Raw genomic sequence first — 226568 nt, 5'->3', positions numbered from 1 at the left:
AGGTCATTGAAGAAGCCGGTTCGCTGAAGGACGGGACGGCCGTGCTGGGCCTTCCCGGCGGAGTGCTGTGGAATGCCAAGCACCAGCCTGAGGGGTTCGCGGAGAACCGCAGTTTCGTCGACCAGCTTGAACCCGAAGGGGTTCGCGGCCTTCCTGCCCGGGTGGTGCAGTGGCGGCATGAGCATTACTTCGAGCCCGCGGGCGCACAGTGCACGACCGTGGGTGACTGCATCCAGTCGAATATGCCAGGACGGCAGATCGAATCGATGCTTGCATACCGCCACCGCCAGCTGGCAGACGATTTTGCCGCACACCAGCGGGCGGCGCAGGCCGGGTTGAAGCCGCTGGTGATAGCGCTGACCGGTTCAAGCGGATTAGTCGGACAGGCTTTGTGCGCCTTCTTGTCCACCGGCGGGCACCGGGTCGTCAAGCTCGTGCGGCACGAGCCGGAATCGGCAAGCGAACGGCGCTGGAATCCGCTGGATCCTGACCCGGGCCTGCTCGATGGCTGCGACGCGGTCATCCATTTGGCCGGAGCCAGCATCTTCGGCCGGTTCAGCCAAGCGCATCGGCAGGCAATTCTCTCCAGCCGCATCGAACCGACCCGATCCCTTGCCCTGCTGGCGTCACGTTCAGGTGTCCGGACCTTCATCAGCGCTTCGGCCATCGGATTCTACGGTGCTTCAGCCGGACCGCACCCATTGGACGAGACCGATTCCCCGCGGGCCGGGACTCCGGATTTCCTGGCTGACGTGGTGGACCGCTGGGAACGTGCGGCGAATGCCGGGGACAGCGGCATGCGCCGGGTGCAGATCAGGACCGGTATCGTGCTGAGCCCCAAAGGCGGGATGCTCGCCGTTTTGCGTCCTGTATTCTCCGCAGGCCTGGGCGGTCCCCTTGCAGGGGGAAAGCAGATGCTTTCGTGGATCGGGCTTGATGACCTGCTGGACATCTACCATCGCGCGCTCTGGGATTCGCAATTGGCAGGTCCGGTCAATGCGGTGGCACCGCAGCCGGTGAGCAACGCCGAATTCACCAGGGCCTTGGCGCGCGCAGTGCGGCGGCCTGCCATCATTCCGGTTCCTGCCGCGGCTCCCAAATTGCTGCTGGGAGCCGAAGGGTCCCACCTTCTGGCCATGGCCGATCAGAAAATTGTCCCGCGCAAATTGCTCGATGCCGGTCATCAGTTCCGCAATGAGCGCATTGAGCTGGAACTGGCTCATAGCCTGGGCCGTCGTTAGGAATCGGCGACGCCCGCTGGTGATTCGGAGGCAAAGCAATTATTGTTAGCTTGGCTAGATAAAAGCTAATCTAGGTAATTGCTTGCGACTGCTTGCTCCGGGGGATTTTGCCCATGGCGGCAGTTGCCCGAGAAGAAAGCGTGGAGGATCCCGATGGGAAACATGCAGGTAGCGCCGTTTGATGCAGTTGTGCTGATGTCCTTTGGCGGGCCGGAAAAGCCCGAAGATGTCCTGCCTTTCCTGCAAAACGTTACCCGGGGACGAGGGATTCCGGACGAGCGCCTTGAAGAGGTGGGCGAGCACTACTACATGTTCGGCGGAAAATCTCCGATCAATGAGCAGAACCAGGCTTTGCAGCAAGCCGTTCAAGAGGAATTTGCAGCCCGCGGCATCGATACGCCGCTGCTTTGGGGGAATCGGAATTGGGAACCGTACCTCACCGAAGTGGTCGGAAACCATGCGCGCAGGCACGGCTCGAGAAGGTTCCTGGCCATCGATACGTCGGCCTACTCCTCATATTCCTCGTGCCGGCAATACCGGGAGGATTTCGCCGGAACTGTGGCGGCACTGCAAGAAGAGGGCCTCGAGGTGGTGATCGATAAAGTCCGGCAGTACTACAATCATCCGGGATTCGCTCGTGCGCAGTTGGACTGCGTGCGGAAGGGATTGAAGGAATTCAAGCAGCTCGTCGGCGGCCTGGACCGCAACCGGCACAAGATCCTATATGTCACCCATTCGATCCCTACTGCGATGCAAGAATCATCGCAGAAGTTCACCGCCGGCTACCAGCGGCAGCATGAGGAGCTCATAGCCTGGATTGGCGGGGAACTAGCTGGTGAGGAGCAGCTGGATGCCGAACTGGTGTACTGCTCCCGTTCTGGATCCATGCACACTCCCTGGCTGGAACCGGATATCAATGACCGCATGCGCGAGCTTGCGGAAACTGGAACTGAGGGCGTTCTGGTTGTACCCCTCGGATTCGTTTCGGACCACATGGAGGTCAAATTCGATCTGGATACCGAGGCGGCAGATACCGCGCGCGAGTTGGGGATGGCGTTTCTCCGTGCCGGCAGTGTTGGCACCTCACCGTCGTTTGTCAGCGGCTTGGTCGATCTGGTCCTGGAACGGGCAGCGCAAGTGCGTGGCGAGCAGCCGGAGTCATCGACCATCGCCGGAAGCAAAGCGCTGGGCCCGGGCAGTGGCGCCTGCTCCCTGAATTGCTGTGAAGGCGCTACTAGTAGAAATACTGTTCCGAATTGGCGCGCCGGCGTGCCTGCAAGCTAGGCCGGCAGCCGGCTGGTGGCTGATCCCGGGAATCCTTTTTCGGCCGGCCATCACGGTTGGCCGACGAACCAGCTAAGCTGGGCCGATTGCGGCTAGATGCCGGAATCCGTGCGATCCGGATGCGGGAACCGGATGGAGCTTTGGGGACTTCGATGAATGAGTCCTGTCCACCGGTCCGTATTCACTGCGCGCGTGGCCAGCGGACACTTGCGGCAAGGAGCAGTGGCGTCCTAAGTGCTTTCATCGTCAAAAGGGGCTGGGCCGGAGGGTGCTGGCGGTGATGATGAACTCTTGGTCTCGGGTCCCCTTGAGCGGGCAGAATCCGGGAATCCTTGGGCAGGCGGCTCTTCGAGTTGATCTCGCAGCGCTTCGCTGATGATCCTTCGAGGATCATATTGCCGCGGATCGAACTTCTTCAGATCCATGTCCGCGAAATCCTCGCCAAGCTCCTCGCGGAGTTGTTCCTGGGCACCAGAGGCGAGTCTGCGCAACTCGAGAGTCAGCGTGGCTAGTTTCCTTGCGTAGTCCGGCAATTTTTCAGGTCCGAGCAGCACGGCCGCCAAAATGGCCAGCACGATGAATTCATTGCCATTGATGCCTGCAATGCTCACTGTGAATCACCTCGCTGCAAGGGACGCGGTCAAACGGAATTGGCAGGTGCAGCCCAACCGGAATACGAAGGCCAACAGCCGCGGGCAAACGGAGATTCGCCTGGCAGCCATCGCGGCATGTCAGGATGTTCCGGTGGCGCGGCCCGCCCTTGGGGCCGGCTCAGCCGCAGAGTTTCTGGTCTGCTTTGCGGCTGTTCACCTTGACGGGCTGCTTTTCTGGCCGCTCCAGGTTTTGGTAATCCTGGCCCAGGATCAATTCGATGCTTTCGACATCGGCGACTGTTGCCTTGATATCGAGATCGACTGCCTTGGCGAATGCGTCGGCTGTTTTCTTGGCTGCATCAGTATCCGGAATCAGCAGCTGCGTTTGCGCCTGCAAGGACGCCGCGGTAGTGATTGAAGTGACGGTGAAGCCTTGCTCCGTGGCTTCGTTGGCGAATTTGCCGGCCAGTCCGCTCACTCGCGCTGCGTTGGCTATGCTGACAGGCAGCTGCCGGGCGGAGGCTTTCGCCGTGGCAGCTTCTCCTGCATCGGATTCGGAGCCGGATTCGGAGTCGGAATCCGGATTCACCTGGATGTCTTGCTTGATGCGTTCAAAGATGAGGGTCGCGTCCGGAGCCGGGACCACCCGGTTGGCGTTTGATGGTGCAGGCTGGGTCGGCATGGTCATGAAGGTGATCTTGTCCGTGGGAACGTCCTTGACCCGCGCAGCCAATCCTGCAAGTTCCGGTAGCGAACTCAGTTCCGGGTCGACGGTCATCGAGGAGGTAATCGCGTCAAGGAAAGAGTAGAGCCGGTCCGGGCGTGCGAGAACTTCCTTGCTGGTGGCACGCTGGACTATAGCGGACATGACCTTCTGCTGGTTTCCGAGCCGAGCGAGGTCGCTGCCATCGCCAACGGCATGGCGGGTTCTGGCCAGGGCAAGCGCATCGGTTCCGTCCAGCTCCTGCAGCCCGGCTGGAAGATCCAGGTTTGCTTTCGGATCGGTCATTGGCTGGGCCAGGCACACGCTGACCCCGTCGAGTGCGTCGATGATTGAAATGAATCCCTCGAAATCCACCTCAATGAAGTGGTTCAGGTGAACCCCGGTGAGCGCTTCCACCGCGGCGACAGAGCATGCGGGACCGTAATTCAGCGCAGAATTGATCATGCCGTATCCTCCGGCATAAGTGCCGGACCCGGTATCCGCGCAGGCCGGGCGCTGCAAGACGGTATCGCGTGGGATCTGGACCGCCTCGATGCGCTCGTTGCCTGGCGACAAGTGGACAAGCAGCATGGAATCGCTGCGCCGGGAGCCGTTATCCGCCCCGAAGCCGGTGGAGCTGAAATCCCGGCTATCGGAACCGAGCACCAGCAGATTCAGGCCTTCGCTGGAGTCCGGGACATCCGCTTCAGAAGCCCTGAGCGCCGAGACGGAAATATTCCCCTGCAGGCGCAGGAAAGCAATGCTGGTCGGCACAACTACTGCCAGCACCAGCGCCGCTGCAATGATGGCAGCTACCCGGCGCCGCGACCGTTTGGAACTACGCCTGGCAGAGTACGGTGTTCGTTGGGAATTCACGATCTTGCTCTCCTTGGTAGGACCATGGCCGGATTACCCATCAAGCTGACCACGTGGAACGCCGCTGGAACCAATAGCATGGATGATTAGAGCCATGCATGCAGCGCATGAAAGGCCGATTTCGCGCGCAGGTTCAGGAGAGCGGAAACCGCCTGGAGATCTCTGTCTCAGAGGTATTCGAGGAATTCGCCCAGCGCCGGATTGCGGTATTCTTCGCGGCGGTAGATGACGCCCAGGGGCCTGCTGGCTGGCAAGCTCAGCGGGACCTGCTTGCCGCCGAAGATCACGGCGGTGCTGGCCATGATTCGTGGAACCAAGGTGATGCCGCCGGCGGCGATGCTCAGATGGACCAATGCGTCGCGTTGCGTTGTGGTGATGAGCCGCGGAGCGGTGGCCTTCAAGCTCCGGTAAACTTCGTCGGTGATCTTGCGAATCGAGGTGCCCTGGGGGAGGGTGGCCAGAGTCAGGGAATTGAGCAATTCTGTGCTTAGCCCAGTGTCCGGGTCCACCTCGGTATCCTCGGATACGACGGCCGAGAATTGCTGATCGCGCAGGGATTTGCCGATGAGGTCCGCGGGGATGCGCTCGTTCACGCCAAAAGCCACATCGGCACGATTCAGGCGAAGCGCGTCGGCAAGCTGCTCGTCGTCCTCCACGCTCAGGATCTCTATCCGGACACCGGGGTGCTGGCGATGGAAGGGGCCGATGTACTCGGGCATGATTCCTCCAACCAGGGAGGGCAACCCCGCGATGCGCAGGGATCCGGTGGCCAATGCACGCGTGGAGGAGGCGATGGTTCCGATCGCGGCGACTTCACGCAGTGCGCGGCGGCCGGCAGGAATGATGCTCCGGCCAACCTCGGTCAGCACCATGTCCCTTCCAGCGGCCCGGAACACGGGCATGCCAAGAGTGCGCTCCAACGCGCTAATGCGCCGGGACAAGGAGGGCTGGGAGATGCCAAGGATATCCGCGGCGGCGGTGAAGGAACCATAGTCCACAATCATGACAACCGCTTCGAGCTGGGCCAGGGAGATGCTGTTGTCCAGAGGTTCTCTTTCCATGCGCTGGAACCTTCCTTTGCGTCGGGAGAAGACGGTCGAATTCGCGGTGTGGCCCAGTGGCGTGTCCATCTGGTCCAGGGGAAGCACGCGCTGTGCACGTCTTGCCCTGCCTCCAGTTTTTCACGGGAAACTGTGCTTGCTGAACCGGCGCCCTGTGCAGATGGTCAATGGCTGGCGGGAAGAAGCAATTGGGTGCTCGAATAGCTGGATGCGGCAGCCTCCGGCGGGCTGCCAACAGGGTCGAGTTGGGGTTAAACACCGGACTCCGTGCCACCCGCTTGGAAATGTCCGGGTGGCACGGAGCCTGGCTGACGACGGACCTTTGGTCCTGGGGCGTTAGCCCATGTGGATGACACCAAGGAGCATGCCCGAAGCGAGCATGACCAAGGAGACCACCAACGCACGCCACAGCACCTTCTTGTGGTGATCGCCCAAGTCCACACGAGAGAGCGACACCAGCAGCAAGATGGCTGGAACGAGCGGAGACTGCATGTGCACTGGCTGTCCGGTGATGGAGGCGCGAGCCATATCCACCGCTGGTACACCGAAATGCGCGCCGGCTTCGGCGAGAACTGGCAAGACACCGAAGTAGAAGGCGTCATTGCTCATCAGGAAGGTAGCTGGAATCGAAATCAGCCCGGTCAGTACTGCCATGTATGGACCCATGGAGGTAGGAATGACATCCACCAGCCACTGGCTCATGGCATCAACCATGCCGGTGCCGGAGAGCACGCCGGTGAGCACTGCCGCGGCGAGCACCATGGAGACCACGGCAATGATTTCGCTGGAGTGCGCGGCGATCATCTTCACCTGGTCGGAGACCTTGGGGAAGTTGACGATCAAGGCGATCGCGGTACCCACCATGAACAGGTAGGGCAACGGAGTGACATCGACTACCAGCAGCACCATGATGGCGACGGTCAGTGCCAGGTTGAAGTAGAAGGTCTTGGGTCGCAGGGTCTCGCGATCCGGATCCAGGACGGTACCGTCCAAGGTGGAAGCTTCGGTGCCATCGCCCTTGCGAGCCACGGATTCCAGTACGGCCAGGTTGCCTCCGGCAGGGGAAGTGCCAGCAGGGCTCTTTCCTCCGGTTGGGGTGGAAACGTTGCCGCCACCGAGTTCGGTGCCCCAGATTTCCGGACGCTCGCGCTGCAAGCGGCGGCGTTCGGATACGCCCATCTGCCATGCGAACAGGGCAATGACAATGAGGGAAATTCCCAGCGCAGGGAGCATCGGCACGAAGATTTCCGAGGCGTCAACGCCTAGTGCCGCTGCCGCGCGGGCCGTTGGGCCGCCCCAGGGAACGATGTTCAGCGTGCCATTGGTCAGGCCTGCAACGCAGGTCAGGACCACTGGGCTCATGCCCAGGCGCTGGTAGATCGGCAGCAGTGCCGCGGTAACCACAATGAAGGTGGTCGAGCCATCGCCATCGAGGGAAATTACGCCGGTGAGCAGCGAAGTGCCCATGACGACCTTGGCGGGGTCGTTGCCCACTAGCTTCTGGATGCCGGAGACCAATCGGTCGAACAAGCCGACGTCGATCATGATGCCGAAGTACATGATGGCGAACATCAGCAGGGCTGCGGTACTGGACATGTCCTTGACCGCGTCCATGACCATGTCGCCAAGACCGAATCCAGCACCGGTGAACAAGCCGAAGATGGTTGGAACCAGAATCAATGCCAGCAGCGGCGTCATGCGTTTTGTCATGATCAGCACCATGAAGGTGGCGACCATGAGGAATCCGAGTACAACGAGCATTGACCCGACCTCCATTTCAGTGTGAGTGAATCCTTAGTCCCCACAAGCTAGGAGGGGCACCCATTCAAGGTACGTGTCGGTGCTCACTTTGCGCGTCTTGTGCTTATTGTTGAAACCTTAAGTTCTTTGCCAACTTTTTGCTCATTAAAATCACGAGAGTGGAAAGATGGGTTTATGCTGGGTGGCATGTTCCGTTCTGGCGCCGGCACCCGGCATTTCGCATCACGCATCATGCGGCTTCAATTCCTGGTCGTAGGTGTGCTGATTGTTCTCGTTACTGCCGGAACGCTTTTCGCCAGCTATGACCGCGTCTATTCGAAAGCCGAAGATACCTCGCTGACCATAGCTCGTTCGGTGGCCGTCTTGCCGGAAGTAGTTGAGCAGGTCTCGCACTATGCAAAGCTGGACGAGCTGGATGCCAAGGCGCTCGCCGATGGAAAACTGCAGCAACTGGCTAACGCTGTCATTGGGCAAGAGCCAGCGCTCTTCGTGGTGATTACCGAGGACCGCGGACTGCGCTTGAGCCATCCGAATCCCGAGGAACTGGGCCAAATGGTCTCTACTGACCCGGTGGCGCTGGAAGGCATTGAAGCGGTCTCCCGGGAACACGGAACCCTTGGTGAATCGGTGCGCGCCAAGGTCCCGGTCTACAGTACCGCGGGTGCGGTCATCGGAGAGGTTTCCGTGGGCGTGACCACTGACTCCTTGACTGGGGCGCTGCTTGAGTCCTTCGCCTGGATTGTATTGTTTGCGGCGATTTGCGCAGCCTTGGCAGTGCTTGCCGGACGAGTCACCGTACGCCGTTTGAAGCGCCAGACCCTCGGGCTGGAACCGGCCGAAATTGCCCAGCTTGTCAGGGACCAGCAGGCCGTGCTCTACGGTGTTACCGAAGGTGTCATGGGCATTGGCGCCGATAGCCGAATTACCGTGCGCAACAGGGCCGCCAGGCAATTGCTGGGACTGCCGCACCGCACCGAATTGGAGGACGTGGTCGGCCGCCACTTTGAATCCGCTGGTTTGGATCACCGGCTGGTCAGGGCGATCAAGGAATGCGACCCGGCACCGGTGCGCTTTGCGGCCAATGGCAACTCGCTCATAGCCCGCGTGACCAAGGTCGACCGTGACGGAGTGGACCTCGGACTGGTCGTGCTGCTCCATGATGTCACCACCCTTGAAGCGTTGGGAACCAAACTCGATGCAGTCCAGGACATGGCCGATGCGCTGCGCGCCCAGCGCCATGAATTCGCCAACCGGATGCACGCAGTCCTCGGGCTGATCAACTTGGGCAAGATCGAACAGGCAGAAGACTACCTGCGTGAGGTGATGGAATCCGGGCCGAAGATCGCTCGGGTTCCCGGGCTGGAGGCCATCCAGGACGCTTACCTCTCGGCTTTTATTTCGGCGAAGGCGGTGCGCGCCCACGAACAAGGCATAGAACTGAGAGTGTCTGCCCAATCCATGCTTTTCGGACACATCGCCTCGGCCCACGATGCCCAAGACGCCACCGCAGTCCTGGGGAATCTGCTGGATAACGCCTTCACGGCAGCTCTTTGCACAGATGCAGAACCCTGGGTAGAAATCGACTTGCTCTCCGAAGGGAACACCTTGCACATCGCCGTGGCCGATTCTGGACCCGGCATTACCACCGACGAGGATATCTTCGCCCGGGACGTCAGCACCGGGTCCCATCTGGGTGGCGATCATGGCCATGGCGTCGGATTGCCGCTGATCAGACGGCTCGCCCAAGCCCGCAGCGGGGACGTCTGGATAGCGGACCGCGGGACGGATGGTTCCGGGGCAGTTATCGCAGCAAGATTGCCGGCGGTACTGGTGGAGCCAGCCAATACGGAAAACGACGAGATTGAAGGAGCGCAACATTGAGCGAGAATTCCAGCGGCAACTACCGGGTGCTAATTGTCGATGACGATTTCCGGGTAGGAGAGCTGCACGCTGAGATGGTCAACGCCATCCCCGGGTTCCAGGCCCTGGAGCCTGTGCAGGATCCGCGTGTTGTGCCCCAAATGGTGCAGAGCCTGAAACCTGATTTGGTATTGCTGGATCTCTACCTGCCGCATGTCAGTGGAATCGAGCTGTTGAAAGAACTCGATGTTGATGCGATCATGATTTCCGCGGCGATTGAACCGAAGAATATTGACAAAGCGCTGCGCTCGGGCGCACTGGCGTTCATCATCAAGCCCTTTGAGGCCAAGACCCTGGCCGCCAAGCTCAAAGGCTGGGCTCGCTATCGTCGCCAATTGACCGGGACCGCGGAGTTCAACCAGCAGGGCGTGGACCGGTTGTACCGGGCGCTTCAAGGGGGCGAAGAAACCAACGCATCGGTGGGTGCCGCCCCCACCGAGCAGGCAGTTCTTTCCTGCGTCAAGGATGCTACCGAACCCATGAGCGTCGCCGAGGTCGCGGAGGCAATTGGGGTTGCCCGTGCGACAGCGCAACGGTATTTGGCGGCGCTGGTGGCCAATGAATCCCTGGAGCTGCAGCTTGGATACGGAACTCGTGGCCGTCCCGAGCACCGTTACGTGGCACGCTAGCGGCTTGGCCTCCTAGGTTGCGTCCCAGACCTTTCGGTAGAACGACGCCTTCCGCTCATCGGGTTCGATTCCGTACCCGGCGTAGACATGTTGTTCGAAACCAGGCCCGTAATTCCACTCGGTGCTCCATGCGGCAACGGCGAGATCCGCCCAGCGGTCTCCAAGACCCAATTTCCCCATATCCACATGCGCGCTGAAATCATGGCTATCGGTGATGATCGTGTTGGGCAGGCAAGCATCGCCATGGCAGGCCACAAGATCAAGCTCCGGGATTTCAGCCAGCAAAGCAGCTTGCTCCTGGTCAGGCAGGTGCTGGATGCGGGATTCCAGATCCCAGCTGAAGGGGCACTGGTCGACCGGCAGCCGATCGTGCAGGTGGCGCAGACCGGCGCCCACTGCATACGCGGATCGCGCCGGATCGCTTTTGCCAAGCTCGCTGACTGCACTGTGCCCGGGCAATGCTGCCGTGACGAGCAGCTGGCCGTCAGCATATTGACCGCAGCTGAGCACTTCGGGGACTCTGATGAATTCTCCCGCCCACCGCATGCGCAGGGCTTCAGCCAGGAGATCGCCGTCCTCTTCGGGAGGGCATCCCGGCGACCACTTGGCGAAGCGCATCGGCTCGCCCTGCCCAAGCCGGTATGTTATCCCGCCAAATGCGTTCTGCCAGATACCCTCGATTTCCGCCTGGCCGGCTGCAGTGCGCACAGCTGGAGGAACTGGGTGGCCAGCCGACGGCGGGCCAGAAATGACTTGAGGTGAACTCATTTTTCTAGTCTGCCAGTAATGGGCGTGCTTTGGAGTTCAGGATCTCTGGATTCGTGGTGTGGACTGGACACGAACGATTTCTCTTGGTGTTCATCTGGGCTCAAGGAAATGGCTGATCAAGTCGTGAACACTGAATCACATGAATAATATTTCGCGACGCAAATTGCTCACCGGCGCCATTGGCGCAGGTGCTTTGACCTTGGTTGGGCCCACTGGAACAGCGCTGGCTTCCAGCAGTCCCCGACTCGTGCGTTCCCGCCTGGGATTGACCAGCGGATTTTCCATGGGGGATGTCTCTGCCAGCAATGCCGTACTCTGGGCTCGCAGCTCCGGGGAAGGCCGCTTGCGCGCGCAGCTGCGTGCGGTGGACGAAGCGGGGGAAATCATCCGCGGCCGTGGATCCTTCGCCAAGACTTTGCGCGGTGCCTACGCCCGCGAGGCCACTGACTTCACTGCAAAGATCAATGCCGAGCATCTGCCTGCCGGTACCCGTTTCGCGGTCAGCATCGGTTTCGAGGACGATAACGGCACCCTTGGCGAGACTCAGAACGGCTGGTTCAGCACCGCACCGGCGTTGACCGGTCGCCGCAACCACGACGCCTCCCGTGCCCAGAGTTTTGTGTGGTCCGGCGACACCGCTGGCCAGGGCTGGGGCATCAACGAAGAAATCGGTGGCATGCGCGCCTACGCGGCCATGCATGCAACCAAGCCGGACTTCTTCGTGCACAGCGGCGACACCATCTACGCCGACGGCCCGATTGCCGCAGAAGTTGTGGAACCGGACGGCCAGATCTGGCGCAACTTGGTCACCGAGGAAGTCTCCAAGGTGGCCGAAACCCTGGCCGAGTACCGTGGGCGGCACCGCTACAACCTGATGGACCGCAACGTGCGTGCCATGTATTCCGAGGTTCCGGTGATTGCCCAGTGGGATGACCACGAGACCCATAATAACTGGTGGCCGGGTGAGGTCATCGAAGATGAGCGCTACACGGTGCGCGATATCAACACCCTTGCCGCCCGCGGCCGCCAGGCCTGGCAGGAATACCAGCCGATCGCCGACCCGCGCGCCATGCGCGCAGGCACCGGATTCGAGGCAGCACGCATCTACCGCAAAATCTCGCGTGGTCCAGCAATGGACCTGTTCGCATTGGACATGCGCAGCTACAAGTCCGAGAACACCGCCGGAATGGAAGAGAAGTCCACTTCAATTCTCGGCGAAGAGCAGCTGAATTGGCTAGTCGATTCCTTGGCCAAGTCCAAGGCAACCTGGAAAGTCATTCTCAACGACCTGCCGCTGGGCATCATTGTTCCGGACGGCAAGGCGCAGGAATCAATTTCCAACGCAGACCACGGCGCACCACTAGGCCGCGAGCTGGAACTTGCCCGCCTGCTCAAGGCCATTAAGGACCGCGGCATCAAGAATGTCGTCTTCCTGACCGCGGATGTGCACTATTGCGCGGCGCACCACTACTCTCCAGAGCGTGCAGCCTTCAGCGAGTTCAATGAGTTCTGGGAATTCGTGGCCGGTCCAGTCAATGCCGGTTCCTTCGGGCCGAACCAAATGGATGGCACTTTCGGACCACGCGTGGACTTCTCGCTGGCTGGCAGCACCAACCAGTCGCCGCGCGATGGCAAGGGCCAGTTCTTCGGCCACGTCGACCTCGATGAGCAGGACCTGTTCACCGTCACGCTGCGCAATGGCTTGGGCGAAATCGTCTACACCAAGACGCTGGAACCGAATAAATAGCAGTTAATTGGGAGAACGCCTGCGAAACAGTAATTGTTTCGCAGGCGTTCTCCTTTTCAGCTTGTCGGCGCTTAGCGGCCGGTGCCGCCGTAGACGGTGGCTTCCACGTCGGTATCCAGATCGAACGCGGTGTGGATAGCGCGTACTGCATCGTTGAGCTTGTCGGCGTCGGTGACCACGGAGATGCGGATCTCTGAAGTGGAGATCATGTCCACGTTCACGCCCGCGCGGTGCAATGCCTCGAAGAAGGTGAAGGAGACTCCTGGATTCGAGCGCATTCCGGCACCGATCAGCGAGAGCTTGCCAACCTCGTCATTGTGCTCGATTTCCTCGAAACCGATCTCCGGCTTCGCGGTGTTCAGTGCTTCAAGCACATGCTTGGTCTCGGTCATCGGCAGGGTGAAGGAGATATCGGTGGCACCCGAACCGCGGGTCGAGATGTTCTGCACAATCATGTCGATATTGGCCTGCGCAGCGGCGATAACCCCGAAAATCTGTGCTGCTTTGCCGGGGATGTCCGGAACGCCAATGATGGTGACCTTGGCTTCGGAGTGGTCGTGGGCGACACCTGAGATGATTGGCTGTTCCAAGGGTTCTCCCTCTTGAATTTTGATTTTGTCTTCGGGATCCGGGAGCACCCAGGTGCCCTCGTTGGTGCTGAATGAAGAGCGCACGTGCAGCGGCACGCCGAACCGGCGGGCGTATTCCACGCAACGCAGGTGCAAGATCTTCGAGCCGCTGGCGGCCATTTCCAGCATTTCTTCACTGGTGATCTTCTCGATCTTCTTGGCCGAGGCGACCACGCGCGGGTCGGCGGTGTAGATGCCGTCCACGTCGGTGTAGATTTCGCAGACATCGGCGCCCAGCGCTGCGGCCAGCGCGACGGCGGTGGTGTCCGAGCCGCCACGGCCCATGGTGGTGATGTTCTTGGATTCCTTGCTCATGCCCTGGAAACCGGCGACGATGGCGATGAATCCGCGGTCGATGGCACGGCGTACGCGCTGCGGGGAGACCTCCATGATGCGGGCTTTGCCGTGGGTGGAGTCGGTGATCAAGCCTGCCTGCGAGCCGGTGAATGAAGCAGCCTGCTCGCCGAGCTGGTTGATCGCCATCGCCAGCAGCGACATCGAGATGCGTTCGCCAGCGGAGAGCAGCATGTCCATCTCGCGGGCTGGTGCATCATCGGTAAGCTGGCCTGCCAGGTCCAGCAAGTCATCGGTGGTGTCGCCCATTGCGGAAACAACGACAACGACGTCATGGCCCTTGGATTTAGTATCAATAATTCGGCGCGCTACACGCTTGATGCCTTCGGCATCTGAAACGGAAGAACCGCCAAACTTTTGAACAATTAGGCCCATGGGCACTCACTCCACCTGTTGAAAGCTGTGCCTCGCCGCCGGTGGTTTTTGATGGAACTGTGGCGCGAGACATCTACCAGATAAATATTGTGACAGCTACGGGGCGACATGTCCTAGTTGTGAAGGTAACCATTGGTCATATTGCCTAGGAACCTCAATGCAGGTTGTTGAAAAACACTGGCTACCCCTTGAATTCAGCCAAAATTTGTCGCCAAAAGCCCTTCCATCCAGACACCTGTTCAGGTGTTCCAGCCTTAGTAATGTTTATGGCAACCGAGGATTTTCCACCTTTGAGGCCAATGTCTACCTGTGTCTTGGTTCCGTCGCTGAAATCAGCTCGCCAATAGCGCCATCGCTCTGAGCCGCTGGTGCGTGCAGGTTCGGAAAGCTGGTGGCCGTTGAACTCCTGGCGCCCCTGGACGCAGGCGATCCAGCGTTCCAGCGCGGTATCCAAATCAGCATCGATCGTGCTGCTCACCGAACTTTGGAAGGTGCCGTCTTGGGATTGGCCGGGCAGGCGTCGGCCAATGTGCTGCTCATAGGCTACAGCCACGGATTGAGCCCACCAGCCCGGAGTATCGACGGTTGGGGGCATGTGGGTGAAAGCCAGTTCGGCTATCTGCTTGTGCGTAAGTTGATCGGCTCCGCCAGCGCGCAGTTTGGCGCACCACTGATCCCATTCAATGCCGGTGGCCTTGGCGATGGCCGGGAGGTTGCTGCTTTTTGTTGCCATGAGGACAGTCTAGGGCGGACTTGGAGCTGTCGGTACTCCGAAGCGATGCGCCGGGCCCGCAGGAGCCTGCCGCTTTTCTGCGGGTCCTGCATCAGCGGAAGCAGCCTCTGAATCCATTCGTTCTGCGTCATGTCGCGCAGGCCCGCGGCATCCATGATGCCTGCCCATTCCTTCCACTCTTGAACCAGTGCGGATTTCGATTTTCCCTGATCTGCCCAGTGAAGTGCCCATGTACCGAAACCTGGCAAGCTCCAACAACAAGGTGGCCGCGGCGCCGCTGTCTGGCGCCGGGGAATGGGCCGTGAGCGAGGGCGCTGTGCGAAGCCGTGAACTGCCGGTGCATGTAGTGGGCTTTAAAAGCCCCTGGCCGGTCTTCTCGGTAATTCCGAGAGGACCGGCCTGGGATTGAACCGCTCTAGAGGGACTTGATTTCCAAATTCAATCGGCTCAGGAGGTCGATGAGTGCCGACAGATCCTCATTGTCCCAATTGGTCATGCGCGAGCGGAGCTCTGTACGCCACCCTTGGAAGCATTCATGCCACCTTTCAACCGCAAGCTCGGTAGGCAGGATGTGGAACACCCTCCGGTCTTCCGGGTCGACTTCACGCTTGACCAGCGCCAGCTGTTCCAGCTTGGTGATCATGCGCGATAGCGCAGCTTTATCGACCAGCAAGTGTTCGCAGATTTCAGACTGGGTGATGCGTTGGCTGCGCAGAATCATCCCGAGCACGGGCAGGTATCCCGGGGTGAGCCGGCTGTCGAGCCGAGTGGCCAGTTCCCGCTTGGCACGCGCCGTCAGCGCGATCAGTGAAAATAACTCCTGTTCGGCTGAGGCATAGAGATCGGGACGTTGAGCGGCGGGAACGTCTTCGGCTTTGCTTGAAACCTGCACCGGATCTCCTAGTTGCCAGCTGGCGTTTCTGCCTTGGCTGCGTCCTGGTCCTCAGCAGCCAGCTCCTGCATGCGTTCACTTGCAGTCTGGGTCTTCAGCGACTGGTTGGGGATCAGGCAGACAGCCACGACGATGAGCAGCGACAGCGGAGCGGCAATGGTGAACAGCGAAGGCACTGCGTCGCCGTAGATGGACTCGAAGATCACGCGGACCGGTTCAGGCATCGCTCCAACTGAAGGCAGGGTGCCCGATCCCAATGCTGCGGTCAGCTCCTTGGCTTGGTCGCCCAGGGAAGCCAGGGCTGCGGCCAAATCGGATTGCCGGTCGGCGATCATGTTCGGCACAGTGGTCGCCAGTATGGCGCCCAGGCCTGCGGTACCCGCAGTGCCGCCCAAGGTGCGGAAGAAGTTCACGGCCGAGGAGGCTACACCCAGTTCCTTGACGTGGACCGAGTTCTGCACGACCAGCACCATGTTCTGCATGACAAGGCCCATGCCGGCGCCGAGGATGAACATGTAGGCGGCGACCAACGCGTAGTTGGTGTCGTAGTGGATGGTTCCCAGCAGGAACAGCCCAACGACGATCAGCACCGAACCGGTGACAACCAGTGCCTTCCACTTGCCGGTGCGCGAGATCATCGCACCGCCGATGGTGGAGATGACCAGCAGGCCGCCCATCAGCGGGAAGGTCATCAGGCCGGCCATGGTGGCTGATGCGCCACGGGCCATGATCATGTACTGGCTGAGGAACACCGAGGTGCCGAACATCGAAACGCCAACGGCCAGCGATGCGATGACCGCGAAGGTGAAGGTGCGGTTCTTGAACAGGCCCAGGCTCAGCAGCGGCTCGGAGGACTTGGCTTCGACCAGAATGAACAGCGCCAGCAGGATTACCGCACCGGCAATCATCAGGTAGCTGGTCGTCGAGGCCCACTCGAACTGCGAGCCGCCCAGCGACATCCAGATCAGCAGCAGCGAGACGCCGGAGGAAAGCAGGACGATGCCCCAGTAGTCGATCTTGACCTTGCGCTTGGCCATGGCCGGAAGGTGCAAGGTGCGCTGGATCAGGATGACCGCAGCGATGGCGAAAGGCAGGGCGATGAAGAAGTTCCAGCGCCAGTTGATGGTGTCAGTAACGAAGCCGCCGATCAGCGGGCCGCCCACGGTGCCAACGGCCATGACCGCGCCGAACAGGCCCATGTACTTGCCGCGTTCGCGGGGGGAGAGGAAATCGGCCATGACGATCTGCGCCAAGGCGCCTACGCCGCCACCGGCCAGGCCCTGGACGACGCGCATGGTGATCAGGAAGCTGGTGTCCTGCGAGAAACCTGCGGCGGCCGAGGCCAGCACGAAGATGCCGAGCGAGATCTGCAGCAGCAGTTTGCGGTTGCCCAGGTCGGCGAGCTTGCCCCAGATCGGAGTGGAGATGGTGGTCGCCAACAAGGTGGCGGTGACCACCCAGGTGTAGGCGGTCTGGCTGCCGTTGAGATCGGAGACGATCACTGGCAGCGAGCTGGAAACGACGGTGCTGGCCAAGATGGAGACGAACATGCCCATCAAAATGCCCGTGAGGGCAGTGAGGATTTCGCGGTGAGTCATCTTGGGCTTGGCGACCGGTGCGGTTGCGGTCATGGAAGCTCCAAAAATTTAGGGTCAGGCATAGAGGGCCTGAATGGTTGATTGATATCAACTATACGGCGATAGTTGACTATTATCAACTAAGCGTGTTTCACCCCACATCACCGTGCTGGCATAGAAAAACGCCCTGCGCTCAAGCCGGCGAACCGGAAGAGTGCAGAGCGTTCCAAGGCAACCAGAACTACTGGCTGCGACGGCTATCCATCTCGGGGACTACCGGATGCGAAGGCCCTTCGCCAGCGTTGCTGGAAGAAACCGGCGCACCGCCAACGTGCAGCAGGCGAGGTTCGGATAGCTGGGCTTTCGGCTTCTCTGCAGCTTCTCCGGACTGATCTTGCGGCGCCTGCTCCTCGGATCCCTGCTTCTGGGCCTTGGCGCGGGCCGGACCCGGCGCGGTGCGGCCGGCAGCGCGACGTCCCTCGAAGGCGCGGGCCAGGGTCACTTCATCGGCGTATTCCAGATCGCCGCCCACCGGCAGGCCGGAGGCCAACCGGGTGATGTGGATGCCCAAAGGGGCTAGCGCGCGCACCAGGTACACGGCGGTGGCTTCGCCCTCGAGATTCGGGTCGGTGGCCAGAATCAGTTCGGTGATCGAGTCATCGGCCAAGCGGGTTACCAGCTCGCGGATGTGCAGCTGTTCCGGGCCAATGCCTGCCAGCGGATTAATGGAACCGCCGAGCACGTGGTACTTGCCGGAGAACGCCCGGGTGCGCTCAATGGCCAGGACGTCCTTGGACTCCTCCACGATGCAGATCTTGGTTCCATCACGGCGTTCATCGCGGCAAATGGCGCAGGTTTCCTGCTCCGAGATGTTGAAGCAGATCTCGCAGAACTTCACCTTTTCCTTGACCAGCTGGATCGAGGCGGCGAGCCGGGTCATGTCCTCGGCATCGGCGTCAAGAATGTGGAAAGCAATGCGCTGAGCCGACTTCGGGCCGATGCCAGGCAAGCGACCGAGCTCGTCGATCAGTTCCTGTACAGCACCTTCGTACACGTGCGCCTACTTTCTAGCTTGCTTCAATACTGTGAAATTGTTCCGTGGTACACCCTAGTGTCTCACTCCGACAGTTCGCCGTGGTGCCGGCTACAAGCTTCGTTTGATTTCCACTACATTCCCGTTGACGTCGCGCTGCTCGATGACCATGCCGCCGAGCAGGCGTTCCACGGCTGGAACACCGATCAGTGCCGAATCCTCGACCTCGATATCATCGTCGCTCGGGACAAATTCCTCGGGCTCTTGCACCGGAGCAGGCGCGGGAGCCGAAGCAGGACCGCCCCAGCCGCGCGCCACCTGGGCAGGCGCCGGCGCACTGGGTGCGTTCTTCGCCTGGTCCATCAGCTGCTGGTATCGGCTCATGCGGCCTGAGGCCGCCCGTGCCGAATCCGCAGGATCCGGTGCCGGTTCAGCCTGTGGAGCGCCCCATCCCGGAGCGGACTCAGGGGCCGGCTGCGGGGCTGCCGGGGGTTGCAGCGGTGCGGCCGGCTCCTGGCGAGGCTGTTCCTGATGCTGGGGGCGGACCTGCGGCTGCGTTTGGGCAGTCCGCGGCGCCGGGGCTTCCGGAACCGATGGAGCTGATGGCGCCATAGCTTGTGGAGCCTGCTGCTCGGATTCGCCAACCGCTAGATTCCCGAACGAATCGGTGGTGCTTTCCGGGTGCAACGGGGTCGAAGAAACCGGACGTGCAATGTTCGGAACACCGCCCTCAGCCTGGCGCGCCGTCATGCCAGCAGTCATCCGGGGCTTGGGAGCCACCGGAGGCCCACCGAAACTCCGTGGTGCACTAGCCGCCGGCGCCGGTGCTGGCGCTGCCGGGGTCGGCTGCGGAGCCACGGCCGGGGCAGGGGCCTGTTGCTGCGGCTGCACCTGCTGCGCTTCCGGAACAGAACCAGCTGGCATGTAGTACGGGTCATCTGGGAACGGTGGCTCGTCGAAGTAGGGTTCATCCGCTGGAGGCGGGACGTCATCGTAGGAGCTGTCGTACCCGTCATGGGCGCGTGGTGCAGGCGCGACTGGTGCCGAGCTTGGCACAGCGGATACCGGACGCTGCTGCGGTGCCGGAGCGGCAGCTTGGGCCCGTGCCGCAGCGCGCGCAGCCGCCCCAGCAGAACTTACAGCCTTGGTGAACTTAGTTGGTGCTGGGGTTGGCGCCGGGATTGGCCGGCGCTCACCTTTTGGGGAACCACCACCGTTGGGGTTGGAGCCGCCTTCGGTGAGGACCACTTCGATCGGTGCACCGGTGACCTGGGACAGAACCCCGGTCAGCGTATTCATCAGATCCGGCCGGTTGCGCAGATTCACGATTGGGCCAGTATTGCTGAACGCCAAGGTGAGGGTGCGGCCATCGAAGCCTGCCACAGAGCCATAGGTGGCAACCATGGAATGCAGGACGCGCGAGCTGCCCTGCAACTGCTGCAAGATCGTTGGCCACGCTTGCTGGAACATCGCCACCGGTGAGCCGGTGTCCTGTGGTGCTGGCTGGCTCTGCGGCATCCCGCTAGGGGCACCATGTTGAGGTTGCTGAGCACCCTGTTGTTGCTGTTGCGGTGCTTGAGCGCGTTGGGCTTGTTCTTGTGCGGCGCGCTGTTGTGCTTCGCGTTCAGCTTGTTCCCGTTGGACCTGTTCTTGTGCGGCGCGCTGTTGTGCTTCGCGTTCAGCTTGTTCGCGTTGGGCCTGTTCCTGTGCGGCGCGCTGTTGTGCTTCGCGTTCAGCTTGTTCCCGTTGGACCTGTTCTTGTGCGGCGCGCTGTTGTGCTTCGCGTTCAGCTTGTTCGCGTTGGGCTTGTTCTTGCGCCTGGTGGGCAGCGTGGCGCTGAGCATCCACGCCAGCCTGGCTAGCTTCTGGTGCCTGTTGCGGCTGTGCCGACTGCGGTACTTGTGGTGTCCGGTTGGCAGCCGCACGACGTGCGAATTCGGCCATGGCAGGATTTTGCTTCACGTCATCAATGGAGACCCCGGTGCCGAATGACAGGTCTTCACCGCTGGAAGGATCAGGAACCAAGCTGAATGGTGCCACGCCTTCCGGACGAGCTGCCGGAATACTCGGACCAGGCTGCACCTCGGTGGTCACCGAGTAGTTTTCGCCCTTTGGGCCCCAAGTTGCGCCCCAGTCAGCGGCTTCACCAGTGTTCAGCGACGCTGCCGCGCCTGGATCCAGCGGAGCATTTGGATCATCATCATGTGGCTGTGGCTGTGGCTGTGGCTGTGGCTGTGGCTGTGGCTGTGATGGCGCGGACTGCTGGGGATGCGTTTCCTGCGGGGCAGGAACTGGCTGCGGAGTCTCTTGAGGCTGCTCGGTGCGCTGAGCTTGAACTGGTTCTGCGTGCTGCGCTGGCTGCTGCATTTGCGCTGGAGCCTCGGGAGCCTGCGGTTGCGGCTGGGCATGATTTGGCTGAACCTGTGGGGCCTGTTCGCCAGCCACTGGTTCGCCCTGCGCTTCAGCCGGTTCGGGTGCACCCTCACGACGGGATTTGGCGGCGGCCAGGGCTTCGCGTACTGCGGCAGCACCCTGACGCGCGGCGCCCGGGTTAGGAGTGGCGTTCATTGAGGCACCAGCACTTGCAGCGTCGGCCTCGTCAAGTGCAGGCAGCACTCCACCGGTCATCGCATGGCGCTCCAACCGATCCAGCCGAGCGGCAAAAGCGCTGTCGGAATTCTGCGAACCGGGCAGCATCAAGCGCGCGGCCAGCAATTCCAGGTGCAGGCGAGGCGAAGTTGCGCCGGTCATCTCGCTCAGGGCCTTGTTGGTGACATCGGCCCAGCGCGATAGTTCGCCTGCACCGACCAGGCCAGCCTGCAAGCGAAGGGATTCAAGCTGGTCTTCGGGGACACCGCGCAAGATCTTCTCAAGGCCTTCTGGCATGGCCTTGGCGATGATCAGATCGCGGAAGCGCTCCAGCACATCTTCAACGAAGCGCCGGGGATCCAGACCGGTCTGGATGATGCGGTCAATCGCACCGAACAGACCAGCACCATCGGATTCGTGCAGCGACAAGGTGACCTCATCGAGCAGTGTCGAGTGGGTGTAGCCCAGCAGTGCAATGGCCGTCTCGTAATCCAGGTTGCCATCGCGGGCACCAGCGATCAGCTGATCCAGCACCGAAAGGGTGTCGCGGACCGAACCGCCGCCAGCACGGATCACCAGTGGCAGTACACCTTCGGCTACCGCGACGCTCTCGCGTTCGCAGAGCACTTGCAGGTACGCCAGCAATGCCTCTGGCGGAACCAGGCGGAATGGGTAGTGGTGGGTACGCGAGCGGATGGTGCCGATGACCTTTTCCGGCTCGGTAGTCGCGAAGATGAATTTGATGTGCGCCGGTGGCTCTTCAACGATCTTCAGCAAGGCATTGAAGCCTGCCGCCGTGACCATGTGGGCCTCATCGATGATGAAGATCTTGTAGCGGTCGCGAGTCGGCGCGAAGGTTGCGCGCTCGCGCAGATCGCGGGCATCATCGACGCCGCCATGGCTGGCCGCGTCAATCTCGATGACGTCCAGCGAACCCGGGCCACCATTGGCAAGGTCCACGCAGCTTGGGCAGGTGCCGCAAGGAACGGGCGTAGGGCCCTGCTCGCAGTTCAAGCAACGGGCCAAAATGCGGGCAGAAGTCGTCTTGCCGCAACCGCGCGGACCGGAGAATAGGTAGGCGTGGTTGACACGGTTCTTCTCCAGCGCCGTCATCAAGGGCGCGGTAACGTGCTCCTGGCCGATAACGTCGCCAAACGTATCGGGACGATATCTGCGATATAGCGCTGTACTCACACCGGTTCCCTATCAGTTGCCTGATGCTTTAGGCATCAGCTGTTGGACAATATTCAATGGTTCGACGGTCCACGGTTCACGTGGCAGATTCGCCGGATCGAAAGCTTCCAGGGCTGCCTGCAAACTTGTGCTGGGCAAGCCCAATGACTCTAGCAAAATCGCCACAACGTTGGCTGGATGCACACCTTGTTCGGTGATCTCTTCGAGTGTTACTGCACCGTCGCGTTTAGCCAAGCGCTGGCCCTTGGTGTTCAGTGCCAGCGGTACGTGCGCGTAGGCCGGGACCGTGTAGCCCAGTAGCGTTGCCAGGTAGGCCTGCCGCGGCGCAGAAGAGAGCAAATCATCTCCGCGCACGACCTGGTCGATGCCTGAGAACGCATCGTCGACGACAACCGCAAGGTTGTAGGCGGGAGCTCCATCGTTGCGGATCAGGACGAAGTCATCTACCGCACCGGTGTAATCGCCGAATAGTTCGTCATGAACAGAAAATTCGTTCACTTCTGAACGCAGTCGCAAGGCGGCTGGACGGTTCTGCGCTTTAGCCGAGCGTTCGCTGACGCTCAGGTCGCGGCAGGTTCCCGGGTAGGCACCGGGCGCAGCATGCGGAGCACTTCCGGCTTCGGCGATGTCCTTGCGCGAGCAGAAGCATTCATAGACCAAGCCGCGGGCCTTGAGCCGCTCAACTGCCTGGAGATAAATCGGAAGGCGGTCGGACTGTCGGAGGATTTCGCCGTCGAATTCAAGGCCCAAGGACGATAATTCAGCAATTTGGGTGGCTTCGGCGCCGGAACGAACACGATCCAAGTCTTCAATGCGCAGTAGGAATTTGCGTTGCGAGGAGCGGGCGAAAAGCCAAGCGAGGATGGCCGTGCGCAAATTGCCAAGGTGGAGTGGCCCCGAGGGGCTAGGGGCGAAACGGCCAGCGCCCACGTGGACTCCATTCGGCTTGCGTAAGAAAGTAAAAGACCCCTCATGCACCTGCCAGAGCCCATCTACCCTTGCTACCTTCCGGTCCTGGGGGAGTTCAACAGGATGACACCACACGAGGGGTCACCAAAAATACTACCCGAGGTTGGCGCTTGGATGAAAATCGGCAGGCGTGCGCTTGCTCTCAGCTTGCAAATCATGGCTCAGAGATCTTGACCAAAAATGATGTTCGTCCTCAGCCGGTCGCTTCTTCAGGCGGTTCTAGCCACCCAAGTACGCGTCGAACGCGGTCATTGAGCTGGACGGTAGGCAACATGGGCGTCTGCTCCTTCTCGAAGTCGAAGTTCTGGACGCTGGTGACGCTGCCGGGAAGCTCAACACAGATCATGCCGTTGGGGGAGCGCCAGTTCACTGAACCGTCCGGAAGATAGGTGGCCTGCCATCCCAGCACGTGCTTGAACATCTGATGCCGCTTGCACAATAAATGCGTATTGCTGCGCGTAGTGTGCCCGCCCTTTGCCCATGCATCGATGTGGTCAATCTCGGATGCTTCGGCGGGCCGATTGCACCCGGGGAAGCGGCAGACGATATCCCGATTTCGCAGCAGATCACGCAGCGCCTTGGACGGACGGTACTTTTCGCGGCCCACGTCTATAGCTGCCCCTGACCAAGGATCGGTGAGCACCTTGATGAAAGACGGGGCGTCTTTTGCGATCAGCAGCGCTGTCCCTACTGGGATCGGCCCGTAGCCCTCAAGGTCAGCTAGTGCGCGTTTAGGGTTGGCCAGCATTTCCAACGCAGGAATCGTGACAGCTACACGAGCTTTGAGCGGGGTCCCTTCGGTTGCGGGCCAACCATCGAGCAACGCATCGCAAACAATGTCCAGCCGTCGTTGCTGTTCGGTCCGATTATCAGCTGGATCAACATTGCGTACGGCATGCCAATTGACCGTATTGATAATGCCCAACGCCTTTTCCACCGGCAGATGCAGCTGAATCACGCTCATTCCATTGGCCTCGTGCCAATAGGTGATCTTGCGGTCCTCCGCACCTTTCTTGTGGCGTTCTTCAATGGGCTTTGGATGCAATCGCTCACGCATTTTCCTGGCACGTAGGGCTATCGCGGAGTCAGCGGCCTGCCGCGCTATCGGCAGCAAGGTTCGTTGCATTAGTGCCACGTCATCGGGTGCCAGATCCTGAGAGTGCTTGACGATCTCCTGCGCGGATCTGGTCGTGATCTCACCGACGCTCAGGGCGTCCAAAGTGTCTGCGCAAAGATGGCGCAGTCCTTCGGCGAAGAACAACTTGTCCTGGATTTTCTTTTCCGAGGAGCGCATTGCCACCGATGCCTCAGCAACAAAGGAAGAACGGATCAGCGACTCGTCGGAGCGATTGACACCGTAGAAGTAGGCAGAATGAGTTTCAGCTGTTTCTTCCGTTGTGCCAGGGTCATCCAACAGCGGCTCTTGGGTTCCGTGGCTGATCGTCTCGGCGACCGAATATTCGTAGCTATCGGCCAACACCGCTGCCTCGGCAGCATCCAGCATGCTGTGCAGCCGGGCAATGGTCTTCAGCCGCTCCAGGCCCTGGGCGGATGCAGTGACCGGCGACTGGTCATAAAGGTTTATGGCGGTAGCGGCGATCTGGGTAAAGAGATTGTCTTTGTCCAGGTTCGCGGCCCAAAGACCATCGATTCCGGGGATGCTCCTTGTCCCGGGCGGGCTGATGGGCAGTCGGCGAGGGTCGTCTTGGCTGTGAAATACCTCTCTTTTACTCATGTTTACAGTATTGATCTGTTCAAACGGCAGCCTTTGGAGAAAAGATCGGGATGGTGAAAAGGTGCAAAATTACCGAATTTCAGGGGTTTGGCGCCTCAAGAATGAGCTGGGAAGCAACGTGGAAACGTCCGATTCGTGATTGAGCGAGAATTTAGATATGCTGGATCCTGCTCCACGGAGCAAACTGAGGAGGATTCGCCTAGCGGCCTATGGCGCACGCCTGGAACGCGTGTTGGGTTAACGCCCTCAGGGGTTCAAATCCCCTATCCTCCGCCGAATGTAATGTCCCGGCTCATCGTGAAAACGATGAGCCGGGACATTATTTTTTTGCGCTTACCGGCATTGCCAGAACCTGGCGGGTAGTATCCGTGGCAACTGTTCAGCAATCTTTCGGCAAGGTAAGACTATGGCAAGTGTATTGAGCGAAATCGCCGTCGACTGCGCGAACCCGATGCTGGTGGCGAGGTTCTGGTGCGAAGCGCTGAATTATGACGTATTGGAAGAAGAAGCCGGCTTGGTCAGTATTGGGTCCAAATCCCAAGGCCAGGGCGGGCTGAAATTGACGTTCGCGCAAGTGCCCGAAACCAAGAGCATCAAGAATCGCCTCCATCTGGACCTGCGTCCTCAAAACGCCCAGCAGCAAGAAGAAGCTGATCGCCTGATCTCTTTGGGGGCCAGCTACGCCGATGTGGGCCAGCGGGAGGACGAGAGCTGGATCGTGATGGCTGATCCTGAAGGCAACGAATTCTGCGTGCTTTCAAGCGTCGAATAAGCGAGGCGCTTTAAATGCCTATTGGCGCCGGGCCGGTAATCTCTCACCAGCTCGACGCCAACAGGTTTTGCGTGTGCAGCTCCTGATCCCTGCAGAAGCTCACGGCCTAGGCGCTTTTGCGCCCCTTGGCCAGCTCTGGGTAGTGAATGGCCGCGGTCTGCGGGTGGGCTCGCAGCCAGCCCTTGAGCACATTGGCGCCGTAGGAAGCCAGCATTGGGTTTTCCGGATCATCGGAGACGCCGCGAGCTTCGGCAGCCAGCTCGGCTGGCAGTTCGACCTTGTCGATCACTGCATCCAGTCGAGGGGAGTAGAAGAACGGCACCGAGTAGCGGTCAACGCCAGCTGGTGGCGCAATGACGCGGTGGATGGTGGCCATCAGGTAGCCGTTGGTCGCGACTTCGAGCATCTCCCCGAGGTTCACTACCAGTGCACCCGGGGTCGGCGGCACCTCGATCCACTCTTCCTGGCCGTAGGGCTGCACCTGCAGCCCTCCAACCTGGTCCTGCAGCAGCAGGGTGACGAAGCCGTAGTCGGCGTGCAGGCCAACGCCCTGGTTGCCCGACTCTGGTACGACGTCGCCCGAAACGTAGTGCACCAACTTGCCCATCCATGACGGGGTGTTGGCGAATGGCTCGTCGAAGTGGCCTTCGGGCAGGCCCAGGCCCACGGCGATGGCCGAAAGCAGCTCGTGGCCGGTTTTGTTCATCAGCTCGGCCCACGCCATGGCGCGCTCTTCGAGCTGGGGGAAGTCGGCAGGGAACTGGTTCGGGCCCTGCAGATTCAAGTACGGCTTGTCCTCGGGAACGACCGTCAATGTCTCGCGTTCGGGTCCGTAGTCGATCTGTTCGCGGGCATCGGCGCGGCCGCGGGTGATTTCGGTGCCCATCCGGGTGTAGCCGCGGAACTGGGCGCTATTGCGGTTATCGAGCTTGATTTTCTGCTCGACGGGCTTCTGGAAGAATTCTGCGATGGTGTCGAGCAGTTCCTGGTCCTGCCCGGCATATGCGCTGTATCCGACGATCTGGAAGAAGCCGACGCGGTGTGCGGCGTCGCGAATCGCGGCAACGAAATCCTTGTTGAAGGAGCCGTCAGCATTGCGTGCGGTAGAAATATCGAGCAGTGGGATCTCGGTGACTACGTTGTTCATAAACCCAGAGTGCACCTTATGACGCGATTGTTACCAGCTAAAGTTACGCCCGGTTCCTCCAAGTTTCCCTTGGCGTAACAATCCTTGCTTTTTCGCATTGCGTGTCTGATTATGCGCATTCGCGTGTAGCATTCGCCCGGCAACTGCGCGGCGAGTCCGGCTGCCGGCCGGTCCAATCGGCGCCGTCTCGGGAAGTGGCCTTCCTGGGGCCTGCCAATTTGCGCCTGATCTGCAGGTCTGTGGGTCTGGAGAGTTTGTCCGTATGCTTGAATAGTGATTTTTCGAGCGGTAGGTGAAGGCCGTCCATACCCGGACCACGGCTATTCTTTGGCGCGTGATTGGAGCGGGCTTCCCCCGCAGCAAGTGAAACTAGCTGACTTGGTCACCACCAAAGCCACCTTGGATCTTGAAACATTGCTCTCTGAGGATTCCACCTTCTATGGCGACTTGTTCCCGCATGTAGTGCGCTATCGGGGCGTGTTGTATCTGGAGGATGGGATGCACCGCGCGCTGCGCTCGGCGCTTCATCATCGCTCGGTAATACACGCACGCATATTGGATCTGGACGCTAGTTAGATAAGCTAGCGCCACGAGGATGACGATGACGTCGCCTTCAGGCCAGCAGCTGCCGAAGGCTGACCAGAGCAAGGTGGAATGATGCGTGATCGCGATGACCCGGGGCAATGGCACGGTGCGCATATTGTCGACGAGCAAGAATTAAGTTTCAGCTCGGACGGCCAGGCTAAGCGGCGTGCCCGCAAACGCCAGAACATTGTTTTCTCCGTGATGGCCCTTCTGGTGATCGCGGTTTTGGCCGGCGCCGTACTCGTTTTCAATGGAACGCTGAAGTTGGGTGGCGAGCCTGCCGCCGTTGCGAGCCCGAAGCCAAGCGAGACGAAAATCGAAAACCCCAAGTGCCCGGCTATCGATTTCAAGTACCAAAAACCCTCAGATGTCGAAATACGCGTGCTGAACACGACCGACATTTCGGGTCTTGCAGGTGACACTGCTGAGGCACTGGAAAATCGCGGCTTCAAGATTTCGTCGCTGACTTCCGGGTGGAAGTCGCTCTCCGAAACCACTGGCGCGGTCATTGCCGGGCCTGATGGCTATGCCCAGGCCTTCACCGTGCAGCGCCAGATCCCCGGCATCGTTTTCATCTACGACGAAAAGAAGTGGGGCAGTCGGGTGGACCTGGCGCTGGGGGAGAAGTTCGACGGCCTGGAAAAAGAACGCAAGCTCGATACTTCTGAAGGCAAGCTGGTCTGCGGCAAATAGCTGGCTACGGGGTCTGCACATCTCCGGAATGCACTTGGGCCAGCGCATTTGCGAAGACCTCGGCTGGCTGGGCACCGGAAATGCCGTACTTTCCATCAATGATGAAGAACGGAACACCGCTGATGCCCAGCTCGCGTGCCTGGACGATATCTGCGTTGACTTCCTCAACGTAGGATCCGGACGAGAGCTTCGCACGCAGTTCCCCGGTATCCAGCCCCAGCGTTCCGGCCAGTTCGAGCAGCGTTTCTAGGTCTCCGGTGTTCAGGCCCTTCTCGAAGTGGGCAGAAAGCAGCGCTTCCTTCATCTCGTTTCCGGCACCATGCTGCTTGGCGTATTCCAGCACGCGTAGTGCAGTGAAGGAATTAGCGACCTTCAAGTTGGCGAAGTCGTAGTTCAATCCTTCGGCAGCAGCCTGGGCGGTGACATGGTCAAGCATTTGGGCGACCTGTTCCTGGCCCAGCCCCTTCATCTTGGAGAGGTATTCGGCCTCGCTGCCGTCATAGTTCTCAGGAAGGCTCGGGTCCAGCTGGTACGAGTGCCAGTAGACATCCACGTTCTGGGAGTATTCGAACGCCTCGACACCCCGCTCGAAGCGGCGCTTGCCGATGAAGCACCAAGGGCAGGCAATATCGGAGAAGATATCCACGCGGATGCGCTTGTCTTCCGGGGACTGGACAGCAGTATTTTCGCTCATGCTCCAGATAACAACTTTTGCTCACCGGGCATTCCTTATTCGCGGCTGCTGATTTCGGGGGAGATAATGGCAGGGCTCCTACGGAAACCGGTTGGTGCTGATGGCGAGAGAAAGCAGGGCAAGTGGCAAAGAACCTTCGATGGCGCGGAATCCTCTTCGCCGGAACGATTACGGCGATGGCAGGCTTCGTCGATGGCGTCGGATTCGTGCACTTCGGCGGCTACTTCCTCTCCTTCATGTCGGGAAACTCCACGCGTTCCTCCGCGGCGCTGATGACAGGGGACTTTGCCGGATGGGCGATGGCCATGTCCTTGGTGGGCTGCTTTGTCGCAGGTGTCATCCTCGCAACGCTGGTTACCTTCCGGCTCGATAGGCTGCGCCGGCCAGTGGCCATGTATTCCAGTGCGGCACTGCTGCTCTCCGCGGCCATCTCCGGGAATTTCTTGCCGCAGCTGGCGGCTCTGCTGCTGGCCGCCGCGATGGGCATGGTCAATGTTTCCTACACTCGTTCGGGAGAGGTTTCCCTGGGCCTGACGTACATGACCGGCACGTTGGTCAAGCTCGGGCAGGCACTCGGTGGAGCAATCATCGGGTTGGCCACCGGATCGGACCGCGGCGGCTACCGGATGCTATGGATGCGCTACGCAGTGCTTTGGCTGATGATCACCATGGGTTCCCTGGGTGGCGTCTTGGCCTACCTGCGGCTGGGGCTCGGCAGCTTGTGGATCGTCGCAGGCGGCATGCTCGCGTGGGCCAGCCTGGCGTTGTTCCAGGAGCTGCGCACACCCCGTGGCCTGGGTGCGCCCTCGGAGCCCCAGACCGGACCCTCCACCGGGAACAAGTAGAAAGACATAAAAAATATGCCTGGCTTCGCTTTATGCGAAACCAGGCATATTTTAGTGCGCGGTGGCTAGCCCAGCAAGGAGTCGCTGTCCTGCTTGATCGGTGCCGCTGGGCGTACCAGCAGCTTGAAGAGCACGGCCAGAAGCACGAGCCAGGCGATTCCGGTGTACAGGGCTACACGCGTCGTCGGGCTCAGGGCCAAGAGCACGACAACGAAGACCATGAAGGCCAAGGCGATCCATACGGCAACGGTGCCGCCGGGCACAGCGTATTCACGGGCGACGGCCGGTCCGCGGCCCGCAGCGGCTTCCTTGCGTCGCATGGCCAGGTACGAAGTCAGAATCATGATCCACACCCAGACGGTGGCGAAGGTAGCGATGGAAGCGATGATGGTGAACAGCGACTCCGGGAGCAGGGCGTTGAGCACCACGCCGACCAGCAGCACAATGGCCATGATGACCACGGTCATCCACGGCACGCCGTTACGCGAGATGCGGCCAAAGGACTTCGGAGCATGGCCGATCTCGGACATGGCGTAGAGCATGCGGCCGGCCCCAAAAGTGTCGGCGTTGATCGCCGAAACGGCTGCGGTGATCACCACGGCGTTGAGCACGTGGGCGGCGGCCGGGATGCCCAGGCCGTCAAAAATCTGCACGAATGGCGAAGCTGAGCCGTCGATCTGGCGCCAGTCAAAGAGCATCATGACTACGGCCAGCGAAGCTACGTAGAAGAGCAGGATGCGCCATGGCACAGTATTGATGGCGGCTGGAACCGACTTGGCAGGATCAGCTGCTTCACCAGCGGTGATGCCGATGGTTTCGATGCCGCCGAAGGCGAACATCACGACGGAGAACGAGAGCAGCAGGCCCACGAAGCCGTTGGGGAACAGGGTGCCAGCGCTCATCAGGGTAGCGATGCCGGTTGCGGTTTCGGTCTCAGGGGCGTTGAAGCCGAAGATGATCAGGGCGGCGCCACCAATGATCATGGCGATAATTGCGGTCACCTTGATGATAGCCAGCCAGAATTCGGTTTCACCGAAGACCTTGACCTTCATCAGGTTGATCGAAGCGATCAGCAGGACGACCGCCAGCACCCAGATCCACTGCGCCACTTGCGGGAACCAGAAGCCCATGTAGATGCCGAACGCGGTCACATCGGCGATCGCGACAATGGCCATTTCAAAGGCAAAGGTCCAGCCGGTGACGAAGCCGGCGAAGCGGCCCAGGTAGCGCGAAGCGTAGTGAGCGAAGGATCCGGAAACCGGATGCTTGACAGCCATCTCGCCCATGGCACGCATGACGATGAAGACGGCGGCGCCGCCAATCATGTATGCGAAGAGGACGGCAGGGCCAGCAGCCTGGATAGCAGAAGAGGAGCCGTAGAATAGGCCCGTTCCGATAGCTGAGCCGAGGGCCATGAAGCGGATGTGGCGGGCAGTCAGCCCGCGGGCGAGAGACGCCTTTATTTCGTTCACGATAGTAATGCTCGGATCCTATAAGGGGTGCGTTCGATGGGGACGGGCCCGCGCCAAAGGCAGGGCACAGCCGTGAAAATCTTATGCGCTCCAGGCAGCCATGACGCGCTTAAGTGTTGCAGATCTATCGTGAGCTTGGCCACCAGCGGTTGCTGTTGGCCACCTGCTGGGTGGGAGAATAGGCTCATGAAACTAGGATTCGTCCGCCACGGACAGACGCAATGGAACCTCGAAGGCCGCTTGCAAGGTTCCAGCGACATCCCCCTGAACGACACCGGGCGAGCCCAAGCCCGCGAGGCTGTCTCGGTGCTGGACGGCGGCCAATGGGACGCTATCGTTTCCTCGCCGCTCTCTCGTGCCCGCGAGACGGCACAGATCATCGCCGACGGGCTGGGACTGGAACTGGGTCCTAGCTACGACCTGCTGATCGAGCGCGACTACGCCCAGGGCGAGGGCATGGTTGAGACCGAAGCGCTGGCGCTATGGCCGGACAAAAACGGTGGCGGAATTGAACCACTGGAATCTGTAGTTGACCGTGGCCTGCGCGCAATCAACCAGATTGCAGCAGACTACCCGGGCAAGAACGTCGCGGTAATCTGCCACGGCACCATTATCCGCTACACGCTCTCGCACTTCGCCGGCTACAAGCTGGACACCATCCGCAATGGCTCGGTTGCCATTATCGGCAATGAGCCCGGCGATTGGCAGCTGGAACTGGTCAATGACCAGGTGCCCAGCAAGGTCGCGGGCTAAGCCGCACTAGATGCCGGAAGGAACAATCCGGCGGATGCTGGAGGCCACCAGCGAATCACGCTGCCGGTTCTTGACGACCGCAAGCCATGAGCCCAACGCCATGTAGGCCTTGGAGCGGATCTTTGGCGAGGAGAGGAACACGTCGTGCAGCGCGCCGGGCAGGCGCACCAAATGCAGTTCCCGGCCCAGGTCGATGCTGCGCTGGGCGACGACCTGCACATTCAAGGCCACGTCGGCGCGGGTGGCGGTGTCGTGCCAGCGCGGCAGCAAATAGTCTTCCGCCGAAAGCATCACCAGGGTGGGCATCTGGAGATCCAGCCCCTTCTTCACCTTGGCTTGCGCATTGAAGACGGCAGAGATGAAACCCGCGGTGAGCTTGAAGCCGTTGACCGGGCGCCAACCCAGATCGTAATCCCATTCGCCGGAAAACTGGCTGGAGACCGTGCGGGTGTAGAACCCCGGATCCACCGTCGGCAAGAAGCGGTGGGGGTTGCGGCTGCTGGCCGCCTGGACGATCCTCGCCAAGGCGGTGCGCCCGATCTCGCTGGCCTGGAATTCCAGCCACGGGCTGTTCAGCGCCAGCGCATCAACTTTCTGCGGGTTGGCTGCCGCATACAGCGAAGCGCTGAGCCCGCCAGTGGAGTGGGCGAGCAGGACAAAGCGGGTTCCCGGATGCGCGCTGGAAATGATGCGGTGGGCCGCGTCGAATTCCTCGAAGTACTCCTCCAGATCGGTGGTGAAGCCCGGGCTTCTGTGCTCGGCGATTTTGGTGGCCTGGTCTACTGGCAAGTTCCGTCCATAATGGCGCAGGTCCAGTGCGTAGAAATCAGCTCCGGCATCGGACAGGAATCCAGCCAACTCGGCCTGGAAGAAGTAGTCCGACCAGCCATGCACATAAAGCACCGCGATCCCGCGCAATGGCGGCGGCAGGCGCAGCGATCTGCGCGGACGGTGCCTGATCAACGTCGCGGTGGAACCGTCCGACATCGGCAGCGGCCGTTGCGAGAAATCCTCGCCCAGCAGATCGGGCTGCCACAGGTCCTCGGACGGGTTCTTGAACTGGAAAGCCATGGCTACAGCCTAGCCACCGCACACGCAAAACGGCATCCACCCGCTGGACTGGTTACCAACGGATGAATGCCGCTTTGCGTGGCCGACGTTCAGGGACGACTGTTTTCTATCGGCCGGGTCTCGATTACTGCCTAACCTGCCATTTCCAGGGTGCGGGCTGGCGCATCCAGGTAGCGCAGGTAGGCGTTCTTGGTCAGGAAGGTCGGGAAATCGTCGCGCAGGGCGCAAGCTTCGAAGATTTCCACGGCTTCCTCGAAGCGATCGCCTTCGAAGCGCTCCAAGCCCTCCAGGGTCTCCTCGGCCAGTTCCTGGACCCAGCGACGGGTGATGATCTCGCCTTCATCGGTGATCGCCGACTGGTGGATCCACTGCCACAGCTGCGAACGGGAGATCTCGGCGGTAGCAGCATCTTCCATCAGGTTGCGCAGTGCCACAGCACCGTTGCCGCGCAACCAGGACTCGATGTAGCGGATGCCGATCTCGATGTTGTCGCGGATGCCGCGTTCGGTGATCTTGCCGGTGACACTCTCGATGTTCAGCAGGGCCGGGCCGGAAACCTCGACATCTTCGCGGGTGCGCTGCAACTGGTTGGGGTTCTCGCCGAGCACCTCGTCGTACACCTCCCGGGCAACCGAAACCAGGTCGGGGTGGGCAACCCAGGAGCCGTCGAAGCCATCAGCTGCTTCGCGGGCCTTGTCCTCGCGGACCTTGCCGAACGCCAGCTCGTTGATCGAGGCGTCCTTGCGGTTGGGAACGAATGCGCTCATCCCGCCGATGGCCGAAGCCCCGCGGCGGTGGCAGGCACGCACCAGCTGCTCGGTGTAGGCCCGCATGAACGGGGCGGTCATGGTCACGGTGTCGCGATCCGGGAAGACGAAGCGCGGTCCGCGGGAACGGAAGTTCTTGATGATCGAGAAGATGTAATCCCAGCGGCCAGCATTGAGCCCCGAGGAATGCTCGCGCAGCTCGTAGAGGATCTCTTCCATCTCGAATGCGGCGGTGATGGTCTCGATCAGCACGGTGGCACGGATGGTGCCGCGCTCGATATCCATCAGATCCTGGGCCATGTTGAACACGTCGTTCCACAACCGTGCTTCCAGATGGTTCTCCAGCTTCGGCAGGTAGTAGTACGGGCCGCGTCCGGCTGCCAGCAGGCGCTTGGCGTTGTGGAAGAAGTGCAGTCCGAAGTCCACCAGGGCACCGGACATCGGGGTGCCGGCAACCAGCAGGTGCTTCTCCGGCAGGTGCCAGCCGCGGGGACGAACCACGATGGTTGGCAGCTGCTGCAGATCGTAGCTGTTCAGCTTGTACTCGCGGCCATCCGGTGCGGTGAAGTCCAGGTCCTGATCCAGCACCCGGATCAGGTTGACCTGGTTCTTGATGACGTTCTGCCAGGTTGGCGAGGAAGCATCCTCCATGTCGGCCAGCCACACCTTGGCCCCGGAGTTCAGCGCATTGATAGCCATCTTGCGTTCGATCGGGCCGGTGATTTCCACCCGGCGATCTTCCAGTCCCGGTGCGATCGGGGCGACCAGCCATGAATCGTCTTCGCGAATAGCGCGGGTCTCGTCCAGGAACTTCGGATCGCGGCCATTGGCAATGCGCGCCCGGTTGACCTGGCGGCGCTGCATCAACTCGGCACGGCGCGGTTCGAATGCGGTGTGCAGGGCCGAAAGGAAGTCCAGGGCCTCGCTGGTCAGGATCTGCTCCTGGTAGCGAACGGGGGTAGCGGTAATGGTGATGTTGTTCAGGGTGATGGGGGAATTCATGGCAGCGTCCTTAGAAATCTTGGAAATGGTGCTGGTGCTAGCCGGCGCCTTTGCCGGCTAGCACCATCGACCCATCAGGGTCTAATGGAATTGGCCTTCTTCGGTGGATCCCACCAAGGCCAGGGTTGAGGCGTTAGGGTTCAGCGCCGTGGAGATCGCATCGAAGTAGCCGGTGCCGACTTCGCGCTGGTGCCTGGTGGCGGTGTAGCCGGCGGCCTCGGAAGCGAATTCGCGTTCCTGCAATTCGACGTAGGCGCTCATGCCGTCCTTCGCGTAGCCGGAGGCCAGGTCGAACATCGAGTGGTTCAATGCGTGGAATCCGGCCAGGGTGATGAACTGGAAGCTGAAGCCCATGGCGCCCAATTCGCGCTGGAACTTGGCGATGGTCGCATCGTCCAGGTGCTTCTTCCAGTTGAACGACGGCGAGCAGTTGTAGGAAAGCATCTGGTCCGGGAAGTCCTTCTTGACCGCTTCGGCGAACTTGCGGGCCAGCTCCAGGTCAGGGGTGCCGGTTTCCATCCAGATCAGGTCCGAGTACGGTGCGTAGGCCTTGGCCCGGGCGATGCATGGCTCGATGCCGTTGGTGACCTTGTAGAAGCCTTCCGGGGTGCGCTCGCCGGTGATGAACTGCTGATCGCGTTCATCGACATCCGAGGTGATCAGCGTTGCCGCTTCAGCGTCGGTGCGGGCGATAACTACGGAAGGGGTGCCAGCCACGTCGGCGGCCAGGCGGGCCGCGTTCAAGGTGCGGATGTGCTGCTGGGTCGGGATCAGCACCTTGCCGCCGAGGTGGCCGCACTTCTTTTCGCTGGCCAGCTGGTCTTCCCAGTGGACGCCCGATGCACCAGCGGTGATCATGGACTTCATCAGTTCGTAGGCGTTCAGCGGGCCGCCGAAGCCGGCTTCTGCATCAGCGACGATGGGGACCATCCAGTCTTCGACGGTCTGGATGCCTTCGGAGAACTCGATCTGGTCTGCACGCTGCAATGCGTTGTTGATGCGGCGCACGACCTGGGGAACCGAATTGGCCGGGTACAGCGACTGGTCCGGGTAGGTCTGGCCTGAAAGGTTGGCATCCGCCGCTACCTGCCAGCCCGAAAGATAGATGGCTCGAAGGCCGGCCTTGACTTGCTGCACTGCCTGGTTGCCGGTCAGTGCGCCCAACGCGTTGGTGTAGCCGCCGGTGGGGGTTTCCTCGGTGAGCTGCTTCCACAGCTTCTCGGATCCGCGTTTGGCCAGGGTGTGCTCTTCCTGGACGCGGCCCTGGAGCTTCACGACGTCGGCAGCGCTGTAGTCGCGGGTTACGCCGTTCCAGCGGGGGTTGTTTTCCCAGTCGCTCTCGATGGCTGCGATGCGGTTGTCGATCGAGGTTTCGTTGGTGTTTTCAGTAGTCATTGCCTTGGCTCCTTCACACAAGCTGCGGGTTCATGTCGATCGGAAGGTGATCTTGTGAACTTCTTCGTGACAACTACTTTTCCGCAGGTGCGAGGGCTTCAACAGAGGTTTTCTGAATTAAGATTTTCACTTCTTCACAAAAATGGAAATTTATCGCTTCTTGCGCTGATTGTGAGTCAAGGCATGAAAATTTACCGATATTGAATCAATCCCTAGCGAAGAAGAGTGAAATTTAACAGCAAGCCTGGATAAGGGCGAAGCCAAAGCAGACCGATTCCGGGGTCTGCGAGAATCGGCGAATCACTGATGAGCTGGGATTTTATGGAAACCGCAGGTGCTGATTCGCCGCGGAGGGCATTATGCAACAGGCCAGGAAACGTGAAGTATCAGAGTCTGGACTGGTAGCTGGCTTTTGCCAGATGGGGGCCTGGACTTGTCGCTATGGCCAATATTCTTGGCCGGCAGTGCAGTTTCTGAGTGCGAAGATTTATGGATCTTGCGGCAATGGCTGATTGAGCCGGAACGGGCTAGGACTGGTCGAAAGAGACCACAGCCATGAAACCGCGGCCGGAGATGCGTGGTTCACCGGCGTCAGAGCCAACGACGGTGTCACGCAGGTTCAGCGACTGTTCGCTGTCGCCGAGCAAGAGCTTGGCGGAGCCCTGGACCAAAAGGCCCAGTTGCCCATCAAAGAGATACTGCTCGCGCTTTTTGGACAGCTCGACAATGCGAACGGTGGGTCGTACCTGCTCCGGAACGGCGGCCACGTGCACGATGAGCAGTTCTTCGGCGGGCTGGCTCGCCTGGACAGGATTTTCCGTTTCGAATTTCAACGGGCGCAGCGGTTCCAATCCGTGCTCTTGCCCGTCTACATCCAGCTGCACGAAATCGCCGGCGATCAACGTGAAGACTTGAGCCGAAGGCGACGGAGTGAAGGCTGCAGATTTCTCGATAGAGCGAATCGACAGTTGCCAGGTTGATTCCCGCAGTTCGCTGGACCGCAACGTTCCGTCCTGCGCCAGAATGCCGCTCGCAATGAGCCGGACCTGCCCCAGCTCCCATTGCTTCTTGGTGCTTTGCGCCAATTCGAGAATGGAACCCGGTGCAAAAGATGCTTGTACTTCGCTCATGGGACGAGTCTACTTGCCGATGACCAAGCGAAGCTGTTCAACCAGCTGGGATGTGGGCAGCGAGGCATCAAGAGTGATCCAACCGTGCACTTGCGCAAGGCGCAGATACTCATTTCGACTGTCCCTGAGATACTCCATGCTTTCGTCGTCTTTGCCACGGGAAGTGATCCGCTCAAAGGCAAGGATGGGGTCAATGTCGAGCAGGACAATTCTCGCGTGCTCGGTACTTTTCGCCGCAAGCCAGGGGAGGAGCAGTCCCGGAGGATGGCCACGTATGCGCCGCAGCACTAATTGGCAATACAGGTGCCGGTCCATCACGCTGAGTCCGGGAGAGCGGGCCGCGAAAAGCATATTGCGGGCAACATTGAAGCTGCGGATGGAAGTTTCGAAGAAATCCTGGGTGAAAGTCGGGAACGTGATTCCCAGGGCGCGAGAGAATTTGGTAAGCCAGCTCCGCGCGGCGACGTTTGCGAGCCTGCGAGCCTGAATGCGATCGTTGCGCAGTTGCTGTACCAAAGCTTCAATAGTGGTGCTTTTGCCTGCGCCATCGGTGCCGACGATGACCAAAGTCCGGGGTGGATCGTGGGCATGGCGCGGGGCCGGTAGGGGGCGGGTGGAGACTGCGTGCATGGTGCTCCTTGCGGGATCTCTTTGTAGTTTCAACGTTTGCGCTTCGCTGAAGATTCCGCAGAAAGGCTGTGCATTTGTTGAGAGTAGCTCGCCGGGGAGCAAGGAAAGAACCGTGAATATTTGCTTCGGCGCCACTGCTGGGCGATGGAATTACGGGTCAAATCCGGAAGATCTAGAAATTTTCACGATCCTTGGCATAACCTTGTCATGTGACTGCAACCACATGGAATCGCTCAGTGAACTCAGCCGGCACTGGCGCTGGCAGCGAAGATACAGAACTCGACGCCATTGCCCTCGGCCGCAGAATCCGCTTTCTGCGCAAGGGCAAGCAACTGACCTTGGATGATGTCTCGGCGCTCGTTGATACCGCGCCGAGCCAGTTGTCGCTGATTGAAAACGGCAAGCGCGAACCGAAGCTATCGCTGCTTAAGTCCCTGGCTGGAGCCATGGGGGTTGGAGTCGACGATCTGCTGGGCACCGAACCGCCATCGCGCCGTGCTGCTTTGGAGATCGAATTGGAACGTGCCCAACGCGGGCCACTGTACGAGTCCTTGGGACTGCCTACCGTTCGTGTCGGCACGCGTCTGCCCATGGACGTCCTGGAATCCCTGGTGGGACTGCAGCATGAATTGGAACGCCGCCTGAACGAGCAGGCCGCGACCCCTGAAGAAGCCCGCCGGGCCAATACCGCGTTGCGCCATGAGATGCGCCAACGCAACAACTACTACAAGGATATCGAGCAGGAAGCCGCCAAAGTCCTCTCTGCAGTTGGCCACGATTCAGGGCCGCTCTCGCATCATCGTGCAGCAGATATCGCCGAGCATCTGGGATTCAGCCTGCGCTTTGTGGGCAATCTCCCGCATTCCACGCGTTCAGTGACGGACCAGAAGAACAAGCGTATCTATCTGACGCAGGCGAACCGCTCGGAACATGATCCTCGTTCGGTGTTGCTGCAGGCGCTAGGGCATCACGTATTGGGCCATAGGACTCCAACCGATTATTTCGATTTCCTCTCGCAGAGGGTCGCGACCAACTACTTTGCCGCGGCGTTGATGATGCCGGAAAAGTCCACGGTGGACTACTTGCGGCGAGCTAAGAACAACCGTGAGTTGGCCATCGAGGATCTGCGCGATGCTTTCGCCGTGTCCTATGAGTCCGCAGCCCACCGGTTCACCAACCTTGCCACCGAGCATCTGGGGATGACCTGCCACTTCCAGAAGGTCCACGAATCGGGCATCTTGCACAAGGCTTATGAGAATGACCGAGTGAACTTTCCAGCCGATCACACCGGTGCCATTGAAGGACAAACCATTTGCCGGTATTGGACAAGTCGCGTGGTCTTCGAGCAGATGGATAAGTTCCGTTCCTTCGAGCAGTACACCGATACCGTCAATGGGACCTTCTGGTGCACGGCGCGCACCGAGCGCCATTCCTCGGGGCTGTACTCCTTGTCCATTGGCGTGCCTTTTGAGCATGTGAAGTGGTTCCGCGGGCGGGATACCAAGGAGCGCTGCCAATCCACCTGCCCGGACGAGAACTGCTGCCGCCGTCCACCTGCTGACCTATCCAGCCAGTGGTTCGGCAATGCGTGGCCGGCTACGCGCGCCAATACCCACTTGCTGGCGGCCATGCCAACCGGAGCCTTTCCCGGAGTGGATGAAACCGAGGTCTACCGATTCTTGGAAAAGCAGGTGGACTAGGGCCGTTGGACTATGCGACGTGCTTGGAGATGAAGGCAAGAGCAGTTTCCGCCAGCCACGCGCCATCCTGGGCAACGGTGCGGCCGGAGCGGGCTACCTTGAAGGAATGGTTGCCACCTTCGAACCAGGAAAGTTCGCTGTGCTCGTTCAGCTTGCTGGCGACTTCTTCCATCTTTTCGGGGTTGGCAAAGGGATCTCGGGTGCCTTCGAGGAAAAGCATCGGCACCGCAATCGGGTAGAGATGCTCATCGCGTAGCTTCTCTTCCTTCTTAGGCGCGTGCAACGGGTACCCCAGGAAGATCAACCCTGCCGATGGCATGCCCTCGGCAACTGACAGGGAAGCGATGCGCCCGCCGAAGGACTTTCCCGCTGTGAAGATTGGCAGGCCTTCAGCCAAGTGTTCTTCAACCCAACGGCGGACCTGGTGCCACACTGCGACCGCAGCTGGCGCTTTATCGGGAAACTTCTTTCCAGCATCCATGTAGGGGAAATTAAAGCGCAGGACGCTGGCACCCAGATTCGCAGCGGCTAGCGCAAAGCCGGCCATGAAGTCATGATCCTTTCCAGCACCTGAACCGTGTGCGAGCACGATGACGGCCTTCGCCGCCTTTGCGCGGTCCCAGAGCGCGCTGAGTTCCAGATCTTCGTATGGAATGGAGAGTTCTTGGGTCATAGGTACCACCCTAGGGGCTGAGGACCCATCAACGGATCATGAACGGTAATGAACTACATTTCCCAGTCCTTGCGGAGTGCCGTATCGGTGTCATCGCCATTTCTGGCCAGTACCGTCAGCTTTTCAACTTTTTCGCCGGTTGCCGCACGCTCGTTGATCTTGAGCATCATATTTCCCGAGACGAAGATCGATGCGGGCATGTCGTATTCGCCGTCGATCCATGGACCGTCAGCGAGGGTGACGACGAGTTCGCCAAGCGCAGGCGACTCGACTTTCTCAACGTAGGCGTGGGGGTCAGCGGGCAGGCATGTGCGGTAGATTTCCAGCTCAGTGATTTCAGCGCCGCATAGGGATTTGTAGGTATCGTTCATGGCGGACAGCCACTGCGTGTACTTTTCCGAGGCCCAAGCTTTGCGGTCCTCGGGATCGGCACCAGTACGAGCCCGGGTGAAAGTTCCTGAGTTATTGCCGTCTTCAGTAGCGAAGGTGACAGATTCCAATTCCGGCGAGGCCTCGCCTACGCTTTCGAACATGATTCGGCCCATCATGCGCAGCTCATCCTCGTTGGTTTCGTAGCTTTCCCGCATCTGGGTTCCAAACTTCATGCTGTTATCCAAGAAGATATTGATGGCACCAGGTGCTGGAGATTCCCAAGAAGTCATTAGGTTGTAGGGATGCAGGAAGCCTTTGGTGGACTTGATGCCAGAATTTTCTTTCCACATCTCAATTTTGGAATCTGCCCAGGCCTGTCCCGAATTGGCGTTGGTGTCCAACTCCGCGGGTCCAGGCACGGGGGCGGTTTCACCGGGCTCGCCAGTTTCAGCCGCGGGCTGTGCCGCCGGAGTGGAGCCATCGACGGAAGCCGTCGCCGAATCGGCTGGCGCTGCTTGTTCGGGAGCTGCATTGCACCCTGCTAGAAGCAAAGCCAACGATGACAGGGCAATGACCGAACGGGTGCGCAAGAATAACTCCTCATTATCGATGAATGGTCAGTCTATACAGGCCAGGCAGCGAAGGGAGAGCTGTTACGAGAATTTGGCAAAGGTCCGGATCGCACCGGCACGGAAATCCGACGCTTCCGTCAGCCCCATGGATTCGTAGAAGGCACGTTGCCCGGGTTCATCATCGGTGATCAGGACCAGCTGACGCACATGCTCATATTTCACTAGTACGGCAGAGAACAAAGCACGGCCTACGCCGGTGCGATGCGTAGATGGACGCACCAGGATGTCCTGGACATAGCAGATGGTGGCATTATCCGAGACCACGCGCACAAGGCCGATTAACTGGTGGTCTACGTCGTAGGCGTAGATTACGCATGCTGAATTCTTCAGGCCCTCGAATAGTACGTCTGGGTTGTCTGTATAGGCGCTCCAGCCCACCGCGTTGTAGAGCGAGAGTATGTGTTCCTCGGAAGGCACCTTAGTGGTGGAGAGTTCCATCGAGTCCTTTACTTTTGCGGGGAAACCGAAAGGATCTCTGCGTTGCCCAGCAACGGATGCTTCACCAGTTCTGTTTCCAATGTGTGGATGATGGCTTGGGCGGAGTCGCCGTTGTAAACGAACACCGGGCCATCATGCCGGTAGTAGACATCCTCATGCCAGCCGATTTCGCCGTCACCCAATGCATGCTGCAGGGCCCTGACTGTTGGCTCCAGATCCGAGTCCGATTCGGCCCCGAGCCTGGTTCGAAGCAACACGTACTCGCTGCTGCCTACTTCGGTGCGTTGTCCATCAATAATCAGCCAGGAACCATGCCCCAGCCCTCCATCGATGAGCGAAGAGAGCAATTCGGAGAACAGCTTCTTCGGTTCGGGGGTGGACACTTCAAGGTCAATGTCGCTGGAGATCGGCTCCTCGGCCGCGTCCAGTGTGGTCTTGGCGCTGATGATGGTTCCGGAAGACTTGTATTTGGGCAACAACGTATCGAGCAGGCCCGCCTCATGATCTTTGCGCAGGCGTTCGGTCATCGGCTGGGCAAAATGGATCTGCACCCGGTGAGTCGAAGCCTCCGATGATTTCCTGGCGAACAGCGACATGTCCTCAGTCCTCGTGTGGGTCGGAAATGCAAAAGACGATTCCGTAAGGATCGCGCATAATGGTCCAGCCAAAAGAGGGATCTTCGGTGTGGTCCTCAACGCGTGTTGCGCCAGCGGCCATGCAACGGGTGACTTCCTGCTCGCGGCTGGTGCTTGCTTCCAAGTCGAGATGAACCCGGTTCTTGCCGGCAGTGATCTCATCAACTTTTTGGAACCCCAACCTCGCGCTGAAGCCAGGGACGCTGATCATGGTGAATCCCGGGTACTGGCCCAGATATTTCCCGCCCAGAACAGCCCTCCACCAAGCCGAGGCGGCTTTCTCGTCAAGGGCATCGAGGGTGATCATTCCAATGTTCGCCATGCAGTCAAAGGTACCGGGAGTCTTCCTGCTTAGCTAGAGGTTGACTGCATTTCGGCAGCTGACTAGCGCACTTTCTAAGCGAAGAAAAGGGGCCTGCTTGGTCGGGACGGAAATCCCGAGCAAGCAAGCCCCTTTCTGGGCTATGCCGGCCTAGCTATCAAAGTAGTTTGGCGCGTGCTCGTTGTGAGCAGGTGGAGTCGGCATCTCGACTTTCTTCTGCACCTTCAGCATGCCAGCGGCGTAGTCCACCGAAACGGTGTCACCAGCGGCAAGCGAATCACTGATCAGCAGGTCGGCAATGGCATCCTGTACCTTGCGCTGTACCAGCCGGCGCAGCGGGCGGGCACCGAACTCGGGGTCGTAGCCTTCGTTTGCCAGCCACTGCACGGCAGCGTCGCTCACCTCCAGCTTCAGCTCCTGGTCCACCAAGCGAGCTTCGGTCTCGGCGATGACCAGCTTGACGATCTGGCCAATCTCGGACTGCGAGAGCTTGGAGAACAGCAGTACCTCGTCCAGACGGTTCAGGAACTCTGGGCGCATGAACTCGCGTACCTTGCCCATGACCTTGGCCCGGATTTCTCCAGCCTCGCTGGTGGCATTGGCGGAGGTGAAACCGAAGTTTCCGGCCTTGTTGGCCAAGTACTCGCCGCCGAGGTTGCTGGTCATCAGGATCAGCGTGTTGGAGAAATCGACAGTGCGCCCGGCTGAGTCGGTCAACCGGCCGTCATCGAGTACCTGCAGCAGCACGTTGAACACGTCCGGGTGGGCCTTCTCGATTTCATCGAGCAGCACGACCGAATACGGGTTGCGGCGGATCTTCTCGGTCAGCTGGCCGGGCTCGTCATGGCCGATGTACCCCGGAGGTGCTCCGATCAGGCGCGCCACGGTGTGCTTCTCACCGTATTCGCTCATATCGACGCGAACCAGCGATTCGGCCGAACCGAAGAGGTTTGCAGCCAGGGCCTTGGCCAGTTCGGTCTTTCCGACGCCGGTGGGACCCAGGAAAAGGAACGAGCCGATGGGGCGACCTGCTGGCGACATTCCGGTACGGTTGCGACGCACGGCGCGTGCCACAGCGGCAACGGCATCGTGCTGGCCGATGACCGAAGCATGCAGGGAATCTTCCAGCGAAGCCAGGCGTGCCTTGTCATCTCCCGAGATGCGCGAGGTGGGGATGCCGGTGGATCGGGAGATCACTTCCGAAATCTGCTTCTCATCCACTACCCGGGTGACCCCTGCATCGCCGGCCTCCTCGGCAGCCTTGATGCGCGCGGTCATTTCCACGATGTGGTCACGCCATGCGCCAGCTTCTTCGAATCGTTCCTCGCCGATAGCGCGTGACTTCTCGCGCTCGGCGTCGACCAATTCGGCACGCAGGGACTGCACATCCTCGGCATCTCCGGCAGCGATGGACCGCCGGGCACCGGCGATATCGATCAAGTCGATGGCCTTGTCAGGAAGCTGGCGGTCGTTCAGGTAGCGGGCAGAGAGCGTCACCGCGGCCTTGAGCGCTTCGGGGGTGTACTGCACCTGGTGGTGATCCTCGTACGATTCGCGCAGGCCGTCCAAAATGGCCAGTGCAGTCTCCTCCGACGGCTCGGCGACAGTAACCTTGCCGAAGCGCCGAGCCAGCGCGCTGTCCTTCTCCACCTTGCGGAACTCATCGAGCGTAGTGGCGCCGATCATGTGCAGCTCGCCACGCGCCAAACGCGGCTTGAGGATATTTGCGGCGTCCATATTGCCGGACTCGCCAGAGCCTGCACCTACCAGCAGATGCATCTCATCGATGAATATCAGCACCTGCCCTTCGGCTGCGGCTACCTCGTCGAGCAGGCCGGTGAGCCGCTGCTCGAAATCTCCGCGGTAGCGGGTTCCGGCGAGCATGCCCGGAAGGTCAATGGAGATCAAGGCCGCATTGCGCAGTTGGACTGGTACCTGGTCATCGATGATGGCGCGGGCCAGGCCTTCGGCAATGGCGGTCTTGCCCACGCCTGCCTCGCCAATCAGCACCGGGTTGTTCTTGGTGCGACGGGCCAGGATTTCAATAACCTGATCCAGTTCCTCCTTGCGTCCGATCACCGGATCAATCTGGCCGTCGGAGGCCAGCAGGGTCAGATCGGTTCCGTAGCGTTCGAGCATGGACACATCGGACTCGGAATCGGACTGGTTCTGGGCATCGTTTTGGCCACGCTGGGCCTGCTCCATGGCGGCTTGCTGCAAGGACTGGCCGGTGATGCCGTGCTGCGCCAGGAGCTGGCTGACCGGAGATTCCGGGTTGAAAACGAAGGCCAGGAAAAGATGATCCGGGTCGATGTAGGTCGAACCGTAGTTACGAGCAACCTGATAGGCATCAAAGAGGCTGCGCTGAGCTGCCGACGATAGGTGGGATGGCTTCTCGCCCTTCTCCTGGGACTTGGGCATGCGCGCGATGGCATCTGCACTCAAAGCCTCGATGTCGATACCCATGGCGGTCAGGTGCTCGCCGACTGGTTCGGTGCGCAGCAGAGCCATCAGGAGGTGCAGGGAATCAATCTCGTCGTGGCCATGCTCCTGGGAAATCGCTGCCGCGGTGGCTACCGCTTCGTGGGTGCGGGCGGAAAGCAGGCGCGTGAGGTCGATGGGACGTGCTGCCTGAGCACGTGAAGACAGGAATCGAGAGAGGAATTCCTCAAACGAGCCATCTGACGGTGCGCCGAAAAATGCTGGCAAGTGAGCCTCCTAATAGAAACTTGAGCGGTCTATGCTCATGTTCAACGCATATGGCGCGCAGATATTCCCGAACCGGCCGGGCAAGGTGTCAAAGAGGTTGACTTCACACTAACAGCTGGAAAGCAGACGCTAGTCTTTCGGGATTTCGATGAGGCCCATACGCGCGGCCGCAACCAGGGCCTGGACCCGATCGCGAACATTCAGCTTAACGAAAATCTTCGCCATATGGGTTTTAACCGTGGTTTCGGAAATAGTCAGAGTTCTTGAAATCTCGGTATTGTTTAGCCCGCGTGCGAGCAGTTTTAGAATCTCGAATTCCCGATTGGTAATTCCCAAGTCATAGGCCAGTTCTTGAATGTCTTGGGAATTATCCCGGTAAGCTTCGCGAACCGCAGAAACTAGATCAGAAGAAACCGACGGGGAAATGGCTGCAGTTCCTTGGTGAACGGCATGGATCGCATGAATAATTTCATCTGGTTCAGAGTCTTTTACCAAGTATCCGCTGGCCCCAGCGGTCAGTACCGGAACCAGATAGTCGTCAGAAGAAAAGGCGGTAATGGCAAGCACTGAGGGGCTGTCTTCGGCAGATTTGATTGCTTTAGTAGCGCTAACCCCGTCCATTATCGGCATCTGCAAATCCATGAGCACAACGTCCACTTGATTGCCGCTGCAATACTCGACGGCGGCCTGTCCATTTTCAACAGAATTAACCGTTACAATTCCGGGGTCTGTTGCTAGGATTGTGCCCAACGCATGCCGAATTAGAGGTTCATCATCGACAATAAGGACCTTTATTTGTTCCATCTGATTCCTCTGATTCGATGCGGGTGGCCTCATGTTGGCCTGTTCACCTGAAAGTATATAAGTTGATCTGATGTGGAGTTTGTTATGAAGGGTTTGAAAATGCTGGCCGTAGCAGCATTAGTTCTGGCACCATTGACCGCCGTGGCAGCTCCTGCATCTGCCGCGAGTTCTCCAGCCTCCAGCAGTGGCAACGTTGCTACTCCTGCTGGCTTTGGCTCAGCCTTCTCGGAGTGGTTCTGCAAACGCTACGGCGTCGCCTGCCCATAACGCGGTTTATTTGACTTGATCATCTGAGCCGGGAATTATTCGGCATATGAATGGACGACTAAAGGACACCCTGACCAAGCTCTTCGCTGGTCGGGGTGTCATTGTTTGGACTGGTATTGCGGTTCTGATCGCGGTTTCCAGTAGCGAGTTCGTGACTCTGCTGGAAGACGGATTTAGTGGTTCGTCGGATATTTCGGTTCGAGGCGCGTTGCTCGGCGTTGGACTGTGCGCAATTCTTGCGCTTGGTCTTCGCTGGGTTGCCGTATCCGTCGGATTGTTTGTGGCAGTTGCCTATTTCTTCCTCACGGACGGCGCCTTGTTCTTCTGGACTGTCGTTTCATTCATGATTTTTTCGGCGCTGGCAGCTACGGCCAGTGCCATGAGCGTTAGGGCCTTATTCCTAACCTTGTCCGCAGCGTGGATGGTGCAGTTCGGCATCCAGTCCGGGCAAGACGCGGTTCTGCTTGTCGGGATTGCCCCGTTGACGGCGATGGCGTTCTTCTTAACGAGGAATATTTACTTGCTGCGAGAGAAGAACGAGCTCGCTCTTCGGCAAATGCATACGGTCAAAGAGCAGACTCGTCTTGCTGTCGACCGGGAGCGAAAGAACATCGCCCGGGATCTGCACGATATTGTCGCGCATGACATCACGGTCGTGGCCATGCAGTCGAAGGCCGCGAAATTCGCAAACGATGGGCAGAAGGCCCTCGAAGCTCTGGATGTCATCGCCAAACTGAGTACTGAGACTTTGCACGATTTACGCCTGATGCTCAATGTCCTGAGGGCTGATGGGACCATGGCAGATCCCTCGTCCCAGGGCATTGATAAGCCGGCCGCTACTACTGTTTACGCGCTTCAGGGTGCAGAACTTTTCGTTCAGAGGCTAAAAGAGGCAAATTTCGAGGTGAGCTCCACCACTGACGAGAGAATTTCCGAATTGCCCCGTTCTGCACAGACTGCGATTTATCGGGTCATGCAAGAAGGTACAACAAATGTGATAAAGCACGGTGCCTTGGGCGGGAAGTGCACCTTCGAACTCACGGTCCAAGGGGCAGAGGGCATCCTGGAAATTACTAATCAGATGGGGAATTTCGACAAGAAGGCGAGTGGGTTGCCCGAAGGCGGGACAGGCCTGATTGGCATGGGTGACAGGATGCGTGCATTTGGTGGAAAGTTTGCAACCAGTTCCGAAAACGGTGTTTGGGCACTGCGCGCAAGTATCCCATTCTGACCCCTGCCCTCCTACTAAAGTATGATTTCGGATTTTCGCAGGACGCGATAAGTTAGACATGTATCGGTGAAGACCGATCACCGGGAAGGTACTTGGTGGTGTTTTGCGAGTGGCATCACTAAGGATCCGAGGGTGATTAAAAGGTACGTTGCATTGCGTAAACGGACTGATCTTTCATCGGCGCTGTGCCCCCATCGCACGCCGTTGTCTGTCAGTAATGCAACGTACCTTTTATAACTTAAACCCAGCCCGTGTTTCTGCGTTCTGCCTCACGCCTCAGGTCGGAATGGGCCTGCGTGGCGGGGTGTTGCGCCTATGGAGAGCATTTCCTGTCTGGGAAACGAGCGCGCATGAGTACCCAGGTGGATACGGTTATTTGGCAACAATAAGGCCTGGCCGTGGAGCCTAAGGGCGGCTTTGATAGCAAGACGGCAGATGCTGCGATCAACGCAGAAGCAACCGCAGATTCTTTGGCCGTGAAGGCCGGCAAACCAAGCGGGGACCATGGTTCGATCGCCTGCCGTGGCACGACGCCGAGCTGGCCACGCGCATCGGCTAGTCGATGAATCAACGGCAAAGGGTGCGAGAACTCGAATTAGCTCTCGCACCCTTTGCCGTTGATGGTGGTCTAAACCTCGGAAGCCTCTGCCTCTTGGGTGTCTTTCAAAACATGATCAGAGACCTTGGCCAGCGCTCGTTCCAGTGAAGAGCGCAAGACCACAGGAATCGTGATCTCGTCATTGATCTCGACAAGGCCTTCGCGTTCGAAGACGCGCAGCAGGGACTCGACCTGGGGGACAACCTCCTCAAGGCTGGCAATCAGGTGATGCTGCTCGGCGGGAAGGTCATCTTCGGTCGGAACTTGCAACGCGAACTCGGCACGTGGCGGTGTCGATGATGCGGCATTGCTCAACACGCCGGCTACCATCTCGGCGATCTGCGCCTTGCCCGGCTGCTCCAAGGTGTTGATCAGGATGTGCGAGTAGAGAACCTCTGCGATCAGCTCCTTGACCAAGCGGGCGCCTTGTCCGCTGGATGCCAGCAGCGCATCGCTGAGCGACTCGGTTGGGGTTGCGTTCGGTTCCTGGTAGCGCAGCATGGCCGTGCCGATCAGGGCGTCCCAGTATGCCGATAGGCGTGGAATGTCGGCCAGCGAAGAAACGGCAGTGCCGTCTTCCGGCTCCCACTGGGCATCCTCTGGAACGCCGGCGGATTCATCGACCTTGACGAACAGGCCCAGCGCGCTGGCCGCATCCTGCAGCGTATCGCCGGTGAGTACGCCAGCTGGGGTGGTCGGCTTGCCTTCGCCAACCCAGCTGATCAACTCGCGAGCCGCAAAAACGAAGGGCATCGCTTCGAGGCTGCCGTTGGCCTCATCATCTTCGAGATAGGGTGCCACGATGGGTGAATCGCCAGCCATGCGGGAGAGGAATTCGAAAGTCTGCTTGAAGTCATCCACGCTTCCGCCGAAATTAGCGGTCGTGCCCAGGAAAGTCAGGTAATGCTTGAGGATCGCAGCGCTGGCTTCCGAAACTTCCTTGCCCAGCGACGTCAAGTGGCCCAGCTGTTCACCCAGAATCGTCGGATCCAGGGTTTTGACGTCAACGCTCTGGCGCAACTGGGCATGCACGGTCAGCAGGGTAGTGAGGCCTTCGAGCGCTGCGCGGGTCTCGCTGGCTGCCTGGCCCTCTTCGTGGAAGTGGCGGAAGAGCGAGGACTTGAACGGCTGAAGAGCTTGGCGCACTTCAGATTCAAAAGGCACGCTGCTGGCGCCGGAACGGCGGGCGGGATGACCCTGGGCAGGCTTCTTCTTGGCTGGTTTACGTGAGGCCATGAGTGTGGTGCGGTTCCTTAGAAATGGCTGATCGGCGGGATTGGTAATTCGCTTCTCTCCAGTCTACGCAGGACGCGCTGGGGGCGAAGTTTCCGATGGGCGATAGTGATGCAGCCTCTGGGGAAAGTTCCCGCATGGGAGGAAGTACTTGTTGAAAGTTCGGAATAGGCAATCATTTTCCGCATGAAACACGAACCTCCTGCCGGTGTGGTGGCGCTCACCGTCGAATCGTCAGGACGCGTTGATTTTCCCTGGGGATCGCGCGACAGTGAAGACATGCGGGCTCGTGTGGAGAGGCCGTCGAAATGCTAGGAGAGTGGATCATGGCTGGAGTAGGCGTGCCAGATCATGTCGTTGTTGTAGGCGCTGGCTTTGTTGGCCTGTCGACCGCTTGGTACCTGCAGGAAGCGGGCATTAAGGTCACCGTCGTGGATCGCGGCGGCGTCGCGTCCGGTTCCTCTTGGGGTAACGCCGGCTGGTTGACCCCAGCGCTGACCCTGCCCATCGCAGAGCCTGCAATTTTCAAGAACGGCCTGAAGATGATGCTCGACCCGGCATCCCCGCTGTACATTCCGCTGAAGGCCGATGCCAAGTTGCTCCGCTTCCTGATCGGTTTTGCCTGGCACTCGACCCCGAAGAAGTGGGAAGAAGCCATGCGGGTCTACTCGGAAATCGGCGCGACCGGTTTGGATGCCTTCGACGAAATCGCGCAGGCGACTTCGGCAGGGCCGGGCGTGCAGGAGCCGGCCAAGCCGGCAAATCCATTCTTGACCGGATTCACCTCGCTCAGCGACCGCGATGCGCTGCTGCATGAATTCGAGATGATCGAGAAGACCGGCGGCGAAGTTGATTACGAATTGCTCACCGGCGACGAGTTGCGCGGCATCGAGCCGACCCTGTCCAATAAGGTCGCTGCGGGCGTAGCCATCAAGAACCAGCGCTACATCAACCCGCCGAAATTCATGGATTCGCTGGCCGAATCCGTCATCGCCCGCGGCGGCGACATCATCGGAGCCTTCAACGTCACCGATGTGCGCGACAATGGCGGCTCGGTCACCGTCATCGGTTCCGAAGGCCGTTCAATCACTGCGGATCACGTGGTGCTGGCTACCGGTGCTTGGATGACCGACATGGCCAGCAAGTTCGGTGTGAACGTTGTGGTTCAGGCAGGCCGCGGCTATTCGTTCACCGTTGAGCCGGAACACATGCCAACGCACCCGATCTACTTCCCGACCCAGCGCGTTGCCTGCACCCCGCTGGGCGATCGCTTCCGCATCGCCGGCACCATGGAATTCCGCGACGCCAACCACAAGCTGGAGCCGAAGCGCATTGAGGCCATCGTTGCCGCTGCGACCCCGGTCTACCAGGGGATTAACTGGGAGAACCGCAAAGAAGAATGGGTGGGTGGACGCCCATGCACCGCGGACGGCATGCCACTCATTGGCCAGACCGGATCCTCGCGCGTATCGGTTGGCGGCGGCCACGGCATGTGGGGCGTTGCGCTGGGACCGCTGACTGGCAAGATCCTGGCTGCCCAGATCGCTGGCCAGCAGGTTCCAGGCATCGCCCGGCACTTCAACCCCTTGCGCAAGGGGTTCTAAGCGTTTCGGTCCACACCCGGAACGAATAAACAACCGGCTTGCGGTGCATCATGGAGATGCGCTGCAAGCCGGTTTTCCTTTGCGGAATTCAGGACCATTGTTCGCGGAAGTGCGGGGGCATCCGGCGCGCAAACTCCGGTTCGTAGGACTGCAGCAAATCAACCAGTTCCGCGATCCGCTGTTCAGTCATGTAGACGCTGGGTGCAGAGATGGAAATAGCGGCCATTGGCGTTCCGTCCCGGCCGCGGATGGCGATCGCCGCGCAAATCAATCCGAGCTCGTTTTCCTGATTGTCCAGAGCATAGCCAAGTTGGGCGATGCGCGTCAGCTCGGCGTCGAAGTCATCGACGTTCTTCACGGAATACTCGGTCACAGTGCGCGAAGGATCGAATTGCTTCAAGGCTTGTTCGCGAGGCAGATGCGACAGCAGCATTTTTCCCATTGCGGTGGTCTGCGTCTGGAAGCGTGAACCCGGGCGGGAAGCCATCTCGAACCCCCGGCTGCCTCGCGATTTGGCAAGGTAGAGAATCTCGTGATCTTCCAGAACGCCCAGGTGGCATGTTTCCTTGGTTCGAGCAGAGATCTCTTGGAGCATTGACTGGATTTCCTGCGGCAGGTCCATGGCCTCCTCTGCCTGCGAGCCAAGTTCCATCAGCTTGAGGCCAAGCTTGTAGTGATGGTCTGAAGTGAGGGTCAAGAACTTCTTGGCAACGAGCGAGGACAGCATTCGGTGCGCCGAGGAACGGCTTGCCCCGGCTGCTTTGGCTATCTCATCAAGGCGCTCATGGCCCGCTGCAACAAGATCCAGAATCTCCAAGCCGCGCTCCAAGGTCTTGGATCCACTGATGTTTTCCATGGTGATAGTCAATCATGACATCGCGGGTATCCCGTTTCCGGGGCACTGTGCACAAATATTTCGAACCGGGTTATTGCCTAGGTCACATAATGCGCTACAGTCATCTTATTCAAAACTGGGATGCCATCCCTATAAATGGGATTCGAAGAAACGGAACGGTAAAATGAGCCAGAACAATGATGTTCAAGTGGGTGACCCCACTTCCGCTAACTCAACGGCGGATCACCAGCCTGATCAGGCTAACGTGCGCCGTGCGGCCTGGGCCGGACTCGTCGGCACTGCACTGGAGCAATATGACTTCGTCATCTATGGAACTGCTTCGGCAATCATCTTCAACACCATCTTCTTCCCCAACGTCTCTCCGGCGATCGGAATCATCTCGTCGTTCGGCGCGTATGCCGTAGGGTTCGGGGCGCGTCCGCTGGGCGGCTTGTTCTTCTCTCGCTTCGGCGATCGCTTGGGACGTAAATGGGTTCTGGTGAGCACCTTGTTCCTGATGGGCATCGCCACCTTCGCGATTGGCTTGCTGCCTACCTATGCTCAGGCCGGTATCTGGGCGCCTATACTTCTGGTCGCCTGCCGATTCCTGCAAGGCTTCGGCGCCGGGGCAGAACAGGCCGGCGGTGTTGTCCTGCTTGCTGAAACAGCGGCCAAGGGACGCCGAGGCCGTTTCGCCTCATTGATCTTCGTCGGCGCGGCAGCGGGCACGGCCATCGGTGCAGTCGTCTGGATTCTGGTCCAGATGCTTCCCGAGGAAGCACTGCTCTCCTACGGTTGGCGCCTGGTGTTCTTCTCGTCGATCTTCGTGACCATCGCCGCCTACATCATCCGCCGGCGCCTGAAGGAATCGCCGATCATGGAAGAGCTGCAGAAGGATGCAGATGCCGAGCAGCGAAAGCAGTCGCCGGTCAGCGAAGTGTTCAAGCACGGACGCCACGGCCTCTTCCGGGTCTTCTTCATGAATGTCGGCGCCAACGCCCATTCCTATATCTTCCAGACCTTCATGGGCGCGTACCTTATTACCTATTTGAGCGTGGACGCCACATTCGTTCCGAAAGTCCTGTTCATCGGTGCCTTGTTCGCCTGCGTATCGGCGGTCGTGGCCGGTATTCTCTCCGACAAGTTTGGCCGCCGGCCCGTCTACCTGTCGATCACGCTGTTCCTGCTGGTCTTCCCGTTCCCGGCCTTCATGATGCTCAACAGCGGGAGCACCTTCTGGATGGCCGTGGTGATCATCCTCGGTTTCATCTTCGCCGCCCAGGGCACCGTTGGCGTGCAGGCCGCTTACTTCCCGGAGCTCTTCGGTTCCCGCTACCGCTATGCCGGCGTGGCGCTCGGCCGCGAATTCTCAGCCGTCTTCGGTGGCGGCATCGCGCCGTTGATCTGTTCGGCGCTGGTGACCTGGGCATCGGGCTCGTGGTGGCCAGTGGCGATTTACATGATGGTGATGATGGCCATCACGGTCATTGCAACTATCAAGTCCCCTGAAACCCGCGACCGCGACCTACGCCTGAAAGAAGACGCCTGAACATGAGCATCAAGATCCTGATCACCGACTGCGACCACGACTCCATCGATGTCGAACGCGCCGAAGCCCGTAAAGCCGGGGTCGAACTGGAACTGGCGCAATGCACAACCGAGGAAGAGGTGATCGCCGCCGCTGCTGATGCCGACGGCATTGTGGTGCAGTATGCGCCGATCACCGCCAAGGTCCTGGACGCGCTTCCGCGGCTCAAGTCCATCGGCCGATACGGAGTAGGCGTGGATACCCTCGATGTCCAGGCAGCTACCGACCGCGGAGTCGTCATTTCCAACGTTCCCGACTACGGTACCGAGGACGTCTCGGACCATGCGATTGCCTTGGCGCTCACGCTGGGACGTGGCACGGCGCGGCTGGATCGCGAGCTTCGCGCCGGCGGTTTCTCGCTGGAGTCGGTGAAGCCGCTGCATCGCTTCAACACCCGCGTTTTCGGTGTCCTGGGCCTGGGCCTCATCGGCTCAGCTACCGCGCGCAAGGCCAAGGGACTGGGATTCACAGTGATCGGCACCGATCCGATGCGCGAAGCCGGGACCGTTACCGACGAAGGGGTGGAAGTGGTTAGCCAAGCTGAGCTGCTGGCTAGCGCCGACTTCATCTCCCTTCATGTTCCCTTGAACTCGCACACCCACCACCTGGTTGATGATTCATTCCTGGACCAGATGAAAGACGGCTCGGTGCTGCTCAATACCTGCCGCGGAGGAGTTGTCGACACCAACGCTGTGGTGCGGGCGCTGCAATCGGGCAAGCTCTACGGCGCCGGACTGGACGTGTTCGAAGAAGAGCCGCTTCCTGAACACCATCCGATCCTCAGCGAACCGAATGTCGTGCTCACTCCGCACGCCGCGTGGTACTCCGAAGAGTCCTACACCGAGCTGAAATCCAGGACTATCGGCAATGTGATCGACTTTTGCGCCGGGAAGAGCCCGCGCAATATCTATAACCCGGACGCGCTAAAGGCTGTTCGCCAGCCAGCTTCCAACTAAGAAGGACCATCTCGTGAGCAAAAGCAGCGGGGCAAGCACGCCTCCTATCCCCAATCCCATGGACCTGAGCGGTTCCACAGCCGTCGTCACCGGAGCGTCGCGCGGCATCGGGTTGCACATTGCCCTTGGCCTGCTTCGCCAAGGCGCCAACGTGATTACCATGCAACGCGGCCCCGTGGCACCGGAACTTGCCGAACTGGCCGCCGGAACGGGCCGCATTGCCCAAGCCTATCCGGTGGATCTGTCGGACCCGGACTCCGTGGCCGCTGCTGCGCAGGCGGTACTCGCCGAGCACCGGGTGGACATCCTGGTGAACAATGCAGGAACGCAGATTCGCCATGATTCGGTTGAATTCCCGCTGGAGGACTTCGACACGGTGATGAACGTCAATGCGCGGGCAGTGTTCCAGCTGTGCCAGCTTTTCGGTGCCCCGATGCTTGAACGGGGAACCGGGAAAATCGTCAATCTGGCCTCGATGCTCACCTTCCAAGGCGGACTGCGGGTTCCCGCTTATGCGGCGTCCAAGGCGGCTGTGGGACAGCTGACCAAGGCGCTATGCAATGAGTGGGCCGGCAGGGGCGTGAACGTGAACGCAGTCGCTCCGGGATACATCGCCACGGAGATGAACAGTGCGCTCATCGCCGATGAAGCGCGCAGCGAGCAAATCCTGGGGCGCATTCCGGCTGGACGCTGGGGAGCAGCGGATGACTTGGCCGGAGCCGTGCTGTTCCTGGCTAGCCCTGCCGCGCAGTACATTCATGGCACCATCCTGGCAGTTGATGGGGGATGGCTGGCACGATGAGCTCCAAACTGGAAACAAGCAATGGCACGCAACGGATTGGAATCCCCGGGACCTTGCGGGAAAACCCGGTGGTCGCAGTGCTTCGAGCGGGGCATGCAGAAGAATATGCGCCGGTGATCGAAGCGCTCGTGGCCGGAAACGTCACCAACATCGAGTTGACCTTGAGCACTCGCGGGGTCTTCGACCTGCTGCCGGAAATTTGCGCGGCCTTCGAAGGCCGGGCGCAAATCGGCGTAGGCACGGTGACTTCAGTGCAGCAGGCCGCCAGGGCGATTGATGCCGGCGCCCGGTTCATCGTCACCCCAGTCACGGACACCGCCGTTGTCCATGCCTGCGTGGAGGCAGGGATCCCGGTCTTCCCCGGAGGGATGACCCCGACAGAGCTTTATGGAGGCTGGAAGGCCGGCGCCAGTGCCGTCAAGATCTTCCCTGCCTCGCAGGTCGGTGCCGGCTACGTCAAGGACCTGCGGGGACCATTCCCCGGCATCGAGGTCATTCCCTCCGGTGGTGTCGGCATCCAGGACGCCATCGAGTGGGTCAAGGCCGGCGCGGTGGCCGTATCGGTCGGGGGACCGCTGCTGGGGGATGCCTTTAGGGGCGGAGACCTGGCGGCGCTTACCGATCGGGCCGTTGCGCTCAGCGCCGCAGTACGCGAAGCCCAAGAGCAAATGCGGGAAGCAGGCAAGTAGACCTTGAACGGAACACAGCCATATACCGATGTGGTGACCATCGGGGAGACCATGGCGCTGATGCGCAGCTCCATCCCCGGCCCGCTGGCCCATAACTCGCAGCTGGGACTGGGCATCGGAGGGTCGGAATCCAATTTCGCTATTGCCCTGCGCCGATTGGGAACCAGCGTCAGCTGGGTGGGAAGGGTCGGGCAGGATGCCCTGGGCGACCTGGTGCAGCGAGAAATTCGCGGTGAAGACGTCAATACCCTGGTCGCGCGCGACCCGGATGCCGCCACGGGATTGATGATCAAGGAATCGCGCACCACGAAACACCAGAAAGTCTACTATTACCGCCAAGGGATGGCCGGATCGCGGATCACTCCTCGGGACCTGCCGCGCGAGGTGATTTCGCGTGCCAAGGTATTGCACCTGACGGGAATCAGCGCGGCACTGTCCGATTCGTCGCTTGAGACGGTGCACGCGGCCATCGGCATCGCCCGGGAAGCCGGGGTCACGGTGGTCTTCGACCTGAACTACCGTGCAGGGCTCTGGGACGAAAGTGCAGCCCGGTCCGCTTACCGGCAGATCCTGGCCAAAGTCGACGTCGTTTTCGCGGGAGACGACGAGGCGGCTATCGCGCTTGGATACCCTGCTGAGCCCGAGCAGCTGGCCCGGGATTTGATTGCCCTGGGTCCCAAGGACGCCGTCATCAAGTTGGGTGCTCGCGGCTGCGCGGGCGTGATCGACGGTGCCTACTACGAGTGCGAGGCGATCAAGGTCAGGGCGGTGGATACCGTCGGAGCAGGTGACGGGTTTGTCGCCGGGTATGTGGCAGAGATGCTCCAGGGACTGCCGCCCGCGGCGCGACTGGATACTGCGGTGCGCACCGGCGCCTTTGCCTGCCTTGTTCCGGGGGACTGGGAAGGAATGCCGCGACGCGAGGAATTGGGGCTGCTGGGGCTGGACGAACCAGTAATCCGCTAAGGGCTGGACAGGGATGAAGACCAGGAGAGCAGCATGAAAGCAGTGGTGGTCCATGGGGCCATGGACTTGAGAATCGAAGACATCCCGCGCCGCAGGCCAGGAGCCGGAGAAGTTGCGATTGCGATATCCTATGGCGGCATCTGCGGCTCTGATTTGCACTACTGGCAGCACGGGCGCAATGGATCTTTTGAAGTGCGTGAACCCTTGGTGCTTGGGCATGAAGTGGTAGGCCGCGTGGCGGAGCTCGGCGAAGGCGTCACTGGATTCGCCCCAGGAGATCCCGTGGCAATCCATCCCGCCTCGCCGAGTCCCGAGCCGGGTGCGGCGCCATGCGGATTGCACCTGGCCGATGGCGGGACCTACCTTGGCAGCGCAAGCACGCATCCGCATACCCAGGGCGGGATGTGCGCGGAACTTCTGGTTGGAGCGCGGCAGTTGCGCAAGCTGCCACCGGGGCTGCCGCTGCGCACCGCGGCGCTGGCTGAGCCATTGGCCGTCGCCCTGCATGGGGTGGACCGGCTGGGGGAGCGGGTTCGAGGCGCACGCTGCTTTGTCAGCGGCGCTGGCCCCATTGGGTTGCTGGCCGCGGCTGTGCTCAGAATCCGCGGGGCGGCGTACGTAGCCATAGCCGACCTGCAGCCCCGTGCGCTGGCAGTTGCCCAGCTGCTGGGCGTGGACGAGACCCTTGATGCCAGCCGGGGCGCTAAACCGGAATCCATGGGCTTCGATCTCGGGATCGAAGCCGCCGGGGCTGTGGCCAGCCTGCAGACGGTCTTGGACGCGGTCCGCCGCGCCGGGTCAGTGCTCCAGCTAGGAATCCTGCCGCGCGATCCAGCCCCGGTAGGGCTGTCGGAAATCGGCCTGCGCGAACTGGCAGTGTACGGTTCCCAGCGATTCGAAACGGAATTGGACGAAGCGCTGGAGCTGCTTGTTGCGCACCCGGAGCTGGAACATGCCATTAGCCATGTGTTCGACCTGGATCAGGCAATCGAGGCATTTGAAGTGGCCGCCGATTCCGCAACGTCGTCGAAAGTCCTGATCCGGTTCGGGCAGTAGCACTGCGGGCTAGGCGTGGCGGGTTGATGCCCCGGCAAGGATCGCGCGGTAGCCTTCGGCAAATCCTGGATACTGCAGTTCAAGCCCGCTGGCTAGCAGCTTGGAATTATCGAGCCGGCGGTCGGCAGCACGTCGAGCCGGGGCTTGTCCTGCCTCTTCCGGCGCAGGCAAATCAAGTTCCTTGGCCAAAAACTGGTAGACCTCGCCCAGCTGGGCTGGGGTGCTGTCACTGGCCAGGTAGAGGCCAGCGGCTTGCTCTCCCAGCGCCGCAACGTGAACGATGGCCGCGGCCAGGTCATCGCGGTGGATGCGGTTGGTCCAATGCGAGCCCGCGGGAATCTGTGCGGCTCCGGCAGTGACATGATCGATGAGCCGGGTGCGGCCCGGGCCGTAGATTCCCGACGCCCGCAGGATTGTTACCGGCAGGCCGCTGCCGGCGAGCGCTGCCTCGGTGTGCGCGAGGACCTGCGCGGTGGGGCTAGCTGGGGCAAGCGGTGCCGATTCGTCGACGAGTTCTCCGTTGGCGCCGCCCATCACTGCGGTGGAGGAGATGTAGATAAGCCGGCGAAGATTGGGGCATTGGGCTGCCAGCCGGGAAGCCAGTTCTTTGGCGACCTGCAGATAGCCGCGTGTGTAGCCATCGGCATCGCGGGTGGCCGGCACGGGAGTGAGCACGACGATTTCGGTCTGCGGATCGATGCTTGGCCACTGGGCGGCATCGAGCAGGTCTACGCTGTGGCCGGTAAATCCTGCGGGCAGCTTCTGGCTGTTGCGCCGCCAGCCGGTGATGCGATGGCCCTCCTGCTGGAGCCGCAGTCCTGCCTCGGTGGCGACATCTCCGCAGCTGACCAGTAATACTTTCACGAGACTCCTTTGGCGCGATATGTCTTCGGAGGCGAATCCCCCTACCCATAGACTAGAACCTTTAGGCCAGCGTGGCATGCGCGCGGAGGAAGGGGGCCAGATGCAGTCTTCGGTGCGTTGCGTCCTGTTCTGCGTGGTTGCATTGCTCTCCATGCTCGGCGAGGGCATGGCGGTCTTTGCCTTGACCCTGGAATCCGCGGATCAGTTGGGGTCCTGGGGCGTAACCGCGTTGTTCCTCGCCGGCTTGGTTCCGCCGATCCTTGCCGCTCCGGCTATAGGGCGTTGGGTGGACGGGGCAGCCCTTTTCCGGGTGTGGATCCTGAACCTGTGCGTGCATGTGGCGATTTTCGCGGTGATGGCCATTGCCTCCAATATCTTCGCGAGCCTCGCCTTGATGCCTGTGGCCAGTATTTGCGCGGTGGTTAACGGATCGGTCATTTTCAAGATCATTCCGCGCATCCGCGGAGGCTTCAGCATTGCTCGTGCCAGCAGCTTCCTTGTCGTAGCGACGTCCCTGGCGGGAATCATCGCGCCGGCGATAGCTTCACTCGTCTTCGCGAAATCGGGGATCGGCGCGGTGCTTTGGTACGCGGCGGCAGGATTCCTGGCACTGGCCCTGGCAGCCATCTTCCTGTCCCGCTCGCAAGCCGCCGGCGCGACAGGAACAGACGCAGCGAACGAACCGGATCAGGGTGGACCGGTATCGTCCGGTGGAGCTGCATTGACGCGCAATCCACAATTGCGGATCTTGCTGCTCCCGGTAGCGGCGATCGTGCTGTTTACCGCAGCAGAAGGCGTTTCGGGGGTGTTCTACCTGCGCGGGATCACCGATAACGACACTGGATATGCGGTATTGCTCGGCGCCTGGTCCGTGGGCGCAGTGTTCGGTTCCCTGCTGGGAGGCAATCGCCGCTTCGGTACCCGAAGCGCCTTGCCGATTCTGCTCGGCGGAGGGCTGGTGGGCGCCGCGATCCTCACGGAAGGGCTCTGGGCCAACGCGGCTGGCCTGGCCTTGGTGTTCCTTGCCGGCGGGCTGGGCAATGGACTGCACAATACTGGAGTGCGAACAGCCATTTACGAATACGTGCCGGAAGCCCGCCATGGCGCTGCTTGGGCGCAGCTGCGGATGCTCATCAACATCATGGTCGCATTGGGCTATCTCATCGGCACCCCGGGATTGCTGATTGGCCCGGCCAGGGCAATTATCGTGATCTCCGGTGCCGCGACGCTGCTGGTTATCGTTTTATCCGCCGCTCTGTACAGCTGGAAAGCACAGGCCAGGGTCCACGGGAGGCCCTCCGCCACGGAGCCCCGGGACTAGCGCGCTCGCCGGAAACATGAAGGTTGCTGGATAACACGCTACAATTCAAGTATTCGAATATTTGTACTAGAAAGTGGTGGGGTGTGGCTGAAGAACAGGAGCTGATGCCTCCGGGAGCAACCCAAGGGCCGGTCCAAGCGGTATCCGCGATGGGCTTCCCCTCGCCAGCACGCGATTATTTTGACGGCGGACTGGACCTGAACCGGTTGCTGGTCCGTGACCGTGTCTCCACCTTCATCATGCGCGTCTCGGGCCACGCCATGCAGTCAGCTGGCATCTTCGACGGCGATGAAGTGATCGTCGACCGTTCACTGGCCGTGCGCCACGGCTCTGTGGTCATCGTCAACCTCAACGGGCAGATGCTGGTGCGCCGCTGGCAGATTGACGGCCACCAGGTTGGGCTGCTCAGCGACGAATCGCCCCTGCCCGTAGTACTGGCCGAAGGCGATGAGGTCAGCGTCTTCGGCGTCATTACCAGGTGCCTGCATCATGTCCGCTGACCACGTATCCCTGGTGGACGTCAACAATTTCTACGTCTCCTGCGAGCGGGCCTTCGACTACTCGCTGCGCAATCGTCCCGTGGTGGTGCTGTCGAACAATGACGGCTGCGTGGTGGCCCGTTCCCAGGAAGCCAAGGATCTGGGCATTCCTACCGGAGAACCCTTCTTCAAGGTCCAACGCTATATGGACTCCCACAACCTTGCGGTGCGGTCGAGCAACTATGAACTGTACGGGGACATTTCTGCCCGGGTCATGGAATTGCTCGGACGCTTCGGGACCTGGCACGAGGTGTATTCCATCGATGAATCTTTCGTCGGCTTGGAAGGCAACCTGGAGCAGGTGCGCAGCACCGCGGCCCAGATCCGTGCCGCCATTGACAAGACTATCGGGGTGCCAGTCTGCGTGGGTGTCTCATCCACCAAGACCCTGGCGAAGCTGTCCAACCATATTGCCAAGCACAATCCGGGACTGGGCGGAGTCTGCGTCCAGCAGCTCATGGATCCCGAGGTCCTGGGCAGTATCCTGAACCGGGTTCCAGTCACCGATGTCTGGGGCGTGGGCCGCAAAACCGGTGCCAAGCTGGCAGCCATGGGCATTGAATCCATCGCGGACCTGCAAGCGGCTGACCCATTGGCGATCCGCAAGAAGTTTTCTGTCGTCTTGCAGCGCACGGTCTTCGAACTCAACGGGCAACGTTGCATCGGTCCGGTGGAGGAACGCGCGGATCGCGGCCAGGTCATGTTCACCCGTTCCTTCTCCACGCCGGTGCGCACCTATGAAGCGATGGAAGAAGTCATGTCCATCTATGCGCAGAAGGCTGCCGGCCGTTTGGCGCGCGAAGGCCTGTACGCTTCATTGCTTACCGTCACCGCGGGCACCAGCCGCTTCGCCCGGGGAGAGGCCTCATTCCCCAGTGCCCAGGTGCGCCTGCCGCGTCCGACGCGGGATCCCATCGTGCTCAGCAAGCTGGCAATTGCCGCGATGCGGGATCTGATGAAACCGGGAATGGACTATGTCCGCGGGGGAGTGATCCTCTCCGGGCTCAGCGATTCTCCGGGCGAGCAACAGCTGGACCTCTTTGGCCAGAGTCCCGATCCGGCTGCCGAGGAACAAGAGAACGTCTCTTCGGTAGTCCAGGATATCTCCCTTCGATTCGGTGCTAAATCCATTGGCCTGGGGCATGCCGGGATGGCCAAAATCCCTGAGTGGTCGATGAAACGAGAGCATATTTCGCAGCGCTACACCACCGACTGGGATGAACTGCTGGTGGTGCGTGCCTAGCGTTCTGCCAACGGCAAAAGGTTCTCGGCTCTTCGGCAACTTCGCAGTTTACGGTGGGAGGATGATCTCATGACTACCCGTGCCAAGCAGCTCATGTCAGTCGGAATCCTGATGACGGTGATGCTCGCTAGCTGCAGTGCGCCGAATGCCCAAGAACCAGCTTCGAGCACGTCCGCGGGCAGTTCCAGCAGCCCGAGCAGTACGAGGACTCCTGCGCAGCAGGCAACTCCCAGCCCGTCCGGCAACTCCGGGGCCGAAGAAAGCCCATCGCCTAGCCACAGCCAGGAGCCCTCGCTGCGCCAGCAAGCAGAAGCGCTGGCCGACGAGCTGAGCGCCAGCGAACAGGCAGCGAGCCTCGTGATGGCCGGTGTCCCGGCAACTGGAGCAACCGCTGCGGAAATTTCTGCGATGAAGAAGCAGGGAATTTCCAATGTCTTCCTGCGTGGCCGTTCGCAACTGCCGGTGAAGCAGACCGCCGCCCAGGTCCAGGAAATTACCCAGGGCTTGGAGTCCGGCATTCCCGGGCAATTGCCGGTCTGGGTGGCCACCGATCAGGAAGGGGGTTTTGTCCGGGTGCTCCAGGGCCCCGGGTTCACCGAACTGCCGACTGCGTTGACGCAGGGAGGGTGGCCTGTATCGAAGCTGGAGCGTGAAGTGGGCGTCGCCGGGAAAGAACTGGCTGAAGCCGGCATCAACGTGAATCTGGCTCCGGTGGCTGACGTTGTTCCTTCCAGTATCGGCACCGGCAACGCACCCATCGGCTACTTTGGCCGCGAATACGCGCATGACGCCTCGGGGGTTTCCAAGGCCATTTCGACGGTGAACGAAGCGCTGCGCTCCGAAGGCGTGCAACCGGTAGTCAAGCACTTCCCCGGATTGGGCCGGGTCGCTGGGAACACCGATACCAGTACCCAGGTGACCGATACGAAGATCGATGCGGACTCCAGCGATCTGCAGCCATTCGAGCAGGCTATCGAGCAGGGCAAGTCCTGGGTCATGGTCTCCAACGCCCGCTACTCCCGGCTCGATGGAAAGAACGATGCACCGTTCTCTTCGAAGATCATCACCGGATTGCTGCGTGAGCAAATGGGGTATGGGGGAATCGTGATTTCCGATGACTTGTGCGAAGCCAAGCAGGTCGGCTACCTGCCGGTGGGCGAGCGCGCAGTGAAGTTCGTGGCCGCCGGCGGAACTGTTCCGCTATGCGTAAAATCGGCTCCGGCCATCACCATGGCGAAGGCCCTGGCAGCCGAGGCCAAGGCCGATGGGAAATTCGCGGCCCAGGTAAGAGAAGCCGCAGTACTGGTTCTCGAAGAGAAGCTGCGCATGCAATAAGCTGCGCGGCTGGATCTTAAAGGTGTAGGCCCGGGGCTCTTCCTTACTCGCTAGGAAGTGCCCCGGGCCTGCTCTTGGGAGGTGGAAGGCCTACTTCTTGCCCTTCTTCTTTCCGTCCGTTACTTCCAGAACCTGTGCACGGTCATCATTGCCGTTGTGCAGGTGAAGCAACAGTGCCTTCGATGCCTTGGTGCTGTCGGCAACGGTCACCGGGATCTGGGTACCGGACAGATCGGTGAACAAGGTGCCTTCTGCACCGAAATCAACCTGTGGCGCTGCCACGTTGAAGTCGATCCAGTCGGTCTGGTCAACCGGGATCATCGAGCCGTTCTCATCGGTGTTGTACCAGGAGTAGCCCAGCACACGGTAGGAGATCTCCGCCGAATCCTCATCGAGCCCCAGGGCTGACAGGGAGATCGGGAAGACCGCTGCATTGGTGTCGAAGCTGTTGGTATCGACATCGCCGAGCATGCCGTTCACTGGCTGCAGATCAACTTGCTCGCCGGTGGCGAGGTTGAAGGTTGCTGCCAGGTCAAGGTCAACTTCGTCGAATGCGGCGTTGAAGGTAACGAAGTCGGCTTCGCCGTCGCCATTGGTATCGATCTCGACATCCAGCTCGGTGCCGCCAGCCAGATGGGCCCAGTTGGCCCAGGTGGAGATGCCGACGTTCAGCAGGCCATCAGCCACGCCGGTGCGGGCAGCGGTGCTCGATGCGCCAACGTGCTGCAGGTCCACGGAACGGGCCGCCGGGATGCTGTCCAGCGAATCGTCGCCGCGTTCACTCGAAGCCCCCAGCTCGAAGGCACCGAGCAGGGAGGTCGCCGAAGTAGCGCCCTCGCCAGCAGTGATGTCCTTGCCCTTCAGGCTCAGGGTGGTGGTATCCGCGCCCTTCTTCAGCTTCTTGAGCTTGCCCTCCATGTCAGCAGCCAGCTTGGGTGCTGCCTGGACTGGAATGCGCAGGGTCGGAGCATCGCTGGCAGTCAGCTCGACGCGACCACTGGCATCGGCAACCCAGGCACGAGCCAGACCGGACTGGCTGGTAGCCATGGTTGGATCGATGGTCTTGGCCCACTGCTGCGGGTCAACGCTCAGGGTGACGTTCAGCTTGGCGCTGCCACCGGCCGGCACGGTGACGCTGCTGCGATCCAAGGTGAAGCTTGCGCCTGGGATCTCGGTAGCGGCCACGTAGTTGGCGTCGTAGCTCTGCGCCTTGCCGCTGGTGTTCTCAATGGTGATTTCGCGCTGCGCGCTGAACGGCTTCTTGCCTCCCAGCTCGATAACGCCGAAGACCACGCTGGTCAGATCCGCTGCCTCGGAATCGTAGGCGAAAGCAGGGCTCTGGAGTGCTGCATCGGCCATCACGCGACCGGAACCAACACGGTTCGGACCGTAGGCTTCGCCATTGGCGGCCTTGATGTCGGTGGCCGCGGTGTTCATGATGATGCTCTTGGCTTCATATGGGGTGTAGTCGCTGTCTTCCAGAACCAGCGCGGCGATACCAGCAACCAATGGAGTCGCCATCGAGGTACCGGTCATCACGGCGGTGCCGGTACCGGTGCCCACGCCAACCGAGCCGATCTGGGTACCTGGGGCAGCCACATCCGGCTTGACCACGCCGTTGGAACCGTGGACTCCACGCGATGAAGAGGAATTCAGCGTGTCTGCAACGCCGGACTCGCTGGAGGAACCGCCAACGAATTCGGGGGACAGGGTAACCTGAAGCGTGCCAGCTTCAGCTGCTGGGCGCAGCTTGTTCGACTCGTCCAAGGTGAACTGCGCACCTGGGATGGTCGCGTTGCCGGCGATGCCTGCATCGAACAGGTTGCTTTCTGCATCCAAGAGGACACCGGTGGCACCGGCGGCTTCAGCGTTGTTGAAGCGGGCGCCGGAACCGCAAGGGAACTCGCCGTTCTCGCTCCACTGCAGCCAAACCCACTTGCCTTCCAGTGAACCTTCTTCGAAAGCGTCGCAACCGAATGCGTTATCGGCCGGAGCCATCACTGCTTCTCCGGACAAGGCGGCCGGATCAGCATTGGTGTAGTTGAAGTTCGCCGAGTACTGGCCCGAGGCCGAACCGGCGACATTGTCGGGACCATCGACCTGGATCTTGTCCAGGGTGACGTGCGAGCCAACGGAGTTGGCTACGGTCAGCGAGGAACGCGAGTTGCCCGGCGAACCGCCCACGTCGGTGACATCGCCGGCGTTGCCGGAAGCGACAACCGAGAGGATGCCGGCTGCGCTCAGGGCGTCGACAATGTCATTTTCAGGGTCATTGGCCGGGGAATGATCCGAACCAAGGGACATGTTGACCACGTCGGCGCGGTCCGAGAAGTCGCCGTCGCCGTTCGGATCAAGTACATAGTCCAGTGCTTGGCCAACCACGGCGGAGGAGCCGCCGCAGCCGAAGACGCGGATGCCGATGAGCTGCGCGTCAGGGGCCGAGCCCGGGCCGACCTTCATCTGCGCCAGCGCGTCGGCGTCCAGCGAGGAATAGTCCCCGGTGAAGGTCGAGCCATCGGCGTTGACGCCATAGCCTGCGGTGGTTCCGGCAACGTGGGAGCCGTGTCCGGCAGCTTGGCAGTCAAGCGGGTTAGGGTCCGGATGCGGAATTGGCTGGTAGGTGGGATCGTCGGAGTTGGCGTTGTAGTCATCGCCAACCAAGTCCCAACCGCCAATGAACTTGTTGGTGTCGATCAGGCCCGAATCTGCACCGGGCAGCTCATCGGAGGCCTGGGCTTCCTTGTAGCCTTCCAAGGTGCCCGGGCCGCCGAAGCTGGCATGGGTGTAGTCCACGCCGGTATCCAGTACAGCTACCTTGACGCCATCACCGGTCTTGTCCAGGGACTTCCATGATTCCAGGGCGCCGGTGTCAACTACCGAGCTGCGGTTGGAGGGCTTCTTGGGAACGATGGAGCTGATCTTGGCAACGTCGCTACGCTGTGCAAGCTTGCGCAGATCAGCGGCATCACCGGTCAGCGCGACACCCTGCAGTGCGTTGTGCGTGGTGTAGATGACCTTCGAGTTGGCCTCGGCTGCCAGCTGCTTGCCCTTGGCCTTGACCTCCTTGCCGATCTTCTTGACCTTGGCAGTGTCCTTCTTCTTGCCGGACTTCTTCACCGTCTCGAAGGCGCCATCACCCTGGAACTGAACGAAAACAGACACTTCACCAGTTGATTTGGCAAGAGGTCCGGAGACTTTCAGGTTGGACAGCGCTGATGAACTGGTGATTGGCAGGGACGCGGCATTTTCGCCGTCGCCTGGTTGGGGGATTCCTGCTGCGCTTGCCGGTCCTGACAAGGTAACAGCCAGTGCAAGCGCAGTGGCTGATCCCAAAATCAGGCGCGGCACTCTCTGCGTGCGGCGAGTGACCATGATTCTCCTAGCTGGGCTGGATAGCGGTGCTGCTCCCGTCATGGGCGGGCGACATAAAAGCGGTGCGAGCCTTGATGATCGTCCGGGGTAAACGTCCGCTAGTGCGTATACCCATAGCTGGAATCTTAGGTGACGTAGCTCATATATCAAGGGGTTATTGAATAGTAACCTTTGGCTGGATATTGTGCTGGCTTGGGAATTTCACAATAAAATCCGCGAACCACTGCGACAAACCCGCCCAGCAAGGCCTGATGGGCCCGTCCATTTTTGAGAAAATTTGGACGCTTTGTTACTCATCAGTTCACTACTTGCTGGGCGGGCGGCGCCGGAATCGGCTTGAAGGTTGCGGTTGCCTAGAGGCGGTTCAGGAAGCTATGCACGCGCTCGTCGAGCAGCTGGATGCGCTCGGCAACGACAACCATTGGGTCCGGGTAGATCGGATTCTTCGGGGGCGGGATCCGCACATTGCGGGAGCACTCGAAGTTCAGGCAGATCAAGGTTCCCAAGGTGTTGCCGTCACGTCCAGCCTGGCCAGCGCGCTTGGTCGTCCACATGCCTACCGCGCAGGGGATGTTCACATCGCGGCACATCTCGCACATCGTGGCGTTGGTCGGCTTGCGGCCACCGTCGGTGGGGCGCAAGAGGATGCCACGGGTCTGCCCCGCTTCATCGGTGTGGAGCAGGTAGCCGCGCTGCATCATTTTCGGGTCGCGCCAACCCAGGTACTCCAGCGAATCCCACTCGAGGGAGGCAAAGTTTTCGGGCAGGGTCAATTTCTTCGCTTCTTGGCGGCTGGCGTTGATGAAGGAAGAGCGGATGGTTTTTTCGGTCAATGGCTGCATGGGAAATCCTCAAATAGTCCGCACGCGCTTCATGGGCGCACGGAATCACGAATCGTCAAGGTGTTGAGGTCTGCAAGGGAACGAAAAATTGGGGGCACTGGAACATTGCCTAAGGCAGAAGCCTTAAGCGGAAAATGTGTTGCCAACCCCGTTCGATACGCAGACGAACGGGCAGAGCGTCAAAGTGGCTTGCATAGCCGACCGCTCCCTCCTGTGGTTCTCCACGCATTGATTCTGAGCACTTCCGGAATAACCATAACAAGTGCGGTTGGCTTAGGCCAATGACTGGGACCACGGTTAAAGCAGTTTGCTGGCCACCGCCGTGAACGGCAGTGGCCAGCAAACACTCCAGCAGCCAGGGCCTAGCGGCGGCCGCCCTGCCAGAGTGCGTCAAACGGTGTGTTGCCAGAAACGCGGTTGCGGATGCCTTCGGTGACAAACGCCTTGGCTGTGCGGGCTGCCTCCAGCGGGGTAGCGCCCTTGGCCAGCTCTGCAGTTACGGCTGCGGCCAGCGAGCAGCCCGCGCCGGAGACCGCAACTTCGCCGATCTTCTTCTCGCGCAAGACCTCGAGGGTCGTGCCATCGTAGAAAACGTCCACGGCGTCTTCGCCAGCGATGCGGACTCCACCCTTGGCCAGGACCGCCGCGCCGGAGACTTCGTGGATCTTCTTGGCAGCTTCGACCAGATCATCTTCGGTGGTGATCTTGATTCCCGAGAGCTGTTCAGCCTCGAAGTGGTTCGGGGTGACGAACGTAGCCAGGGGCAGCAAGGCAGCCTTGAGGGCTTCGTCGGTGTCCAGTGCGTGGCCTGGTTCCTGGCCCTTGCAAATCAGCACCGGGTCCAGCAGTACGTTGTCCCACTGCTGGGACTTCAACGCGGTGGCAACGGTGTTGATCGTTGCTGGCGAGCCCATCATGCCCAGCTTGACCGTGCTGAGCTTGTCCTCGTAGCAGGCCTGGATGGCTTCGAGCTGATCTGCAATTACCTGCTGGTCAACGGGAACGAAGCGGTGGTTCCAGGAGTCCTTGGGATCGAAGGAGACGATGCAGGTCAAAGCCACGATGCCGAAGGTTCCCAGTTCCTGGAAGGTCTTCAGATCGGCCTGGGCGCCTGCGCCGCCAGTGGCTTCGGAACCAGCGATGGTCAGGGTCATGGCTGGAGAGGCAGTGTTTGTATTAGTCATAGTCTCAATTGCGGGTAGTGCGGGTAGGGAATGGGATTAGCTGTGCTGCCAGAAGCTGAGCGTGGTCGCTTTGGACCAGCCCTCGGGAAGCTGCTGGGCGTGTTCTGCGGTGGCTACCAGCAGCAGCCAGGGCAGCCCGTGGCCGAAAGCTGCGCCTGCAAAGTTAGCCAGTACCGCGCGGCGAGCCGCATCGGGATCAGCGGGGGAGAAAAGGTCCGGGTCGGTAAGCAGGCCGTAGTTTTCGCCGTAGCGCATGCGTCCTCGGGCGACCGGACGGTCGAAGTCAGTCACCTCAACGACGTCATAGTTATCCATTGGAGCCTCGAAAAGCCCGGACGTATCGGCGAGCTTGACTACCTGCTCGACGTCGTCGGGCTTGCCGGCCAGCAGATGCATGGTCGTGCTTGGCTGCCAACCCGAAGTGGCGAGTTCTGCAGCGGTGCTGTCGTTGGGAGTGCCCAAGAGGATCAAGCGCTGCGCGTCCTTTGGCGCGGACCAGGAAGCATCAGGCCAGTAGCGGAGGATTTCCACGTCTTCACCGTCTTGATTCACCGAACGAATCTCGTGCTGGTTCGGGAAGGAAGCAATGCGATCACGCAGCGTGGCGTAGTCGTGGGTCCAGCTTGGCAGTGCTCGTGCCATTGCGCTCATAGTGCTGCGTTCTCCTTTGGTTCGCTAGGGATCACCTATCGGCATGTTTGACTTTACGCCTTAAGGCGCGGTGATACGGAACTCTGTGTCAGGGTGTTTGCCGGCTCGCGCAATCCGCGGCTTTTCAGGAGGCTTTCGGCCGTCTCAGCGGTGAAGGATCCGCCAGGGACACCTCGGCAATCCCTGCTGGCCCTGGATCCATCAGTGCCAGCACATCTTCAAAGAGCGAGCGCACCACAGGCAAGCGGCAGAGCACCGCGAACTTGGCGGCAACCGGTGCCATGTTCTTCATCAGAAGCCTGGATCGGCGCTGCTGCGGCGACTGGTCGAAAGCCCACGCCGAGAAGATCTGGCGGGAAACCAGCAGCAAGAACTTCGGCAGATCGCGTCGGATGCCCAATGGGGGCAACGGGCGGGATCCGGAAACGACCTTCTCCCATATCTCCAATTCAATGCCGGAAATCTCGTCGTTGCCCATATCGCGCGCGAGCATCAGACGCAGGAAAGCAGGCCCGAAATCGTGATAGGGAGCCAACGCTTCGACGCCCGTGTCGAGTACTGCGCGGATGTTGGCTTCGAGGGTATTTCCCTCTGCGAGCATCCCCGCGCAAAGATCATATTGCTCCCTGCGCAGGTTCAGCAGCAGCTGGGCAACGATCTCCTCTTTGGACTTGAAGTAGTAGTACGCATGCGACAGGGAAACCCCTGCGTTCGAAGCAATGGCACGCATGCTCGAGGCTTTATATCCGTCCGTGGCAAAGCACTCCAAGGCAGTTGCCAAGAGCTTGGCTTGGGTCTGCTGGCCTTTTTCGGTGCGTGGTTGCGTTGTCATGGAGCCTTTGGATGGAAGTGGGTGGATCCGATTCTACCAATTATTTGAACGCGTTCAAAAAAGGAAAATTTTCATGCTGATGTACGGGAGGACGGTCACTGCACTATTTGTTTCCTCGAATTTATAGTTCGAAGACATTCAAGTGAGATATGAATTTTGGAATTTTTTGATTTCTGAAACATGGTTGGTCTTCAACAGGTGAGAACGTGGCCGCAGTTATGCATGGGATACTTGTTGCGTAAGTGCTAATACAGCGGGACAGCGCGCAGGCATGGAACCTTCACCCTTTTGATTCGTGGGCAGGGCCGTGCCTTTTAGCGATGTTCTGGCGAACCACTTTGACAAGGAAAATTTCATGGGCGATTCCAACGCCAGCAACAATCTGATTCGAACCAAGAACGCGGTTTTCGCTTCTTCGGGTTCTCCCTACTTCTCCACGGTGCTCACCTTGATGGGCGCGGTCGTGATTCTTTCGAATATCGGCGCCTCCAAAGGTGTCAGCTTCGGTCCGCTGGTCACCGATGGCGGTTTCTTCCTCTTCCCGCTGGCCTACATTCTGGGCGACGTCATTGCGGAAGTCTACGGATTGAAGGCGGCTCGCCGTTCAATCCTGGTGACTTTCGCCTTGGCGTTCTTCGCAGTGTTCTGCTTCTGGGTCATGATCCAATTGCCGTCAGCCGAGTTCTACGACGGGCAAGACGCATTTGAGCGCACCCTTGGCCCGATCTGGCAGATCGTCGTCGCCTCCGCTTGCGGCTTCCTGGTGGGGCAGCTGGCCAACTCATGGGTGCTGGTCAAGCTCAAGGAACGTACCGGCGAGCGCGGGCTGATTCTCCGCTTGATCGGCTCCAGCGGTGTTGGGGAGTTCCTGGATACCCTGATCTTCTGTGCCATTGCAGCGCCAGTTATCGGCATCGCCGATGCGCCGACATTCATCAACTACGTGGTGGTGGGCTTCATCTACAAGACTGCCGTGGAGGTCCTGTTTGTTCCGGTGACCTCGATGGTCATCAAATGGTTCAAGAAGCGCGAACCTGGCTACAGCCAAGCGGCCGTCGCAAGCTAGTGATCCTGTGGGCATCATTCGTGAGGGCGATGCCCACAGCTGTATCCGGACACTAGAATCGATGGCATGCAGACAGGTCAAAGCGCTGAAGTTCAGCTAGAAGCACGCGACTTGACCATTGGCTATCCCAATCGCGTGATCTGCGGGCCGATCAACCTGCAGCTGGCTCCCGGTGCTGGCTTAGGAATTATCGGTGCCAATGGCAGCGGAAAATCAACACTGATCCGCACCATCCTGGGACATCTCATTCCGGTGGAAGGCACCGTCGAGTTCCAAAGCCTTCCCGTGAATGAAAGCTCGGAGCATTTTCGCCGTACCGTCGCAGTACAGGTCACCGACGGCGCCTTCTTCGAAGAACTCACCGTGCGCGAACATCTGGAAATGGTCGCTCGTGGACACGGACTGGATGATTGGGCCCAGTTAGTCCAAGCAGAACTCGACTTCTTCGAAATCACTGCTGCTGCCGATCACCTTCCCGGCGAGCTGTCTTCTGGCCAGCGCCGTAAGCTGCTGCTCGCCGCGGCCTTGATCCGTCCGGCAGAACTGCTGATTCTTGACGAACCGGAACAACGCCTGGACCTGCGTATCAGGCAGAAGCTGTACCAGCGGCTTGCCGGGATACGCGGCAGGGGAACAACTTTGCTAGCGGTGACCCATGATCCGCTGATGCTGCGAAGCTGCGTGGACCAAGTGCTGCTTCTGGATGAAGACGAGGGTGAACTGCTTGATCCGCAGGCGGGGGCGCAGTGGCTTGAGCGCTAGCCGGGTTGCAAGCCATGCTGTTGATTTCAATCCTCGAGAACTGGTCAATAGAGCCAAGAAGCGGCGGAATTTCTCCGAGAAATTCGACAGCTTTTCCGATGCCTATGTCTGGGTGCTGGCCGCGCTGGTGGCGTTGGCCTACCTCTTCAGCGCACTCTTTGGCATGCTGTTTGTGCTCTTGGGCGAGGGCGTAGCGCACCAAGTGCTGCCCAGCGCCGTCTGGCGCTTGCAGGACCTCTCGTTCGTGCTATTGGCCTTGGCCGGTTTGGCAACCTTTCGGCTCATGCTCTATCTGGGGCCTTGCGGGCTCAGCGCGGCCAAGGCCGACTGGTGGCTGCCGCTGCCGGTCAAGCTCCGGGCTATCCGCCAGCCGACGTGGCGAAATGCGGTGCTCATCGGTCTTTTCGCGAGCAGCTTTGCCGGTGCGCTGTGGCTGATCGTGATGCTGGGGCTGGCCGGATCGCTCCCGGTACCCGTTGCAGTCCTTGGGCTCGCCTGCTTCGCAGTGGCCGGTGTCGGGCTTGCCAACGCGGCCACGGCGATCCAGGGGAAGAACCGGCAAATAGCTGCGCGACGGATCTGCGACTGGGTGGGCCTCGGGCTGCTCATCGCCTTGGCCGTGTTGTGGATGCTCTTGATGTTCCAGATTCCTTGGGCCCAAAGCCTGGTTGGCGCTATGGCTGCGGCCACCTTGGATCCGGCTGCCTGGATGCTCGCCTTGCTCGTTGTCCTGGTACTTAGCGGCGCGAGTACGTACGGTGCGTTTCGCCATTTTGACCAGATTCCGGGCCAGGCGTTGCGTTTTGCCGGAGAGCACCAGCAATTCGCCGTGGGGACTTTGATGCAGGGCGACTCGCGGGGCCTCTCGGCTCCGGCGACATCCGCTATTAGCCGCAGGCGCGCACGCGGCGGCAAGCTCACCGCCAAGTTGCCGGTGGCGTGGCGCATTCTCTGCCTCCGTTTGCTGAGGGGAGGCCGTTGGCATTCGGTGGCCGGGTTCCTGCTCCTGGTTTTCGCGCTGGCCGCCACGGTTCAGCGAATTGCCAACCCGCTGAGCGCAGCGGCCTTTTACCTGGCACTCTGCCTGGTTCTCACCTTGAGCATTTCCGCGACCATTGCACCGCTCGTTTCCGAACGGCAGCTCACCCAGCTGCTAGGGATTTCGGAACAGCGCCTGATGCGGGCAGCAACGCTGTATGCGATGCTCTTTTCAGCCACCGCCTTGCTGTTCTTGACCGGCGGGCTGGGAATGCTGGGCATGATCCAGCTGGATCGCATTTGGCTTTGGATTGCCGCAGGCCTGGTCGCCGCGTGGGGGTGTGCTGCGGCAAGCAGTGCCCACGCCAGCAGGGAAGAACGGGACTGGGATGCATTACTCGGGGGAGCCACCAGCGACTCGGCCGTGGCCACGTATCTTTTCCTGGAAATAGCGACTTTCCTTCGGGCAGCTGCCACGTTCTCGCCAATTTTCTTCTTGGTGCTCAGCCCTGGTACTCCCATTCCCTTGTTGCTGTGGATCGCGGCAATGCTCTTTGGTGCAAGTGCCCTGGTTCAAGTTTCCGGCAGGAAGCTGGGCGCGGGGGCGTAGGTAGTCTTGGAGGATGAACGATTTGATTTCCATCCACGAGCCCGATGGGCTTTCCGCAGAATTGCTCTACTCAATACTGAAACTGCGTGCCGAGGTGTTCATCGTCGAGCAGCGATCGTGCTACCCGGACATCGATGGCCGCGATCTGGATGCCGGCACTGTGCATCTGGTGGCCACCGAGAACGGGAAAGTGCTGTGTACTGTGCGAATCATGGACAGCGCAAGCGGCACTCCGCGCATTGGGCGGGTTGCAACGGCCGCAGAAGCCCGAGGCCGGGGCCTGGCAGGGGAACTCATGCAGCGTGCCGTGGCGCTTTGCGCTCCGGAGGCGGAGATCCAGCTCAGCGCCCAGACCCAGCTGGAGGGCTGGTACGGAAAGTTCGGTTTCCTCCGCTCCGGAGAAGACTATGACGACGACGGGATCATGCATTTGCCGATGACCCGCGCAGGGCAGAGGGCTTCGGCTTAGAAAAGCCAGAGGCATCGATTCTCCTTGCACTGCCCAGTGCGTGGAGAATCGATGCCTCGACTGCTTTGCGGCCCTTGGCTACAGGGCGGCCGGCTGGCCCTGCGGATCCGGTTCGCCAGCGTAGTAGCTGGAGAGCACCTTGTCCTTGAGCTCGAAGAAGGTTCCATCTTCGATCGCCTGGCGCGCGGATTCAACCAGCGAAACAGTGAACTGCTCGTTGTGGATGGAAATCAACGTGTGGCTGAGCAGTTCCTTGGCCTTGTACAGGTGGTGAATGTACGCACGGGTGAAGTTCTTGCAGGCATAGCACTCGCAGCCTTCCACCAGCGGAGTGAAATCCCGCTTGTAGCGTGCGCCGGAAAGATTGAAACGGCCCCAGGGGGTATAGAACGCCGAGTTGCGCGCAACGCGAGTGGGCGAGACGCAGTCGAAAGTATCGGCACCATTCTCAATCGCGGTGAAGACGTCATCCGGCTCGGAAATGCCCAGCAGGTGGCGCGGCTTGTTCTCTGGAAGCTCTTCGGCGCACCAGCCGACGATGGTTCCCAGATTTTCCTTCTCCAAGGCGCCGCCGATGCCGAAGCCATCGAAGGCCATGGCCCCCAGGTCCTGGCAGGCCTTGCGGCGCAGGTCCTCGTACTGGGCGCCCTGGATGACGCCGAACAGGGCCTGGTATTCCTTGCCTTCGCGGGAGTCGGTCAATGCAAAGTGCTCGGCAATGCAGCGCTCGGCCCAGCGCCGGGTGCGCTCCAGGGACTCGACCTGGTAGCCGCGGGAATTCTGCAAGGTGGTCAGCTCGTCGAAGGCGAACATGATGTCCGCGCCAATCCGGTGCTGCACGCCCATGGAGATCTCAGGGGAGAAGCGGTGCTTGGTGCCGTCGAGATGGGACTTGAACCAGACGCCGTCCTCGTCCACATTGGCCAGGCGTTCCTTGCCCGGGGCCACGGCGTCGTCCGGACCAGACTGGTCTACGGACTTCATGTCGATGACCTTCTTGAAGCCCGAGCCCAGGCTCATGACCTGGAATCCGCCGGAGTCGGTGAAGGTCGGGCCCTGCCAGCCCATGAACTTGCCTAGTCCGCCAGCTTCATCGAGGATATCCGCGCCCGGCTGGAGATACAGGTGGTAGGCGTTTGACAGCACAGCCTGCGCGCCAAGTTCCTGGACCTGCACCGGGGTGACTGCCTTGACGGTAGCTTTGGTGCCTACCGCAATGAACGCGGGCGTCTTGACGTCGCCGTGCGGGGTACGGATAACGCCGGTACGTCCCAACATCGGGGAACCGTCCGGAGTGGTCAGCCGGGTTCCGACTTCAAAGCCGAATTCATCCTGGCGGGCATGCGGGGCACTGGGGTCAAAGTTCTTTTCGGACACGTACCAAGTGTGCCGTATTAACCGCGCGGTGAGGAAAACGACAGGGGCAATGTGCGCCAAAACCTAACGCTTCACAAGGCAATGCGCGAATAATGGAGCGTACGTGTTGTGTCCAACGCGACGGAAGGAAGATGTGGGTCTGGAGAATCTGAAGGAATCCGCCAAGGCGCTCATTACGCTGGGGCCTGCCCGCAAGGACCATTGGATCGGCCTGCGCACCGGCATCGGTGTTTTTGCGCCTCTGATCACGCTCTTCGCGATTGACCGGCTGGATCTTGTGGTCTTTGCCGTGTTCGGCGCCTTTACCGGCGTGTATGGGCGCGTGGACGGCTACTGGAACCGGTTGCGGATGCAGGTGCGTTCCGGGGCCTTGTTCTTCGCGGTAATCGCCCTGGCGCTGGCCGCTTCGCACTGGTGGATCGACCATTCGGACCCTGGAATCAAGCAGTGGCAAGTAGTTGGCGCGACGACTCTCGTGGCCGGTGCCTGCTCGGTGCTGGTGGGTTTCATGCGGCTGCGGCCCGGCGGTTCGCTGTTCCACATCTTCGCATTCGCGGCAATTGCCTCGATCCCCGTCCCCGCGCCAATCGGCGAAGCCCTGCTCGTGTCGGCCTTGACGATCTTGTTGTCGGTAGCCATCGGTGCGGCCGGTGCACTCGGGCAGTGGAGCAGCTTGTGGAAGCGCACCCCGCTGCCGCCACTATCGGATAACGTCCGCAAGGCCATCTGGTGGGAAGGGCTGTTCTACATCCTGACAGCCGGCGTGGCCGGTGCCTTGGCCAATACCGTGGGCAGCAGCCTGGAAGCCGGGCACAACTACTGGGCGATGGTGGCCGCGGTGGTTCCCCTGGTCGGGCACACCACGACCTTGCGCATCCGGCGCGGCGTGCACCGAATGCTCGGCACCCTGGCAGGCATGGTCCTGATGGCGGTCTTGATCTTCCTGAACCCGCAGGTCTGGATCCTGCTCGCCTTCATCGCCATATGCCAATTCATGGCCGAGCTGCTGGTCATGCGCAACTATTTCCTGGCGCAGGTTTTCATTACCCCGATGGCGCTCGTGGGCGTCTCGCTGGTGACGGGCCTGAGCGGCTCGGTGATGTACGACCGCGTGGTCGAGACCCTGATCGGCTGCACCGTGGGCATGCTCGGGGTGCTCTTGGGAAGCTGGGTTGGATCGATCATCAAGCGCCGGCAGGGAATCATTCCAAACAGCGGGCAGCAGGGCTAGATATTTACTCCGACATGGGCTAATGCCTGACGGAGAATATTTTCTCGACCGCCAGCGAACTCGCCTTGGATATCCGAGCTGAGCGCTTCGCTGGGCGAAAGCCAGGTCAGCTCCAACGCATCGGAGCGAGGGCTGGTCTCGCCGCGAACCGGCACGATGTAGCACATGGATACGGCATGCTGGCGATCATCGGTCAGGCCGGTTTCGCTCGGCGCCGGGAAGTATTCTGCAACGGTGAATGGCACCGGTGAAGCCGGAAGCTGCGGAAGCACCATGGTGCCCAGGTCCTTTTCGATGTGGCGGATCAACGCGGCGCGTATGGTCTCGCGGTACATCACTCGCCCCGAAACGAAGGTGCGCAGCATGCGCCCGTCATCATCGCCGGTGAGCAGCAGGCCCACCTCGTTGACGTAGCCCAGCGGGTCCAGGCGCACGGGAATGGCCTCGACGTAGAGCATGGGCAGGCGCTGCCGTGCCTCGTAGAGGTCTTCTTCGGAGAGCCATCCAGGGTATGGGTCAGGAGTGCGCACGTTCATGGTTCTATCTTCGTACACAAACCCTCGACATTCCGTGAAGCTGGATCTGTGTTGCCGAACTCACCTATAAGGTTTCCTGCACCCCTAGTGCACCGCAATCCCAAGCGATAAAATCGATAGAGCTATTTGAACTTCCTTGCCCGGCGAAGCAGCCGCAAGCGTCAGATAGCGTTTCCTTTTTCCGAATCCTCGTGGAAGCAGATTCCTGCCGTGACGAACGCTCCAGAACGACTGAGCAAACAGAACTTCACCACGATTGCGGTGCTGATTGTTTCCAGCTTCGTGGTCATCCTGAACGAAACCATCATGAACGTGGCCCTGCCTGTTCTGATGGATGAATTCAATGTCACCGCTGACGCAATTCAGTGGCTGTCAACCATCTTCATGCTGACTATGGCCGTGGTCATTCCAATGACCGGCTTCCTGCTTCAGCGGATGAGCATCCGCAATGTCTTCGTCTTGGCCATGGGCCTGTTCACTCTGGGCACCCTGCTGGCTGCCCTCGCGCCGGGCCTGAGCGTCCTGCTGGTGGCCCGCGTGATCCAGGCCAGCGGCACCGCCATCATGATGCCGCTGCTGATGACCACCATCTTGCATCTGGTCCCTGCTGAGCGCCGCGGCGTGCTGATGGGCAATGTCTCCATCGTGATCTCCGTAGCCCCGGCCATCGGCCCGACGGTATCCGGACTGATCCTGCAGTACCTGTCGTGGCGATTCATGTTCATCGTGATCATCCCGATCGCGGTAGCGGCTCTGCTGATCGGCACCCCTCGACTGTCCAAGGACGTTGACGGCGCCTCGACGCCGCTGTCCATTCCTTCGCTGATTCTGGCCATCCCGGGTTTCGGCGGCCTGGTCTACGGCCTCAGCGGCTTGTCGGTTGGCGTCACCCCGCTGAACCTGGGCATCCTTGTTGGCGCGATTCTGTGCCTGCTCGCTTTCGTTTTCCTGCAGCTGAACCTGCAGAAGGAAGACAAGGCGCTGCTGGATCTGCGTCCGCTGAACTACAGGGCTTTCACCCTTTCGCTGGTGCTGATGATGTTCTCGATGATTTCGCTGTTCGGCGTGATCATCCTGCTGCCGATGTTCTTCACCAACGTATTGGGCATTGAAACCCTGACCACCGGTTTGATCATGCTCCCGGGCGGTCTGCTGATGGGTGTCCTGGCGCCATTGGTCGGAAAGCTCTACGACAAGGTCGGCGCCCGTCCGCTGATCGTTCCCGGCGCCCTGGTGCTGCTGGTTTCGCTGCTGGGCTACGCGGTGGTCCTGGATGTGGACACTCCGATCTGGCTGCTGGTGGTCATGCACCTGGTGATGAGCTTGGGCCTGGCCTTCATCTTCACCCCGGCCTTCACCACTGCGCTGAACCCGCTGCCGCACAGCCTGCACTCGCACGGTTCGGCCCTGCTCTCGACCTTGCAGCAGTTGGCTGGCGCCATGGGCACCGCGCTGCTGGTTGGCGTTGTCGCCTCATCCACCGCCGCGAAGATCGCGGCTGGCAGCGATCCGCTGACCGCTTCGGTTGAAGGCTTCCAGCCTGGCTTCCTGATCGGTGCCGGCTGCAGCGTCGGCATCGTGGTGATCGGCTTCCTGCTTGGCGGCAAGAAGAAATCGGCTGGAGTCGAAGCCGAGCCTGCGACGGTTCCGAGCCACTAGGCTGCAGGACAGTGCAAGAACCGCTGGATCCCATCGCGGGGTCCAGCGGTTTTTCCATGCCTGCGGGCAAGATTCTTCGCCTCCACGCAACTGGCCAGTAATGTAGATCACAAGACCACTGTCTACAAAGGGGTAAACATGCAGTTGCAGGATTCAGTCGCTCTGGTCACCGGCGGCCTATCGGGATTGGGACGCGCCACGGCGCAGAAGCTGGCCACCGCGGCCAGGCATGTGGTGGTACTCGACCTGCCGCGTGAGGATGGCGATGAAATCGCCGCCGAGATCGGCGCGAATGTCCGCTTCGTGCCAGCTGATGTGACTGACACGCAGCAGGTGGCTGCCGGCATCGAACGTGCCAAGGAACTTGGCACCCTGCGGGTGCTGGTCAATTGCGCCGGTGTGGCAACACCGGGCAAGGTGCTGGGCCGCGAGGGAGTACTGCCGCTGGAGCGCTTCGCCAAGGTGCTGGACATCAATGTCAACGGCACCTTCAACGTGATCCGCCTGGCCGCAGAAGCCATGGCGCATAGCGAAGCGCTGAGCGATGAGCAGGGAACCACCGAACGCGGGGTCATCATCAACACCGCGTCGGTGGCGGCCTTTGACGGCCAGATCGGGCAGCCGGCCTATGCGGCCTCCAAGGGAGCAGTAGCGGCCATGACCCTGCCGCTGGCCCGTGAGCTGGCGAACCACCAGGTCCGCGTCATGACCATCGCACCGGGCATTTTCCACACGCCGATGATGGCCGGCCTGCCGCAGGCTGCCCAGGACTCGCTCGGAGCCCAGGTGCCGCATCCTTCGCGTCTTGGACGTCCGGAAGAATACGCGGCATTGGTGGAGCACATCGTGGCCAACCCGATGCTCAACGGCGAAACCATTCGCCTTGATGGAGCCATCCGCATGGCGCCACGCTAGGCACCCGTGGCGGGCGCGGCCAGTCCTAGAAATCTATGGGCTTGCCGCGCTGCGCACGGTGCTCGGCATGGCTGATCTGGAACCGGCGGTTCTCGGCCATCAGGAAGACCAGCAAGGCCATGAAGATCCAGACCGCGCAGACCCACAGTGGTGCGGACTCATTGAGCCAGCCCTGGATGGCAGCGGCGATCATGCAGATTCCGAAGCCGCTGGCAAAGGCGTGGCGGCCGCGCTCCGAGTGGGCGAAGGCGGCGGAAACCACTGAAATTCCGGCCGTCACCACCACAGCAAGAAGTCCCTGCCCACCGTCATTCCAGCCGGCGGCGGCAAACCAGAGCTGCAGGGCATAGACCAGGCTGGAACCGGCAAAGAAGCTTACCGGGGCATCGGTTGCCCAGCGCTCCATGCGGTTTCGCGCAGTATTCCTGTTCAGCTGGAGCACGCCGTACAGGGACAGCAGCGAAGCGATGGTTGCCAGGATGGCCGCGCTGATGGCCAAGAACCCGGAGGCCAGGGTGATGGCGCAGGCCATCATCGCTGTGGCCGGGATCGAATAAAGGGAAATGATTCGCTGGCGTCGCGCCGAAAGCTGGTCGCGGCGCAGCGAAAACGCGGCGCTGAGGACCAGCGCGATGGCAGTTGCCGGCCACAACACCGAATGCACCAGGCTGGTATCCAGCAGGCTGGACGGCGCGCGTCCATGCAGGCCGGAAGGCAACGCCAACGAGGTCAGCAGCAGCAATAAGCCCGAAGCGCCCAAGAGGCAGCCGCGGACCGTGTCGAAAGGTTCCACTGCAGGGTTGAGGCGATGATCCGGCGCCGCGTAGGGCAACACGAAGGAGGACCGTTCTGCCGCCGAAGCAATGGCAGACTGGGCCGACTCCACCAGGGAATCGAGTTGCGGGGTCCGCTGGTGTTCGGCCATCTTGCCTTCATCCTTACGGGTCACGGGATAATAGGCACCAGCCTAGGGCAATTCTTCCCCCGTGAGAAGGGGTTATGGGGTCGACGGCGCTTCCAGTAGCCGCTGTTGCGAGCTGAAGCTGCGCGCGTGGCCGGTCAGCGGATCGGTGAAGGAAATGGTGTGCGCCAGCAACTGCAGCGGGCGCCGGTAGTCATCCGGGGCCAGATCCCACAGCCGCGGATAGAACGCGTCATTGATGATGCCCAGGCCCAAGGAAGCCAAGTGCACCCGCAACTGATGGGTCTTGCCCGATCGCGGTTCCAAATCCATCAAGGCGACCTCCAGCCCGGCATGGAAACCGGTGCTCGTCCCGATCGCCTCGAGCTTGACCAGGGTCTGGGCGTTCGGCTCGCCTTCTTCCACAATGGAACGCAGCTGGCCCTTGACCTTGGCCATCCGGTTCTCGAAGAGCAGCGGCATCCGCTGCAGCAGGTCACGCAGCTCGGATTCCGGTTTGACCTGCGAATGCTCCCCATTTGGATGCAGCACCCGTCCAGTTTCCAGGCCTTCGCCCGGCTGCAAGGCGACCACCGCCTTGTAGCGCTTGGCGATCTCGCGGCGTTCGAAGAGCATCTGGTAATCTCCGCGGGTCGCCGGATTCACCGCGAAAAGAATGACCCCGGCGGTGGCCCGGTCCAGCCGGTGCATCGGCACCAAATCATCGATGCCGGTCTGGTTGCGCAGGCGCACCAGCGCGGATTCCTGGATGAAGCGTCCGCCGGGTGTGGTGGGGAGGAAATGCGGCTTGTCCACGACCAGCAGATGCTCGTCTTGGTGCAGGATCCTGGCTTCAAAGGGAATGGGAGTTTCTACCGGCAGGGAACGGTAGTACCAAATGAATTCGTGCTCGCCCAGGGGCGTCTGGCGGGTGAGCGGAGCGCCGCCCAAGCCAACGATCTGCTGCTCATCGAAGCGGCGCAGGATGCCCTCTGGATCAACATGGCCGAAGCGCTCGAGCAAATAATCTGCGACAGTTGCCCACGAACCGGTCCGCGGGAGGCGAAGACGAGTTGCATTGACGCCGTTGCGCACGGGAAGCGGGGAATCCATAGCCATAGGGGCTATTCTCCCATCTTTGCCAGGACCGCGCAGGCCGCGGCCTGCTAGGCTGGTTCGATGGCCATGCGTAAATACAGCGAAGTCGACGTCTTTTCTCCCACTGCATACCTGGGCAACCCCTTGGCTGTGGTCCACGATGCAGAAGGCCTGGCCAGCGGGCAGATGCAAAGATTTGCCAAGTGGACCAACCTGGCCGAGACCACGTTCCTGATGCAACCGGAGGATCCGGCCGCCGACTACCGGGTGCGGATCTTCTCTGCCACCCAGGAATTCCCCTTCGCCGGCCACCCGACGCTGGGCTCGGCCTTTGCCTGGCTGAAGGCCGGCGGGGTTCCCAAGAAGAAGGGACGGGTCATCCAGGAATGCGCCGCCGGGCTGGTGGAGGTGCGCGTTGAGCCGCAACGGCTATGGTTCGCTGCACCGCCGCTGACCCGCTACGAACCGGTTGCCGAATTGCTGGTGCAGCGCATCGCCGAGGTACTGGCGATTCCCCGGGAGCAGATCCAGGATGCCTCATGGCTGGTCAACGGCCCGGAATGGATCGGCGTGAGGCTCTCCAGTGCGCAGCAGGTACTGGCCTTGGACCCGGATCCCAACGCCTTGGGGACGCTGGCCATCGGTGTTGCAGGTCCGCAGGAGCCAGGGGCCGGCACGCAGTTCGAAGTGCGTGCTTTCGTCGGCGGGGATCCAGTGTGGGAAGACCCGGCTACCGGCAGCCTCAATGCGGGCCTGGCCCGGTGGCTGGCCGATTCCGGGTTGGCTCCCGAACGCTACATCGCCGCCCAAGGCACCGCGATCGGGTACCAGGGCCGGGTGCATCTGCGCGTGGAGGACGGCGTGGTCTGGGTGGGAGGCGACGTGAGCAGCTGCGTGCAGGGCGAAGTCGACCTCTAGGCTTGCAGCCGCGCCCCGCCGCCTAGGCCGCTGGCTGGCAGGAAGGGCACAGGTAGCAGTCCCGTTCGGCACCGGTGGAAGCCGAGGGAATGCGCAGCAGCCCGATGCGGGTTCCGCAGCGCAGGCAGGGCTTTGACGCCCGGCCGTAGACCCACAGCGGGTCGCGGGTGCGCGGCTGCCCGGTAGTCACCCGCCGCGACCGGTCCTTGTTCACCACCAGCAAGCGGTGGGCCAGTTCGATTAATGCCGGCAGGCCGGCCACCTCGCCCACCGCGGTGAGCGGATGCACGCGCCGCAGGAACAGGATCTCGCTGCGGTAGACATTTCCCACCCCGGCCATGATCCGCTGGTCCAGCAGCGCTTGGCCGATGCCCAGCTGCGGATCGGCGCGCAGGTTGTCCAGCGCCCGTTGCGCATCCCAGTCCGGCCCGAGCAGGTCGGGTCCCAGATGGCCGACCACCTCGGATTCCTGTTCGGTTGGCAGCAGTTTCACCTGGGCGATCTCGAAGCCCACGGCCGTGGCGTTTGCTGTTTCCAGCACCACCCGGGCGGTATGCGCCGGGCGCTTCCAGCGTTCGCCTGGCGCATAGAGATCCCAGCGCCCTTCCATGAGCAGATGCGAATGCAAGGTCAGCGCAGGCTGGGCGAAGGCCGGGTTCGCAGTAGCCGGCGGCTGCAGGCGCATCAGCAGGTGCTTGCCCCGGGGGATGACCTCGCGCACCGTGTACCCGGCGACGTCCACGGTGGCCAGGGCCGGGACGCGGAAATCGGAGGCCAGCAGGATTTCGCCGGCCAGCGCCTGGTGCAGGCGGGCGGTGGCGCGGTAGACGGTATCGCCTTCGGGCATGGGCAGCGCTCCTTCGATAGCGGGTCAGCGGCGGAAGCGGATGCCTTGGGGCGTCGCATAGAAACCGGCGCCCAGCAGGGCGGCGCCGACCGGATGGTCCTGCACCGGCTGCCCGTCGACCGTGGCGATGGCGATCTTGTCGATCTGGGCGGTGCGCAGCGCGGCGACCATCGCCGTGGCGAGGATGCGCCAGGACGGTTCGGGCAGCTGCCCGAAGGTCAGCACCGTGCGCCCGCCGCGCTCCAGATAGAGGCTCAGGGCCCCGTCGAGCAGCCCGACGATTGCGCCGGCCTTGCGCCCGGGGCGGTGCCCGGTTTCGGTCGCAGGCCAAGCCAGCGCCGCGCCATAGGGGTTCGCCGGATCGGTGGATGCCAGCACCGTGGCCACCGGCTGGCGGCGCGGGTCATCGGCCAGCTGGAATCCGCGCAGCCGGTCAATGGTGGTGGAGGTGGAGAACTGGGCGGCGCCGAGCTTCTCGACGAAGTAGCCGCGCCGGGCATGGCCAGCTTCTTCCAGCTTCGAGAGCACCCGGTAGAGCTGGCCGAAGCCGCCGGGCACCGACTCGGCGGCCACCGAGCCGCGGGTGAGCACCCCGTAGCGTTCCAGCATGATTTCCGCGGTGGCGTGGGCGCTGATCGTGGGGTCCGCTACCGGTGCGGGCAGCAGCGACCAGCGGGCCGCGCCGCGCGCGCCGCGCGCCGGCCCGCCGGCTTGTTCCCGGGCCAGCCGGTTCAGCCCGGAGAGCCGGTTCAATCGTGCGGCGCGGGCCCGCGGGGCGGGCTTGGCGATTTTGTGCGCGGTGCTTCCGCCGGCCAGGTAGCCGCGGATCGGCGCCATGGTATCCGGTGAAATGTACCCGGCCCAGAACAGCCTCCAGCAGGATTCGGCGACCTCGTGGCTGCTGGCCGCCGGCTCATCGCTGCGGTGGATGCGTCCGGCCAGCTCCTCGGCGAAGTAGGCGCCGGTGGACTCGAAGGCCTGGAGCACGCGCAGGTCCAGGGCTTGCAGCGCGCTGGCATCGGGCTGGGGAAGGCTCAGCGCTGCATGCTCGGCGGTGTGCAGCGACAGCCAGCCGTCCTTGCCGCCGGCGGCTCCGGCGCCGCAGATCAGGATATCTCCGGAGCTGCACAGCTCATCCAGCCAGGAATTCTGGTAGCCCCTCAGCCGGGCCGGGAGCACGAAGGACTCCAAAGCGGAGGCGGGGACCTCGGCGCCGGCGAGCTGGGCAACGATTTCATAGGCGCCGTCGGCTCCCTGCAGCGAAGAACCGATCTGCTGCCAGGCCGGAAGGAAGCGCCCGTAGGTGTCCTGGTCCACCGGCTCCACCTCGGCACGCAGTGCCGCCAGGGATCGGGTGCGGATGGTGCGCAGCACCGACACGTCGCAGTATTCGTCGCCGGCCACGCCTTCGGGGACGAGCTCCAGCGGGCGGAAGGCCCCCAGCGACAAGCGGCCGGCGGCCACCAGCTGGTCGAGAACCGGGCGCAGCACCGCCACGCCCAGTCCCAGCTGCGCGGCCAGCTCCCCGAGGGTGAACGGGGCGTGGGTGCGGGCGAAGCGCGAGACCAGGTCCTGGATCGGAGCGGTGGCAGGCTCCAGGAAGGCCGCCGGGATGCCGGTGGGCAGGGGGGTGCCCAGCGCATCGCGCAGCTTGGCGGCATCCTCGATGGCCGCGTACACCAGCTGGCCGGAGCGGCGCAGGGTGAAAGCCCGGCGCGTGGAGACCAGGGCCTCGGCGTGGGCCCGGGCGCTGGCAGGATCCAGGGCCGCGTCGTCATCGGCCGGATCGCGCAGCCTGGCGGCCAGCTGCCCGGCATCCAGCGGACCCAGCAGGCGCAGCAGGTCCGCGGCGCCTTCCATGCCCGCCAACCGGCGGTTGGCTGCCAGATGCTGCAGCTGCTCCTGCAAGGCCGAGATGACTTGCGGGTCCAGCACCTCGCGCACGTCGTTGCGCCCGAGCAATTCGCCCAGCAGCACCGGATCCAGGCTCAGGGCGGCGGCGCGGCGTTCGGCCAGCGGCGCGTCGGATTCGTAGAGGAACTGCGCCACGTAGCCGAAAAGCAGGGATTGGGCGAAGGGCGAAGGCAGCTCGGTGGTCACTTCCACCAGGCGGATGGCCCGCGAGGAGATGCTGGAGAGGATCCTGGACAGCGCCGGCAGATCGTAGACATCATTCAGGCATTCGCGCACGGTTTCCAGGATGATCGGGAAGTCCGGGTAGTTGCGGGCCACATCCAGCAGCTGGCTGGCACGCTGGCGCTGCTGCCACAGCGGGGTGCGCTTGGTCGGGTTGATCCGCGGCAGCAGCAGGGCGCGGGCGGCGCATTCGCGGAAGCGGGAGGCGAACAACGCGGAATTGGCCACCTGCGAGGTGACCACCTCGATGATCTCGTCGGCTTCGAAGGCGAAGAGGTCCGCCCCGGGCGGCTCATCGTCCATGGCGGGGATGCGCAGCACGATCCCGTCGTCGGCGGCCATCGCCGAGGCGTCCAGCCCCCAGCGTTCGCGGACCCGCGCGCCGACGGCCAGCGCCCATGGGGCGTGCACGGCCAAGCCGAACGGGGAGTGCAGGATGACCCGCCAGTCGCCCAGCTCGTCGTGGAAGCGCTCGATCACGAAATTCTGGTGGTTGGGCACCTGGCCGGTGGCCCGGCGCTGCTCGTCCAGGTAGTTGAGCAGATTGTTCGCGGCGAACGGATCCAGCCCGCTGCCGTGCAGCACTTCGGCCGCTTCGGCGCGTTCGCTGGCCAGCAGCTTCGTGGTGAATTCGCCCAGCGCCGCCCCGAGTTCCACCGGGCGTCCCAGCCCGTCGCCGTGCCAGAAGGGCAGCTTTCCGGGTTGGCCGAAGGCCGGGGTGACCAGCACCCGGTCGTGGGTGATGTCCTCGATGCGCCAGCTGGTCGCCCCGAGGGCGAAAATGTCCCCGACGCGCGATTCGTAGACCATTTCCTCGTCCAGCTCGCCCACGCGCTTGGGCGCCTTGTCATCCTCGGATCCGGCCAGGAAAACCCCGAACAGCCCGCGGTCCGGGATGGTGCCGCCGGAAATCACGGCCAGGCGCTGCGCGCCGGGCCGGGCGGTGAGGGTGCCGGCGTCCCGGTCCCAGATCAGCCGCGGCTTGAGCGTGGCGAATTCATCCGAAGGGTACTTGCCCGAGAGCATGTCCAAGGTGGCCAGATAGGCGCTGCGCGGCAGCTGCTGGTAGGGGGCGGCGCGGCGCACGGTGTCGAACCATTGCTCTACGTCCAAGTCGTCCATGGCCACCGCGGCCAGGGTCTGCTGCGCCAGCACATCCAGCGGGTTGGCGGGGATCACCATCTTCTCGATGGCTCCTTGGCGCATGCGGGTGACCACCAGGGCGGTGGAGAGCAGGTCCGCCCGGTGCTTGGGGAAGAAAGCGCCCCGGGAGACCGAGCCGACCTGGTGCCCGGCACGGCCCACGCGCTGCAGCCCCGAGGAGACCGAGTTCGGGGATTCGACCTGGATCACCAGATCCACCAGTCCCATGTCGATGCCCAGTTCCAGGGAGCTGGTGGCCACCACGGCGCGCAGCTTGCCCAGCTTCAGGTCTTCCTCGATCTGGGCGCGCGAATCCTTGGACACCGAGCCGTGGTGGGCACGGGCCAATAACGGAGCTTCCGGGTGCGCAGCAGCGGTGGAGCCGGCCTGGGCCATCAGCGCGGCGGGGGTGGAGGTGGAAGCATCCTCGGCGCTGAATCCCTCGCGTTGGGCGTAGATTTCGTTCAGCCGCCCGGTCAGCCGCTCAGCCAGCCGGCGGGAGTTGGCGAAGATGATGGTCGAATGGTTCTCCAGCACCAGATCCACCAGCTGGTTCTCCACATGCGGCCAGATGCTCGCCGATGCCGCGGGGGAGGAACCCGGACCCAGATCATGCGCTCCGGCCGCGGAAGGCAGGTCGGTCATGTCTTCCACCGGGACGCGCACCGCCAACTCCCATTTCTTGGTGGACGGCGGGCGCACGATGTTCACCGGGGCGGATCCGGCCAGGAAGCGGGCCACTTCTTCGGGCGGCTCGACGGTGGCAGAGAGCCCGATGCGCTGGGCCGGGGCGGGCAGCAGCGCGTCGAGCCGTTCCAGTGACAGGGCCAAATGGGTTCCGCGCTTGGTATTGGCAATCGCGTGGACCTCATCGATGATGACGGTGTGCACCTCGGCAAGGGTCTTGCGTGCCTGGCTGGTGAGCATCAGGTACAGCGACTCGGGCGTGGTGATCAGGATTTCGGGCGGGTCCTTGAGCAGCCTGCGCCGGTCATTGGCCGGAGTGTCTCCCGAGCGCACTCCCACCGACACCGACGGCTGGGACAAGCCCATTTCGTGCGCGGTGGCGCGGATGCCAGCGAGCGGAGAACGCAAGTTGCGCTCCACGTCGACCCCGAGGGCCTTCAGCGGAGAAATGTAGAGCACCTTGGTGCCATTGCCCGTTGGATGATCGGCATCGGAGTCCATCCCCGGCAATGCCGGAGCATCAAGTTCCGCGTGGTGCAGCCGGTCCAGCGCCCAGAGGAACGCGGCCAGGGTCTTGCCCGAGCCGGTAGGCGCGATGACCAGGGTGTGCTTCCCGTCCGAGATGGATTCCCAGGCGCCACTCTGGGCAACGGTGGGCGCGGAGAAGACGTCGGTGAACCACTTGCGGGTGGCTGCGCCGAACCGGGACAGGACATCGCTCATGGAATCGATACTACGGTCTGCGAACGACAAGATCGGCCATTATCCGCCCGCCGTGATCTCCCGCAGGGCCGCCACATGGCTGACATAGGCCCGGCGTCCGGATTTGGTCAGTGAAACGCGCATATGGCTGCGCCCCAGCTTGGTGAACCGCTCGATGCCGATATACCCGGCATCGGCGAGCTGTTTGAGGTGCTTGCTCAAGACGGAGTCGGCGACATCGAGGATGCCGCGAAGGTGCGCGAATTCTGCCCACTGCACCGGGGCGAGGCTGGCGCAAATGCGCAGCCGGATGGGTGCATGGATCAGCTCGTCGAATTGCGCATTGCTAGATGGCTTGTTCATTTCCATCCTTGATGCGGGGTTTGATGGTTTCGCGGCGCATGATCCACAGGGAACCGGTGAAGACAGCGGCCAATGCGAGGAATTTGGGTATCGCGAACAGCCAAGTCTGGGGAATCCAGAAGGTGCACAATTGCAGGGCGAGCATCATGAACAGCATGGCAGCGATGTATTTGCCCGAGTGCCTCAATGCAGGACGGGACTTGGGCCGCTGGCGCGACCAGTAGGCGTACCAGGCGATCAATGGCACAAAGAGCACCGGCGACCAGTACCAAAGGGCGATGTCGATGACTCCGTAGAGCGAAAAGATTGCCGCCGTGACGAGGCCCATGACAATCATGAATGCCCCGGGGGCTTCGGTGGCGCTGACGGTGCCGCTCGCGGCTTCTTCAGCCGCGGCGAGTTGGGAAGCGGCTTCGCGCTCCGAGGGAATCTGCGAATTGTTCACCTGGCTAGACCGCCATTTCCTGGGCATCTTGCACACGGTCCTTGTCCCATGCCGCTTGCGCGGAGGAAAGCAAATGCCATAAGGCGGTGCAGGAAACGACTAATTTCGCACCGATGCTCCAAGGGTCCTCGGCGACCCAAAAGCGCAGGCACATCACGATCAATGAAGCCAGGAACGCGTACCAGCCGTAGGTTGCCGAGCTGCTGAGCAAAGGGCGCATCTTGGCGCGGCTGCGCGTAATCATGTAGTGCACTATGGCTGCAAGGACAGCCGCCGCGAATAACCCCAGAGCCATCTTCGGCGAAAGGACATGTTCAAGACTCATCGCGGTGCTCCCGAGCACCACGTACACGAAGAGGGCGGCCCGGGAAGAAGTGCCGGCAGCGACCATCTTGTTCGAGGCCTGGTCCGCGGAGGCCAGGCGCTCCGCGGCGGTCAGCTTGTCGATTCGTTCTTGCCCCTCAGCCATGATTTCCCCACTTTCCGTTATGGAAAGTCTTGTCTTTCCAAGTTGGAAATTCAAGGGGATGGCTTAAACGTGATGGTACTTCCCGCCTGCCAGGATGTCCTGCGCGCGGTAGAGCTGCTCGGTGAGGATCAAGCGCACCAGCTGGTGCGGGAAGACCAGCTTCGAAAGCGACCAGGTGAAATTGGCCCGCGCATGCACGGACGCGTCCACGCCGTACGCGCCGCCGATGATGATCACGACGTTGCGCGAAGCATCAATCGGGGTGCGCAAAGTATTGGCCAACGCGGGGGAGTCCACGTTCTTTCCGCGCTCATCGAGCAGAACCACGAAGTCGCGGTCATCGATTTTCGCAAGGATGCGGGCCGACTCCTCGGTGCGGGCCGCGTCGTTCTCGCGCGAGGAATGGTTCAGCAGCTGCCAGGTGAGATTGAAGGGCTTCTTCAGCCGCTTCTCGTAGCGGGAAATTCCCTCGTCCACCCAGGATTCGTGTTTCTTGCCAACTGCCAGCACCTTGATCGTCATGCTTCCATTGTTCCGCATCGATCGAGTTCAGCGCTTCGCGCCCGCCCCGATACGATGGAAGCCATGCGATCCTCATGGTATTTCCGGCAAGGCCAACGTTCCCGCGGCGCACAGGTGCTTTGGATCATTTTCGGGCTGGTTGTCGCCATGTTCTACTTCACCCGCAGGGTGCTGGTCTCCCTGCACGCGGGCGGATGGGCCAGGGATCTGGATGCCCCTGCCTACCAATGGGCACTGGAGCACCAGTCGCCGTTCCTGTTTGCGGTCTCCGACTTCTTGTACTTCTGGGGATCCACACCGGGAATGACCATGATCATGCTGGTGATCACCTCATTGCTGTGCTGGAAAACCCGCAGCGCGTGGCCGTTGGCGGCCATCGCGTTCACTGCACTGGTCTCGGTCCTGCTGACCGTTATTCTCAAGACAAGCCTCCAGGTGCCGCGTCCCCAAGGTGTTCCCGGAGGCCCGGCGCCGCCGCAGACCTTCTCGTTCCCCAGCGGGCACACGCTGAACTCGGCCGCGCTGATCGGCATCGCCAGCTACCTGGCGATCATCTACGGGCTGCGCCGCTACGCGTACCTGATCTCCATCGTCGCGGCGCTATTCGTCCTGGCGATGGGAGCTTCCCGAATCTACATCGGGCACCACTGGGTCTCTGACGTGCTCGTGGGGTTGCTGATCGGGGCCGCATGGGCCGCCGTCGTGGCGATCCTGCACTACTACTTCGTGCCGCGGCCGCAGAAGCCCTAGTGTCACCGGTCCTGCCAATGCCGTGCCGCCAGAATACGTGGACGCTCTATCGGACCTTGAAGTTCTTCTCCAGTATGGCAATGAAGGCGAGGGCAGCCGGGCTGGGATTGAATTCACTCCAGGCAAGGTATTCCGTGCGTGAGGGCCCGTCGGACAGCGGGATGGCAACAAGTCCGCGATTGGACGGAACCAGCGCTTCGGACATCAAAGCAATCGCCAGGCCCTGAGCGGTGAGATCAAGCATCAGATCAACGTTCGTTGCTTCGAATGCGACGTGTCGGGACACTCCCACGGAGTCGAACGCTATGTCCGACTGCGCTCGCCCCGGTGAATTCGCAGGAAAATCCACGAAAAGCTCATCAGATAGGTCAACGAGACTCAGGCGCTGATTTTCTGCCAGTCGATGCCCGGCATCTAGCACGGCAACGAGTCGTTCACGAGCGAGAATCCGGGAAGCTACTTGTTTTGGAGCGGTGCTGCCGGGGAGGCCAAGCACGGCAACGTCCATGGAACCGGCCCGAATGGACTCGATGAACGCATTGCTGTCCCCGGTGCTTAAGCTGACGTGGACTACGGGGTTGTCGCGGTGGAATTCCCCCAATGCAGCTGGCAGATCGATCCCGGTAACCGTAGGAATGATTCCGACGCTGAGTTTGCCGCGGATTTCGCCGGTGGTGGCCAGTGCCTCGGAGACAGCGCGCTCTGCCGCTTCCAGGCTTGCTCGCGCCGATGGCAGGAAGGCAACCCCGGCTTCGGTCAGTTCGACCTTCCGGCTAGTTCGAGCGAATAGTTGAGTCCCGATTTCGTGCTCCAATACCTTGATTTGGTGGCTCAAGGCCGATTGGACCACATGGCAGCTTTGGGCAGCGCGCGTGAAGTTCTTGTGTTCTGCGACGGCAAGTGTGTTGAGTCATTGCGGAGTCGATACTTGTTTCTGGCCTCGTGCCAGGCAGTCCAGCTCACCCGGCTCTGTGCAGGCGGCGGTGACGGCACGTTCCTTTCGTTCGTGGCTACACTCTGCGAGGCCACCGTGGTCTCGATAGCACCCCCCGCATTCGCTGCGGCTTTTAGGGTCTCTACCCCTCCCTGAGTTTTGAGGGATTTAACGAGAGCGATACTGCTGACTATCGCTGCAGCTAAGCCACCCACACCGCCGAGCCACGCGGGGATCACTGCGCCCCAAAAATCTGTTCCACTCATGATGCAATCATAGTGTCACCTAATCGACACCAGTTTCATGTCGGAGGAGCGATCCCTGGGCGGATAACTGGCAGATTCATTTGCTGCAACGTCCCAAATATGGTGTCGTGTATGTCGCGATCCAAAGTAAGTTGTTACCCGTTATTGCTTAGCTATGAATGCCTTTTGCAGAACAGTGCAATCCGGGCATAGTCCCCAGTCATATGTCCGATGAAAAATGGAACGCGATCGCCAACGATTTCGTGAAGTCCATGGGCTTCGACGACAACGAGGGGACTAAGGCCCCGTGCCGTTGGGTTGCCGTGCATCACGGAGTCTCGAAGAACGGCAATGACCACATACACCTGGCCGTGAACCTGGTCCGTGAGGATGGCACCAAGGCCTCCGTCCATAACGACTTCCGTCGTGCGCAGGCCGCCGCGCGAGCTCTTGAAGTAGAGCATGGTTTGGAACCCCTGGAATCTGCCCAGGACCAACGCGCGACCCGCGGTTCTGATCCTGCCGAACGCGAAGCCCAGGCACGTTCCCGTGCCCGAGCAAAGTACGAACGTACCCGCACCAAGCAGGGCAAGAAATCCCCATCATGGGAGTGCCTTTCCGGGGCCGACCGCAAGGAACACATCGCTGCGGAGCTACGCGCCGACCAGCCGCGTTTCCTGCTTTCCTTGAAGGTGCGAGCTGCATCGACGGCAAGTAGTAGCGAAGCGGAATTCGTGCGCCGGATGCGCCGTGACGGGCTGCTGGTCCGCGCCCGATTTGCAGATGGACGAACCGACGTTGTTACCGGCTATTCCGTGGCCGAGCGTCCCGAGGCCGGAGAACGGCCGATCTGGTACGGCGGGGGACACCTTGGCCGTGATCTGACGCTGCCGCGGCTACGTGATGGCTGGCCCGATACACCCACCGGAGCAACCGAGGCCGCCGCTGAGTGGAACGCTGCTAAGCGCGGCCGCCGCGTGGTCGCACCGGGCCGCGAAGCGCACGAACCCAATCCGGAATTGTGGGATCAGCGCAACGCTGAACTGCGTGAGCTGGTGGACCGGCTGCGCGCCGTCCCAGTCGATGACCGTGACACCTGGGCCACTGTGGCGCGCCAAACCTCCGGTGCCTTGGCCGCCTGGTCCAACGCAACCGAGAGCACGCCCGGACACCTCGCCGCCGCGGCCGAAGCGCTGTCCCGTTCGGCGCAAACATATGAACGTACCGTCACTCCTCAAAAGGCCGACACGGTGGCCCTGTCCAGTACAGCCATGCTCTTGGCTAGCGCCTCCCATGGGGGACAGGGCACTGTCGCCCAGGCGGCAATGGTGCGCCAGCTCTTGCGTCTGACCCAGACAGTGTATGACGCTTCCGTGGCAGGACAGCAGGCACGGCAAGCGAAGCTGTTGGCCGAGGACACTCGCGCACGGCTGGTCCGCGTTCGTGACGCCATGCCTCAGGTGCCTACCGCGGCCAGCGCCAATGGCACCGCCACGGCAACCATTGAACGCCCGAGCACGCTTGATCCCGAGGCACAGGCCATGCTTAATCGGCTGCACGCCGGGCAGGGCAAGCCCGCCACCGCGGCGGCTTCACCCATCCCCAACAAGATCGAGCCAGCCAAGACCCATCAGACCACCAAGCCGGGTACGGACCGCGGCCCGGAACGATAGAAAAGGGGGCCGATCATGGCCGAGGAAACAGATGGAATTGAGGAAGCCTTCCAAGGCCAATTGAGGGTCCTGGTCACCGCTGCCGGGCAAATTGCCGAACGGATGGGCAGAGCCCGCGAGGACGCTTTACGCCGAGCGCAAGCGTCCAGCGAGCAAGAAGCCCGCGAGCTGCAATCCCGGTTCGCCGCAGGACAGCGCGCCGCCCGAGCGGAGATGGGCAACGTTCATCGCGCCGAGTGGTGGGACCGGGCCACCCCGGAACAGATCGGCCACACTTACCAGCTGGCCCGCGCCTGGTCCAAGGAAGAACCCGAAGCGGTTCGAGCTGAACAGAGGATGCGCGATGAGCTGCGCACCCGCTACTCGGTCGACGTCGACAACACGGGAGCGGACCCCGAGGCAGTCCGCCAGGCGGTCCAACGCGAGCTGGCCAAATCGGAGCACGACCGGGCGGCCGCGGCCGCCGAACAGTCGCGCTCCGAGCAGGAACGAGCCGAAGCGCGACGGCTGATGACGATGGCAGACCAGGACGAGCGCCGGGCCGGGGAATCCCGAGCGGCTGCCGAGCATGAGCCGGACCCCGAGGAACGCGTGCGTGCCGCCGCCGAAGCTGAACAGCGCGAGGCACAGGCCGACCGTGCCCGCGAGGACGGGCGCACCGTTTACGACAGCGCCGAGCGCCGTGCAGGCACCGCCCAGAGTCTCGAAGCCCAGGGTATTGACCGCGAGGTGGTGGCCACGCGCATGCGGGCTGACGTCAGTCAGGGCAAGCCCGCCACCGATGCGGTCAAGGGCGCCGGGAAGGCCAAAGCACCCAAGGGTCGTAAGATCCGCGGCCATGGAATCCAAGTCCAACGAGCGGGCCTGGATCGGTGAGAACAGAAGCGATTTGCAAAAATTTTTGGGGCGGTACCTGTTAGGTACGGCCCCAAAACATTTATCGTCTTACTGATAGCTTCAGATGTTCATAGGTGTAGGCAGAACCTTCATTATTCTTCTTTTTGTAGATAAGTCAATTCCATTGAATGTACTTCAATTGAGATTTCAGGTTTCGAGATCTCTGGAATCATTGAATGTATGAACGAATTCATCTACTGAGTACCTGCCAGGTGGCTGTTTCCTTCAAAGTCATAAAGCAGTAATTCATGCTTATCGATATAAGATCAAGCCAAAAAAGGGGAGGGCCTATGAACAGCTCTGTGCATCGAACGAAAACGGTTGTCTGGGGTGTGACGATGTCTCTAATGCTAGGGGCAATCGCAGGACCGGCATTTGGTTCTGAGCAGCTTGTGATATCATCAACGGCCACCGACTCAGACCAGAATGCAATGAACAGCGTGATACCAGGGATAGGAGTAGGAACTCCTGCTCCCCTTCCGATTAATTTTTCAGATCTCGGAGCGATGACTGTCACTAAATCAAGCATCAGTCTGAAAGATCCAGCTGGTCAGAATATTGCTTTAAAAAAGATCGATGGAGACGGTTCCGGGGAAGACTTTTATGAAGGCTTAACGAAGAATGGGAAAATAGTAGAAGTTCAGGTGCTGTCTGAAACACCGACCGCACCATTGGCAGATCCTGAGACCCTAGGAAGCCCAGATGACCCGGTCGATGAGGTCCCAGTTTCCGGCGAGTCAGATGGTTATGAGGTGGAGGCGGCTCCAAAGGTTGTCTCCGCGGCTGATTTCAAACCGGTGCTTGCTATCGCTAGTACGGCCACAACTGTGACCATTGCAGCTCCAGCCGGAACCGCAGTAAAAGATGTAGTTTCCTACGATTCCTCTGGCATCGTGGTGGCTATGCCAGCGAACAAAACTGAAAATAGTAATGGCTCCATCACGCTTCCTCGCGCTGAAGCGGCTGCAATGTTTGGTGTGGAGACCGAACAGGGAGACGAGACGACCCAACTGACGATTCCTATTGCCACTCCCGCGGCTGCGAAAAAGAATCAATGGACCGAGTTCTACTACACGACGTTTATTCCTGAGAAGTATGTAGATGTCCCTGGGGCATGCAAGGTCACTTCAAATAGCTGGAACGTTACGAAGCACAACGGTAACAACAGGTCATGGAAGAATTTGAGGAACGGAGCAGCCTACGAATCCTATAAAACCGTAGCTGGCATCAAAGTCGACTGGTCTCGTGGCAAGGTCTATAACGTTGCGCAGGTTTCCGTTTCCAAGGGTTACGACAAATCAGGAAACCTTAAGAAAAAGAAGCAGGCAAGCGCACGGGGTATCAAGACTGAAGAGATGCAGCGATCATCCAGTTACGTCTACTGGAGGATGCGTCATCAAGTTTCTAACCCTTTATGCCCCGGGGCGGGAGCGATCCGCTACACGGGCGCTGTGAAAATGTACCGGTCCGGAACGATGAAAGTCAGTTTCAACCGAGTTCAGGTCCCGAACCATGAAATGTATGCACGCACCAACCTCCGTGGGAACTGGACCAACATCCATAGGCTCAAGCGGAAAGCTTTCGCTTGCTTAGCTCTCCCTTGCGGAAATAATGCATACGCCCGAACTGTGAAATTGAAGATCAATTGAACTACAGCTAGAAATAATATTTTGAAAGGTCTTACGAGTTGGAAAATTGCGTTAAGGAACGACTTACATCACAGATGATATCGCTGCCGATATTTATTCTCATTGCATTCACTGTTGATCTGATCTCATACATGTCTGAAGCTACGACGCTAGGGTACACGACGTTGTGGGCTGGCATTCTTGTTCCTTTTACTGCCATTTTGATCTTTGCCACCGTACCGACCTTGATCAAGAAAACTCGATCCGTAGTACGTGATCTGATCGGTGTCTTTCTCGGCGCGACACTGTTTGGCGTAATTGCCAGTCTTCCCGTCTGGAGTTCGACAGCAGGACAAAGTGATGTTGCTCAGGGAGACTACGCATCAGGCGTGATGCTGTCACCGTTTTTGGGATTGATCGTCGTAGCGATCTTTGCTGTTTCCTCGGGATTTTTTGAATACCTATTGCACCGACGTATTCGGACCCGCAGCACGAAAAGGTAGATCATTCGGTAAGGGTAAGCCGAACCAGGCAGCCACTGAACTACAGCTTTATGGCGGCCAGTCGGCTGATGTTATCGGGCCGGAAGCCGGACCAGTGATCCTCCCCCGTGCCGTCCTCCACAACGCACACCGGAGCCTCGCTGCAATTCCATTCATCTATCGTGGCACACGATTGTTGCCATGAAAACTATGTGTTGGACTGATTGATGAGTTCACCGTGATAGTTGAAGCATGATCACAACTACGGCTCCTTCACCTGCGCATATGATGAGTTCTCGTGCCGGCACTACCCTGCTGACGGCGTTGGCTCCGGCCGTCTGGGGCACAACATATTTGGTGACGACGGAACTGCTTCCCCCGGGGCACCCGATGTTCGCCGCGCTCGTTCGCTCGTTGCCGGCAGGGATCATCGGACTGCTTTTGGTACGGCAGCTCCCTCGCGGTGTCTGGTGGTGGAAAGCCGCCGTGCTCGGCTTCTTGAACGTCGGACTCTTCTTTCCACTTCTGTTCGTGGCCGCGGGTCGGCTCCCGGGAGGAGTGGCCGCGACCCTCGGGGCCGTGCAACCGCTTGTCGTTGCAATTCTCGCAGTGCTGATCCTGAGGCAAAGCCCCTCCGGATGGCAGTTGGCTTGGGCTGTCGCCGGTGTTCTGGGCGTAGGGCTTGTAGTCCTCGGACCCGCCGCCAGGCTTGATCCAGTAGGAATTCTTGCTGGATTGGACGGATGCCTCGCCATGGGCCTTGGCCTGGTCTTGGCCAAACGGTGGGGCCGGCCTGCAGGTCTCGGGGCGATGGGTTTCGCCAGTTGGCAACTGACTGCCGGTGGCCTCGTATTGCTGATGCCGACAATGCTGCTTGAAGGATTCCCCAACAGCGTGCCGGCTTCGGGCTTTGCCGGATATCTGTGGCTCGGGCTCGTAGGCGGACTGCTGGCCTACCCCTTTGGTTCCGTGGCCTAGGGCGTCTTCCGGTCACTTCCACGGCCCTTTTAGGGATGCTTTCCCCGCTGGTTGCAGCGGCGCTCGGGGTGGGCCTTGGAGGGGAATCGCTCAACGCCGGCCAGCTCCTTGGCTTCTCGCTGGCGGTGGCTGCACTGGCCGCGGGGCAATTCACTATCCGATTACCACGTTTCAGCAATCCCTTCGCCCTTCAATCTCGGAATGATGCCCAATGACAACAACGTCACCGATCAGTTACCAGCCGTTCCAAGCGAGAGCCCGCCTTCCGTGGGGTGCACTCCTGGCCCTGTCCTCAGCGGGGTTCCTGGCAATATTTACAGAAACCATGCCGGCCGGGTTACTGCCGCAGTTGGCTTCAGGGCTCGGGACTTCACCTGCAGGCGCTGGCCAGCTGGTCACCCTATACGCAGTCGGTTCGCTCCTCGCTGCCATTCCGCTGATTTTTGCGACCCGTCGCATGGACCGGAAGAAGGTCCTGCTCTGCGCAGTACTGGGACTTGTACTTTTCAACACCGTTACAGCACTGGCTCCGTGGTATCCGCTGGTGCTCCTTGCCCCGGTTTGCTGCTGGTGCGGCAGCGGCTCTCATTTGGGGCGTCATGTCCGGGTACGCGAGAAGCCTCGTTATCGAATCCTTGCAGGGACGTGCGCTGACCATCGCAGGGCTAGGCCAACCGATCGCCTTGGCGCTCGGGGTCCCATTGGGAGCTTGGGCTGGATCAATCGTTGACTGGCGATGGGTATTTCTGGGCATCTCGGTCGCGGCACTTGCCTTGTTTTTCTGGATCCTTGTTTCTTTGCCCCCAATTGCTGGGCGGCCAGAAACGCGCAAGCCGTCGTTAGGCAGCGTACTGCGGATTCGCGGAGTTCGCATGGTCCTGTTCGTGGCCCTGTTCTGGGTGCTGGCCCACAACGTGCTCTATACCTACATCGCACCTGTGCTATCTCCCAGTGGCCTGAACCTCGACTTGGGCTTGCTGCTATTCGGGGTGGCATCCTTCGCCGGAATCACCATCACAGGACTCGTCATTGACCGTGCCATGAGGGTCCTGATTCTCGGTTGCCTGTCTGTGATGGGAATTGCCGGTTTGGTGTTGGCGCATCCTGAACTGGGCAGCTTGGCGGCTGCCACCGCGATAATCCTATGGGGGATCGGATTCGGAGGAGCGCCGGTGCTCTTGCAAACCTGCCTGGCAGATCGCGCCGGCAAAAATACCGACGTGGCCCAATCCTTATTCGTGACCGTATTCAACCTCGCGGTGGCTGGCGGAGGATTGGCAGGCGGCGTCGTTCTTGCCCTCGGCGGATCCAGCGAAACACAGGCGTGGACGGTGCTCGTCCTCATGGTGATCACTGTGGCAACGGTGGTGGTTGCCAAGCGGACGTTCGCTCCAGGCCGCCGCACCGAATAGGCGGGCCCGGCAGCCGTTCAGCAGTGTGCAGCGTCCCCGGGTACCTAGGCCAGCACCCGGATCGTTGCGCCGCTAGCCCACGCGCGGATGTCTTCCACCGCGTCGCGGTAGAACATCTCGAACTGCTCGATGGTCACATAGCCGATATGCGGGGTGGCAATCACGCCCCGGGTAGCGGCCAGCCGGTCCTTGGCCGGCAGCGGTTCCACGTCGAAGACATCCACCGCTGCCAGGTGCAGCTGCCGGCTGTCCAGCGCGTCGATGAGCGCGTCGGTCTGCACGATCCTGCTGCGCGAGGTGTTGACCAGGATGGAATCGGGACGCATCCAAGCCAGCTGCTTGGGTCCGATGACCCCGGTGCTGCGCTCCGAGAGCTTCAGGTGCACGGTCACGATGTCGCTGGTGGAGAACAGCTCGGCTTCGGAGACCAGCTCTACGCCCACTTCGGTGGCGCGGGCCTTGGTGAGATTCTGGCTGTAGGCGATGACCCGCATGCCGAAGGCCAAGCCGACCTTCGCAACCTTCGCTCCCAGATTCCCCAGGCCGTAGACGCCCAGGGTCTTGCCGGACAGGCCCAGTCCGAAAGTGGTCTGCCAGCCCGAGCCAGCCGCCAGCGGGCGGTCCGCGGAAAACAGCTCCACGTCCAGTCGGCGCGCGGCGCTGAGGATCAGCGCCCAGGTGTGCTCGGCGGCATCGGTAGCCACGTAGCCGGTGTGGCTGACCACGATGCCCTGGTTCTTGGCAGCCTGCAGGTCGATGGATCCGTTGCGGCGGCCGGTGGTGACCAGCAGCTTCAGGTTGGGCAGGGCATTGAGCCGGGCGGCCGGGAAAGGCGTGCGTTCGCGCATGGCGACGATGGCGTCGAAGGGCTGCAGCGCCTGGACGACGGTGCTGTCCTCGTGGCCCAGGTGCTCGGTGAAGACCGTGACTTCAGCGTCCAGGGCGGCGGCGAGGCCGTCGAAATCGGCCAGCGAGCGGGCCACGTTGTGGTAATCATCCAGGATTGCAATGCGCATGGCTTCATCCTAGGCACCTGCAGCCGATGCTGTCCCACTGCGGGCCGTAATAAAAAGCTGGTGCCTGCATCATGCAGGCACCAGCTCGAAGGGTGACGCTACCCGATGACCGTGAAATCCAATTCCTCGGTGAAAGAACGCCCATGCACGTCGGTGGCAGTCACCGTGGCGGTGTGCGCCCCGACGGAGAGATCATCTGGCAGTTCCAAGCGCCACAGGTGGCTGGTCTTCTCGGCGAAGCCGCCACCATGGACGAATTGCTCGGCGATGGCCGCCGGATCCGAGTACTCGGCGCCTGACAGCGGGCGTTCGCCGGCCATTTTCTGCGTCCGCTCGGCCGCAACCGGGTCCTGGCCGTCGATGGAGACCTCGACAGCGGAGCCGGTGCTGCCCATCCAGAAGTTCGTGGTCAGCCAGGTGTCCTTGGCCAATCCCTGCCGGCTCACCGCCAGCGGGTCATCCAGGGCCGGAACCGTGCCGCGCTCCTTTTCCAGATTCTCCTCGTACCACTGCCGGTACGCCGGGGTGTTCAAGCCCAGGGACATCTGCTTGCTGGCATCCCCGCCGGTCACGGTGAAGCGCTCGGTGATCTTGGTGTTCTTGATGTCCAAGGTGAGCACTCCCGGAGGGGTCCCGTCGCGCTGGATGGAAGTCGGGTAGCCGTTCTCGGTAACCCGTCCGTCATACCACTGCCCGGAAATGGCCGGGACAGTCAGGTGCGTGAACGGCAGGCCTGCCTCGCCGACCTCGTCGCGCCAGCCATCCATCAGGTCCCCGGCGCGCAGGTTCTCTGACATGTGGGTGTGCCCGCCCAGGGAAACGACCTCGCGTCCTTCCAGCAGCTCGTAGATCTCCCGGACCTGCTTGGTGGAATGCTCGTCGCTGTAGAAGAACTCCAGCAGGGGGCTGTGCCCGGCCAGGACGATGGCCTTGTTCTTGGGTACCTCGGCCAGGTCCGCGCGTAGCCACTGCAGCTGGCGCTTGCCCAGATCGTAGGTGTAGTCGCTCTTCTTGGCCGGAACCGCAGTCGGGTAATCGATGGTGCTCAGGGCGATGACGTGAGTCTTGCCCGTGTCGTAGGAGTAGTATTCCGGACCGAACTGGGCGCGGAAGGAATCGTACTCGTGCTGCCCGTCCAGCGAGTCGTAGTCGATGTCGTGGTTGCCCGGCAGGAACCGGGCCGGACCGTTGAGCATGGAGGACAGTTCGCGGGTCTGGTGGAAGAAGGTCAGGTCATCGCCCACGAGGTCGCCGATGAACAAGGCGCCGCAGCCGGTGTAGTCGGTGCGGGCCGCCAGATCGGCGAAAGCGCCTTCCCTGGCGTAGTCGACTTCCTGCTGGGTATAGGTCTGCACATCGGCACCGATGACGCAGCTCTGCTCGGGCGACTGCGTGGCGCTGCTGGCCACCAGCGGGAAGTTGACCGCCTCGGGCAGCGGCCCGGTCGGGGCGATGCCGTCGTACTTCAGGTCCGGGGAGCCTTCAGGCAGGTGGGTGTAGAAGAATTGGGCGACGTTGTCGTCGTCGACCGGAACCTGGAAGCCCCGGGGCTGGGTGACGAACGCGGTCATGTTGTTGTAGGCCGGAAGCTCGTAGCGTCCCTGCCCATCGGTGGCCACGACGTCGCGGCCGTTGGAAACCGTGACGTTCGGTAGGCCAGGCTCGTTGGCATCCTGCGTGGAGTTCTTGTTGCGATCCTCGAAGACCACTCCGTCGAGCGTCTCTTGCGCGGTGCCGCTGCGGCCAGTTCCTGCCGGGATCACCTCGACTGACCCGCGGTAGGCCGAGGAGCTCCAGTCCGCGGCGGACTTGGCTGCCGGCACTGCCTCGAGTTCCGGGGTGGCGCCGATGAATGCGGTGGAAGCTGCAATGGCAGCTAGGCTTCCGGCGGTGAGATGCAGTGGGGTGAGATGATTGGTTTTGCCGGGTCGAGCGAAGATTTTCACGAACGTTCCTCCGGGTGGGGACAATCTGCCTGCCCCTTGGCCGGCCGTCTTCCACGGTGCCAATGGCAGGTGAATTGCAACCCCTGCTCAGGTAATGTCTAATAATCGATCCCGTAAATAGTTATCGACTGTCTTGGCGGGATTTACTGTTTTCGAACCAGTGAAATGAAGTGGCGCGGATGGAACTAGTGCAGGCGCTCATGGCAGGCGCGCGCGGGCGAAGGCTGTTGTGGGAGTTCGCCACTGCCAGCGAAGAGAAACTGCTACCGGCGTTCGGGGAGCATCCGCTGCATGCGGCGATGTTCTACGCCGCGTATCACGTGGCGGTAGAACGCGGCGAAAGCGTTGGCCTGTTTGGCGCGGATGAATCCAGCATGCCCGAAACCAGCGTCCAGCAGATCGCCCGGCACCTTGACGGCACCACCCTGGTGCCGGTCACCGCAGCGCTGCTGCAGCAAGCGCTGGTCCGCTCGGTCGACAGTGCCCGCTATTGGCAGGAACCGGATGGGGAAGACACCCTGCTGGCGTTGCCGGAACTGTCCGCGCCGCTTGAGCGCGTGGCCCGGCATCTGGCGGACAGCGGGCTCGCGGCGGGGTGGCTGGACCCCGTGGATCTGCACAACCAATTCCAGGTCGAATTCGACCAGCATGACCCGCAGGGCAGATCGCAGGCTCCCGGCAGCAATGTCCTGGGCCTACTGCAGGAGTGGAGGGCCGGCATCCTGGCGACCGAAGCCCGCGATGCCGCCGAAATGAGCAGCACCCCGCTGGGCAGCTTCAGCGGGGAATGGTGGTCCAAGCCCAGCAGCCGCCTGCCCTCCACTACCGGTGTGTTCCCAGACCGGGAGCCAGTGGGCCTGAGCTGCGTGGAAGACGGTTTCGGATGGGAGCAAGCCAGCGTGAGGGCCGCCAGCGTGCCTCCCGCAGCCAAGGTGCTGGAGATCGCCACGGCCGAGGACTGGATCCGGCTCTGCCGCGAGCACGGCATCGAGGTCACCGCGCACAAGCGCCACGACTGGTACATGGCCACCGGGCGCGACGGCGCATGGAAGATCCCCGACTGGCTGGCCGTGGCGCGCGATTACGACGGGGTGCATCTGGGTATCGGCGCCTATCTGGCGCTCGCCGGCCAGTGCCTCGACATCGATGAAGAATACGCCAGCGTGATTGCCGGGTGGGACCCGGACCAGGCCTTCTGGTTCACCGATGAGCTGCGGTGCTACGGGCCGGCCCGGGAATGGATCTGCCTGGACGCCAACAACGAGGATGCACGGTGGTTGCCTGCTGGCAATGACCCAAGTTCATGAGCCGTCACGGGCGCAGTAGCCAGCCCGGGTTTCTGGTGCAATGGGTTCCATGAGTGAAACGACAAACGATGAACTGGCCGCGGCTACCGAAGTCATCTTGCAGCTGCGCTGGTCGGACCAGGACGCCCTGGGACATGTGAACAATGCGCGCATCGTGACCCTGATGGAAGAAGCCCGCATCCGCTGGACGCGCGAGGACGGGACAACAGGCCGTTTCGAATTCGGCACCGTCGTGGCATCCATCCAGATCGACTACCTGCGCCCGCTGTACTACCAGCCCGAGATGCTCATCCGCATGGGCATCAGCCGGCTGGGCAACAAGTCCTTCACCGTGCGGGGCATCGGCTACCAGGACGGGCAGCCGGTATTCGACTCGACCACGGTCATGGTGCCGCTGGCAGCCGATGGCGTCTCGTCGCGCCCGCTCAACGAGCTGGAGCGCAGCTGGCTCGGCAAATCGCTGATCCCAGCACGCAACTAGGCTTCGGGCGCCGGTCCCTGGCCGTTGAGCAGCGCGGCCAGATCGCGCAGCTTCGCTTCGGAGTCCGAGCCCGGCTCGGTGGTGTAGATGAACAGGGTCTGGTCTGGTGCCCCGGTCACGTCCAAGGCCTCGTAGTTGACCTCCAGATAGCCCACCTGGGGATGGTTGAACCGCTTGATCCCGTCCCGCCGCTCGACCACCCGGTGATCGGCCCACCAGGTGCGGAATTCTTCGCTGTTCATGGACAGCTCTCCGACCAGCTGCGCGAGCAGCGGATCATGTGGATGGCGCCCGGCATCCAGGCGCAAGGTGCCGACCATCGAGGCGGCGATCTGCTCCCAGTCGGCGTAGCGCTGCCTGGCTTCGGGATCCAGGAAGGCCCAGCGGATCAGGCTGCGGTGGCGCACCGGCTTGGCGAGGAAGTCGGTGAGCAGGCTGGCGGCCAGCGCATTCATGCCCAGCACCTCGGTACGCCGTCCGCGGATGAAGGCCGGATGCCCAGTGAAGGAATCCAGCAGCTGATGCAACGACGGGCGTACCCGCTGGATGCTGCTCGACGGGTTGTTGCGCCCGGAACCGGAGACCGAGCGGGCCAGATTGAACAAATGCCCGGCCGCCGTCTCATCCAGTTCCAGGGCCTTGGCCAACGCGCCGAGCACGGATTCGGAAGGGCGCTTGTGCCGGCCCTGTTCCAGCCGGGTGTAGTAGTCGGTGCTCACGCCGGCCAAGACCGCAACCTCTTCGCGGCGCAGGCCAGGCACGCGTCGCCGGGGACCGCCATCGCCTGCCGGGCTGACCAGGGCCCGCCGTGCCTTGAGGAATTCGCCGAGCTCGGTATTGGAATTCATCCCTGCATTCCTTTCATCCGCGGGCCGCATCGCCCCGGTCCTATCCTAGCCCTGCGTGCAGTGGCAGCCAGCAGCCCGAACTATCCTAGGACTGCCATACCCCGGATCAATGCGCCACGTCCCACGGCCCCTGGAGCCGTGCAATGGTGGTGGACTATTAATGCCACTGCCACCATCGCCCAGGAGCGCACATGCCCGGACCCGCCGATAACCTGCCCACCCGCGAATCGGCTCCAGCAGCTGCGCGAGCACCACGCGAACCGCTGCTGGAGCGGGCCGAGCAGCGGCCTGCCGGGATCCGCGACCTGCTGCGCGACGTGGGCGGGGTGTATGCCAGCAATGGTGTGATCGGGCTGGTCTTCTCCGCTTCGGGCCCCATCGCGGTCACCCTTGCGGTGGGTGCCGCTGGCGGGCTGTCCCAGGCCGAGATGGCTTCCTGGGTCTGCGGGATCTTCCTCTCCGCCGGGTTGGCGACCATCGTGATGTCCCTGCTCTACCGCCAGCCGCTGGGATTCGCCTGGTCCATCCCCGGCACGGTGCTGCTGGGCCCTTCGCTGCAGCACCTGTCCTTCCCCGAGGTGGTCGGGGCGTTCTTCGTCTCCGGGGTGCTGGTCCTGGCCTTGGGCGCTACCGGGGTGGTGCGCCGGATCATGGCGGCCATACCCATGCCGATTGTGATGGCCATGGTGGCCGCGGTCTTCTTGCGCTTCGGCACCGACATCGTCTCGTCCACCCAAGCCAACCCGGTGGTGGCCGGCCCCATGGTGCTGGTCTTCATCCTGCTCGCTGCGGTGCCGGCATTGGGCAGAAGAATTCCCCCGGTGCTGGGCACGCTGATCGCCGGGGTCATCGCGGTGGCCGCCAGCGGCCAGTTCGCGTTGGGCGCAGCTGGCGGGCCCGTGCTGGCCACCCCGGTGTTCACCGCTCCGGAATTCAGCTGGGCTGCGCAGCTGGAACTGGTGGTGCCGTTGGCTATCACCGTGCTGATCGTGCAGAACGGCCAGGGTGTCGCGGTGCTGCGCTCTGCCGGGCACCGTCCCCCGGTCAATGCCTTTGCGCTGGCCTCGGGCGGGTTCTCGATCCTTAATGCCTGCTTCGGTGCGGTGTCCGCCTGCGTCACCGGGCCAACCAACGCGTTGCTCGCATCATCTGGCGAAAAGCACCGCCAGTACACCGCAGCGGTGGTCTATGGCTTCCTGTCCCTGCTCTTCGCCCTGTTCGCTCCAACGCTGACGCGCTTCATGCTGGCCACCCCGGAGGCTTTCGTGCTGGCCTTGGGAGGCATCGCCATGCTCAAGGCCCTGCAGCAGGCCTTTGTGACGGCCTTCGCCACCAAATTCACCCTGGGCGCCCTCGTGACGTTCGTGGTGACCATTTCCGGCCTGGACCTGTTCAACATCCATGCCGCCTTCTGGGGCATCCTCATCGGATATGGCGTCTCCCGGCTCATGGAACGCACGGACCATTCGACCGCTTCCCGGCACTAGCGGCAACGGCCCGCACCCTGGCCAGCTGGCAGTTCGTGCCGAGCCTGCGAGCTGGCCTAAGCTGGCGGTAGCTTACATCGATCTTTTCGGACAGGACGGGCATGGCCACGGGCAGCATGTATCGGGTGGGAATACTGGGCCACGGGGCGATCGGCTCCGTGGTGGCGGAGCAGCTGGCAGCCGGGACGGTGCACGGTGCCCAGCTTGAAGGGGTGATCCTGCGCCGTCCGCAAGCCGGGCTGGAGCATGAGCAGCTGAGCTGGGAGGCGGCCCTGGAGCGCTGCGACCTGGTGGTCGAATGCGCGGGCCAGCAAGCCCTGCGCGAGAATGCGGTGCGCATCCTGGCCTCCGGGGTTGACCTGCTGGCCAGTTCCATGGGAGCGCTGGCTGACCCGGAGTTCGCCGCGCAAGTGCAGGCCGCCGGACCGGGACGCTTGTCCAGCACTGCCGGGGCCATCGGCGGATTGGACCTGCTGGGCGCGGCTGCCCGGATGGGCGGCATCGACCAGGTGCTGGTGACGACGCGCAAGCTGCCAGCCACCTTGGTGCAGCCGTGGATGGATGCGCAGCGGCGCCGTGAATTGGAGCAGGCCGCCGGACCCGTAGAGGTATTTCGCGGTCCAGCCGCGGCAGCGGCCCAGGACTTCCCGAAGTCATTGAATGTGGCCGCGGCGGTGGCGTTGGCTGTGGGGGATTGGGATGCGGTGACAGCCAGATTGATCGCCGACCCGGAGGCAGGCCTGACCGAGCACCGCATCGAGGCGCGCGGCCCAGCCGGCGAGTACAGCTTCTCGATCAAGAACCACCCCTCGCCACGCAACCCGCGCACCAGCGGCATCGTCCCGTGGGCCCTGCTGCACTCGATCCGGCAAGCCGCGGAGGCGCGCCGCTAGCGGCGCGGTGCCACCGCTATTGGCCTTCGGCTGCCGCGTACTCCTCCAGCACCTTCTTGCCGATCTTGAACGCCACGTTCGCCGCCGGAACAGAACAGTAGATGGCACATTGCAAGAAGACTTCCTTGATTTCTTCGGGAGCCATGCCATTGCGCAGGGCCGCGTGCACATGCATTTCCAGTTCTTCCCAGTAGCCGCCGGCGATCATTGCGGTCAGCGTGATGGCGCTGCGGGTAGTGCGCGGCAGGCCGTCGCGGGTCCAGATGGTGCCCCATGCGTAGCGGGTGATCATTTCCTGGAATTCGTCGGTGAACTCATTCGAGTTCGTGGTGGAACGCTCAACGTGCTCGTTGCCCAGCACCTGGCGGCGTACCTCCATGCCGGCATCGTAGGTATCGCCGGGAAGGCGCGGTGAATCAGCCATTTCTGCAGGTCCTCGCTTCTAGTTGGCCAGCAAGAACTCGGCCAGCAAGGCCGCGGTCTCTTCGGGGGCTTCGGCCGGGGCCAGGTGGGCGGCCGAATCGATGACCGCCATGGTTCCGCGGGGTGCATTTTCTGCGATGAACTCCGCGTCTGCCGGAGGGCACACCTGGTCCTGTGCGCCGTTGATGGCAATGATCGGGTCGCTGGTTGAAGCCAGCTGCCCGCGCACGTCGAATCCTGCCAAGGCACCGCAGGCGTGGGCGTAGGCGAAGCGGTCAGCGTCCTGCAGGCTGTGCAGCAGCTCGGTGCTGATCACCGGTTCCTTCTCGATGAATCCCGGTGCGAACCAGCGCTCGGCAGAACCGGCGACCATGGTCGGGGTGCCGGCCTTGGCGACCAGCTCGGCACGGTCGGTCCACCCTTCGGGGGTGCCGATCTTCGCCGCAGAGCAGATGGAGGACAACGCGTCGAAGAAGCCGGCGTGGTCCACGGCCAGCTGCAGGGCGGTGGCCCCGCCGACCGACACCCCGGCGTAGTACAGCTTGCTGCCCTCGGAGATGACGCCGTCGGCACGCAGCGCCTCGACGGCCTTGGTGACCCCCGTAGCCAGTTCGGCCAGCGAGAACGCGTCGGTGGACGGCTTGCTTTCGCCGTGCCCCGGAAGGTCCCAGGCGATGACCTGGAACTTGTCCTTGAGGTACGGCAAGGCCGGGGCCCACAGCGGCAGGGCCGCGGTGCCCAGCGAGGGGCCGACGATGAGGGTGGGAAGTGCCTTGTCGGTGTGCAGCAAGGAGGGGGTTAGTTGCGGGACTGCCATGATTCCTTCCGTGCCGAGTAATCGGCGAGTACGGTTTCGGTGAAGCGATCCGCGGCACCGAGGTAGCCAGCTGGATCAAATAATTCGTAGAGGTCCTGGTCGTTCAAGTCATGCACGGAGATTTCCAGGCGCAGCAGATCGCGCAGGGAAATGCCCTCGTCGAGGCTGCGGCGCACCAAGGCCTGGATGGCCGGTTTTCCGCCGACCACCAGGTCAGCCAGGGCGGCAGCGAGTCGCTCGGAGAGCACGGCATCTCCGCCCAGGGCGAGGTTCCGCTCGATGGCAGCGCGATCCACGCCCAGGCCGTTGGCCAGGAACGAAGCGTGGAATGCCGCCCCTGAGGCCAGTCGGGCCAGTTCGCGCAGGGCACTCCATTCGGCGTGCCAGCCGCCATCGGGGCGTTCATCCACCGCGCTGCCGGCAGCGGTGAACAGGGTGGAGAGCAATCCGGGGGCGCTGAATGCCGCATTGCGCAGCAGTACCGAGCGCACCGGGTTCTGCTTCTGCGGCATGGCCGAGGAGCCGCCCTTGCCGGCCTCGCGCGGTTCGGACAGCTCGCCGATTTCCGGACGGGCGGCGGTGAGCACATCAGCGCCCAAGGTCCCCAGCGCGGCAATGGCCGCACCCAGTGCGGAGCCAAGCTGGAGAATCGGCATGCGGTTGGTGTGCCAGGGCGTTCCCGGATCCTCCAGGCCCAGCAGGGCCGCCAAATCCGAGGACAGCGACTGGCTTGTGGCCGTTGTCTGCGGCTGGCCGGAGAGCAGCTGCTCCAGGGAGGCAAGCGTGGCCACCGCACCGCCCCACTGCAAGCGCAGCTGCCGCGCCGCGGCATCCAGCTGCTGCTCGGCATCCAGCACGGCCGAGAGCCAGCTGGCCGCTTTCCAGCCCAAGGTGGTGGGCAGCGCATGCTGGGTCAGCGAGCGGGCAATGCACACGGTCCCGCGGTGGGCCTGCGCCAGGGCAGCTAACCCGCCAGCGGTGCTGCGCAGATCTGCCAGCGTGAGCGTGAGCGTCTTGGACAGGACCAGCATCAGCGCGGTGTCGATGATGTCCTGGCTGGTGGCACCGCGGTGCAACGCGGTGCCCGCAGTTGCCGCGGCCCCGTCGTGCTTGAGCAGGTCGCGCATCATGCCCAGCAGCGGGATGAGCGCATTGGCCCCATCCGGTGTCCTGGAGGCCAGCAAGGCCAGGTCGTAGCGGTCCACGCTGGCCACCTCGCGCACGGCCTGCGCATCCTGGACGCTGCACAGGTCGGCATCCGCCTGGACCTGCACCCATCCGGCTTCGGCATCCAGCATGGCTTGGACGAAAGACGCATCGCTGGCCAGGGACGCGGCCGCAGTTCCTGCCCAGGCGGGGGCCAGCACGCCGTAGTCTGCGCCATCCATTCGGTGCCTCGATTCTTAGCTGTTGAGCGTATAAGCCGTCTATCTAGAACTGTAGTGCCCGGCAACGGGCAACACCCCGCCGGGTGCTCCAACGCCCGTAACAGTGCGGGCACTGGGGCAATCCAGCGGGGTGTCGCGGTGGCAACTAGCTCTCGCGCGGGTAGGAGAGGAACACCGTTTCGTTCTCGCCTTGCAGGCGGATATCGAAGCGCAGCGAGCCGTCGTCTTCGCGAGCAGCAATCAGCGTTGCACGTTCTGCTTCGCCCAGCGATGACAGCAACGGGTCGCTAGCCAGCGCTTCGGTGTTCTCCGGCAGGTAGATGCGGGTGAACAGGCGATTGAGCAGGCCGCGGGCGAAAACCGCGAGCATGATGAACGGGGCCTTGCCCTCTTCGGTAGCGCCCGGGTTCACGGTGGTGAAGGTGTAGTGCCCGGCGTTATCCACCGCCACCCGTCCCCACCCGGTGAAGGTGTAGCCGTCGCGGACCAGCGAGCCATCGCGGGAAACGACATTGCCGTTCTCATCGGCCTGCCAGATTTCCAGCAGGGCGTCCGGAATGGCCTCGCCGTTGCCGTCATAGACCATCCCGTGCAGGCGCACCGAACGGGGATGGGCCTGGCTGGCCAGCTCATTGCCCTTCTCATAGGGCAACGCGTAGCCGTAGAACGGGCCGATGGTCTGACCCGGTGTGGGGGCCAGCTTCAGTTCTGGTGCCTGAGCCATGCTAGTGGTCTCCCTCTTCATCTTCCATCCAGGTGCGGTTGGAGCCGGTGAGTACGATGTCCCAGTTGTAGCCGGTAGCCCATTCATGGGACGTCAGCGAATGGTCGTAGCTGGCGACCAGGCGGTCGCGCGCTTCCTTGTCGGTGATCGCCTGGTAGATCGGGTCGAGGCTGAACAGCGGGTCGCCCGGGAAGTACATCTGGGTGATCATGCGCTGGGTGAAGTCGGTGCCGAACAGCGAGAAATGGATGTGCGCCGGGCGCCAGGCGTTGTGGTGGTTCTTCCACGGGTAGGGTGCCGGCTTGATGGTGGTGAAGGAGTATTCGCCGTTCGGGCCGGTGATGGCGCGTCCGACGCCGGTGAAGTTCGGATCGATCGGGGCCGGATGCTGGTCGCGCTTGTGGATGTAGCGTCCGGCGGCGTTGGCCTGCCAGATTTCCACCAGCTGCCCGGCCACCGGGCGGCCGTCGCCATCGAGCACGCGGCCGGCGACCACAATGCGCTCGCCGATCGGCTCGCCGTTGTGCTGGATCGTCAGATCCGATTCCAGCGCGTGCACGTCGCGCTGGCCGAAGGCCGGGGAGTGCAGCTCAATGGTTTCCGGGTCCACGTGGCGCAGGTTCTTGGTCGGGTGGCGCAGCAGCGAGGAACGGTAGGGCGCGAAGTCGATGCGCGGCTGGGTCTCGGCTTTCTTGCCCTCGGCCACCGACTGGCGGTAGGCCTCATGGATATCGGCGATTTCCTGGCTGATGGATTCTTGCGAGAGCGTCGTGGCTGCGGGGTCCAGCACGGGGGAATCGCTGAACGACTCGTTAGCTGTGGTTTCGGTGCTCACTGCGTGCTCCTTTCGAAGGGGGCGTACGGGCGTGGTGGAGGAAATGCTTGGGAAGGGCGAAGGCTAAGCGTGGGGCCAGCCGGTGTAGGACTCGGCCAGGTACTGCTGGCCGAAGCGCGAGGAGGTGACCGTTTCCAGTTCGCCCAGGGCGCGCTTGGCCATGAAAGGGTCCCCGCCTACCGGGGTGTGCAGCATGGAGGTCATCCAGTAGGAGAAATTCTGCGCCTTCCAGACCCGCTTCAACGCCAGGTCCGAATAGCCGTCCAGCAGCTGCTCGCTGCCGGTGGAGAAGAAGGAATCCAGCGCCTCGAAGAGCACCTTCACATCGGCGAAGGCCAGGTTCAGGCCCTTGGCTCCGGTGGGCGGGACGGTGTGCCCGGCATCGCCGATCAGGAACATCCGCCCGTGGGAGAGGGGTTCGCGCACGAAGGAGCGGAAGCCCAGCACGGTCTTGTCGAAGATCTCGCCGGTTTTCAGCTGGAAGCCATCCGGCCCGTCCACGCGCTTTTGCAGCTCGGCCCAGATGCGGTCATCGCTCCAGGCATTCACGTCTTCGTTCGGGTCGCATTGGAAGTACATGCGCTGCACTGTTTCGCTGCGCTGGGAGATCAGCGCGAAGCCGTGGGGGGAGTTCGCGTAGACCAGTTCAGGCGCTGACTTCGGCGCCTCGGTGAGGATGCCGAACCAGGCGAAGGGGTAGGCGACCTTGAAATCCTTGCGCAGTGTTTCGGGCATCTGGCGGCGGGCGAAGGAGCGCGAGCCGTCGGCGCCGACGATCACATCGGCGTGCACCTCGAAGAGATTGCCCTGCTCGTCGGTGAAGCGGAACTTCGGGGTGGAGGTCTCCATGTCCAGGATCTCGGTGACTTCGCAGGAGTAGCGCACATCGCCCTGGTCGCGCTGGCGCGCCGCGGCCAGGTCAACGAAGACCTCGTTCTGCGCGTACAGGGTGACGGTGGCGTCGACCAGATCGCGGAAGTCCAGCGGGTGGGATTCGCCGTTGAAGCGCAGGTCGATGCCGGCGTGCTCGTCGCCGTGGGTCAGCACCCGCCCCTGCACGCCGGACTCGGTGAGCATCTTGACGGCCTGGGCTTCGAGGATGCCCGCGCGGTGGGTGTTGCGGATGGCCTCGTGGTCGCGCATTTCCACGACGATGTTCTCGATGCCGGATGCGGCCAGCAGGTGGGAGAGCATGAGCCCTGCTGGACCGCCGCCGATGATGCCGACCTTGGTCTTGAGAATGCGCGGATTCTGAGCCATGGGACCTGCCTCGCTAGCGTCTGGACCAGAAGCCGCACTGCCGGCTGCGTTGCCGGACCGATGCATCTGGTCTAAGGAAGTAAGAAGAACTTCCCTCATGATGCGGCGCATGTGATCGGGCAGACAGCCGGGTTCTCAATGAATGAGAATAATTGGTTGCTACTCCGCGTCAGCCAGCGCTACCCGGGATAGCAGATCGCGCAGCTGCAACCGCTCCTGCGGGGTTAGCGCTTCCAAGGTCTCGTCCTCGTTTTGCCTGGTGATCTTGCGCGCCTGCGTGTAGAGCTTCCGGCCGGCCGCGGTGGCTACTATCACCTTGGAGCGGCGGTCGCTAGGATCTGGAATTCGGGAGACTAGTCCACTGGTTTCCAGCCCGTCCACCAGTGGCACGATCTGGCTTGGATCGAGCGCGAGAAATTCAGCGAGATCGCGTTGGGTGGGGATGATGTCACTGCACGCCAAGGAAAGCACCGAGTAGGAACGCACCTTGAGGCCGAGTGGCTTCAGCGCATGGTTGGCCCGGGCCGAGCCCAGGGAGCGCATGCGCGCCACTAGGAAGTTCAGCTCCTGAACGAGGTCGCATTTCATGAACCGTTCTTCCTTCGCTGATTTGGCGGTGATTTTGCTAGTCATCTCATTGTCTCCACTTTTCATGAAAAAATAAACCATTGACTTTCTCAAGGATTAAAGTTCTTATGTATGTAGTCAAGGTTCCCACTTTTCTTCCAAGTGGAGCAATTGAAACACCTCAACGAATTGGAGTTCTCATGTCCCTAGCAGGAAAAGTTGCCATCGTGACCGGAAGCGGACGCGGACTGGGCCTGAGCTATGCGCAAGAACTGGCGCGTCAGGGAGCCTCGGTGATTGTCAATGATGTCGATCCTGCGGCCGTGGATGCTGCGGTTGCATCCATTACCGAAGCCGGTGGCACTGCGGCGGGAGTTGCGGCGGCGGTAGGTTCGACCGAGGCCGCGAAGGCGCTGGTTGCCGGCGCTGTCGAGAACTTCGGTCGCCTGGATATTCTGGTCACCAATGCGGGTGTGCTGCGCGACAAGTCCCTGCTGAAGATGACCGACGAAGATTTTGATCTGGTGATCAACGTCCACTTGCGCGGCACTTTCACCTGCGTGCGGGAGGCCTACGGGTATTTCAAGGAAAACAATGTCTCCGGACGCATCATCGCAATTGGTTCGCCGACCGGCCAGCGCGGCAACTTCGGCCAAAGCAATTACGCGGCGGCAAAGGCCGGGATTGTCGGCATGGTGCGCACCTGGGCCCTGGAAATGAAACGAGCCGGGGTTACTGCCAACGCAGTGATCCCGGTGGCAGCCACCGAAATGACCAAAACCGTTCCATTCTTTGCAGCTGCCGTGGAAGCCGACGAGCGCGGCGAAGCGATGCCGGACTTCTTCCGCAAGGATCTGGGCTTTGGCACCGCAGATGATGTGGCCGGCCTGATCGCCTACCTGGCCTCGGACGCCGCTGCAGAGATCAACGGCCAGGCCATTGGAGTCGGCGGGGACCGCCTGCAGGTCTGGAGCCACCCTGAAGCTGTGGTCACCGAGCTGCACGACGGCGGATGGGACTATGAAACGCTGGCCAATGAATTCCCTGCGCGCTTCGGATCCCACCAGCAGTCCGTTGGGGAGAAGTTCCCGGAACTTCCGGAAGAACTGCGCCCGGAACCAGCCAAGTAGGGAACTGGGGGAATCATTATGACTTTGCGTTATGAACTGGGCATCGATTTCGCTTCGCTTGAAGCCATCGACATGCATGTGCACCTTGAAGTCGACGAATGCGGCCACAAGGCAATGCCAGAGGATCTTTTCGAAGCGTCGGCAGCGTATTTCAAATCATCGGAGCGTACACCCTCCATTGATCGCATTGCGCAGCTTTATCGCGAGTCGAACATGGCTGCCGTGGTGTTCACCGTTGATGCACGCACCGCGCTCGGGCATGATCCGAACTCCATTGAGGACTTGGTCCAGGGCTGCGCCCGAAATAATGACGTGCTTATTCCCTTTGGCTCGGTCGATCCCCGCCGAGGAGCCGAAGCCATCGGCGATGCGCAGTACCAGGCTGAACAGCTCGGAGTGCGCGGCTTCAAATTCCACCCCTCGCTCCAGGGATTCGATCCCAGCGATGAAGCGTTCTACCCGCTATGGGAAAAGCTCCAGGAGCTAGGCCTCCCATGCATTTTCCACACAGGGCAGAACGGCATGGGAGCAGGGCTGCCTGGCGGACGGGGCATTAAGCTGCGTTACTCCAATCCGCTGCTGCTCGACGATGTGGCCGCGGACTTCCCGAACCTGGTCATCATCATGGCTCACCCCTCGGTTCCATGGCAGGATGAAGCGAACTCCATTGCCACGCACAAGGCCAATGTCTACATCGATTTATCCGGTTGGAGCCCCAAGTATTTCCCCAGCTCCTTGGTGAAGATGGGCAATAACGTGCTATCGCGCAAGCTGTTGTTCGGCACGGACTTTCCCTTGATTACCCCGGAGAAGTGGCTGGGGGCCTTTGCAGAATTGGAGTTGAAGGACTCGGTGAGACCGGGAATCCTGAAAGGCAATGCACTGCGCGTATTGGGGATAGGAGAATGATCCAACCGGCAGCAACTAGTGATTTCTATGGATTCAAGGACCTGCTCACCGACGCTGAGCGTGCGGCCCTGGACCGTTTGCGTTCCCTTTTGGCAGAACATGTGGGTCCGATAGTCGATGACTATTGGGAACGCGGAGAATTCCCGGAACAGATCGTGGCACCGCTGATCGATGCTGATCTGATGAACCCGGCCGAAGTGCTTGCCGCGGGTCAGAAGCCTTCCGCGCTTTACTCGGGCTTCCGCAATTTCGAGCTGGGACGCATGGATGCCTCCGTAGCGACCTACTACAACGCGCAGTCCGGCCTATTCCGGACCACCGTCAACCTGGGTGGAAGTGCGGAGCAGGTAGCCGTGCTTGAGCCGCGGATCACATCTTTTGCCTGCAAGGGAGTGTTCGCCCTGACCGAGCCAGAACACGGTTCGGATATTGCCGGAGGGCTAGCCACCTCGGCCAAGCAGGAGCAACGCGATGGTGTGGCTGGCTGGGTGATCAATGGGCAGAAGCGCTGGATCGGGGGCGCGGGCCAAGCGGACGTGCTGGCAGTATTTGCCCGCGACGCAGCCGATTCGCAGATCAAATGCTTCTTGGTTCCAACGGACGCGCCGGGCATGGAAATCAGGAAAATTCCGGGAAAGACCAGCCTGCGCATTATGCAGAACGCCGACATCGAGCTGGGGAATGTCTGGGTGCCAGCCAGCGCGAGACTGGCCAAGATCAACTCCTTTGCCGACGTAGCGGCCTGCCTGCGCAACATGCGCTCGGACGTCGCATGGATTGCCACAGGCGTTTGCTTCGGCGCGTACGAATCGGCTCGCGACTACGTTGCCAGCCGTAGCCAATTCGGCAAGCCGCTGGGTTCCTTCCAACTGATCCAGGAAAAGCTGGCGCATATGCTCTCCAACGCCACCGCGAGCCTGGCTTTGGTGGTGCGGCTGACCCAGCAGCAGGAAGCGGGCATCTACCGCGATGAAAACTCGGCCATGGCCAAGATGTTCACCGCACGCATGCTACGCGAAACGGCAGCCCTCGCCCGAGAGGTCTGCGGCGGCAACGGCATCTTGCTGGAGAACAACGTAGCGCGCCACCATGCCGACGCCGAAGCGATCTACTCGTATGAAGGCACACACGAGATCAATTCACTGATTATCGGACGCGCGATTACCGGCGTCAGCGCATTCCGCTAAAGCGGCAGTCGCGAACTCGAGCAACCAGAGAACCCATCTAGAGGAGAAATATCATGGCACCAACCGTTTTGGATTACGCAGACCTCGCCAGCGCCCAGGGCAAGGACCTGGGGTACAGCGAATACCGCGTGGTCACACAGGAACAAGTCAACACCTTCGCTGACGCCACTGATGATCACCAGTGGATCCACACCGATCCGCAGAAGGCCAAGGAGGGCCCTTTCGGCGGCCCGATTGCCCACGGCTACCTTACCTTGAGCCTGCAGATTGCGTTCTGGACCGAGCTTTTCGATGTCGCCGGAGTGAAGACCAAGGTGAACTACGGCCTGGAAAAAGTTCGATTCCCTTCGCCCGTACCGGTGGGTTCCAAGATCCGCATGAAGGCGGTTATCGCCGAGGTGGAAGAGGTCAAGGGCGGATACCAGATTGCAGTGGACCAGGTCATCGAAGTCGAAGGCGGCACGAAGCCGGCTGTGGTCTCCCGCGGCCTCTACCGCTTCTACGCCTAGGTAAAGAGCCAGCTGAGCTAGAGCCGCAACGGCAACGTACGACCTAATGAAAAGAGTGGCAGATGTTGAATAAGGGGTTTGGCAACTGGATTCACCGGCGTCGGATGAAATCCGCGCAGCAGGTTGCGGTGATTCATGCGGGAGTCGGCTTGAGCTACGCGCAGCTGGCAGAACGCATCGACAAGCTCAGCAGTGCCTTGGCGGCCAGCGGAGTCGCCCGCGGTAGCCGTGTGGCGTTCCTTGGCGCTAACCATGCTGCGTACCTGGAAACCATGTTCGCCGTTACCCAGCTTGGGGCGTTGTTCGTTCCGCTCAATGTGCGTCTGGCGCCACGGGAACTGAACTTTGCGCTGCGCGATTCAGGCAGCGAGGTGCTGATCTATGTCGAGAACTTCGCCAGCGAAGCGCATGCATCCATCGAAGGCAGCCCGGTCAGTACCGCCTGGGAAGTCGCTTCGGTTCCCTGCGCGGACTCGTCCTATGAACGGGCCCTTCAGGCAGGGCGCAGCGGTCACGACGATATCGCCGTCGAGTTAGAAGATCCAGCCATCATCCTCTACACGTCGGGCACTACCGGAACGCCGAAGGGTGCGGTGCTCACGCATGCCAACATGACGTGGAATTCCTACAATGTCATCGTTGACTACGATGTCACCAGCAGATCTGTTGTTTTGCTCATTGCACCGCTGTTCCATGTAGCGGCGCTGGGCATGGGTGCCTTGCCGATGCTGCTCAAGGGAGGAACAGTGGTCCTCCAGGAGCGTTTTGATCCCGCTGCCGTGCTGGATGCGGTGGAGCGCTACCAGGTCACCCAGCTCTCGGGCGTCCCAACGACCTTCCAATTGCTAGCCGAGCATGAGAAATGGGAGGAAACGGACTTGTCTTCATTGGAGATGCTCACCTGCGGAGGGTCCGCTGTGCCGCTACGTGTCCTTGAAGCCTATGAAGCGCGTGGTCTCGGATTCAGTGGCGGCTATGGGCTGACCGAAACTGCACCCGGCGCCACCATGCTCCAGGCAATGTACTCCCGACCGAAAATGGGCTCGGCCGGCCTGCCCCATTTCTTCACCGACATTCGCATCGCGGACTCGCTGGGCAATGAGGTGCCAGCCGGCGAGGTTGGCGAGATCCTGATCAGCGGCCCCAACGTGATCAAGGAGTATTGGGACCGTCCCGAGGCTACCTCAGGGGCGTTCCATGAATCCGACTGGTTCCGTTCCGGGGATATCGGCCACGTGGATGAAGAAGGCTTCCTGTTCATCTCGGACAGGCTTAAGGACATGATCATTTCCGGCGGGGAGAACATCTATCCTGCCGAAGTCGAGCAAGCCATTATGGGACTGCCCGAAATTGAATCGGTGGCAGTGATTGGCGTCCCTGACGAGAAGTGGGGCGAAGTCCCGCGTGCAGTCATTGTGCTGAAGTCCGGTAGCTCACTGGGCGAAGAGGATGTTGTGGCGTATCTCGACGGACGCTTGGCGCGCTACAAGATACCGCGCACCTCGGTCTTCCTGGATGAGTTGCCGCGCACCGCAAGCGGCAAGATACGCAAAGCCGACTTGCGCAAGCAGTTCAGCTGAGCGCTCCACGGCTTCGTGGCGGATTCCGTGGCCTCACGTTTGCATAAGTGCAAGATACCGCCCATACGCAGAGAATAAATCATCATAAAATCAACCATTGACATTCTCAATAGTTGGCTTAGTCTTGAATTGTGGTTCAAATCACACACTTTCTTCGACCCGCCACTCGGGGTTGCGGCAATGGCTTTCTAGGGGGAAATATGAAAAAGCGCTGGTCTACACTGCTTGCAGGCGCGGCGGTCCTGTCACTCGGCCTGGTGGGCTGTGGCGGAGGTTCGCTGTCCGGCTCGACGGAATCAGAGGGAAGCACATCCGCCGCCGCCGAGGATGGCTCGCTCACCAAAATCACCGTAGGCATTCTGCCAATCGCACCGTCGGTTGCAGTGCAGCAGGGCATCGACGCCGGGACCTTTGAAAAGCATGGCCTGGATGTAGAACTGAGCACTTCCAATGCCGGTGCGGCGATGCTCCCAGCGGTATCCACCGGAGAATTGGCCATTGCCGTGGGCAATCCGCTATCGGTGATGACCGCTGCGGACAAAGGCCTGGACATGAAGATCGTCACCGGCTATTCCGCTTCCAAGGCTGATGGGGAGGATGTCAATGGAGTAGTTGTGCGCAAGGACTCGGGCATCGGCGGCTGGGAAGATCTGGCTGGAAAAACCACATCGGTCAACGCGTTGCGTACCCAGGGCGACCTGACGATTATGGAATCCGCAGAAATGGCTGGAGCCAATCCGAAAGACCTGAAGTTCAGCGAAATGCCTTTCCCGGACATGGAGGCGCAGCTGGATCGCGGCAACGTTGACGCCGTCTGGCTTCCAGAGCCGTTCCTCTCGCGTGCTTTGGGCGATAAGGACAACGAACTGCTTGGCTATCCAAACCAAGAAGCAATTCCGGGGCTGCCAACCATGGTGACGTTCACCAGCGGCCAGTTCGCTGAAGAGAATCCGGAAGTCATTTCCAAGTGGAAGGCAGCTATGGCGGAAGTACTGCCGGCCTCCGATAGTGATCCGGATGCCGCCAGGGCCATGTTGCCAGACTTCATCAATATGGATGCCAAGGTAGCCGAAGGCTTGCTCATGGAAACCTGGGAAGCGGAAACCCCAATTGAGGAACTGGCAAAGCTCGGAGATCTGGCCGCCAAGTTCGAATTCCTGGAGAAGGCCCCAGACATGAACAACCTCATCGCCAAGTAATTCCACAACTTCACGCTATTGCTGCTGCGGTTCCAGATTCCGGACGCCGCAGCAGCAATGACACTCAATTGGGGGTAGTTGCCATGAAACACTCGCTCAAGCTCGCACTCGCTTCGCTATCAGTCCTCGCGCTTGCTGCCTGCAGCTCCGGTTCGCCTAGCGGCGGCTCGGCCGGGGAAGATGCTGCAGGATCAGATGGCTCGCTGGAAAAAATCACCGTCGGGGTAATCCCCATCGTCGATACCGCACCAATCTGGCTGGGAGAATCCAAGGGCTTCTTCGCTGAAGAAGGCCTGGACTTGGAAATCGAAACCGCAACTGGCGGTTCGGCTATCGTCCCGGGCATCCAATCCGGGAGCTATGACTTCGCCTTCTCCAATCTGATCTCGGTAATGGTCGCCAACGACAAGGGACTGGACATGAAGTTCGTCGCCAATGGCATCTCCACCACAGGTGATGTGAAATCCGACGTCGGGTCCGTGCTGGTCAAAAATGATTCCAAGATTTCTTCGCCCAAGGACTTGGCCGGCAAGAAGGTCTCGGTCAATAACCTGTCGAACATCGGCGATACCACCATCAAGTCAATTGTCGAAGAAGACGGGGGAGACCCGGCAAGCATCGAGTTCGTCGAGGTTCCTTTCCCCGATGCTCCTGCTGCACTGGAAAACGGCATCGTCGATGCCGCCTGGATCCTGGAGCCGTTCCAGAGTTCGGCCTTGGATGCCGGAGCGAAAATGCTCTCTGCGAACTTCGCCGAATTCGATCCGGAGCTGGATGTTGCCGGCTACTTCACTTCTGCGCAGTACGCCCAGGAAAATCCCGAGGTGACCGAGAAGTTCACCAAGGCGATGGACAAGTCGCTTCAGTATGCGCAGGAGAACCCTGGCGAGGTCCGCGAAGTTGTCGGAACCTACACCAAGATCAGCGAGGAGGTCCGCGCCGATATGGTGCTGCCGCGCTTCCGGCCTGACTTCAACCGCGAGGCCGTGCAAGAACTCGGCGATGCGGCACTGAGCTATGGCACCCTGTCCAAGCCAGTCGACCTGGAGAAGCTCCTGCCATGAGTGCCATCACTAGCACAGCGCCGGCTGAGGCGCGCCAAGCCAAGCGCAGGAAATCGGGCTCGAAATTCCCCAATGGCTTTTGGGGATTGATTGGCATCGTGATCTTCCTGGGGATCTGGGAACTGGTCCCGGCTCTTGGAATTGTCGAGGCGGCTTACCTGCCGCCCGCCTCCGAAGTGCTGCTGACGCTGTTCGCTGATCTTGCCTTGACCGCCTTCTGGGTCGCGGTGGGGGAAACCATGCTGGCATGGTTCATCGGCCTGGCCGCAGCGGTGCTGCTGGCGCTGGTACTGGGCTTGGTAATCGGCATGTCGAGCTTCCTGCGTCGTGCGACCAACTCCACCATCGAGTTCCTGCGTCCAATTCCGTCGGTGGCATTGATCCCGCTCGCGGTGCTTTTGTTCGGCACGAAAATCGAATCCTCGCTGATGCTGATCATCTATGCCTGCTTCTGGCAGGTGCTGATCCAGGTGCTCTATGGAGTTGCAGACGTGGATAATGTGGCGATGCAGACCGCGAGATCCTATGGATTCTCCCGGATCCAGCGCATCCGCGACGTCATCTTCCCGACCATGCTCCCTTACCTGATGACTGGCATCCGGCTGGGCGCTGCCGTGGCACTGATCCTGGCGATTACTGCGGAACTGATCATCGGCGCACCGGGTCTGGGCAAGGAAATCCAGCTGGCGCAGTCAGGCGGCGCAATCGCCGGAATGTACGCGCTGATTGTTGCCACCGGCCTGCTGGGCGTGGCAATCAACCTGTGCATGCGCATCATCGAAAAGCGCGTGCTTTCCTGGCACGCCTCAGTCCGGGGAGAGAACGCTGCATGAAACTCCTGAAGTCGATTTCCTTCATTCTGGCTTTGCCGGTTCTGCTCATCCTCTGGTGGGTCGCGGCAACCCTTGGTGGAGCGAGCTTCTTCGTTCCTACCCCGGCAGACTTGGCCAAGACCTTCATCGAGACCTGGGTTGGCGAACGCATGTTCACCGACGTCCTGCCAAGCGTCCAGCGGCTGGTCCTCGGCGTGCTCGGGGCCATTGTGCTCGGTGTGCTGCTCGGGTTGCTCGTCGGCATGAACCGCACCGCCCGGGCGATTACCGAACCGGTGTTCGAGTTCTTCCGTGCTTTGCCGCCGCCGGTGCTGATTCCGGTGCTGATGCTCCTGGTTGGCATTAACGACGGCATGAAGATCGCGGTGATCATCTCCGGCGCGATTTGGCCGGTGCTGCTGAACACCATTGAGGGCGTTCGCGCCATCGATCCGGTGCAGAACGAAACCAGCCGCTCCTATGGCATCAGCGGTTTAGCCCGGATTCGCTACCAGGTGCTGCCAAGCGCCACCCCGACCATCATGGCTGGCATCCGCCAGTGCTTGTCGATCGGGCTGATCCTTATGGTCATCTCCGAGATGTTCGCATCCTCCTCCGGGCTGGGCTTCGCGATCGTCCAGTTCCAGCGTTCCTTCGCCGTACCGGAAATGTGGTCCGGCATCGTGGTGCTGGGCCTGATCGGGGTCATCATGTCATTTATATTCCAGTGGATCGAACGCCGCGTCCTGCGCTGGTACAACGGTCTGAAAGAGGTTGAAAATGCTGTCTAGCCAGAATGGAACCGCCGGCGGGCGCACCCTGCCAGAAGGCGAAGCGCTGCTCTCGGTCCGGGGGCTGAAGAAGGTCTACCACACCGACGGCGGCGATATCGAAGCGGTCCGGGACCTCACCTTTGACCTGGGGCATGGTGAGCTGGTGTGCCTGGTCGGCCCTTCCGGTTCGGGCAAGACCACATTGCTCAAGTGCATTGCCGGCTTGCTGGGCGCCACCAGCGGCGAGGTGCTGCTGGACGGGCAGAAAGTCACCGGACCGCCGAAGAAAATGGCCGTGGTCTTCCAGGAATACGGCCGGTCGCTGTTCCCGTGGCTGCGCGTGGCGGACAATGTCGAACTGCCGCTGAAGAACGCCGGCGTCCCGAAGGCCGAACGCAAGAAATTGGTGGACGATGCGCTGGAAGCCGTGGGGCTGAGCCATGTGCCCAAGTCCTACCCGTGGCAGCTCTCCGGCGGCATGCAGCAGCGCGTGGCGATCGCCCGCGCGGTGGCCTACCAGCCAGAGGTATTGCTGATGGATGAGCCATTCGCGGCCGTTGATGCGCAGACCCGCGCAGACCTCGAGGACCTGATCCGCAATGTCTGGAAGAAGCTGGGGGTCACCGTGCTGTTCGTAACCCACGACATCGACGAGTCGATCTACCTGGGCCAGCGCGTGATCATCTTGTCTTCTTCGCCAACCGTGGTGCAGGAGGATATCCTGATCGATCTGCCGGCGGAGCGCGACCAGCTGGAAACCCGGTCGCTGCCGCGATTCACCGAGCTTCGCCACCATGTCTACGCGGAAATCCAGAAGGCCAAGCAAGGGCATCGCCCCGAAGAGGCCAAGACGAAGTTCTTGACGAATCCCAAGTAGCGCTCTGAGCCGCCGATCCGTGATGGGTCGGCGGCTTTATTGCGCCGGCCGGCAGCGCTTAGGGGTTCAGCAGGTCGATGAGTTCCAGCCCGCGCGTAGCCCACCGGATTTCAGCTTCTGCCCGGGCGATCAGGCCTTCGTAGGTGAATCGCTTGTAGGCAACCGTGGCTTCCCACTCCTCGCGCGGCGTGTTCTTCAAGCGCTTGGTGAGCATGGAGTTGCTGCCTTGCTCCAATTCCGAGATGCGTTCTTGCCATTGGTTGAGCAATGACCGGTGATGAGCGATATGCCCGCGCATCTGCTCGCGCGCGGCCTCGGGTTCCGCCCATTCCAGGTAGGCAGCCTTGAGATGCGCCGGATCGCGGGTGCGTGCGTACTCCAGGGGCGTGTTCATCCAATCCTTGAATTGGGTGACGCCATCCCGGGTGATGGTGTATTGCCGTTTCTTTCCGCGTGGACCCCAGGGCACATCCTGCCCTGCAATGAGACCTTCGGATTCCATGCGTTTCAGTTCAGGGTAGATCTGCGAATCCGGGGCGTGCCAGACGTGCCCGACCGACGATTCGAAGACTTTGTACAGGTCATAGCCGGTCATTGGTTCAACTGTCAGCAGTGAAAGCAGCGCGTTGCGAAGACTCAAAACCGCCCCTTTCCAGAAATGTGTTGCGTATCACTATCTATATAGCTAGTCTAATGGCATGCAAACTATCTATGTGCATAGATAGTTTCTCATATTCCGCCTTTGGGCAAACCACATATTGGATCCGCCATCGCCGAGCACTGCCGGGTCCGCAATCGAGAGGACCGTCATGACCGAGGTTGCCGCCAAGAGCACCACCACCGCCAAGATCATGGACCATCCGCTGAATGCCTGGTACGTAGCCGCCTGGGATCACGAGGTCACCCGCAAGCCGATGTCGCGCACCATTGCCAAGCGCCCGGTTGCCCTGTATCGCACCGAAGATGGCAAGGCCGTCGCACTGGCTGACTCCTGCTGGCACCGCTTGGCTCCGCTATCCATGGGCAAGACCGTGGGAAAGGACGGGCTGCAGTGCCCATACCACGGCATCGTCTACAACTCCGCTGGCCGGTGCGTTTCGATGCCTGCCCAGGAAACCATCAATCCTTCGGCTACTGTTCCTTCCTTCCCTATTGTTGAGCGCTACCGCTATGTCTGGATCTGGATGGGCGACCCCACCTTGGCCGACCCGGAGCTGGTCCCGGACATGCACCAGATGTCTTCCGAACAATGGGCAGGCGACGGCATGACCATTGCCGCCGATTGCAACTACCAGCTGATCCTGGACAACCTGATGGACCTGACTCATGAGGAATTCGTGCATTCCTCCTCGATTGGCCAGGATGAGCTGAGCGACTCGGAATTCATCACCACGCATGAAGGCAACAAGGTCACCGTCACCCGCTGGATGCACAATATCGACGCACCGCCATTCTGGCTGAAGAACATGCGCGACAAGTTCCCGGGTTTCGAAGGCAAGGTGGACCGCTGGCAGATCATCCACTTCGAAGCGCCGGCAACGATCACCATTGACGTCGGCGTAGCCAAGGCTGGAACCGGCGCACCTGAAGGCCACCGCAGCCAAGGAGTCAATGGCTTCGTCATGAACACGATCACCCCGGAAACTGATCGTTCCTCGCATTACTTCTGGGCGTTCATGCGCAACTACTGCCTGGACAGCCAGCTGATCACCACCCAGCTGCGTGATGGGGTGCATGGGGTCTTCGGCGAAGACGAGGCGATGCTCAAGGCCCAGCAGAAAGCCATTGATGCCAACCCGGACTACGAGTTCTACAACCTGAACATCGATGCCGGCGGCATGTGGGTTCGCCGCATTCTTGACGGCATGCTCGCCGCCGAAGCCAACCAGTCCGTCCGCGCCTAGCCGGCTCCCGCGCTCAAACTGAAAGGTTGGTGCCAACGCAATGGCAGCGACAAATATTGAAGTCTGGCAGGAAGCGGAAGTCACCGGCATCGCAGACGTGGCCGATGGGATCAAGCGCATCGAGCTTGCCCCGCAGCTGCCAAAGCGAGCCGAGCCTGGCTCGCACATAGACTTGAAAGTGCAAATCAACGCAGAGGATGCCAAGCGCTCCTACTCTGTGGTCGAGTCGAGCGTTGACGGAACAACGCTGGTGATCAGCGTGCTCAAGGCTCCGCTCTCCCGTGGAGGATCGACCTATATGCACGAGCTGGCAGTGGGAGACCGGTTGCAGATCACCCAGCCATTGCAGAACTTCCCGCTGCGCGTGGGCGCCAAGCACTACATCCTCCTGGCTGGCGGTGTCGGCATTACCGCCATGGCGAATATGGCTTCAGTGCTCAAGCGTTTGAATGCCGACTACACGCTGGTGTTTGCCGGCCGCAAGCGTTCGGCCATGGCCTACTTGGCACAGCTGGAGGCGGAACACGGTTCTCGGCTGGAAGTGCACGTGGACGATGAAGGCACGTCCCTGTCAGTCAACGAGCTGCTGGAACGTGCCGGCGAGGAAACCGAACTGTACATGTGCGGGCCGATCCGGCTGATGGATGCAGTTCGCCGTGGCTGGGCAGAACTCGAGCTGGATCCATCGGCGCTGCGCTATGAAACCTTTGGCAACTCGGGCTGGTACGACCCGGAGGAATTCATTGTCCGGGTTCCCAAGCTGAACCTGGAAGTGACCGTTCCCCAAGGGCGCTCCATGCTCGAAGCCTTGGAGGACGCCGGTGCGGACATGATGTCCGACTGCCGCAAGGGCGAATGCGGTTTGTGCGAGGTGCGCATTACCGAAATCACCGGACGGATTGACCACCGCGACGTGTTCTACTCCGAACGGCAGAAACGCCAGTCGAGCAAGATGAACTGCTGCGTTTCGCGAGCCATTACCTCGCAGACCGGTGCCAAGGCCGATGCCGCCCGCACCGGCGGACCCGCCGTGGTCACCATCGAACCGAACTAGCAAATTTCCCATCTTGGCACCCTCGCCGGCGGACCGAAATGGTTTCGCGGGCGGCTTGGTGCACCCAAAAACTGGAGATAGTTCCCCATGGACATCAAACAGAGAATTGAAAATTCACCGATGTCGGCCTTTCAATGGCTCGTCGTCGCAGTCTGCACCTTCTTGAACGCCCTCGACGGTTTTGATGTGTTGGCCATGGCCTTTACCTCAAATCAGGTTTCCGAAGAATTCTCGTTGAACGGCGCCCAGCTGGGCGTACTGCTCAGCTCAGGCCTCTTTGGCATGGCTGCCGGCTCATTGTTCCTGGCTCCATTCGCCGACCTGTTCGGACGCCGTCCGATGCTCTTGGCAACCACCGCGCTGGCATCGCTGGGCATGTTCCTCTCGGCCACCGCGGATTCCATGGCGAGCCTTGCCATCTGGCGTATCGTCACCGGCCTGGGAGTCGGCGGCATTCTGGCGTGCACCAACGTGATCACCAGCGAATACTCCAATGGACGCTGGCGCGGCATGGCGGTCAGCATCTACACCGCCGGCTACGGAGTCGGCGCCACCTTGGGCGGCATGGCGGCGGTCTCGCTGCAGGCCCATTACGGTTGGCGCTCGGTTTTCATTTTCGGAGGAGTGCTGACGATGGTCGCCTTCCTGGCTTTGCTGGCCGTCGTCCCCGAATCCGTTGACTTCCTGCTGACCCGGCGTACTGCGCGAACCGCCGAGAAGCTGAGCAAGCTGGCACGCAAAATGCACCTGGGTGCCGAGAACGTGGCACTGCCAGAACAGGGCAGCTCCGCAACTGGCCGAAGCCGCAACGCAGTCCTTGCGCTCTTCGCACCGGATACACGCCGGGTGACCGTGGTGATCTGGGTGGCCTTCTTCGCGGTGATGTTCGGCTTCTACTTCGTGAACAGCTGGACCCCGAAGCTGCTGGTAACCGCGGGCATGACCGAAAGCCAAGGTGTGGTCGGCGGCCTGATGCTGACCCTCGGTGGCACCTTCGGTTCCCTGCTCTTCGGCGCTTTGACCACCAAGTGGGCCGTTCGCAAGGTGCTTATTGCGTTCACTGTACTTTCCTCAGTGCTCATGGTGGTGTTCATCTCGGCGGCAGGCATCCTTGCACTGGCCTTCGTCCTGGGTGTTCTGGTTGGCATGCTCATTAACGGTTGCGTAGCCGGCCTCTACACGTTGACTCCGTCTTCCTATGCACCGCAGTGGCGTGGAACCGGCGTTGGCTGGGCTATTGGCATCGGCCGTTTCGGCGCGATCCTGGCTCCACTGGCTGCCGGCAGCCTGCTTGATGCCTCGTGGACCGCCGCCCAGTTGTACCTGGGCGTAGGCATCGTGGTGCTGTGCGCGGCAGTTGCGTTAATGATGCTGCGCGGCGGCGCGTCGCCTCACGCCCCGGAGAGGGAAACTTCGGATTCGGCAAGCACGAATTCCGCCAGCTAGGACATTTCTCAGCGGAGGGGCGGCGCCAACGGGCTTCGCCCCTTCAGCGTTTTAATGGCGCGTTTAGTCGGGGAGCGGTCAGTCTTTGATTCGCAGTGGCCATCTCGGATCTGGGCGGGTACTGGCCAAGGAATGGCGCTGCAGGCAGTGACTTGGGAGGTCCTGGTTCCAGAAGGCAAACGAATTAGAAGGACCACGATGGAGCCCATCCAATCATCGCCGGCACGTGGATGGTGTGCGGCGTCCGGGTTCAAGCGAAATTCTCGGTCGCACGTGGACAACACTGGCGGGCTTGCCATCGAGACGAAGCCGGCTTGGCGCTTCATCATGAACAGATCCGCTCTTGGACTCTGGGGACGAGCCGCGCCTCAGGAAGAGCTCGGGGATGAAACCTGCCTGTTTGGGCAAGGCAGTGTCCGGTTGCTTGGCGGCAAGAGCGGCCGGCCAGGTCTGCCTGGCGGTGATGATGCACGAAATGCGCCTGGGCTGAATGCTTTTCGGATAGTGCACCCGCGGATGAGTCGGGAACTGAAGTAGTCCGTGCCGTTGGATGGTGGAAACCAGAATTGCCCTGGCTACGACATTTTCATCCCGGAAGATCTCAACACGTTACTTGATCTGGAGCTACCTCGTTATCTCGCTCGAAACCGAGATCGGAGAGCAACCAACCACTTGTTTTCCGCCCATTGTCGGAAGAAACGCAGACCAATTCATTGGTGGCATCAACTCCACACGGAGTTCAGAGAAGTGCGATGGTCTCGGAAGCTATTGACTGCTTGCATTGCCAGTGGATGTAGCGCGTATATCGAACAGCGGGATCCTGATTGCGCCTAGCGGTTGTCGCCCAAATGCATCGCACGGGAAATGCCCCGGGCTGCGGTGCGTAGCGCCAGGGCTGCGGACTGCAGTGTTCCGGAGTCGCGGGGAACAACCACCGAGATTACGGCAACCTGATAGCCCGCCTCGTCGAGGATCGGGGCGGCGGCACCGGTGGTTTCCGGGTCGATGAATCCGTCGAACGAGGCGAATCCGTTGCGCCGGATTTCCGCCATTTCTGCGCGGAGTTCAGGATGGGTGGCGGTCATCAGTTCGTGGTGGCGTTCCAGGAACCCGTGAATGGTTTCCGGCCGTGAAAAGGCCAAAAGTGCCATGCCCATCGAGGTTCGGTGCACAGGCATGCGTCCGGCGACATTCGCCTGATTGACAACGGAGCCCGGCCGCGAGAGACGCTCGATGATCAGCACCTCGTCCTGGTGCAGTACCGAGAGCTGGGTATTTTGCCCCAGCAGCTGGTTGATGTCCTCCATGAACGGCAATGCCGCGGTGCGAAGGTCTTGGGTGGCAGCGCTTCGATTGGCTAATTCCCAAAGGCGCAAACCCAGCCGCACCTGGCCAGACCCGTCTCGCGCCAGCAAGTCATGGGATACCAATTCATCGAGCAACCTGTACATGGTTGCTTTGGGGATGTCGGCACGCCGGGCCAGGCTGCTGACGCTGAGCGACTGATTGTTGAGATCAAAAGAATTCAGGATCCGAACCAAGCGGTCCAGCATAGAGTCCCCACTGGGCGAATTGGCCATGGAACTATTTTAGGGCAGTGGCTGCTTCGCTTCTCCTGCATCCAGGTGAGCGGCTCTGCGCTTTAGTGCAAGCAGGGTTCGCTATCGCGTCGAATTTCCTTTGTTCATCCAGAGTTAACATGGAATTTTTCCAGCGATTCACATTGAAAAGAGTAGACAAAACGTTATTTGAATAGTGGTCGTATTATCGAAATGCTTGATGTAATGTCGTTTTCGAACGCGGAAAAAACTCCAAGAAGGCGGCGGCAATGGTTCGAAATCATCAAGTGAAGCTTGCAGCTTTGATGGCTGCATTGACGCTGGCAGCCAGCGGTTGCGTCAGTGCATCCCAGGGAGGAGCCGGTGATCCTTCTGCTGGCACCGTGTCGCCCACGCCGAGCTCCCCGGAGCAAAATGCCGAAGTTCCGAAGCGCCCGGCGGTCCTCAGCGAGAAAACCGAGGAAGGGCTGCAAGGTGCCATGGAGTACTGGGTACAGCTGCTGAATTATGCGGTGGCGAGCGGTGATACCGCCGCACTCAAGGGTTTCTCGGCAGCGGACTGCACCTTGTGCCAGGAGCTAATCGCCCAGACTGACCAGGCCTATGCCAATGGCGGAAGTATTGGCGAAGGCGAATTCAGGGTTATTGAAACCATGAGCACCTTGGACAAGTATCAAGCATCGCCGGGCGAGCCCAAGGTTGTGTTTGCCAGCTTTGGAATAGAGCGAGCCGCTGGCCAAGTCCTCGGTGCAGATGGAAAGGCGACCAGCGAAATTGAGCCGGTTTCCTGCATGGATTTTGAAGAAAATTGGGATGAGATCGCTTATGACGAGGATGGAAACTTCATTGGATCCATTTGCTCGCTAGCTGTGCAGGATCCAGAGTTCGACGAGTCTTCCGGATGGCAGCCGCTGAATGTCGCGGTTAACGCGCAATAGCAATATGTGACTTGGAGAATGCCCTGGCTGCTTCGGCAGCGGGGCATTTTTATGCAGGGAACCGGGCGGACCGCAACGGAAATCTATTGAAGGTACGGATATCAACTGCTAAAGTTCATTGTACGAACATAAGTTCACGATGTGAACATACCGCAGCGATGGAGCAGTGAGACGATGCAGCAGGCCTACCTATACGACGCAATCCGCACCCCCTTCGGCAAGATCGGCGGCGCGCTGTCCAGCCACCGCCCCGATGACCTGGCCGCCCACGTGGTGCGCGAGCTGGTCGCACGGGCGCCGCAGCTGGATGTCGCGGATATCGACGAGTCGATCTTCGGCAACGCCAACGGCGCCGGCGAGGAAAACCGCAACGTGGCCCGCATGGCCACCCTGCTCGCCGGGCTGCCCACCTCGCTGCCGGGCACCACGATGAACCGCCTGTGCGGCTCCTCGCTGGATGCATCGATCGCGGCTTCCCGCCAGATCGCCACCGGCGACGCGGACCTGGTCCTTGTTGGCGGCGTCGAATCGATGAGCCGTGCTCCATGGGTGCTTCCCAAGACCGAGCGCCCGTTCCCGATGAGCAATCTGGAACTGGCCAACACCACCCTGGGCTGGCGCCTGGTCAACCCGGCCATGCCCGGGGAATGGACGGTATCGCTGGGCGAGGCCACCGAGCAGCTGCGCGAGAAGCACGGCATCTCCCGCGAAGACCAGGATGAATTCTCCGCGGCATCGCACCAGCAGGCCGCGGCCGCCTGGGAGGCCGGCAAGTACGACAACTTGGTAGTTCCGGTTCCGCCGGCGAACAAGCGCGGTACCGAAGTCACCCGCGACGAAACCATTCGTGCCGATTCCACTGCCCAGACCCTCGCCAAGCTGCGCACCGTCTTCCGCACCGGGGAGAATGCCACGGTGACCGCGGGCAACGCCTCGCCGATGAGCGACGGCGCCTCGGCGGCCTTCATCGGTTCCGAGCGCGGCGGCGAATTGCTGGGTGCCGCCCCGATCGCCCGCATCGTCTCCAACGGCGCTGCCGCACTGGATCCGCAGTTCTTCGGCTTCGCCCCGGTGGAAGCCGCCAACAAGGCTCTAGCCAAGGCCGGCCTGAAGTGGTCGGATATTGCCGCGGTCGAGCTGAACGAGGCATTCGCGGCCCAGTCACTGGCCTGTATCCGGGCCTGGGACATCGACCCGGCCATCGTCAACGCCTGGGGCGGGGCCATCTCCATCGGCCACCCGCTGGGAGCCTCGGGCCTGCGCATCCTGGGCACCGTCGCCCGCCGCCTGGCAGAATCCGGCGAGCGCTACGGGCTTGCCGCGATCTGCATCGGCGTCGGCCAAGGCCTGGCCGTCGTCGTCGAAAACGTGAACGCAACCAAGTAGCTTCTAGAAAGGCAGCATCATGGCACCACGCATTGCCACCTCGGCCGCGGACGCCGTCGCCGAGATCACCGACGGCGCCACCGTCCTGATCGGCGGCTTCGGCAACGCCGGCCAGCCGATGGAACTGATCGACGCGCTCATGGACTGCGGCGCGAAGGACCTGACGGTCGTGAACAACAACGCCGGGCAGGCCGACGCCGGCCTGGCCCTGCTGATCAAGGAACGCCGGGTCAAGAAGATCATCTGCTCCTTCCCGCGCCAGTCCGACTCCTGGCACTTCGATGAGGCCTACCGGGCCGGGGAAATCGAGCTGGAGCTGGTTCCGCAGGGCAACCTGGCCGAGCGCATCCGCGCCGCCGGCGCCGGCATCGGCGGGTTCTTCACCCCCACCGGCTACGGCACGCTGCTGGCCGAGGGCAAGGAAACCCGCGTGATCGATGGCAAGGGCTATGTGCTGGAAACCCCGATCCACGCCGATTTCGCGCTGATCAAGGCGCTGAAGGCCGACACGCTGGGCAACCTGGTGTACCGCAAGACCGCGCGGAACTTCGGCCCGATCATGGCCACCGCGGCCAAGGCGGCCATCGTGCAGGTGGATGAGGTCGTCCAGCCCGGCGCCATCGATCCGGAAAACGTCATCACCCCGGGCATCTTCGTGGATACCGTGGTGGAACTGGGAGGACAGAAGTAATGAGCGCAATGACCACCACCGAAGCAAAGCTCACCCGCGATGAAATGGCGCAGCTCGTTGCCGCCGACATCCCGGCCGGAGCCTTCGTGAACCTGGGTATCGGCCAGCCGACCAACGTCTCGAACTATCTCATCAAGGAGCAGGGCGTCACCCTGCACACCGAGAACGGCATGCTGGGTATGGGCCCGGTGGCCACCGGCGAGGACATCGACCCGGATCTGATCAATGCAGGCAAGATCCCGGTCACGCAGCTGCCCGGGGCCTCCTTCTTCCACCACGCGGATTCCTTCGCGATGATGCGCGGCGGCCACCTGGATGTGTGCGTGCTCGGCGCCTTCCAGATCTCCAAGGATGGCGATTTGGCCAACTGGCACACCGGTGCCGAAGGCGCCATTCCTGCCGTGGGCGGAGCCATGGACCTGGCTATCGGCGCGAAGGCGACCTGGGTGATGATGAGCTTGTTCACCAAGGCCGGGGAATCCAAGCTGGTTGAAACGCTGAGCTATCCGGTCACCGGGCTGGGCTGCGTCTCGCGGATCTACACCGAAGTGGCCGTCTTCGAGCTGCGCGATGCCAAGGTCTTCGTGCGCTCCACCCATGGCATCAGCTTCGAGGAGCTGGCCGCCAAGGTCCCGGTGGAACTGACCCAGGCCTAGAAGACCCAGTAGATTAGTGGGGTGCGCATCCGAGTCCCGGAAGTGCGCCCCGCAATCATTTCCAGCGCGCAAGGAGCACGGTGAGCGAGCAGGCAGCAACAACCACATCGGTCCAGTCCCTGGCCCGCGGCTTGGCGGTCATCAGCAGCTTCGATGCCGATCATGCGTCAATGACCCTCTCCGAGGTCGCCGCACGCACTGCCCTGTCCCGGGCCACCGCCCGGCGGTTCCTGCTGACCCTGGTGGAGCTGGGCTATGTGCGCACCGACGGCAAGCATTTCGAGCTGACCAGCAAGGTCTTGCAGCTGGGGTACTCGTACTTGTCCAGCGCCACCTTGCCGCAGCTGATCGAACCGGTGCTCGAGGAACTCTCGGCTGCTGTGCATGAATCGGCCTCCGCTTCCATCCTGGACGGATCGCAGATCGTCTATATCGCCCGGGTGCATACCCGTTCGATCATGCGCGTGGGCATTTCGGTGGGCACCCGCTTCCCGGCGGCCAACACCTCCATGGGCCGGGTGTTGCTGGCCTACCAGCCCGAAGAAATCAGCGAGGCGGTGATCGCCGCCGGCGTGCATTCAATGACCGGGCTGGGGATCGAGGGCGCGGATCAGCTACGCGTTGAACTTCAGCGGATCCGTACCCAGGGCTATGCGGTGGTGGACCAGGAATTGGAGATCGGCCTGCGCTCGGTGGCGGTGCCGGTATTCAGCGCCGATGGCACCGTGGTCGCCGCGATGAACGTGTCGATGAGCGTGCATCCGAATACCAGCGACAGCGCGCAGGAGGCAGCCCAAGCGGTGCTGCCGCGGCTTTTCGAGGCCGCGCAGCAGGTGCGCGAGGCGCTGGCCGCTAGCCGCTAGCACACGCAGGGGATCATGCGACGGCCGGATCCCACTGGATTTCGTCGCACGTGAGGATCGTGGCGAGCAGCCCGAGTGACTCGATGCTCGCGGCATGGACCGCTTCGGTGGCCGCCGAGCAGGCATCTTCCACAATCACCACCCGGTAGCCGTGGTCCACACCCGCCCGGGCCGTGCTTTCCACCGAGATATTGGTGGCTACCCCGGCGATCAGCAGGGTGCCGATGTTGCGGGATCGGAGCAATTCAGCCAGTTCCGTGCCTAAGCCGCCGACCTGCTGGTTGGTGATGACAGCATCGCCGGGGCTCGGGATCAGCGGCGGGATGATGGCCGCTGAATCCGTGCCGTCCACTAGGCAGCCGGCTTGCTGCACCAGCTGCAGCAGCGGGGAATTGGGAACCAAATCGCTATAGTCCGGTGCGAAGGCAATGCGGGTATAGATGATGCTGGCCCCGGCTGTGCGAGCCCCCTCCAGCAGCCCGTCCAATTTGCCCACCACGTCCCGGCGGGTGATCTGCTCGTGGAACATTTCCGCGAAGGCGCCATTGGGCCCGATGATGTCCCCCTGGTTGTGGATGGACACCACTGCGGTCCTGGACGGGTCGAAACTCATGGGATTTCCCTTCACGCAGGCCGCTGAACATTCCAGCAGCGCTCGATTTCAGCTTGCCACGGACGAGCCTCGCAGGCCAGCGCTTATTGACGGGATTCGCGCGGATCCCGGCTGGAAGGATCTCCATGCTCGCCTGCTTAGTCTCGAAGTGCGGCCAGGCCAGAGAGCTGGGCATCATGCCAGGCTTTGGAATAATCGCGGACCACGGCGGCGGAGATGGCTTCTTCGGCGTCCAGCATCTTGCAGCAGGCCTTGAGCAGCTTGAGGGAGGAATCGTCCCGTTGGGCAACCGAGTCCAGGTAAGTTCGCAGCATCGCGCTGTCCTGGTGCCGGCCTAGGATTCTCTGTCGCTTGCGCACGTGCCGCAGCAGCACACCGGCGCCATCAAGCTCCGTAGGCCAGGGACTCGGCCAGATGCATCAGTGCCTTGGCTGCCTTGCGCTCCTGGTGCAGTGCCTCGTCGCGGACGGCTCCCGCGGCGGCCTCGCCGGAGTTGTGGTGGGCGTCTTCCAGGGAGCGGATCGACGCGCTCAGCAGCCTTTCGGCCTCACCGGCGGCCGGGCGCTGTTCCGATTTTGAGGCCCGAGTGACGGACGGCAACTGGTCCAGCATGGCCAGCTTACCCCGGAAACGCTCGCTGTCCAGGGCGTTGCGCACTTCCTGTCCGCCTTGGTTAAAACAGCAAGCGTGCACCGGCGTTGCATCTGCAGTGACACCCGCAGCAATAAAATCCGGCAGCGGCCAGGCAGATTCCCACCATTGGCCGACAAAGAGTGAGTCGGCAGTTTGCCAGTCTTTGACGCCGGGGTGGGCCTGTGGATCTATGGCGGAGGCGCTGACCGAAGCGGGCATGGTTGCCCGTCCTTGACAGGAAAGAAACGGATCTAGAATACGACGGCGGGTATCAGCCGCGTGCGGTGCCCAGGAAAGACAAGGTACACACAGCATCGCGTGTGAGCGGTTGGCTGGCCGGCGCATGCAAGCTCAAGAGCTTGGACTTGCCCTTTGCGAGTTTATGCAAGGTTCTAGTCTCAAATTACTGGTGTGCGGCTGCCTACGGCTGTCGAGCTAATTGAAAATATTTCTTCTAAACGTGATTTCAATAATCCAAGTGAGTTTTGATTACCAGCGTTAGTAGAAAAATCGATTATTAAAGGACAAGGCAAAGTGAAGTTTAGGCAGATTTTGGCAGTCATTGCCGGTGTGGGACTTGCAATGTCTTCAACGGTCGTTGCGAATGCGCAACCGCTAAACACTGTGGTAACGACAGATTCGACGATCACGGAAATGTCGGTGGAACAATTGAACGAGCACAGTTCGCTGATTTTCCCGCCAGCTTCAGATGCAGAGTCGCCAAGCGGACTTCAGGTAGCAAATCCAGCGCTACTGGGCCCGATAGACAGCTTCAATTGTAACGTCTCTCGTAATAGAGGTTGGAATGTAACTTCTTACACAGCTAAGGGCTATAGTGCGTTTGCTGGCGGAAAAGTTAATCTGAAGTGTGGAACGTCTAGCACCTCTGGATACTTGCACATAAAGTCTCGACATGCATATGAGTGGGCCAAGCGTATTAGTTCTGTGGGAGGATATGGGCGTTGGGATGATTTTATGGATTACGCAACGCGCAGCATTCTGAAAAATCCTGCGATGATTCGCAATGCGGGCGGCGGAAAGCTCTGTTATAGCGCACCGATTGTGCTTACGAATGCCAAACGTACAAAAAAGGTAACTTTCAACCCGACCGTCGTTATTTCGAAAACGAACAAGTTGGTTATAACGTCTTATCCAAGTTCTAAGCCGGCGTGCAGGTGTGGAGATAACGCATGACGAAAACTCTCATGATCGTTCCCCAGTGGACGAACATTTTGCCCATTGAAATGCCCTATGAACAAGGATATTTTAGCGGTGATCCACTTCCGATGGTTCCCGAGGACATTGCGAATCGTTTGATTCAATGGAATCAAAGATTTATCGATAAGTATGACGAAGTTGCTGGCTGGACAGGGCAAGATCTAAGTTCGGTTCACTGGGCCGAAGCTGAAGTGCTCCGGCGGCAACTCGTGGAAGCCCTGGGCGATGAATATCGGATAATCATCACTCGCTCCTACCGGTGAATTCTCAAATCACGGCGACAAGATTCAGCGCCGTTTATGAATCCGGAATAATATAATGTGAACTTGAGAACCGCAGTCTGGTCCAGAGTGTGGTTCTCAAGCGTTAATGACCATGTTGCGCGGAATTTACGAATGCCCCGGTCCGTGATCCTGAGTTTGAGATTCGTGGATTCTGTCGCCAAATTTTTGCGTGAAGTGGGACGGGATGCCTCCGGAATCAGTGATTCCACCAAGGGAAATCCCCAAGTTTTCGCATTGGGCTGGGGTCGATTCCGGCCCGCGATTATCTTTGTTGACCAGCTGGTTCGTGCTTCTACCTCGCGACTCTTGGCGAGGGGTGAGCTCGATCGCGGCGTAGAACGCTTCAGTACTTCCGGATGGGCCTAGGCGGGAGTTTGCGACGGCCGGAATGACTAATTTAAGTGACAGAATTTACTTGTATCTTCAACAAATTGCAGTATGCTTGAACTATTGAATTTTGCCGGGGAGAAGCGAAATCCGCAATTTCTCCCCAGGGCACCGTCACCGGCAACTGATGAGGAGTTGGCCTGCTATGAGCAACCTGTTGAGCGATGTGCGTTCCGCCAATTGGAGCAGCACCCCGGAATCCGGTGCCGTGTTGGTCTTCCTGCATGGCTTCGGCTCCAATGAACACGATCTGGGCTCGCTCGCCGAACCGCTGGGATTGGATCTGCCTTGGGCTTCGCTGCGCGCTCCGCTGGAATTGGGCCACAGCGGAGCCGCCTGGTTCCAGATCACCACTCCGGGCGTCCCCGACGCGGCGCCGGTGCAAGCGGCCACCGCGGCGATCTGGGCCTGGATCGATGCAAATGTAGACACCGCCACCAAGATCATTCCAGTCGGTTTCTCCCAGGGCGGGCTGATGGCCAGCCAGCTGCTGCGCACCCGGCCCGAGCGGGTGCTGGCCACCACGATCCTGGGCGGATTCGTGTTAGGCGGCACCCAGCCAGCCGACGAAATCATCGCCACGCAGCGTCCAGCAGTGTTCTGGGGCCGTGGCACCGAAGACCGGGTCATTGCCCCGGTAGCCATTGAACGCACCACCAAGTTCCTGCCCGAGCATTCGACCCTGACCGCCCGCACCTACCCGGGGTTGGCCCACGGCATCAACATGGATGAGCTGACCGACGTGCGCAGCCACATCGCCGCGCAGCTGGACGCCCTGACGGCAAGCAAGGCATGAGCCAGCGCGCACCCTTTGAAATCGGGATCTTCACCTTCGGGGAGCTGACCCGCGACGACCAGGGCCGGCCCATAGATGCCGCCACCCGGGTGCGCGACATCCTGCAATGGGCGCGAGTCGCCGATGAAGCCGGACTGGATGTCTTCGGCGTGGGCGAGCACCACCGCGAGGACTTCGCCGTGTCCGCGCCGCCCGTTGTGCTCGCCGCCGCCGCGGCGCAGACCAAGAATATCAAGCTGACCAGCACCGTCACGGTGCTCTCCTCCGCGGACCCGGTGCGGGTCTTCGAAGATTTCTCCACCCTGGACCTGGTCAGCGGCGGACGAGCCGAAATCACTGCCGGCCGCGGAGCCTACCTGGAATCCTTCCCGCTCTTCGGCCAGTCGCTGGATCGCTACGACGAGTATTTCGAAGAGAAGCTGGATCTGCTGCTGAAGATCCGCGAGGAGAACCCGGTCACCTGGAACGGGAACACCCGCGCGGCACTGGATGGCGCCGGGGTGTGGCCGCGTCCAATCCAAGATGAGCTGCCTATCTGGGCGGCGGTGGGCGGGACCCCGGCCTCGGCAGTGCGCGCCGGAAAACTGGGTTTGCCGCTGTATCTGGCGATTCTCGGTGCGCCCGAGCGTTTCGGGCCGCTGGCCCAGCTCTACCGCGGCGCCGCCCAGCAAGCCGGACGGGAGCCCGGCCGGATCGGGATTACCTCCCACTTCTATGTCGAGGAAACCTCGCAAGGGGCTCGTGATAACTTCTACCCGCATTACAGCTCGTACATTGGGCAGAATATGCCGCGTACCGGGCAGCTGGATCGTGATTCCTTTGATGCGTGGGCGTCACCGCGCGGAGCGCTCTTTGCTGGCAGCCCGGCCGAAATCGTGGACAAGATTCTCTGGGAGCACGAGATGCTCGGTCATACGCGATTCCTTGCGCAAGTCGGGCTTGGCGGGCTATCCCAGGCGCAGACCTTGCGTTCCATCGAGCTGCTGGCCACCGAGGTCCTGCCGGCCGTGCGCGCCGCATTGGGCCAATAGCGGCGGCAGCACGATGCCCCGGGCTGTCGGCAGTTTGCGCATAAAGCCCGTTATTGCGTGGTTGCCGGGCAACACCGTGGCGCAGCAGCTAGCCTTGGGGCATGCGTACAGTTGACCAGTGCCTGCTCGGGATCTGCCAAGCTATCTCGCAACTGCGCGAGGCGGCCGCAGTCGACGGCGATTCGCAGCGGGCGATTGTGGCACAGTCGCTCGATGAGCTGTTCGGGCAGGTCGCGACCCGCAAGCAACTGCGTGCGGCGGCCAAGCGGGCGATGAGGCTCTACCAAGGCGGCATGGGATCATTCCAGGACGTCGGCACTCAGGTGATGGGCGACGCGGTAAACGGATTGTGGCATGCGCTGTCCAGATCGCGTTCGTGGCTGCTGGTTAGCAAGAGCGGCTGACCGCATCGGTTCGCCGGCCAACTAGGCTGCGACGGCCTCCTCGACATCCTTGATCGAGGCATTCTCGTTCGCTACGCGGGTTCTGCGCACGCTCCACGCGTGGGTCAGGATGACCAGCAGGATGCCGGGGATCAGCCAGAGGATTAGCCGCAGGATATCCATGCCGATGGACTGCCCGGGGAAGTAGACGAGGGTCTGCACTGCGTGCAGCCATCCGGCGCCATTCCAGAAGGTATTGAGTGCACCGTAGAATCCCGGCTGCATTTGCGGCTGGAAGATCCCGCCGGAACTGGTGAAGTTCAACGCGACGAAGCACAAGGTCAGCGTCGGGGTGGTCCAGTGGCGCAGCAGTGGATGCAGGCCCAGGCCCAGCAGGGTGATGCCGGCGGCGTAAACCCAGGAAATCAGCCAGATGCCCGCGTAGTGATCCTCGATGATCCGGTAGACCGGGCCCGCGATCAGCACTGCGATCGTGGCAACCACCGCTGCGGCAACCGCCGCCATGGCGAAGCGCACGGGCAGCTTGACCTTGCCCATGAACCCGGCCAGCGGCACGGCGCTGGCGTAGCCGCCAATGCTCAAGGCGACCAGCAGGAAGAACAGCCCCTGCCCGGTGGTGTCCTGCTCGCCGGTGGGCACGACATCTTCGATGCGCAATGGCTGGCCTTGTTCGTAGGCCACGTCCAAGAAGACTTTCTGGGCGATATTCGCCGAGGTTTCCGACGCGGCGCTAGAACTGTAAAGCGTTGCCGTGCCGCCGCTGGTTTCGTAGGCGGCCACGAGCTCGCGCTGCTCTACCAGTTTCCGGGCCTGGTCCGCATTGGCGACGGTGCGCACATTCAATGCCCCGTCGGACCCATCCTGCAGGGTCTGGGCGAAAACCTTGGATTGCGCGGAATCGCCCACCACCGCCACCTGCACGTTGTGCGGACTGGGCGCGTGGAAGGCCCCCAGATAGAACAATCCCATGATGGCGCACAGGAAGAACGGGATCAGCATGGTCAACACGAGCTTTCCCCAGCCCAGCGGTGCCGGCTTGGCTGCGGGGGACTTCTTCTTGGCCGGATTAACGGCATGCTTGGAAGCGGGGGATTGGCGCGGGGCGTTGTCGGTGAGAGTCATCAGCATTAAAGAATACGCTTAATGTTGCATGATGCAACATTGAGTGCCCGGCAAAGCCCTGCGTACTAGACTCGGAACATGGGCAAGGAACAGCGGGAAGCCGATATCCAATCGATCTTCCATCACATGCAAATGATTACCCGACGTGCCAATACGCGCTCACGCCAGCTGGCCGAGCCGCTGACACTCGTGGAGCATTCCCTGCTGCGCTTCATTGCCGATACGCCCGGAACCCGGGCCACCGACATTGCCGAGGCGTTCTCGCTGAACCGCTCGACAGTCTCCCGGCAGGTAGGCACGCTGCTGGACTTGGGATATATCGCCTATGACGATGCGGAATCCGGGCGCGGCCGCGTAGTGGAACTGACTGGCGTGGGCCGCGAGCGGCTTCAGGCTTCCGCCGCCGTGCACCGCGCTGCGGTAACCGATCGTCTGGAGGGCTGGAGCGAAGAGCAGATCTCGGCCTTTGCCAAGGCCTTGGAACGCTATAACGTTGCCGACTCGCAGTAGGTGCAGAGAAATCTGCAACGTGCCCTAGGCAATCCTGGCGAAACGCGGGCCGTTGTAGCCATCGCGTTCAACGTGCTCCGCAAACATCTCCAGTGGCCGAGCCCAGAAGCTGTAGTCATCGTAGAGCTTGCGGTAGAAGACCAGCGGCTCTTCGGTTTCGCTGTGCTTTCCCACGGCCAGCACCTCGTAGCGCTGGCCCTTGAAGTGCTGGTAAATTCCGGGTTCGATGCTCAACCTGGTGGCCTTTCTGATCAATGATGGTGCTAGAAAACTTACCGCGGGCCGTGCCCGGTGCCGCCGCTGCGCTGGACCAGCAGGTGCTCCAGGATCGGATCCAGGACGGCCAGCCCGTCTTTCACTCCGCCGGTGGACCCGGGCAACGTGATGACGAAGCTGTTGCCGGAGAATCCTGCGACCCCGCGGGTAATGATGGACAGCGCGGTGGTCGCTTCTCCGCGCCGGCGGATGGCCTCGATGATTCCGGGCAGCTGGACATCCAGCAGCGGGGCAACCATTTCGGGGGACTGGTCATCGGGTGAGACCCCGGTCCCGCCGGTCACGATCACGACCTGCGCGTCGTTGGCCAGCAGGTCATCCACGGCAAAACGCACCGGCTGCCCGTCGGCCACCACCGTCGGCTCGCCGGCCTCGAAACCGCGCTCGGACAGCCACCGGGTGATCAGCGGACCGGTCTTGTCTTCGGCGGCTCCTGCCGCGGCGCTGGTCGAAGCAACAACCACGGCCGCCATGCGGCTAGTCTCCACGAACCCAGTCACCGCTCTTGCCGCCGGACTTCGCCAAAACCTTCACCGAGCGGACCTCGGCGTGCTTGTCCACGGCCTTGACCATGTCGTAGAGGGTCAGGGCCGCAACGCTGGCCGCGGTCAACGCTTCCATCTCCACCCCGGTGACGCCCTTGGTGGTGACCTGGGCGGTGACGCGCACTGCAGATTCCTCGGCGGTGAAATCGATGGACACCTTGGAAATCGGCAGCGGGTGGCACAGCGGAATCAGTTCCCAGGTGCGCTTGGCCGCCATGATGCCAGCGACCCTTGCGGTGCCCAACGCCTCGCCCTTGGGCAACTGCCCGGTCATCAGCATCGGGACAACATCCGGGCGGGTGGCGAAGATGGCTTCTGCGGTGGCCACGCGCTTGGTGACGGCCTTGTCGCTGACATCGACCATATGGGCGCTGCCGTCTTCGCGCAGGTGTGTGAGTTTCTCAGACATTCATGCTCCAAGTTTCGATGCTTTGGCCGGCAGCCAACTGGCTGACGCCTACCGGGATATGCACCAGCGCATCGGCGCGGGCCAGATCGTGGACCAGATGCGAGCCCGGATCCAGGATGGCGACCTGGCCATCACGGATCAGCGCTCGGCGCACCTGGTGCTTGTGCTCGGGGGAACTGGCATCGGCTGCCAGCGGGTAGTGCCGGGGCAAGGGCTCTGGCAGGGCATTGAGCTGTCGCAGCAGCGGGGCCAGGAACAGTTCTGCCGATAGCAGGGCACTGACCGGGTTGCCCGGGAAGCACAGCACCGCTGACTTGGCCAGTCGGGCGAAGCCTTGCGGACCGCCGGGCTGGATGGTCACATGATGGAAAACCCCGCCTAGCGGCGACAGCGCTTGGCGGACCACTTCGTAGGCTCCAGCGCTGATGCCGCCCACGGTTACGATCAGGTCAACCTGTTCCTGCAAGGCATCGATGGCCAGGGCGAAGCGCTGCGGATCATCGGGCAGCTGCAAGGCGCGCACCTGCACCTGATAGCGGCGCAACCAGGCTGCGAGCATAGGGGAATTCGAGTCCGGGATCTGGCCCTGGGAACGCTGCCCATCGCTGAGCTCGTCCCCGGTAGTGCACACGGCCACCTTCAAGGCCCGGCGCACCGGTACTTCCCGCAGCCCGCTGGAAACCAGCGCGGCAATCATGGTCGGGGTCAGCCGGGTTCCGGCCTTGGCCACCAAAGCGCCGGTTTCGAGATCAACGCCGGCGGGGCGGATGAAGCGGCCCGCGGCGCTCGGGGTCGAGAATTCCGCGTGGCCGCTGGGGGTGCCAAAGCCGGCACGAACCAATTCCGGGAAAGCGCCAGAGCCGCTTTCCTCGATGGGGATGACAGTGTCAGCACCCAGCGGGATCATCGCACCGGTCATCACCGGACTGACCGTGCCTTCAGCCAGGGCGATTTGCCGGTCGCCGGCGGCAGCGGTGAAACCCAATGGCAAAGAGATGGGGGAGTTAGGCGAGGCTGTTGCCAAGTCCGCACTGCGCGCAGCGTAGCCATCCATCTGCGAGTTGGTGAACGCAGGGATGGGCAAAAGGGCGTACTGGTCCTCGCTGAGGATTCGATCGCTCGCCTCAGGGCTATCGATGGGCAGCACTTCATTGTCCAGGCAGGCGAAGACCGGGGACAGCAGCTCTTCAAGTTCCGCGCGATGGCTTTCCAGAGTGCAGGACATGGACTATCCGCCTGCGAACGGCGGCAGGACATCCACGGTCAGATCGTCGGCAGTGCCCAGCTCGCCGGCATCGCGGCGCACCACGCCGTTGATCAGGAAACTTCCGGCGCGCAAAACCTGGGCCATGTCAGGTCCGTAGGAATCGATCAGTTCGCTACGCAGCCTGGCGAGTGTATCGGGGCGTTCCCAGCTCTCCTGCTCACAGCCCGCTGCTGCCGCCGCGGCAGCGAAGTAGCGTATCGTAATCTTCGACATGACTTCATGCTATCGCGCCTAGGCGATAAGGAGCACGATGAAAAGCGAACGCGACTTTCCCGCGCTTGTGGCCCCCGGGCCGCCACTGAGCGGGGAACAGGCTGCACGAGCTGCACGTCAACTCTCGTTGCCCGGATTTGATGACACCGCGCAGCGCCGGCTGGCCGCCGCCCGGGTACTGGTTATCGGCGCGGGCGGGCTAGGCAGCGCCAGCGTCCCGTATCTGGTCGGAGCAGGGGTAGGCACCATCGGCATCGTGGATGATGATGTCGTGGAGCTATCCAACCTGCACCGCCAGGTCACGCACACCACCGCTAATATCGGTCTGGCCAAGACCGCTTCCTTGGCGCAGGCCGCCACGGCGCTGGACCCCAATGTGAAGATCATCGAGCACAACCTGCGCCTGGATTCATCGAACGCGCTTCAGATCTTTGCGAATTATGACCTCGTCATCGATGGCAGCGACAACTTCCCGACCCGATACCTGTCCAATGACGCCGCGCAGCTCACGGGCATCCCGCTGATCTGGGGATCGATCCTGCAGCATCATGGACAAGTTTCCGTGGCCTGGCATGAGCATGGTCCGGGTTACCGCGACCTGTTCCCGGTCCCGCCTGCCCCGGGCACCGTGCCGGATTGCGCCGCCGGGGGCGTGCTGCCCGGATTGTGCGGAACCGTCGGTTCGCTGCTGTCCACCGAAGCCTTGAAACTGATCGCCGGAATCGGCAAGCCGCTGGTGGGCAAGGTGCTGATCTACGATGCGCTGGCTGCCAGCACCCGCACCCTCGAATTCTCGCGGGACCCCCAAAGCGTTGAAGTCACCGAGCTGATTGACTACGTGCTCTTTTGCTCGGGAACGCTGCCTGAAGCTGAAGGCATCGGCGCCAAGGCGCTCGCCGAAGCGCTAACTGGTGATGCAGCACCAGTCTTGTTGGATGTGCGCAATGATGACGAACGCGCACAACAGCATATTGCCGGTTCCTTGCATCTGCCCCTTCCTGAGCTGGAAGCAGCTATTGAATCCGGGGCCGAGCTGGAACAGATCCCGGCACGGGTAACGGTCTATTGCGCACGCGGTCCTCGCTCGCAACGCGCGGCCGCCTTGCTCGCTGGCCGGGGCATCAAAACAAACTACCTTGAAGGCGGGCTTCCCGCACTGGCTGAAGTGGCCCCGAAGCTGCTGGCCGATCATGCACACACCGAAGGAGCCCGCTCATGAGCTACGCGTTGATCACCGAAGAACCTATCGACGAGGCCGCAGTGCGCGATGCCGTGCAGTCCGATACTGCAGGCGCAGTGGTGATGTTCCACGGAATCATTCGTAATCACGACGGCGGCCAGTCGGTGAACTCCCTGGACTACTCGCATCACCCGCAGGCGCAGGATTTCCTGGAGAAAATCCTTGCCGAGGAAGAAGAACGCACCGGGCTGAAGCTTTCCGCTGTGCACCGCGTGGGTCAGTTGAAGATTGGCGACGCCGCGCTGGTGGCTGCTTCGGCAGCAGCGCACCGCAAGGAAGCATTCGATGCCATTGAGAATCTGGTGGAACGCATCAAGGCCGAGGTCCCGATCTGGAAGAAGCAGCACTTCACGTCTGGCAGCTCCGAATGGGTTGGGCTGTAGGCTCGATACTGCTTCACTTATGCAACTAATGGAAAGCCGGGCTTGCCTGTGGCTGACTATCCTCCTGGCGTAGGGAGCAAGACCGACTATAGGGAAATCATGCCGGGAGAAATTCCTCGCGATGAATTCCTGGTGTCCAGGCTTCGACAACAATGTCTGCCGCTTCCGAATGTGGAGACCGCGACTTTGTCGATGCAACACGCACTGGAATTTTCGACGCAGAAGATGCTTTCCAAGCGAGAGCTACACAAACTGACACACGACTTTCTGTTGGCTTTGCTCGGCGTTGAGTTCGACAGGACCAGCCTGAACTCCGCGATATCGAATGTCGCGAGTGCGGTCCTTTCTCTTCGTGATGCTCCGCGAACAGTGCAGACAATAGACGACGTCTTGCTTGCGAGTCATGCGTATTTTTGGCTCGAGAATATATCTGCCGAAGCACTGTTAGAAGGTTCTGAATGCTAGTGCCGATTCGAAAAGCTTTTTGCGACCATCGTCGCTTTGGTACTGCTATCAATGATTATTTGCTTCTTTATGTTCTACGCACTGTGGCAGAACGCGGATAGCGCAGCGATTCGCCGAATGGAATCCGGCTCCGCGGTTCAACCAGGGTAACTGCTCGAGGACGCAAATTGATGTGGGGCGCGGCTCAAGGTTCACTACTGGTCATCATCGTCTTGGACGTCTTGGCGATCCTGTTTGCCGCCACGGCATTCTCTGCCTTCCACCGGGAAGACGTAGTGAGAGTGAAAGCCTCTCGTCTTTCGGCATGACGCTTCATCCCTAAACTTTTGCCGCTGTCCGACAGTTTTAAACATCGAGGCCAGCGCTATTCTGTGTCTACCCATTCGCGCTAGGGTTGGCTTATGGAGACTTCCAAGCGCCAAAACTATGTTGACTACTTGGTGGATGAATATGGGTATGAAGCTCACATAACGCCGTGGGGGATCTGCATTGATTTTCCGAACTTTGACGATAATGGCCGTGCGATCGTTAAATGGCGGGTTACAGAAAAAGACATTGCCAGCTTGAATGGGATTAGGATGCCACGTGGATTCACTGGTGGTGAGCAATATGCATTCTCGGAATTGATAGCGGCCCTTCACACTTTCACTGGTTCACGAGGAATCATGTACGGGGCAAGCATGAGGATCGAAATTGAAGGCTAAGACATGTCGGAAGCGCCATGGCCGCTCTTTTCTTCAATATAGCAGCGAAGCATCATTACTAAACGGCACGCTCGATTTGCGTTGTCCGGACGAGGAATGGGCAAACGAAAATTTGTTGAGGGAACGGAAGTTGCAATTCCGATTCCCTTCAGGACGTGTCTGCGTGAGCCTCGAAGCATCATAAATGCCGGCTATCGGTTCGTTCTGTTTCCACCGGGATTTTCCTGAAGCGCAACCACGTCATGACCTTATTTGTTACCGAAGTATCGAGTATCTGCCATTTCGGACCCTGATAGGAGGCTGGCTGTTCCCGTCATTCATTTTGGTCGTCCATACAATAACTCCGACGTGAAATCCGCTAGTCTTTCGGCATGACGCTTCAATCTGACACCATCGCGACTATCCGACAATCTTGGGCATCTATCCTCGGTGTTTCGTCAGAAGCATTAGCAGGGGGTGAGGACCGCGTTTATCGCGAGAATAACGATAGCTCGGTACTCATGTTCGTTTCATTATTTGGCACCGGGGTTTTGGTTGGTCCTTCATGGGCGTTAGAAGCTGGCCGAGAGCTACCCGATTCGGAACTAGTCAGCCACGCGAAACTTTTGGAACTCAGCACTCCCTATGGTGGGCGGGCTCTCGGGGAAGCGAAGCTGTACTTCAGCGATTCAGCTCCAGTATTGCCAAACCCAAACGCAGAGCTGAGCCGTGCACGAGCGCACGCTGTTGATCTAGAAACAGCCTGCCCAGACGAGGACACCGCGGAAGTCGGCTTGAGTGAGATGGAGAATACCTTCATTTTGCTCAGTGAATCAGAACGTGATTCGCTTCCTGTGGCGGGTGCTGGCTATGACGTGTGGGAAGAAAAACTGGCCCACCTCGGCGCGCTCGTAGCACCTGCCAATCGTCGAAGTGGACTCGGTTTTCAATCTGTCGCTTTTGCTCAGAAGCATGCAATGGATGCCGGCCTGATTCCTCAATGGCGCGTGCACGTTGATAATGCGGCGTCAGTCATGACGGCGCTGCGCGCCGGGTTTGAGTATGCGGGGACCCAAACCACCGTAATTCTCAAGAACTAGCGCAGCTCCTATGTTCAGTGGGCGGTGCGTTTGAAAGCGATGGCTGCCAGGGCTGCGGCCTGATCTGCGAGCACCGCGTCATCAAAGACGACACGTGGCGAGTGATTCCACTCTGCTTCCGACGCGTTCAATTCCGGTGGAGTGGCCAGCAACGCGATGAATGTGCCGGGAACTTCATCGAGCACAAAAGCGAAATCCTCAGATCCCATCATTGGTGATGGCATGATCGCCACGCGCTGTTCGCCGTAGATTTCGCGCATCGTTTCCAGTGCCGCTTCGGTCTCGAGCGGATCGTTAACGGTCACCGGGTAGAGCATTTCAAAACTCACGTCTGCGGTGAGCTCATGGGCTGCTGCCACACCATTGATGACACGTGGCAGGCCTTCTTCCAAAACAGCCAGCGATTCGTGGGACATGGTGCGGATAGTGGCCGCCAGCTCGACGCTTTCAGGGATGACGTTGATAGCGCCGTTTCCGGTGGACAGCCGGGTGATCGAGAGGACCACCGGGTCGAAGGCATTGAACCGTCGAGTCACGAAGCTCTGCAAGGCCAGGACGAGCTCGGCCGCTGCTGGAACTGGATCCAAGGTCTGGTGGGGTTGCGAGCCATGTCCGCCACGACCATGTAATGTGACGCTCAGTTGGTTCGATCCGGCCGCCACCGGGCCGCCCCGTGTTGCGAAGATTCCGCGTGGACCGGGGCCCACATGGACCGCGTAGGCGGCAACAGGAGGTTCGCCGGCTGCAGAAAGCAGTCCCTCTTCGAGCATGATCTTGGCGCCACCATGGCCCTCTTCGCCTGGCTGGAACATGAAGATGACCGAGCCATGAAGTTCACTTTGGTGAGCCGACAGCAACTTGGCTGCGCCAACTAGTCCCGCGGTATGCAGATCGTGGCCGCAGGCGTGCATGTTGCCGTTGGCAGAGGCGAAGTCCAGCTTGGTCTCTTCGAGAATCGGCAATGCGTCCATGTCGCCACGAAGCAGGACGGTCGGGCCGGGCCGTTCTCCCCGGAGCACTGCGGTGACCGAGGTGGTGCGCGCGCCGATGGTGATTTCCAACGGCAGCCCTTCGAGGGCGTCGAGCACCTTCTGCTGGGTGCGGGGCAGATCGAGACCGAGCTCCGGGTCCGCATGCAGCTCTCGGCGCAGTTTAATCAGTTCGGGAAGTACGGTTTGTGCATCAGCTTTAAAGTCGGCAGTGGTCATGAATCAGCCTTTCAGGGAGAGTGTTCGGCGCGATTACAAGGGCCTTCGGAGGGACCTCAATGATGATCAATATAACCATGCTGATGGTTCAATCTTTAAGTAGTCTCTAGTGAGAGCTTTAATCCTAATGATTTAAATGCGTTCAGCACGCCAGCGACTATACTCCCCGGGCTCGCCTTGCAAGCCATTCCCAAGGCTGTTTTTGTTGCATCTCACAACTTTCGCAGTCGAGAGAAATGACTGGACGACTATGAGCCGGGCGGTTGTCTAGGTTCTTTCGGTTGAATATCGCTCACATTGGCCAGCGCATAGCCAGCCCGTACGCTGCCCAATGCGGATCCATATTCTCGGCGTGCACGAGGCCACTATTGGCGTCAATCAGTTGGATCCGGGATCCGCGGCTGCTGCTCTTTGGAGCGGGCATTAACTCGTACGCTTACTTCAGGTTCTCCGCTGTCGGGTCATCCAGCGCGTACAAACTTTGCTGCGTCCCTGTCTGGCGCTGGAAGGGATGTAAATAGCAATGCCTTTGCCATGAGGTTTCTGTGTACGTTCCAGATCTAGTGCCACCGGGTAGTGGCGGGTGCCAGCGTCAAGATGGGCATTGCTCATGAGCTACGCGCTAATCACCGAAGAACCAATCGACGAATCCGTAGTTCGCGATGCCGTGCCGTCTGATACCGCCGGCGCCGTGGTGCTCTTCCACTGAATTATTCGCAACCACGACGGCGGCCAGTCGGTGAACTCCTTGGACTACTCACGCCACCCGCAAGTACAGGATTTTCTTGAGAAGACCATCGTTGAGGAAGAAGAACGCACGGGCCTGAAGCTTTCCGCTGTGCGCCGCGTGGGTCCTCTGAAAATCGGAGATGCCGCATTGGTCGCCGCCTCGGCAACCGCTCACCGCAAGGAAGCGTTCGATGCCACTGAGAACCTGGTGGAACGCATTAAGGGTGAGGTTCCCATCTGGAAGAAGTAGCACTTCACCTCCGGTAGCTCCGAATGGGTCGAGCTGTAGCCGTCAGATGTCCTGGGTTGCCCTGTTGTTTGCCGGGACGCTGGGATCCCTCCGTTCATAGTGTTGCTGTTGAACTGGCTCTATTTCGCTGAAATGTAAGCGTCCTCAGGATCATGAAGGTTTGGCGAATGGACACTCAGTTTGGAAATAGATTCATCTTCGAAGTTGGTGCAAGGACTAGGGCCGAAACGGAATCGTAGATTTGTCCACTTCGACATCGTCATACCCAAGACTTCGCAACAATTCAGTGACGACAAGTGAGGTTTCAGCACGAACAGTGGGGGCTGAGCGGACGCTTACTATTGGAAGTCTTTGCTCTTTTGGGTGCTGCCCGGCGTTCGAATGAAGCACCACGTATGGAACAAGGCGTCCTGAGGCCTGACGGTAATGAACCTGAGGAGAGTCGCGAAGGGTCATGACAAATCGGATTTCCCGTTCGTCCTTAAACGCAGGATGCTTGAGACACGCAACGAGGCGTTGGAGTCTCATGATGTCATAACCTTTTTCGAGACCCTTGATGATTTCAAGACTCTTCGGGATCGTAGGGATTTGCTCCAACGTGACCTTCCAAAGTGTTTCCATTTCCTTCCTGCTAGATTTGAGCAACACATCTTTAACTATGCGTAGTTGCTCTTGAGGATCGTAGATCACTGGCAACCATCCTGGAGTTGTCAGTCCTGGGATTGATATTGATCCGCGAGAATTTGGTGCTTGATCAGAAAACAACTGTTCACACCGGATACCTATACAAAATCCGTCGTTACCTGCATAGTTGCGCCACTGGGAAAGGGAATCATTGTCTGTGCTCGCTGATAATATGAAGCATCCTTGAAGGCTTTGAACGAATGCAGCTGAATCAACGATTTCGGTCCAATGATCCGTGATATCGATAGGCAAGGCGTGTTCTATGCGTAATTCATCGATTGCAGTGCGAAGAATGCCGACACCGTATTTGACTTCTTCCTCGTCATTTAGCACATGTGAAGCTGACGCCCACAGTTGGTGGTTCTGCAAGATCCCTAATAGTCCTCCGCTATCAGTGTAGTGATACACGATGTCTGGTGGAGGGCCCCCGAGTCCGTCTACGTGCATTTCTAAGTATTGGTCGTTTGAGGGTGGTGGCATCTATTTACCTTTCGTTTCCTGAATGTAGAGTTCGCGTAAAATTTGGAACGGTGCGGGATGCTGACCTTTTCACTTTCGTAAGCGTTTCGCAACTACTTCAGCTAGTCAAGGTAATAGATTCGCCTTTTCGGTTTGCATTATTGGAGGTTTAGAAAACATACACGAGGTTTACTGTCTGGATTGCCTCAATACTTGTGATCTAGTTTTATCTGTGTTCCATTGTTTTTAGAACCGAGTTTTGTGACACCTCGGTGTTGAGAAACTTTTGCTTTTCAACGACTTTTGAATTCTTTCGAAGTTGCGACGTAAGTGTCTCATAAATGGCTATTTTCGGTATCCACGAGACAGCCAAAATTTAGTTCGCCTGCTCATCGGACAACGAGCCAGGACTTCCCTAACTGGCGGGTGCTGATGCACGTCGGCTTCATCTAACTCCCCAAGAACGAGATTCACGATTTAGTTGCGTAGGACGTTACTCCGATCATAATTAAAGGCATCCGCTGCGATCTGATCGGCGGCAGGAATCTGGGGAGACGCGCTGTGGGCAAAGGTAGACGAATTCGCAACGAACAGGCGAGAGCGGAACGAGCCTCACCGCATTCCCTATCGATGCGAATTGCATATAAGGACGAACAAGAAGTCATCGACCATGCGGCCACAGTCGGCGATACGGCTGTCTGCTTCTACCCGAGGAAGAGTGAGCTGGGGAGGAGGGTGCTAAAAGCGCTTCGCGCTGGCGCCTTTGAGAAAAGAGAACGGCCAGATTTCGAGTGCACCGATCCAGATTCAATGTTCTTGTTAGAAGAGATGAAAGTCGATGATCATGTGCGGATTGGTAGAAAGGGCAAGGACGAATCCCGAAGCAATGAGGCTGAAATACTTAAGGAGCTTCAAGAAGCCGGGTTGCTTGAAATGTTCCCGGAGGCAAAGATTATTACTAGCGTCAGCAGTCGGCTCGGAACGGATAGAGACCATAACTACCGAGCCTACGTGGAGCACTTCGCACGTAATGTACGAAAACATGCACGGAACGACGTGCACTACCGCGATGAACTTCCAAGCGCTTCCTTGGGGTATCTTGTATTCGACGAATCAAGTGCCTACTTCGAATCTCTTTCAACGGGATCCGCGCTCGGCGTCGGCTTAGCCGGTCGGCCACATGTTTGGTACTGCGACGAGGCATTCGTCAGCGTTGTTATGGAGTCAGGCGTCGATTTTATTATATGGCTAACCCCGTACAAGGTAATGTACAGTCAGGAATTCGGACACGTGCGTCTTCCGGAAATGACGATCATCGACGTTGGATTGCTTGATAGCAAAGAGCTCGAAACTTACGATCTGAAACGAATGAAGTCTACAGAAAATTAGTCAGCTTTAGGCAGCTAAAACTGACTGACAGGGTGCGGGGCCGGAGTCGAGTAACGTATCGTCAGCGACGCCCCTCGATTATGTTGAGCGTGGTCTCCCTCTTTGACAGACTTTTAGATTTCGCCCGGCACCTGTAGCGGATCTTTAGGTGAAATATCAATATGCGCCATGGGCTCAACTACCGTTTTGTGTTTCATCATCCACGAGATACGCCTGAGAAGTTAGAAATCCAAGAATCCAAAAGTGCTCGCAGTTCTGCTGGCTGAATATCGCTGACGCTCGCCTCGCTCATCGCTAGGCCGAACGCTGCCCAGCGCAGATCCATATTCTCGGTGCGCACGAGGCAGCTGTTCTCATCGATCTGCTGGATCTGGAACCAGCGGCCAATGAGCGGCTCCAGCTTTTCGGCGCTGGCCTGGATCCGGGCGCTCACTTCTGGTTGCCCGCTGCCGCGCAATCCTGCGCGCACGAAGGCCGCTGCGTCGCCACCTGGCACTTCACGCGGCGCAAACCGCAATGCCCTGGGTGAGGGGTTCAATGCGCGATCCACCCGGAAACTGCGCCAATCATCGCGGTCCAGATCAAAGGCCACCAGATAGTAGCGGTTGCCCACATTCACTAATTGGACCGGTTCTACCCGGCGCGAGGTTTCTGCTGACTTGGCGTCCTTGTAGTCGAAGGCGATTCGTTCATGATCGCGGCATGCCTGGGCCAATGCCACCAGTACCGCTGGATCCACCGGATCTGTTGCGGAGGACTGGGAATTGAGCGGGACAGTGCTCGCGGTCAGAGCCTGCGCCCGCTTCCTCAATCTGGCTGGCAGTACGGGCACAACTTTTCCCATCGCCCGCAGTGCCGCCTCGGCCAGTGCGGAAGATCCGCCATGCACGGTGGATTGCAATGAGACTACCAGCGCGACGGCTTCCTCATCGTCGAGCACCAAGGGAGGCAGCGCGGTGCCGGAGGCCAGCTGGTAGCCGCCGCCCACGCCGCGATCAGCCTGCACCGGATAACCGAGATCGCGGAGCCTGTCGATGTCCCGGCGAACGGTGCGCAGGCTGACATCCAGGCGTTCGGCGAGCTCGTCTCCTGACCAATAGCGATGGGTCTGCAGCAGCGAGAGCAGGCGCAAGAATCTGGTGCTGGTACTCATGCAACAAGTCTGCCTTGATTTAGGACAAAAACTGGCACTTTTCACTTCTACTCTGGTTATTACCAGCTGGAAATACCGGCTGCAGCTTATGCCAGGAGGCAATCATGAGCACCATGGCCATCACCAACACCACCCTCACCGGCGAACGCGCTGACCTGCTCCAGGCTCTGGCCAACGCGAGGCATTTCCTGCGTTTCACTGTCCAGGGCCTGAACGACGAGCAGGCATCGCAACGCACCACGGTGAGCGAATTGACCCTCGGCGGATTGATCAAGCACGTGACCGCGGTCGAAAAGCAGTGGCAGGGATTCATCGTCATGGGACGGGCGGCCATGGCCTGGGACGGAGCGGATTTCAGCCAGATGCCGCCCGAGGCGGTCGAAGCCTTCCTCAATGAATTCCGCATGCAAGACGGAGAAAGCCTGGAAGAGCTGCTGGAGAACTACGCGCAGATTGCCGACCGCACCGACGCGCTGCTGGCAGAGGTGGACCTGGATACCGTGCATGAGCTGCCCTCGGCCCCATGGTTCACCGACAAGCAATGGTCGGTGCGCCGCACCTTGCTGCACATCATTGCCGAGACCACCCAGCATTCGGGGCATGCGGACATCATCCGCGAATCCCTGGACGGGCAGAAATCGATGGGCTAGCCCCCGATGTAGGACATCTCGATGCGCTTGCGGTTGCCCGGGGTCAGCGCGGCGCGCAGCTCCGAGTAGTTGTCATCGCGCTTGCGCCAGTGCCCGGTCAGCGCCTTGGCAAGATCCTCGTCGCTGATCCCGTCGCGCATCAGCTGGCGCAGGTCATAGCCCGAGCCGGCAAACAGGCAGGTGTACAACTGGCCTTCGGCCGAAACCCGGGCGCGCGAGCAATTGCCGCAGAAGGCATTGGTGACACTGGAAATCACGCCGATCTCCCCGGCTCCGTCCTGGTAGCGCCAGCGGTTGGCCGTTTCACCCGGTTCGGTTTTAGTCACCGGTTCCAGAGCCCAGCGCCTATTGACCATGGCCACGACCTCGGAGGAGGGCAGCACCTCATCCAGCTTCCAGCCGTTGGTGGTGCCCACATCCATGTATTCGATGAAGCGCAGGATCGCCCCAGTGCCGCGGAAGTGCTCGGCCAGCGACAGGATCTCCGAGTCATTGACCCCGCGCTTGACCACGGTATTGATCTTCACCGGACCCAGTCCCACTTCGCCGGCGACGTCGATGGCGTGCAGTACCCGGGAGACCGGGAAATCCACGTCGTTGATGGCCTTGAACTTCCCGTCATCCAAGGAATCCAAGGAGATGGTCACGCGATTCAGCCCGGCTTCCTTCAACGCAGGTGCGAGCACCGGCAGCGCCGACCCGTTGGTGGTCATTGCCAGATCCACCGGCTGGCCCTCGGGGGTGCGCAGCTTGGCGAGCATGCTCACCAGGTCCACGATGCCGCGGCGCAGCAGCGGCTCGCCGCCGGTCAACCGCAGCTTGGTGACCCCCAGCGAAACGCTGACGCGGGCCAGCCGCTCGATCTCCTCGAAGCTGAGCAGCTCGGAGCGCTCGCGGAAAACGAAGTCGCGGCCGAAGATCTCCTTGGGCATGCAGTAGACGCAGCGGAAATTGCAGCGGTCTGTCACCGAAATCCGCAGGTCATGCAGGGGCCGTCCACGGGCATCGCCCAGGGTGCCGGCCGCTTGTGCTTTCATACACTCCACAGTAGCCCCCGGCACCGTTGCGTGGAAGACGGTTAACCTGAAAGTAACAAATCAAGTACGCAAAATGGATCGGCCCCGGTTGGCGCAACGGTAGCATTGGCACCAGCCCCCGATTTCAAGGAGATCCCATGCAGCACCGCCCGTTTCCACGGTTCCGAGCCTTTGCCGGGCTCGCGGCGGCCGTGCTGGCTTTGACGGGCTGTTCGGCCAGCGGCTCTTCCGATCAGGCCGCGTCCGAACCCATCACCATTTCTGCGGCGGCCTCCTTGCAAAGCGCCTTCGAGCAGATCTCCGGGGAATTCACCGCTGAGCACCCGGAGGTGCAGATCGCCGGCATCTCCTATGACGGCTCTTCGACCCTGGCCACGCAGATCCTTGAAGGCGCGCACGTGGACGTCTTCGCCTCGGCCGATGAACGCAACATGCTGGAGGTAACCGAAGCCGGGTTCGGCCACGAGCCGGTGATCTTCGCCAGCAACACCATGGTGATCGCGGTACCGCAGGAGAACCCGGCGGATATCGATTCGCTGGAAGACCTTGCCGAGGCCACCACGGTGCTGTGCGCGCAGCAGGTGCCGTGCGGCTCGGCCTCACGCCAGCTGCTACAGGCCCAGGGCGTCGAAGTGGCCCCGGCCAGCGAGGAGCAGAACGTCACCGCGGTGCTGCAGAAGGTGGCCGCCGGGGAAGCGGATGCCGGACTGGTCTACGCCACCGATGTGCTGGGTGACGAAAACGTCGCCGCGATCGTTCCGGAAGGAGCCGACGAGGTCGTGAACACCTATCCGATCGCCACGCTGGGCCAGAACCCCGGTGCGCAGGCCTTCGTGGACTTCGTGATCAGCGAACGCGGCCAGGAAATCCTGGCAGAGCACGGTTTCGGCACCGGGGCTGCACAGGCCAATGGCTAGCGATACCGGGGTACGGGTTCCAGGCTTCGCCATTGCCCCGGCCTTGCTGGGCGTGGGGTTGCTGGTGCTGCCGCTGCTGGCGCTTCTCACCCGTGCCAGCTGGTCCACGCTGGTGGCCGACGCCACCAGCCCCCAAGCCCTCTCGGCGCTCTGGCTGAGCTTGCGCACCGGGGTGGCTGCCACCGTCCTGTGCGTGCTGCTCGGCGTGCCGCTGGCGGTGCTGATGGCCCGCAGCTCGGCCCGTGTAGCCCAGCTATTGCGGGCCTTGATCGCCGTGCCGCTGGTGCTGCCGCCCATGGTCGGCGGCGTGGCCCTGCTCTTCCTCTTCGGGCGCACCAGCCCCATCGGCCAGTTCATCGATTCCCTGTGGGGGATTACCCTGCCCTTTTCCACCGCCGCGGTGGTCATTGCCCAGAGCTTCGTGGCCCTGCCCTTCCTGGTGCTCTCCGTGGAAGGATCGCTGCGTGCCGCCGGCGCCGGGTACGAACAAGCCGCCGCCACCCTGGGCGCCGGGCGCTGGATGGTGCTCACCCGCATCACCTTGCCGCTGGCCGCCCCCGGACTGGTGGCCGGCGTGATCCTGTGCTTCGCGCGGGCCATCGGCGAATTCGGGGCCACCGCGCTATTCGCCGGCAACGCGCCGGGGGTTACCCAGACCATGCCGCTGGCCATCTACACCGCGTTCAACGGGGCTGGAACCGGACGCGACTCGGCCGTTGCCCTGTCGATCCTGCTCCTGGCTACCGCGGTAGTGGTGCTGCTGCTGGTGCGCGCCTGGCGTCCGGGGGCCTTGAAATGACATTGAAGGTTGCGCTGCGCGTGCCGCGCACCGGATTCGACGTGGACGTTGAATTCGAAGTGCCTGCCGGCAGCACGCTGGCGATGATGGGCCCCAGCGGCTCGGGCAAGTCCACCATTGTGCATGCCATTGCCGGGATCCAGAAGATTGCCGAGGGGCGCATCGAGCTTTCCGGTTCCCTGCTGGCCGACGCGAAGCAGCACCGCCCGCCGCACCTGCGCGAGGTGGGCCTGCTGGGCCAAGACCCGCACCTGTTCCCGCACCTGGATGCGCTGAAGAATATCGCCTTTGGCGCCCGGGCCGGGGGACTGGACAAGGCTGCCGCCAAGGCCGTGGCCGCCGAATGGATCGGGCGGCTGGGACTGGAAGAAATCGCCACCCACCGGCCCGAGGCCCTCTCCGGCGGGCAGCGCCAACGCATTGCGCTGGCCCGGGCCTTGGCCGCCCAGCCCAAGATCCTGCTGATCGACGAGCCCTTCGCCTCGCTGGATGTCGAAGCCGCCATGGACATGCGCGCATTGGTGCGCGAAGAGCTGGAACGTACCGCCACCAGCGCCATCGTCGTCTCGCATTCGGCCGCCGACACCTTGGCGCTCGCCGATGACCTGCTGGTGCTGGAACGGGGAAGCATCATTGCGCAGGGAACTGTCGAGCAGGTCTTCGCCGATCCGGCCAACCGTTTTGTGCGCGCGGTGGTGGCCACCTTGCCAGCGCAGCACCCCAGGAGCATCCAGGAAGAGCAGCCATGAGCACCGTCAATGAACCCGTGGAACTTGAAGTGCACCGCGCGCGGCTGCTGTCGCAGGTCGTGCCGTTGGCCCCGCAGCAGATCGAGGTGGCAGGCGGTTTCCCCCTCCTGCACGGCGCGGTGCTGGCCGAGGATGCCACCTCCGCGCACCCGTTGCCCTTGTGGGACAACTCGGCCATGGACGGCTATGCGGTGCGCTCCGAGGATACCGCTGAGGCGCCAATTGCCCTGGAAGTCGTCGGCGAAGTGCCCGCGGGCAGCGGCTGGGACCCGAAGCTGGAACCGGGCCAGTGCGTGAAGATCATGACCGGTGCTCCGATCCCGACGGATGCCGATGCCGTGATGCGCATCGAGGACACTTCAGCCGCTGCAGATGGCTGGGATGCCGAAACCGTGCAGATCCATGGGCCGGTGCCGGCAGGCAAGGACATCCGCCGCAGCGGCGAGGACAAGGCCGCCGGTGACCTGGTGGCCTATGCCGGCGAGCAGCTCACCGCGACCCGTCTTTCCGCCTTGGCGGCAGCCGGTGCCAGCAAGCTGTCGGTGCGCACACAGCCCAAGGTGGCCGTGCTGGTCACCGGGGCGGAATTGCTTGCGCCCGGTGAAAGGCTCTCGCGCGGGCAAATCCCGGAAACCAATTCGCTGCTCATGGCAGGGCTCCTGGCTGAATCCGGCATCCAGGCAGCTACCGTGGTGCACTGCGTGGATGACACTCAAGCGGTCCGCGAACAGCTGGAGGTGCTCGGCTCCACGCATGATGCCATCCTGAGCACTGGGGGAGTAGGCCCCGGCGCCTACGATGTGATGCGCCAGGTGCTGGAAGCCGAACCGGCAGTGCGGGCGGCCCGGGTGAAGATCCGCCCCGGCCAGCCGCAATGCGCGGGCCGTTTGGAGGCCGGCGCGATGGTCTTCGCCCTGCCCGGCAACCCGGTCAGCGCAGCGGTCAGCTTCGAGCTGTTCGTGCGCCCGTGCCTGCGGGCCATGCAAGGCCACCGCGAGGTGCTGCGCCCGACTTTGCGCGCCATCGCCGCGGTGGGGTGGAAAGCCGCGGCCGGACGCATGCAGGTCATCCCGGTAGTCCTCGAGCAGGGGGAGCAACTGCGGTGCGCACCGGCGGTTCAAGCCAGCAGCATTTCCCACTCGGTGGGCGGCTTCGGCGCTGCCCAGGGCTACGCGCTGGTCCCGGCTGGCGTCAACCAGATCCACCCCGGCGATGAAGTCGAAGTACTGGGGATGATCCCATGAGCACGCGGCAGCTCGCCAACTTCAATGCCCTGGTGCTCGCCGGCGGCAGGGGCTCTCGGCTGGGCGGCGAAGGCAAAGCCGAAATACTGCTGCACGGACAGCGTCTGGTTGACCGCGTGGTCGCCGCGGCCCGCACAACCGGCGCACTACGCATCGTTGTGGTCGGCCCGGATTCCGCGGGCACCAAGGCCGATTCCGTTCTCCGGGAGGATCCGCCATTCGCTGGTCCCTTGGCGGGCATCGCTGCCGGGCTTGCAGAACTAGCTGCCAGCGCAGGCAGCGACTGGACTATGGTTCTGGCCTGCGACCTGCAACGGCCGGTCGCGGTGGCCACCGCGTTGATCAACGGCTTTGGGCAACGCGCAGCCGATGGCTTGCTGCTGGTTGACGCGCAAGACCACACCCAATGGCTGGCTGGAATCTACCGCACCTCGGCACTGGCCTCGGTCTGCGCAGAGTTGGGCGGGAACCTGGTCAATGCCCCGGTGCGCCGAGCCTTGAATCAGCTGCAGCTGGCGCGGGTACCGGTGGATGATGAAACCAGCAGCGACATTGATACCCCGCAGGCACTGGAAAGCGCCCGCCAGAATGAAAGGAAAGCCATGGCACAGCATTTGCCACCCGAAGCACTGAACGATTGGCTGGAAGTAGCCGCCAAGGAATTGGGTCTGGACTCCGGCGAAGTGGATATCGCTACCGTGCTTGATGCAGCCAAGCATGTAGCTCACGAAGTAGCCCGGCCGGCAGCGCCTTTGAGCACTTTCCTGCTCGGACTTGCGCTGGGCAGCGGCAAGGGAGACTTGTCCGGGCTGTCGGAGCAGCTGGTTTCCCGAGCGCATCGATGGGCCGACGAGCATCCGGAGGGCATTGCATAAGTAGCACCGTGTTCCCTTCGCCTCAGCAGCGACCGGCCGTCATGGAAGGCCAGCTGCACCGGGTGGTCGACGGAAGCGGATTCCGGATTACTCACCAGACCCCCTGTTATCTGGGACTTTGCAACCAGCGTGAGCGGAGGCCAGAGGGCCCACCGGACGGGCAGTTCGCGGCGCGAGGATGTTCAGGCAGATGTATGGCTATGGACCAGCTTCTTGCGCTGCGCTGGATAAAGGCCCGTCGATGGCAGGCCGGCGCTCCAGATATCCCGGAAGCTCGTCGGATCCCCAGCAGGTGGCCAGTGGGCCTCAGTGTAGACCATGCTGGCAGGATGTGAAGCCCAAGAAGAATCGTGGCGTCGGTAGCGGTTCCGCGTGCTTGGGTCGGGCGCACCACGACGTGCGCGTGCACCTCGTACTGGGCTTTTCGGTATCAGTCGGTGGATAGCGCGAAGTGGGCTGCCAGATGATATTGAGCGGAGTCCCGGTAGCTGCATGCTCGAACTGTTGAGCTCCTTTGCCAGTGGCTCAAGGGGCTGAGTGGGAAAACTGCCACCCCTAGATATGTCTTTTATCCGCGAGCTGTATCAAATAGGATGTATTTATGAAGACCTTGTTCGTTGTTTCTGCCATTCTTTTTGCTGCTTGTTCGGTGCTTTCCTTTAGCGGAAATCCAATGGTTGGCATCTTTGCGGCCGTGGCCAGCTTGTCATCGCTGGCAGGATTCTTCGTGGTTCGAAACTGCGAGGCGAAGGCTTAGCCCACGTACCTCTCGTCGATGGAGCTGCGGCGTTCACGGTAAACTCGAGAACTATGGCTATCGGCGCGACTATACACACCTTTGAAGTTCAACTTGCTGATGTAGATCGCGGGGTTTACGAGGATCTTTCGCTCCGTGTTGCGCAGCATCCGTCAGAAACCGATGCCTACATGGTCACCCGTGTGCTGGCCTACTGCCTCGAGTATGAAGAAGGCATCGCCTTCTCGGCCGGAGGCGTTTCCACCGGGGAAGAGCCAGCCATTTTGGTCAAGGACCTGACCGGACTCATCACCGCGTGGATTGAAGTGGGTGCCCCTGATGCCCAGCGCCTGCATTTGGGCAGCAAGCGGGCAGACCGCACCGCCGTCTACACGCACCGCGATCCTGCCAAGCTTCTGGCTTCTTGGCGTGGCAAAACGATCCACCAGTCGCAGGAGATCATGGTGCGCTCCTTCGACCCCAAATTCATTGATGCAGCGGCCCAAGCATTGACCCGCCGCAACACTATGTCCGTCTCGGTGACCGAGGGGCAAATCTACCTTGAATTGAACGGGACGAATCTGGAAACCCAGTTCAGCACGCATGAGATTGAGTAGAAAAGCTTAATCTCTGATTCAGCTCAGTGTGGGATCGCAGTCATCAGCGCGCGGAAACATGGCCGGTGTACACCAATGACACCGACGGAAGTGCTCCATGAAACTGCGCAATATCACCCTTGGCACGGCAACTCTGGCTTTGGCCGTCACATTGGCAGCTCCCGCCGTAGCTGCTCAGATCGAACCGACTGGATCTGATCCACTGATCATCGGCCACCGCGGAGCAGCAGGCGTGGCACCGGAGAACACTTTGGCTGCCATCAAGGCAGGCAGCCAGTCCGGCGCCGAATTCATCGAAATCGATGTGCAGCTGTCCAAGGACGGAGTACCGTTCATCTTCCACGACGGAACGCCCTCCCGCACCACAAACGTGGCAGAGGTCTTCCCTGACCGCGTCAATGACCCCATCACGTCATTTACCTGGGAAGAACTGCAGCAGCTCGATGCCGGTTCCTACTTCTCAGACGAGTTCGAGGGAACGAAGATTCCGCATTTCGATGAGGTTCCAGGTGCATTGACCGGTGGCACGGGAGTATTCATCGAAATCAAGGATCCAGCCAAGTCCCCTGGCGTGGAGAAGCTGGTAGCCGACGCGCTGGCTGAGGATCCTGAATGGAAGGCACTGGCAGAGGCCAACAAGATCGAGGTCCTCAGCTTCGATGCAGCATCCAACCAGATCTTTGCCCAACTGGCACCGGAAGTACCACTGCAGCAGCTGACCGGAACCGTGCCTTCTGCCTCGGAACTGGCAAACTACGCGACCTACGCGGATTCTTTCGGCACTAGCTACCGCACCCTTGACGCCGCCGGTGCGCAGCGCGTGAAAGACGCAGGCTTGGGCCTGGGTGTCTACACCGTCAACGCCGTCGAAACAGCCGATGCTGCACTGGCCCTGGGTGTCGAGCGAATCACCGGCGACTTCCCAGCGCAGGTGAACCGCCACATCGCTGGCCAGAAAGATTTCCCTGCCAACAATGGCGTGGTGATTGCCAACGCGATCAATGACGTACCGGGAGATGACATCGCCCCAGAAAATGGCGAGCACGTGATCCTGGACAACACCGGAAAGCGCACCATCGATGTCAGCGGCTACATCATTCGCGATGCCGCTAACAACATCCTGGAAATTGGCGAAGGATACAAGCTGGAACCAGGGGAGCAGTTGCGCGTGTACTCGGGTCCGGGTACCAACAGCGAAGAAGCCTACTACGTGGACGGGCCAGGAATCCTGAACAACGGTGGCGACTCGCTAGCGCTGTGGCATGCCAAGGGCAAGCTCACCGATACCTTTGCGAACTAGCTCTAGGTAGAGCGAACCCCCGGGAACCATTGTGGACTGCTCCCCAGAATTTGGATAGGGAAACCAGTACTACTTCCGGGGAGCATTCCACAAAAATGGGGCGGTTTTCCGTATTAAGGCAGGCAACCCGCCAGCACTTGGGGGACGCTGACGGGTTTCACCAGCGTGAGGCCGCTCTTGGGGAAACGAACTCAATGCCTGACTGGTGACTTTTCGTAATTGGCCTAGGCCAATAGCTACTGTAGTTGCAGGAGAGTGAAAGGTGAAGTGGGCGGGGATAAAATAAAAACTTTTCCCAATTCCAAAAATTCTCTAGGCGTTATGGGCTTAACGAAGTATTCTGTGCATAGGTTTCACGCCGGACTAACCTTTTTTGGGGAATCGGAAGTCTTTGGGGCGATGGATGGGGATCCATCGCCCAGCGCAAAACTCGCAACCAGCCCTCGTTGATGATCGAATCAGCGAGGGCTGGATTAGTTTAAGTGACAACACGCGGGTGGATTCTCACGAGCAACAAGGCCGCACTCCCCAGTACGGGTCGGGATTTGAATCTGTTGTGGATTCCCAATGAATCAGACCAGCCTCTTTGCCTACACCTCGCTCGACGCTAGGGTGATTGATAGGCGGCCTGACCCAATGCCCCGGGAAGGGTCCGCTGTGATCGGTTGCACCGTTTGTTTGCCTTCTTGCTTACCGTTTGTTGGCAGCAACTGTAGCTGGGAACCCCTATCGGTGGTTTCGGTGTTGTAGTAGGCTCCGGGACCACCGCCAGCTTGGAACGCGGACACTAGCTGTTTGGATTCAGCATGAGAACGACGGTCATGGATGCCGTCAGTTTGGTGATCCGTAAGTGCAAGCGAAATTGCGACTGCGATCTTTCGCCTTGTCTTCGTCATTGTTGTATGTACGTTGTTGGAGAGTTCCATCCGGTTCCCGCCAAACGACTCGATAACTGTAACCGTGCTTTAGCTCTCGTCGTTGTACCGTCGCCACTTCTACCTTTAACCCGGTTGTTCTATCTTTAATGCAACAGATCCGGAGTTTAAGGCAACAAGCCGATTTGAGATAAGAAAAACCCCGGAATCACAAGGATTCCGGGGCTATTCAACGCGGTGACGGTGGGAGTTGAACCCATTATGCAATTCACCCGATTGTTGGGGTCACCCTTAGGTTCCTTGTTATTACTGGAATCTCAATACACCAAGTCACAGGTGCTCACCACGGCTATCAGGTGCTTCTGCATCAAAATGCACCACGACGGATTCGCGTGTAGCTTTTCAGTGGTTTCGCATATTCGCTTTAATCGAAAAGCTTGATATATGAACATTCCTGAGCATCGACGCGCATTTGGCGACAGAGTTCGGGCGTTGAGGAAAGCCAAGGGATTTACGTCGCAAGAAGCCTTTGCCAACCACCTTGAACTAGACAGGACTTATGTCAGCGGAATCGAGCGTGGTCGCAGGAATCCCACCTTGGACATCATCGTGAAGATTGCCAATGGTCTCGGCGAGCATCCATCTGCCCTCCTGTCGACCATCGAGTAATCCGGGGGCGGGATTCGCCCCTCCTACTTAAGTAGTATTTACGCCGTTCTTATTTAATGGTGATTATTAAACGTGCTCGTATCTGAGGCAATTCGATCCAGACCGAGGACTTTTGTTGCGGAGGCTCGATTTCGGTCGACCCCCGCTTGGCACGGCAGATGATGCGCCGATCTTTACGAGGATGTAGATTTCGATTCATTCAAAAGGTGATAGTCGTGAAGCTCAAACTTCACTCGATTGCGGTCAGGTCAAATGAAGACCACTGCATTCCAATCCCAACATCAAGACAACAATCCAGCTCCGGGGTCACGTACCTCGCGATCGCGTTCGTGGCAATCGCTTCCCTGGTCCTGAGCCTGAGTACGGCTTTGACTAAGCCAGCGGCGGCCGCTTCGTCTCCGGCTGTGACCAGCATCGCCAGCTTCGGCGAGAACGCCGAGATTCTGTCGAAGTCGGAGGCCCTCCAGTTGGCCAAGAATGCCGATCTTCCAACAGAGTCGCTCTCAGGTCTGAAAGTTGACCGTTCCGGCGTCCAAGCATGGTCGATGTCAGACGGGACATCGTATGTGAGCTACCCGCTCGTCGGCGACGGCGTCCAGCTCGCCACAGTCGGTGCACTCCTGGACAACTCAGGCAACGTTGCGCAGCGCACAGAGATGGCTTTCGTTGGCGACGATGCATCTGGTCATGCCCGCATGTGGGTTGACGGAAATCTGACCATGGACAAGCAATTGACCACTGCTGACGCGGAAAACAACGTCACCACATATGCCGGTTTCTGGGACAAGCTCAACAACTGCCTTGCCAACGCGGGCATCCCTGGCTGGGTTATTACCGCCATCACTATCGCCTGCGCGGCGGTCTGCGTAGGAACCGTTGGGCTCGGCTGCGTGGGCTGCATCGCGGCAGCTGCGGGCGTCTGGGGCGGCCAGGTCGGCTATTGCATCGACCAGGCCCAGAAATAGGAAGTGGTCAACATGAAAAAGATTTCGAAAGCAATCATCGCGATGGTTGCAGGCTGGGCGATGCTCTTCGCGGTTGCTAGTCCAGTCAACGCTTCCGAAAGCTCGTTCTCAACCAACGAGCCGCTTTCGGATTCAACTGTTGAGCGAGCGATCGCAATAGCTGAGCCGAGTTTCGACGCTCAGCTGCGAAACGGCGCAGAAGTCGATATCAAGCAGGCAAACGTCGCCCGGATCAATGGCTCCAGTTCGCTGATGGTGGCAGTGGCTACGTCTGGCGACGGCCACGACGAGGGTTCGTTCGCCGTTGCCGTCGTCGACGCCGCGGGAGACGTTGTCCAGAGCTTTGCGCAGGTTCAAGTTACGTACACCAGCGACAGCACTGCCGATGTGAAGCAGTGGGTCGATGGGAGTCTCCTTAAGCAGTGGACTGTTGAAGCCACTCCCGAAGCTGAAGCTCAGGCTGCGAAGGCTTTGAGCGCCATGTCTCCTGCAGACTCGTCGGTGGGCGTTGCGGCCGCTGGCAACGAGGGTGTGATCAAGTGCCTCAACGCGCTGGGCATCTCCACCATGGCGGCGCTCGTGATCATCTCCACCTGTGCGGCATTCTGTGCTGTTACCGTTGGAACAGGCTGCATCATCTGCGTGGCTGGGTTCACCGCTGTCGCCGGCGCATCCGTAGGACAGTGCCTGAGCGGTGCCAGCTAGGCACGAGAAAGGAAACGGCAAATGACAAAGCAACCTAGCAATTCGTCTGCCGCCAGGAAGAGTACCGTGGTGGTGCTTCTGTTCCTTGCGGTAGCCGCGATCAATCTGCCTCGCGTCCCTCAGCTTACTGACTACGCCGTGGTTGGATGGGCTGTCGGCGGAGTGCTGCTGCTCGCAGCACTGATCCTGGCGTTCACCAACTATCGGCACCATCCGAAGGCCAGCACTTCACGACAGTAGGAAATGCCTGCTCGTTCACCGAATGAGCCGAGACGAGCACGTCCAGATCCGCTGAGCCTAACCCGAAGAGATCCCCTTGCTGCATCCAGCAGCAAGGGGATCTTTCTCTGCGCCCGGCTTCCTGATGGCAAGCGCGCGTAGCGCGTGCGGCAGCCCGCCGGGAGGCTATTGGTTCGCAGCGTCCTGCTTGCGCGATGCCCAGTAGGGGCACTCTTCACCGTGGTTGCCCCAGTCGCAGGCGTGCGGGCCGGCATGGTGGTGGTAGCCGTGTTCGCAACGCATGACGACCATGTTGCGACGTCCCTCCGCTGAAATATGCACCACATGTGCACCACGCCAGTTCTTTAAAGGAAGAAAACCCCTGGCTGACCAGGGGTTTTCATTGGCGGTGACGGTGGGATTTGAACCCACGGTACGGGGTTACCGTACACAACATTTCGAGTGTTGCACCTTCGGCCGCTCGGACACGTCACCAGACCTGATAACTCTATAACGAACATCAGGTGAAAACAAAAACGAGAGCGCTGATTTTGGCCTGAAGTGTTCCGAAACACATCAACGTCGGGTTCTAGCCGCGCTTGCTCCGGAAGAATTCACGCAACAGGTCACCGCATTCTTCTTCCTTGACCCGCGAGTACACCTCGACCCAGTGGTTCAATCGCGGTTCACGGACGATATCGAAGACCGAGCCGCACGCGCCGGCCTTCTCATCCCAGGCCCCGAAGACCAATTTGGGAATGCGCGAAAGGACTATTGCCCCGGCGCACATGGCGCAGGGCTCAAGGGTCACCACCAGGGTGCAATCGGGTAAGCGCCAGCCATCATCTTGTCCCTTGGCTGCCAAGGACTTGACCGCATTGCGAATGGCGACCACCTCGGCATGCGCCGTGGGGTCCTTGATGGCCTCGCGCTCGTTGCGTCCGGTGGCCAGGACTTCGCCTTCGGGTGAGAGGATGACGGCGCCGATGGGTACGTCATCAGTGGCCAGCGCTTTGCGCGCTTCAGCCAAGGCGAGGTCCATCCAAGCATTAAATTCGTGCACCATAGTGCTTTCACTTTACGTGTTTTGGGACGGTAGCCGGGCGCCCGGAGTGTGGCGCACTGCGCACTGCACTGAAGTTTGCTGTTTCCTTGGGCACACCAAAGTGGTTTAACGGCGGGAAATCAGGGATATCTCTCGATTTGCCTGAGTCGGTGCTGATAGATTTCTACTTATGCGCGTACAGGTAGTCGACCACCCACTGGTGGCACACAAGGTTTCGGTTCTTCGTGATAAGAACACCCCATCCTCGATTTTCCGGCAGTTGACCGACGAACTGGTCACCCTGCTGGCTTATGAGGCAACCCGCGAGGTGAAAACCGAAAACGTTGAGGTGCAGACCCCGGTCGCCACCACCACCGGTACCTCCATTGCCAAGCCGACCCCGCTGGTTGTCCCCATCCTGCGCGCAGGCCTTGGCATGCTCGAAGGCATGACCCGACTGGTTCCGACCGCTGAGGTCGGATTCCTGGGCATGGCCCGCAACGAGGAAACCCTGGACATCATCACCTACGCTGACCGCGTGCCCAATGACTTGGCCGGCCGCCAGGTCTTCGTGCTGGATCCGATGCTGGCCACCGGCGGCACCCTGGCCGAGGCCATCAAGTTCATCTTCGAGCGCGGCGCAGAATCCGTTACCTGCATCTGCCTGATTGCTGCCCCTGAGGGCATCGAGCGTCTGAAGGAAATCCACGGTGGCGATCATCGCGTGCACATCGTGCTGGCAGCGATGGACGAAAAGCTGGACGAGAAGTCCTACATCATCCCAGGCCTGGGCGATGCCGGTGACCGCCTGTATGGCGTGACCCCGCCCATTGCCTAGTTCCAGCTAAGCGATGTGCCCGAAGGCTGCGGTGACTACACCGCAGCCTTCGGCGTTTCTTCACCGGTTTCGGGCGTGTCCAACGGAAGCCGGACCTCGAAGACGGTATCTCCTGGCTGGGAGGTGACCGTGACGGTGCCCCCGTGGGCTTCGACGATGCTCTTGGCGATCGGCAGGCCCAGCCCGGTCGTGCCATCGGAGCCAGAACGCGCCTTGTCGGCGCGGGTGAAACGTTCGAAGACCCGAGGCAGGAATTCCGGGGCAATGCCCTCACCGGTGTCGTGAACCCGGATGATAGCTTCATCGGTGTCTTCGTCTTGGTCCACCGAAACGGTGACGGTGTTTCCGGCCGTCGTGTGCTTGCGGGCGTTGGCCAAGAGGTTGGTGATCACCCGGCGAAGCGAGGCCGAGTCGCCATTGACAATGGTCTGCGGCGCCTGGCAGTCGAACTCCCAATGGTGGTCGCTCGCGGTGAGCTTGAAGTCCTCGGTGATATCCGATGTCAGCGAGCACAGGTCAATTTCGCTGCGCTTGAACGCATTCTCCTCATCCAGCCGAGCCAGGAGCAGCAGATTCTCAACCAGTGAGCTCATTCGGCTGCTTTGCTGCAGAACGCGGTCCACCGAGCGCTGCCCGTCCGGGGAGAAATGCTCAGTGGCCGAGAGCAGCTCGGTGTAGCCGCGGATCGCCGAGAGCGGAGTGCGCAGTTCGTGCGAGGCATCGGCGACAAATTGGCGCATCTGGGCCTGGGACTTCTCGCGGGCGGTCAGTGCGGTGGAGACGTTGCTGATCATCGCGTTCAGCGCATTGCCGACATTGCCCACCTCGGTACCGGGGACTGCATCTTGCGCCGGGACGCGCTGGGTCAGGTCCACCTTTCCTGAATCAAGTTCTTCGGCGGCAACCGAAGCCGCCACGGTGGCCACGCGCTTCAGCGAGGCAAGCGAGCGGGAGATCAGCCACGAACCGGCCAGGCCCGCACCAGCGATCAGGATCAAGGCGATGAACAGCGTCAGCCACGCCATGCCGCGCAACGCCAGATCGGTGCTGTGCAGGGGCAATCCGACAATCAGGATGCCGTTGGATCCAGAGTCCTTGACTGCGACGAGGTAATAGTCGCCCACAGTCAGGTGGGCACGTACCGGCTTGAACTGCCCGCCGGCACGCAACGAGCTCAGCTCCAGATCCACCATCGGGATGGCATCTTCCTGGCTCAGCTGCTTCAGCACGCCGGTGCGTTCGTCCAGCACGCCGCCGTTGAAGACGTATTTGTCGACGAACCGAGCGGTCAGCGTGCCGGCGGACTGGCCGGGGGCATCAAGCCGGGAGTTCACCGCTGGTGCACCCTGCGAATAATTCAGCGCGCGTTCGGTGGTGAGCCGCAGCTGGCTGTTGAGCTGGTCCATCAAGGTCTGGCGCATGCCCGCGTTGTAGAGCAGGCCGAGCAAGACAGATACGGCGGTGACCGAGGTCAGCAGGATGAGCAGCAGTTTGCGCTGCAGCGCGTGCGGCGAGCTCACCCTGGTATTCGGGGAAAAGAAACTCATGCAGCCGGCTTCAGCACGTAGCCAACGCCACGCACGGTGTGGATCATCGGCTCTGAGTCAACGTCAATCTTCTTGCGCAGGTACGAGATGTACAGTTCGACGATGTTCGCCTGGCCGTCGAAATCGTAGTGCCAGACGTTGTCCAGGATCTGCGACTTGGATACCACGCGGCGGGCGTTGTTCATCAGGTAGCTGAGCAGGTCGAATTCGGTGGCGGTCAGCGAAATTTCGCGGCCTGCGCGGGATACGTCGTGCGAGTCCATGTTCAGCACCAGATCGCCGACCACCAATTCAGCGGAATCCGCAGTGGCCGCACCGGAACGTTCCACGAGTCGGTGCAATCGGATCAGGACCTCTTCGAGGCTGAAGGGCTTGGCGACGTAGTCGTCTGCACCGGCCCCCAGGCCCTCGATACGGTCTTCAACCGCGTCCTTGGCAGTGAGGAAAAGTACCGGGATTTCAGGGAAGTGGGTGCGCACCTTGCGCAGCACCTCGGGGCCGTCGAACCCAGGCAGCATCCAGTCGAGAACCAGTACGTCCGGCGCCAGGGAGCGAGCGGTGGCTACTGCTTCGGGCCCATCGTGGGCCATCGTGGCTTCCCAGCCGAGCATGCGGGTTCCCATGGCGACCAATTCCGCCAATGAAGGTTCATCATCGACCACGAGAACTTTGATTGCCGTGCCATCAGGGTGAGTCAGCCGGGGCAATTGCGAAGGGGAGAATCGTGATTCATTCATGTTAATCAGCTTGTCCTATTGCCATGGGCCGAGAATATGTTTTTGCTGTGTGCCAGCTATGACTATAAGTCGATTTTATGCGGGGAAAACCCGAACCGATAGTGGTTAATTTGGTCAACCCCTAAGAACGACGAATGATTGAAGTATGGACGGACCATAGTGATGAATGAATATTCAGGCCTATGAATGGACCGGACATAATGACGAAGTTCTATTGATATGTTGACCATATTGTTTAGTTAAGCGCTTAGGTAGCCTAGAATTGTCTAAAGTGTTGTGCATCACGTTTGGAAACATTCGTCTCACTATGTGGACGCAGGTGTTCATTGTTACTTGCAAGTTGCCAATGTTACGAGGAAACTAGAGGTGTGAGTACGGCGCAGGACGGTAAAAGCACCTCGGATTCCAACATCGAGTTGCCCACGATCGTCCTCAACGAATGCTCGGCGTCCATGGCCTCCAAGTCGAATTATGAGTGATTTGTAATCCGATTTTGGGAGTTATTGACGGGAAACCCAACTGCTGAACGTGGACGAAGGCCGCGAACAGCGCAAGCAAAACCCGAAGCATGAGCGCCAAACCACTTGGCCTTCGCACTAAAAGAGGAAAAGATTATGTCGGCTGGTTCCGGATACGTCCACGTTTCAATTCGCAATGCGCAGAACCGCGCAGCAGCTGCGCAGCGTTCAGCTTCTGGCAGCTATGCACCAGCGGGTTACCGTCCGCTGCGCGCGGTTTCCAATGTTCATGAAACACGTGATGCATCGCATCAGCCGGCTAGCACTCCAGTGCAGTCAACAGGCCAGCCAAGCGCCGACACCTCCGCACGCGGCTTCGTGCTCTATGTGGGCCTGGATGAAACTGCCGCCCAGGCGCAGGGCACCTCGCTGGGCAAGCTGGCCACCCAGGTCCGCGCCTTCCTGGCCACCTTGTCGCCGCAAGCGCAGACCCATGCCGCCGTGGCACTGGCTCCGACCAGCGCCCAGGGTGAGCCCATCGATGTAGTTCGCCAGGCGTTGGGCGATCCGACGATTTCCCGCCGGCCACGCGCTGAAGCCCGTCCATCCACCCCGCGCCCATCTGGCGTGCTGATCGACCTCTCGCGCCGCGAAGTCTACCTGGATGGCGAAACCCTGAACCTGACCTTCAAGGAATTCGAGTTGCTGAACTTCCTCGTGGAAAACGGCACCCGCACCGTAGGCCGCGAAGAGCTGCTGGAAAACCTGTGGCGCAATGCCGAAGAAGTCCCTAACGAACGCACCATCGACGTGCATATCCGTCGCCTGCGTTCCAAGCTGGGACGCCTGGCCAATACCGTGCGCACCGTACGCGGCCAGGGCTACCGCTTCTACGAGCACCCAGAAGTTGTTGTCTGGGCAGCTCCGGAATACTCCATCTAGCATCTGCTGGCAACAGTGGCGGGGCAACCCGGGTCGGGTTGCCCGCCACTGCTGTCTTAAGCTGGAACAATGAACACCATGCATTCCCGCAAGCTCATGCTGATGCGCCACGCCAAAGCCGACTACCCGCTGGGCGTCGCGGATCACGACCGGCCGCTGGCGGCCCGCGGGCACCGCGACGCCCCGGCCGCCGGAGCCTGGCTTGTGGAGAATGGCCTGATACCGGACTACATCATCTGCTCCGACGCGCTGCGTGCGCGCTCCACCTGCGCCTGGGTGCTTTCCGAACTCGGCGAGAAGGGCCCGACCCCCTACGTCGATTCGCGCATCTTCACCGCCGGAGTCTCGCAGCTGTGCTCCATCATCAATGAAGTTCCCGATACGGTCAGCAACCTGCTGGTGATCGGGCACCAGCCGGTGCTCCAGGAATTGGCGCTGCGCTTGGCGGCAATGGACTCGGATGAAGAAGCCGTTTACGAGCTGGCGATGAACTATCCGACCCTGGGAACCACGGTGCTGGAAACCAAGCATCCGTACTCGCACCTGGATGCCCGTGATGCGCGCGTCACGCATTTCACCGCACCGCGGCCCGCATGAGAGAAGTCTCATCAAGTTTTTTCTAATGCACTAGTCAGCCTGTAAATAAGCGGTGATCTCCCTTTATGAGAAGCAGATGATAGGCCTCTCATCGAATTCACCTCGCCGCCTCATGAACCATTCACTTTCAGTTAACCATTGCTCGTTTCACTGGGAATCGTTGGCAGCACGGCCAGCACCGGCAAACCGCAACGGCGGGCCGGAAACACTGAAAGAGGAACAGGCAGATGGCCATCATCGCAGAATCACTTCCAACGCAGACCCCCGCAGCGCGCAATGAAGTGCAGCAGCAGATCGATGCACAGCGCGCCCGCACCATCCGCGCTGCCTACACCACCCGCTTCGTTGCAGCTGAGCTGCAGCGCAATCCGCAGGATTTCGAGATCGTGCGCCGCGCAAACATGGTGCCGCGTGCCGGCGACGTCGTCATCGCGGCTGTGACCGAGCTAGGCAAGCACACGCGCCTGCAGTCCCCGGTTTCCCGCCGCCAGCTGATGTTCGTCGGACAGGAAATCATGGTCGCCTACGGCCACCGCTACGCACCAGACCAGTTCCTGGCCCATGTGCCGGATAACCTGGGTCCATGCCAGCTGGTTGCAGGCGGCGGTGTCGCCAGCGAAGTCATCGAACAGCACGCCTCGATCGATATGGCGACACAGCTGCAGCCCGCAGGCCTGCTGATGCGCCAGGGCAAGGTCGTGAACCTGGCGGACTTCGCTCCACTGGGCATCGAGAACGCATCGCCGCGCGCAGCGCAGGTTGCCGCACCGCGCCCGCCGGTGATCGCAGTGCTGGGCACCTCGATGAACTCCGGCAAGTCCACCACCCTGGGATGCCTGGTCAACGGACTGGTCAACTCCGGCATGGAAGTTGCCGCAGGCAAGGCCACCGGCACGGGTGCCGGCAATGATCCGAACCTGTTCACCGATGCCGGCGCCTTCAGCGTCTGCGACTTCACCGACTTCGGCTTCCCAACCACCTACCGCTTGGATTACGAAACCGTGCGCGACCTGCTGGTGGCGATGATCCGCGAGCAAAGCGCCACCGGCGCAGACGCAGTGGTCATCGAGATCGCCGACGGGCTGTTCCAGGGCGAGACTTCCCGCTTGCTGCGCGACCCGATTTTCGCCGAGCATGTGGACCGCGTGCTGTTCAGCGCCCAGGACGCCTTGGGCGCCCAGGCCGGAGAGCGGATCCTGCGCGAAGCAGGCCTGGATGTTGCCGCGGTTTCCGGGGTGCTCACGGCCTCCCCGCTGGCCGCGATGGAAGCCCAGGCGCAGCTGTCCACCCCGGTCATCGGGACCTTCGACCTGTGCCAGGCAGAGGTTGCCGCCGCCCTGCTGCCAACCCGCTAGGAGCCAAGATGCTGGACCAGAAGATCGCCGTTGAGCAGCCGGCTCAGCCTGGGCGCCTGCCGGCGCTGGTAGCGCCCGGGCGGCGGATGCTGCTGGCCGGATTGCTCAGCCTGGGCATTCTCGCCGGCTTGCTCTCGATTGCCATCGGCTGGCTGATCGGACAGCTTTCGGCCCGCATCAGCTGGGCAGCTCTTGGCGCGGTCCTGGGCTTAGTGGGATGCTTCTTCCTGGCCAAGTACGCTGAACGGGTGCTGGCCGAGAAGCTCGGCCAGCATTATGTGGCCCAGCTGCGCCGCGGGCTGGTCACGCACGCTTTGCGCAGTGCAAGCGGTCCGTCCATGGGCATCACCATCGCCCGTTCCACCAACGACCTGTCCTCGATCCGCAACTGGATTGTGCAGGGCATGGTCCCGCTGGTAGCCGGCTTGCCATTGCTGGTTGTCAGCGGTGCCGGCCTGTGGTTTCTGCATCCGCTCCTGGCCCTGAGCTTGGCCGCAACCTTGGTGCTCGAGGGCGTCCTGCTGGCGGCCTTGGCCGGGGGTACTTTCCTGAGCGCCAGGACCTTGCGCCGGCACCGTGGGAGCCTGGCCTCGCGCATTGCCGATACCGTCGCGGCGCGGACAGCTATTGCGGCCGGCGGCGGCGTGGAACGTGAAGTGCAAAGGGTGCAGGACTCCTCGCAGAAGGTGATCGATGCTTCGGTGCATCGCGCCCGGTTCGCCGCGGCCCTGCGTGGCGGGGCGCTGGCCATTCCGCTGCTGGGTACCGCGCTGGTTGTGGCGGCGGCCTCGATGGCGCAGCTTCCGCCAGCTGCCGTGGCGACCGCCCTGACGCTGATGGGAATTTGCGCAGGAACCCTGGGCGAGTGGGGCCGCGTGGTGGAGTACCGGCAGAATTACAAGGCGGGCCGGCGAATCATCGCGCCGCTGCTGGCCGAGCAGGAACGCTGGCGGGCCCGCGAAGAATCTTCGGCAAGCACCCGCGATGCCAAGGAGCTGATGCTCCAGCCTTCCTCGGTGCGCATCCAGGTGTCCGCAGGGATGGCCGACCAGTTTTCCACCCTGCGGGCACAGCCCGGGGAGCGAATTGCGCTGCGTGGAAGCCAGGGCCAATGCGCGGCGCTGCTTTCGGCCATTGCGACCGGCGCCCTGGTGCACGGCGCCGACCCGCAGGCCGGGGTCTGGATCGCCGAGGGGCGCAGCGAGGATCTGCCTGCTGCCGGGCGCCGCAAGCTCGTGGGCTCCGCATTGGAATCCATGGTTCCCGAGCGCGGAAGCGTCGCCCGTGCGCTGCGGTATCGCCATCCGGGCGCTTCGCTGCGCAAGGCCGTGGCGCTGGCTGAAACCTGCGGTTTGAAGATGGCCGATTTGCCTGGTGGAGCGGAAGCCCGCTTGCGCCGGGGCGGCGAACCGCTTAGTTCCGGGCAGCAAGCATCGTTGCTGGTCGCACGGGCGCTGTTGCGCGAACCGCCCTTGCTGGTGGTCGATTCGCTGCTGACCCGCTTGCCCGATGGAGCCTACGGCGACGTGGCCGAACTGCTCAACGGCTATCCCGGGGTGCTGCTCTTCAGCGCCGGACTGCCTGGCATCAGGGAAACCGCCAGCTGGGAAGCGCAGGCCTAGGAGCCGGCCGCCGGACGGGTAGCGCGAAGCCCATCCACGGTGAGCAGCACGGCGCGCACCGTTTGCCCGCGATCCAGGCCGGTCTGCCCCGAGGCGCGCATCCGGGCGGTAAACAAGGCGGCACCGAAAATGCTGGTGGCTACCGAGAGCTTCTGGTCAGGCTCGAGTACGACCAGGCGTTCGAGCACCTCGATGATCAGCCCGGTCACCTGCGTGTGCAGCGGGGTGCTGGCGAACGCAGTGGCGGTGTCCGCGCTCAGCTGCTCCTGCATCCACAGGTGGGCAAAGGAGGGGTAGCTGGCGACGAAGTCCATGGAGAATTCCAGCATCTGCCTCAGCGCAAGGTAGGGGTCTTCCCCGGAGGCCGCACGTGCCAGTTCGCCCATGAGCTTGTGCGCGCCGTAGCTGAGGATCTGGCTGACCAGCTCGTCTTTGGAGCCGAAATTGTAGTAGACCGTGCCCTTGGAAACGCCGGCCGCGGCCGCGATCTCGTCCACCGAGACGGACTCGGGGGAGCGCGAACCGAGCAGCTGCATGGCCGCTTCGAAGAGCTTCTCCTTCGAATCCGTGGCCCGCACACGGCGGCGTTGGCCGGTTGGCGTTGTCATTCTTTCAGCTCCGGTTGCAGTGTTTTCAAGCTCCAGGTCTTGTTCTTGCGTACCGCAAGCATACTCAAGACTAGTCCAATGGCGGTGTAGAGCAGCAACGAACCGGCAACCGATGGCAGCACTGCCAGATCCGCGCCGTACATCAGGTGGCGCATGCCGATCACCACATTGCTCATGGGCAGGATCCGGTGCAGCAGGTGCAGCGAATCAGGCAAGGTCTCCCAGGGGAAGGTGCCGCCGGAGGTGACCAGCTGCAGGACCATCAGTACCAGCACCACGAACTTTCCCGCGGTGCCCAGCAGCGCGAAGCACCCCTGGATCAGCGCACTGAAGCATAGGGCAGAACCGGCCAGCAAAGCCCAGATCAGCCACGGGTGGGCGGCATGCAGTCCCAGCCCGAATCGCACCACCGCGTAGAGCAGGCTGGTTTGCAGCACTGCGATGGCGGCGAAGGGCAACCAGCCGCCGATGGAAATTTTCCAGTTGCTGCCGTTGGAAGCCAGCGCGCGCTTGGTCATCGGGCGCATCACCTGGGTCAGGATCAGCACGCCGATAAAGGTCGCCAGGGTCATGAAGAAGGGGGCAAGGCCTTCGCCATAAGCCTGCGCCTCGGCCTGCTTGCTATTGGAGACAGCTACCGGATTGCCCATGACTTCGGCCAGTTGCCCGCTGGTGGACTCATCGGGGTTCGGCACCTTCCCGGTGCCGTCCTCCAGGCCGGCGGCCAATTCATCCGAGCCGTCTTGCAGTTCTTCGGTGCCGTCCGAGAGCTCGCCGACTCCATCGGAGAGCTGCACCAGTCCGTTGTGCAGGGCTCCGGTGCCGGCGAGCAGCGTGCCGGCACCCTGATCCAGTTGGCTTGCGCCGTCAGCCGCGTCGGTGGCGCCATTCAATGCGGACTGCTGGCCCTCGGCCAGGGTCTTTGCCCCGGTGTGGGCTTCGGCGGCGCCGGAGGCGAGCTTCGCCGAGCCTTGGGCTGCCGAGCCGATGCCTTTCGCGAGTGCAGGCATGGCGTCATCCAACGCCTTGGTGCCATCCGCGAGGGTGCCCAGGCCGGTGGCCAGCTGCTGGTTTCCTTCGGCTACCTGCGCCGATCCGTCGGCGAGGGTGTGCAGCTGCGTTTGCAGGGTAGATAACTCGCTATTGACCTGGGTGACTTTGGTATCCAAGGCATCGCCGAGCGTAGAATTCTGCACGCTTTGGCTGACCGTGCTCTGGATGGAATCAGCCTGGTCCTGGGTGAGCACGCCACTGCTGACCAACTCGTCCAGACGCTGCTGCGTATCTTCCTTGACGCTATCCAGCTGCGTTTTCGTGTTGGCCTGCAGCTGGTCGATTACCGCGATGGCCTCATCTGCTGTGCTGGCCAGCTGCTGGTTGCCGTCTGCGACCTGCTGTGAACCGGCAGCAAGCTGGTCGGCGGCTTCTTTCGCGCTGGCGGCGCCTTGATCCAGCTTCGAGACGGAACCGGGCAGCGCTTTGGTCTGCGTCTTCAAGGTGTGCAGACCGTCGCTCAGCTCTTTGCTGCCGTCGGCCAGCTGCGCGGTGCCTTCGGCCAGTTCGGCGCTGCCGTCGCGCAGCCGGGTTTGGCCGTCGACCAGTTGGCCCAACCCTCCCGACAGGTCGGCGGTGCCATTCTTCAAGGTCTTGGTGCCCGAGTTCAGCTCGGTGCTGCCATCGACGAGCTTGGTGGTGCCATCGGCCAAGGTGACCACGCCATCGCCCAGTCGCAGGGTGCCATCGTAGAGCTTCCCGGCGCCGTCTGCGGCTTCGCCCATCGAATCGTGGATGTCCACGAATCCGGCGATCATCGCCGAAGCCGTTTCGGTTCCCACTTCCTGGGCGACCGAGGTGCGCACCGTGGTAGCCAGCGTTTTGGCGAAGTTGGACACCATGAAGTTATTGGCATCGTTGGTCAGCAGCTCGATATTGGCCTGTTCGGCATCATCGAAATCGCCCGGCGAGACCAGGGCCGAGGAAAAGTCCTCAGGCAGGATCAGCGCAAAGGCGTACTGGCCGGTGGCCACGGCCTGCTCGGCTTCCGCCTTGGAATCCACGTGCGCCCAGCTGAAGGTGCCGTCGTCTTCCAATTCCTCGACGACGTCGTCGCCGACTCGGGTTTCCTCGCCGTCCTGTTCGGCGCCTTCATCCAGATTGACCACGGCGGCCGTGACCTTGTCGAGGTTTCCCTGGGGGTCCCAGTTGGCGTAGAGGTAGAGCGCGCCATAGAGCAGCGGAACGCAGGTGACCGCGATGAGCGCCAGTTTGGGCAAGGTGCCGCGGCTCATCCGCTTGAGCTCGGAGAGGGCAAGTCGCAAAGTTGTCATGGGCTATTCCTTTGCTTCGCACTGAACAGCGTCAGCAAGTTCGTCGGCTGGGAGGAAGAAGTCGTGGTTGTCCGAGATGCCCTCGGCCATGGCCAGGTGATCCAGGCCCAGATCGAGTTCGCCTTGGATGAACCCGGTGGATGGATCGGGCAGCGGGAGCACTGCTGGTTCCGGGGCGGTGGCCTGCCCAGTTTGCTGCTGCCAGCACTGGGGCAGCCGGCTGACGATAGCCAGGACCGCGAATTCCCGATGCGAGGAAGCGAAGTTCTCCAGGGTCTCGAGCCAATGCTCGTCTTCCAGATCGTGCCGGTCCGGTGAATCGACGATGAGCAATTCCAGACGGGGATTTTCGGCAGCCAGCAGGAGCTGGAGCTCGAAGAGGCGGCCCGGATCGATGGCATCGCTCCAGCAGCTGGCGATATCGTCGAATCCATGCTGTGCCATCCACTTCCTGGCGCCGGGCTTGCGCCAGCTTGGCCCCGGGATCAGTCCCAGATCTTCTGCGACAAGATCGCAAACCTTCAAGTGGGATTCGGGTTCATTGATCCCCGGCGAATCGACCAGAGCGCTGTGCTTGCGCAGGGTTCGCAGCTTCGGGTCCGCGTTCCACACCACCGTCCCGGAGCTGGGTGCCATGCGTCCGCTCAGTACAAGGGCCAGCGCGGTCCGGGAAATCTGCGGCTCGGATACCAGCAGCTGCAGTTCACCTCTTTGCAGTTGCACGGAGGTGGGCCCCACGAGCTGGTCGTGGCGCCCCTTGACGGTAATGGAATCTGCGGTAAGCACAGTTAAAGACTAATTGAACTGACCGGTCAGTTCAATTAGTGAAAAGATTCCTTTAATCACTACTGGACGTAAAGCGTTTGATGACCTTTGATGGTTGTTGGGTACGTCACGAAAAAGCGGGGCAGAGTTCAGGTGCAGTTAATCGGGCTTTGCTTACCTTGGAACCAGGCCCATGCACGCGGCAGGGCCGCCGCTGCTTGAATATCTACCTAGGGAAAAACATGATCAATAGACGTCCCACTCGCATCGCTGCCGCGGTGCTGGGAACCGCGCTTGCGGTTTCGAGCTTCTCGGCGGCGCACGCCGATACTGCCGAAATCACCCCCATCGAGCAGATCCAGGGGACCGGCGACAGCTCACCCATGGCTGGCCAGGACGCAACTGTGCGCGGTGTTGTCACCGGAGCCTATGCCGACGGCGGATTCCGCGGCTTCTATCTGCAGAGCGCTGGCAGCGGCGTAGATGCCTCGGGCCAGGCGAGCTCGGCGATCTTCGTGTACGCGCCGGATGAGGTTTCCTCGGTGAGCGTCGGCGACCATGTCCAGGTTTCTGGCGAAGTGTCCGAATACTATGGCTTGACCCAGCTCAAGGCCGGCAGCGTCGAGGTGCTCGATGAACCGGCGCAGGGCGTCAAGCCGCTGGCGATTTCGCTGCCGAGCAGCGATGCCGAGCGCGAGCGCTTTGAATCCATGCTGATCGAACCGCAGGGCGAGTTCACCGTCTCGGATAATTACTCGCTGAACCAGTACGGCGAGCTGAGCCTGGCCATGGGCACCAGCGAGATCCTGCCCGGCGAACGGCTGCTGCGCCAGCCAACCGATGTCTTCAAGCCGGGCAGTGCCCAGGCCAAGGCTCTCGCGGCGGAAAACGAGCAGCGCTTGATCGTGGTCGATGACGGGGCCACGCTGAACTTCTCCACCAGCAAGAACAAGCAGATCGCCCTGCCGTACATCGACGCGCAGCAGCGCGTCACCGTGGGCGCTGACGCATCCTTCATCGCACCGGTCATCTTGGACTACCGCTACGATATGTGGCGTTTGCAGCCGCAGGGCCAGGTGGTCGGCGCCGATGATGCCGATATCGCCGTGAACTTTGAGCAGGTCGACAGCGATGCTCCGCAAGAGGTGGGCGGCAATGTCAGCGTTGGCAGCTTCAACGTGCTGAACTACTTCACCACTACCGGCGACATGCTCGATGGGTGCTCGTACTACACCGACCGCGAGGGCAATCCGATCAATGTCCGCGGTGGTTGCGATGCGCGCGGCGCGGCGACCGCTGAAAGCTTTGAGCGCCAGCAGTCCAAGATCGTTGCCGCACTGGGCAAGTTCACCGCAGACGTGGTGGTCCTGGAAGAAATCGAGAACTCGGCACGCTTCGGACAGAACCGCGATGCCGCCCTGGCTCACTTGGTCAACGAGTTGAACCAGGAAGCTGGCCAGAAGGTTTGGAGCTATGTCCCGACCCCATCGGTTGTGCCCGCTGACGAAGATGTTATCCGCACCGCGATCATCTACCGCGACAAGGCCGTGAAGCCCATCGACGAGTCGGTCATCCTCGACGATCCAGCATTCGTGAACGCCCGGGATCCATTGGCCCAGGCCTTCCAGCGTGTCGGCGGAAACCAGAACACCCGCTTCCTGGTCGTTGCCAACCACTTCAAGTCCAAGGGCTCGGATCCTGCTGATGGATCGGGCAATGCCGACAGCGGCGATGGCCAGGGCGCTTGGAACGAAGCCCGTGTCGGCCAAGCGGAAGCGCTGGTTGGCTTCGCGGATGAGCTGAAGAAATCGCGCAATACCGACCAGGTGCTGCTGGCGGGGGACTTCAACTCCTATTCGGCTGAAGATCCGATGCAGGTTCTGGTTGAAGCCGGGTACGTGGACCTGGGCGCCGCAGCCGATTCCCAGAGCTACCTCTACGACGGCTTGGTAGGCTCGCTGGACCACATCTTCGCCTCGGAGAAGCTGGCGGGCAAGGTGACTGGAGAAGACATCTGGAACATCAACGCCCTTGAATCCGTGGGCTACGAATACAGCCGCTACAACAACAACATCACTAACCTGTTCGCGGCTGACCAGTACCGTTCCTCGGATCATGATCCGGTGCTCGTCGGACTGCAGCTGGATAAGAAAAACTGACTTTCCCGCTTGCGCGGTGGCCAGGCGCTCTTCTTCCCTGAAGAGCGCCTGGCCACCTTCTTTTAACCCGCTTCGGGGAACCCAAAGGGGCGCTGGCTGCGGGGTGGAGAATTCTTTGGGAAAAAGGCTTGACAGAAAACTTCCATCGTGGAGAATTGTTGGAGAAGATTTGTGAGAGCGCTCACAAAATGTTTGGCAGAGTCGCTTTCATCGTTTCAGGCATCCAGGAAATCGCAGGAATTTTCTTTTTTGCCGTATTTTGAGAGCGCTCTCAAACTTGTTGGCGCTCGCCCGCTCGCACGATTCATATCCGAAATGGAGTCACCGTGAAACCCTCACGCAAATCCCCACTGGCACTGGCCGCGGCCGTTGCCGGAAGCATCGCCCTGGTAGCAACCGGCTGCGCAGCCGACGCAAGCAAGGATGCCCAGCCGGCCTCGGCTGATAACCCGGTCACGCTGACCGTGACGACCTTCGGCACCCAGGGACTGGACCCGCTGTACGAGAAGTACGAGAAGGAAAACCCTGGAATCACCATCGAAGCCACCAACATCGATACCGGTGGCAACGCGTTGACCGACTGGAAGACCAAGCAGGCTGCGGGTGCCGGCCTGCCAGATGTCCAAGCAGTGGAAGAAGGCTGGCTGGGCCAGGTGATGTCGGTTGCAGATTCCTTCACCGATCTGCGCGAGTTCGGAGCCAATGAGGTAGCAGGGGATTGGGTTGACTGGAAGGTCAAGCAGGCCACCGATCCAGAAGGCCGCGTCATTGGCTACGGTACGGACATTGGCCCGATGGGCATCTGCTTCAATGCCAAGCTGTTCAAGGACGCTGGCATGCCCAGCGAGCGCGAAGACGTTGCCGAGCTGCTCGGTGGCGACGACGCAACCTGGGAAGACTTCTTCAAGGCAGGCAACGAGTATGTGGAGAAGACCGGCAAGGCCTTCTACGACCAGTCCGGTTTCGTCTGGAATTCCATGGTCAATCAGCTCGACGAGGGCTACTACAAGGCTGACGGATCACTGAATATCGAGGGCAACGCCGAACTGCGCGAGCGCTGGGACCTGCTCTCCGATGCTGCGTCCAAGGGGCTGTCGGCCAACCAGACCCAGTGGGACTGGGGCAAGGGCCAGGCCTTCGTTGACGGTTCCTTCGCCGTCATGCCTTGCCCGGGCTGGATGCTTGGCACGGTCAAGGGCCAGGTTGAGGGTGCCGGCGGAGACTCCAGCGCAGGCTGGGACTTCGCAGATGTCTTCCCGGGCGGCGCGGCCAACTGGGGCGGCTCGTTCCTGACCGTGCCGACCACTTCCGAGCACCCGGCCGAGGCTGCGAAGCTCGCCCAGTACCTGACCAGCGCATCGTCGCAGGCGACCTCATTCGAGGAAGCCGGCACGTTCCCTTCGAACCTGGAAGCGCAGAAGTCCGATGCAGTGACCGGCACGAATGAGATGAGCGAATTCTTCAATAACGCACCGGTGGGCGAAATCCTGGGCAACCGCGCCAACGGCGTCCAGGCCCAGTACAAGGGCCCGCAGGATTCGGTGATCCAGGAGCAGGTCTTCGGCCCGGCTATCAAGGCGATCGATGCTGGCAGCGACAGCGAGACCGCCTGGAACAAGGCCCTCTCCACCCTGCAGGAACTGGAAATCAAGTAATCCCGTAGCCCGCTTCGAATCCAGGCAGGGGCCGCGGCACGCAACGAGGTTGCGGCCCATGCCTGGACAGCTACTGCAGCAGGAAAGATGCCACTGATGAGCACCACAACACACGATGCCCCGGAACAAGACCGGGACGCCAGCGCGCCCAGTCCGCAGCCCCAGCGTTGGAACAAGGGGAACAATGCTCCGGCCGGGGCTAAGCCGGCCGAGACCAGGGACGAGCGCAAGACGCGCCGCCGGCACCTTCGCGGGCGGTGGGATTTCAAGTACTCCCCATATCTCTACATCTCGCCTTTCTTCATCCTCTTCGGCCTGGTGGGCCTGTTCCCCCTGATCTACACGTTCGTCGTCTCGATCAATGACTGGGATCTGCTCGGCGGAGCAGGAGCCTGGATCGGCCTGGAAAACTACAAAGCCGAACTGACCTCTCCGCTGTTCTGGAATTCCCTGTTCAACACCTTCAGCATCTTCCTGCTTTCGGCCATCCCGCAATTGGTGATCGCGACGTTCATCGCGGCCATGCTGGACCAGAACATCCGCGCCAAGACCTTCTGGCGCATGAGCGTGCTGGTTCCCTACGTGGTCACGCCGGTGGCCGTCACGCTGATTTTCTCCTCGGCATTCGACGAGCAGTATGGCGTGCTGAACAACCTGCTGGCCGCCGTGAATATCGACCCGATCGCGTGGAAGACCGAGGTCTTCCCGTCGCATATGGCTATTGCGACCATGGTGAACTGGCGCTGGACCGGCTACAACGCGCTGATCCTGCTGGCAGCCATGCAGGCGGTGCCACGCGAACTGCATGAATCGGCGGCCATCGACGGCGCCGGCGTGATCCGCCGCTTCTTCTCGATTACCTTGCCCAGCATCCGCCCCACGATGATCTTCGTGATCATCACTGCCACCATCGGCGGCCTGCAGATCTTCACCGAACCCAAGCTGTTCAACCCCAGCAGCTCGGTTCCCGGCGGCCCGGACCGCCAGTACCAGACCACGGTGCTCTACCTCTGGGACCTGGCCTTCAATCGCGGGGACTTCGGACGCGCCTCGGCCGTGGCCTGGATCCTCTTCCTGATCATCATCGTGATCGGCGTGATCAATTTCCTGATCTCCGGATCCATCGCTTCTTCGGCCGACAAGAAGGGCGCCGGCAGCACTGGCAGAACCCGAGCGGCACGTCGGGCAGCTGCCCGAGCCGAAGCCAAAGCAGCAAAGCCGGCCAACGGAACGCAGAGCGGAAGTGCAGCAAATGAGTAATGCAACAGTGGAACGCCCCGCGCGCCAGGTCCGTGCGCCCCAGCGCCGCGGCAAGAACTTCTCCATGGACCGCCGTCCTGGCTTCCTCACCTACGGAATCCTGCTGGCCTTCCTCATTGGCAGCACCTACCCGCTGTGGTACTCGTTCGTCATCGGTTCCTCCACCGGTGCGGTGTTCGCCTCGGCGTACCCGCCGCTGCTGCCAGGCGGCCAGTTCTGGACCAATGTCGCCGAGGTCCTGGACTCCGTCGATTTCTGGGCGGCCCTGGGCAACAGCATCATCGTCTCCTCGGTGATCACCTTCTCGGTGGTTTCCTTCTCAACCCTGGCAGGCTACGCGTTCGCCAAATTGCGCTTCCGCGGACGCCAGGGGCTGCTGGTCTTCGTGATCGCGACCTTGGCCGTGCCCACCCAGCTGGGCATCATCCCGATGTTCATGATGATGAAGCAATTCGGCTGGACCGGCTCGCTGGGAGCCATCATCATCCCGACCCTGGTCACTGCCTTCGGCGTATTCTTCATGCGCCAGTACCTGGTGGAGAACATCCCCGATGAACTGATCGAGGCCGCCCGCGTGGATGGAGCCTCCATGATCGGCACCTTCTGGCATGTCGGGGTTCCAGCGGCTCGCCCGGCAATGGCGATCCTGTCGCTGTTCACCTTCATGACCGCCTGGACCGACTACCTGTGGCCCATGCTGGTGGCACCGCAGAACCCAACCTTGCAGGTGGCGTTGAGCCAACTGCAGTCTGCCCGATACGTTGACTACACCATCGTGATGACCGGGGCCCTGCTGGCCACGATCCCGCTGCTGGTGCTCTTCATACTTGCAGGCAAACAACTTGTATCCGGAATTATGGCAGGAGCTGTAAAGGGCTAATGATGAACCACCTATCCCAAAAATTCGCGTGGCCTAAGGAATTCTTGTGGGGCTCGGCTACGGCAGCAGCCCAGATTGAAGGCGCTGGCCATTCCTACGGCAAGGAAGATTCGGTCTGGGACGCCTTCGCCCGCAAGCAAGGGGCCATCGCAGGAGGTGAGAACCTCGAAGTCGCAGTGGACCACTACCACCGCTACCGCGAAGATGTGCAGCTCATGCGCGAACTGGGCCTGGACTCCTACCGGTTCTCTACCAGCTGGGCTCGCGTGGTCCCCGGGGGCCGCAGCGTTAACCCGGAAGGCCTGGATTTCTACTCCCGGCTGGTCGACGAGCTGCTGGAGAATGGCATCCTGCCGTGGCTGACGCTCTACCACTGGGATCTGCCGCAGGCATTGGAAGAGCGCGGTGGCTGGACCAACCGCGAGACCTCCTACAAATTCCTCGAATACGCGGAGGCTGTGCATGAAAAGCTCGGCGACCGCGTGAAGCACTGGACGACGTTCAACGAACCGCTGTGCTCTTCGCTGATTGGCTACGCCGCCGGCGAGCATGCCCCGGGACGACAGGAACCGGAAGCGGCGCTGGCAGCGGTGCACCACCAGCATCTGGCCCACGGGTTGGCCACCGCCCGGCTGCGCGAACTGGGCGCGGAGCATATCGGCATCACGCTGAACCTGACCAATGCGGTCCCGAATAATCCCGGCGATCCGGTGGATCTGGAAGCAGCGCGCCGCGTCGACGCATTGTGGAACCGCATGTACCTGGACCCTGTCCTGCGCGGTTCCTACCCCGAAGACCTGCTTGAAGACGTCCGGGGTTTGGGGCTGGCTGAAGTCATTGAAGCAGGGGACCTGGAGATCATCTCGCAGCCAATCGACTTCTTGGGCGTGAACCATTACCACGATGACAACGTTTCAGGCCATCCGCTGCCCGCCGGCCAGCCGCAGCCCGTGGTGCCTACCGATTCGCCGAAGTCTTCGCCTTTTGTCGGCAGCGAGTATGTGACCTTCCCGGCACGCGACCTGCCGCGCACGGCCATGGGCTGGGAAGTGAATCCTGAAGGGCTGCGCGTGCTGTTGAACCGGTTGAACCGGGACTACGCTAACCTTCCGTCGCTGTACATCACGGAGAACGGCGCTTCCTACACCGATACGGTGACGGAGGCCGGAACCGTTGAAGATCCCGAACGCGAGGAATACATCCTCAACCACCTTGATGCTGTGGCCCGCGCGATAGAAGACGGCGTGGATGTCCGCGGCTACTTTGTCTGGTCTTTGCTGGACAATTTCGAATGGGCGTGGGGCTACGCGAAGCGCTTTGGCATTATCCACGTCGATTACCAGACCCAGGTGCGAACGATTAAGAATAGTGGCAAGGCCTACGCAGGGTTGATTGCCGCAAACCGTACAATGGCATAACACCTTAGCATGATGGTCCGCAGCCTGCCGATGGTGCTGCGGACCATCATCGTGTTTCACCGACGGACTACTGCAAGGCACCTGGATAAAGATCATGATCATGCACGAAGCGCGGAGCCCGAAACCGACCCTCGAGTTGGTGGCAGAACGCGCAGGTGTCTCGCGGGCCACGGTCTCCCGTGTAGTGAATGGCTCGGATCGGGTGAAGCCAGGGGCTCGCAAGGCTGTTGAATTGGCGATCCGCGAATTGAACTACGTGCCTAACCGTGCCGCCCGTTCCCTGGCGCAGGGCCGGACCAATTCCATCGCCTTGGTGGTTCCCGAGAACACCGCGAAGTTCTTCGCAGACCCGTACTTCGCCAAGGTCGTCCAGGGCGCTGCCCAGTACCTGGCCGATACCGAATTCATGCTCACCTTGCTGCTGTCCACCGAAGCGGATCCGGTGAAAACCACCCGTTACCTGCAAGGCAGCAATGTGGATGGCGCGCTGGTGCTTTCGCACCACGCGGATGACCGTTCCTACGCGGATCTCGGAACTGTGTTGCCCATGGTTTATGGCGGACGCACCATGAGCACCGATCAAAAGGACATCTATGTTGTCGATATCGACAACATCGCCGCCGCCAGGCAAGCGACTGAGGTCATCATTGGCCAAGGGCGCACCAAGCTGGCAATTATTGCCGGGCCACAGGACATGGGCGCGGGACTGGACCGTTTGGTGGGATTCAAGCAGGCAGTTGAACGCGCGGGCCTGGAGCCTGCGGCTATTGAGATCGGCGACTTCACCCCGGCTAGCGGACGGCGCATCATGCAGCAGCTGCTGGACGCGGATGTTGCGGTAGACGGCCTGTTTGCCGCCAGTGCCCAGATGGGCTTCGGAGCTTTGCAAGCCCTAGGGGAAGCCGGTGTGAAAGTGCCGGAGGACATTTCGGTAACGTCCGTTGATGATGACTCTTTCGCGCGAAGCTCGACACCGCCGTTGACGACCATTGCGCAGAACCCGGAGCGCCAGGGCGAAATCATGGCGGAACTGTTGATCAAACGCATCAACGGAGAACAGGTACCCGAGTGGAGCATCATGGACACGAAATTGGTGTTGCGCGCTTCGCACTAGTTTGTTGCGGCACTGTTGCCGTTCCCCGCCGGGATTTAACAAAAAAATTCCCACTCGATCGAGTGGGAATTTTCATTGGTGCGCCCAAAGGGATTCGAACCCCTGACCTTCTGTTCCGTAGACAGACGCTCTATCCAGCTGAGCTATGGGCGCATATTCATTTATTAGCCGTCTTGACGACTTGAATAACTTTACACGAGATTTCCGGGGAGCAAGAACCAAAACAGCAAAAAGTGCCGTGATTCACAAAATAACTAGTCGACTACGGAATCACTGGGATTGGAAGCCGATTGATCGTGCAAGATCGCTTGGTAGAGATTGTGGTCCTGCCAGCGTCCTTCGATCTCCAAATAGTTGGGTGCCATGCCAATTCGGACGAAGCCGTTCTTTTCAAGAACGCGCTGCGAGCCGTAATTGTGGGGGAGCGTGCTGGCTTCCAGCCGGTGCAAGCCCAGATCGTTGAGCGCCACCGTGCGCAAGGTGGCCACGGCTCGGGAAGCCAAGCCCCGCCCGGTGTATTCATGATCGATCCAGTAGCCCAGGCTGGCGCTTTGGAATGCGCCACGGGCCACTCCGCTGATATTAAAGCGTCCGATGAGCGCATCCCGTTCGAAGAGCCCGAAGGGAAAGGCCAATCCGCTTCGGCGAGCTTCTGAGGCGGCTGCGAGGTGTGCCGCTTGCCGCGTCTCGGTGAAGAATTCTGCGGGGCGAGCCGGCTCCCAGGGCTCCAGGTGCTGTCGATTGCGCTGGTAGGACTCGGCGACTTGCTTCGCGTCGGCGACTTCCAGCAGGCGCAGGCTGAGCTGGCCGCCTAGAGCAAGCTGTGTCATCGGGCAATCCTTTGGGGGAAACAAAAAATTCCCACTCGAGCGAGTGGGAATTTTTCAGTTGGTGCGCCCAAAGGGATTCGAACCCCTGACCTTCTGTTCCGTAGACAGACGCTCTATCCAGCTGAGCTATGGGCGCATATTTTTTTGTGTGGCTCGCTCTCACGAACCTCGAATAACTATACAGGTCGATTTCGCGCTGTACAAATCGACGGGCAAAGCTAGTGTGTCCAGATGAACATAAGGTTATGTGAAGACGTTGAAAGGGTACCGGTCTACGTGACCTTCGTCACATAATCGAGTCAATTCGTTTTGACCAACCCCCGGAATTTCGGGAATTTTTTCCTTCTGGTCCTCCGGGTTTCACTTTCATGAGGTTTCGATCACACGGCGCTGGAGTTGAGCACCTAATAGCCTTGATTTATTGCAAGTTCAGCCCAATGGAGGGAATGGATAATGAGCACGAGCTCGGATCAGAACGTTATCAGCGCAGCACCTACTTCGCACGAGAAGTTGGCATCCTGGGTTGAGGAAGTTGCCGCACTGACGAAGCCGGATCGTGTTTATTGGGTTGATGGGTCAGCTGAAGAAAATGATCGCCTGACTGCCGAGCTGGTTGAAGCCGGCACCTTGGTCAAGCTGACCGATCCGAACTTCCCTAACTCCTACGCTGGTTTCTCGGACCCCAAGGATGTGGCCCGAGTCGAAGAGCGCACCTTCATCTGCTCCGAAAAGGAAGAAGATGCAGGCTTCACCAATAATTGGGAAGACCCAACCAAGATGAAGTCCATGCTCAGCGGCCTGTTCGATGGCTCGATGCGCGGACGCACCATGTACGTCATCCCATTCGTCATGGGCCCGCTGAACGCGGAAGTGCCTGCCTACGGCGTGGAAATCACCGATTCCGCCTACGTCGTTGCCTCGATGCGCATCATGGCCAAGATCGGCAATGAAGTACTGCGCAAGATGGAAGCCGAGGACGCATTCTTCGTTCCAGCGCTGCACTCGGTAGGTGCACCCCTGGAGCCGGGCCAGGAAGATGTTGCCTGGCCATGCAACGAAGACAAGTGGATCGTGCACTTCCCCGAAGAGCGCGCCATCATGTCCTACGGTTCGGGCTACGGTGGCAACGCGCTGCTGGGCAAGAAGTGCTACTCGCTGCGCATCGCCTCGGCGATGGCCCGCGATGAAGGCTGGCTCGCAGAGCACATGCTCATCCTGAAGCTGACCAGCCCGCAGAACAAGTCGTACCATATTGCCGCGGCATTCCCGTCGGCCTGCGGCAAGACCAACCTGGCGCTGCTGGATCCAACCATTGAAGGCTGGAAGACTGAGACCCTGGGCGATGACATCAACTGGATGCGCATCGGCAAGGACGGCGAGCTGCGCGGCGTTAACCCCGAATACGGCCTGTTCGGCGTGGCGCCAGGCACCGGCTGGTCCACCAACCCGAACGCGATGCGCGCCATCTCCAAGGGCAACAACATCTTCACCAATGTTGCGCTGACCGATGAAGGCGGCGTCTGGTGGGAGGGCATGACCGACGAGGCTCCTGCGCACCTGACCGACTGGTTGGGCAACGACTGGACTCCTGAATCCGGTCGTCCGGCAGCGCACCCTAACTCGCGCTTCTGCACCCCGATCGACCAGGTCGACATGCTTTCCGAGGACTACTACTCGCCTAACGGCGTGAAGATCGATGCGATCCTCTTCGGCGGCCGCCGCAAGACCACCATCCCGCTGGTGACCGAAGCCCGCAGCTGGACCAACGGCATCTTCATGGGTTCGACCCTTTCCTCCGAGACCACTGCAGCCGCTGCAGGTGCGACCGGAGTGATTCGCCGTGACCCGATGGCGATGCTGCCATTCATCGGCTACAACGCAGGCGACTACCTGAACCACTGGGACAAGATCTCGAACAAGCTCAACCCAGAGCAGATGCCGAAGATCTTCCTGGTCAACTGGTTCCGCCGCACGGCTGACGGTGGCTTCGCGTGGCCAGGGTTCGGAGACAATTCGCGTGTGCTCAAGTGGGCTGTCGAGCGTATCGAAGGCACCGCGGACGCCCGGGAAACCATCATCGGAAACGTCCCGACCGGCGAGTCGCTGGATTTGGCTGGCCTTGAAGGGTTCACCCCAGCCGACGTTGAAGCGGCAGTAGCTGTCAACAAGGATGAATGGGCTACCGAAGTCGAGGCCATCGAAGAGTGGTACGCCAAGTTCGGCGATGCGCTGCCGGCTTCGCTGCGTGCAGAGCTCGACGGCTTGAAGGATCGCCTGAACGCGTAGTTGACTAGGATCTCCAGCAGATCCGCACATGGGAACGCCCCGGTGACTGGAATTCCAGTCACCGGGGCGTTCTCGTGCGCCACGGATGAATTGTCACAATCCGGGTACAGTTTCCACACGCCGGGGCAAAGTGGGTGCAAAATCAACTATTTATGAAAAGATTGCTCTATGGTTTTGGCACGATTGATTCTCGGGCTGCTGTGCTTGTCGCCCATGACTGGCTACGAGCTCAAGAAGCACTTTGACTCCTCTATTAACCACTTCTGGAACGCAGACAAGGCGCAGATCTATCGCACTTTGGCGCAGCTGGTGGACAAGGGGTATGCCACCGTGCGCACCGTCGCGCAGTCGAATTACCCTGACCGCCAGGAACACCACATCACGGAAACGGGACGTGCGGCACTGGCCCAGTGGCTTTCTGCTGGTGCGGTGCAGTCTCCCGAGCGTGATCCCTTCATGGGGCAGGTGTTCTTCGCCGCCGAACTCGAACGCGATGATATCCAGAGCTTGCTGGAGGAGCGCCGCCAAGCCACGCAGTTCATCCTCGATGACTACCTCTCCCAGCGCGAAGGCATTGACATGCGTGCCGCTGCGGACCGTCGCAGCTTCCTGATGGCTGCCACACTTGACCATGCAATCCGACAACAAGCCGCGGAGCTGGAATGGCTCGACGCGGTATTGGAGTACTTGCCATGACTGCAGCCAAAGACCAGAACAAGACCCCTGCAAGCGGTGCCGGGCGCGATGCCACCGATTATCCGGAAGTGCATCCCGGGCGGCATCACGATGGGCAACGGTCGATGAAGACCCTGGTCTTCCTCCACGGCGGAAACGTCGGCAACTGGAGCTGGGACCCGCAGGTTCTGGCTTTTGGCGACTGCAACATCCTGACTCTGCACCTGCCGGCCTTTGGTGCCCGGTTCGAGGAGACCTGGGATGGCCTGGAATCCGCCGCCGATGATGTCGCAGCCTTGATCGCCGACGAGGTTTCCGAAGGCGGCGTGCATCTGGTTGGCATTTCCCTGGGCGGAGTGATTGCTTTGCACGTGGCCGCCCGGCATCCGGAGCTCGTTGACTCCGTGCTGATTACCGGCACTCCGGTGACCGGTGTGGGCCAGGCGGCCCGGGCTTTCCAGCGGATGCAGCTCAAGCTCATTGGCAGCGAGTGGTTCTGGCGTTTCCAGGCTGGTGCCTACGGAATGGTGGATGATGAGCGCGAGCTGTTCACCGAGCACGGCGTGAAGCTCAAAGCCGAGAACATGCGGGCCATCATGGACGAGATGGACCCGGGGGGATTGCCGCAGAAGCTCGGCTCCTACCGGGGCCCGGTACTGGCCCTCGCTGGAGCCAAGGAGCCGAAAGTTGTGCAGAAATCCTTTGACGCGCTGCGCGCAAGGCTCCCGCAGGTGATCACGCGCGTGGTTCCGGGCATGCACCACCAATGGAATATCGAGAACCCGATCCTGTTCAACTCGGTGCTGCGCAAGTGGATTTCCGATGCGGGCCTGCACCAGATCCTGGTTGATCCGCAGGCTGCGAAGCCGGCACCCGGCGTGAAAGCAACACCGGTGGAACAAGCCGCTGAAGCGCCGGCGAATCAGGACCTGGAAGCCGGGGAGCCCACGCCGCCAGCTCAAGAAGCCGGGCAGAAGAAGCCTGGCAGGTTCGCCGGGAAAATCGATCCTCGAAAGCTGGACCCGAAAAAGTTCGATTTGAAGAAGAAGGCACCGAAACAGGGTGGCAAGCCGGATTCTCCTGCGGATACCGGAAAATAAAGGCAAAAAAGTGCTGCAGGCGGATTCCCCATGGATCCACCTGCAGCACGGCTCTGTCACCAGGAAGCTAGGCGGCGAGCCATACATCCGGGCCGAAGACTTCATAGTGGATACGCTCGGCCGGGATGCCGGCTTCCAGCGCCTGGTTGCGCATTGCATGCATGAATGGCAGCGGGCCGCACAGGTAGACCTGGGCATTGCCAGTCAGTGCGCCGGCGAGGTCCATGTAGCCGGACGTGGCGTTCAGCCCCTCCGGCAATTCCCCGCGTTCGAACCAGGTGCTGATGGTGGCTTCTGGCAGCTTGCCGATGGATTCGAGCATCTGCTCGCGCAATGGCCAGGCGGTGGCCGTCTGGTCTGCGTGCAGCACGGTGACCTTGCGGGTGGAGCCGCGTGCGGCCAGGGTCTGCAACGCGGCCGCACTCGGAGTGCAGCCGATTCCGGCGGTGGCGATCACCAGCGGCGAGCCATCGTCATCGATGACCAGGTCGCCATACGGATTCGATAGCTCCACCACGTCGCCGAGCTCCAGGCCATGGTGGATCACCGGGGAGAATTCGCCGTTCACATCCAGCTTGACCGTGACGGTGCGGCGGTCGGTTCGCTCGATGTCGCCGCTCAAGGTGTACTGGCGGACCTGGCGCAGGCCGTCGGCCATCGGCATGCGGACCGAAACGAATTGGCCCGGCTTAGCGACGGTGGCAGGGGTCCGGTCAGCTGGCTCGAAGCTGAAGCAGACCGAATCAACGCCGGTTTCGGTGCGCTCGATAAGCTTCCACGGGGTGTAGATCTCGGCGTTGGCCTGCTGCGCGTACAGGCCTTTCTCGATCTTGACCAGCGCGTGGGCCATCAGCCAGTAGACCTCGGTCCAGGCCGCGGCGATCTGCGGAGTCAGCGCCTCGCCCAGATCTTCGGCGATGGCGTCGAAGAGGTGCTTGTAGACGATGGGGTACTGCTCCTCGGCGACACCGAGGGAAGCGTGCTTGTGGGCTACGCGCGCGAGCATGGTTTCCGGGGTGGTGCCCGGGTACTTGACCAAGTAGGTTGCGAAGACTGCGATGGATCCCGCCAAGGCCTGCTGCTGGGTGCCGTTCTTCTGGTTCGAACGGGAGAAGATTCCGTCGAGCAGTTCCGGGTGAGCGGTGAACAGGCGGTTGTAGAAGTTCGGGGTAATGCTCGAAATGCGCTCTGCGATGATTGGCAACGTGGCTTCAACGACCGGGAAGGACTTCGTGGACAGCATCGGGTCTCCTTGGAGTAGGCGATAACTTGTATTCCAGATACAAGATTTATGATTCATTTCTACGCCTAGTAGAAAAGGATTGCAAATCCACCGACCGGCATTCGTAACAGAAATCGGTGATGCGACCCCCGAGGGCCGCAGGGGAATCAGGAAAGGGCGCGCACCGTCGGGAAGGGGAGCCCCGTGAAGGGCATCGCGGATGATGTCGGGCAGATGTCCTGGATGGTCAGCGGGTCCAGCGAAGCGTAGAAAGCTTCGCGGGCCTGCCGGAAGACTGCCCGCAAGCGGCAGTTGCCCGAAAGCGGGCAGTTGGATTGCGCATCATGATCGGAGCAATCCACAATATCGGTGCGCTTGTCCAACTTGCGCAGCAGTGAGCCGAGGGAAAAATCCAGTGCCCCATCGCTCAGCTGCGCGCCGCCATTGCGGCCGCGGGTGACCTGCAGGATTCCCAGCGTGCGCAGTTCCAGAACGGCTTTGGCCACGTGGTTGTAGGGAACCCCCACGGACTCGGCGATCTGGCGGCTGGTCAGTTGCCCGGTGCCGGGCGTTGCAAGGACCATGACGGTTCGCAAGCATACGTCGGTGAAGGCACTGAGTTTCATGATTCCTACTTTACGTGGGAAAAGCATTCCGGGGTCAGCATAGTGACTATGCCGACCCCGGAATCACCAACTGCGGTCTAGAGCGCGTTGGCCCAGATGGCTTCCGCCGACTCTGCCGCTGGCTCGTCGAAGATCCATTCGCCGCCTGGCTCTGCAGGCATGGTGTACGGCTGCACGATGGCCAACGCCGCACCGACACGGTGCTCGGCCACAATGTGGATGGCGTCCTGGTCGTTTTCCTGGAGCAGCACATCCGAGGCGACGGCGATCGCCTGGAAGTGGGTGCCCTGCTGGTTCAGCACCTGCATCAGGTCCGCAACCATGGCTTCGGTGTCGATGTCGGCTTCCGGATCCTCAGGATCATCCGTTGGCGGAACTGCGATCAAGCGCAGCTCCGGCTCGTCTTCCTCTTCCTTCGGCTCCAGCGCGATCGCGAAAGGCAGGAACACGCCCTGCTCTTCGAGCTGTTCGCGGGCCACGCCCAGGGCGGTGCCCAAGACCTTGTTCAGCGCGTCCTTGACGCCCTCATCCAGTTCTTCGAGGTTCATGTCTTCCCTTTGCTAGTTGGTGACGTTCTTTTCACGCACGATAGCCAGAACGGCATCGCGGATGGGCTCAATGATTTCTGCGGTCCGGCCTTCGCCGTTGAAACGCAGGAATGGTTCGGTGTTCGATGGGCGCAGATTGATCCACCAGCTGCCATCGGCCGCTGAAATGGTCGTGCCGTCCATGGTGATCACTTCTACTGGCTGGTCTTGGAAATGCGACACGACCCGGGCAGTGGCACCTGCCTTGTCCTCGACCTCCGAATTGATTTCACCGGTGGCAGCGTAGGGTTCGTATTCGGCACCCAGCTCGGAGAGCGGCAGTTCCTGCTCGCCCAAGGCGGCCAGCACATGCATGGCAGCGAGCATGCCGGTATCGGCATTGTAGAAGTCGCGGAAGTAGTAGTGGGCGGAATGCTCGCCGCCGAAGACCGCGCCCTGGGAAGCCATTTCAGCCTTGATGAAGGAGTGGCCTACGCGGGTCATCACCGGAACGCCACCGGACTTGGCGACGAATTCAGGCACCGCCTTGGAAGTGATCAAGTTGTGGATGATCACCGGGGACTCTTCGCCAGCTGCCTGCACACGGGCGATTTCGCGCACCGCGACCAGTGCGGTGATAGCCGAAGGGGACAGCGGCAGCCCGCGCTCGTCGATCACGAAGCAGCGGTCGGCATCGCCGTCGAAAGCCAGGCCGAGATCGGCCCCGTGCTCCAGTACTGCGGATTGCAGGTCCTTGAGGTTTTCCGGTTCCAGCGGATTGGCCGGGTGGTTGGGGAAAGTGCCATCCAGCTCGAAATACAGCGGAACAATTTCGAGCGGCAGCTCAGCGAGCACCGTACCCCCAAGAACTGCGGGGGTAGTCATGCCGCCCATGCCGTTGCCGGCATCCACCACGATCTTCAGCGGACGAATGCCCGACAAGTCCACCAATTCTCGCAGGTAAGCTGCATAGTCAGCCAGCACGTCGCGCTCGCTGATGCTGCCCTGCGGGGCGTCACCGGAGACCGGCAGTCCCTCGTCAAGGTACTGCTGGGCCAGGTCGCGAATGTCGAACAGACCGGTAGCCGAAGAAATCGGGCGGGCGCCAGACTTGGACATCTTAATGCCGTTGTACTGGGCGGGATTGTGGCTGGCGGTGAAGACAACACCGGCGGCATTGAGCTTGCCCGATGCGAAGTACAGCTCATCGGTGGAGATCAATCCGAGCATGATCACGTTGGCGCCGCGGTAGGTGGCGCCACGAGCGAAGGCTTGGGCGAATTCTGCGGAAGACGGGCGCATGTCACCGCCAACCAGTACTTCCTTGCCGGACAGGGACAGGACGTCGACAAAGGCCGCGCCGATGGCTTCAATCGCTTCGGCATCCAGGTTCTCGCCGACTACGCCGCGTACGTCGTAGGCCTTAAAGCTCTGATTAAGATCAATTTCTTCACTCACGCCTTTCAGCCTACCGGTTTGACTGATTCAAATCATTGAGAACTAGGCGATTGCGGATGGGAAATGCCTAACATTTCAGCTATTTTCCCCTGCCGGCACCGCAGCTCGTGAGAGCTCATCCACAATTAGCGGACGCCACGGGCTAAATCGTGGGCAGGAACTGAAATACTGGAGGCATGGATGGCTCAACGCAAGTGGATCTGAAAACGCTGGCACTGCAGAAACTGCGCGCACTGGTGCAAAACCCGGACGCGCAGTTCCATGACGGCCAGTATGAAGCGATCAGCGCACTGGTGGCCGAGCGGCGCCGCGCACTGGTCGTCCAGCGTACCGGCTGGGGCAAGTCCGCCGTGTACTTCATCGCTTCCCTGCTGCTGCGAGAACAGGGCTACGGGCCAACACTGATCGTTTCCCCGCTGCTGGCATTGATGCGCGACCAGGTTGCGGCCGCGGAGCGTGCTGGGGTCCGCGCTGCGGCCATCAATTCGGCCAATGTGCTCGAATGGCGTGAAATCCTCGAAAAGCTGCAACGCAATGAGCTCGATGTGCTGCTGGTGTCCCCGGAGCGTTTGAACAATCCATCCTTCCGCGAGCAGCAGCTGCCGATGCTGATGCAGCGCTTGGGCCTGCTGGTCATCGACGAGGCGCACTGCATTTCGGACTGGGGCCATGATTTCCGCCCGGATTACCGCCGCATCCGGGACCTGATCGCCCGATTGCCTCAGGGCCTCCCGGTTTTGGCGACCACTGCAACAGCGAACAGCCGAGTAGTCCAGGACGTTGCCGAACAGCTAGCCGGCGGCACCGAGGAGGTCTTCACGCTGCGCGGCACCCTGGCTCGCGACTCGCTGCGCCTAGGTGTCCTGCGCCTGGCTTCGCCGCGCATGCAGTTGGCCTGGTTGCTCAGCCACATCGAGGACTTCAAGGGCTCGGGCATTATCTATACCTTGACGGTTTCTGCGGCCGAGGATATTGCTCGCCTGCTCAAGGATGCCGGGCACGAAGTTGCTGCCTACACCGGGCGCACCGATTTGGAAGAACGCGAACGCCTTGAACAAGCGTTGAAGAATAACGAAGTGAAAGCGCTGATCGCCACGAGCGCCTTGGGAATGGGCTTTGACAAGCCAGACCTCGGTTTCGTGTTGCACATCGGTGCCCCCAGCTCGCCCGTGGCTTACTACCAGCAGGTGGGCCGTGCCGGGCGTGGGAGCATCAACGCAGATGTCCTGCTGCTGCCCGGGCCTGACGACTCGGAAATTTGGGAATACTTCGCCACCAGCTCCATGCCGGACCAGGTGCGCGCCACCCAGGTGCTCGAGGCCTTGGCCAAGACCGACGGTGCGATGAGCGTCCCGGCGCTGGAAAGCGCCGTGAACCTTCGCCGCTCGCCACTTGAGCTGTTGCTGAAGGTGCTGGCCGTGGATGGTGCGGTGGAGCGTGTTGCTGGCGGCTGGATGCGCACCGACATGCCATGGACCTATGATGCCGATCGGTATAAGCGAGTGGCGCAGAGCCGAATCCATGAACAAAACCTCATGGTCAGTTACGAGAACACCCGCGGATGCCGCATGCAGTTTCTGACCGACGCCTTGGATGATCCGCAGTCCGCTCCCTGCGACCGGTGCGACAACTGCGCTGGCGTTTGGTTCGACGACCATATTCCTGACGATTCGAAGGACAGCGCGCAGGCGGCACTTGGACGGGTGGGAGTTCCTATTGAACCGCGCAAGCTGTACCCTTCGGGACTGGACCGGCTGGGGTACACGCTCAAGGGCAAAATCGCTATTGACGAGCAGGTGGCCACGGGCCGGGCGCTGGCTCGCCTGACCGACCTGGGGTGGGGCAACCGATTGCGCCAGCTCTTTGCCGACCCCACCGATTCCCCTATCGACAAGGCGATGTTCGATGCGTGCATCAAGGTGCTTGCCGAATGGAATTGGGAGGAACGTCCAGTGGGCGTTGTAGCCATGCCATCGAATAAGCGTCCCCAGCTGATCACCTCCCTTGCTCAGGGCCTAGCTGAGGTGGGACGGTTGCGCTACCTGGGACAGCTCGAATATCGCGGTGCTGGACCACAGAATGGCCCGGGAGGAAATTCCGCTTTCCGTGTGGCTGCGGTTGCCGATGCTTTTGAACTTCCAACGCAGCTCGAACAGCTCATTGCCGACGCTCCAGGGCCGGTGCTGCTAGTTGATGATCTGGTTGATTCCCGGTGGTCCGTGGCGATGGCTGGGCGGGCCCTGCGCATCGCGGGCGCACCGGGTGTCATGCCTTTCACTTTGGGCGTAGCCGGGTAATCGCACAGTTAAACAAAGTAGTCTGGAAGTATGGAATTTCTCATCTGGCTCGTTGTCCTCATCGCAGTGATTGCCCTGGGCTACTTCGGTCTGCAAGCGCTGCGCAAGAAGAACACTGCGCAAATCGCGCAGGCGATTTCCCGTGAAGCGGCGCAGGCGGCAAACGCGAGGCTGGATGATGCTTCACGCAATTCGGTGTACCGCAATCTGGCCAAGGGCGACGTCATGGGCGCGGTCAAGGATTTCCGCGCTGCCACTGGCGACTCGGTCAAGGATTGCGTGATTGCAGTACGCAGCCTCGACAAGTACCCGCAGACAGCCCCCGCCAAGGAATTGCCGAATGATGATGCCGAGATCAAGGCTTTGAGCGACAAACTCGAAGCTCAAGTTGAGCGCGAAGATCGTGAAGCGGCCGCTACTGCCGCAGAGGATGCCACACCAGCAGCTGCCGATGACACTTGGGTTGTACCCCAGGAATGGAGCGAGCAGTTCAGTTCCCTTCAGGAACCAAGTGCTACGCACTTCAAGATGGCGTTCGAACTTGATGGCGAGAACCGCGAATTTTCCAGCGAACAACTGCCGGCAAATGAATACGACCAGCTATTCTCCATGCTGCGGGATTCCAATTTTGAAGAAGCGGCAAAGATCCTGCACGGCTATACGGATCTGCCGGTCGAAGACCTGGAACGCATGATCGCGACGTCTCCCATGTCTGGCGCGAGCGCCAACGGCAATATTGCAGACTTCCGCTTTGAAGGCCAGGGCCCGGATGGTCCAGTGCATTTCGATGCTGCCGAACTTCCAGAAGCTGACCGCGAAGCGCTCTTCGATGCAATCGCCGATACCGATCTGGACCGGATGTCGGAAATCATTGTTCGCCACACCTCATTGCCAGAGGATATCGTGCAGAACATGCTGCGGACCTTCGTGAAGCGCGACGACCAGTAGCGGAGAAACTGCTGTTCTGGAGTTTTGAGAAGCCCCCGGATCCACCGAAAAATCGGTGAATCCGGGGGATTTTCCGTATTCGGAACGTTCTCGTCGAAAAAGTGCCATACGAACGAAAAACCCCCTACCTGAGTAGGGGGTTCTTGGCGGACACGGGGGGATTTGAACCCCCGGTCGAGTTTTAGCCCGACCCTTCATTAGCAGTGAAGTCCATTCGGCCGCTCTGGCACGTGTCCATCCGCTGTTTCCAGCAGAATCTAGCCTACCCGAAGATGGGCGCGTGTTCCAAAACGAGAGAGCTAACGCACCTGTCGCCACAGGAATTCGTAGCTGGTGGCCAGCATTTTGGCGGTTGACTCGTTATCCGTTGACCCGGCATGGCCACCGCCCTGTGGCTCGTGGTACCGCACATTGGCAATGCCCAGATCCATCATTTTGGCTGCCATGATGCGTGCCTGCGAAGGGCCCACGCGGTCATCAGAAGTCGTGGTCCAAATCAACGAGGCCGGATAGTCATTGGCTGGATGAGGCTGGTCGGTGAGTCGATGCACGGGGGAGAAAGTCCGCAGGAAGTCCCAGTCCCCCGGAACCTGCGGGTCGCCGTACTCGGCAATCCAGGAATGGCCGGCAGCTAGCTGCGTATAGCGCTGCATGTCCAATAGCGGGACGCCGCAGGAAATTGCTCCGAACAAGTGCGGGTAGCCAGAGATCATATTGCCCATGAGCAACCCGCCGTTAGAACGCCCTGTCGCGGCCAAATGCGCGCGGGATGTCACCCGGCGAGCCACCAGGTCCTGGGCGATGGCTGCGAAATCCTCGTAGGCACGATGGCGCTTTTCACGCAGGGCAGCACGATGCCAATCTGGCCCGTACTCGCCACCACCGCGAATGTTGGCCATGACGTATACCGGTTTGCGGCCCTCAACGGTACGCCGCGATAACCAACCGGTGCCCATGGCGGCTGCATAGCCAGGGGTCATGCTGTGCTGGAAACCGCCGTAGCCGTCCATCAGCACCGGGTTCTTCCCATCGTGGACCAGGTCGGATGCCGCCACCTGGAAATATGGAACCCTGGTGCCGTCCGCAGAGGACGCAAAATGCTGGGTGACTTCAAAACCACCGGCATCAAAGCGATCCGGCGATTTCTTCACGACCTTTGCTGCCGAACCAACTGTGCCGCGCAACAAGGTAGTAGGGGTCACGAATCCGGTGATGGTCATCCAATAGTCATCGCCATGCTCCGGGTCCTCATCATCAACGGCTCCCACCGAGACGCTGAGCATTGGATCCTTCAGCGGCATGTCCGACTGGCTGAAATGATCTGCGAGATCAATAATGCGCACTTGCGAAGCCACATCATGCAATACGGTGAGCAGCAGATAATTGGCGGTAAAGCTCAGTGATTCCAGCGCAGTGTGCGCATCCGGGACGAAGAGAACCTTCTCGATGCTGCCGGACTCGAGGAATCTATCCAGCCGGGCGATAGCCAATGAACCCGCAGCGATCTTCTGGCCCTGGTGTTCCCAATTGGTTTGGGGAGCAAAGAGGACCCACTGCCGGTGCAGGCTGACCTGCACATCGGTTGGAACATCGATCAGATGGTGTTCCCCGTCGATGAGGACACCGGCATTGGAATTGTAGAAGTCGATGGCATCAGTGGTGACCACGCGTTCGAATCCCGGAGTCGAATCGAAGTAGCCGAAGGCTGCGACATGTTCTCTATCGACTTCGAAGAGAATTGGCGCTTCTTCGATCTCCATGCCGCGGCTGAGCCTTCGCAAGGTATTCGCGTAGGTCGAACGGGTTGTGAACTGCTCGCTGCTGGCGGAACCGACAAGCAAGGTATCGTGGTCAATCCACGAGGCTTGGGTCTTCGCAACGGGAAGGTCGAAACCGCCGGCAACGAAGCTCTTGGAAGCCAGATCGAATTCGCGAATGCGCACCTGGTCGCCGCCGTCAGGGCTCAAGCGAAGCAGGGCCCGCTGGTAGGCGCCACCGGCCGCTGGACGCAGGAGTGCTGAACCAGCGAAATGCCATTCGTGGCCTTCCAGCTGCGCATGCAGGTCAAGATCCAATAGGATTTCCCACTGCGGGTCGTCGCTGAGGTAGGAATTCCAAGTGGTGCGACGCCAAAGTCCAAGACGATGGGCGGAATCGCGCCAGAAGTTGTAGTAGTGATCGCCACGCTTGGTCACCATGGGAATGCGGTCTTGGGCATCCAGGACCGTTTTGATCCGCTCCGCAGTGGCATGGAACGAGTCGTCGTACAGCTCGGACTCGGTACGTTGGGTCTGATCCCGCACCCATTCGAGTGCCGTTTCGTCGTGAATTCCTTCAAGCCAGGAATACGGATCAGCGCTTGCAACCTCAGAATCATGCTCAGTCATGGCCATAGTCTATGCGTCTGGCCCATGCCCTGTTCCAAAGGTAATAACCTAGAGGAGTGAACAGCGAGAAAGCAACACCAAAGAACGAGTTCAGCCTGGCCCTTGTCGGGGCAGGCCCACGCGGCACGAGCGTGGTTGAAAGACTCGCTAACTTGGCGTTGAAACTCCCGGCCCAAGGCACCGTCCTGAAAGTTACGGTCTTTGATCCGTTCCCTCCGGGCTCCGGCCACGTGTGGAACCCGAAACAGTCGGAGCATTTCCTGATGAACACCCCGTCATCATTTCCGACAGTGGCCCCCGAACGGTTGGGCGATGAACCGGGGTTGAGCTTTCGCCAGTTCGTCGCACTGCGCGGCGATGGACGCAAGCTCACCGATGAGCATGCCAAGCTGATCGGGCAAATTGAACCCGGCTCCTATCCGTCACGCGCAATCTATGGCGAGTACCTCGAGCACGTGTATGAGCGCAGCGCAGCGATACTTGCCACCCACGAGAATTTCAGCATCGAACATGTAGCCGCAGAAGTCGTTGCTGTCCGCCCCGTCGGCAACGCCTATCAGATCGATTTCCGCAGTAACCTGGAGGGTGCCGAAACCCGTCAGCTGGCCGCTGACGCTGTGGTGCTGGCCTTGGGCCACCAGCCGGCAGAACTGAACCCATGGCAGAAGCAGCTCAAGGAAGCTGCCTCCCAAGCCGGGGCCACCTACCTGCCACCGAATGTTCCAGCGGACCTCGACTACTCCCAGTTCAAGGAGGGCCAGCCTGCGTTGATCCGCGGGTTGGGCTTGAATTTCTTTGACGGGATGGCCGAGCTGACGGCAGGCCGCGGCGGGATTTTTCGTGAGGCCAGCACCGAGCAGGGGCATCGCCTGCAGTACATCGGCTCAGGCCGGGAACCGGCACTGATCGTAGCTTCGCGCCGCGGTACCCCCTACTGGGGCAAGCCAGTAGTGGAGCAGTTCATTCCTGATGAAATTGAACTACGCTACTTCGACGCTCCGGAACTCATCGGGCGCCTTGCCGAAGCACGCGCCACCAACCCTGCCTCCTCTTTGGTGTTCTCACGCCATATTTGGCCCAAATTGCACCGGGACATCTTGTTCGCCTACTACAGCACTTGCGCTCGCGCGCATGGTGCCCCGGAAGGCCTCGATGAGCGAGAATTCGTTGATCAGCTCGAAGCGATCCTCTCTGCGGAGCACCATGAAGGAAGCCAAGTGTGGCTTAGCGAACTGCGCAAGTTCGTCGGGCAGTTCCCGCAATTGCAGTGGCTCGATGTGCCAAAGCTGGCAAGGCCATTTGAAGAACTCGGGTTCAGCTCCGATGAGCAATACCAGCAGGCAGTACGCGACTACCTCGTGGGCAATGCCCGGCACAGCACCGGCGGGCTAGAAGACCCGTTGTCATGCGCCATCATGACGATGAATGCCGGACGCATGCTGGTCAAGGAGCTGATTGCTTCCGGCGTGATCGACGAGCAGTCGCGCATTGAAGAAATCCAAGCGCACTTCGAGCCACTGGTCGAAGGACTGTCCTCAGGCCCGCCGCTCGAACGCATTGAACAGCTGCTGGCGCTTTCGCGCGCCGGGATCGTAACCTTCCTTGGCCCTGACCCGGAGTTCGGCTTCGACGAGGTTTCCGAGCAGTTCACCGCATCCTCGCCCTGGGTAGATGCGGAGGTGCACACTGCGAAGACCATGTGCGAAGCGATGATGCCGAGTAACCGCGTGCTGCAAAATAACGCGGCGCTGATAAAGCAGCTCTTGGGAGATCACGTAGCGCGCGTGCACACTTGGAAGAACACGGAAGGCGAAAGCCTGCCTGGATCCGGTTTCGACGTGGTCGGTGAACCATACCGTCTGGTCAGCAGCGATGGGCTGGCGCACCGCGGGCTATTCGTGCTGGGATTGCAATTGTCATCAGCGCAGTGGGGGACCGCGATTGCCGCGCAAGCGGGCGACCTGCGCCACCCCGCGGCCCGAACCTTGCAAGACGCAGCCAACGTAGTGAACGAAGTGGCTCGCCTGGCGGGGCTGATCGCCAACGAAAGATTAAGCGCGGAGCAGTATTAAGCAGTTTGGCGGGCTGATCCAAGGATCAGCCCGCCAAACTCGAAAAGCGCGGATGGTATGGGATTTGAACCCATGAGACGGGGTTGCCGCCTACTGGTTTTCAAGACCAGCTCCTTCGGCCGCTCGGACAACCATCCAACCCGAAAAAGTATACGGCATGAACCCCTGTTGAAAGGAATTGAAGGCCATGAACGACGTTATGAACGCCTATATCTACAACGGTGCCGGTGGGCCAGAAGTCCTTGAACTGGTCCAACGGCCAATGCCGGTCCCCGCAGCTGGGGAAGTGCTGGTCAAGGTCGAGGCCTTCGGACTGAACCGCGCGGATGTGCAGCAGCGCAAGGGAGTGTATCCGCCACCTCCCGGAGCCAGCGATATCCCCGGGCTGGAAGTCTCGGGCAGCATCGTGGAGATCGGCGATGGCGTCAGCGGATGGAAACCGGGAGCGCGAGTTGCCGCCCTGCTCGCTGCTGGCGGGTATGCGCAGTACGTCAATGTTCCGGCAGAACTGCTCATCGAAATCCCTGAAACGATTTCGAGCATCGAAGCCGCCGGGTTGCCGGAAGTCGCCGCCACCGTGGTCTCCAACCTCTTCATAGAAGGCGGACTGGGCCAAGACCAGACGCTGTTGATCCATGGCGGAGCCGGCGGCATCGGCTCCATGGCCATACAGCTCGCGAAGGCCGCTGGCGCCCGCGTCATCGTCACCGCCTCCTCGCCAGAGAAATTGGACTACTGCCGTGCCCTCGGCGCCGACGAGGGAATCAACTACCGGGAAGAGGACTTTTCTGCACGCGTCAAGGAACTGACCGACGCCAGGGGCGTGGATCTGATCCTGGATGTCGTGGGCGCCAAATACCTGGGGGAGAACGTCAAGGCGCTCGCCGTCGGCGGACGGATGGTAGTCATCGGACTGCAAGGCGGAGCCAAGGGAGAACTGAACTTGGGCCTGCTGATGAGCAAGCGGGCTCGGATCATCGGCACAACTTTGCGTTCCCGCCCGCTGCACGAGAAGGCGGAGATCGTCCGCCAGACCATTACCCGCGTGATGCCGCTGCTGGAACAGGGGAAACTGGCACTCAACGTCACCAAGGCCTTTGGATTCCCGGCGCTGGCCGCCGCCCACGAATACTTCGATTCCGGTGAACATACGGGAAAAGTTGTCATAGAGGTTTAATGCAGCGGGAAACCAGTTGTAAGGTGACTCAGTAGTCATTAATGCGTGACTAGCCTAATAACCGCTGGTCGCGCACATCACTTGCACTGTTCCTAGGAGGTTGCTCGATTTGAGTACCCAAAATACCTTGCCACCAGCGGGTGTCGATCCTGAGGTTGCCGAACGCGAAGAAAAGCGTTGGACCCCCGCCAAGATCGCCATCTGGGTTGCCATCGCGCTGGTCGGCGGAATCGCATGGTCGATTCTCGCCTTCTCGCGCGGGGAAACCATCAATGCCATCTGGTTCGTCTTCGCCGCTGTTGCGACCTACCTGATTGCCTACCGCTTCTACTCGAAGTTCATCGAGCGCAAGATCGCCAAACCCGATGATTTCCGGGCCACCCCGGCCGAATCGGTCAATAACGGCCGTGACTTCGTTCCCACCGATCGCCGCGTGCTCTTCGGCCACCACTTCGCCGCCATCGCAGGCGCCGGTCCGCTGGTTGGACCGATCCTCGCAGCGCAGATGGGCTATTTGCCAGGCACCATCTGGATTATCGTGGGCGTAGTGCTGGCCGGAGCGGTCCAGGACTATCTCGTCATGTTCTTCTCCATGCGCCGTGGCGGACGCTCGCTGGGCCAGATGGCCCGTGAAGAGCTGGGCCTGATCGGCGGCACCGCTGCCCTGATCGCCACCCTGGCTATCATGATCATCATTACCGCCATCTTGGCGCTGGTGGTCGTCAATGCACTGGGCGAGTCCGCGTGGGGTGTCTACTCGGTGGGCCTGACCATCCCTATCGCCTTGTTCATGGGCATCTACCTGCGGTTCATCCGCCCGGGCAAGGTCCTGGAAATCTCCATCATCGGCTTCGTGCTGCTGATGTTCGCGATCATCTCCGGCCGCTGGATTGCCGAGTCCGCGTGGGGTGCCGAGTTCTTCCACCTGGATCGCACCACCATCGCCTGGGCCATCATCATCTACGGCATCATCGCCGCGGTGCTCCCGGTATGGCTGCTGCTGGCTCCTCGCGACTACCTGTCTACTTTCATGAAGATCGGCGTCATCGGCCTGCTGGCCGTGGCGATCATCGTCGTCCGCCCGGAAATCGATGTTCCGGCCTTCTCCGAGTTCGCAGGCCGTGCCGATGGCCCGGTCGTTGCCGGGCACATCTTCCCATTCCTGTTCGTGACCATTGCCTGCGGTGCGCTGTCGGGCTTCCACGCACTGATCGCCTCGGGCACCACCCCGAAGCTGGTCGAGAAGGAAAAGCAAACCCGCTTCCTGGGCTACGGCGGCATGCTCATGGAATCCATGGTGGCCATCATGGCGCTGGTTGCAGCGATTTCCATCGACCGCGGCATCTACTTCGCGATGAACTCCTCGGCTGCCGCTACCGGCGGCACGGTGGAAACCGCGGCGGCATTCGTGAACTCGCTGGGTTTGGCCGGCGTTAGCCTGGATCCAAACCAGCTGACCGAACTTGCCAATAACGTGGGCGAGAGCTCGGTTGTCTCGCGTACCGGTGGCGCTCCGACCCTGGCTGTGGGCATTGCGCACATCATGCACCAGTGGTTCGGCGGCACCGCGATGATGGGCTTCTGGTACCACTTCGCGATCATGTTCGAAGCACTGTTCATCCTGACCGCGGTTGACGCCGGTACCCGTGTTGCGCGCTTCATGCTGCAGGACACCATCGGCAACTTCTTCCCGAAGTTCAAGGACACCTCGTGGCGTCCGGGCGTGTGGCTGTGCACGTTGATCATGGTTGCCGGCTGGGGCTACATCCTGATCCTCGGCGTGACAGATCCACTGGGCGGCATCAACACCTTCTTCCCGCTGTTCGGCATCGCCAATCAGCTGCTGGCTGCGATAGCGCTGGCCGTGGTGATGACCATCATCGCCAAGCAGAACAACTTCAAGTACCTGTGGGTCGTGGCTCTGCCGCTGGCCTTCACCGTGGTGATCACCTTCGTCGCGAGCTGGCAGAAGATCTTCTCCGCAGATACCAAGGTGGGCTACTTCGCCAACCACAACGCCTACAAGGAAGCTCTGGCCAATGGCGAGACTTCCCTCGGCTCGGCGGGCAGCGTCGAAGCCATGGAGGCCGTGGTCCGCAACACCGGTGTCCAGGGCTGGCTGTCCGTGGTCTTCCTGGTACTGACCGCCATCGTGCTGGTTTCGGCGGTTGTCGCAACCGCCAGGGCCAAGCAGAGCGGTGGTGGCAACAGCACCGAGGATCCTGCCGTGCCATCGAAGATGTACGCGCCCGCCGGATTGATCTCGTCGCCTGCCGAAAAGGAACTTGAGAAGGCTTGGAAGCAAATCCCTGCCGAAGCCCAAGTCCAGCGAGACGGCCACTAGCCATGGCGACGCTGTTGGAACGCCTGGGGCAAGCCAAGAAGTTTGTCGACGGGGTGCTCGGGGCCGACAAGTACCAGCACTACCTGGAACACCATGAACGCAATCATCCTGGCGCCAAGCCAATGACCGAGCGCGAATTCTGGAAGGACTACACCGACTGGCAGGAAAAGAATCCTGAAGGGCGTTGCTGCTGAACGCGACTGGTACCGGCTGTGAGAACCATTGGCGAAAGCGGATGGGGCTCGCGGCCGGTTTCGTTTTATGTCGACCCCGCTGCCGGGAACACTGCGGTGATCCCGGTAGGCTAGAACCAGTAATTCATCGGAAACCACCGGCAGAGAAGTGTAATGGCGTTCTTTTCACGACTGCGCGCTGAGCGTGCTGCTGCTCGCGAACTTGGCGAGGGCGTCTGGCGTCGCGCCCATGACCGTTTCCAGCGGTCATTGGACCGGGTCTTCCAGGTGGTAGAGGGCATCAACGATGACCAGGTTTACAACCAGCTGGTCCGAGAAGCCAATGAGATGGCTGTGCTGTTGCCGACCGTGCGCCAGCTTTGCTGTGCGGCGCATCGGATCACCCCGAGCAATGACGACACGATCCCGCAGCTGACCTCTGCGGCACATCGTTCGCTGACTAAGGCCGCCAACGATTTGGCGACGACCGCACAGGTCGTAGCGATGATGCGCATGCAGGCCGAAGCCGGCAAGCCGATCGATATCGAAGCCGTGCGCCATCGTGCCATGCTGGTGAAAGAAGACGTCAGCCGGGCCGTGCAGTTGCTCGCTTCCAGCGAATAATTGGGTTTTCCCGATCGCTCGCGTGGTGTTCCACCGCGCAGGGCGCATCAGTGGACTAAATTAGTTGCATGACCCAAACAATTCCTGAACTGAAGTTCCTTGACGGAAACACCATCGACCAGCTTGGCTACGGCGTCTGGAAGGTCGCCGACGAGGACGCGGAAGCAGTCGTTGGCCAGGCCATCGACGCCGGCTACCGCCACATCGACACCGCACGCATCTATGGCAACGAAGCTGGCGTCGGCCGCGCAGTTGCAGCCAGCGCCGTGCCACGCGAAGACCTCTTCATCACCACCAAGGTCTGGAACTCGGACCAGGGTTTCGAGAAGACCCTCGCCGCAGCGGATGCCTCGCTGGAACGGCTCGGCCTGGAATACGTCGACCTGTACCTGATCCACTGGCTGCAGCCCAAGCGCGGCACCTACGTGGACACCTGGAAAGCACTGATCCAGTTGCAGAAGGACGGCAAGGCCAAGTCCATCGGCGTTTGCAACTTCACCAAGGAAGCACTGGAAGAGCTCTACACCGAAACCGGCGTCCGCCCGGTGATCAACCAGGTCGAAACCCATCCGTACTTCCCGCAGGGCGAGCTGCGCGCCTACGAGGCCGAGCACGGCATCCTGCACCAGTCCTGGTCCCCGCTGGGCCACGGCGGCGAACTGCTCAGCGACCCAGTGCTGGTGGAGATCGCCAAGAAGCATGAAGCATCGGTGGCACAGGTAGTCATCGCGTGGCACCTGGCGGTAGGCAACGTGGTCATCCCGAAGTCGACCACCGAATCGCGCATCGTCGAGAACTTCGAATCGCTGAACGTGCAACTGGACGAGGAAGATCTGGCTGCCATCGCTACCCTGGACCGCGGAGCGGAAGGCCGTATCTCGGCTGACCCGGCAACCGCCGACTTCGAGTAAAAAAGCTAGGCAGAACAGAAGGCTCCCGGTTTCTTCCGAAACCGGGAGCCTTCTGCCGCAACTGCCTTGTGCCTGGCCTCTAGCAGTCCAGTACGGTTGGTGCAGCGAACAGCGTATCGACGCCTTCGGCGTACAGAACCGAGTCAGGAGCTCGATCAGCGAGAGTGGCGAAACCGGCGGCACGCAGCAGGCCATCGTCGAATTCAACGAGTTGTGCAGGTTGCAGCGGCCACGGTTCATGGTGGTTCCGGCAGTGCAAGGTGCGCCCAAGATGCCGCTGGTGGAACGCCCACTGTGCCGATAGCGCGATGGCGGTCTGCGAACCCGGGGTAATTGGATCGGCACTGGCAGAAGCTTCTACCGGACGCACGACGATGCGGGAACGTGCGCTCGGATTTCCGATGCGCCGTGTTGCATAGCTGATCGTGCCGGCCTTCTTCAGGATTTTCATGGACGACCACTGGTACTTCAGCCCGAAGACTGCCCGCGCCATGAGCACAGGTAGCAGGCGTGATGCTTCAAGGCTCAGGAATACCACTGCGCGGCGTCCTTGATTGTCAACGGAATAGATGCGCACGTTGATCTCCGGGAAGTCACCCAACCACGGAATCGCAGGACCGGAGAAGAACGCACTGCGCGACATCTGGAAAGCGACGAGGCCCACCCAAGCACTGCCGTCGACAATATCTGGCCGGCATCCTTCGGGCATGTACGGCGCCACCTCATCCGGGCTAACCCGCCAATGCAGGAACGCTACTTCGCTCCACCGTTGGCGCATGATCGCCTAGCCGCCTAGCGAGGGCGGTTCAGGGGAGTACTGCAAGGATTGCATCAGTTTGGAATTCCTTGGAAATTGCTGTCGAAGGCTTATACCGCTTTTGCCGGTCGCGAACCGGGATCCATGATCTGCTGATCGCGGAGTGAAGAATCGTTTGCCGGCTCTGGCCTAATTGAATATCCAAAAGCGCCGTTGGGCAAGATGCGGGATAAGAATGGACTGCGTGGGAATCGAAGACCCCGGGACCAGTCATGAAAATCCATTGAAAATTGCGAAAACGAGTCCCCTGCCGGATTTGAACCGGCGACCGGCTCTTTACGAGATAGACGAAGGCGATAATTGAGTGTTCCGCAAGGTGCTATTTGGCCTAGATATAAGGCTATTTAGGTTGTGGGGGCACGGCATCTCAGAATTTACCCGGCAGTGTGTGCATACATTTGCATACGCATTAGCCAGCACGTCATAGTGCCGTTCGTACGCTAGCGCGTAGCGTCCTTTGAAGTTGCTCCCCCTATCCTGTCCAGTGCTCTATGTAGACTCACCGTAAAACCGTTTGAAGAAAGTGCAGGCATGAAAGAAACAGTATTCGCCCTAGTCTTTATGGCAGCGTGCGCGGTCGCTTTCTTCATCCCTGAACCATGGTGGATTTCGTTCCCGGCTGGCGTCATAGCCTTAGCCATAGGCGGTACCCTCCTAGTTCGGGCGTTGAAGGTGAAGCGCGCATGAAAAAGACACCGTTGATGATTTTCGCACTTGCTCTGGCTGTGGTGTTCCTGCCTATGCCGTGGTGGCTACGTCTCCCGTCTAGCCTAGTTATCATGGCCGCCGCAATCATGCTTGTAGTCAATGACAGAAGGACGGAATAGCCAGTGAAGAAAATGCTTGCCACCGCTGTGGTGACCACTCTCGCCCTTGCTAGTTGCTCTGCGGGTAATCAATCGGCAGATGCCACGCCAAGCGCCACAGCAACGCTCGGCGCGTCCACTAGTGCCGAACCTGTTGCGCTAGCTGAAGCTGATATTGCAAAAGCAAAGCAAAGCGCTATAGATTCAGGCCGGCCTGAAAACGCATGGGATAAAAATTGCATTGCTTGGCAGTGGCCCGAAGCTAAAACCAAAGGGCAAGCATGGGCCAATGAGCTTGGCAAAGAGTGGCTGAAATACCGAGGTGTCGATTGTCCAGACGCTATTGTCGTTCCTTTTTACGACATCACTTCATTTGAGCCGGGAAAGAATGGCGAACTGGTAGTGAACTATTCAGGGGATCCTCAATGGGACGGCAACGGTCTAATGGCGGCTCAGCAAATCATGGCAGACCTCTCGAAATTAGATTTGGACCCGAAAATGGTAGTAGTCAGGTACGAGCAGAACGGGCTCGAAATGACCTCAGGCCAGCAATAGATTTAAACGAAAAATCGCCCCCATCGTTAGCCGGGGGCGATTTCATGTTAGTTGCGAATGATGTTTTGGATCCTTTGTATTTGGGCGACAAACTGCGTAGACGATTCCCGCCGTGCGGGTATGGATTCGGGTAGGCCTTGCCAACCGTCTTGTTAGTGGCGTTAACGGCTCATAGGTAATCCTGAAGGCCGTTTCGGAGTGCCGCCCAGATCATGCTGCCCGCGTTCCGTCAATGTTTTTCGAGGGTTCCGTGGATGAAAGATGCAAAGTCATTGGCGCTAGCCCCTTGCTAACGACGGTCTTTGACATTCTCCAGCGACGCGTGGAGGCATTGGGCTATACCCCGATCAATCAACATCAAAAATTCATGGGTTGAAGTCCGAGGTGTGGCAGTAGAACAAGGAAGCGTCAAAACCGATGCTTCTAGGTCGTCCGTTGAGATGGACTTGGATGTAGTCGATGCCCTTATATGCTGGAAGATTAGCCAGATTGAAGAACGCGATGTCTTCACGATGCCTACCCGCCAACCTTTGAATCCCTTCCTACGTGGCAGAGCTCTTCGCAAAGCTACGCGTGGCGGCGGGCGCGCCCGCTCCCACATTGCACGGACTGAGGTATGAACACGCGGCCCTCATGGCGCAAGCTGGCGTTGATGTGATGATCATTCCAAAGCGACTGGGGCATTCGAATATTGTGGTCACGAGTAGCTTTTACGGCCATTTCATGTCGAATGCCTCGCGCAATGCGGCGTCTAAGGTGTCGCAACGGATGGATGCTAAGAACGATGATGTGCACACATTGCACACACAAGACGGTTTTTGGGCGCAAAAAACGCCCCTGCCAAAATCAATAATGATTCTGACAAGGGCGTTAGGCCGAGCCCCCTGCCGGATTTGAACCGGCGACCTGCTCTTTACGAGGGAGCTGCTCTACCCCTGAGCTAAGGAGGCCTGTACCTGCAAACAGGCACCACGTCACTTTATCCGAGGAATTGTCTGAACGTCAAAACGGCGACGACATCATCAAGCCCAATCAGCACCGGGTGCCGGCTTCGGGGACTTTGCCGTCAATCAGGTACTCATCCACCGCTTTGGTAATGCATTCATTGGAGCGTCCATATGCGGTGTGGCCATGGCCTTCATAGGTCAGCAGGGTCGCGTTGTCCAGCTGCTGCGCCAATGCCTCAGACCATGCGTAGGGGGTAGCTGGATCGCCGACGGTGCCAATGACGAGGATCTCATTCGAGCCTTCCGCGTCGAGGACTTCAGGCTTGCCAGTGGCGTCGTGGTCCCAGGCCTCGCAGGTGATGCCGCCATAGGCGAGATACTTGCCCAAGGTCGGGGCCGCACGCATCAACTCTGTTGCTTCGGCCTGCATCGCTTCTGGACTGGCGTCCATTGGACGGTCCAGGCAATTGATGGCGGTGAAAGCATCGGTGGAATTCGATGCATACGTGCCGTCGCCCTCGCGGTCCGCCGAGAGATCCGCGAAGCCGAGGATCATATCCACATCCGCGTCGTTGACGGCAGCGTTCATCGCATCGGTCAAAATGGGCCAGCTGGAATCGTCATACAGCGGCAAGATGAAGCCGTTGATGAAGTCGATGATCGGCACTGCACGCCCGTCGCTGGCGGTCATTGGTTCGTTCTCCACCTGCGCAAAGAACTGCTGCAGCTGCACCTTGGCCTCTTCAACGGTTCCAGTGAACGGGCACTCACCGCTTTCAAGGCAATTGGCGAGCCACGCGTCGATCTCCTTCTCGAAGCCAACGGCCTGGGCCAAGGTGAGGTCCGAAGCTGTGCTGGTTGGATCCATGGCGCCATCGAGTACGAAGCGACCCACATTCCGGGGGAACAAATCAGCGTAGGTTGCTCCGAGGAAAGTTCCATAGGAGAAACCGAGGTAGTCCAGCTGTGCATCACCGAGCACAGCACGGATCACGTCCATGTCCTTCGCTGCCGAAACGGTATCGACGTGGCCTAGGAGATCGCCGGTATTGGACGCGCAGTCAGCTGCGTAGTCCTCGGTATCCTCGACAATTTCGTCCTGGTCTTCAGGAACCCAAGCCCGCAGGTTTTCCTGGCGTCCCTCATCGGTCTCGGCACCGCTTTGGCAGGTGACCGGGGAGCTTTCTCCCACGCCTCGCGGATCGAACCCGATGACGTTGTAGGCGCGCTGCAGGTCAGCGCTGAACATGCCTGGTACCGAGGACGCCACCAGATCCAGGCCGGATCCGCCTGGGCCGCCGGGGTTTACCAGCAAATTGCCTGTCGCCCCGTCCACGGCGCGGCGGTTCAACGCCAGATCAATGCTCTCGCCTTCGGGATCGGCATAGTCCATCGGAACCTCTATGGTGGCGCATTCGATGATGCTGCCGCATTCTTCCCAATCGAGGTCTTGGCTGTAGAAGGATTCCAATCCTTCCGGTGTACTGGCGTTGGGCGCGGACTGCGACGCATCCGATGCGCCGGACTGCGAATCCGCTGTAGTGGAAGAGCAGCCGGCCAGGGTCAAAGCCAGAGCGGTCCCCACTGCGGCCAAGCGCATCATCGGTGAGCGTGCAGGCACTTTTAGTGTCTCCTTGTGATGGGTTAACGGCGTCCCGGCTGAGGCAGCAAACGGGTCATGAGTGCTTCCAGGGCCATGAGCTGGTTGACGTTGGCAGCCAAGCGGCTGCGCGTTTCATTGATGGCATCAAGCTGGGCCAAGGACTTCTCGCTGGACTGCTCCGCTGCGAAACGTTCGAGCTGCTCGCGCAGGTGCTCGTTGATCAGCTCAATTCCGGTTTTCAGCTGGATGCTCAAAACATCGCGGAAGAATGTGGTCAGGTCTGTCAGGGTACGGTCCAAGGCATCGAAAGCCGCACGCCGAGCGAATCGCTTGGCATCATCCTCCAGCGCCTTGAACTGTCCACGCAATCCAGCGGGGATGTTCTCCTCTGGACCCAAGCCGTTGGCGTGGCGCAGCTGGGCAATCTTGTTCTGCAGATCGGTGCCGGTAATGTTCTCGGCACGCTCGCTGGCCAGTTTGGAAATTTCTGCGGCAGCGGCCATCGCCTGCGGCAAGGTGGTGGTGCGCAACGGCAAGGTAACGACTTTTTCACGCTGGATGCGTGCTTGCTCGTCACGGGCCAGCAAACGGGCTACGCCAATGTGGGACTGCGAGACACGGGCAGCGAACAGCGCCTGTTCCGGTTCCAGCCCGTCACGGCGCACCAGAAGATCCGCAACATCCTGGGTGGACGGCACGGAGAGATTTACCGCGCGGCACCGTGAACGAATGGTCACCAGAACATCTGCAGGAGACGGGGCGCTCAGGATCCAGATCATCTTGGCGGGCGGTTCTTCAATGGCCTTGAGCAGCACGTTGGTGCTGCGCTCGGACATGCGGTCGGCATCTTCGATGATGATGATGCGCCAGCGGCCGGTGCTAGCACTTTCCTGTGCACGGGTAATCAGATGGCGGACGTCAGCAATCTGGTACTCGAATTTGTCGGTGGATACGAAAGACACATCCGGGTGCTCCGAATTCATGACCATTTTGCAGTTGGCGCACTGCCCGCAGCCGGCCGGGGCCTGGGTGCACTGCAAAGCCGCCGCGAAAGCCCGCGCCGCGGTGGTACGGCCCGAACCCGGGGGACCGGTGACCAGCCAGGCATGGGTCGGGTTGCCGCGATCAACCTCAGCGGTCAACGTGGCAATGACACGTTCCTGCCCGGCAAGTTCTGCGAAGACTGGCCGGGTCACAGCAAGCCTGCCAAATGCTGCGCAACCGACTGGTGCAGCTGCTCCACGCTGGCGGTGGCATCCAGGACCAGATAGCGCTGCGGATCACGGGCCGCCAAGTCGAGGAAGGCGTTGCGGATGCGTTCATGGAAATCATCCGGCTCGGATTCCAAGCGATCCGAATCCTCCACGCCGCCGCTGGCCGCAATGCGCCGGGCACGTCCCTGCGCGGCGGAGATATCAAGAATGATGGTGGCATCCGGCTTCAGTCCGCCGGTTGCGAAGTCGTTGATCGATGCGACGGCATCAAAGCCGAGGGCGCGGCCCATGCCCTGGTAAGCCAGCGAGGAATCAACGAATCGGTCGCAGATGATGTGGGTGCCGGCTTCCAGCGCGGGGGAGATGACCTGCTGGACATGGGCGGCACGCGCCGCCGAGTAAATCAGGGCCTCGGTACGGGCATCGATCTCGCCGTGGCCATGTTCGAGCACCAAGGAACGCAGCTCTTCGCTGATCTGGGTTCCGCCTGGCTCACGGGTAGTGGTGACCTTGGCGCCACGGGACTCCAGCCATTGCTGGGCCAAGGCGACCTGCGTGGACTTCCCAGCGCCGTCACCGCCTTCAAAAACGATGAACAAGCCACGGGTTGGGGTACTCGATTCGATACTCACCCCACTAGCCTATCCAAGGACATTTAAAGATGTGCGCTGCAACGGCAGGATGTGCAACGAAAATGCGCCCAGTGTGGTGGATCAGTCAGATGAAATGTAGTGAAATCCACCGGCTGGCAGCGTCAAAGGAAGCGTAGAGTTTTTTCCATGAACCCCCGCACCGCAGAATCAGGCGCCAATCCGGCCTGGGATCCGAAAACTTTGCTCGTTGCCGGCGGGCGTCCGGCCCATGGCTACGATGCTCCAGTCAACCACCCGGTAACCTTCACCTCGACTTACCATTCCAAAGGCCAGGCGGCGCCGGGTGAACGCGTATATGCGCGCTTCTCCAATCCGACCTGGGATCCGTTTGAAGAAGTACTGGGCCAGCTCGAAGCGGCAACGCTGCCTGCCCTGGTGTTCTCCTCGGGCATGGCAGCTATTGCCGCCGCATTGAGCATCGTGCCAGAGGCCGGCGTGCTGGTGATGCCGCAGCATTCCTATAACGGTTCGCTGGCGTTGAGCGCAGAGCTGCAAGATGCGGGACGGCTGCGCATTCGCCCGGTGGATATTGCCAACACCGAAGAAGTGCTCGCTGCCTTGGATGGGGCCGATGTGCTCTGGGTGGAATCGCCAACCAACCCGATGCTGGAAGTCGCCGACCTGCCGACCCTGCTGGCTGCTGCCAAAGCGAAGAACGTCGTGAGCATCGTGGATAACACCTTTGCCACCCCACTGCTCCAGCAGCCGCTGGTCCACGGTGCCGACCTTGTAGTTCACTCGGTGACCAAGTACCTGTCGGGCCACTCGGACGTGATCATGGGCGCGCTGGTCACCAGCGACGAGCAGCTCCACAGCCGCCTGCATGGGTACCGGACCTTGCATGGCGCGATCGCCGGCCCGATGGATACCTTCCTCGCATTACGCGGGGTGCGCACCATGGCCGTGCGCCTTCAGCGTTCGCAGTCAAACAGCCAGGTGCTGGCAGAACGCCTCGCGGCACATCCCAAGGTGCAGGCCGTACGCTACCCGGGACTGCCCAACGACCCGGGCCACGCGCGCGCCGCGGACCTCATGGGCGGGTTCGGATCGGTGATCGCCTTTGAAGCGGGAAGCACCGCCGAAGAAGCGGACCGGGTGCTGGAAGCCTTCCAGCTCATCACCGGCGCCACCTCGCTTGGAGGCGTGGAATCCCTAGCTGAGCGCCGGGCCCGCCACGCTTCGGAGCCGGCCAGCGTCCCGGCCAGCCTGATCCGACTATCAGTAGGCATTGAAGAGGTGGAAGACCTCTGGGCCGATCTGCAGCAAGCGCTGGACCGGCTTTGATGCCCGCGGGCGCTGATTTCCGCGCGTGGCACAGCGCCCATCATTTGCGCCAGAAAGGTAGAGTACAAGCATGAACATGTTGCGCATGGCCCAAATAATCGAGTACTACATGATGATCGCTTTGAGCATTGTCATCGTTGCGCTCGCCGTCTGGGCTTTGGTTGATTGCCTGCGCCATGGCGCAGATCGTTTCGCCCAGGAAGGCAAGCGCACCAAGGGGTTCTGGCTTGGACTGACCGTCGCCAGCACCGCCGTGGCACTGCTCGGCATCTTCAGCCAGGGCGGAATCGGCTTCCTGCAGCTGATCGGCGCCTGCATCGCCTGCGTGTACCTCGCGGACGTCAAGCCTGCCGTCAGCGGCAAAGGCGGCGGCTGGTACAACTACTAGGCGTGCCAAGGCACCAAGTTTTCCCGAAGACCTGCATCCGCATCTTGGCGGACTGCAGGTCTTCGCACTTTAATCACGGGCCTTAACTTTCGCACGAGCAGGCTTGCGCATTGGTTAGGATGGATTACATGAGCCACACTTTGATTTTGCTTCGCCACGGACAGAGCGAATGGAACGAAAAGAACCTGTTCACCGGTTGGTACGACGTATCGCTGACCGAGAAGGGCCGTGCTGAAGCTGCCCGCGGCGGCCAGCTGCTGACCGAAGCTGGCTACAAGCCGGAGGTGCTTCACACCTCCTTGCTGACCCGCGCCATTGTTACCGCGAACCTGGCCCTGGAAGCCGCTGGCCGTTCGTGGATCCCGGTGAACCGCGACTGGCGCCTGAACGAGCGCCACTACGGTGCGCTGCAGGGCAAGGACAAGGCGCAGACCTTGGCTGAGTTCGGCGAAGAGCAGTTCATGGAATGGCGTCGCAGCTACGACACCCCGCCACCAGCACTGGATGATTCCTCGGAGTTCAGCCAGATCAACGACGAGCGCTATGCGGCATTGGGCGACTCCGCCCCACGCACCGAGTGCCTCAAGGACGTGCTGGATCGCATGCTTCCCTACTGGGAGAACAACATCAAGGCCGACCTGTCGGCAGGCAAGACCGTCATGGTCACCGCCCACGGCAACTCGCTGCGTGCGCTGGTCAAGCACCTGGATGGCATCAGCGATGAAGACATTGCTGGCCTGAACATCCCAACCGGCATCCCGCTGGTCTATGAGCTGGATGACAACTTCCAGCCAATCACCAAGGGCGGAACCTACCTGGATCCAGCAGCCGCTGCGGACGCCATCAAGGCCGTTGCCAACCAAGGCCGCAAGTAGGACACGCTTTTCGGCGGCATCGGGGCTACTGGCTACTCGCCAGTAGTTCGCGATGCCGCCGTCCGCTTGTTAACGCCGAGGTAACGCCAAGCATCCGGCTGTGAGCGAAACAACTGCGCACGATTGTATTTTTGGCATTAGTATGCTGTAATCTCCTATTTCGAATAGGCTCAATGGCTCACGTTAGGAATGCAATTCGTGGCAACTGATTACGATGAAGTCCGCCCAGACGTTGCTGAGGCACGTAAGGCTTCTCTGGATGCGGTGAAGTCCGCAAACGCACCGGACGCCAAGTCGGTGGTGCGCGAGCTCGACGAGACCGACCACACCGATGGCATGGATCTGCCAGGTGCGGATCTATCCAACGAGGAATTGACCGTTACGGTCATTCCGCAGAAAGACGACGAGTTCATTTGCGGCTCGTGCTTCTTGATTCGCCACCGTTCGCAGCTGGTGCGCGAAGAGGGCAATGTAGGCTTCTGCGTCGAGTGCGAAGGCTAGAAGCCCGCTAGACGCTGGCGCCACTTGCGCGCCAACAACCTGCGAGGGCAGTCCACCGATCGGTGGACTGCCCTCTGCTGGTTTAACGGGCTGGATTCCCCGGATGGGACCGGACTCCAACGGCGGTCCCTGGGGTGCCCAGCGCTGCGTCGTGCGTCCGCTGGCATCCTGCCGGGGCAATGGCTGGATGTGCGCTCACCGGGAGCGCGTGGAGCTGCATGGCCGGACGAGGCGCAGCACTGCCATGCCAACGGGGCCGCGGGCCACGGCACGGTACCCAGTTCGCGCCGCGATGCGAAGGCTTCCCGGACCCCGGACACCCAGTTTCAGTGCTGAATGAGCCGGAGAGCAAAAATGGCGCCTGCCATCCGGTGGTACCGGATGGCAGGCGCCAAGGCGCAGCCTTATAGCTTGGGTCCGCGGATCTAGATCTCGGTGGGGTCCCATTCGCCGGTCACCAGATAAGTGACCTTGCGAGCTACGGACACACCGTGATCGCCGAAGCGCTCAAGGTAGCGGCTGGTCAGCGATACGTCCACGGTGGTGGGTGCATTGGCATCCCAGTCGTCGGCCGCGACCTGGGTGAAGACGCTGGAGTGCAGGCGATCCAGCTGGTGGTTCAGCTCGATAATTTCGGTAGCGATCTGCAGATCGCGGGTGTCGAGCAAACGCGCAACGGCCTTGGCGATGTCAATATCGATCTTTGCCATCTGGGCAAAGGTGTCGGAAATCCTGGCTGGGATTGCCGGGTTGGGGAAGCGCAGGCGGGCCAGCTGCGCCAAGTGGCGTGCCAAGTCGCCCATGCGCTCCAGCGAAGCACTCATGCGCAGCGAACCGACGATCATGCGCAGATCGCTGGCTACCGGTCCCTGCAAAGCCAAGGTATCGATAGCGCGCTCATCGAGCTGGTTCTGCAAGAAGTCGATCTTCGCGTCCGCTGCGATGACTTCCTGGGCCAGGTCGACGTCGACGTTGGCTAGCGAATCCCAAGCTCGATCCATTGCGGTTGCGACCTGGTTGGCCATCTCAATGAGTTCTTCGCCAATTTGCTGCAGGTCTGCTTGAAATACCTTACGCACAGCAGTTCCTTTCGAGTGTCGGTATCCATGCCGGATGGTGGACTGCCGTGGCAGCCAACCGCCCCGAAACAGTTTTGTGGCATGGTGGAGGGTCTTGCTCCAGCTTGTCAGCGGGTGATTAACGAATATGCCACGAAAGGTGAACGTTTGGTGAACAGCGCGCCGAAATCGACTAAATCACGTCATTTAGGGCCGGTGCCACCCAAAGGTGAAGCTAGTCTAAAGATGTGAACGAAGTGATCTCGACTCTTATAGCCGGCGTCCTCGGCCTGGCTCTGGGGATCGTTGGCGTCATCGCCTTCCGGCTTTCCCAGAACCGCTCCTCGAAGCTGCCACAGGTCGACGAACCCGTGCTCCCCGAGGGAGCCGCCGCCGTCCTGTCGGTCATTGGACGCGCCTTCGTGATCCTTGATGACGTCGACGGGGTGGTTCGAGCCAACCCCGCTTCCTACGCCTACGGACTGGTGCGAGGGCACACGCTCGTCCACAATGAGCTGCTCTCGCTGGTGCGGCAGGTTCGCGCCGACGGCGTGATTGCCGAAAGCCAGTACGAGCTGCAACGCTCCACGCTGGGTGCCGGGCAGCTGATTGTCCATGTGCGCGTGGCACCGCTGGGCGACGAGTACATTCTCCTGCTGGCCGACGACCGTACCGAAATCACCCGTACCGAAGCGATGCGCAACGACTTCGTGGCCAACGTTTCCCACGAGCTGAAGACTCCGGTCGGCGCGATCGGCCTGCTGGCCGAGGCCATTACCGAGGCTGCCGATGACCCCAAGGCGGTACGCCGCTTCTCCACCCGGATGGACAAGGAATCGCGGCGCCTGGCCGCCCTGGTCCAGGACATTATCGAGCTCTCCCGCCTGCAGGCATCCGATGCCATCGTGCAGGGCCAGGAAGTGAATATCGACAGCGTCGTGGCCGAGGCAGTTGACCGCAGCCACCTGATTGCCGAGGAAAAGGGCATCGCCATTACCGTAGGCGGACATCTCGAGGAGCCGATCCTGGGCGATGCGGACCTGCTGATGACTGCGATCCGCAACCTGATCGATAATGCCATCCGCTACTCCCCGGAGAACACCACGGTAGGCGTGGGCATCCGGCAGCGTGATGGCTATGCGCAGATCTCGGTCACCGACCAGGGACCCGGGATTTCGGCCGAAGAGCAGGAACGCGTTTTCGAGCGCTTCTACCGCGTGGACTCCGCCCGCTCGCGGCAGACCGGGGGCACCGGCCTGGGGCTGAGCATCGTCAAGCACGTGCTGGCCAACCACGGCGGCGAAGTGTCGCTGTGGTCGCAGCCGGGCCACGGATCCACATTTACCCTAAGACTTCCCCTAGCGGACGAAGAACCGGCGACCAGCAATGTGCTTGCCGGCCAGACGATGAAGGAACGAACGATCGAGGCGAATGCGTCCGATCGTGAAGGAGGACGCCGATGACCCGCATATTGATCGTTGAGGACGAGGAATCGCTCTCTGACCCGCTGTCCTACCTGCTGGAACGCGAAGGTTTCGAAGTCCGGATCGCCGACGACGGCCTGAAGGCCGTGACCGAGTTCGAACGCCATGGCGCAGACCTGGTGCTGCTGGATCTGATGCTCCCGGGCCAGCCCGGAACCGAGGTGATCCGCCAGATCCGCCTGAACAGCCAGGTCCCGGTCATCATGCTCACCGCAAAGGACTCGGAGATCGATAAGGTCGTCGGCCTGGAGCTCGGCGCCGACGACTACGTCACCAAGCCGTACTCCTCCCGCGAATTGCTGGCCCGCATCCGTGCTGTGCTGCGCCGCCAGGGCGAAGGCGAAGAACTGATCAGCAATGTGGTCACCGCCGGTCCGGTGCGCATGGACGTGGAACGCCACGTGGTCTCGGTCGACAACACCGAGGTATCCATGCCGCTGAAGGAGTTCGAGCTGCTGGAAATGCTGTTGCGCAACGCCGGTCGCGTGCTCACCCGAGGCCAGCTGATTGACCGCGTCTGGGGCAGCGACTACGTGGGGGACACCAAGACTTTGGATGTGCACGTCAAACGCCTGCGCTCCAAGATCGAGGTCGACCCAGCGGTGCCCGAACGCCTGGTGACCGTGCGCGGGCTGGGCTACAAGTTCGTGGTCTAAAGCCAAAGAGCCAGGATACGCCAAGAGCCTCGGACAGAATCTTCCGATTCTGCCCGAGGCTCTTGTTTTGTCTTGCGCGAAGCTTAGTGGCCCGAAGTGGAGTGGGTCTCTTCTGGAGTCAGGTGCTCGGTGACCGACTGATCGGCACCGCCTGGTACGAAGTCGCGGTATTCAGCCAGGGTGCCATCGACAACTGGAACGCTGAATTCCACGTTCTCACCGGCAACGGTGAAGACCGAGTCGGCGTGTTCGCCAGCTGCAATGCCCATGTTCTTGATGATCTGCTGGTTCTTGTCTTCTTCAAGCTTGACGACACCGTCTGCAGGAACCTGGATGGAGACAGGTGCTGCGTTGTCAGCCTTGACCGACAGGGTCAGCGCGGAATCGCCGGCGTTGACTACGGAGCCGATCAGGCGGGCTTCAGTGTCGTCGCTGTTGGTGACGAACATCAGGTTGCGGACCTTTGCGTCTGCGACATCGACGTTGACGCCATCGCTGGCGGCGTAGTCGGTGTTGGTGGCCTGCTCGTTGATGGCGCCACAGCTGGTGACACCGAATGCCAGGGCAGCCACAGCGAGGGACGCGGCAATGCGACGTCCAGCGGTCATGCGTGCGGTGATCACGACACTAACTCCTCGGTGAGAAAAATGAGTTGCTTCGGTTCGTGGCCTGCTTAATCGAATGCACCTAGGGCAGGGGCAATCGAAAATTGGACCACGATTACCTCTAAGCCTAGCTGTTTTTCACGCAAAGACGCGATTTAGCGACGTGCAACACACGCATTTCGACAAGTTGTAGACAACCGATGCGGGGAAGGGGGTTGGTGCGCAGTCGACTGCCCTACCTTCTTCATAGCATGTTTCTCTTGCAAGTGGAAGAGGCATTTCCGCGTGAATTCGCGGTTATATGGGGCACAGTCGCAGGATCCGGAATAGCAAACATGGTAGACTAGGGCGTGGGAAAGGGGTTTATCCACATGGTTTTTGAGGTTGGCGAGACTGTTGTCTACCCGCACCACGGTGCCGCGATGATCGAAGAGATCAAGATGCGCAAGATCAAGGGCGAAGAGAAAATGTATCTCAAGCTCAAGGTGGCTCAGGGCGACCTGACCATTGAGGTTCCTGCTGAGAACGTTGATCTTGTTGGCGTACGTGACGTGGTAGGTCAGGAAGGCTTGGACCATGTGTTCGATGTCCTTCGTGCTGAATTTACCGAAGAGCCGACCAACTGGTCGCGCCGCTACAAGGCAAATGTCGAGAAGCTCGCTTCCGGCGATGTCATCAAGGTTGCAGAAGTAGTTCGCGACTTGTGGCGCCGAGAAAATGACCGTGGTCTGTCGGCAGGCGAAAAGCGCATGCTGGCAAAAGCTCGCCAGGTATTGATCAGTGAATTGGCCTTGGCCAAGGATCTGGACGAGGCCAAGGCAGAAGGCCTCTTGGACGAGGTTCTGGCTTCGGCCTAGCCCCGTTCCGGTAACGCATCGCCGTGAAACGCTCCCAAGCGTTTCACGGCTTTTGGCGTTAAAGCGGCCAAGGCCGAATCGCGCGGCACGATAAGCTGGGCGCTGTGAAGCAAAGCGAAGTGCATAACTCAAGCCTGATCCTCGTGGCTGCTGGAATGGGAACCCGCCTCGGCGCTGGCCTTCCCAAGGCGATGGTCCAGGTGGCCGGTAAATCCTTGGCTGAACATGCCGTGGACCGGGTGCTGGAAATTCCGCAGATCACCGAGATCATCGTGGTTACCCCGCCGCAGGACGAACGCCTGGCCGCGGCCATGGCGCAGTACGGGGACAAGGTGCGCACCGTGCCCGGTGGCGCCAGCCGCGCCGCGTCGGTCCGCGCCGGCCTGGCTGAAGCCAGTTCCGCCGCCACCAACATTCTGGTCCATGACGCCGCCCGTGCTTTTGCCCCGGCGAAGCTGCATGAACAAGTGCTTGGCGCTCTGGCCGACGAGCAGTGCAACGCCGTCATCCCGGCGCTGAACGTCACCGACACCATCTGCGTGGTGGAGCTCGATGCCGCCGGCGAGCACGAAATCATCAAGGAAACCCCGGCACGTTCCATCCTGCGAGCGGTGCAAACCCCGCAGGGCTTTGACGCGCAGCTGTTGCGCGATGCCCACGCCCAACTGGATGGCTGCACCGAGGCAGAACTGGAGAAGGTTACCGACGACGCGTCGATCGTGCGGGCTTTCGGAGCCGAAGTCCATGTGGTGCCGGGATCGCAGCAAGCCATGAAGGTCACCTATCCCGGAGATCTCGACGCGGCAGGCAAGCTCGCGGCGAACCAGCCCGCGGCCACCCCAAGCGCAAAGGAAGAAACCATGATCCTGCCACGAGTCGGCAACGGCATCGATGTCCACGCGGTCAGCGAAGACCCGACTCGCGAAATGTGGCTGGCAGGACTGCACTTCCCGGAAGACACCGGGCTTTCGGGCCACTCCGATGGCGACGCGGTAGCGCACGCGGCCTGCGATGCGCTGTTCTCCGCAGCGGGCATTGGCGATCTGGGCACGCACTTCGGGGTGGACCGACCGGAGTTCGCCGGGGCCAGCGGTGTGAGCCTGATTGCAGAAGCCGCCCGCCTGGTGCGGGAGGCGGGATTCGAAATCGGCAATGTCGCGGTGCAGTTCGTTGGCCGCCGCCCGCGCTTTGCCGCGCGCCGCGAAGAAGCCAGCAAAGTGCTGAGCGAGGCTATCGGCGCCCCAGTCAGCGTCATTGCGACCACCAGCGACGGGCTGGGCTACGAGGGGGAAGGCAAGGGCGTGACAGCCTATGCCACCGCACTGGTCTACCCGGTATCGGGCTAGGCCCCTTGGCACAGCCGCGGGGCTTCGATCATCGAGAGTGTCACAAGTGAAGTACAAAGGGTGCATCCATCGGATAACCTTAAAGGCGTGAGCCTGCGATTCTATGACACCAAAACAGCATCCGTACGCGACTTCCAGCCATTGGCGGAAGGCGAAGTCAAGCTGTACTACTGTGGCGCCACCGTGCAGGGCATGCCGCACGTGGGCCACGTCCGCAGCGCCATTGTCTTCGACCTGTTGGTGCGCTGGCTCGAATACCGCGGCTTTGCCGTCACCACCGTCCGCAACGTCACCGACATCGATGACAAGATCCTGGAGAAGTCGGCGAAATCCTTCGCCGAGGACTTCGAGGCGGATGCCCATTACAAGCCGCGCGAAGAATGGTTCGCCCTGGCGTACCGCTTCGAGCAGGAATTCGCACGGGCCTACGAGGCTCTGGGTGTCCAACGCCCAACTTACGAGCCCCGCGCGACCGGCCACATCACCGAAATGCATGAGCTGATTGCACAGCTGATCGAACGCGGCCATGCCTACCCGGCGGCCGACAGCTCCGGAGATGTCTATTTCGACGTGCGCTCCTATGAGCAGTACGGCGCACTGACCCGCCAGAAGATCGACGATATGCAGGACGCGCCGGATTCGGATTCGCGCGGCAAGAAGGATCCACGCGACTTCGCGCTGTGGAAGGGCTACAAGGGCACCGATCCGCTGACCGCTTCCTGGCCAAGCCCCTGGGGACGCGGCCGCCCGGGCTGGCACCTTGAGTGCTCGGCGATGGCTGGCAAGTACCTGGGCAGCGAATTCGACATCCATGGCGGCGGACTGGATCTGCGCTTCCCGCACCACGAGAACGAAATGGCCCAGTCCAACGCGGCTGGCCACGGCTTTGCAAACTTCTGGATGCACAACGGCATGGTCACCTATGAGGGTGAGAAGATGTCCAAGTCCATTGGGAACACCATTTCCCCGGAAGAAATGCTCGCGCTGGCCGACGCCCGCGTGGTGCGCTACTTCCTGGGCCAGGCGCAGTACCGTTCGATGCTCGACTACCGCCCGGACTCGCTGACCGAAGCGGGGGCAGCGGTCGAACGCATCGACACCTTCATCTCCAACGCGCGCTACCGCCTGGGTGCCGCCGCCGAGTCGATCGTCGCCACCGGGGTTCCGGAAGCTTTCGGCACCGCGATGGATGATGACCTGAACGTTCCAATGGCGCTGGCCGCGCTGCATGAAACCGTGCGGCTGGGCAATGCATCCTTGGATAGCCGTGACGACGCTGCCACTGCCAAGGCCTTGGGCCAGGTCTTGGCCATGACCCAGGTATTGGGCCTGGATGATGCCGGCAGCAATGAAGGCTCGAAATCTTCTGCAGAGCACGCAGCCCTGGATCAGCTGGTCCAGGCCCAGTTGGCTGAACGCGCCGAAGCACGCGCTGCCAAGGACTGGGCACGCTCCGATGCCATCCGCGATGCGCTGGCATCCGCTGGCATTACCGTGGCGGACTCGGCCGATGGCGCTCGCTGGACTCTGGACAACTAGTCGCGAACACGCGCGGCACCAACGAACTCAAAACTAAAGGACATGAACCAATGAACAAAAAGGGCCCAACCAAGGGTAGTGGTGGCAAGGGACGTCGTTCCCTCGAGGGCAAGGGCCCGACCCCCAAAGCGGAGGACCGCCCGTACCACAAGGCTTACCGTGCCAAGCAGCTCTCTGAGCGCTCGGCCGCCAAGCGCAGCACCGGCCGCCGAACCGACCGCATCAAGGTCAACGCCGAATTCGTCACCGGCCGCAACTCCGTCGTTGAGGCGCTGCGCGCCGGCATCCCTGCCAAGGCGCTGCACGTTGCCATCCGCATCGACGTCGATGACCGCGTCCGCGAATCCCTGAAGCTGGCTGCCGAGCTGGGCATCCCGCTGATGGAAGCATCCAAGCCCGAGCTCGACCGCATGACCGATGACGCGATCCACCAGGGCATGGCCCTGCAGATCCCGCCATACGAATACAAGGATGCAGTCCAGCTGGCTACCAAGGCCATCAAGGACTTCGACAAGGGATACACCCGGACCCAGCCGCTGTTCCTGGCACTGGATGGCATCACCGACCCGCGTAACCTGGGTGCGATTGTCCGTTCGGCTTCGGCCTTCGGCGCAGACGGCGTGATCATTCCAGAGCGCCGCAGCGTCGGCATGACCGCTTCGGCATGGAAGACCAGCGCCGGTGCAGCTGTACGTGTACCAGTAGCCAAGTGCAGCAACCTGACCAGCGCACTGAAGGAAATCAAGGCTGCTGGCATTTTCGTGATCGGCCTCGACGCCGGTGGCGACATGGAGCTTCCGAACTTCGAATTGGCTACCGGCCCGCTGTGCATCGTGGTTGGTTCCGAAGGCAAGGGCCTGTCCCGGCTGGTCCGCGAAAACTGCGACGCCATCGTTTCGATTCCAATCGACTCGGCAATGGAATCGCTGAATGCTTCGATGGCCGTTGGCATCTCGCTCTACGAGGTATCGCGTTTGCGCGCGGGACAGTCCAAGTAGTCTCCAAGCACCGTGAAGGGGTCATAACTTGCCAAGGCAAGTTATGGCCCCTTTTCATTAGGGTGACCTGCTTCATAACAACAATTTTCCGTTGTTTTTGGTCAATATTCACCTTGGACCGCAGGGAATCCGCATGATTCCGGGGATTCTGCGCAGAAAAGCATGGAAACGGGCCGATTTTGCGTCGTAGCTGAACCCGTGTAGAGTTTTATCTCGCGCCGCTGATCCGGACAGCCTGAAAGGGCGAAACGGAAACGGCGGGGTGAACAAGACTGAAACGTCGAGTTGACAACGGTCAACTTGGTGGTAAGCTTGT

Annotated in this window: 209 protein-coding genes, 7 tRNA genes, 1 other RNA gene and 4 pseudogenes (1 of these 221 running past the window's edge); 123 read left to right on the top strand and 98 right to left on the bottom strand. The window is 60.9% G+C overall.

The window, feature by feature from the left end; all coding sequences use genetic code 11:
- Together AAZQ98_RS11980 and AAZQ98_RS11975 are read left to right on the top strand one after the other, a co-directional pair.
- Positions 1 to 1241: the 3' portion of a TIGR01777 family oxidoreductase gene (locus AAZQ98_RS11980; RefSeq protein WP_434692551.1), read on the top strand. 109 nt of this gene lie to the left of the window's left edge; the window shows 1241 of its 1350 coding nt (coding positions 110-1350); its start codon lies beyond the left edge, outside the window; the stop codon is at positions 1239 to 1241.
- A gap of 153 nt (positions 1242 to 1394) precedes the next feature.
- Positions 1395 to 2525, top strand: coding sequence for a ferrochelatase (locus tag AAZQ98_RS11975; RefSeq protein WP_133834340.1), 1131 nt, complete (start codon positions 1395 to 1397; stop codon positions 2523 to 2525).
- A 230-nt stretch (positions 2526 to 2755) separates the two neighbouring features.
- Here AAZQ98_RS11975 and AAZQ98_RS11970 read toward each other — a convergent pair whose 3' ends face one another.
- The 4 genes from AAZQ98_RS11970 to AAZQ98_RS11955 all read right to left on the bottom strand — a co-directional run bounded on the left by AAZQ98_RS11970 (position 2756) and on the right by AAZQ98_RS11955 (position 7519).
- Positions 2756 to 3136, bottom strand: coding sequence for a Sec-independent protein translocase TatB (locus tag AAZQ98_RS11970; RefSeq protein ID WP_353653990.1), 381 nt, complete (start codon positions 3134 to 3136; stop codon positions 2756 to 2758).
- A 160-nt stretch (positions 3137 to 3296) separates the two neighbouring features.
- Positions 3297 to 4697: an LCP family protein gene (locus tag AAZQ98_RS11965; RefSeq protein ID WP_434692549.1), complete on the bottom strand. Its 1401-nt coding sequence runs from the start codon at positions 4695 to 4697 to the stop codon at positions 3297 to 3299.
- A gap of 167 nt (positions 4698 to 4864) precedes the next feature.
- Entirely contained in the window at positions 4865 to 5758 is an 894-nt protein-coding gene (locus tag AAZQ98_RS11960; protein ID WP_434692546.1) for a LysR family transcriptional regulator, read from the bottom strand.
- A 336-nt stretch (positions 5759 to 6094) separates the two neighbouring features.
- Positions 6095 to 7519: a CitMHS family transporter gene (locus AAZQ98_RS11955; RefSeq protein WP_105657989.1), complete on the bottom strand. Its 1425-nt coding sequence runs from the start codon at positions 7517 to 7519 to the stop codon at positions 6095 to 6097.
- A gap of 186 nt (positions 7520 to 7705) precedes the next feature.
- Here AAZQ98_RS11955 and AAZQ98_RS11950 point away from each other — a divergent pair, with 186 nt between their 5' ends.
- Both AAZQ98_RS11950 and AAZQ98_RS11945 read left to right on the top strand, forming a co-directional pair.
- Positions 7706 to 9400: an ATP-binding protein gene (locus AAZQ98_RS11950; protein WP_434692542.1), complete on the top strand. Its 1695-nt coding sequence runs from the start codon at positions 7706 to 7708 to the stop codon at positions 9398 to 9400.
- The gene (locus AAZQ98_RS11945; protein ID WP_434692540.1) at positions 9397 to 10068 is read left to right on the top strand and encodes a response regulator; all 672 of its coding nucleotides are present in this window, start codon (positions 9397 to 9399) and stop codon (positions 10066 to 10068) included. Before AAZQ98_RS11950 ends, AAZQ98_RS11945 begins: the two co-directional genes overlap by 4 nt.
- A gap of 12 nt (positions 10069 to 10080) precedes the next feature.
- Here AAZQ98_RS11945 and AAZQ98_RS11940 read toward each other — a convergent pair whose 3' ends face one another.
- A complete protein-coding gene (locus AAZQ98_RS11940) occupies positions 10081 to 10776 on the bottom strand; it encodes an aminoglycoside 3'-phosphotransferase (RefSeq protein WP_286172250.1) in 696 nt (231 codons plus the stop codon).
- A 199-nt stretch (positions 10777 to 10975) separates the two neighbouring features.
- Between AAZQ98_RS11940 and AAZQ98_RS11935 the strand changes: the two genes are divergently transcribed.
- Positions 10976 to 12583 (top strand): alkaline phosphatase D family protein, encoded by a 1608-nt coding sequence (locus AAZQ98_RS11935; RefSeq protein ID WP_388024550.1) that lies wholly within the window; start codon positions 10976 to 10978, stop codon positions 12581 to 12583.
- A gap of 71 nt (positions 12584 to 12654) precedes the next feature.
- Here the strand turns inward: AAZQ98_RS11935 and AAZQ98_RS11930 are convergent, their stop codons facing one another.
- The 9 genes and pseudogenes from AAZQ98_RS11930 to AAZQ98_RS11890 form a co-directional block, all read right to left on the bottom strand.
- Positions 12655 to 13941 carry an aspartate kinase gene (locus AAZQ98_RS11930; RefSeq protein ID WP_105657993.1) on the bottom strand — a complete coding sequence of 429 codons (1287 nt, stop codon included), beginning with the start codon at positions 13939 to 13941 and terminating at the stop codon, positions 12655 to 12657.
- A 181-nt stretch (positions 13942 to 14122) separates the two neighbouring features.
- Positions 14123 to 14674 (bottom strand): hypothetical protein, encoded by a 552-nt coding sequence (locus AAZQ98_RS11925; protein WP_133834345.1) that lies wholly within the window; start codon positions 14672 to 14674, stop codon positions 14123 to 14125.
- A gap of 415 nt (positions 14675 to 15089) precedes the next feature.
- Positions 15090 to 15566 (bottom strand): MarR family winged helix-turn-helix transcriptional regulator, encoded by a 477-nt coding sequence (locus AAZQ98_RS11920; protein WP_105657995.1) that lies wholly within the window; start codon positions 15564 to 15566, stop codon positions 15090 to 15092.
- A gap of 8 nt (positions 15567 to 15574) precedes the next feature.
- Positions 15575 to 17197 (bottom strand): MFS transporter, encoded by a 1623-nt coding sequence (locus tag AAZQ98_RS11915; protein WP_434692535.1) that lies wholly within the window; start codon positions 17195 to 17197, stop codon positions 15575 to 15577.
- Between the two features lie 409 nt (positions 17198 to 17606).
- A pseudogene (gene recR / locus AAZQ98_RS11910) lies at positions 17607 to 18197 on the bottom strand (recombination mediator RecR); the annotation flags it as partial.
- Positions 18198 to 18287: 90 nt separating this feature from the next.
- On the bottom strand, positions 18288 to 21959 hold the full coding sequence (locus AAZQ98_RS11905; RefSeq protein ID WP_434692533.1) for a DNA polymerase III subunit gamma and tau: 3672 nt from the start codon (positions 21957 to 21959) through the stop codon (positions 18288 to 18290).
- Positions 21960 to 21971: 12 nt separating this feature from the next.
- Complete coding sequence (gluQRS, locus tag AAZQ98_RS11900; RefSeq protein ID WP_434692530.1) at positions 21972 to 22889, bottom strand: tRNA glutamyl-Q(34) synthetase GluQRS; 918 nt, start codon at positions 22887 to 22889, stop codon at positions 21972 to 21974.
- A 28-nt stretch (positions 22890 to 22917) separates the two neighbouring features.
- Positions 22918 to 23014, bottom strand: an RNA gene (ffs, locus tag AAZQ98_RS11895) — signal recognition particle sRNA small type.
- A 107-nt stretch (positions 23015 to 23121) separates the two neighbouring features.
- Positions 23122 to 24663, bottom strand: a complete 1542-nt coding sequence (locus tag AAZQ98_RS11890; protein WP_434692527.1) for a DUF222 domain-containing protein — start codon at positions 24661 to 24663, stop codon at positions 23122 to 23124.
- Between the two features lie 188 nt (positions 24664 to 24851).
- On the opposite strand from AAZQ98_RS11890, the gene AAZQ98_RS11885 reads away from it, so the two are divergent.
- Together AAZQ98_RS11885 and AAZQ98_RS11880 are read left to right on the top strand one after the other, a co-directional pair.
- Positions 24852 to 24936 (top strand) — tRNA-Ser (locus tag AAZQ98_RS11885).
- Positions 24937 to 25069: 133 nt separating this feature from the next.
- Complete coding sequence (locus tag AAZQ98_RS11880; RefSeq protein WP_434692525.1) at positions 25070 to 25435, top strand: VOC family protein; 366 nt, start codon at positions 25070 to 25072, stop codon at positions 25433 to 25435.
- 106 nt (positions 25436 to 25541) lie between these two features.
- Here AAZQ98_RS11880 and AAZQ98_RS11875 read toward each other — a convergent pair whose 3' ends face one another.
- Positions 25542 to 26582: an isopenicillin N synthase family dioxygenase gene (locus AAZQ98_RS11875; RefSeq protein WP_434692523.1), complete on the bottom strand. Its 1041-nt coding sequence runs from the start codon at positions 26580 to 26582 to the stop codon at positions 25542 to 25544.
- 273 nt (positions 26583 to 26855) lie between these two features.
- Here AAZQ98_RS11875 and AAZQ98_RS11870 point away from each other — a divergent pair, with 273 nt between their 5' ends.
- On the top strand, positions 26856 to 27158 hold the full coding sequence (locus AAZQ98_RS11870) for a type II toxin-antitoxin system VapB family antitoxin (protein ID WP_434692520.1): 303 nt from the start codon (positions 26856 to 26858) through the stop codon (positions 27156 to 27158).
- A gap of 81 nt (positions 27159 to 27239) precedes the next feature.
- Positions 27240 to 27860 carry a LytR C-terminal domain-containing protein gene (locus AAZQ98_RS11865; protein ID WP_434692519.1) on the top strand — a complete coding sequence of 207 codons (621 nt, stop codon included), beginning with the start codon at positions 27240 to 27242 and terminating at the stop codon, positions 27858 to 27860.
- Positions 27861 to 27864: 4 nt separating this feature from the next.
- Here AAZQ98_RS11865 and AAZQ98_RS11860 read toward each other — a convergent pair whose 3' ends face one another.
- On the bottom strand, positions 27865 to 28554 hold the full coding sequence (locus AAZQ98_RS11860; RefSeq protein ID WP_434692516.1) for a DsbA family oxidoreductase: 690 nt from the start codon (positions 28552 to 28554) through the stop codon (positions 27865 to 27867).
- Between the two features lie 122 nt (positions 28555 to 28676).
- Here AAZQ98_RS11860 and AAZQ98_RS11855 point away from each other — a divergent pair, with 122 nt between their 5' ends.
- Entirely contained in the window at positions 28677 to 29399 is a 723-nt protein-coding gene (locus AAZQ98_RS11855; protein WP_434692514.1) for a YoaK family protein, read from the top strand.
- Between the two features lie 65 nt (positions 29400 to 29464).
- Here the strand turns inward: AAZQ98_RS11855 and AAZQ98_RS11850 are convergent, their stop codons facing one another.
- On the bottom strand, positions 29465 to 30871 hold the full coding sequence (locus tag AAZQ98_RS11850; protein WP_434692512.1) for an amino acid permease: 1407 nt from the start codon (positions 30869 to 30871) through the stop codon (positions 29465 to 29467).
- A 186-nt stretch (positions 30872 to 31057) separates the two neighbouring features.
- Here AAZQ98_RS11850 and AAZQ98_RS11845 point away from each other — a divergent pair, with 186 nt between their 5' ends.
- The gene (locus tag AAZQ98_RS11845) at positions 31058 to 31624 is read left to right on the top strand and encodes a histidine phosphatase family protein (RefSeq protein ID WP_332594869.1); all 567 of its coding nucleotides are present in this window, start codon (positions 31058 to 31060) and stop codon (positions 31622 to 31624) included.
- Positions 31625 to 31630: 6 nt separating this feature from the next.
- Here AAZQ98_RS11845 and AAZQ98_RS11840 read toward each other — a convergent pair whose 3' ends face one another.
- The 5 genes from AAZQ98_RS11840 to AAZQ98_RS11820 all read right to left on the bottom strand — a co-directional run bounded on the left by AAZQ98_RS11840 (position 31631) and on the right by AAZQ98_RS11820 (position 37619).
- The gene (locus AAZQ98_RS11840; RefSeq protein ID WP_434692510.1) at positions 31631 to 32695 is read right to left on the bottom strand and encodes an alpha/beta hydrolase; all 1065 of its coding nucleotides are present in this window, start codon (positions 32693 to 32695) and stop codon (positions 31631 to 31633) included.
- Positions 32696 to 32826: 131 nt separating this feature from the next.
- On the bottom strand, positions 32827 to 34464 hold the full coding sequence (gene aceB, locus AAZQ98_RS11835; protein ID WP_434692508.1) for a malate synthase A: 1638 nt from the start codon (positions 34462 to 34464) through the stop codon (positions 32827 to 32829).
- A gap of 81 nt (positions 34465 to 34545) precedes the next feature.
- Positions 34546 to 35859, bottom strand: coding sequence for an isocitrate lyase (gene aceA, locus AAZQ98_RS11830; protein ID WP_105659180.1), 1314 nt, complete (start codon positions 35857 to 35859; stop codon positions 34546 to 34548).
- Positions 35860 to 36386: 527 nt separating this feature from the next.
- Positions 36387 to 36989: a HutD family protein gene (locus tag AAZQ98_RS11825; RefSeq protein WP_434692505.1), complete on the bottom strand. Its 603-nt coding sequence runs from the start codon at positions 36987 to 36989 to the stop codon at positions 36387 to 36389.
- A 9-nt stretch (positions 36990 to 36998) separates the two neighbouring features.
- Complete coding sequence (locus AAZQ98_RS11820) at positions 36999 to 37619, bottom strand: thymidylate kinase (RefSeq protein ID WP_434692504.1); 621 nt, start codon at positions 37617 to 37619, stop codon at positions 36999 to 37001.
- A 236-nt stretch (positions 37620 to 37855) separates the two neighbouring features.
- Between AAZQ98_RS11820 and AAZQ98_RS11815 the strand changes: the two genes are divergently transcribed.
- On the top strand, positions 37856 to 39319 hold the full coding sequence (locus tag AAZQ98_RS11815; RefSeq protein ID WP_434692502.1) for a helix-turn-helix domain-containing protein: 1464 nt from the start codon (positions 37856 to 37858) through the stop codon (positions 39317 to 39319).
- Positions 39320 to 39329: 10 nt separating this feature from the next.
- Here the strand turns inward: AAZQ98_RS11815 and AAZQ98_RS11810 are convergent, their stop codons facing one another.
- The 7 genes from AAZQ98_RS11810 to AAZQ98_RS11780 all read right to left on the bottom strand — a co-directional run bounded on the left by AAZQ98_RS11810 (position 39330) and on the right by AAZQ98_RS11780 (position 45904).
- Entirely contained in the window at positions 39330 to 39992 is a 663-nt protein-coding gene (locus tag AAZQ98_RS11810) for an alpha/beta hydrolase family protein (protein WP_434692499.1), read from the bottom strand.
- A gap of 53 nt (positions 39993 to 40045) precedes the next feature.
- On the bottom strand, positions 40046 to 40597 hold the full coding sequence (locus tag AAZQ98_RS11805; protein WP_402735294.1) for a hypothetical protein: 552 nt from the start codon (positions 40595 to 40597) through the stop codon (positions 40046 to 40048).
- A 420-nt stretch (positions 40598 to 41017) separates the two neighbouring features.
- Positions 41018 to 41434: a GNAT family N-acetyltransferase gene (locus tag AAZQ98_RS11800; RefSeq protein ID WP_434692496.1), complete on the bottom strand. Its 417-nt coding sequence runs from the start codon at positions 41432 to 41434 to the stop codon at positions 41018 to 41020.
- Between the two features lie 8 nt (positions 41435 to 41442).
- Entirely contained in the window at positions 41443 to 42030 is a 588-nt protein-coding gene (locus AAZQ98_RS11795; RefSeq protein WP_434692494.1) for a hypothetical protein, read from the bottom strand.
- A gap of 4 nt (positions 42031 to 42034) precedes the next feature.
- Positions 42035 to 42391: a VOC family protein gene (locus AAZQ98_RS11790; RefSeq protein ID WP_434692492.1), complete on the bottom strand. Its 357-nt coding sequence runs from the start codon at positions 42389 to 42391 to the stop codon at positions 42035 to 42037.
- A gap of 150 nt (positions 42392 to 42541) precedes the next feature.
- Complete coding sequence (locus AAZQ98_RS11785) at positions 42542 to 45100, bottom strand: ATP-dependent Clp protease ATP-binding subunit (protein ID WP_434692491.1); 2559 nt, start codon at positions 45098 to 45100, stop codon at positions 42542 to 42544.
- Positions 45101 to 45229: 129 nt separating this feature from the next.
- On the bottom strand, positions 45230 to 45904 hold the full coding sequence (locus AAZQ98_RS11780) for a response regulator (RefSeq protein WP_105658609.1): 675 nt from the start codon (positions 45902 to 45904) through the stop codon (positions 45230 to 45232).
- 313 nt (positions 45905 to 46217) lie between these two features.
- Between AAZQ98_RS11780 and AAZQ98_RS11775 the strand changes: the two genes are divergently transcribed.
- A complete protein-coding gene (locus AAZQ98_RS11775) occupies positions 46218 to 47402 on the top strand; it encodes a sensor histidine kinase (RefSeq protein ID WP_434692488.1) in 1185 nt (394 codons plus the stop codon).
- Positions 47403 to 48030: 628 nt separating this feature from the next.
- On the opposite strand, the gene AAZQ98_RS11770 is transcribed toward AAZQ98_RS11775, so the two are convergent.
- Positions 48031 to 49236 carry a hypothetical protein gene (locus AAZQ98_RS11770; RefSeq protein WP_105662421.1) on the bottom strand — a complete coding sequence of 402 codons (1206 nt, stop codon included), beginning with the start codon at positions 49234 to 49236 and terminating at the stop codon, positions 48031 to 48033.
- Positions 49237 to 49559: 323 nt separating this feature from the next.
- Here AAZQ98_RS11770 and AAZQ98_RS11765 point away from each other — a divergent pair, with 323 nt between their 5' ends.
- Positions 49560 to 50837 (top strand): NAD(P)/FAD-dependent oxidoreductase, encoded by a 1278-nt coding sequence (locus AAZQ98_RS11765; RefSeq protein ID WP_434692485.1) that lies wholly within the window; start codon positions 49560 to 49562, stop codon positions 50835 to 50837.
- An 88-nt stretch (positions 50838 to 50925) separates the two neighbouring features.
- Here the strand turns inward: AAZQ98_RS11765 and AAZQ98_RS11760 are convergent, their stop codons facing one another.
- The gene (locus tag AAZQ98_RS11760) at positions 50926 to 51693 is read right to left on the bottom strand and encodes an IclR family transcriptional regulator (RefSeq protein WP_434692482.1); all 768 of its coding nucleotides are present in this window, start codon (positions 51691 to 51693) and stop codon (positions 50926 to 50928) included.
- Between the two features lie 163 nt (positions 51694 to 51856).
- Between AAZQ98_RS11760 and AAZQ98_RS11755 the strand changes: the two genes are divergently transcribed.
- The 6 genes from AAZQ98_RS11755 to AAZQ98_RS11730 are packed head-to-tail and all read left to right on the top strand — an operon-like array spanning position 51857 to position 57729.
- Positions 51857 to 53221 (top strand): MFS transporter, encoded by a 1365-nt coding sequence (locus AAZQ98_RS11755; protein WP_434692479.1) that lies wholly within the window; start codon positions 51857 to 51859, stop codon positions 53219 to 53221.
- A gap of 2 nt (positions 53222 to 53223) precedes the next feature.
- Positions 53224 to 54216 carry a C-terminal binding protein gene (locus tag AAZQ98_RS11750; protein WP_434692476.1) on the top strand — a complete coding sequence of 331 codons (993 nt, stop codon included), beginning with the start codon at positions 53224 to 53226 and terminating at the stop codon, positions 54214 to 54216.
- A 13-nt stretch (positions 54217 to 54229) separates the two neighbouring features.
- Positions 54230 to 55018 carry an SDR family oxidoreductase gene (locus AAZQ98_RS11745; protein ID WP_434692474.1) on the top strand — a complete coding sequence of 263 codons (789 nt, stop codon included), beginning with the start codon at positions 54230 to 54232 and terminating at the stop codon, positions 55016 to 55018.
- Positions 55015 to 55707 (top strand): bifunctional 4-hydroxy-2-oxoglutarate aldolase/2-dehydro-3-deoxy-phosphogluconate aldolase, encoded by a 693-nt coding sequence (locus AAZQ98_RS11740; protein ID WP_434692472.1) that lies wholly within the window; start codon positions 55015 to 55017, stop codon positions 55705 to 55707. The genes AAZQ98_RS11745 and AAZQ98_RS11740 overlap by 4 nt, the downstream gene beginning before the upstream one ends.
- Before the next feature lie 3 nt (positions 55708 to 55710).
- A complete protein-coding gene (locus AAZQ98_RS11735) occupies positions 55711 to 56673 on the top strand; it encodes a sugar kinase (protein WP_434692469.1) in 963 nt (320 codons plus the stop codon).
- Positions 56674 to 56706: 33 nt separating this feature from the next.
- Positions 56707 to 57729, top strand: coding sequence for an L-idonate 5-dehydrogenase (locus AAZQ98_RS11730; RefSeq protein WP_434692468.1), 1023 nt, complete (start codon positions 56707 to 56709; stop codon positions 57727 to 57729).
- Between the two features lie 9 nt (positions 57730 to 57738).
- Here AAZQ98_RS11730 and AAZQ98_RS11725 read toward each other — a convergent pair whose 3' ends face one another.
- Positions 57739 to 58593 carry an NAD-dependent epimerase/dehydratase family protein gene (locus tag AAZQ98_RS11725; RefSeq protein WP_434692466.1) on the bottom strand — a complete coding sequence of 285 codons (855 nt, stop codon included), beginning with the start codon at positions 58591 to 58593 and terminating at the stop codon, positions 57739 to 57741.
- Between the two features lie 100 nt (positions 58594 to 58693).
- Between AAZQ98_RS11725 and AAZQ98_RS11720 the strand changes: the two genes are divergently transcribed.
- The 4 genes from AAZQ98_RS11720 (at position 58694) to AAZQ98_RS11705 (ending at position 63031) form a co-directional block, all read left to right on the top strand.
- Entirely contained in the window at positions 58694 to 59914 is a 1221-nt protein-coding gene (locus AAZQ98_RS11720; RefSeq protein ID WP_434692464.1) for an MFS transporter, read from the top strand.
- Positions 59915 to 59997: 83 nt separating this feature from the next.
- Positions 59998 to 60414 (top strand): LexA family protein, encoded by a 417-nt coding sequence (locus tag AAZQ98_RS11715; protein ID WP_434692462.1) that lies wholly within the window; start codon positions 59998 to 60000, stop codon positions 60412 to 60414.
- The gene (locus tag AAZQ98_RS11710; protein WP_105662424.1) at positions 60404 to 61696 is read left to right on the top strand and encodes a Y-family DNA polymerase; all 1293 of its coding nucleotides are present in this window, start codon (positions 60404 to 60406) and stop codon (positions 61694 to 61696) included. The genes AAZQ98_RS11715 and AAZQ98_RS11710 overlap by 11 nt, the downstream gene beginning before the upstream one ends.
- 69 nt (positions 61697 to 61765) lie before the next feature.
- Positions 61766 to 63031: a glycoside hydrolase family 3 N-terminal domain-containing protein gene (locus AAZQ98_RS11705; RefSeq protein ID WP_434692459.1), complete on the top strand. Its 1266-nt coding sequence runs from the start codon at positions 61766 to 61768 to the stop codon at positions 63029 to 63031.
- A 90-nt stretch (positions 63032 to 63121) separates the two neighbouring features.
- On the opposite strand, the gene AAZQ98_RS11700 is transcribed toward AAZQ98_RS11705, so the two are convergent.
- From AAZQ98_RS11700 to AAZQ98_RS11680, 5 genes are all read right to left on the bottom strand, one after another.
- Complete coding sequence (locus AAZQ98_RS11700) at positions 63122 to 66193, bottom strand: S8 family serine peptidase (RefSeq protein ID WP_434692457.1); 3072 nt, start codon at positions 66191 to 66193, stop codon at positions 63122 to 63124.
- 563 nt (positions 66194 to 66756) lie between these two features.
- Positions 66757 to 67245, bottom strand: coding sequence for an FBP domain-containing protein (locus AAZQ98_RS11695; protein ID WP_105658599.1), 489 nt, complete (start codon positions 67243 to 67245; stop codon positions 66757 to 66759).
- A 362-nt stretch (positions 67246 to 67607) separates the two neighbouring features.
- Positions 67608 to 68429, bottom strand: coding sequence for a hydroxymethylpyrimidine/phosphomethylpyrimidine kinase (locus tag AAZQ98_RS11690; RefSeq protein ID WP_434692455.1), 822 nt, complete (start codon positions 68427 to 68429; stop codon positions 67608 to 67610).
- Between the two features lie 36 nt (positions 68430 to 68465).
- A complete protein-coding gene (locus AAZQ98_RS11685; RefSeq protein WP_434692454.1) occupies positions 68466 to 69080 on the bottom strand; it encodes a hypothetical protein in 615 nt (204 codons plus the stop codon).
- A 124-nt stretch (positions 69081 to 69204) separates the two neighbouring features.
- Complete coding sequence (locus AAZQ98_RS11680; RefSeq protein ID WP_434692452.1) at positions 69205 to 69912, bottom strand: TetR/AcrR family transcriptional regulator; 708 nt, start codon at positions 69910 to 69912, stop codon at positions 69205 to 69207.
- Positions 69913 to 70267: 355 nt separating this feature from the next.
- Between AAZQ98_RS11680 and AAZQ98_RS11675 the strand changes: the two genes are divergently transcribed.
- The 4 genes from AAZQ98_RS11675 to AAZQ98_RS11660 all read left to right on the top strand — a co-directional run bounded on the left by AAZQ98_RS11675 (position 70268) and on the right by AAZQ98_RS11660 (position 73797).
- The gene (locus AAZQ98_RS11675; RefSeq protein WP_105662429.1) at positions 70268 to 70978 is read left to right on the top strand and encodes a queuosine precursor transporter; all 711 of its coding nucleotides are present in this window, start codon (positions 70268 to 70270) and stop codon (positions 70976 to 70978) included.
- A 66-nt stretch (positions 70979 to 71044) separates the two neighbouring features.
- The gene (locus AAZQ98_RS11670; RefSeq protein WP_434692450.1) at positions 71045 to 71740 is read left to right on the top strand and encodes an ABC transporter ATP-binding protein; all 696 of its coding nucleotides are present in this window, start codon (positions 71045 to 71047) and stop codon (positions 71738 to 71740) included.
- Positions 71730 to 73328, top strand: coding sequence for a hypothetical protein (locus tag AAZQ98_RS11665; RefSeq protein WP_434692447.1), 1599 nt, complete (start codon positions 71730 to 71732; stop codon positions 73326 to 73328). Before AAZQ98_RS11670 ends, AAZQ98_RS11665 begins: the two co-directional genes overlap by 11 nt.
- 13 nt (positions 73329 to 73341) lie before the next feature.
- The gene (locus AAZQ98_RS11660; protein ID WP_105658592.1) at positions 73342 to 73797 is read left to right on the top strand and encodes a GNAT family N-acetyltransferase; all 456 of its coding nucleotides are present in this window, start codon (positions 73342 to 73344) and stop codon (positions 73795 to 73797) included.
- A gap of 78 nt (positions 73798 to 73875) precedes the next feature.
- Here AAZQ98_RS11660 and tgt read toward each other — a convergent pair whose 3' ends face one another.
- Positions 73876 to 75174 (bottom strand): tRNA guanosine(34) transglycosylase Tgt, encoded by a 1299-nt coding sequence (tgt, locus tag AAZQ98_RS11655; RefSeq protein WP_434692444.1) that lies wholly within the window; start codon positions 75172 to 75174, stop codon positions 73876 to 73878.
- 133 nt (positions 75175 to 75307) lie between these two features.
- Here tgt and AAZQ98_RS11650 point away from each other — a divergent pair, with 133 nt between their 5' ends.
- The gene (locus tag AAZQ98_RS11650; RefSeq protein ID WP_434692443.1) at positions 75308 to 76405 is read left to right on the top strand and encodes an FUSC family protein; all 1098 of its coding nucleotides are present in this window, start codon (positions 75308 to 75310) and stop codon (positions 76403 to 76405) included.
- Here the strand turns inward: AAZQ98_RS11650 and AAZQ98_RS11645 are convergent.
- Complete coding sequence (locus AAZQ98_RS11645) at positions 76402 to 76941, bottom strand: NUDIX hydrolase family protein (RefSeq protein WP_105658590.1); 540 nt, start codon at positions 76939 to 76941, stop codon at positions 76402 to 76404. The two genes, AAZQ98_RS11650 and AAZQ98_RS11645, sit on opposite strands and share 4 nt — an antisense overlap.
- Before the next feature lie 210 nt (positions 76942 to 77151).
- Between AAZQ98_RS11645 and AAZQ98_RS11640 the strand changes: the two genes are divergently transcribed.
- Together AAZQ98_RS11640 and AAZQ98_RS11635 are read left to right on the top strand one after the other, a co-directional pair.
- Positions 77152 to 78600 carry an MDR family MFS transporter gene (locus AAZQ98_RS11640; protein ID WP_365943050.1) on the top strand — a complete coding sequence of 483 codons (1449 nt, stop codon included), beginning with the start codon at positions 77152 to 77154 and terminating at the stop codon, positions 78598 to 78600.
- A gap of 138 nt (positions 78601 to 78738) precedes the next feature.
- On the top strand, positions 78739 to 79515 hold the full coding sequence (locus tag AAZQ98_RS11635; RefSeq protein WP_434692440.1) for an SDR family NAD(P)-dependent oxidoreductase: 777 nt from the start codon (positions 78739 to 78741) through the stop codon (positions 79513 to 79515).
- 25 nt (positions 79516 to 79540) lie between these two features.
- On the opposite strand, the gene AAZQ98_RS11630 is transcribed toward AAZQ98_RS11635, so the two are convergent.
- Entirely contained in the window at positions 79541 to 80464 is a 924-nt protein-coding gene (locus AAZQ98_RS11630; RefSeq protein ID WP_434692437.1) for a hypothetical protein, read from the bottom strand.
- 48 nt (positions 80465 to 80512) lie between these two features.
- Positions 80513 to 81535 (bottom strand): pseudouridine synthase, encoded by a 1023-nt coding sequence (locus tag AAZQ98_RS11625; protein ID WP_434692435.1) that lies wholly within the window; start codon positions 81533 to 81535, stop codon positions 80513 to 80515.
- Between the two features lie 60 nt (positions 81536 to 81595).
- On the opposite strand from AAZQ98_RS11625, the gene AAZQ98_RS11620 reads away from it, so the two are divergent.
- On the top strand, positions 81596 to 82432 hold the full coding sequence (locus AAZQ98_RS11620) for a PhzF family phenazine biosynthesis protein (RefSeq protein WP_434692433.1): 837 nt from the start codon (positions 81596 to 81598) through the stop codon (positions 82430 to 82432).
- 22 nt (positions 82433 to 82454) lie between these two features.
- Here the strand turns inward: AAZQ98_RS11620 and AAZQ98_RS11615 are convergent, their stop codons facing one another.
- The 6 genes from AAZQ98_RS11615 to AAZQ98_RS11590 all read right to left on the bottom strand — a co-directional run bounded on the left by AAZQ98_RS11615 (position 82455) and on the right by AAZQ98_RS11590 (position 89746).
- The gene (locus AAZQ98_RS11615) at positions 82455 to 83279 is read right to left on the bottom strand and encodes a DNA-formamidopyrimidine glycosylase family protein (protein ID WP_434692431.1); all 825 of its coding nucleotides are present in this window, start codon (positions 83277 to 83279) and stop codon (positions 82455 to 82457) included.
- Positions 83280 to 83303: 24 nt separating this feature from the next.
- Positions 83304 to 87968: an ATP-dependent helicase gene (locus AAZQ98_RS11610; RefSeq protein WP_434692429.1), complete on the bottom strand. Its 4665-nt coding sequence runs from the start codon at positions 87966 to 87968 to the stop codon at positions 83304 to 83306.
- A gap of 39 nt (positions 87969 to 88007) precedes the next feature.
- Complete coding sequence (locus AAZQ98_RS11605; RefSeq protein WP_105658582.1) at positions 88008 to 88310, bottom strand: transcriptional regulator; 303 nt, start codon at positions 88308 to 88310, stop codon at positions 88008 to 88010.
- Positions 88294 to 88755 (bottom strand): hypothetical protein, encoded by a 462-nt coding sequence (locus AAZQ98_RS11600; protein WP_434692427.1) that lies wholly within the window; start codon positions 88753 to 88755, stop codon positions 88294 to 88296. The genes AAZQ98_RS11605 and AAZQ98_RS11600 overlap by 17 nt, the downstream gene beginning before the upstream one ends.
- 4 nt (positions 88756 to 88759) lie before the next feature.
- Complete coding sequence (locus AAZQ98_RS11595) at positions 88760 to 89224, bottom strand: hypothetical protein (RefSeq protein ID WP_434692425.1); 465 nt, start codon at positions 89222 to 89224, stop codon at positions 88760 to 88762.
- 63 nt (positions 89225 to 89287) lie between these two features.
- Positions 89288 to 89746 carry a 23S rRNA (pseudouridine(1915)-N(3))-methyltransferase RlmH gene (locus AAZQ98_RS11590; protein WP_180993116.1) on the bottom strand — a complete coding sequence of 153 codons (459 nt, stop codon included), beginning with the start codon at positions 89744 to 89746 and terminating at the stop codon, positions 89288 to 89290.
- Between the two features lie 63 nt (positions 89747 to 89809).
- On the opposite strand from AAZQ98_RS11590, the gene AAZQ98_RS11585 reads away from it, so the two are divergent.
- Positions 89810 to 90496 (top strand): phosphatase PAP2 family protein, encoded by a 687-nt coding sequence (locus AAZQ98_RS11585; protein ID WP_434692422.1) that lies wholly within the window; start codon positions 89810 to 89812, stop codon positions 90494 to 90496.
- Positions 90497 to 90542: 46 nt separating this feature from the next.
- Here the strand turns inward: AAZQ98_RS11585 and AAZQ98_RS11580 are convergent, their stop codons facing one another.
- Both AAZQ98_RS11580 and AAZQ98_RS11575 read right to left on the bottom strand, forming a co-directional pair.
- Positions 90543 to 91160, bottom strand: a complete 618-nt coding sequence (locus AAZQ98_RS11580; RefSeq protein ID WP_434692733.1) for a LysR substrate-binding domain-containing protein — start codon at positions 91158 to 91160, stop codon at positions 90543 to 90545.
- 93 nt (positions 91161 to 91253) lie between these two features.
- A pseudogene (locus tag AAZQ98_RS11575) lies at positions 91254 to 91385 on the bottom strand (LysR family transcriptional regulator); the annotation flags it as partial.
- A 514-nt stretch (positions 91386 to 91899) separates the two neighbouring features.
- Here AAZQ98_RS11575 and AAZQ98_RS11570 point away from each other — a divergent pair.
- From AAZQ98_RS11570 to AAZQ98_RS11535, 8 genes and pseudogenes are all read left to right on the top strand, one after another.
- Positions 91900 to 93348, top strand: a complete 1449-nt coding sequence (locus AAZQ98_RS11570; protein ID WP_434692419.1) for a relaxase/mobilization nuclease domain-containing protein — start codon at positions 91900 to 91902, stop codon at positions 93346 to 93348.
- Positions 93349 to 93363: 15 nt separating this feature from the next.
- Positions 93364 to 94224 carry a hypothetical protein gene (locus AAZQ98_RS11565; protein ID WP_434692417.1) on the top strand — a complete coding sequence of 287 codons (861 nt, stop codon included), beginning with the start codon at positions 93364 to 93366 and terminating at the stop codon, positions 94222 to 94224.
- Positions 94225 to 94535: 311 nt separating this feature from the next.
- Positions 94536 to 95894: a DUF3238 domain-containing protein gene (locus AAZQ98_RS11560; RefSeq protein WP_434692414.1), complete on the top strand. Its 1359-nt coding sequence runs from the start codon at positions 94536 to 94538 to the stop codon at positions 95892 to 95894.
- Positions 95895 to 96025: 131 nt separating this feature from the next.
- Positions 96026 to 96376, top strand: a complete 351-nt coding sequence (locus AAZQ98_RS11555) for a hypothetical protein (protein WP_434692411.1) — start codon at positions 96026 to 96028, stop codon at positions 96374 to 96376.
- 231 nt (positions 96377 to 96607) lie between these two features.
- Complete coding sequence (locus AAZQ98_RS11550) at positions 96608 to 97333, top strand: EamA family transporter (protein WP_434692410.1); 726 nt, start codon at positions 96608 to 96610, stop codon at positions 97331 to 97333.
- Positions 97279 to 97548, top strand: coding sequence for an EamA family transporter (locus tag AAZQ98_RS11545; RefSeq protein ID WP_434692407.1), 270 nt, complete (start codon positions 97279 to 97281; stop codon positions 97546 to 97548). Before AAZQ98_RS11550 ends, AAZQ98_RS11545 begins: the two co-directional genes overlap by 55 nt.
- Positions 97545 to 97883, top strand: a pseudogene (locus AAZQ98_RS11540) (MFS transporter); the annotation flags it as partial. The gene AAZQ98_RS11545 and the pseudogene AAZQ98_RS11540, both read left to right, overlap by 4 nt.
- Positions 97777 to 98745 (top strand): MFS transporter, encoded by a 969-nt coding sequence (locus AAZQ98_RS11535; protein ID WP_434692404.1) that lies wholly within the window; start codon positions 97777 to 97779, stop codon positions 98743 to 98745. The pseudogene AAZQ98_RS11540 and the gene AAZQ98_RS11535, both read left to right, overlap by 107 nt.
- Before the next feature lie 44 nt (positions 98746 to 98789).
- Here the strand turns inward: AAZQ98_RS11535 and AAZQ98_RS11530 are convergent, their stop codons facing one another.
- Both AAZQ98_RS11530 and AAZQ98_RS11525 read right to left on the bottom strand, forming a co-directional pair.
- Positions 98790 to 99761 carry a D-2-hydroxyacid dehydrogenase family protein gene (locus tag AAZQ98_RS11530; RefSeq protein ID WP_434692401.1) on the bottom strand — a complete coding sequence of 324 codons (972 nt, stop codon included), beginning with the start codon at positions 99759 to 99761 and terminating at the stop codon, positions 98790 to 98792.
- Positions 99762 to 99859: 98 nt separating this feature from the next.
- On the bottom strand, positions 99860 to 101707 hold the full coding sequence (locus AAZQ98_RS11525; RefSeq protein WP_434692399.1) for a calcineurin-like phosphoesterase C-terminal domain-containing protein: 1848 nt from the start codon (positions 101705 to 101707) through the stop codon (positions 99860 to 99862).
- Positions 101708 to 101886: 179 nt separating this feature from the next.
- Between AAZQ98_RS11525 and AAZQ98_RS11520 the strand changes: the two genes are divergently transcribed.
- Both AAZQ98_RS11520 and AAZQ98_RS11515 read left to right on the top strand, forming a co-directional pair.
- Positions 101887 to 103014 (top strand): hypothetical protein, encoded by a 1128-nt coding sequence (locus AAZQ98_RS11520; RefSeq protein ID WP_434692397.1) that lies wholly within the window; start codon positions 101887 to 101889, stop codon positions 103012 to 103014.
- 49 nt (positions 103015 to 103063) lie between these two features.
- On the top strand, positions 103064 to 103495 hold the full coding sequence (locus AAZQ98_RS11515) for an acyl-CoA thioesterase (protein WP_434692394.1): 432 nt from the start codon (positions 103064 to 103066) through the stop codon (positions 103493 to 103495).
- Here AAZQ98_RS11515 and AAZQ98_RS11510 read toward each other — a convergent pair.
- The gene (locus AAZQ98_RS11510) at positions 103492 to 104343 is read right to left on the bottom strand and encodes a helix-turn-helix transcriptional regulator (protein WP_417364404.1); all 852 of its coding nucleotides are present in this window, start codon (positions 104341 to 104343) and stop codon (positions 103492 to 103494) included. The genes AAZQ98_RS11515 and AAZQ98_RS11510 overlap by 4 nt on opposite strands.
- Before the next feature lie 191 nt (positions 104344 to 104534).
- On the opposite strand from AAZQ98_RS11510, the gene AAZQ98_RS11505 reads away from it, so the two are divergent.
- Together AAZQ98_RS11505 and AAZQ98_RS11500 are read left to right on the top strand one after the other, a co-directional pair.
- Positions 104535 to 105830, top strand: a complete 1296-nt coding sequence (locus tag AAZQ98_RS11505; protein WP_434692392.1) for a benzoate/H(+) symporter BenE family transporter — start codon at positions 104535 to 104537, stop codon at positions 105828 to 105830.
- Positions 105831 to 105931: 101 nt separating this feature from the next.
- Positions 105932 to 106723, top strand: coding sequence for an aspartate dehydrogenase domain-containing protein (locus tag AAZQ98_RS11500; protein WP_434692389.1), 792 nt, complete (start codon positions 105932 to 105934; stop codon positions 106721 to 106723).
- A gap of 16 nt (positions 106724 to 106739) precedes the next feature.
- On the opposite strand, the gene pcaC is transcribed toward AAZQ98_RS11500, so the two are convergent.
- From pcaC to AAZQ98_RS11465, 7 genes are all read right to left on the bottom strand, one after another.
- A complete protein-coding gene (pcaC, locus tag AAZQ98_RS11495; protein WP_434692388.1) occupies positions 106740 to 107147 on the bottom strand; it encodes a 4-carboxymuconolactone decarboxylase in 408 nt (135 codons plus the stop codon).
- Positions 107148 to 107165: 18 nt separating this feature from the next.
- Positions 107166 to 107963: an alpha/beta fold hydrolase gene (locus tag AAZQ98_RS11490; protein ID WP_434692385.1), complete on the bottom strand. Its 798-nt coding sequence runs from the start codon at positions 107961 to 107963 to the stop codon at positions 107166 to 107168.
- Entirely contained in the window at positions 107945 to 109351 is a 1407-nt protein-coding gene (locus tag AAZQ98_RS11485; protein WP_434692382.1) for a lyase family protein, read from the bottom strand. The genes AAZQ98_RS11490 and AAZQ98_RS11485 overlap by 19 nt, the downstream gene beginning before the upstream one ends.
- A 145-nt stretch (positions 109352 to 109496) precedes the next feature.
- Positions 109497 to 110075: a protocatechuate 3,4-dioxygenase subunit alpha gene (gene pcaG, locus AAZQ98_RS11480; protein WP_434692380.1), complete on the bottom strand. Its 579-nt coding sequence runs from the start codon at positions 110073 to 110075 to the stop codon at positions 109497 to 109499.
- Between the two features lies 1 nt (position 110076).
- Positions 110077 to 110910, bottom strand: coding sequence for a protocatechuate 3,4-dioxygenase subunit beta (gene pcaH / locus AAZQ98_RS11475; RefSeq protein WP_434692377.1), 834 nt, complete (start codon positions 110908 to 110910; stop codon positions 110077 to 110079).
- A gap of 63 nt (positions 110911 to 110973) precedes the next feature.
- A complete protein-coding gene (locus AAZQ98_RS11470) occupies positions 110974 to 112170 on the bottom strand; it encodes a 4-hydroxybenzoate 3-monooxygenase (RefSeq protein ID WP_434692376.1) in 1197 nt (398 codons plus the stop codon).
- Between the two features lie 159 nt (positions 112171 to 112329).
- Positions 112330 to 112803 carry a MarR family winged helix-turn-helix transcriptional regulator gene (locus tag AAZQ98_RS11465; protein WP_434692374.1) on the bottom strand — a complete coding sequence of 158 codons (474 nt, stop codon included), beginning with the start codon at positions 112801 to 112803 and terminating at the stop codon, positions 112330 to 112332.
- Positions 112804 to 112937: 134 nt separating this feature from the next.
- Between AAZQ98_RS11465 and AAZQ98_RS11460 the strand changes: the two genes are divergently transcribed.
- The 10 genes from AAZQ98_RS11460 to AAZQ98_RS11415 all read left to right on the top strand — a co-directional run bounded on the left by AAZQ98_RS11460 (position 112938) and on the right by AAZQ98_RS11415 (position 122777).
- Positions 112938 to 113867, top strand: a complete 930-nt coding sequence (locus tag AAZQ98_RS11460; RefSeq protein ID WP_434692371.1) for an SDR family NAD(P)-dependent oxidoreductase — start codon at positions 112938 to 112940, stop codon at positions 113865 to 113867.
- 18 nt (positions 113868 to 113885) lie between these two features.
- Positions 113886 to 114776: an amidohydrolase family protein gene (locus tag AAZQ98_RS11455; RefSeq protein WP_434692368.1), complete on the top strand. Its 891-nt coding sequence runs from the start codon at positions 113886 to 113888 to the stop codon at positions 114774 to 114776.
- Positions 114773 to 115963 (top strand): acyl-CoA dehydrogenase family protein, encoded by a 1191-nt coding sequence (locus AAZQ98_RS11450; protein ID WP_434692366.1) that lies wholly within the window; start codon positions 114773 to 114775, stop codon positions 115961 to 115963. Before AAZQ98_RS11455 ends, AAZQ98_RS11450 begins: the two co-directional genes overlap by 4 nt.
- A 53-nt stretch (positions 115964 to 116016) precedes the next feature.
- A complete protein-coding gene (locus tag AAZQ98_RS11445; RefSeq protein ID WP_434692364.1) occupies positions 116017 to 116472 on the top strand; it encodes a MaoC family dehydratase in 456 nt (151 codons plus the stop codon).
- Between the two features lie 62 nt (positions 116473 to 116534).
- Positions 116535 to 118052 (top strand): acyl-CoA synthetase, encoded by a 1518-nt coding sequence (locus AAZQ98_RS11440; protein WP_434692361.1) that lies wholly within the window; start codon positions 116535 to 116537, stop codon positions 118050 to 118052.
- 200 nt (positions 118053 to 118252) lie between these two features.
- Entirely contained in the window at positions 118253 to 119251 is a 999-nt protein-coding gene (locus AAZQ98_RS11435) for an ABC transporter substrate-binding protein (RefSeq protein ID WP_105662446.1), read from the top strand.
- A gap of 83 nt (positions 119252 to 119334) precedes the next feature.
- A complete protein-coding gene (locus AAZQ98_RS11430; RefSeq protein ID WP_434692358.1) occupies positions 119335 to 120315 on the top strand; it encodes an ABC transporter substrate-binding protein in 981 nt (326 codons plus the stop codon).
- Positions 120312 to 121148 carry an ABC transporter permease gene (locus AAZQ98_RS11425; protein WP_102598623.1) on the top strand — a complete coding sequence of 279 codons (837 nt, stop codon included), beginning with the start codon at positions 120312 to 120314 and terminating at the stop codon, positions 121146 to 121148. The genes AAZQ98_RS11430 and AAZQ98_RS11425 overlap by 4 nt, the downstream gene beginning before the upstream one ends.
- On the top strand, positions 121145 to 121918 hold the full coding sequence (locus AAZQ98_RS11420; RefSeq protein ID WP_102598622.1) for an ABC transporter permease: 774 nt from the start codon (positions 121145 to 121147) through the stop codon (positions 121916 to 121918). Before AAZQ98_RS11425 ends, AAZQ98_RS11420 begins: the two co-directional genes overlap by 4 nt.
- Positions 121908 to 122777, top strand: a complete 870-nt coding sequence (locus AAZQ98_RS11415) for an ABC transporter ATP-binding protein (protein WP_102598621.1) — start codon at positions 121908 to 121910, stop codon at positions 122775 to 122777. Before AAZQ98_RS11420 ends, AAZQ98_RS11415 begins: the two co-directional genes overlap by 11 nt.
- A 58-nt stretch (positions 122778 to 122835) precedes the next feature.
- On the opposite strand, the gene AAZQ98_RS11410 is transcribed toward AAZQ98_RS11415, so the two are convergent.
- Entirely contained in the window at positions 122836 to 123417 is a 582-nt protein-coding gene (locus tag AAZQ98_RS11410) for a PadR family transcriptional regulator (protein ID WP_434692353.1), read from the bottom strand.
- 169 nt (positions 123418 to 123586) lie between these two features.
- Between AAZQ98_RS11410 and AAZQ98_RS11405 the strand changes: the two genes are divergently transcribed.
- The 3 genes from AAZQ98_RS11405 to AAZQ98_RS11395 all read left to right on the top strand — a co-directional run bounded on the left by AAZQ98_RS11405 (position 123587) and on the right by AAZQ98_RS11395 (position 127181).
- Positions 123587 to 124681 carry a Rieske 2Fe-2S domain-containing protein gene (locus AAZQ98_RS11405; protein WP_434692350.1) on the top strand — a complete coding sequence of 365 codons (1095 nt, stop codon included), beginning with the start codon at positions 123587 to 123589 and terminating at the stop codon, positions 124679 to 124681.
- A 40-nt stretch (positions 124682 to 124721) separates the two neighbouring features.
- Positions 124722 to 125735: a PDR/VanB family oxidoreductase gene (locus tag AAZQ98_RS11400; RefSeq protein ID WP_434692347.1), complete on the top strand. Its 1014-nt coding sequence runs from the start codon at positions 124722 to 124724 to the stop codon at positions 125733 to 125735.
- Positions 125736 to 125855: 120 nt separating this feature from the next.
- Positions 125856 to 127181 (top strand): MFS transporter, encoded by a 1326-nt coding sequence (locus AAZQ98_RS11395; RefSeq protein ID WP_434692345.1) that lies wholly within the window; start codon positions 125856 to 125858, stop codon positions 127179 to 127181.
- A 917-nt stretch (positions 127182 to 128098) separates the two neighbouring features.
- On the opposite strand, the pseudogene AAZQ98_RS11390 reads toward AAZQ98_RS11395, so the two are convergent.
- Positions 128099 to 128734 (bottom strand): annotated as a pseudogene (locus AAZQ98_RS11390) (IclR family transcriptional regulator); the annotation flags it as partial.
- A 293-nt stretch (positions 128735 to 129027) separates the two neighbouring features.
- Between AAZQ98_RS11390 and AAZQ98_RS11385 the strand changes: the two are divergent.
- From AAZQ98_RS11385 to AAZQ98_RS11365, 5 genes are all read left to right on the top strand, one after another.
- Positions 129028 to 129678: a DUF6318 family protein gene (locus AAZQ98_RS11385; RefSeq protein WP_434692343.1), complete on the top strand. Its 651-nt coding sequence runs from the start codon at positions 129028 to 129030 to the stop codon at positions 129676 to 129678.
- Between the two features lie 174 nt (positions 129679 to 129852).
- The gene (locus tag AAZQ98_RS11380; RefSeq protein ID WP_434692341.1) at positions 129853 to 131064 is read left to right on the top strand and encodes a thiolase family protein; all 1212 of its coding nucleotides are present in this window, start codon (positions 129853 to 129855) and stop codon (positions 131062 to 131064) included.
- Positions 131065 to 131083: 19 nt separating this feature from the next.
- Positions 131084 to 131755, top strand: a complete 672-nt coding sequence (locus AAZQ98_RS11375; protein ID WP_434692340.1) for a 3-oxoacid CoA-transferase subunit A — start codon at positions 131084 to 131086, stop codon at positions 131753 to 131755.
- Entirely contained in the window at positions 131755 to 132411 is a 657-nt protein-coding gene (locus AAZQ98_RS11370; RefSeq protein ID WP_434692337.1) for a 3-oxoacid CoA-transferase subunit B, read from the top strand. The genes AAZQ98_RS11375 and AAZQ98_RS11370 overlap by 1 nt, the downstream gene beginning before the upstream one ends.
- An 80-nt stretch (positions 132412 to 132491) precedes the next feature.
- Positions 132492 to 133274 carry an IclR family transcriptional regulator domain-containing protein gene (locus tag AAZQ98_RS11365; RefSeq protein WP_434692334.1) on the top strand — a complete coding sequence of 261 codons (783 nt, stop codon included), beginning with the start codon at positions 132492 to 132494 and terminating at the stop codon, positions 133272 to 133274.
- Between the two features lie 13 nt (positions 133275 to 133287).
- Here the strand turns inward: AAZQ98_RS11365 and AAZQ98_RS11360 are convergent, their stop codons facing one another.
- The 3 genes from AAZQ98_RS11360 to AAZQ98_RS11350 all read right to left on the bottom strand — a co-directional run bounded on the left by AAZQ98_RS11360 (position 133288) and on the right by AAZQ98_RS11350 (position 134739).
- On the bottom strand, positions 133288 to 133887 hold the full coding sequence (locus AAZQ98_RS11360) for a cysteine hydrolase family protein (RefSeq protein ID WP_434692332.1): 600 nt from the start codon (positions 133885 to 133887) through the stop codon (positions 133288 to 133290).
- Between the two features lie 137 nt (positions 133888 to 134024).
- Positions 134025 to 134201 (bottom strand): hypothetical protein, encoded by a 177-nt coding sequence (locus tag AAZQ98_RS11355; RefSeq protein WP_434692330.1) that lies wholly within the window; start codon positions 134199 to 134201, stop codon positions 134025 to 134027.
- A 70-nt stretch (positions 134202 to 134271) separates the two neighbouring features.
- Positions 134272 to 134739, bottom strand: a complete 468-nt coding sequence (locus AAZQ98_RS11350) for a CHAD domain-containing protein (protein WP_434692328.1) — start codon at positions 134737 to 134739, stop codon at positions 134272 to 134274.
- Positions 134740 to 135054: 315 nt separating this feature from the next.
- Between AAZQ98_RS11350 and AAZQ98_RS11345 the strand changes: the two genes are divergently transcribed.
- The 5 genes from AAZQ98_RS11345 to AAZQ98_RS11325 all read left to right on the top strand — a co-directional run bounded on the left by AAZQ98_RS11345 (position 135055) and on the right by AAZQ98_RS11325 (position 138640).
- The gene (locus tag AAZQ98_RS11345; protein ID WP_434692326.1) at positions 135055 to 135714 is read left to right on the top strand and encodes a hypothetical protein; all 660 of its coding nucleotides are present in this window, start codon (positions 135055 to 135057) and stop codon (positions 135712 to 135714) included.
- Entirely contained in the window at positions 135711 to 136001 is a 291-nt protein-coding gene (locus AAZQ98_RS11340; RefSeq protein ID WP_434692323.1) for a hypothetical protein, read from the top strand. The genes AAZQ98_RS11345 and AAZQ98_RS11340 overlap by 4 nt, the downstream gene beginning before the upstream one ends.
- A 553-nt stretch (positions 136002 to 136554) precedes the next feature.
- Entirely contained in the window at positions 136555 to 137205 is a 651-nt protein-coding gene (locus AAZQ98_RS11335) for an alpha/beta hydrolase (RefSeq protein ID WP_434692322.1), read from the top strand.
- Entirely contained in the window at positions 137202 to 138236 is a 1035-nt protein-coding gene (locus AAZQ98_RS11330; RefSeq protein ID WP_434692320.1) for an LLM class flavin-dependent oxidoreductase, read from the top strand. Before AAZQ98_RS11335 ends, AAZQ98_RS11330 begins: the two co-directional genes overlap by 4 nt.
- A gap of 101 nt (positions 138237 to 138337) precedes the next feature.
- A complete protein-coding gene (locus tag AAZQ98_RS11325) occupies positions 138338 to 138640 on the top strand; it encodes a hypothetical protein (RefSeq protein ID WP_434692317.1) in 303 nt (100 codons plus the stop codon).
- Between the two features lie 21 nt (positions 138641 to 138661).
- On the opposite strand, the gene AAZQ98_RS11320 is transcribed toward AAZQ98_RS11325, so the two are convergent.
- Positions 138662 to 139762 carry a hypothetical protein gene (locus AAZQ98_RS11320; protein ID WP_434692315.1) on the bottom strand — a complete coding sequence of 367 codons (1101 nt, stop codon included), beginning with the start codon at positions 139760 to 139762 and terminating at the stop codon, positions 138662 to 138664.
- A 78-nt stretch (positions 139763 to 139840) separates the two neighbouring features.
- On the opposite strand from AAZQ98_RS11320, the gene AAZQ98_RS11315 reads away from it, so the two are divergent.
- Positions 139841 to 140272, top strand: a complete 432-nt coding sequence (locus tag AAZQ98_RS11315; protein WP_105662461.1) for a MarR family winged helix-turn-helix transcriptional regulator — start codon at positions 139841 to 139843, stop codon at positions 140270 to 140272.
- Positions 140273 to 140296: 24 nt separating this feature from the next.
- On the opposite strand, the gene AAZQ98_RS11310 is transcribed toward AAZQ98_RS11315, so the two are convergent.
- The 5 genes from AAZQ98_RS11310 to AAZQ98_RS11290 are packed head-to-tail and all read right to left on the bottom strand — an operon-like array spanning position 140297 to position 142982.
- Entirely contained in the window at positions 140297 to 140506 is a 210-nt protein-coding gene (locus AAZQ98_RS11310) for a DUF1653 domain-containing protein (protein WP_013347838.1), read from the bottom strand.
- Positions 140507 to 140544: 38 nt separating this feature from the next.
- Positions 140545 to 141021: a MogA/MoaB family molybdenum cofactor biosynthesis protein gene (locus AAZQ98_RS11305; RefSeq protein ID WP_434692311.1), complete on the bottom strand. Its 477-nt coding sequence runs from the start codon at positions 141019 to 141021 to the stop codon at positions 140545 to 140547.
- Positions 141022 to 141025: 4 nt separating this feature from the next.
- Complete coding sequence (gene moaC, locus AAZQ98_RS11300) at positions 141026 to 141502, bottom strand: cyclic pyranopterin monophosphate synthase MoaC (protein WP_332487502.1); 477 nt, start codon at positions 141500 to 141502, stop codon at positions 141026 to 141028.
- Positions 141495 to 142727: a molybdopterin molybdotransferase MoeA gene (locus AAZQ98_RS11295; protein ID WP_434692307.1), complete on the bottom strand. Its 1233-nt coding sequence runs from the start codon at positions 142725 to 142727 to the stop codon at positions 141495 to 141497. Before AAZQ98_RS11295 ends, moaC begins: the two co-directional genes overlap by 8 nt.
- A gap of 3 nt (positions 142728 to 142730) precedes the next feature.
- Entirely contained in the window at positions 142731 to 142982 is a 252-nt protein-coding gene (locus tag AAZQ98_RS11290; protein ID WP_434692304.1) for a MoaD/ThiS family protein, read from the bottom strand.
- A gap of 37 nt (positions 142983 to 143019) precedes the next feature.
- Here AAZQ98_RS11290 and AAZQ98_RS11285 point away from each other — a divergent pair, with 37 nt between their 5' ends.
- The 5 genes from AAZQ98_RS11285 to AAZQ98_RS11265 all read left to right on the top strand — a co-directional run bounded on the left by AAZQ98_RS11285 (position 143020) and on the right by AAZQ98_RS11265 (position 146853).
- A complete protein-coding gene (locus tag AAZQ98_RS11285; protein WP_434692301.1) occupies positions 143020 to 144201 on the top strand; it encodes a ThiF family adenylyltransferase in 1182 nt (393 codons plus the stop codon).
- Positions 144198 to 144605 (top strand): molybdenum cofactor biosynthesis protein MoaE, encoded by a 408-nt coding sequence (locus AAZQ98_RS11280; protein ID WP_434692300.1) that lies wholly within the window; start codon positions 144198 to 144200, stop codon positions 144603 to 144605. The genes AAZQ98_RS11285 and AAZQ98_RS11280 overlap by 4 nt, the downstream gene beginning before the upstream one ends.
- A gap of 48 nt (positions 144606 to 144653) precedes the next feature.
- Positions 144654 to 145070, top strand: a complete 417-nt coding sequence (locus AAZQ98_RS11275) for a hypothetical protein (protein ID WP_434692298.1) — start codon at positions 144654 to 144656, stop codon at positions 145068 to 145070.
- Between the two features lie 401 nt (positions 145071 to 145471).
- On the top strand, positions 145472 to 145774 hold the full coding sequence (locus AAZQ98_RS11270; protein WP_434692296.1) for a hypothetical protein: 303 nt from the start codon (positions 145472 to 145474) through the stop codon (positions 145772 to 145774).
- A gap of 371 nt (positions 145775 to 146145) precedes the next feature.
- On the top strand, positions 146146 to 146853 hold the full coding sequence (locus AAZQ98_RS11265) for a GNAT family N-acetyltransferase (protein ID WP_434692293.1): 708 nt from the start codon (positions 146146 to 146148) through the stop codon (positions 146851 to 146853).
- A gap of 14 nt (positions 146854 to 146867) precedes the next feature.
- Here the strand turns inward: AAZQ98_RS11265 and AAZQ98_RS11260 are convergent, their stop codons facing one another.
- Complete coding sequence (locus tag AAZQ98_RS11260) at positions 146868 to 148061, bottom strand: M20 metallopeptidase family protein (protein ID WP_434692292.1); 1194 nt, start codon at positions 148059 to 148061, stop codon at positions 146868 to 146870.
- Positions 148062 to 148770: 709 nt separating this feature from the next.
- On the opposite strand from AAZQ98_RS11260, the gene AAZQ98_RS11255 reads away from it, so the two are divergent.
- Positions 148771 to 149040: a molybdenum cofactor biosynthesis protein MoaE gene (locus tag AAZQ98_RS11255; protein ID WP_434692730.1), complete on the top strand. Its 270-nt coding sequence runs from the start codon at positions 148771 to 148773 to the stop codon at positions 149038 to 149040.
- A gap of 216 nt (positions 149041 to 149256) precedes the next feature.
- On the opposite strand, the gene AAZQ98_RS11250 is transcribed toward AAZQ98_RS11255, so the two are convergent.
- Complete coding sequence (locus AAZQ98_RS11250; RefSeq protein ID WP_434692290.1) at positions 149257 to 150093, bottom strand: DUF2971 domain-containing protein; 837 nt, start codon at positions 150091 to 150093, stop codon at positions 149257 to 149259.
- 720 nt (positions 150094 to 150813) lie between these two features.
- On the opposite strand from AAZQ98_RS11250, the gene AAZQ98_RS11245 reads away from it, so the two are divergent.
- Positions 150814 to 151572, top strand: a complete 759-nt coding sequence (locus AAZQ98_RS11245; RefSeq protein WP_434692288.1) for a hypothetical protein — start codon at positions 150814 to 150816, stop codon at positions 151570 to 151572.
- Positions 151573 to 151768: 196 nt separating this feature from the next.
- Here AAZQ98_RS11245 and AAZQ98_RS11240 read toward each other — a convergent pair whose 3' ends face one another.
- A complete protein-coding gene (locus AAZQ98_RS11240) occupies positions 151769 to 152725 on the bottom strand; it encodes a helix-turn-helix transcriptional regulator (RefSeq protein WP_434692285.1) in 957 nt (318 codons plus the stop codon).
- A gap of 104 nt (positions 152726 to 152829) precedes the next feature.
- Here AAZQ98_RS11240 and AAZQ98_RS11235 point away from each other — a divergent pair, with 104 nt between their 5' ends.
- Positions 152830 to 153375 carry a DinB family protein gene (locus AAZQ98_RS11235; protein ID WP_434692282.1) on the top strand — a complete coding sequence of 182 codons (546 nt, stop codon included), beginning with the start codon at positions 152830 to 152832 and terminating at the stop codon, positions 153373 to 153375.
- Here the strand turns inward: AAZQ98_RS11235 and moaA are convergent.
- The gene (gene moaA / locus AAZQ98_RS11230) at positions 153372 to 154412 is read right to left on the bottom strand and encodes a GTP 3',8-cyclase MoaA (RefSeq protein WP_434692280.1); all 1041 of its coding nucleotides are present in this window, start codon (positions 154410 to 154412) and stop codon (positions 153372 to 153374) included. The genes AAZQ98_RS11235 and moaA overlap by 4 nt on opposite strands.
- Positions 154413 to 154549: 137 nt before the next feature.
- Between moaA and modA the strand changes: the two genes are divergently transcribed.
- The 12 genes from modA (at position 154550) to AAZQ98_RS11170 (ending at position 165103) form a co-directional block, all read left to right on the top strand.
- Positions 154550 to 155329, top strand: coding sequence for a molybdate ABC transporter substrate-binding protein (gene modA / locus AAZQ98_RS11225; protein WP_434692278.1), 780 nt, complete (start codon positions 154550 to 154552; stop codon positions 155327 to 155329).
- On the top strand, positions 155322 to 156128 hold the full coding sequence (locus tag AAZQ98_RS11220; protein WP_434692275.1) for an ABC transporter permease: 807 nt from the start codon (positions 155322 to 155324) through the stop codon (positions 156126 to 156128). Before modA ends, AAZQ98_RS11220 begins: the two co-directional genes overlap by 8 nt.
- Complete coding sequence (locus AAZQ98_RS11215) at positions 156125 to 156877, top strand: ATP-binding cassette domain-containing protein (RefSeq protein ID WP_434692272.1); 753 nt, start codon at positions 156125 to 156127, stop codon at positions 156875 to 156877. The genes AAZQ98_RS11220 and AAZQ98_RS11215 overlap by 4 nt, the downstream gene beginning before the upstream one ends.
- On the top strand, positions 156874 to 158121 hold the full coding sequence (locus tag AAZQ98_RS11210) for a molybdopterin molybdotransferase MoeA (protein WP_434692269.1): 1248 nt from the start codon (positions 156874 to 156876) through the stop codon (positions 158119 to 158121). Before AAZQ98_RS11215 ends, AAZQ98_RS11210 begins: the two co-directional genes overlap by 4 nt.
- Positions 158118 to 158996, top strand: coding sequence for an NTP transferase domain-containing protein (locus AAZQ98_RS11205; RefSeq protein WP_434692266.1), 879 nt, complete (start codon positions 158118 to 158120; stop codon positions 158994 to 158996). Before AAZQ98_RS11210 ends, AAZQ98_RS11205 begins: the two co-directional genes overlap by 4 nt.
- Before the next feature lie 601 nt (positions 158997 to 159597).
- Positions 159598 to 159753, top strand: coding sequence for a hypothetical protein (locus tag AAZQ98_RS11200; RefSeq protein WP_365943103.1), 156 nt, complete (start codon positions 159598 to 159600; stop codon positions 159751 to 159753).
- Positions 159754 to 159806: 53 nt separating this feature from the next.
- Complete coding sequence (locus AAZQ98_RS11195; protein ID WP_105658829.1) at positions 159807 to 160349, top strand: YaeQ family protein; 543 nt, start codon at positions 159807 to 159809, stop codon at positions 160347 to 160349.
- A 97-nt stretch (positions 160350 to 160446) separates the two neighbouring features.
- A complete protein-coding gene (locus AAZQ98_RS11190; RefSeq protein WP_434692264.1) occupies positions 160447 to 161649 on the top strand; it encodes a glycerophosphodiester phosphodiesterase family protein in 1203 nt (400 codons plus the stop codon).
- A gap of 1319 nt (positions 161650 to 162968) precedes the next feature.
- On the top strand, positions 162969 to 163193 hold the full coding sequence (locus AAZQ98_RS11185) for a helix-turn-helix domain-containing protein (RefSeq protein WP_434692262.1): 225 nt from the start codon (positions 162969 to 162971) through the stop codon (positions 163191 to 163193).
- Positions 163194 to 163408: 215 nt separating this feature from the next.
- On the top strand, positions 163409 to 164158 hold the full coding sequence (locus AAZQ98_RS11180) for a hypothetical protein (protein WP_434692261.1): 750 nt from the start codon (positions 163409 to 163411) through the stop codon (positions 164156 to 164158).
- A gap of 12 nt (positions 164159 to 164170) precedes the next feature.
- The gene (locus tag AAZQ98_RS11175) at positions 164171 to 164863 is read left to right on the top strand and encodes a hypothetical protein (RefSeq protein WP_434692259.1); all 693 of its coding nucleotides are present in this window, start codon (positions 164171 to 164173) and stop codon (positions 164861 to 164863) included.
- A gap of 21 nt (positions 164864 to 164884) precedes the next feature.
- Positions 164885 to 165103, top strand: coding sequence for a hypothetical protein (locus AAZQ98_RS11170; protein WP_388024347.1), 219 nt, complete (start codon positions 164885 to 164887; stop codon positions 165101 to 165103).
- Positions 165104 to 165486: 383 nt separating this feature from the next.
- Here the strand turns inward: AAZQ98_RS11170 and AAZQ98_RS11165 are convergent.
- Positions 165487 to 165577: transfer RNA gene (locus tag AAZQ98_RS11165), tRNA-Ser, on the bottom strand.
- 94 nt (positions 165578 to 165671) lie between these two features.
- The gene (gene tadA / locus AAZQ98_RS11160; protein ID WP_434692256.1) at positions 165672 to 166148 is read right to left on the bottom strand and encodes a tRNA adenosine(34) deaminase TadA; all 477 of its coding nucleotides are present in this window, start codon (positions 166146 to 166148) and stop codon (positions 165672 to 165674) included.
- A gap of 169 nt (positions 166149 to 166317) precedes the next feature.
- Here tadA and upp point away from each other — a divergent pair, with 169 nt between their 5' ends.
- Complete coding sequence (gene upp, locus AAZQ98_RS11155) at positions 166318 to 166965, top strand: uracil phosphoribosyltransferase (protein WP_332488309.1); 648 nt, start codon at positions 166318 to 166320, stop codon at positions 166963 to 166965.
- A 35-nt stretch (positions 166966 to 167000) separates the two neighbouring features.
- Here upp and AAZQ98_RS11150 read toward each other — a convergent pair whose 3' ends face one another.
- Together AAZQ98_RS11150 and AAZQ98_RS11145 are read right to left on the bottom strand one after the other, a co-directional pair.
- A complete protein-coding gene (locus AAZQ98_RS11150) occupies positions 167001 to 168512 on the bottom strand; it encodes a sensor histidine kinase (RefSeq protein WP_434692254.1) in 1512 nt (503 codons plus the stop codon).
- On the bottom strand, positions 168509 to 169249 hold the full coding sequence (locus AAZQ98_RS11145) for a response regulator transcription factor (RefSeq protein ID WP_434692253.1): 741 nt from the start codon (positions 169247 to 169249) through the stop codon (positions 168509 to 168511). Before AAZQ98_RS11145 ends, AAZQ98_RS11150 begins: the two co-directional genes overlap by 4 nt.
- A 614-nt stretch (positions 169250 to 169863) precedes the next feature.
- Here AAZQ98_RS11145 and AAZQ98_RS11140 point away from each other — a divergent pair.
- The 4 genes from AAZQ98_RS11140 (at position 169864) to AAZQ98_RS11125 (ending at position 174223) form a co-directional block, all read left to right on the top strand.
- On the top strand, positions 169864 to 170649 hold the full coding sequence (locus tag AAZQ98_RS11140) for a winged helix-turn-helix domain-containing protein (protein ID WP_105658819.1): 786 nt from the start codon (positions 169864 to 169866) through the stop codon (positions 170647 to 170649).
- 69 nt (positions 170650 to 170718) lie between these two features.
- Complete coding sequence (locus AAZQ98_RS11135) at positions 170719 to 171246, top strand: SixA phosphatase family protein (RefSeq protein ID WP_434692250.1); 528 nt, start codon at positions 170719 to 170721, stop codon at positions 171244 to 171246.
- Positions 171247 to 171473: 227 nt separating this feature from the next.
- A complete protein-coding gene (locus tag AAZQ98_RS11130) occupies positions 171474 to 172601 on the top strand; it encodes a DUF1611 domain-containing protein (protein ID WP_434692248.1) in 1128 nt (375 codons plus the stop codon).
- Between the two features lie 8 nt (positions 172602 to 172609).
- Positions 172610 to 174223, top strand: a complete 1614-nt coding sequence (locus AAZQ98_RS11125) for an ABC transporter transmembrane domain-containing protein (RefSeq protein ID WP_434692245.1) — start codon at positions 172610 to 172612, stop codon at positions 174221 to 174223.
- On the opposite strand, the gene AAZQ98_RS11120 is transcribed toward AAZQ98_RS11125, so the two are convergent.
- Genes AAZQ98_RS11120 through AAZQ98_RS11110 form a run of 3 tightly spaced genes read right to left on the bottom strand, consistent with a single transcriptional unit; the run spans position 174220 to position 177944 of the window.
- The gene (locus tag AAZQ98_RS11120) at positions 174220 to 174831 is read right to left on the bottom strand and encodes a TetR/AcrR family transcriptional regulator (RefSeq protein ID WP_434692243.1); all 612 of its coding nucleotides are present in this window, start codon (positions 174829 to 174831) and stop codon (positions 174220 to 174222) included. The genes AAZQ98_RS11125 and AAZQ98_RS11120 overlap by 4 nt on opposite strands.
- The gene (locus AAZQ98_RS11115; RefSeq protein ID WP_434692240.1) at positions 174828 to 177158 is read right to left on the bottom strand and encodes a YhgE/Pip family protein; all 2331 of its coding nucleotides are present in this window, start codon (positions 177156 to 177158) and stop codon (positions 174828 to 174830) included. The genes AAZQ98_RS11120 and AAZQ98_RS11115 overlap by 4 nt, the downstream gene beginning before the upstream one ends.
- A gap of 3 nt (positions 177159 to 177161) precedes the next feature.
- Complete coding sequence (locus AAZQ98_RS11110) at positions 177162 to 177944, bottom strand: ABC transporter ATP-binding protein (RefSeq protein ID WP_434692237.1); 783 nt, start codon at positions 177942 to 177944, stop codon at positions 177162 to 177164.
- A 221-nt stretch (positions 177945 to 178165) separates the two neighbouring features.
- Between AAZQ98_RS11110 and AAZQ98_RS11105 the strand changes: the two genes are divergently transcribed.
- The 6 genes from AAZQ98_RS11105 to AAZQ98_RS11080 all read left to right on the top strand — a co-directional run bounded on the left by AAZQ98_RS11105 (position 178166) and on the right by AAZQ98_RS11080 (position 186409).
- Complete coding sequence (locus AAZQ98_RS11105; RefSeq protein WP_434692234.1) at positions 178166 to 180082, top strand: ExeM/NucH family extracellular endonuclease; 1917 nt, start codon at positions 178166 to 178168, stop codon at positions 180080 to 180082.
- 326 nt (positions 180083 to 180408) lie between these two features.
- A complete protein-coding gene (locus AAZQ98_RS11100) occupies positions 180409 to 181737 on the top strand; it encodes an ABC transporter substrate-binding protein (protein WP_434692231.1) in 1329 nt (442 codons plus the stop codon).
- 96 nt (positions 181738 to 181833) lie between these two features.
- The gene (locus tag AAZQ98_RS11095; protein WP_105658846.1) at positions 181834 to 182997 is read left to right on the top strand and encodes a carbohydrate ABC transporter permease; all 1164 of its coding nucleotides are present in this window, start codon (positions 181834 to 181836) and stop codon (positions 182995 to 182997) included.
- Complete coding sequence (locus AAZQ98_RS11090) at positions 182990 to 183877, top strand: carbohydrate ABC transporter permease (RefSeq protein WP_041648380.1); 888 nt, start codon at positions 182990 to 182992, stop codon at positions 183875 to 183877. Before AAZQ98_RS11095 ends, AAZQ98_RS11090 begins: the two co-directional genes overlap by 8 nt.
- Positions 183877 to 185295: a GH1 family beta-glucosidase gene (locus AAZQ98_RS11085; protein ID WP_434692227.1), complete on the top strand. Its 1419-nt coding sequence runs from the start codon at positions 183877 to 183879 to the stop codon at positions 185293 to 185295. Before AAZQ98_RS11090 ends, AAZQ98_RS11085 begins: the two co-directional genes overlap by 1 nt.
- A gap of 94 nt (positions 185296 to 185389) precedes the next feature.
- Complete coding sequence (locus AAZQ98_RS11080) at positions 185390 to 186409, top strand: LacI family DNA-binding transcriptional regulator (protein ID WP_434692225.1); 1020 nt, start codon at positions 185390 to 185392, stop codon at positions 186407 to 186409.
- 76 nt (positions 186410 to 186485) lie between these two features.
- On the opposite strand, the gene AAZQ98_RS11075 is transcribed toward AAZQ98_RS11080, so the two are convergent.
- The 3 genes from AAZQ98_RS11075 to AAZQ98_RS11065 form a co-directional block, all read right to left on the bottom strand.
- A tRNA-Arg gene (locus AAZQ98_RS11075) sits at positions 186486 to 186562 on the bottom strand.
- A gap of 101 nt (positions 186563 to 186663) precedes the next feature.
- Positions 186664 to 187239 carry a GNAT family N-acetyltransferase gene (locus AAZQ98_RS11070; protein ID WP_434692223.1) on the bottom strand — a complete coding sequence of 192 codons (576 nt, stop codon included), beginning with the start codon at positions 187237 to 187239 and terminating at the stop codon, positions 186664 to 186666.
- Between the two features lie 59 nt (positions 187240 to 187298).
- Positions 187299 to 187375: transfer RNA gene (locus tag AAZQ98_RS11065), tRNA-Arg, on the bottom strand.
- 317 nt (positions 187376 to 187692) lie between these two features.
- Here AAZQ98_RS11065 and AAZQ98_RS11060 point away from each other — a divergent pair.
- The 3 genes from AAZQ98_RS11060 (at position 187693) to AAZQ98_RS11050 (ending at position 191300) form a co-directional block, all read left to right on the top strand.
- The gene (locus AAZQ98_RS11060) at positions 187693 to 189525 is read left to right on the top strand and encodes a phosphoenolpyruvate carboxykinase (GTP) (protein ID WP_434692220.1); all 1833 of its coding nucleotides are present in this window, start codon (positions 187693 to 187695) and stop codon (positions 189523 to 189525) included.
- A gap of 168 nt (positions 189526 to 189693) precedes the next feature.
- Positions 189694 to 190221, top strand: coding sequence for a PadR family transcriptional regulator (locus tag AAZQ98_RS11055; RefSeq protein ID WP_105658806.1), 528 nt, complete (start codon positions 189694 to 189696; stop codon positions 190219 to 190221).
- Positions 190218 to 191300: an alpha/beta fold hydrolase gene (locus AAZQ98_RS11050; RefSeq protein WP_434692216.1), complete on the top strand. Its 1083-nt coding sequence runs from the start codon at positions 190218 to 190220 to the stop codon at positions 191298 to 191300. Before AAZQ98_RS11055 ends, AAZQ98_RS11050 begins: the two co-directional genes overlap by 4 nt.
- A 67-nt stretch (positions 191301 to 191367) precedes the next feature.
- Here the strand turns inward: AAZQ98_RS11050 and AAZQ98_RS11045 are convergent, their stop codons facing one another.
- The 4 genes from AAZQ98_RS11045 to AAZQ98_RS11030 form a co-directional block, all read right to left on the bottom strand.
- Positions 191368 to 192543, bottom strand: coding sequence for a globin domain-containing protein (locus tag AAZQ98_RS11045; protein WP_434692214.1), 1176 nt, complete (start codon positions 192541 to 192543; stop codon positions 191368 to 191370).
- 146 nt (positions 192544 to 192689) lie between these two features.
- The gene (locus AAZQ98_RS11040; protein ID WP_434692211.1) at positions 192690 to 193148 is read right to left on the bottom strand and encodes an RrF2 family transcriptional regulator; all 459 of its coding nucleotides are present in this window, start codon (positions 193146 to 193148) and stop codon (positions 192690 to 192692) included.
- 77 nt (positions 193149 to 193225) lie between these two features.
- Positions 193226 to 193696 (bottom strand): hypothetical protein, encoded by a 471-nt coding sequence (locus AAZQ98_RS11035; protein ID WP_105658802.1) that lies wholly within the window; start codon positions 193694 to 193696, stop codon positions 193226 to 193228.
- A 12-nt stretch (positions 193697 to 193708) separates the two neighbouring features.
- Positions 193709 to 195142, bottom strand: coding sequence for a phosphomannomutase/phosphoglucomutase (locus AAZQ98_RS11030; protein WP_166650881.1), 1434 nt, complete (start codon positions 195140 to 195142; stop codon positions 193709 to 193711).
- Between the two features lie 167 nt (positions 195143 to 195309).
- Between AAZQ98_RS11030 and AAZQ98_RS11025 the strand changes: the two genes are divergently transcribed.
- Both AAZQ98_RS11025 and AAZQ98_RS11020 read left to right on the top strand, forming a co-directional pair.
- Positions 195310 to 197430, top strand: a complete 2121-nt coding sequence (locus AAZQ98_RS11025) for a RecQ family ATP-dependent DNA helicase (RefSeq protein WP_434692209.1) — start codon at positions 195310 to 195312, stop codon at positions 197428 to 197430.
- A gap of 30 nt (positions 197431 to 197460) precedes the next feature.
- Complete coding sequence (locus AAZQ98_RS11020; protein ID WP_434692207.1) at positions 197461 to 198378, top strand: hypothetical protein; 918 nt, start codon at positions 197461 to 197463, stop codon at positions 198376 to 198378.
- A 144-nt stretch (positions 198379 to 198522) separates the two neighbouring features.
- Here the strand turns inward: AAZQ98_RS11020 and AAZQ98_RS11015 are convergent.
- Both AAZQ98_RS11015 and AAZQ98_RS11010 read right to left on the bottom strand, forming a co-directional pair.
- Positions 198523 to 198614: transfer RNA gene (locus AAZQ98_RS11015), tRNA-Ser, on the bottom strand.
- Between the two features lie 63 nt (positions 198615 to 198677).
- Positions 198678 to 200765, bottom strand: a complete 2088-nt coding sequence (locus AAZQ98_RS11010) for a prolyl oligopeptidase family serine peptidase (RefSeq protein WP_434692204.1) — start codon at positions 200763 to 200765, stop codon at positions 198678 to 198680.
- Between the two features lie 56 nt (positions 200766 to 200821).
- Between AAZQ98_RS11010 and AAZQ98_RS11005 the strand changes: the two genes are divergently transcribed.
- On the top strand, positions 200822 to 202837 hold the full coding sequence (locus tag AAZQ98_RS11005; RefSeq protein ID WP_434692201.1) for an FAD/NAD(P)-binding protein: 2016 nt from the start codon (positions 200822 to 200824) through the stop codon (positions 202835 to 202837).
- 49 nt (positions 202838 to 202886) lie between these two features.
- Here AAZQ98_RS11005 and AAZQ98_RS11000 read toward each other — a convergent pair.
- Positions 202887 to 202974: transfer RNA gene (locus AAZQ98_RS11000), tRNA-Ser, on the bottom strand.
- A gap of 62 nt (positions 202975 to 203036) precedes the next feature.
- Here AAZQ98_RS11000 and AAZQ98_RS10995 point away from each other — a divergent pair.
- From AAZQ98_RS10995 to AAZQ98_RS10975, 5 genes are all read left to right on the top strand, one after another.
- Positions 203037 to 204014, top strand: a complete 978-nt coding sequence (locus tag AAZQ98_RS10995; protein WP_434692728.1) for an NAD(P)H-quinone oxidoreductase — start codon at positions 203037 to 203039, stop codon at positions 204012 to 204014.
- 109 nt (positions 204015 to 204123) lie between these two features.
- The gene (locus tag AAZQ98_RS10990) at positions 204124 to 206358 is read left to right on the top strand and encodes a carbon starvation CstA family protein (protein ID WP_434692200.1); all 2235 of its coding nucleotides are present in this window, start codon (positions 204124 to 204126) and stop codon (positions 206356 to 206358) included.
- A gap of 2 nt (positions 206359 to 206360) precedes the next feature.
- Complete coding sequence (locus AAZQ98_RS10985; RefSeq protein WP_073707480.1) at positions 206361 to 206552, top strand: YbdD/YjiX family protein; 192 nt, start codon at positions 206361 to 206363, stop codon at positions 206550 to 206552.
- 153 nt (positions 206553 to 206705) lie between these two features.
- Positions 206706 to 207155, top strand: coding sequence for a hypothetical protein (locus tag AAZQ98_RS10980; protein ID WP_105662501.1), 450 nt, complete (start codon positions 206706 to 206708; stop codon positions 207153 to 207155).
- A 68-nt stretch (positions 207156 to 207223) separates the two neighbouring features.
- On the top strand, positions 207224 to 208066 hold the full coding sequence (locus AAZQ98_RS10975; RefSeq protein ID WP_434692198.1) for an aldo/keto reductase: 843 nt from the start codon (positions 207224 to 207226) through the stop codon (positions 208064 to 208066).
- Between the two features lie 79 nt (positions 208067 to 208145).
- On the opposite strand, the gene AAZQ98_RS10970 is transcribed toward AAZQ98_RS10975, so the two are convergent.
- Positions 208146 to 208844 (bottom strand): YqjF family protein, encoded by a 699-nt coding sequence (locus AAZQ98_RS10970; RefSeq protein ID WP_434692195.1) that lies wholly within the window; start codon positions 208842 to 208844, stop codon positions 208146 to 208148.
- An 869-nt stretch (positions 208845 to 209713) separates the two neighbouring features.
- On the opposite strand from AAZQ98_RS10970, the gene AAZQ98_RS10965 reads away from it, so the two are divergent.
- Both AAZQ98_RS10965 and AAZQ98_RS10960 read left to right on the top strand, forming a co-directional pair.
- A complete protein-coding gene (locus tag AAZQ98_RS10965) occupies positions 209714 to 210244 on the top strand; it encodes a hypothetical protein (RefSeq protein WP_434692193.1) in 531 nt (176 codons plus the stop codon).
- A 546-nt stretch (positions 210245 to 210790) separates the two neighbouring features.
- Positions 210791 to 211141, top strand: a complete 351-nt coding sequence (locus AAZQ98_RS10960) for a tyrosine-type recombinase/integrase (RefSeq protein WP_402735377.1) — start codon at positions 210791 to 210793, stop codon at positions 211139 to 211141.
- Here AAZQ98_RS10960 and AAZQ98_RS10955 read toward each other — a convergent pair.
- The 4 genes from AAZQ98_RS10955 to tmk form a co-directional block, all read right to left on the bottom strand.
- Positions 211123 to 211194 (bottom strand) — tRNA-Thr (locus AAZQ98_RS10955). The two genes, AAZQ98_RS10960 and AAZQ98_RS10955, sit on opposite strands and share 19 nt — an antisense overlap.
- 82 nt (positions 211195 to 211276) lie before the next feature.
- Entirely contained in the window at positions 211277 to 212812 is a 1536-nt protein-coding gene (locus tag AAZQ98_RS10950) for an alpha/beta hydrolase (RefSeq protein WP_332728480.1), read from the bottom strand.
- Between the two features lie 23 nt (positions 212813 to 212835).
- The gene (locus AAZQ98_RS10945; protein WP_434692189.1) at positions 212836 to 213990 is read right to left on the bottom strand and encodes a DNA polymerase III subunit delta'; all 1155 of its coding nucleotides are present in this window, start codon (positions 213988 to 213990) and stop codon (positions 212836 to 212838) included.
- The gene (tmk, locus tag AAZQ98_RS10940) at positions 213987 to 214640 is read right to left on the bottom strand and encodes a dTMP kinase (RefSeq protein WP_133835065.1); all 654 of its coding nucleotides are present in this window, start codon (positions 214638 to 214640) and stop codon (positions 213987 to 213989) included. The genes AAZQ98_RS10945 and tmk overlap by 4 nt, the downstream gene beginning before the upstream one ends.
- A 147-nt stretch (positions 214641 to 214787) precedes the next feature.
- Here tmk and AAZQ98_RS10935 point away from each other — a divergent pair, with 147 nt between their 5' ends.
- The 4 genes from AAZQ98_RS10935 to AAZQ98_RS10920 all read left to right on the top strand — a co-directional run bounded on the left by AAZQ98_RS10935 (position 214788) and on the right by AAZQ98_RS10920 (position 217709).
- Complete coding sequence (locus tag AAZQ98_RS10935) at positions 214788 to 215945, top strand: trans-sulfuration enzyme family protein (protein ID WP_332727722.1); 1158 nt, start codon at positions 214788 to 214790, stop codon at positions 215943 to 215945.
- An 85-nt stretch (positions 215946 to 216030) separates the two neighbouring features.
- Positions 216031 to 216333, top strand: coding sequence for a DUF2516 family protein (locus AAZQ98_RS10930; protein ID WP_332499012.1), 303 nt, complete (start codon positions 216031 to 216033; stop codon positions 216331 to 216333).
- Positions 216334 to 216461: 128 nt separating this feature from the next.
- Positions 216462 to 217208, top strand: a complete 747-nt coding sequence (locus AAZQ98_RS10925; RefSeq protein ID WP_105658786.1) for a phosphoglyceromutase — start codon at positions 216462 to 216464, stop codon at positions 217206 to 217208.
- 198 nt (positions 217209 to 217406) lie between these two features.
- Positions 217407 to 217709, top strand: a complete 303-nt coding sequence (locus AAZQ98_RS10920) for a DUF4193 domain-containing protein (protein WP_038993831.1) — start codon at positions 217407 to 217409, stop codon at positions 217707 to 217709.
- Between the two features lie 425 nt (positions 217710 to 218134).
- Here the strand turns inward: AAZQ98_RS10920 and phoU are convergent, their stop codons facing one another.
- The gene (gene phoU / locus AAZQ98_RS10915; RefSeq protein WP_332727721.1) at positions 218135 to 218788 is read right to left on the bottom strand and encodes a phosphate signaling complex protein PhoU; all 654 of its coding nucleotides are present in this window, start codon (positions 218786 to 218788) and stop codon (positions 218135 to 218137) included.
- Between the two features lie 227 nt (positions 218789 to 219015).
- On the opposite strand from phoU, the gene AAZQ98_RS10910 reads away from it, so the two are divergent.
- Entirely contained in the window at positions 219016 to 220230 is a 1215-nt protein-coding gene (locus AAZQ98_RS10910; protein WP_434692183.1) for a sensor histidine kinase, read from the top strand.
- Positions 220227 to 220907 (top strand): response regulator transcription factor, encoded by a 681-nt coding sequence (locus AAZQ98_RS10905; protein WP_105658784.1) that lies wholly within the window; start codon positions 220227 to 220229, stop codon positions 220905 to 220907. Before AAZQ98_RS10910 ends, AAZQ98_RS10905 begins: the two co-directional genes overlap by 4 nt.
- Before the next feature lie 83 nt (positions 220908 to 220990).
- On the opposite strand, the gene AAZQ98_RS10900 is transcribed toward AAZQ98_RS10905, so the two are convergent.
- Entirely contained in the window at positions 220991 to 221530 is a 540-nt protein-coding gene (locus AAZQ98_RS10900) for a hypothetical protein (protein ID WP_434692180.1), read from the bottom strand.
- 353 nt (positions 221531 to 221883) lie between these two features.
- Here AAZQ98_RS10900 and AAZQ98_RS10895 point away from each other — a divergent pair, with 353 nt between their 5' ends.
- The 4 genes from AAZQ98_RS10895 to rlmB all read left to right on the top strand — a co-directional run bounded on the left by AAZQ98_RS10895 (position 221884) and on the right by rlmB (position 226252).
- On the top strand, positions 221884 to 222369 hold the full coding sequence (locus AAZQ98_RS10895; RefSeq protein WP_038993823.1) for a CarD family transcriptional regulator: 486 nt from the start codon (positions 221884 to 221886) through the stop codon (positions 222367 to 222369).
- 119 nt (positions 222370 to 222488) lie between these two features.
- Complete coding sequence (ispD, locus tag AAZQ98_RS10890; protein ID WP_434692178.1) at positions 222489 to 223715, top strand: 2-C-methyl-D-erythritol 4-phosphate cytidylyltransferase; 1227 nt, start codon at positions 222489 to 222491, stop codon at positions 223713 to 223715.
- A gap of 87 nt (positions 223716 to 223802) precedes the next feature.
- On the top strand, positions 223803 to 225254 hold the full coding sequence (gene cysS, locus AAZQ98_RS10885) for a cysteine--tRNA ligase (RefSeq protein ID WP_434692175.1): 1452 nt from the start codon (positions 223803 to 223805) through the stop codon (positions 225252 to 225254).
- 50 nt (positions 225255 to 225304) lie between these two features.
- A complete protein-coding gene (gene rlmB, locus AAZQ98_RS10880; RefSeq protein WP_105658780.1) occupies positions 225305 to 226252 on the top strand; it encodes a 23S rRNA (guanosine(2251)-2'-O)-methyltransferase RlmB in 948 nt (315 codons plus the stop codon).
- The last annotated feature ends 316 nt before the right edge of the window (positions 226253 to 226568 follow it).

The sequence above is a fragment of the Glutamicibacter sp. Je.9.36 genome (genome assembly GCF_051129975.1).
Taxonomy (GTDB): Bacteria; Actinomycetota; Actinomycetes; order Actinomycetales; family Micrococcaceae; genus Glutamicibacter.
This window is presented reverse-complemented; position numbering and strand designations above follow the sequence as displayed.

Bases quoted from the DNA above. Each gene is read 5' to 3' on its own strand.
- AAZQ98_RS11040 (WP_434692211.1), bottom strand. From the start codon at position 193,148: ATGAAACTCAGTGCCTTCACCGACGTATGCTTGCGAACCGTCATGGTC.
- AAZQ98_RS11510 (WP_417364404.1), bottom strand. From the start codon at position 104,343: ATGAATTCCAATACCGAGCTCGGCGAATTCCTCAAGGCACGGCGGGCC.
- AAZQ98_RS11270 (WP_434692296.1), top strand. From the start codon at position 145,472: ATGGAGACTTCCAAGCGCCAAAACTATGTTGACTACTTGGTGGATGAA.
- AAZQ98_RS11950 (WP_434692542.1), top strand. From the start codon at position 7,706: ATGTTCCGTTCTGGCGCCGGCACCCGGCATTTCGCATCACGCATCATG.
- AAZQ98_RS10925 (WP_105658786.1), top strand. From the start codon at position 216,462: ATGAGCCACACTTTGATTTTGCTTCGCCACGGACAGAGCGAATGGAAC.
- AAZQ98_RS11485 (WP_434692382.1), bottom strand. From the start codon at position 109,351: ATGGATGGCGCAGACTACGGCGTGCTGGCCCCCGCCTGGGCAGGAACT.
- AAZQ98_RS11605 (WP_105658582.1), bottom strand. From the start codon at position 88,310: ATGAACAAGCCATCTAGCAATGCGCAATTCGACGAGCTGATCCATGCA.
- AAZQ98_RS10935 (WP_332727722.1), top strand. From the start codon at position 214,788: ATGAACCCCCGCACCGCAGAATCAGGCGCCAATCCGGCCTGGGATCCG.
- AAZQ98_RS11695 (WP_105658599.1), bottom strand. From the start codon at position 67,245: ATGCAGCCATTGACCGAAAAAACCATCCGCTCTTCCTTCATCAACGCC.
- AAZQ98_RS11305 (WP_434692311.1), bottom strand. From the start codon at position 141,021: ATGGCGGCCGTGGTTGTTGCTTCGACCAGCGCCGCGGCAGGAGCCGCC.
- AAZQ98_RS11280 (WP_434692300.1), top strand. From the start codon at position 144,198: ATGAGCTACGCGTTGATCACCGAAGAACCTATCGACGAGGCCGCAGTG.
- AAZQ98_RS11145 (WP_434692253.1), bottom strand. From the start codon at position 169,249: ATGAATGAATCACGATTCTCCCCTTCGCAATTGCCCCGGCTGACTCAC.
- AAZQ98_RS10905 (WP_105658784.1), top strand. From the start codon at position 220,227: ATGACCCGCATATTGATCGTTGAGGACGAGGAATCGCTCTCTGACCCG.
- AAZQ98_RS11685 (WP_434692454.1), bottom strand. From the start codon at position 69,080: ATGAGCGCAATGGCACGAGCACTGCCAAGCTGGACCCACGACTACGCC.
- AAZQ98_RS11060 (WP_434692220.1), top strand. From the start codon at position 187,693: ATGAGCACGAGCTCGGATCAGAACGTTATCAGCGCAGCACCTACTTCG.
- AAZQ98_RS11840 (WP_434692510.1), bottom strand. From the start codon at position 32,695: ATGGCTTTCCAGTTCAAGAACCCGTCCGAGGACCTGTGGCAGCCCGAT.
- AAZQ98_RS11175 (WP_434692259.1), top strand. From the start codon at position 164,171: ATGAAAAAGATTTCGAAAGCAATCATCGCGATGGTTGCAGGCTGGGCG.
- AAZQ98_RS11215 (WP_434692272.1), top strand. From the start codon at position 156,125: ATGACATTGAAGGTTGCGCTGCGCGTGCCGCGCACCGGATTCGACGTG.
- AAZQ98_RS11455 (WP_434692368.1), top strand. From the start codon at position 113,886: ATGACTTTGCGTTATGAACTGGGCATCGATTTCGCTTCGCTTGAAGCC.
- AAZQ98_RS11760 (WP_434692482.1), bottom strand. From the start codon at position 51,693: ATGGAAAACATCAGTGGATCCAAGACCTTGGAGCGCGGCTTGGAGATT.
- AAZQ98_RS11490 (WP_434692385.1), bottom strand. From the start codon at position 107,963: ATGGCAGTCCCGCAACTAACCCCCTCCTTGCTGCACACCGACAAGGCA.
- AAZQ98_RS11675 (WP_105662429.1), top strand. From the start codon at position 70,268: ATGGGCGATTCCAACGCCAGCAACAATCTGATTCGAACCAAGAACGCG.
- AAZQ98_RS11820 (WP_434692504.1), bottom strand. From the start codon at position 37,619: ATGCACGCAGTCTCCACCCGCCCCCTACCGGCCCCGCGCCATGCCCAC.
- AAZQ98_RS11620 (WP_434692433.1), top strand. From the start codon at position 81,596: ATGGCCATGCGTAAATACAGCGAAGTCGACGTCTTTTCTCCCACTGCA.
- AAZQ98_RS11330 (WP_434692320.1), top strand. From the start codon at position 137,202: ATGAGCCAGCGCGCACCCTTTGAAATCGGGATCTTCACCTTCGGGGAG.
- AAZQ98_RS11635 (WP_434692440.1), top strand. From the start codon at position 78,739: ATGCAGTTGCAGGATTCAGTCGCTCTGGTCACCGGCGGCCTATCGGGA.
- AAZQ98_RS11140 (WP_105658819.1), top strand. From the start codon at position 169,864: ATGTCGGCTGGTTCCGGATACGTCCACGTTTCAATTCGCAATGCGCAG.
- aceA (WP_105659180.1), bottom strand. From the start codon at position 35,859: ATGACTACTGAAAACACCAACGAAACCTCGATCGACAACCGCATCGCA.
- AAZQ98_RS11875 (WP_434692523.1), bottom strand. From the start codon at position 26,582: ATGAACAACGTAGTCACCGAGATCCCACTGCTCGATATTTCTACCGCA.
- AAZQ98_RS11805 (WP_402735294.1), bottom strand. From the start codon at position 40,597: ATGAAGTTTGGAACCCAGATGCGGGAAAGCTACGAAACCAACGAGGAT.
- pcaC (WP_434692388.1), bottom strand. From the start codon at position 107,147: ATGGCTGATTCACCGCGCCTTCCCGGCGATACCTACGATGCCGGCATG.
- AAZQ98_RS11730 (WP_434692468.1), top strand. From the start codon at position 56,707: ATGAAAGCAGTGGTGGTCCATGGGGCCATGGACTTGAGAATCGAAGAC.
- AAZQ98_RS11350 (WP_434692328.1), bottom strand. From the start codon at position 134,739: ATGCCCGCTTCGGTCAGCGCCTCCGCCATAGATCCACAGGCCCACCCC.
- rlmB (WP_105658780.1), top strand. From the start codon at position 225,305: ATGAACAAAAAGGGCCCAACCAAGGGTAGTGGTGGCAAGGGACGTCGT.
- AAZQ98_RS11935 (WP_388024550.1), top strand. From the start codon at position 10,976: ATGAATAATATTTCGCGACGCAAATTGCTCACCGGCGCCATTGGCGCA.
- AAZQ98_RS11220 (WP_434692275.1), top strand. From the start codon at position 155,322: ATGGCTAGCGATACCGGGGTACGGGTTCCAGGCTTCGCCATTGCCCCG.
- AAZQ98_RS11470 (WP_434692376.1), bottom strand. From the start codon at position 112,170: ATGGCTCAGAATCCGCGCATTCTCAAGACCAAGGTCGGCATCATCGGC.
- AAZQ98_RS11960 (WP_434692546.1), bottom strand. From the start codon at position 5,758: ATGGAAAGAGAACCTCTGGACAACAGCATCTCCCTGGCCCAGCTCGAA.
- AAZQ98_RS11890 (WP_434692527.1), bottom strand. From the start codon at position 24,663: ATGAGTAAAAGAGAGGTATTTCACAGCCAAGACGACCCTCGCCGACTG.
- AAZQ98_RS11440 (WP_434692361.1), top strand. From the start codon at position 116,535: ATGTTGAATAAGGGGTTTGGCAACTGGATTCACCGGCGTCGGATGAAA.
- AAZQ98_RS11755 (WP_434692479.1), top strand. From the start codon at position 51,857: ATGAGCCAGAACAATGATGTTCAAGTGGGTGACCCCACTTCCGCTAAC.
- AAZQ98_RS11135 (WP_434692250.1), top strand. From the start codon at position 170,719: ATGAACACCATGCATTCCCGCAAGCTCATGCTGATGCGCCACGCCAAA.
- AAZQ98_RS11395 (WP_434692345.1), top strand. From the start codon at position 125,856: ATGTCGGCCTTTCAATGGCTCGTCGTCGCAGTCTGCACCTTCTTGAAC.
- AAZQ98_RS11430 (WP_434692358.1), top strand. From the start codon at position 119,335: ATGAAACACTCGCTCAAGCTCGCACTCGCTTCGCTATCAGTCCTCGCG.
- AAZQ98_RS11610 (WP_434692429.1), bottom strand. From the start codon at position 87,968: ATGAGCGATGTCCTGTCCCGGTTCGGCGCAGCCACCCGCAAGTGGTTC.
- AAZQ98_RS11355 (WP_434692330.1), bottom strand. From the start codon at position 134,201: ATGCTGCGAACTTACCTGGACTCGGTTGCCCAACGGGACGATTCCTCC.
- AAZQ98_RS11260 (WP_434692292.1), bottom strand. From the start codon at position 148,061: ATGACCACTGCCGACTTTAAAGCTGATGCACAAACCGTACTTCCCGAA.
- AAZQ98_RS11045 (WP_434692214.1), bottom strand. From the start codon at position 192,543: ATGCTGTCCACGAAGTCCTTCCCGGTCGTTGAAGCCACGTTGCCAATC.
- tadA (WP_434692256.1), bottom strand. From the start codon at position 166,148: ATGGTGCACGAATTTAATGCTTGGATGGACCTCGCCTTGGCTGAAGCG.
- aceB (WP_434692508.1), bottom strand. From the start codon at position 34,464: ATGAATTCCCCCATCACCCTGAACAACATCACCATTACCGCTACCCCC.
- AAZQ98_RS11265 (WP_434692293.1), top strand. From the start codon at position 146,146: ATGACGCTTCAATCTGACACCATCGCGACTATCCGACAATCTTGGGCA.
- AAZQ98_RS11670 (WP_434692450.1), top strand. From the start codon at position 71,045: ATGCAGACAGGTCAAAGCGCTGAAGTTCAGCTAGAAGCACGCGACTTG.
- AAZQ98_RS11975 (WP_133834340.1), top strand. From the start codon at position 1,395: ATGGGAAACATGCAGGTAGCGCCGTTTGATGCAGTTGTGCTGATGTCC.
- AAZQ98_RS11080 (WP_434692225.1), top strand. From the start codon at position 185,390: ATGATCATGCACGAAGCGCGGAGCCCGAAACCGACCCTCGAGTTGGTG.
- AAZQ98_RS10895 (WP_038993823.1), top strand. From the start codon at position 221,884: ATGGTTTTTGAGGTTGGCGAGACTGTTGTCTACCCGCACCACGGTGCC.
- AAZQ98_RS11375 (WP_434692340.1), top strand. From the start codon at position 131,084: ATGGCACCACGCATTGCCACCTCGGCCGCGGACGCCGTCGCCGAGATC.
- AAZQ98_RS11860 (WP_434692516.1), bottom strand. From the start codon at position 28,554: ATGAGCGAAAATACTGCTGTCCAGTCCCCGGAAGACAAGCGCATCCGC.
- AAZQ98_RS11795 (WP_434692494.1), bottom strand. From the start codon at position 42,030: ATGTCGCTGTTCGCCAGGAAATCATCGGAGGCTTCGACTCACCGGGTG.
- modA (WP_434692278.1), top strand. From the start codon at position 154,550: ATGCAGCACCGCCCGTTTCCACGGTTCCGAGCCTTTGCCGGGCTCGCG.
- AAZQ98_RS11790 (WP_434692492.1), bottom strand. From the start codon at position 42,391: ATGGCGAACATTGGAATGATCACCCTCGATGCCCTTGACGAGAAAGCC.
- moaA (WP_434692280.1), bottom strand. From the start codon at position 154,412: ATGAAAGCACAAGCGGCCGGCACCCTGGGCGATGCCCGTGGACGGCCC.
- AAZQ98_RS11360 (WP_434692332.1), bottom strand. From the start codon at position 133,887: ATGAGTTTCGACCCGTCCAGGACCGCAGTGGTGTCCATCCACAACCAG.
- AAZQ98_RS10930 (WP_332499012.1), top strand. From the start codon at position 216,031: ATGGCCCAAATAATCGAGTACTACATGATGATCGCTTTGAGCATTGTC.
- AAZQ98_RS11195 (WP_105658829.1), top strand. From the start codon at position 159,807: ATGGCTATCGGCGCGACTATACACACCTTTGAAGTTCAACTTGCTGAT.
- AAZQ98_RS11825 (WP_434692505.1), bottom strand. From the start codon at position 36,989: ATGAGCGAAGTACAAGCATCTTTTGCACCGGGTTCCATTCTCGAATTG.
- upp (WP_332488309.1), top strand. From the start codon at position 166,318: ATGCGCGTACAGGTAGTCGACCACCCACTGGTGGCACACAAGGTTTCG.
- AAZQ98_RS11925 (WP_133834345.1), bottom strand. From the start codon at position 14,674: ATGGCAACAAAAAGCAGCAACCTCCCGGCCATCGCCAAGGCCACCGGC.
- AAZQ98_RS11240 (WP_434692285.1), bottom strand. From the start codon at position 152,725: ATGAGTACCAGCACCAGATTCTTGCGCCTGCTCTCGCTGCTGCAGACC.
- AAZQ98_RS10995 (WP_434692728.1), top strand. From the start codon at position 203,037: ATGAACGCCTATATCTACAACGGTGCCGGTGGGCCAGAAGTCCTTGAA.
- AAZQ98_RS11315 (WP_105662461.1), top strand. From the start codon at position 139,841: ATGGGCAAGGAACAGCGGGAAGCCGATATCCAATCGATCTTCCATCAC.
- AAZQ98_RS11515 (WP_434692394.1), top strand. From the start codon at position 103,064: ATGAGTGAAACGACAAACGATGAACTGGCCGCGGCTACCGAAGTCATC.
- AAZQ98_RS11400 (WP_434692347.1), top strand. From the start codon at position 124,722: ATGGCAGCGACAAATATTGAAGTCTGGCAGGAAGCGGAAGTCACCGGC.
- AAZQ98_RS11070 (WP_434692223.1), bottom strand. From the start codon at position 187,239: ATGACACAGCTTGCTCTAGGCGGCCAGCTCAGCCTGCGCCTGCTGGAA.
- AAZQ98_RS11460 (WP_434692371.1), top strand. From the start codon at position 112,938: ATGTCCCTAGCAGGAAAAGTTGCCATCGTGACCGGAAGCGGACGCGGA.
- AAZQ98_RS11295 (WP_434692307.1), bottom strand. From the start codon at position 142,727: ATGTCCTGCACTCTGGAAAGCCATCGCGCGGAACTTGAAGAGCTGCTG.
- AAZQ98_RS11420 (WP_102598622.1), top strand. From the start codon at position 121,145: ATGAAACTCCTGAAGTCGATTTCCTTCATTCTGGCTTTGCCGGTTCTG.
- AAZQ98_RS11020 (WP_434692207.1), top strand. From the start codon at position 197,461: ATGGAATTTCTCATCTGGCTCGTTGTCCTCATCGCAGTGATTGCCCTG.
- AAZQ98_RS11340 (WP_434692323.1), top strand. From the start codon at position 135,711: ATGACGAAAACTCTCATGATCGTTCCCCAGTGGACGAACATTTTGCCC.
- AAZQ98_RS11570 (WP_434692419.1), top strand. From the start codon at position 91,900: ATGTCCGATGAAAAATGGAACGCGATCGCCAACGATTTCGTGAAGTCC.
- AAZQ98_RS11150 (WP_434692254.1), bottom strand. From the start codon at position 168,512: ATGAGTTTCTTTTCCCCGAATACCAGGGTGAGCTCGCCGCACGCGCTG.
- pcaG (WP_434692380.1), bottom strand. From the start codon at position 110,075: ATGGCTCAGGCACCAGAACTGAAGCTGGCCCCCACACCGGGTCAGACC.
- AAZQ98_RS11555 (WP_434692411.1), top strand. From the start codon at position 96,026: ATGTCTGAAGCTACGACGCTAGGGTACACGACGTTGTGGGCTGGCATT.
- AAZQ98_RS10975 (WP_434692198.1), top strand. From the start codon at position 207,224: ATGACCCAAACAATTCCTGAACTGAAGTTCCTTGACGGAAACACCATC.
- AAZQ98_RS11680 (WP_434692452.1), bottom strand. From the start codon at position 69,912: ATGACAACGCAACCACGCACCGAAAAAGGCCAGCAGACCCAAGCCAAG.
- AAZQ98_RS11800 (WP_434692496.1), bottom strand. From the start codon at position 41,434: ATGGAACTCTCCACCACTAAGGTGCCTTCCGAGGAACACATACTCTCG.
- AAZQ98_RS11775 (WP_434692488.1), top strand. From the start codon at position 46,218: ATGAATGGACGACTAAAGGACACCCTGACCAAGCTCTTCGCTGGTCGG.
- AAZQ98_RS11740 (WP_434692472.1), top strand. From the start codon at position 55,015: ATGAGCTCCAAACTGGAAACAAGCAATGGCACGCAACGGATTGGAATC.
- AAZQ98_RS11010 (WP_434692204.1), bottom strand. From the start codon at position 200,765: ATGACTGAGCATGATTCTGAGGTTGCAAGCGCTGATCCGTATTCCTGG.
- AAZQ98_RS11185 (WP_434692262.1), top strand. From the start codon at position 162,969: ATGAACATTCCTGAGCATCGACGCGCATTTGGCGACAGAGTTCGGGCG.
- AAZQ98_RS11810 (WP_434692499.1), bottom strand. From the start codon at position 39,992: ATGACCCAAGAACTCTCCATTCCATACGAAGATCTGGAACTCAGCGCG.
- AAZQ98_RS11915 (WP_434692535.1), bottom strand. From the start codon at position 17,197: ATGACCGCAACCGCACCGGTCGCCAAGCCCAAGATGACTCACCGCGAA.
- AAZQ98_RS11285 (WP_434692301.1), top strand. From the start codon at position 143,020: ATGAAAAGCGAACGCGACTTTCCCGCGCTTGTGGCCCCCGGGCCGCCA.
- AAZQ98_RS11095 (WP_105658846.1), top strand. From the start codon at position 181,834: ATGAGCACCACAACACACGATGCCCCGGAACAAGACCGGGACGCCAGC.
- AAZQ98_RS10980 (WP_105662501.1), top strand. From the start codon at position 206,706: ATGGCGTTCTTTTCACGACTGCGCGCTGAGCGTGCTGCTGCTCGCGAA.
- AAZQ98_RS11210 (WP_434692269.1), top strand. From the start codon at position 156,874: ATGAGCACCGTCAATGAACCCGTGGAACTTGAAGTGCACCGCGCGCGG.
- AAZQ98_RS11625 (WP_434692435.1), bottom strand. From the start codon at position 81,535: ATGGCTATGGATTCCCCGCTTCCCGTGCGCAACGGCGTCAATGCAACT.
- AAZQ98_RS11865 (WP_434692519.1), top strand. From the start codon at position 27,240: ATGCGTGATCGCGATGACCCGGGGCAATGGCACGGTGCGCATATTGTC.
- AAZQ98_RS11205 (WP_434692266.1), top strand. From the start codon at position 158,118: ATGAGCACGCGGCAGCTCGCCAACTTCAATGCCCTGGTGCTCGCCGGC.
- AAZQ98_RS11405 (WP_434692350.1), top strand. From the start codon at position 123,587: ATGACCGAGGTTGCCGCCAAGAGCACCACCACCGCCAAGATCATGGAC.
- AAZQ98_RS11765 (WP_434692485.1), top strand. From the start codon at position 49,560: ATGGCTGGAGTAGGCGTGCCAGATCATGTCGTTGTTGTAGGCGCTGGC.
- AAZQ98_RS11325 (WP_434692317.1), top strand. From the start codon at position 138,338: ATGCGTACAGTTGACCAGTGCCTGCTCGGGATCTGCCAAGCTATCTCG.
- AAZQ98_RS11085 (WP_434692227.1), top strand. From the start codon at position 183,877: ATGATGAACCACCTATCCCAAAAATTCGCGTGGCCTAAGGAATTCTTG.
- AAZQ98_RS11200 (WP_365943103.1), top strand. From the start codon at position 159,598: ATGAAGACCTTGTTCGTTGTTTCTGCCATTCTTTTTGCTGCTTGTTCG.
- AAZQ98_RS11560 (WP_434692414.1), top strand. From the start codon at position 94,536: ATGAACAGCTCTGTGCATCGAACGAAAACGGTTGTCTGGGGTGTGACG.
- AAZQ98_RS11845 (WP_332594869.1), top strand. From the start codon at position 31,058: ATGAAACTAGGATTCGTCCGCCACGGACAGACGCAATGGAACCTCGAA.
- AAZQ98_RS11450 (WP_434692366.1), top strand. From the start codon at position 114,773: ATGATCCAACCGGCAGCAACTAGTGATTTCTATGGATTCAAGGACCTG.
- AAZQ98_RS11565 (WP_434692417.1), top strand. From the start codon at position 93,364: ATGGCCGAGGAAACAGATGGAATTGAGGAAGCCTTCCAAGGCCAATTG.
- AAZQ98_RS11780 (WP_105658609.1), bottom strand. From the start codon at position 45,904: ATGGAACAAATAAAGGTCCTTATTGTCGATGATGAACCTCTAATTCGG.
- AAZQ98_RS11585 (WP_434692422.1), top strand. From the start codon at position 89,810: ATGCGATCCTCATGGTATTTCCGGCAAGGCCAACGTTCCCGCGGCGCA.
- AAZQ98_RS11720 (WP_434692464.1), top strand. From the start codon at position 58,694: ATGCAGTCTTCGGTGCGTTGCGTCCTGTTCTGCGTGGTTGCATTGCTC.
- AAZQ98_RS11190 (WP_434692264.1), top strand. From the start codon at position 160,447: ATGAAACTGCGCAATATCACCCTTGGCACGGCAACTCTGGCTTTGGCC.
- AAZQ98_RS11690 (WP_434692455.1), bottom strand. From the start codon at position 68,429: ATGACTAATACAAACACTGCCTCTCCAGCCATGACCCTGACCATCGCT.
- AAZQ98_RS11645 (WP_105658590.1), bottom strand. From the start codon at position 76,941: ATGAACGTGCGCACTCCTGACCCATACCCTGGATGGCTCTCCGAAGAA.
- AAZQ98_RS11170 (WP_388024347.1), top strand. From the start codon at position 164,885: ATGACAAAGCAACCTAGCAATTCGTCTGCCGCCAGGAAGAGTACCGTG.
- AAZQ98_RS11435 (WP_105662446.1), top strand. From the start codon at position 118,253: ATGAAAAAGCGCTGGTCTACACTGCTTGCAGGCGCGGCGGTCCTGTCA.
- AAZQ98_RS11025 (WP_434692209.1), top strand. From the start codon at position 195,310: ATGGATGGCTCAACGCAAGTGGATCTGAAAACGCTGGCACTGCAGAAA.
- AAZQ98_RS11445 (WP_434692364.1), top strand. From the start codon at position 116,017: ATGGCACCAACCGTTTTGGATTACGCAGACCTCGCCAGCGCCCAGGGC.
- AAZQ98_RS11235 (WP_434692282.1), top strand. From the start codon at position 152,830: ATGAGCACCATGGCCATCACCAACACCACCCTCACCGGCGAACGCGCT.
- AAZQ98_RS11035 (WP_105658802.1), bottom strand. From the start codon at position 193,696: ATGAACCTCGAAGAACTGGATGAGGGCGTCAAGGACGCGCTGAACAAG.
- AAZQ98_RS11750 (WP_434692476.1), top strand. From the start codon at position 53,224: ATGAGCATCAAGATCCTGATCACCGACTGCGACCACGACTCCATCGAT.
- moaC (WP_332487502.1), bottom strand. From the start codon at position 141,502: ATGTCTGAGAAACTCACACACCTGCGCGAAGACGGCAGCGCCCATATG.
- AAZQ98_RS10985 (WP_073707480.1), top strand. From the start codon at position 206,361: ATGGCGACGCTGTTGGAACGCCTGGGGCAAGCCAAGAAGTTTGTCGAC.
- AAZQ98_RS11320 (WP_434692315.1), bottom strand. From the start codon at position 139,762: ATGACTCTCACCGACAACGCCCCGCGCCAATCCCCCGCTTCCAAGCAT.
- AAZQ98_RS11120 (WP_434692243.1), bottom strand. From the start codon at position 174,831: ATGACAACGCCAACCGGCCAACGCCGCCGTGTGCGGGCCACGGATTCG.
- AAZQ98_RS11550 (WP_434692410.1), top strand. From the start codon at position 96,608: ATGATCACAACTACGGCTCCTTCACCTGCGCATATGATGAGTTCTCGT.
- AAZQ98_RS11615 (WP_434692431.1), bottom strand. From the start codon at position 83,279: ATGCCCGAAGGCGATACCGTCTACCGCGCCACCGCCCGCCTGCACCAG.
- AAZQ98_RS11130 (WP_434692248.1), top strand. From the start codon at position 171,474: ATGGCCATCATCGCAGAATCACTTCCAACGCAGACCCCCGCAGCGCGC.
- AAZQ98_RS11520 (WP_434692397.1), top strand. From the start codon at position 101,887: ATGGAACTAGTGCAGGCGCTCATGGCAGGCGCGCGCGGGCGAAGGCTG.
- AAZQ98_RS11770 (WP_105662421.1), bottom strand. From the start codon at position 49,236: ATGGCCTCACGTAAACCAGCCAAGAAGAAGCCTGCCCAGGGTCATCCC.
- AAZQ98_RS11660 (WP_105658592.1), top strand. From the start codon at position 73,342: ATGAACGATTTGATTTCCATCCACGAGCCCGATGGGCTTTCCGCAGAA.
- AAZQ98_RS11090 (WP_041648380.1), top strand. From the start codon at position 182,990: ATGAGTAATGCAACAGTGGAACGCCCCGCGCGCCAGGTCCGTGCGCCC.
- AAZQ98_RS11590 (WP_180993116.1), bottom strand. From the start codon at position 89,746: ATGACGATCAAGGTGCTGGCAGTTGGCAAGAAACACGAATCCTGGGTG.
- AAZQ98_RS11115 (WP_434692240.1), bottom strand. From the start codon at position 177,158: ATGACAACTTTGCGACTTGCCCTCTCCGAGCTCAAGCGGATGAGCCGC.
- AAZQ98_RS11425 (WP_102598623.1), top strand. From the start codon at position 120,312: ATGAGTGCCATCACTAGCACAGCGCCGGCTGAGGCGCGCCAAGCCAAG.
- AAZQ98_RS11380 (WP_434692341.1), top strand. From the start codon at position 129,853: ATGCAGCAGGCCTACCTATACGACGCAATCCGCACCCCCTTCGGCAAG.
- AAZQ98_RS11465 (WP_434692374.1), bottom strand. From the start codon at position 112,803: ATGACTAGCAAAATCACCGCCAAATCAGCGAAGGAAGAACGGTTCATG.
- AAZQ98_RS11705 (WP_434692459.1), top strand. From the start codon at position 61,766: ATGACTACCCGTGCCAAGCAGCTCATGTCAGTCGGAATCCTGATGACG.
- AAZQ98_RS11125 (WP_434692245.1), top strand. From the start codon at position 172,610: ATGCTGGACCAGAAGATCGCCGTTGAGCAGCCGGCTCAGCCTGGGCGC.
- AAZQ98_RS11415 (WP_102598621.1), top strand. From the start codon at position 121,908: ATGCTGTCTAGCCAGAATGGAACCGCCGGCGGGCGCACCCTGCCAGAA.
- AAZQ98_RS11930 (WP_105657993.1), bottom strand. From the start codon at position 13,941: ATGGGCCTAATTGTTCAAAAGTTTGGCGGTTCTTCCGTTTCAGATGCC.
- AAZQ98_RS11105 (WP_434692234.1), top strand. From the start codon at position 178,166: ATGATCAATAGACGTCCCACTCGCATCGCTGCCGCGGTGCTGGGAACC.
- AAZQ98_RS11505 (WP_434692392.1), top strand. From the start codon at position 104,535: ATGCCCGGACCCGCCGATAACCTGCCCACCCGCGAATCGGCTCCAGCA.
- AAZQ98_RS11370 (WP_434692337.1), top strand. From the start codon at position 131,755: ATGAGCGCAATGACCACCACCGAAGCAAAGCTCACCCGCGATGAAATG.
- AAZQ98_RS11880 (WP_434692525.1), top strand. From the start codon at position 25,070: ATGGCAAGTGTATTGAGCGAAATCGCCGTCGACTGCGCGAACCCGATG.
- AAZQ98_RS11335 (WP_434692322.1), top strand. From the start codon at position 136,555: ATGAGCAACCTGTTGAGCGATGTGCGTTCCGCCAATTGGAGCAGCACC.
- AAZQ98_RS11055 (WP_105658806.1), top strand. From the start codon at position 189,694: ATGGTTTTGGCACGATTGATTCTCGGGCTGCTGTGCTTGTCGCCCATG.
- AAZQ98_RS11710 (WP_105662424.1), top strand. From the start codon at position 60,404: ATGTCCGCTGACCACGTATCCCTGGTGGACGTCAACAATTTCTACGTC.
- AAZQ98_RS11050 (WP_434692216.1), top strand. From the start codon at position 190,218: ATGACTGCAGCCAAAGACCAGAACAAGACCCCTGCAAGCGGTGCCGGG.
- AAZQ98_RS11500 (WP_434692389.1), top strand. From the start codon at position 105,932: ATGGCCACGGGCAGCATGTATCGGGTGGGAATACTGGGCCACGGGGCG.
- AAZQ98_RS10970 (WP_434692195.1), bottom strand. From the start codon at position 208,844: ATGCGCCAACGGTGGAGCGAAGTAGCGTTCCTGCATTGGCGGGTTAGC.
- AAZQ98_RS11595 (WP_434692425.1), bottom strand. From the start codon at position 89,224: ATGGCTGAGGGGCAAGAACGAATCGACAAGCTGACCGCCGCGGAGCGC.
- AAZQ98_RS11245 (WP_434692288.1), top strand. From the start codon at position 150,814: ATGCGAATTGCATATAAGGACGAACAAGAAGTCATCGACCATGCGGCC.
- AAZQ98_RS11290 (WP_434692304.1), bottom strand. From the start codon at position 142,982: ATGTCGAAGATTACGATACGCTACTTCGCTGCCGCGGCGGCAGCAGCG.
- AAZQ98_RS11955 (WP_105657989.1), bottom strand. From the start codon at position 7,519: ATGCTCGTTGTACTCGGATTCCTCATGGTCGCCACCTTCATGGTGCTG.
- AAZQ98_RS11530 (WP_434692401.1), bottom strand. From the start codon at position 99,761: ATGCGCATTGCAATCCTGGATGATTACCACAACGTGGCCCGCTCGCTG.